The organism is Desulforhopalus sp. (genome assembly GCA_030247675.1).
Classification (GTDB): Bacteria; Desulfobacterota; Desulfobulbia; order Desulfobulbales; family Desulfocapsaceae; genus Desulforhopalus_A.
This window is the reverse complement of sequence record JAOTRX010000002.1, coordinates 749,730-980,415: the sequence shown is the minus strand read 5'-3', so window position 1 is coordinate 980,415 and position 230,686 is coordinate 749,730. Positions and strand designations below refer to the sequence as shown.

Genomic DNA, 230,686 nt, shown 5'->3' with positions numbered 1-230,686 from the left:
CCGGAGGCTGGACCCCATCGACAACATCCCCCTGAACAGCGATATACGATTCGCGGTTGTAGCGTTTCAGCAGCCCATCCTCCATACGGGATTCGAGATGGGCAATCTGTGACAGCGGGATCGAGCGCCCGTCTCTGGTGGTTAAGGTTATATTTTCGATATCTTCCAGACTGTGGCGCTCGGAGCCGGGAGCGCGAACCACCACGTCGACCGTGCGAATGCCTTCGCGCATCTGCGTGGTGGGCACACCATTCAAAATCGCCTGTAATTGCAGCCCGGTTTCTTGCGGGGTGAGGCCGAGCAGGCGAAGGCGATCCTGGTCGAGGACCAGGCGTAGGCTTTGCGTCCGTTCGCCCCAATCCAGATGCACATCGCGCATATTCGGATTTTCAGCCATAATGGCCCGGGTTTCACGGGCAATCCGGCGCAACTCGTTTTCGTCCGGCCCCATGACCCGAAAGAGCACCGGAAATGGTACAGGCGGGCCGAAGACAAACTGTTTCACCCGGACACGTGCTTCCGGGAACGCGCCCTGGGCAATGATCTCGCGAAGCTTGCTTTTCAGTGCATCGCGTGCCGCCGGGCTTTCGGTTGCGACGACGATTTGGGCATAGGCCGGGTTGGGCAGTTCGGAATTCAACGACAAGATGAAGCGGGGCATGCCTTGGCCGATATAGCTGGTGACGGCCTGGGCCTCCGGTTCGGCCATAATGGTTTTTTCAATGTTTTTGATTGATCTCTCGGTCGTCGCAAAGGCACTGCCGGGAGGAAGGTTGACATCTATCGTTAATTCGGTGCGATCCGAGTTGGGAAAAAACTGTTTCTCCACCGATCCCATCCCGACCACAGACAAGATAAAAAGAGCAATCGTTACCCCGGCTGCAAGCCATTTATAATCGACGACTTTCCGTACAATGCCGCGAAACCGTTGATAATTTGGAGTTGCATAGATGGCGTCGTGCCCTCCGGCAATCGGTTTAATGTCAGGCAGAAGCTTGACACCCAGGTAGGGGGTAAAGAGCACGGCGACAAACCACGAGGTGATGAGGGAGAATGCTACGACCCAGAAGATGTCTCCCGCATATTCACCTGCCGTTGATCTGGCAAAACCAACCGGCAGGAAACCGGCGATGGTAACCAGCGTGCCGAAAAGCATGGGGCTGGCTGTGGATGTCCAGGCATAGGTAGCAGCCTGGATGCGATCCAGGCCCTCTTCCATTTTGACCACCATCATCTCGATGGCGATGATCGCATCATCGACCAACAGCCCCAAGGAAAGAATCAGCGCCCCCAGGGTAATCCTGTCGAAATCCCTTCCGGTAAACAGCATGATCACGAACACGGCGGCAAGGGTAAGCGGCACGGCCGCGGCCACGACGATCCCGACACGGAATCCCAGCGTCGCAAGACTCACCACGATGACAACACCAAGCGCAACCGCAAATTTGAGCATGAACTCATCAATTGCCTCGGAAATGACGTGGGACTGATCCGATACCTTGGACAACGCAAGGCCAAGAGGAAGTTCCTGATGAATCGCCGCTTCTTCGGCATTTAGCAACTTGCCCAGGGTCAGGCCGTTGAAGCCTTTTTTCATGACAAGGGCGAGGATGATCGAAGACTCTCCCTGGTGACGTATCTTTTTGGTAGCCGGATCTTCGTAACCGCGGGTGACCTCGGCCACATCGCCGATTTTAAGTAATTTCCCGCCGCTTGCCACGGGAATTGCCTTGACTGCTTCAACGCCGCCAATGGTTCCATCAAGCCGCAGATAGACACGCGGTCCGGCTGTGTCCACAAACCCCGAAGGGGTCATATCGTTTTGGGTTGCCAGAGCGTCAAACAGGTCAGTTGCCTTGACGCCAAGAGTTGCCAACCTTTTGTAGGAAATCTCGACATAGATTTTCGGGTCCTGTTCACCGAGAAGAGAGACTTTCTCCACGCCGTCTATCCGGGAAAGCCGCTGACGAAGCGCTTCCGCTTCCAGCACCAGCTGACGGTGGGGGAGACCTTTTGCCGACAAGGCATACATGGCAAAATACACATCGGCAAACTCGTCATTGACAAGGGGACCGATCACCCCTTGCGGCAGATGTATTTTTTCATCCGTTAGTTTTTTTCTCGCCTGGTAGAATTCATCCGGCACCTCTTTGGGCGGCGTGGAGTCTTTCAGGTAGAGCTTCATGGTCAGCATTCCAGGATATGCGGAGGTTTCCGTCCGGTCGTAAAATTCAAGTTCCTGGAGACGTTTTTCCAGCCGGTCGCCCACCTGTTCCTGCATTTCCCCCGCGGTTGCACCCGGCCATACCGCCGACACGGTCAAGATCTTTACGGTAAATGCAGGGTCCTCGCCTCTTCCCAGATGCAGGAAGGCATATCCCCCGGCGACCATAATCGCAATAATCGCAAACAGGGTGAGGGCGCGTTCACGTACCGCAAAAGCGGATAGATTGAAACGGCTCATAATTTTTGCTCCTGCGCCGGATCGGCAATGATTTTGACCTGTTCCCCTTCCGTGACAAGGTGAGCCCCCAAGGCAAGAATCCGTTCCCCCGGCTTGAGGCCTTTGCTGATCAGGGCCGTTTCGCTGCCGAGCTTGGCGACTTCGACTGATTGGCGCGATACGATTGAGGTATCAGGATTCTTTTTTACCACCCACACGCTGGTGCCCGTGCCACCGTCGTACAATGCACCGATGGGAATTTCATACAGCTTCACCGCGCCATCGGTCTCCTTGCCATCCAGATGAACCGTCACGGTTGCGCCAAGAGGAGCGTTTTCCCCTGCGCCACTCAGTGTGTAACGCGCCTGATAGGTCCGGGTAAGAGGGTCGGCCATTGCCGATAATTCGCGCAACTGCGCTGGGAAGGTTTGATCCTGATCGGCATAAAGCTTGGCGACGGCCCTGAACTTTTTTGCAACCTTTGCCTCCCCCTCGGGAAGGTTGACAACCGCTTCGCGCGCACCGTCATGGGCGAGACGAATCACTACGGTACCCGCACCTACAACCTGGCCGACGTCTGCCGGTGTTTCCATAATGACGCCGTCGGCCTCAGCCTTGAGAACGGCATAGTCCACCTGGTTTTCCAGTTGCGCCGAGTGGGCAACGGCGGCTTTCAGTTGGGCGGTGGTGGCGTCCGCCGACGATTTTGCCCGGTCATATTCCTGTACGGATGCAGCTTCCATGGCGACCAGTTTACGCAGGCGCCTGCCATCCGCCAGGGCGAGATTATTCTGGGCTCGGGCCGCTTCCACTGCCTCCCGGGCGACAGCGGCGGCAAGTTTCAGGTCTGTCGGATCAAGCCGCATCAGTGCCTGTCCGCGTTTGACGTGGTCTCCGTCTTTCACCAGTTTCTCGATTATTTTGCCGGGTACGCGAAACCCAAGATGGCTTTCCGTACGAGCGTGAATTACTCCTGTATATTCAGCGGCACTGCCTTGTATGGACATCACCGTAAAAGATCGGACCAGGCGGGGAGAGGCCGACTCGACAGACAGTTTTCCCTCTCTTCCCAAAACACCACCGTAGGCAATGGCAACCACTGCTCCGACGACCACTGTCCCGATGAAGAGCGCTATGCGATACCTGGGCGAAAAACCGGCAAACTTCTTTAAATTACTTTTTTTCATGGAGATCCTCATCAGCATGGTTATCGAGCCGCTCATCCGTTCATAATGCGAGAGAAAATGGCCTGGTGCAGACGGCAATGCGCCTAGACTGGTCTACGTAATAATTATCACAAAAAAACATCATCAGTGATTGAGTTTTCTTACCTCTGCGCAAGGAATATATCGAAATACAAGTGAATAAAATTTCTCAATGGTTCAAGAGACTTTTTGACCTTGGCGCAAAGCAGCGCTCCCTGGAACGATGCGATCAGGTTTTCCGCCAGCATGTCCACGTTCATGTCTGCAGGGATGGCTTTTTCCTTTTGTGCCTGAAGAAGCAAACCGGATAAATTCTTTGTCCAAAGTTGCAGTCCTTGCACAAGACGTTCCCGGACACTCTCGTATCGGTCGGACATTTCCAGGCTCAGGTTGCCGAGCAGACACCCTTTGGTGCAGTCATTGCTTTCAAAATTCGCAATTCTTGCCTCAAAGCTTTTTTTAATGCGCTCCAGTGGTGGTAGAGACTCATCCGTGAAAATGGTCTGGAAAAGTTCACCAACTTCTGCAACATATGTGTCGATTATTTCCAGCCCAAATTCTTCTTTGCTGGAAAAGAAGTTGTAAAATGAACCCTTTGGGATGTTTGCCTGCTTCAAGATCGCCTCTACACCGGTAGCATTGAAACCTCTGCTTAATACGATGTCGAGCCCAATCTGGATGATGTCTTCTTTATTGTGAATGCGTTTCATGAGTCATACATTAGACCAATCGGTCTAATATGTCAATGTCCTTTTATGCTCTACTGTCCCTGTGGATAGGAACCACCTAGACATCAGCAACAATACCGTGCTGACTGTAAAAGTTGATTCTACTCTTCCAACCGCCACCCATATTACTCAACACACCTTTTCATATCAGACATTGAAGTTGGAAGGGAACACCTTAAAAATATTCTGTTTTTCCTCAGAATACGGTTGCCGGCACAAATCTTGTCATCAGAACTACGTTTTCTTTTTCGAGGCTGGAACCTTTCTGCTATCTGTACGCACACCTGACCTTCCGGGCTATCTCGCATCCTGTCGGCGTTCGTCGGCCTCAACCACCCCTTCAAGTGGCTGACCGATGATATGTGGATTGCGCCCGCATCAGGGCTCATCTCGATTGCCGTGATGTGCCTCACCAAATACGGCTCTTCCTAGTGAAGCCACTCTAGTGACACCCCTAGTTATCTAACCTCATTCCCGGTTCCCATGGTGTTGGCTGAAGCTGCTTGGTTGCCTTTACCGTCAACAACCTTAGAAAACTATCCTTATACTTCATGGTTTTGGAGAATCAGGCAATAACTCTGTAGGATCGATCTAACGGTTACCTCCATGCAGGCTCTATAGTGGAACCATCCATCAAGGATATCCACCATTCAGCTCACATGAGGGAACTGTCATGAATGTATCATCGGAATATCATATATATGCCTGCGGTAAAATATTCTTCCGAGCCATGATCTTGAAGGAAATTTCTCACTTTTCAAGCTTCCCAACAGATTTTGGTTGGTCAGAAGAGAAGTAAGCCATGCGCCAACTTAAAAAGGCCGTATTTCCGATAGTAGCCCTGATAGCTTTATTATTAAGCGGGCAGGTCCACGCTCAGGAGAGCAATCTAAAAATGGAACTCAGAATTACGATTAATGAAAACAAAGTTGTCATGGCCAGGTTGGAAGACAATGCAACGGTAGCCGCATTCAAAGAAATGTTGCCGCTAACCCTGGATATGAGTGATCTTCATGCCAACGAAAAGAAATTTGATCTTCCCAAAAGACTGCCTACGAAAGATTCGAATCCGAAAATGATTCAGGCGGGCGATCTAATGATCTGGAGTTCCCGCACCCTGGTACTCTTCTACAAGAGCTTCCCGACACCCTACAGCTACACAAAAATTGGCCGCATCAATGATGCTTCCGGGCTTGCCGATGCCGTTGGCTCTGAAGATGTACAAATCAGTTTTGAACTGGAATGAATTACAAACAAAGGAGATACAACTATGAATACGTGGAAAACCATTGGCTTGATAGCCGCAATGATTGGAGCATTGACCATGACCAACTCCCCTGTGTCAGCAAAAGACCTTTCGCTTGAAAGCAAATGGGATAAAACCTTCCCAAAGAGCGAGAAGGTTGATCACCAGAAAGTTACTTTCAAGAACCGTTACGGCATCACATTGGCCGCCGACTTGTATCTGCCGAAGAACCGCGATGGCCAACGGCTGGCGGCAATCGCCGTCGGCGGCCCGTTTGGTGCAGTCAAGGAACAATCGTCGGGTCTCTATGCGCAAACGATGGCGGTGCGCGGATTCGTCGCGCTGGCGTTTGATCCATCCTATACCGGTGAAAGTGGCGGCGAACCCCGCAACGTCGCCTCGCCGGACATCAATACCGAAGATTTTAGCGCAGCGATAGATTTCCTTGGCACGCAGTCTTTCGTTGACCGTGAACGAATCGGCATCATCGGTGTTTGCGGCTGGGGTGGCATGGCATTGAACGCCGCCGCCGTTGATAAGCGCATCAAAGCCGTAGTCGCCAGCACCATGTACGATATGACGCGCGTCATGTCCAAAGGCTACAACGACAGTGTGACCCTTGAACAACGTACAAAAACGCTGGAACAACTGGCTGAGCAACGCTGGAAGGATGCGGCAAATGGAACGCCAGCGTATCAATCTCCTTACAACGAGCTGAAAGGCGGCGAAGCGCAATTCCTCGTGGAATATCACGGCTATTACATGACGCCACGCGGGTATCATAAACGTTCAGTTAACTCTGGTAACGCGTGGACACAGACCACCCCACTCTCCTTTATGAACATGCCGATCCTCACCTATATCAAGGAAATATCACCGCGACCGCTCCTGCTGATCCACGGTGAAAAAGCCCACTCGCGTTATTTCAGCGAAACAGCCTATGCAGCGGCGGCAGAGCCGAAGGAACTTCTGATTGTCCCTGGTGCTAACCACGTCGATCTGTATGACCGGATGGATAAGATTCCTTTTGATAAGTTCCAATCCTTCTTTGAAGAAAACCTCAAGGCAACTCAGAAATAAGGAAACCAGCATAACGCCTGCGCGGAATAACGCAGGCGTTATGTTTTGCCATAAGAAAAAGAAGTAAGAGTTAGTACCTAATTGCTCGTAATCTCAAGGAGTCGTTTGATATCACGAGACGGCGGAGCACCGAAAAGCCGGCTATACTCACGGCTGAACTGGGAAGGGCTTTCGTAGCCAACTGCGAACGCAGCTGTCGTCGCATCCTTCTGTTCCATGAGCATGAGTTGCCTGGCCTCGTTCAGCCGCAGCCGTTTCTGAAACTGCAGCGGACTCATAGCTGTAATGGCGCGGAAATGATAATGGAGGCTTGAGGTGCTCATTCCCGTGTGCGATGCCAGGTCATCGACCTTGAATGTTTTATCGTAATTCTCCTTCAACCAGTCGATGGCCCGGGCAATCTGGTGGCTATGGCTGTCAACCATTGAGATTTGCCGCAAACGCTGCCCTTGTTCTCCCGTGAGGAGGCGATACAGTATTTCTTTTTGCATAAGAGGGGCAAGGGCTGGGATGTCGTCCGGATGATCAAGCAGATCAATTAGGCGCAGAAAGGCCTGCACCATTGGCAGTGTTATCCTGCTGACAGCAAGGCCTCTGCTTTCATTTTTGCTCCGGGAAATCGAGAGCTCATTGTCAACCATCATCTGGGCGATATGCTTCTTTTCCAATTTCAGGGTAAGACCCAGGTAGGGCTTTTCTCTGCTTGCTTCAAGAATCTGCGCGACCAGCGGCAGATCAATGGATGTTATCAGATAATGGTCCTGGTCATAAAAATACTCATCTTCGCCGAGCAATACGCGTTTGTGGCCCTGGGCGATCAGGCAAATGCTCGGTTCCTGCAGGTAGCTCGTCAGCTCGGTGGGAGCCTGGTACCGATAGATTGACAAAGCAGGGTAAACGGTGACCGGTTCATTTCCTTTCGCAGACGTCCAGCGGTCCATTTTTTCTACTAAAGATCCCATTGCTTCAGCAAGAGCTTCGTCATCCTGCCTGTGAAGACTATTGTCAGGGCTCATGCGTCCTCCAATTAAGAGTTTAGCATATTCTAACCATAGGCTGACCTCGAACAAAGGAATTTATTAACTCCTGGAGAATCAGGCAAGGATTGTGGAGAATCATTCTATTGAAAAATTGAGGTAGGTTGAAAAAAGTGGACACCAAAACACTGATGATTCGTAAACAGTAGAGGAGGTGTCGACATGGAAAAGATTCCGCAAGGGAGATATACGAAAGAGTTTCGCGAAGAGACTGCGCGTTTGGTGATCGAAGATGGACTTTCATCTGGAGAAGCCGCCAAACGACTTTCTTTGCCGAAAAGCACTCTCGAAAATTGGGTGAGGGCCGCACGGGCGGGCAACCTTGGCAACGTTGGCAAAAACCGACGCCCTCTCACAGAGGTGGAACTTGAACCGGCGAGGGTCAAGAAGGAGTTGGCTACAGTGCGGATGGAGCGAGACATCCTAAAAAAAGCTGCTGCGTATTTTGCCAAGGAATCGCTGCCCGGTACGCGATAATGGAAGATATGCGACCCACCTACCCACTACCAATGCTTTGTGAGGTATTCTCAGTCTCAGTGAGCGGTTATTTTGCTTGGCGGTCCCGGCCTCCATCGGCGCGAAGAAAGGAGGATGCTCAATTAGCGATAGAAATCAAGGCCGCCCACCGACGAACCGGTGAGAGCTATGGCCCCGAGCGACTTCAGAACGATTTAGCCGATCACGGTGTTTCTGTAGGTGTTTGGCGCCTCAAACGTTTACGTCGTGAATATGGAATCCGCTGCAAACAAAAGAAAAAATACAGAGCAACGACGGACTCCGATCATACCGAACCAGTAGCACCCAACCAACTTGCTGGGTCAAGCTTTTACCTCAGATGCTCCGAATCAAGTCTGGCTGATCGATATTACGTCTATCCCCACAGATGAGGGCTGGTTGTATCTAGCCGGACACAAGGATTTGTACACCGGCGCAATTGCCGGCTACGCCATGAGCCGCAAGGGGAACTGTTATGATAACGCTCCCATGGAAAGCTTTTGGGGTATACTGAAAACCGAACTCACTTTCCATCGGCGTTGTACTAGTCGTGAGGAAGCGATGCGTGAGATTCGAACATACATAGAGCTGTTTTATAACCGCCAAAGAAAGCAAAAGAGACTTGGTTACCTTTCTCCGGCAGCCTACGAGCAAGAGTATTATTAAGACGGTTACTGATTGCCGTACATAAGTGGTCCGGTGCCGAGCAATCATGTCGCTGAGATTGCACAACATATTTTTTCACCAATGTCCGGCATTCGGCGTACGGATTAATAGTAGAGACCTTTAAGGCTGTCCCGGCGTTACTTGTTTGCCAAATGACGACAAATTGCCGATTCAAGTTCTTCCTCACTTATCGGTGCTCCCTGAACAAGAAGTTCATCGTTCAACAGCACCGCTGGAGCGACTGGCAATCCGGTTGCCTGGTACTCAGCTGTCCGGTATGCATCTCGTGGTTTTGAGACAGTTTCGATTTTTAAAGTATATTTCTCTTCCATCCTAGGAAGCATAGTGGTGAAAGTCTCTCACGTCTTGCCTTGCGGTTCGTTGAGGAAAATGCGAAGTCTTAACATGGTATCTCAAGTAATTTTATGATTTGTTGAAGAGCCGGTCCATCAGCCCTTTTTTCTGTGGCTCCGGCAGTCCAAGCTTTCGACAGATGCACACTTCCAAATCGTGATCGGATATATCGGAACCTTCCACGGCGATATCATCACCGACCATAACCGCTGGAGCTACTGGCAGATCTAGAGCAAAGTACTCATCGGTCTCGTATTCAGACTTAGGTTTTGAGGTGACATCGAATTCAACCGGATATTTTTCGCCCAACCTGGGCATAATCTGTTTGAAGTGTTTTCACGGTTTGCCGTTTGGTTCGTTAAGAAAAAAGCGGACTTTGAGCATGATCTTCTCCTTTTCTGATTTTTAAGCCATCAACAGGCCATCTCCACTTGCCGCCAATAATTTGTGTTTGGCGTCTTCGTTATTTCTTCGGAGTATCGATAATATCTCGCATATGAATAAGAAACTTGTCTGGTGGCAGATAATCCACGAGACGAAGATCAGAGCGCTCCTTACCGTAGGCATCGAGAAAGACAACGGTCGGCACTCCTTTCACGTTGTATTTTTTCAACAGTTCCTCGTGAAACGCATTACCGCCTTTGGTCACATCTACTTTGACCAAGGTAAAATTCTTTTCTGCCATTTGGACCACGTCGGGTTGATGGAAAGTAACCTCTTCGAGTTCCCGGCATGGCGTACACCATGTAGCATAGAAATCAATGATCACCGGCTTTTTGAGGTTTTGCGCTTCCTTGAGAGTTTCCTCAGTATACGGTTTCCAGGTAACGCCAGGACCTACCATTGCCATGCTGGCAATGAGAAAAGTAGCTATCACCAATCCGGCAATACCCGCGCCACCCTTAAGCACCGGAAACGCTCGGAAGTTGGCCTGACTCTTGTCAAACCAGCCGAGGTGCAGGCCGGCAGCCAAGGCGACGACGGCAATGAGAATGGTCCCCCCGTGTCCCGGCAGAATTGGCCGGATAAAATGAGCGGCCATGCCGATCAGCACCCATCCCATCAGCTTTCTTACCCAGATCATCCAGCCGCCTGAGCGGGGGAGCTTCTCCAATTGCCCGGAAAACATCGCAAGGAAAAAGAGCGGCAGACCGAGGCCCAGACTCAGGGTGAAAAAGACCACGAAACCAATCCATGGGCTCCCCATGCTTGCCACCCAGGTGAGTAAACCGAGGACAAACGGACCGATGCAGGGGGCGGCAACCACACCAAGGGTTATCCCCATAAAAAGGCTGCCGAAATAACCGGTATACGATTTCGCCGCAGCTTGGGTGAGACCGCTTGGCAGGCGCATCTCCCACAACCCCAAAAGGCTCGTTGCGAAAAAGACCAGAACACCGGCAACGACAATAAGGACAACCGGATTTTGCAGCATCGCGCCCATGAGACCGCCGGTCAGGGATGCGACCACCCCGAGTAAGGAGTTGGTAAGGGCCAGTCCCAGCAAGTAGCACAGACCATGCACAAAAAGCCTGCCACGGCCCTCGCCACCTTTGGTAGCTTGACCGCCAAAATACGATACGGTGATGGGAATCATCGGATACACACAGGGGGTGAGATTGAGGGCCATGCCACCTGCAAAAATACCCAGCAACGTCCAGATCATTGCCCAGCCGGAGAGAGGACCAGGTGTCTTAGTCTCTTCCGCAGTCGACGCAAGTCCGGCAGGAGCGCTGACAACCGGCAAACCTTTTCCTTGCCATTCAGGATAACCGTATGGATCGCGATAAACGTTTTTGTAACCGAGTTGTACGGCCACCCGGGCCGCCGAGTCACTGCGGACTCAGGTGAGTCCCGCTCAGTAGAAGACAAGGGTTCGATTCTTATCCGGCCCAAGAAATTTCTCAAGATCCGATGCCTTTTGCCATCTTGCCCAGGCGGTCGGTTCCATCGGGAAATTTACCGCACCCTTGAGATGGCCTGTCCTGTACTCCCATTCCTGACGGGTATCCACCAACAAAAGACTGCCCGCATCCTTGTGGTAAAGACTGGCAAGATCTTCAGTTTTAATGATCTGGTAGTTACCGTTTTTTCCCTCAACAAGCACATCGTCCCAGGTAGCTTGTTTGGGCGTAACCGCGCGATTGGTGAACCAAAGGGATCCGATTGTAAGGAGTACCGCCATAAAGGCAATGAATGTTGTTTTTTTATTTTGCATAACTGGACCTTATTGATAGGGGGAGTGTCCCTCAACCTTGCAGCTTTTTCTGACGATTCAGCTTTGACAGGAGAAAAGTTGCGCCTCTGAGAGAGAGTCCAATTCTTTTTGCGAGATCCTCCGAACTGAGAGGACCAAATTTACCGTTCAATGAGATAATCTCATCTTCCAGTTCCTCAAACCAATCTTCAAACAACAACAGAAGATCGGGATCAGTTATGGCCATGAGTTGTTTGGATTGAGCAACCTTGTCCACGAGAGTCTGGCACATCTGCGTTGGGTCGACACCTTCGCCCATACATTCAGCCAGTCAGAGATGAACCATGCTGGAGATTTTGTCTTGCCCGGTCTCACCAAGAAGATTCATGATAAATCGGTTCCTGCCTTCCTCTCCGAGTAAGGGTAAAAGCTGTTTTAGGGCGGTAGCAGTCTGATCTGCCGCATCTTCCGGATCCAAGTTGCTGAATATTTTTTCTATTTCGTTCATGAGAAGCCAATCACCTCCTGCAGGATCTGTTAAAAAGTCGTTCGAGTCGCCAATAGATTTTTTGCTACCGTATTGAGATCCCTTATTGCCCCAAGAATGGCAGGGTCTGACAGCTCGTAATATATGAAAGGACCACTGCGCTCGATTTTTACCAACAGTGACCTTTTAAGCTCTTTGAGATGATGCGATACAAGAGGTTGAGAAAGACCAAGTTCTTCGACAATACTTCCCACTGCCTTCTTTCCTTGTCTGATACAGAGGAGGATACGAAGTCTGTTTTCGTCAGAGAGACTTTTTGCCAAAAATGCAACTGATTGAAATTCTCCGTCAAATAGCTCGCACTTTGTATTGGCAAGATTTGAAACTGGACTTTGACCATCGTGCATTGCATCTTCTCCTGCCATTGTTATCCTTCATCAGGCCAAACGAGAGTTAAAAATAAACATATCAATTATTGTTTATATGCAAATATATTTCCACGCCTTTTATCTGTCAAGCAGAATGTCAACGAAAATTGATCGGAAGGGTCGAAGCGTCGTCGTATTGCGTGGTCGTTCGGGCGAATGAAAAATTGCACGAACGGTCAAAGGTGTAAAATTGCCAGCGCCAACATCAAGGTTTCAGATTTAACCCCCAAAAGGGAGCTACTGTTCACCCAAACCTGATCCAAGGCAGATTTCAGGCTCAGGTTGCCCCTGCCGTAATAGTCACAATATCGTCAGGCAGGACATTTGATCCCGAAACATCGACATTCCGGACACCATTCTTAATTTCGAGTATCTGCAAGACATACTCAAAACCCGTCAGTAAAAACCGACAGGTCTGATCTCGATGTTCTCCCCACAAGCCATCTCCAACCGGCCACTTCCCACCATTCTCCCCTGCAGTTCTACAACTTGGCATCGGCCATCCCCTCCATAATCACAGGTTCTAACAGAACTTTTAACAATCACTGACAGCAATCAAATATTCGTAGACCATGATGTAGCCACAATCGCGTGCGGATGGAGAAATTCAATGGGGCTCTCTCCTATTTGCCGTGTGCCGTTACCCCGATTATCCAGCCGACGAGGTCAACTCTTTGCGGAGGCCCATCATGGACTTTCTCGTGTCAATTCTTGCAGCACTGCGTTCCCCTTGCTATTGCCGTGTCCTCATCTTTCTGACAGGACTCGTGGCGGTGGCCATCCTGCATCTCCCTGTGGCACGAGCGGAACCGTCACCGCCAGGGCAGGATAGATGGCCGACCTGTGACCGCCGGTCGGCCATGCAGAAGATTTCCTTTGTCCATATCTCCGACATGCACGCCAACTACAATCCGGAGGCAGACGGTTCCAGCCCAATAAGCCGGGTTCGCGGCTATTACGAAGCGGTCAAGAAGGAAAACCCCTTCACCGTCTTTTCCAACAGCGGTGACGATTATGAGAAAGGGTCGATCGCCGAAGAGCTGTCCCACGGCCGTTCGACAAGAGAAGTCGTCCAGGCCTTGGGCTATGACGTCCGCACCCTCGGCAACCACGATTTTGCCTGGGGCATCAAGGAGTTGCTGCTGTTCAGCAATGACCCCAAGGCGGTAGTGCTGTCAACCAATACCCGAATCAATCGAGGGATCGACAGCCCTTTACGCGATATCCCCGCCGGTTTCAGCGATTTCACCGTCATGACGGTCGGTTGCGTTAAAATCGGCTTTTTCGGTCTCACCGCCCGGCCCTACGCCATCGACGGCGGGCAACACAATGGCCCGGTGTATCCCGATCTGCCGGCGCTGGAAATGGATTTTGACTTCGTCGGGATATCCAAGGAGATTATTGCCAAATACCGGCAGGAAGTCGATATCTTGGTACTGGTCAGCCATATGGGACTAACCGATGATATCGCCGTTGCCGAGCAGACCAACGGCATCGACCTGATTCTCGGCGGCCACAGCCATACCACCCTGGAAAAATCCCTGCGGGTCAAAGACACCGCCATCGTCCATGTCGGTGCCCAGGCCGAACACATCGGCAGGTACGATCTACTTTATGACCTGGAACACAAGGTTATCGCCGACAGTCAGTTTCAACTCGTTGCCAACACCCCGGAAACAATCCAAGCCGATCCGGGCATAAACAAGGCAGTGGCAAAAATCCTTCACCACTATCGGCAAGAGATCAGCGAGACGGTAGCGGAGGTAAAAACTGATCAGTCGCCTCGCGCCATTGCCGGTATAGCGGCCCGAGCAGCCGTGCAAAGATTGCAGATTGATGCGGCCTTTGTCGGCTTCGGGTCGGTTTGGCAGGAATGGCAAGCGGGCCGGCTCACCCGGCAGGATATCCTCGATGCCTTTCGAGTCGAACGGGAACCGGTCGGGACACCTGGAACCAGCAGCCTGTACCTGATGGAAGTCACCGGAGCCGATCTGCTCCGGGCCAGGACGATTTTAAAGGATGCCGCATACTGGGGCCCCACCGCCATCAATCCCCTGACCTTCTATACAGTGGCCATGCAGAAAACGCTGGCCCTCAATCAACAACAGATCTTCTCCAGACCCATTGCCATTGCCCCACCGCGACCGGTGGCCGAACTCTGGGAGGTGGTCGCCACCTTCGCAGGCGACCTCACCAACCACAATCTCGCCTTAGATGATGGGTCAGACAACCGGTGGAGCACCGATCTTGTTGCTCTCTTAACAGGACAAAGGCCGGAGCATCCCGCTCTGTAGGATGCTCTACAACATTATATTCGTTAAAGGAATACCCATGATCCACGTGACCCTCCCCATAGCAAATCCCTCTCTCATGATGGGGAATCTTGTCCTCAAAAGCCTGGCCTGGTGTCTTTGCCTGGCGGCTAGCCTTACGGTGTTTCTCGCCCCTGCTCTCTGGAATGGTTTTGCCATCGTATTTTTCGACAGCGGCGGCTACGTCGGGCGGGTGCTGGAGATGACCCTCGGCTTTGGCCGGTCCTTCTTTTATGGCGCCTTTCTCTTTATGACCTCCCTTGGCTGGTGGTCGTTTTTCGGGCCGGTGGCGGTGCAGTCGCTGCTCACCCTGTGGATCATCAATCTCATGCTCCGCTGCCATGGTTTACCAGCCGGGCCCTTGGCAACCACTCTGGTCTGCCTCGGTTTGGGGTTTTTCACCAGCATCTCCTGGTACACCAGCCAGCTGATGCCTGATCTGCTGTTACCTCTGACGGTCCTTGGCTTATGGCTTTATGGCTTTTGCTGGCAAAGGCTCGGGTTCTATGAACGCATTGGCTTGGGCATTGTCATCCTTTTAGGTTTGCTGTCGCATATGTCGAGTATGGCCCTGGCCGTCGGTCTCGTCGGAATCCTCCTTGCTGCCTGGTTCTGCAAAATAATATGGATCTGGCGGCTGCCCCTGACCATTGTGCCTCCGGCGGCGATCGTTATGGCCAGCCTGATCCTCATGCCGCTTGTTCACTTTATTCTCTTTAACAAGGCGGGATATACCCCGGGCGGCCCGGCCTTTATCTTTGGCCGGCTGGTACAGGATAACATCGCCCAGCGCTGGCTTGCCGAACATTGTCCGGCTCAGGGCATTAAACTGTGCGACCTGCAGGAGCGCTTGCCGAATACCGGCGATGATTTTCTCTGGAACGGTTCGTCACCGTTTATGGATATCGGTGGCTGGAGCGGCGAGGCCGACGCCGAGCTGAGTTTTTTAGTGAAAGAAAGTATTAAAAGCTATCCTGGTGCGACACTCTGGACGGCCCTGGTTGCCACTGCCGAGCAGATGACTATGGTCGCAACCGGCGACGGCTTGGACCAATACCACGGTGCGGCGCGGGGAACTTTTAGTAACGACCTCTCCCCGGAAGTCTCACTGGCCTTCAACGCCGCTCGTCAACAGCAAGAGCTGCTGACAAGGCCGCTCTTTGATGCCATGAACGGCCTGCATATTCCCATCGCTCTCCTTTCAACCTTCGGGCTGGTGGTTTGTATATGCTGGGGGTTGTATGCCAGACGTCCGGAATTCACGCTGCTGGCGGTCTTTATCCTCTTTGCCCTTATCGGTAATGCCTTTATCTGTGGGGCGCTGTCCGGACCCCACGATCGCTATCAAAGCCGGATTGTCTGGCTGGCTCCGCTGATTATGGTCATGGCGGCCATCGAATGGTGGCGTATCTGGGATCAATCCTGGGATTCCGGGATTATTCCCAGAATGCATACTGGTAGTGGCCTTGGGAGTGTCCGTTAAGGGTTGCCGGTGTACTCAGATAGCGCATTCTTTTCATTTCGCTGCGGCCGCGGGAAACCGTATCGAGGATCAGGCCGCAGGCAAAACCGAGAAAGGCGATAATCATCATACTCATCGACAGAACCGCGGTGGGCAGACGGGGCACAAGCCCCGTCTCGATGAATTCCACCATGATCGGGATCATCAGGGCAACTGAGGAAAGGCAGAAGAAAAAGGCAATCGACGAGAAGAAGGCCATGGGCTTTTCTTCTTTGATAAAGACCAGGATCTTCCAGAGAATGCGAAAGCCGTCACGAAAGGTGCTGAGCTTGCTGAGAGAACCGGCGGGACGATCCTTGTAGGTTGTTTCGACTTCGGCAATGGGCATGCGCAGATGCAGGGCATGGACCGTCAGTTCCGTTTCAATTTCAAAGCCGACGGCAAGAGAGGGAAAACTCTTCACATAGCGACGGGAGAACACCCGGTAGCCTGACAGCATATCCTTTAAGCGATTGCCAAAGGTCAGAGCGACGAGGGAGGTCAGCAGCCGGTTGCCGAAGCGATGCCCAAGGCGGTAGGCCTCCTTGATGTCGGTGACCCGGGCGCCATTGACCATATCCAGCTGATTATCGGCGAGAAGTTTAATCATCCCCGGAGCGGCGGCAGCGTCGTAGGTTGCATCGCCGTCGACGAGAACATACACCTCCGCCTCGATATCGGCAAACATCCGCCGCACCACATTGCCCTTGCCTTGCAGCGGTTCGGTCCGCACCACGGCTCCGGCATTTTTCGCAACCTCGACGGTCCGGTCGGTTGAATTGTTGTCGTAAACAAAGATCTTGGCCTCGGGAAGGCTCCGGCGGAAATCCTTAACCACTTGGCCAACAGTGGCTTCCTCGTTAAAGCAGGGAATCAGAACTGCGGTCTTCGGAGTTGTATTCATAGGATCCTTGCAAAGAAATTGGTTGATGAAAGGCCATAGAGTTACAGCCGTCCCGCCTGGCGATGCCGGTACGGCATTGATACCTGTGCTTCCTGCAAGGTAGTTGTGTGATATTTAGAAAATATTAAAAATGTATTTTGAAATGATGGAGTTAGCTGACGCTTTCGTTCTGAAGATTCCTCTCACCCAAACATTATGGAATTCGAACAGATTCCTAATCCGCCCTTTGTAAAAACACAGTCATCAACATACTCGGCATCAGCCAACTGATCACGAGTCCGCCGGCAAATCCAGCTGAGCATTCTGCAGGGGTAGCGGTGGAGGATGCAACTTCAATTCACCAGCAGGGGGGCAAAGAAATGGGTCATATCAAAGCGGAAAATCTGACACTCGGATACAGCCGTAAAAAGATCATTCAGGGGATCGACCTGAGTATCAAAAAAGGCGAATTTCTCAGCATTATCGGACCTTCCGGTGTTGGCAAGTCGACATTTCTGATGGGCCTCAATGCCACCACTTCAATCATCGACGGACGCTTAAAGGTCCTTGGTAAAAATCTTGGGACAATTCGCCACCACGAACTCAAGGCACTCCGCGCCAAGATTGGGGTGATTTTCCAGGGTTTCAATCTGGTTCCACGGCTCAGCGTTTTTGACAATATCGCCAGCGGCATGCTGCACCGCAAACCCCTGGTTTCAGCTCTCTTCAAACACTACAGCCACCGCCAATACGAAGAAATCTACGAGTATATGAAAGTGGTCGGCATTGAGCAGGAGGCGCTCAGCCGCTGCGACCAGCTTTCCGGCGGCCAGAAACAGCGGGTGGCCATTGCCCGGGCCATCGCCCAACAACCGGAGATTATTCTTGCCGACGAGCCCATCTCTTCCCTTGATCCGGTAAGTGCCCGCAGTGTTATGGAAACCTTGAAAAACGCCAACGAGAAATACAGCATCACGGTTGTCTCCAATCTGCATCAGCTTGATTATGCAAAGGAATTTTGCAGCAGGGTGATCGGCTTGAATGGCGGACGGATCGTCTATGACGGCCCGCCGGATGGCCTGTGCGCTGCCACAGTTGCCCAGATTTATCAGAAAAATGATTCCGCGCTACCGACAAATGATTGTTTCTGCGTGCCCTACACCCGGTTGCCGCTTCAGGCTGCGGCAGCGGCGCACCCTTGATTTTGCAAGCCCCTTACCTCTCTTAAAGAAAAAATCCCGGTGGATTCTACGGTCTGTTGTGCAGTGGCACAAACAGATGGAACTTCAATCATGAGACAAACTAAAGGTGAAAAAATGAAGGAAAAACTTATCAACGCACTGATCAGCCTGGTCTTGACCCTCTGTCTTCCGGCAGGCAGCCTTGCGGCAGCAACCGATTGGCCGAAACAACTGAATCTCGGTTTGATCCCCACCGAGTCGTCCGACAATATTACCGAGCGCTTCGACAACCTTGCCAAGTACCTGGAAAAGAAACTCAACCTGGATATTAAGGTCCAGGTCGCAACCGACTATGCCGGTGTTATCACCGCCATGCAGTTCAAACATGTCGATGTCGCCTACTTCGGCCCGAAATCCTATGTCGAGGCAGCTGATCGCGCCGGTGCCGAGGCCCTGGTCATGGAGGTCGCCGAAGACGGTACCAAGGGCTATAAAGGCATCATCATCACCAAAAAAGACTCCCCCATCACCAACATGGAACAGGCCAAGGGCAAGGTCTGGGCCTTCACCGACCCCAATTCCACCAGCGGCACCTTGGTACCGACTGTCTATTTTGTCAAAACCATGAAGATCGATCCGGAGAAGTATTTCTCCAAGGTCATCTACTCGGGCAGCCACGAGGCCTCCATCCTGTCGATTAAGGCTGGCAAGGTTGATATTGCCTCGACCAACGACCTCGACCTCGCCCGCGGCAATGGCAAGCAATGGCAGACCGACAAGGATTTCCAGATCTTGTGGACCTCCGACCTGATTCCCGGCTCGCCCATGGCCTGCCGCAAGGATCTGCCTGATTCTCTGAAGAAGGCACTCAAGGAGGCATTTCTCTCCTACAACGACAAAGAGGGCCTGAAGAAATTGAAATTGCAGGGCTATACCGATGTCGACGATAAAACCTACAATCCCATCCGTGAGCAGATTGAGGTTAAGAAGCAACTGGCGAAAAAATAGGGAAATCCTGGCAGTCGGCACCCTCCGGTGCCGACTGTTTGCCTCCACCTGTGCCTGCAAGCGGCAGAAAGAAACTACCCGACTATGCATATAGATGAAATAAAGCGCCGGACCAATCCGTTCCATCCCTACAACATCATGGTCATCGGCCTTGGCCTGATTTTGCTATCATGGTGTTGGCGGGCAACGGATATGAGCGTTCCGCTGCTCGTAGACGGCTGGGGCAATATGTTCACCTACATTGCCGGCAATCCCGAGATCAAGGACAGCGGGTTTTTCCCTCCCAGCCTGCATACCGGCAGTTTGGTGAAATATCTGCTTTCGATGCTGGAAACTGTCCAGATGGCAGTACTGGCACTCATTCTTTCGGTGCTTATCGCCTTTCCTCTGTCGTTTTTTGCCTCCAGAAACACCCTCAATATTATCATCCCCGGCAACCGAGGTTCGGCCCTTCTTCTCAAAAACGGCATCTATGTCACGGTGCGGTTCTTCGCCAACCTCAGCCGGTCGATCAATGAGATTATCTGGGCCCTGCTTTTTGTCTCAGCGGTAGGTCTCGGCCCGATGCCCGGCATCCTGGCCCTTGGCATCCATACCTCGGGCGTATTGATCAAGCTCTTTTCCGAAGGTATCGAAACGGCGCAACAGGAGCCGATTGATGCCCTGACCGCCACCGGCGCCGGCTTTATCAAGGTGATCTGTTATGCGGTGGTACCGCAGATCACCCCCTTTTTCGTCTCCATGAGCCTGTACCGTCTGGAGTCGGACGTACGTTCAGCCACCATCCTCGGCTTTACCGGAGCCGGTGGGATAGGCTGTTTCCTTTTTGATAAATTGCGGAGTTATGAAAACCATGACGTCACCACCATCCTCATCATCATTGTTATCACGGTCGCCATCATTGACCGTATCAGTGCCGCCGTCAGATCCCGCTATACCTGATGCGGTTCCGGCAGACCCTGCAGAGGAATCTCCCATGAATATCACCTTGCGCGAGGCAACCGACGTCGACCTGCCGGCAATACTCTCTTTGTACGGCCAGCTCGGCCAAGACGACGGAACGGTGCTCAGTCAGGAGCAGGCCATGGCCATCTTCAATCGCTTGAAGAGCTATCCCGATTACCGGATACACGTGGCCCTGGCCGACGACAAAATCGTTGGGACCTTTGCCATGCTGGTCATGGATAATCTCGCCCACAGGGGTGCCCGGTCGGCGATCCTTGAGGATGTCGTGGTGGAGGAAGGACTGCGCGGACAGGGTATTGGACGCACCATGATGGCCTACGCCGCCGCTCTCTGCCGGGAAAGAGGATGTTATAAAATGGTTCTCAACAGCAATCGCCATCGAGTTGACGCCCACCGTTTTTACGAAGCGCTGGGCTATGAACGGCATGGCTATAGCTTTGCCATACACCAATATTGAGGTGGAAACAATATGATAAATACTGATTTAACGGCGGTGATCGACACCATGGAGGAAGAAAAGGTTGAACAGCTGCTGCAGCTCTTTGCCGATGTCGATCTGACGATCAGCACTCCCCCACACACCGGGCTTATGATGCTGGCGGTTCATGACAGCTTTGCAACCGCCTTTTACCCGGGTGAGATCCTGGTAACTGAGGCTCGCGTTATATTTCGCGGCTATGAAGGCTTCGGCATGGTTCTCGGAGAAGCCCCTCGCCGGGCCCTGGCACGAGCTGCGGCTGACGCTGTTTGCCACGCCCCTGAAAGCACACTCATTCAGAACAGCGTGCGCACCTTTCTAGCGAAAGAAGCAGGGCTCCAGAAAACGAGACAGCTGGAGAATGCCGCCCTGGTAGCCGCCACAAAGGTACAATTTGATCTCATGCCGGGAGCCTAACCATGGAATCAAACAGCATCATCCGCGATCATATCACCTTTAGGACCTTCCTTGCCGCCATGAGTCATCCCGGCAAGGTTTACCGTCTCCCGGAATTCGCCAACGAAGAGACCGCCGTCGTCGAGCTTCTTCGTTGCCTCCTCGACAATGAGGTGGGGGTCGCGGTTATCGGTGATTCGGCCCTGGAAACCGACCTTGTTCGTCACACCGCCTGCAGAGTAGTGCCATGCCAGGAAGCCGATTTTATTATCATCGGCAATTTTGCCGACACTGCGGATTTGACCGCCTGCAAAACCGGCAGTTTGGAATACCCGGATAGTGGAGCAACCATTCTCTATCTGGTTGATGGGCTTTCCGAGGGCGACGGCGGGATTTTTTTAACGGGTCCGGGAATCGCCGGCAAAATTTCACTGCGGATAAGCGGGCTCGCTGCCGGCGAATTAGCCCGGCTGCGCGATCTGAACAGTGCTTTTCCCCTCGGCGTCGATGCCATGTTTTTTGTCCGGCGGCGGAATGGACGAATTGCCTGCATCCCCCGCTCGTCGCAGATAGGAGTCTATTGATATGGGTTATGTCGCGGTTAAAGGTGGTAATGAGGCTATTGAAGAGTCCTGCCGACTCTTTGCGTACGAACGGACCAAGGGTGCATCGCCGCCCCTTTTGGTTGACCAGATCCGGGAACAACTCTATCTGGCCGTCGATCGGGTCATGAGCGAGGGAGGGCTGTACGCACCGGAGCTGGCGGCTCTGGCCCTCAAACAGACGGCCGGTGATACCTTCGAGGCATCCTTTGTGCTGCGCGCCTTTCGGGCCACCCAGCAGCGGCTTGGCTATTCACTCCCGACCGGCACCGAAAACATGCGGATAATCCGCAGAATTTCTTCGGCATTTAAAGATATTCCCGGTGGCCAAATACTCGGCGCCACCAGTGATTACACCCTGCGAATCATCGATTTCGACCTGCTGAGCGATGACGAGGCGCGGCGAAGCGCCTTCCGGGAACGGATCTTCCGCCACCTGCCTCTTGACGTCGAGATCCCGCAGACCTTTCCCAAGGTGATCAGCATCCTGCGGCGGGAAGGTTTATTGGCGGATATTCCGGCACCAAGTCCGCAGGAAGAAGCAATTGCTGACATAACCCGCCAGCCCCTCACCTTTCCCGCGCCGCGCAGTGCATCCCTGCAGGCCCTGGCTCGGGGCGAGACCGGCGGCATGCTCGCCCTTGCCTATTCAAGTATGCGCGGTTACGGCAATATTCATCCGACTCTCGGCGAATTGCGGGTCGGCTATCTACCGCTGACCACCCGCCATCCAGTTAGCGGCGAGCCCTATGTTATCGGCGAGGTGAAGGTCACCGAGGCCGAGGTGCTGGCCCGGATGGAGGGTGAGGACGGCATGCCGATGTTCAGTCTCGGCTACGGACTCTGTTTCGGCCAAAACGAGATCAAGGCGATTTCCATGGCCATCCTTGATCGCTGCACCCGCACCAAAACCCCGAAAAGTCCGGCTGAGGATCAGGAATTCGTCCTCTACCATACCGACGGCATTGAGGCGATGGGCTTTTGCAATCACTGGAAACTCCCCCACTACGTCGACTTCCTCTCCGATCTCGATCGTCTCAGAAAAACCGAGGATCTGGCCCGCGCCAAGGGCAAGGAGGATACCAATGCCGCTGCATGAATGGCCGAAAAGAAATGACGGGCAGGACAACGGCTCGGAGCACCGGGTCGGATATCCCTTTGGTTTTATGGACGAGGGTGCCAAGAAGGAGATACGCCGCGCCATCCTCAAGGCCGTCGCGATTCCAGGCTATCAAGTCCCCTATGGTTCGCGGGAAATGCCCATTGCCAGGGGTTGGGGAACGGGAGGCCTGCAGATTACCCTTGCCGTCATTCAACCGGACGATATCCTCAAGGTCATCGACCAGGGCTGTGACGGCAGCGTCAACGCCGTCAATATCAAGAAATTTGTCGCCAAGGTCGCGGGAGTGACGGTGACCACCGATACCGCCGAGGCCACCATCATCCAGACCCGGCACCGCATCCCGGAGGAGCCTATGACCGAGGAGCAGATCCTGGTTTTGCAGGTTCCGTATCCGGAGGCGCTGCGTGAGGTGGAACCTTCGGAAATGGAGACCCGGCGGATGCACGCCGAGGCCGATTACAGCCGGATGTGGCTGTATCTGTATGAAGATATCGTCCGCTATGGCGAAATCACCATCAGCTACCGCTATCCGGTGACGGTGAACGGCCGCTATATCACCGACCCCAGCCCCATTCCCCGCTGGGACGTGCCGAAACTGCACATGGCCGATACCCTTTTTCTCTTCGGGGCCGGTCGGGAGAAACGGATTTATGCCATTCCACCCCATACCGCCGTGGTTCCCCTGGAGTTTGAAGACCATCCGTTTAGAACCGAGAACTTTGCCGGCAAGTCGTGTGCCCGCTGCGGCGCCACCGATAGCTTTCTCGATGAGGTCATCGATAACACCGAGGGAACCCGCAGTTATTTTTGTTCCGATTCCGGATATTGCGATAAAAGGAGAGAACAATGCAACCGTTGATTCGCATTCGGGGTCTGACCAAACGCTTCGGTACGGGTTGCCGCCGATGCCTTGCGGCAACCGGCCCGGAACATGACACCAATCTCTGCCCCCACTGCGGCTCAGTGCTTGCTTGCAACGACGTATCCTTCGATCTCTTTCCGGGCGAAGCACTGGGGGTGGTTGGTGAGAGCGGTTCCGGCAAGAGCACCCTGGTCCGCCTCCTGCATTTTGAATGGGAGGCCAGCCGCGGGAGCATGGAGGTACACCGCTCCACGATGGGCCCTCAGCCGGTGGCGGAGTTGTTCCCCGAAGACGGCGACTACAGCAGAAACCTCCTGCAGCTCAGCCACTTTCAAAAGAGGCAGCTGAGAAATGCCCTGATGGGCATTGTCTACCAGAATCCGCACCTGGGCCTCCGCATGGCGGTCAGCTCCGGCGGCAATATTGCCGAGCGGCTCCTCGGCGCCGGGTGGCGAAACATCGCCAGGATGCGCCAGAGAGCCTCGGAACTCCTGGAAAAAACCGAAATCCCCATACAGAGAATGGATGAGCCGCCGGCCAACTTCAGCGGTGGCATGCAGCAACGGGTGCAGATCGCCAAGGCCCTGTCGAACAATCCGCTGATCCTCTTCCTCGATGAGGTCACAACCGGTCTTGACCTCTCCGTCCAGGCCCGGGTCCTCGATCTCATCAGAAATCTGCGCAGCGAATTCAATCTGTCGATGCTCGTCGTCTCCCATGACCTTGGCGTCATTAATCTTTTGTGTCAACGGACCATGGTGATGAAGGCAGGCCATATCGTCGAAAACGGCCTGACCGACCAAATTCTCCAGGACCCGCAGCATCGCTATACCCAACTTCTCGTGGCCTCCCAATTATAGAAGAGAAAAGGAGCTTCAGTGATTACCGTAGAAAACCTGGGAAAAACCTTCACCCTGCACATACTTGGCGACAAAAAGATCACGGCCTGCCGCGATGTCTCCTTCCACGTCCCGCCGGGAGGCTTTCTTGGCCTTGCCGGACCGAGTGGGGCAGGCAAGAGTACGGTGCTGAAGTGCATGTACCGCACCTACCTCGCCAGCAGCGGTGCAATCCGCTACCAATCCGCGGCCCACGGCATGGTTGATCTCGCCACCTTGCCGGACCAGGCGGTAATCGATATTCGCTACCGGGAAATGGGCTATGTCAGCCAGTTTCTAAAAGTCATCCCCCGGGTTTCCGCCCTCGATGTGGTCATGGAACCGATTCTCAGCCGCAACGGCGTCAGCCGCGAGGCTGCCCGTGAGCGGGCAACCACTCTCCTTGAACGCTTGCGTATTCCTGCCCACCTCTTTGATGCCTATCCGGCAACCTTCAGTGGTGGCGAACAACAGCGGGTCAATATCGCCCGGGCGGTGAGCTGGCAGCCACGTCTGCTCCTGCTGGATGAGCCGACCGCCTCCCTGGACCGGGACTCGGTGGGAATCGTCCTGGATATTCTCAGAGAATTGCGGGAGGAGGGCACAACGATGATCGGGATCTTCCATGATGCAGGGCTTCTGCAATCGGTGACCGATTCGGTTGTTCACATCAGCTGACCAGAAAAGTCTATGAAGGTCACTATTTTAAAATACATATAATACTGAATACTTATATATTTTTGACTATTGATCGAGGAGATGACATGCAGGACAGTTTTGTAATCGTCAATGCCCAGGTGGTTACCCCGGATGGGATCAGGGAAAATGCCTCGTTGCAGGTTGAAGATGGCCGAATTGCCAGGATTGGCGAGGGAAAACTCAAAGGCGGACGGGAGATTGACGGGGCCGGCAACTTCCTTTTTCCCGGGTTTGTCGATATGCATTCCGATGCCATTGAAAAGGGCATTGAACCCCGCCCCAACACCTTTTTCCCGGTGGATATCGCCGTCTTTGAGCTGGACAAGAAAATTGCCGCCTGCGGCATAACCACCATGTACCACTCGCTTTCCTTTGCCGAACTTGAGGTGGGCCTTCGCAACAACAATACCGCGGCAAGGATCATTAGAGAGATCAACAAGCTCCGGCAGAAACTCAAGGTAAACACCAAGATTCATGCCCGTTTCGAGATCACCGATCTCGGGGCGGTACCCTATCTTCAGGAGTTGATTGGCGACGAACAGATCAATCTTTTCTCCTTTATGGACCACTCGCCCGGCCAGGGCCAGTTCCGCGACATCCTGTCGTTTAAGAACTACTATGGCCCGGTGTACGCCAAGACCGATTCGGAGATGGACCAGATCATAGAACGCAAACTCGAAGCGAAAAAGAACCATGCCTCGGCGGTAATCGCCGACCTGATCGACATCTGCCGGCAGCACGGCATCGCCATCGCCTCCCACGACGACGACTCCCGGGAGAAAATAACCTGGCTGAAGGAGATGAACATCGGCATGACTGAATTTCCGGTAAATATCGAGACGGTTCGTACTGCCCGGGAACTGGGGGTCAGTGTTTGCCTCGGTTCCCCCAATGTCCTCCGCGGCCAGTCACAGGCCAAGAATCTCAGTGCCCGCGAGGCGATCAGCTCGGGATTCGGTGATATTCTCTGTTCTGACTACTCGCCGATGACCATGCTCCACGCCGTAGCAACCTTAACCAAGCTGGAAATCCTGCCGTTGCACGAGGCGATCAAGATGGTCAGCCTCAATCCGGCCCGGGCAGTCGGTATCGCCGATGAGACAGGGTCGCTTGCCGTCGGCAAGGCGGCGGACATGGTACTGGTCGATCATTCCGACGATTTCCCGAGAGTACTCAAAACCTTTGTCGCCGGCCGGGAGGTCTTTGCCACATGTTAGAGATAGGCAGTAATATCAATGAAGTGCGCGTTGACGGCAGTTTAAAGGCCTTGCAGCGCGACCTCCTTGCCTTCCAGGAATTTGGCTTGACCGCAGCGGAGATATCGATACACGGTGTCGACGCGGTACGCAACGGCCGCCTGGATCACCGGCGAACCTCCGAGATCCAAAAGATTCTTGCCGACTTCCCCTTTGCCTACAGCACCCATGCGCCCAACCCGTTAAATCTCATGAACGCCGCCCACCCCGATATGCACAGGGACGTACTCCAGGCTTCCCTGGAATTCACTGCGGCAATCGGAGCCCGGTGCATGGTGTACCACCCCGGCCGCTTTCTGCCGGAGGAACAATTTGCCAGCAAAGGCCCTTTACCCCTCACACCTCTCCAGCAAGAGCCTCTCCTGCGCCATGAGGCGGAATTGCTGGGGGAAGCAGCCGATGGCTTTCCCGGAACCATCATTGCCATGGAGAACGCCCGCCCCTACCTGCACCATTCGCCCTACTGTTATGCGGAGATTCCCCATATGCTGGCCTTTCAGGTCAAGCAGATTAACCGCAGCAATGTGCGGATTACCCTCGACTTCGGCCACCTGCATCTGTCGACAAAATTCTATAATCTCGACATGATAAGCGAGGTACGAAGCATTGCACCACACATCGCCCATTGCCATGTCCACGATAATTTCGGCCATTCGGTTTATGCCACTGAAAAAATCCAGACCCACCAGCTCCCTTTTGGCAAAGGCGATTCCCATATGCCGGTCGGTTGGGGCAACATCCCCTTCAGCCCGCTTTTTAGAGAATTTATTAGAAATTACAATGGATTGCTGATTTGTGAGCTACGCAGCCGGTATTTTGAACAAACCGGGGTAGCGGCAAGAAATCTTCTGTCCATAATCGAATCATTAGAGGATCACAGCCAATTGCGATCAGGCAAGGGATCTATTTAAGGCGTTTTCGATGGCCTGTCGCAATTCCGACAGCACAAAGGGTTTGGCCACTGCGGCACTGAAGCCATAGTCGCGGTATGAGGCCATGACCGGGTCATTGGAATAGCCGCTGGCAACGATAACCGGCAGCGCTGGGTCAAGGTCGTGCAGTTGGCGCATCGCCTCCATGCCGCCCATGCCGCCGGGGATAGTCAGGTCGACAATCACCAGGCCGACCGGTGCATCACTCCCCTGGCGGGCGGCAACCAGCGCCACCGCTTCACCTCCCTCAGCAGCAAAGAGCACCTCGTGGCCAAGAGAACGCAGCATTACCCCAATGACCTCACGGACCATTTGCTCATCGTCCATGACCAACACCCGCCGCGGGCCGGCTATCGATGGCGGCTTGGTCGCTGGTTTATCCTCGGCAGCCCCATCGGCCGCGGGAAGATAGATGGCAAATTCCGTGCCCTGGCCGGGTGTCGAATGAACGAAGATATGGCCGTTATGCTTGTTGACGATGGCCAGGGTAATCGCCAGACCGAGGCCGCTGCCCTCCTGCTTGGTGGTAAAATAGGGATCGAAGATCTTATCGAGGAGGTGTTGCGGAATACCGATACCGGTATCGCCAATGGTGATTTTCACATAGCGTTTATCCGGATCAACCACGGCATTCTGCACTCTCCCAGCCTCAATGTTTTCGCAGCTGATGCGCACCACGCCGCCATTCGGCATGGCGTGGCGGGCGTTGATAACGATATTCTGGATGACCTGGCTGATCTGGCCACGATCAACCATTGCCGGCCACAGGTCACCTGGGATGTCGTTGTGGCAAGAGACGTTGCTGCCATGAAGGACAAAGCCCGCCGAATCCTCAATGATCTCGCGAAGTGATGTCGACTCGCGGATCGGCTCGCCACCCTTGGCGAAGGTGAGCAGCTGCTGGGTCAGATCCTTGGCGCGCAATGACGCCTTCTCCGCCGCAACCAGCAAACGATGGGTCTCTTTGCCCAATGCCTCATCCTGCAGCGACAGGTTGAGATTGCCCAGGATAGCGGTGAGTATATTATTGAAATCGTGGGCAATACCTCCAGCGAGGATGCCGGTTGATTCGAGTTTTTTGAGTTTCAGCCCCTCTTCCTCGGCACGGATCCGTTCGGTCGCGTCCTGCACTAAAGACAGGGCACCCATCACTGCGCCGGAACGGTCATAAATCGGGGTGTTAAACCAATCGCACTGAATAGTCTCGCCATTCTTTCGAAGATTGATATTGCTGCTGCGCACCCCCGCCGGCGAGCCGATCAGTTTCGTCCAGATCTTGTCAAGGTGCACGTGCATTTCAGCCGGCATTACCGCCGTTGCCGGCAGCCCGATCGCCTCTCCGGCGCGATACCCAAAAATACGCTCCGCCATCTTGTTCCAGCGGACAACGCGAAAGCTGTTGTCCCAGACAATGACGCCCAAGGGCGACTGGTCGATGATCATCCGCAGCTGCTCCTCGCCTATCCGCAGCTTGTGCTCGATATCGCGCCGCTCTTCGACCTCTCGCTGCAGGGCCTGCGTCCGCTCCGCCACCTGCTCCTCAAGACGATCACGGTAGCGGAGGATCTCATCGAAACTGGTGCGCAGCTTTTCGATCATCTGGTTGAAGATCCGCCCCAGACTGCCGACCTCGTCCCGCGAAACGATATCAACCGTGGTCGCGAGGTTGCCGCCGAGGATCTCCTGGGCGGATATCTTCAGCTGTTCAATCGGTTTGGTGATACGGTCGGCGAGGATAAGGGCGGCCAGCACCGCGACGAGCAGGGCGAGCAGCGAGGCGGCGACGGCAATAGTCTTGAGACGGGCGATTTCCCGTTCGCCGTACTGGCGTTCCCGAGCAAGAAAACTCTGCAGCTCTTCCGTCAAGTCCCGGCCGCTGCGGTAGAGCTGCTGATATTCCCCGGCGAGGTCCTCCTGTTCCCGCAGATAGTTGGTGAACACCGTGCGGTAGGTAGCAGCGGCCTTGACGATGCGGAACAGTTTAAGGCGCAGCGCCCGGTCCTCAGTATCCTGCATGATCTCTTTCGCCAGCCGCTCCAAGGCAGTTACTCCCTCAACCACCTGTGCCGCCTTCCCTGCTCCAAGAGTCAGCAGATAATCCCTTTCCACCAGCAGCACCTGGCCGGTCTGGGTGAGGAGGCTGGTTCCACCGACCTCCCCTTGTTCGGCGAGTTGACTGCTTGCCGCAAACAGATGCGCGGCCTCAACACTCACCCGGCTTTTGGCCGTTTCCAGCTCTACCGTTTTCACCGAAAAGCGGCGAAATTCTTCTCGGTAGTCGACCAGACCATCGGTGGGGGCCTTCTCTCTGGTGACCCCTTCCCTGACAAATCGTTCCGTTTCCTGGACAAAGCGCCCGGTCAAGTCCTCCAGGAGCTCCGAGGTGGTAATTGCATGCTGCATCTTCTGGGTGATGATGAACTGAAACTGCTCGTGGCCTATGGCATAGAGTGATTTATAGACATCGAGACTGAAGGTGGTGATGGCCTTCTGCCGCATCATGGCGGTGTCCATGCTCCACCAGACCACCAGGAGAATGGCAACCATGATTGCGACAACACTGCCAAAGGCAAAACCGAGTTTGTTGCGAAAAGACATGTCGACCCCTTGTCTCAGCGAACGGGTCGCAGCTTTTCCACCTCGGCCTGCAGATGACGGAGGATTTCGAGGTATTGATCGGGAAAGGCGATAAGCTCGCTAAGGCTGTCCAGCCCTTTTCCGGCAATCGCCGGCTTGGTGGCCAGGTCGTAATTGAAGGCCCACTCCGGTGCCGAGACCATTTCCGCCCGGATGCGCCGTTTCAGGGGCGAGTAGATATCCTCCGGCACCTGACTGTTCGGGGAGAAGGCGCCGGACCCGAGGCTGAATTTAGTCTGCGGCTCCACCTCGGCGAAGTACCCCAGCAGGCTTTTGGCAAATTGGTGTTCACCGGCAACCTTGGTGACGACGATACCATCCACCGGGCCAAGGGCGACCTTGGCCACCCCTTTATCCATCTCCGGAAAGGCAAAGAAATCAAAACCGATTTCCTCGGCCAGGCCGCAGTCGGCAGCGGTCAGGGCGGGAATGGCCCAGGTGCCCATGAGGGTCATTGCCGCCTGGCCGGTACACACCATTTTGGTGGCATCCGGCCAGTCGATGTCGTTGGCGTCGGCGTTGAAGTATCCCTTGGCCAAAAGACCGCCCAGTGTGGCGAAGGCCTCCTCGACCTCGTGATTGAGATAGGAGGCCCCACCGGCCATGAGCCGCTGCCGATATTCCGCTCCGGATCGGCGTAGCAGGAGGTAGTCAAACCAGAACTGTGCCGGCCAGCCCTCTTTCGCCCCGAGGGCGAAGGGTGTCACGCCTTTTTCCTGAAGAGTAGCGGCAAGTTGCAGCAATTCCTGCCAGGTAGCCGGGGCGCTTAGCCGGTATCGCTTGAAAAGCTGGGCATTGTAAAAGAAGACGACAAAATGTTGCGTTATTGGCAGGAGATAGCGTTTGCCGTTATAGCTGGTGGCCTTGTCGGTCACGGCGGTGGTGAAGCGTTGCCCAAGCTCCGCCTGCAGCCACAGATCGTCGAGCGGCACCAGTTTATCGTTATCCACCAGTTCCTGGGTCTTGGCCCCTGCCCAATAACTGAAGAGTTCCGGAGGATTACCCCGTGCCATGGTGGCATGGATCATACTCTTGAAGGCCTCGTGATCAAGGCCCTGGGCGTGCACCTGCCGGTCCTGCCGACCGGCGTTAACGGTGGCTATCATCTCGCTCAGCCCGCCGCTCAAGGCCCCGGAAAAATAGTGGAAGAGGGTGATCGTTGCCGGAGGAGGATCCGTCGTCATGGCCAAAAGTGGTAAGGCCGCGAGGAGCAACAGCGATGTCAGCAATAAACGGATACTACGCAGATTCATTTTCAACCTCTCAACAAATTCACCGGCAACCGGGCAGCCTCGCCAAGGAAACTAACCTGGACAAAGAGACGCAGGGACACAACAGCACGAGCAAGTCAATGGTAGCAAAAACCCCCACCGGAAAAAAGGCCGCTTTGCATTTCTCGCCAGAAAGAAAGGGTGCAACCGGGCCAGGATCGGACCAGACAGGGCAGTCCGGTGAAAACCCGGCAAATAGCGAGGGACGATTACCAGTTGATTTAAAACTGGAAATTGCCTTGGCTCGGCGGTATCTTCGGCCTTGCCGAATCGTTTCTTACGATGGGCTAACGGCACGGGAGAAAACAACAAAAAAATACAAAGTGCCCGACAGGAGTTAAAACCCAGCCCGACTCTTGCCGTTGCATGCAACCACAACCCGGCATCACACTTATGGAACATGACAATTTCCCTGCAGATCAGGTTCATTCCGATCGTTTCCTTGATATGGCCTCCAGGACCAATCGCTTCGGAAGCCTGAAAAGCCCGGACGGCTATGGTAAACGAGTCAGTGACTGCGGTGATACTATTGAACTCTTTCTGTCGGTACGGGGCGGACAGATCCAGATGGTCTGCTTTCAAATCCAGGGGTGCATAAACACCAATGCCTGTGCCAATACCTTGTCCTACCTCGCCGAAGGCCGAAGCATTGCCGACAGCTGGCAGATTTCACCGCAAGATGTAATTACCTACCTGCAGACTTTACCTCCCGGCCACGACCACTGCGCCGAACTGGTCGTCGGCGCCTTTTACCACGCCTTGAACGACTACACGGCCCGAAGCCGCGAAGCCTGGAAAAATGCCTACAAAAAATGGTGACGAAAGCCAGCAAACAACGGATTCGCGCGACCTAAGGGCTCAGGAGAGGAACTGCCCCAGGGCCTGGCGGACCTTGCCGGCCAGGTCATTTTTCGAAAAGGGCTTTTGAATGAAATTGACCCCGTCGTCCAGCACCCCATGAAGGGTTATGACGTTGGCGGTGTAACCCGACATAAAAAGGCATTGCATCCCCGGCCACTTTTTCCCCAAAGCCTCCGCCAGGTCCCGGCCGTTCATCTCCGGCATGATGACGTCGGTGAGCAGGAGATCAATCCGGCCGGTGTGCTCGCCGGCCAGGCGAAGGGCCTCTCCCGGAGTCCCCACCGGCAGCACGGTGTAGCCGAGCAGCTCAAGCATGATGGTGACCATCTTCAGGATCGTCGACTCATCCTCTACCAGGAGAATGGTCTCGTCACCCCGCAGTGCGTCTTCGGCCCCTTCAACTACAGGCAGCTGCCTGATTTCACCATGATATTTCGGAAGATAGATGGTAAAGGCCGTTCCCTGGCCCGGCTCGCTGGCGACATTGATGAAGCCCCCGTTCTGCTTGACGGCGCCGTACACCGTGGCCAGGCCCAGACCGGTCCCCTCCCCCACCTCCTTGGTGGTAAAGAACGGTTCGAAGATATGGACGAGAACAATCTCATCCATGCCGCTGCCGTTGTCACTGACGGTAAGCCGGACATACTCGCCACTTACAAAGCCCGAATGACCGGCACAATACTCCTCATCGAAGGTGCTGTTTCCGGTCTCGACGATAATATTTCCGCCCCCGGTAATGGCATCCCGGGCATTGACGCAGAGATTGGCGAGGATCTGGTCAATCTGGGAAGGGTCGATTTTTACTGGCCAGAGGCCGGACCCCGGCAACCACATGAGGTTGATATCTTCACCGATCAGCCGCCGTAACATTTTCAGCATGCCCTCGACGGTCTCGTTGAGATCAAGGATCTTGGGCGCCACCGTCTGTTTCCGGGCAAAGGCCAGGAGCTGCCGGGTTATTTCCGCCGAACGCTGGGCTGCCCGGCGAATCTCCTGGAGATCGCTGAGCAAGGGACTCGGCTCTTTCACCTGTTCCATGGCCAGTTCGGTATGACCGAGAATCACCCCAAGCATATTATTGAAATCATGGGCAACACCACCGGCAAGCTGACCGACTGCCTCCATTTTTTGCGATTGATGGAGCTGGGCCTGCAGCTTGACCATCTCCTCCTCGGAACGCTTGTGCTCGGTGACGTCGCGAGAGAAACTGGCGATCTGGATGACCTGTCCCTGGCCATCCATCACCGGGTGCAGACGGATGCTGTAATGCCTGCCGTTACGCACCTCCTCATAGTGAACCAATCGTTTCTCCGCGAGGATCCGGGAAACCGCCTCCCTGCGGGAAGCTGCCGCCTCGGCCGGCAGAAAGCCAAACAAGTTTTTGCCGAGCATGGCAGCCGGGGCTATATTACGCCGCCGGGCCGCGTTTTCATTGAGATCGAGAATAGTGCCATCCGGCTCGATTAAAATGACCGAATCGGAGGTGGCGTCGAAAAGGGCCTTGAACCGGGCCACGGTTTCTCGCAGCACTTTCTCCGTCGCCTTTCGTTCGGTGATATCGCGAAACTCGGTGACCCGCACGGTGCGGCCTTTGTACGGCGTCGACTTGCCGCGAATAGTGAGCGGATAGCATGTGCCGTCTTTGCGCAGGCCCTCGACATCATAGGGTTGGTCGTGACCGCGGCGGATATTCTGCCGGACAAGATCACGCCACAGGGGGGCAATGAGCTTCAACCCGTCCATACCGATCAGCTCATCCATGGTATAGCCGGTCTGCTCACAAAAGCCCTGGTTACAGTCGAGAATGACTCCCTGGTCGTGGATGACAATGCCGCCGAACGAGGCATTGTGCAGGGCCCGGAACCGCCCCTCGCTTTCCCGCAGCTTCTCCTCGGCCATTTTGCGCTCGGTAACGTCGCGGATGATCCCCACCGTGTGCCAGCCGGTTTGCAGGTGGAGGGCGGAAAGGGCCAGCTCAACGGCGATTTCATGGCCGTCTTTGTGGCGGGCCTCAAGCTCCAGGGTGACATCGATGGCACCGCCTTTGCCGGTATGCTTGAATCCGGCAAAACCCGCCTTATGGGCGGCATGATACCGCTCGGGGGCGATGAGCCGGTGCAGGTCGGTGCCGATAACCTCCTGCCGCCGGTAGCCGAAGATCCGCTCGGCGGCGGGATTCCAAAAGGTGATGCTGCCGTCGGGATCCATGAGGAGGATGGCATCGTGGGCGGAGTCGGTAATGGCGCGCAAACTGGCTTCACTTGCCCGCAGGGCCTCCTCATTTTTGCGGCGTTTGGTGATATCGGTGAATATGCAGGCAAATTGCCCGGACATCGGCTGGAAGGCGGTTACCTCGAAAAACCGCTCGATGGCCGCCGCCGCATTCTCGAAGTGGACCGATTCACCGGAAAGCGCCACCCGGCCGTAGGTCTCGATCCAGTGCGGCTCGGTTTCCGGCATGACCTCGAGAACCGTCCGACCGACCAGGTCCGCCCTCTTCAGGCCGGTTATCTTTTCGAAGGCCGGATTGACGTCAAGAAAGCGGTAATCCACCGGTTTCCCCGCCGCATTGCAGATGATCTCGTGCAGGGCGAAGCCGTTGAGCATCTCCCGGAACAGGGTCTGATAATTCTGCTCCGCCAGCCGCTGGGCACTGATATCGTCAAAGGTAACGTACACCTGAAAGGGCTTTGCATCGCCGGGCTGAAAAAGAGGGGTAGCATTGACGGAGATCCAGGTATGCTGTTTCCGCCGCGCATTCATCACCGCAAATACCTTCCGATGCACCGGTTTGCCCGTCCGCAGGGCTACCATCGAAGGGTGTTCGCTGCCCGGCAGTTCACTGCCGTCTTCGCGCACGGTCTTCCAGTCGGGATCAAGGGATGTCTTGCCAAGCATCTGGTCAAGCGACAGCCCCAAAATCCGCTCGGCCGCCGGATTGGCGGAGATAATCCGGCCATCCGCCGCCTGATAAACCACCCCCTGGCTCATGGTCTCAAAGAGATTGCGGTATTTCCCCTCGCCCTTTTGCAGCTCTGCGTTGCGGATTTCTAGCTGTCGCGTATACTCCTGCAGTTCCTCGATCTTTCGCCTGATTTCTGCCGATGACAAGGATTCCAGATTGTCAAATGACAGATTGGACGAATCAAAGTGATTCATTGCCAGCCTCCTGTGCTGGACCAATTTTTCCCCATGTCTACACAATTGCCGCAGGGACAGCTGGGTATCGATCGCTTGCGGCAAGAGATCCCGCAACTCTCTGTGTCCATAAGGTGGTTACTCCTGCCCCCTTGTCCCCGGCAAAAGTTCGCCGTTTGCAAGATACGAGTTGACGGCTGTAACGCTGTATCCCTTCCCATCATGATGAATTGTGTTCAAACAGCCGTAATCCTGGTCCAATCCGAGCAGGTTCTTGAAGGCGATACGGAGAATCCGGCAGAGGATGACGCGGTTGACTCCAGCGTGGGCGATAATCGCCATCCGCTCCTCACCGCCAAGGGCGATGGATTCGAATACGGGCCAGACCCTGCGGTGCAGATCGACAAAGCTCTCTCCCCCCATCGGGCGGAATCCAGCCAGGTTGGTGCCCCGTGCCTCATAACAACCGGGGAAACGCACCTTGACCTCGGCAACGCTCAAGCCTTCCCAGGCCCCAAGGGCTATCTCCCGCAAGTCCGGGAAGATCTGGGGTACAACACCCAGCCGTTGACCGATGATACGGGCGGTCTCCCGGCAGCGGGAAAGTGGGCTGCAGGCAACCCTGTCGATTGCCTGTGCTGCCAGGAAATCGGCTAGGCTAGAGGCCTGTTCCAGGCCTTGTTCAGTCAGAGGCAAATCCTTCTGGCCGACAAAGCGGCGTGGCCTTTCCTGAGTGATTTCACCGTGCCGAATCAGATAAATAGTTGTCATAGGATACTTTCCTGCACGCCAATCCCTCCGCGATTATTTTAGTGGCCGCTGCTCATCACGGATCTTTGCCGCAAGAAATTGTGCCGCGGCAAGCACTTCCCCCTCCGCCAGGGTCAAGAGTTTGCCGCGGCGCATAACAATCCGGCCGTCGACAACGACGGTGTCGACATCGGCCCCACCGGCGGCGTACACCAGGTGTGAGTAAACATTGTACATCGGCACCATGTTGGCGCGATCCTGATCGACGAGAATGATATCGGCCCTCTTGCCCTTCGTAAGAGAGCCGATCCGCTGTTCCATCCCCAAGACCCTGGCACCGCCGATGGTTGCCGCCGTCACCGCCTCGGTGGCGCTGAAGACCGTCGGATCGCGCCGGGAAACCTTGTGCATCAAGGCAGCCGCGTTCATCTCCTTAAATATGCTGAGGCTATTGTTGCTGGCGGCGCCATCGGTGCCAAGACCCACGGCAATGCCCGCCCGCAGCATCTCCGGAACCGGGGCGACGCCGCTGGCAAGCTTCATATTGCTGCTCGGATTATGGGCAACACCAAGCTTCTTACCTGCCATGAGGCCGAGGTCGCCAGGCGACGGGTGCACGGCATGGGCAACAATCACCGTGCCACCGAAAAACCCGAGATTATTGAGGTGCTGAAAGGGCGTGACGCCATATTTTGCCGCCACCTCGCCTATCTCTTTCTCGGTCTCGGCGACATGGATCATCAGCGGCAGGGCCAGCTTACCGGCGAGGGTCTTGGAGGCGGTCAGGGTCTCCGGCGAGCAGGTGTAAGGAGCATGGGGGGCCACGGCAATGGTGATGAGCGGATCGTTCCGCCACTTCGCCGCAAGGCCGGCAATGATGGCGAAGCTGTCTTGCGGGCCCTTGCTGTCGGGAGTCGGAAAGTCGATGACCGCCTCGCCGACCACCGCCCGGACGCCCGCCTTTTTTGCCGCCTGTGCTATCTCACCGGCAAAGAAATACATATCGGTAAAGGTGGTGGTACCGGAGCGGATCATCTCAACCAGGGCCAGGTCGGTGCCGGTGCGCACCGAGGCGGCGTTGATAAATTTTGCCTCCGCTGGCCAGATATGCTTCTGCAGCCAGGTATCGAGCGGCAGGTCGTCGGCCATCCCCCGGAAGAGGGTCATCGCCGCATGGGTATGGGTATTGACCAGGCCGGGCATGATGATCTTCCCGGCGGCATCGATGGTCTCGGTCGCCTGATACCCTTGCCGCAAGTCGCCCGACGGCCCGACGGCCACTATCTCGCCCTTATCGACTGCCAGGCCACCGTCCTCGATAAGGGTCATCTGCCCATCCATGGTGACCACCAGGCCGCCGGTAATGAGAAGATCCACCGGGGCCTGGGCGGCAGTAGCGACGCCCCTGCCGCCAAACACCAAGCACACTATCACGGCGGCTATGCACGCCGCTTGCCGTCTGCCGTTCATCATTCTTTCTCCTGCTGCCCCGGCATGGGGGTATTTTTGCTGAACCTGCCGGCTTTTCTGGCCGGCGTCATTCGACAACCTGTGTTCAATCATCCCAATTCAAAGGTGGTTACGCCAAAAAGCTTTGCAATAGGCAGCTCCGGAGCAGGTCCTTTATACATTCGGGCGGTCTCGAAGGCAGGGGCCATCTTGTACCGGGCCGCCAGGGCAATTGCCGCGGGATTTACCGCCGGTGTGTCGAGAAAAAGCGCCGCCCCGGCCGGAGTCTTCGCCTTCAGTGCCAGAAAGAGCTGCTCAGCCGTCTGCGGATCGTCGGCAAAAAGAGGCCCGATTTTATACCCGTTGCGGCACAAACGGACAACCCCATACCCCGCCAAGCCACCATCATCGCCCCGCACTCCGAATGCGGCGCCCTGCGGCGGCTGCAGCCAGCGCTGTAAAAAGTCTCGGCGCCGGTCAGGAAAAAATGCCGCATCAAAGGCCTCAATCTCGGCAAACGGCACCGTCGCCAGATCGATGGTCCGGGCAGCGGATGGATATTCGCCACCGCCGATTCCCTGGTAGCGAATGTTCCGGTAGGCCAGGACAAATCCGGATTTCCGGTAGTTGTCCTGCTGGGCGACGACGCCGTCCAAACCGATTGTCCGACCAGCCAGGTGGTCAAGGGCGGCCTGCCAGATCCGCAGACCATAGCCTTGGCCGCGATACTCGGGCTTCACTATATAGAATCCAATAAAACCAAACGAATCGCCGTAGCTGACAGCCGAAATCGTCGCAACCGGTTTGCCTTGCACGCTGCCCAGCAAAAAACCATTGGCATCGGCGGCATAAAAGCAATCGGCATCGGTCAGTCCCGGATTCCACCCTTCTTCCGCCGCCCAGTCAATGGCGAGATCCACCTCTTGTCGCGTCATCGCCCGGATGGTGTACATATTTTCAACCATGCCCCACTCCCAATTCCCTTATGGTGACCGACAGCCGCAACCTTGCCACCTGCCGAAGAAGCACCTTCCACCGGAATTCTATATGATCCGATTCCGCAAAACCACCCTTTCAAAAAACTTTGTCATTTCTTTTTCCGCTACGGACCGTTACCGGCCATTTACCGCAGGATAGTACGATTGGCCATTGCCAAACATTTCCTTTACGAGATATACCTTAATTGAGCAGTTCTTCAGCTCAAACGAAACGCGTCGTTTCAGACACACAAAAGGAGGCAACCATGCGCTGGGAGATGGGGCGAAGAAGTACCAATGTCGAAGATAACCGCGGCAGCAGAATGCCGCGTGGGGTTAAAGGCGGCGGCATTGGCATCCTGCTGCTGGCCCTCATCGGCATGTTTTTCGGCATAGACCCGTCGGCAATTCTCAATATGGGAGAGGCCCTGCAGGGACCCCCTCCGCAACAAATGTCCAAACCCTACCAGGCCAGTACCGAGGAAAAGAAATTGACCGATTTTGTCTCGGTCGTTCTGGCGGATACCGAAGATACCTGGAACCAGATATTTTCGGCGGCACACAAGACCTATAGCGAGCCAAAACTCGTGCTGTTTTCCGATGCGGTCGACTCGGCCTGTGGATTCGCCCAGGCGGCGATGGGGCCATTTTATTGTCCGGCCGATCATAAGGTCTACATCGACCTGTCGTTTTACCGCGACCTGCGGGCAAAGCTCAACTCGCCCGGCGATTTTGCCCAGGCCTATGTCATCGCCCATGAGGTGGGACACCATGTCCAGAATCTCCTCGGCATCAGCGGCAAGGTGGCCGAGCAGCGGCGCAAGCTTTCCGAGGTTCAGTACAACAAACTCTCGGTGAAACTCGAACTGCAGGCCGATTGCCTGGCGGGGGTCTGGGCCAACCATGCCGACCGGGTCCGCCGGGTGGTCGAACCGGGGGATATCGAGGAGGCCCTCAATGCCGCCTCAAATATTGGTGACGATCGCCTGCAACGCCGCTCGAAGGGACATATCACACCGGATTCCTTCACCCATGGCAGCTCTGCCCAGAGGGTGAAGTGGTTCAGCAAGGGCTTTCAGTCCGGTGCGCTCGGCAGCTGCGACACCTTTACCGAGCGTAATCCCTGAGTCGCAACGGCCCGATCCACATCCTCCGGGATTTATTCACTGCCGCTTCTTTTCAAGATTTGATTTTGCAACTTTTTTGCTGCACCCTTTCTGCCAACAGGCGTATTGCTCCATTGCCGGCAAAAAGGTCCGAATGCAAAGAGGTTACACCTTTGTCCTCTTGAGACTGCAACGCGCCAGACGCGGAAAAGAAGCCAACCGTAAGACCGGGAAATTATCGTAGTATCCTGAAAACACTGCTTAAAACAACAAAGAAACAGCACCTTGATAAATCCGGCATAAAAGGTGCAAAACTCAATTGCCGGAGCACACTCTCAACAACAACCTTTTTACCAATGACCGGAGCCCCCCCATGGCCGAAATCGTCATCCTTGATGATATTCTTGACGCAGCAGTTCTGGTGCAAAAAATTCTCACCAGACGAGGCCATGCGGTCCGCGCTTTTACCGAGGAGGATGATTTCTTATCACACCTGGAATCCTCTCCCGTCGATCTCGCCATCCTCGATTTAAACCTGAAAAAAATGAGCGGACTCGAGGTCCTCGAGAAGATAAAAAGGCGCAAGCCAAGGGTGCGAGTCATCATACTTACCGGTTTCCCGACCCTTGAAAGCGCCAAAGAGGCGATAGCACTCGGTGCGGGTGCTTACTGCGTCAAACCCGTTGATGTAAGAAACCTGGAAGAAATAGTGGCGGGAGAGCTTTCCCGTCCATGATACCCGAAAGACATTTCAGGAATTACTGAGCAAACACCACCTTTGACCTTGAGGACAAGCCATGGATTTCAAGAACCTGACTGCCATCATTGATTTTGCCATTTCCCAGGAGCAGGAGGCCGCCGACTTTTACCGGATGATCAGTCAAAAAGAGGCCCAGGTCGGCAAAAAAGACCTGTTCCTGCAGTTCGCCGACCAAGAAGACAAGCATCGGCACATTCTTCAAGGGCTGAAAAACGGCGATACCGGTAGCACCCTCGACGACTATCCCTTCGTCTGGATTACCGACATCAAACGCAGCAACTTTGTGGCGGAGGTCGCCTACACCCCGGGCATGCCCTACCGTGATATCCTGATGCTCGCCGCCAAGCGCGAAGAAAAGGCCCTGGCTCTGTACAATCTTCTCCTGGCTGAAGCACGGGACGAAGGGGCAAAGAAAGTTTTCAAGATGCTTTGCCAGGAAGAGGCCAAGCACAAGCTGGCCATGGAGGGCACCCTGGACGCTTACATGGCCGAAATGGGCGATTGAAAACTGCGACAAATACTTTGCACCAGGGGCCGGGACATAATGCTTTCCTTTGTTTTTTCATGCGGATACCTGGAGACATCGTTGCTTGCGGGAGAAACCCCGATGTTGCACCAACAGGGGAGAATAGCGGCATATACCGGGGCATTTTTCTCAACACCGCCGGCACCACCTTGGGTGGCAGAGAATTATCTCCCGAAATCATTGAGGAATTTCAACTTACCAACCACCAGTCTGCCGGGACAGCAAACCCGTCCTGGCATATAACTTGCAAAACTGATGGGCGGATCCCTTGGCGACTCGCCCCACGCTGCATCGAACTTTTACCTTGAGGAGAATTTTCATGAGCCGGTTCCATCTTTCCCAGGATACCCGCAAATGCATCGGCTGCCATGCCTGCGAAATCCAGTGCAAATCCAATAAGAGCCTGCCGATTGGCCCCCGTCTCTGCCAGATCGTCGAGGTCGGCCCGAAGATGGTCGGCGGCCTGCCGCGCATCTCCTTCGTCTTCATGCCCTGCTTTCACTGTGAAAACCCCTGGTGCGTCGCCGCTTGCCCGACCGGCGCCATGCAGCAACGGCAAAGCGACGGCATCGTCTTCGTCGACCACAATCTCTGCGTCGGCTGCAAGACCTGTATCGCCGCCTGCCCATGGGGAGCACCGCAGTGGCAGCCGGAAATCGGCAAGGTGGTCAAATGCGACTATTGCAAGGACCGCCTCGATCAAGGGTTGAAACCAGCCTGCGTCACCGCCTGCACGACCCAGTGCCTTGAGTTCGGCGAAGGCCAGGCAATGACCGAAAAGAAACGCAAGCGCCATGCCGAATCGGTGGCTTCCTTTGAAAACAGCTCGTTCTAATTTGCTGGAACCAATATTTGGGCGCATTTCCTCCAGTCGCCCCAAGAAGAGCCTGCCATGACTCCAAATGTCTGTCCGGTCCACGAGACCCTGCTAGCCTTGAGGAAGATCCCCGCCGAGGGCAAGGTGGTTCACCCACGCAGCCGTCGTCTGGTCGATGAAATCGCCACCCTCGTCCAGGACATCGTCGCCGGGCGGGCCGGTGCTGATCATCTGCCGTCAATCGATGCACGAGTGATCGAACTTCGCACCTTTCAGGACGATCCGGAAGGCGCTGCCACCGGCCAGTGGCTGGCGGCCCGGCTGGCCGAACACAGCGAGGTCTTTCGCAGCCACGCAGGGAATCATAACTGCGCCGCCTCGGTCTGCGACCATCTCACCCCGGCCCCCTGTCAGATGGCCTGCCCGGCAGGCATCGACGTGCCGACCTACCTGTCGCTCATCGCCCTTGGCCGGGACGACGAGGCGATTGCCGTCATCCGCCGCGATAACCCGCTGCCCTGGGTCTGCGGTCTGGTGTGCACTAGGCCCTGCGAGATGATGTGCGTCAGGGCGCGGATCGATACTCCGGTGTCGATCAAGTTCCTCAAGGCCTTCGCCGCCGAGCGGGCGATGTCCTGGGGCAGCTACGAAAATCCCCGCCAGGCCCCGCGAAGCGGCCGCAAGGTCTGCGTTATCGGCGCCGGCCCCGGCGGTCTCAGCGCCGCCTACTACCTGGCCCTGCACGGTCATTCAGTACGGGTCGTCGAGGCCCTGCCCCGGGCCGGCGGCATGATCCTGGTCGGTATCCCCCGCTACCGTCTGCCCTCCGACATCATCGACCGGGAGGTGGCAAAAATCGAGGAACTTGGCGTCGAATTCCGCTACAATACCCGCTTTGGCAAGGATGTCGATCTTGACGATCTGCGCGCCGAGGGTTTCGAGTCTTTCTTTTTCGCCATCGGCGCCCATGCCGCCTTCAACCTCGGCATCGAAGGTGAAAACGATTTCCCGCAGGTACAGGGGGCCATCGACCTCCTGCAGCGGGTCGCCCTTGGCGAGCGCCGCTGTCCCGGCAAAAAAGTCATCGTCATCGGCGGCGGTAACGTCGCCATCGACGCCGCCCGCACCTGCCTGCGCCTGGGTAGCGAGGAGGTGACCATCGCCTACCGCCGCACCAGAAAGGAGATGCCCGCTGACCACGAAGAGGTGGAACAGGCGGAGGAAGAAGGGGTGCATTTCGAGCTGCTTACCGTGCCCATGGCGGTGACCGGCGAGAGCGGCAAGCTGCGCGCCCTGCGCTGCCTAAAGGCCAAACTGGTCACCGTTCCCGGTTCGAACCGCCAGTCGCCAAAACCAATCGAGGGCAGTGACTACGACATCCCGGCCGACGCCATCATCAGCGCCATCGGCCAGCGCATCGAGCAACAGTGGTTCACCGCCATGCCGGAACTTGCCTGGACGCACCGCGACACCATCCGCGTCAACACCATCACCATGGAGACCAGCATCCCCGGCATCTTCGCCGCCGGCGACGCTGTCACCGGTCCGGCAACGGTCATCGAGGCCATCGGTGGCGGCAAACGGGCGGCGATTGCTATCGATCGCTATCTCTCCGGCATCCCCCAGCCGAACCTGCCGCCAGTGCCGGTGCGCCAGCAGCGCATCCCCTATATTGACGTCCCGGCGCATACCAAGATGGCCCTGAAGCGGCCGGAGATGCCGCTGCTTGGCCTTGATCGCAGGCGCACCACCTTCCAGCAGGTGGAACTCGGCTACTCCGAGAACCAGACCCGCGAGGAAGCCAGGCGCTGCCTGCGCTGCGACATCTGCCGGCGTTGCGGCAAGTGCGTCACCATCTGCAAGGAGAAAATGGGGGTCGACGCCCTCGCCCTTGGGTATCTATCGTTTGAGCATCCGGAAATCAGCGATTTCCGCTACACCGGCGAGCGCTGCATCAGCTGCGGCGCCTGTGCCGCCAACTGCCCGACCGGAGCAATGCGCATCGAGGACCGCGGGGGAGAACGGATTCTCACCCTGTGCGGCACCATCCTCAGCCGCCAGCCCCTGATCTCTTGCACCAGCTGCGGCGCGGTCATCGGCACGGCGCGGTATCTGCAGTTTATCCGTGGCCGCCTCGGCCGCCTCGCCGCCTCCGCCGCAAGCGACGCCGCACCGTTATGCGATGCCTGCCAGCGGAAAAAGGGCTATCACGGCGGCGGCACGATTATGGCGACTACCTGAAAAAGACGACGAAGGAGAAGATAATGGTTTTTCACAAAGGACAGATGGTCCGGGTAACAAGGCGCAGCAGCGATGAAAGCTGGGAAGAGTATATGAACGGCCTGGTCGGCAGCCGGGGCATGGTCACCGATCCCGACAACCAGATCAACGACCCGGATTCGCTCATCGAGGTCAGCCTCGAAGACAAAGGCACCTTCCGTCTGCCGCAGGATTGTCTGGAGATTTTGGAGTAGTCCGGATGCGCCTGGAGAAGGTCCTGCATAGCTGTGCCCTGAAGGCGGAAACCCTTGCCCCCGAGCAGAGTCTCGCCGAGGCGGCGCGGGCGATATGCCGGGCAGAGACGGGGGCGGTCCTCGTTGACGATGGCAAACTGCGGGGACTGGTGACCGCCGAAGATGTTCTGCGTACCCTGGTTGCGGCAAGCGCGGTCGACCATGCCTGGAACGGGCCGCTGCGCGCGGCACTCCACCGGCAGCTGCCGCTTGTCACCTCCGGGGCAAGGATTGCCGAAGTCGTCGAAACCATGGCAGCGGCCGGCGTACAATCCCTGCCGGTGACCGCCGGCGACGCGACCCTGGTGGTCAACCTCACCCGGTTGTTGCAGATCCAGATCAACAGCCTGCACGACGAGGTGCAGCACCTGCAAACTTATATTGACGCGCTGCATGACGCGCCGAACGACTGAGGAAGAACGATGATAACCATCTATATCAACGACCGGGAAGTGCCCGTCGAGGCAGGGACCACGGTCCTGCAGGCCGCGCGGGGCGCAGGTGTCCATGTCCCGACCCTCTGCCATCACCCGGCCCTCAAGCCCTCCGGCTCGTGCAAGGTCTGCGCCGTGGCGGTGGAGAAGGTCTCGGGGGGACGGACGATCATGCTCAGCTGCATCCTCCGGGTCAAGGAGGGCATGCGGCTGTGGACCGAGGGCCCCGACGTTCTCCAGGCGCGCAGCAAGGCCCTGTTAAAACTCATCGCCATGGCCCCAATGGCAGAGCGGATTCGTCATCTCGCCGAACAGGAAAACATCGCCCTGCCACCGGCACCCGACGGCTGCATCCGCTGCCGCCTGTGCATCCGGGTTTGCAAGGAAATCATCGGCAAAGAGGCCCTGCACATGGAAAAAGTTGACGGCAGGCAGATGGTACTCCCCGACCCCGACCGCTGCATCGGCTGCGGCACCTGCGCCAACATCTGCCCGACCCAGGCGATCACGGTACAGGAGGACGGCGGCATTCGCACCGTATCGATACGGGGCTGGGTCTTCGGCCGCCATCCGCTCCTGCGCTGCCAGGGCTGCGGCAAGTATTACGCCACCGAGAAACAGATCCACATGATGGAGGAACGCACCGCTCCCCATCCGCAGGTCAAGGAACATCACCAGTATTGTGCCAACTGCGCCAAGCTCTTTTCCAACCGGCTGCAGGTCTTGGGAAAACAACCGCCACGCCAGCAAATTACAAAGGCGGGCTAAGGCCCGCAACCCAAGGACTGTCATCCCCTTGCGGGGATTCGTGCCTTGGTGGGGTTTCGAATGACAATGTTTTTAAATTTATATTTTCATTTTTTTCTGACAGCATTTTCGGAGTAAGGCACTAAAGCCGCAGTAACCAGCTGCCGGCATAGCTTAGAGTAAGGAGAACTTCATGGTTGCCAAATCAGTGTTCAGTGTATGCGGGATGTGTACCGTTCGTTGTCCAATCCAGGTGACGGTCGAGGACGGACAGGTGACGTTTCTCTCCGGGAATCCCCATGTCCCGGCGATGAAGGGGGCGGTCTGTCCGCGCGGCGCCGCCGGTAACGCCCTGATCACCGATCCGGAACGACCCCAGACGCCAATGATCCGTGCCGGGGAAAGGGGCGAGGGCAAATGGCGGAAGGTCAGCTGGGACGAGGCCTTCGATTATGTCGCCGACAAATTGAAAGAGGTCAAGGACAAATACGGCGCCAAGGGTATTGCCCTTACCGACCGCGGCGGCCCGTTCCGCGATATGCACCGGGCGCTGCTGCGTGGCCTCGGCAGCCCCAACTACTGCAACCACGATTCCTCCTGTGCCCGCAACGTCCAGCATGCCAGCTTGTCGGTCACCGGCATGGGGCGAAAAAGCATGGCCTACGACCTGAAGAATGCCAAACACGTCGTCCTGCAGCTGCGCAATATCTTCGAGGCGATCAACGTCCAGGAGGTCAATAACCTCATGGATGCCATGGAAAACGGCTGCAAGCTGACGGTCATCGATATCCGGGCGACGATTACCGCCTCCAAGGCCACCCGCTACTTTCAGGTACGCCCTGGCTCCGACTATGCCTTCAACCTGGCGGTCATCCACGAACTCATCAAGAAACGGCTTTTCGACGAGAAATACGCCGCCCGCTATATCGAGGGCCTGCGCGATCTGGAGAGCTTTATCGAACCCTACAGCCCGGAGTGGGCACAGGGCGAGACCGGTATCGAACCGGCGTCGCTGCGCGCCTTCGTCCGCGAGCTGGTCGCCGCCAAGGGTGCGGTGATCTGGCATCCCGGCTGGATGGCGGCCCGCTACCGCGATTCGTTTTACGTCTGCCGCACCGCCTATATCATCAACGCCCTGCTCGGCTCCTTCGGCGTCAAGGGTGGGATGCCTCTGGTCAGCAAGCCGGGCGACGTCGGCCGAAACGACCTCAAGGCCTTTGTCGACCTCTACCCGAAACCAAAGGACCAACGCGCCGACGGCCTCGGCTGGCGCTACACCCACTTTGAAGAGGGCCCCGGTCTCGCCCACCTGATGTACGAGGCCTTCGGCAGCCAGGACCCCTATCCGGTCAAGGCCTATATCGCCTACCGCCATGACCCGCTGATGGGCTTTCCCGATCCGGAGCGGTTGAAGAAGCTCTTCGACAACCTCGACCTCCTGGTGTCGGTGACCTTCAGCTGGTCGGACACCGCCTGGTACTCCGATGTCGTCCTGCCCCTGTCACCGTATCTGGAGCGGGAAAGCGTCATCGCCACCAAGAATGCCCTGAAACCACAGTTCTTTGTGCGCCACCGGGCAATCGAGCCCCGCTACGACTCGAAGGCCGACTGGCAGATCGTCGGCGGTCTGGCCAAGCGGCTCGGCCTGCCCGAACTGGTTTTCGACAAGGTGGAGGACGTCTGGAATTTCCAGCTGCAGGGCACCGGCGTGGCCATCGAGGACTTTAACAAAACCGGTATGGTCAACCTCGCCGACAAACCGGTCTACCGCGATATGGACAAGCTGAAATTCAAGACGCCGAGCGGCAAGCTGGAGATCATCTCGGCAAAACTGGAAAAGGCCGGACTGCAATCGCTGAAGCCCTTCGAGGCCCCGGAAACCCCGCCGGAAGGGAGCTTCCGCCTGACCTTCGGCCGCTGCGCCATCCATACCCAGGGGCATACGGTTAATAACCCGCTGCTTTTTGAGCAGATGCCCATCAACCCCCTGTGGATCAACTCCAAGGCGGCGGCAAAGCTCGGCATAAGCAACGGCGACAAGATCGTGGTATCGCAAAGGGACTATTCGGAAACAACGGTGGCTAAGGTCACCGACCTCATCCACCCCGAGGCGGTATTCATCATCCACGGTTTTGGCCATAAGCTGCCGGTGGAGAGCCGCGCCTTCGGCAGGGGCCTTGCCGACCAGAATTTCATGAAGGGCGGCCTCGACAAGTGGGATAAGGCCGGCGGGGCCATTGCCTACCAAGAACACTTCGTCACCGTCCGCAAGGCCTGATGAACACGGCACGGGGGATGGTGGCCGATCCCCCGTGCCGGCCTACGTCCTCCTCTTCTGAGGGGGACGTTCTTACCTGCCGGGAAGCGTTTCCTGCGTGGAACTAGGAAGACTTATAGGTGGAATCCTTTAAGGATACCGCCATCCGGTATTCTTCGTCTTCCGGCTTGGACAACTTGATCGCCCGGTCAAAACACTCCCGCGCCTGCCTGTTCTGCTGAAATCCTTCCAATAAAATTTCCCCGCGCAAATTGTGGGCCAGGGCAAATCCGGGCTCCTTGCGTAGCAGGAGATCGACCTTTTTCAGGGCTGACGTGAAATTGGCAATGCTCATGAGCATGCCGATTTCCTGGATTTCCTTGCCGTATTTGATGTGGACGCTGAGCGGTGCTTCCTGAGCGAGGCCGACAAGTCCAAGGACGGTGTTGACGTCATAAACAATGACAATGATGATGAGACTTATGCCGGCGCTGTAGATGAGCGGGTTGACCAGCAGCGCCATAAATGAGAAGCCTTGGAAGAAGCAGTATATAACTCCCAGGATGCAAAAAGGCACAAACAAGATACCGGCATAGCGGAGGAAATCTCCAACAACAGTGAGGTCGCGCTGAGGCATAGTTGCTATACCGTGATAATTATTTTTTGGTGATAAAATGCTCCCCTCTTGGATATTCCAAGACTATCGCATCATGGCAACTTTCGCAAATATCCTGGTGTTACTTTTCACCTATGCCGATGCTTCAAGGATATTTGCTTTCCGGCGCTAAACCTTGACCTCCGTGTCGGTTTTCTATCCGGCCTTTTTTAGAGCGATTTTCATATTGAATCTGCCCGGCAGGTTACCGGAATTCAGGTTCAATACCAAAAAATAAGCCCGGTGAAGTTTCCTCCACCGGGCTTATTGCCGTCAATATAAACTCGCTGATGCGTGCCGCAAATTAGAACTTAAGGGACAAGCACAAACCACCTTCCATCACATCCTCTTCCCCTGTAGCATCTCCGGAAACAAGATATGCAAAAACGGCCTCAGCGGTCAGGTTGTCATAGAGATTATAGCTAAGTTTGCCATCGAATTCCCAACCGAGTTCCGTGTCGCCGGCGGCATTATCCTCAGCAAGGGAGGCATACCACACATCAGCATCAATTTTCAGCTTGTCCATCGGTTTGATGGTCACACCAGCGTTGCCTGCCCAGACGTTGCTGATACCGTCAGCAGGGGCCCCATTAGAGGAATTGTTATCAAATACACCATAACCCATGATCTCAGACCAGTAGTAGGATCTACCGGGAGCTTGTACGAAGGTATTATTCTCGGATGCATCACTGCCGTCATCGCCACTGGCATAGAAGAACTGACCGTGGACGATGCCGGCATCAGCACCAACGGCACCCAGGAATGCCACGTTATCGACACCCGCGACATCGCCGCCGTTGTAGATACCGGTGGCCCAAACAGCGACATCACCGAATTTCAAGTCGGCATCGGCACCAAGATACCAGTTTTTGCTGTCATCGGCGGCGGCATCGTCCTTAATGTTGTGGAACACGAAGTACGGGGTAACTGATATCTTGTCGTTGATTTGCACAACCGCCAATGCAGCCAGGATATTCTGGTCAATACTGGAAGCGGTAGCGATATCATAGCCGTAACCCTCGGTGTTATCCAAGTTCATCCAAACTACCGGCACAGTGACGTTGCCAAATTTCCCAGTAAGGGTCACACCTGCGAAATCATCGTCAAGGAGGAAGCCACGGGCAAGAACGGCACCTTGAATACCAACCTTGGCATTCAGCGCGGAACCCACGTTGAAATCAGCATAGGAATTCTTGATTCTCCAGTTGCCCTTGCCGTCGGCGCCGAGATCCCCACCTGCTCCAAGGCCTGAAGAGCTGACCTTGTAGCTTGTACCGTCGACATCAACCGTTTGTGTACCGGTGGTATCGCCCCAGCCGGTATTGAACTCAAATTTGTTGACAAACTTGAAATCATCGCTGAATTTGGCCGTGTAGTATAAATGGGTACGTGTATCCACATATTGCGTACTTGCAGTGTCTCTACCTGAGAAATTATCTTCAAAGGTAAAACGGGTGCGCCAGTATCCTCCGAACTGATTTTCCAATGCTGCGGAGGCGGTTGTCGCAATTCCGCCCACGAGCATAAGACCGACCGCTGAGGCAATAATTTTCTTCATTTTTTCTCTCTCTTGATGATGTTTCACCCCTCTTTGCGAGGAGTCATTAATCCTTTGCCCGGCTCAATGCGCTGACCACCAGCAGAACCTTTCAATTTTTCAGGAAAAAGCCAGCAAAGACTTGATTTGTGCGGCCTATGCTAAACGTGACGCGAGTTTTTGTCAAGATTTCTGAATTTATGATATTCTCATTGATTGGAGGAATTTTTTAAAGCTGAGATGAGTAGTTTGCCTGCGCAAACCATATTTATACCCTTGCGGTATAAAAAAGCTGGTCACCCTAGGGAAGGGGGGCAGTTTTTCGGCCATTTTCTCCCCTCATTGGCGATGAAAGAGGAAACGCATTTATTTTCAAAAAAAATGAAGTCAGACCTGTAACGCTGAAAAAAATAGGATTATCAACATGGATCAAAACATTACGTCCTTTAACGTTGCTCTTGTCGTCGATGGCTATTCAACAGGCCAGTTCTATCCAAAAGCCATAAGGGAAAAAGGCCTGCGGCCTGTCCATGTCGCATCCGGGACAGAAAAAAACTCCCCGGAGCTTGAGGCCTACATATCCGAGGCCCTTGAGCACATGCGCCATGATTACGACGCCATGTTTCATGGCTGGAACGACCTCGACAAACTGATCGCCAGCTTGGCCGGCATGGCCCCCTGCTGTGTCATGCCCGGGTGCGAGATGGGCGTTGAAATGGCTGATCTGCTGGCCCTCCGCCTGGGCCTGCCCGGCAACGATGCCGCCACAAGCCATATCCGGCGCGACAAGCTGGCCATGCACGCCATTTTGGCCAAAGCCGGCCTGCCATCCCTGGCTTCACTGGCCACCGACAACATTGATGAGGCGCTTGCCTTTGCCGCGGACATCGGTTCCTGGCCGGTTGTGGTCAAGCCTCTACGCAGCGCCGCCACCGAAGGTGTGCGCTTCTGCCGCTCTGCCGAAGAACTCAAAGAGGCCTTGGCGGCACTTCTGGGCACATGTACCCAGTTCGGCGACCGTAATGCCCAGGTGCTTGTTCAGCAATGCGCCAAGGGGCGCGAATATGCGGTCAACACCGTGTCCCGGGCGGGCAGGCATATCCTGTCCGACCTGTGGGCATATGAAAAGATTCCCACGCCAGGCGGCGCTCCCCTCTATGACCGGACCCGGCTGGTGCGCACCCTGGACCAGGAAATGCGTGCTATTCTCGCCTACACCTTCCAGGTGCTGGATGCCCTCGGCATCCGCATCGGTCCGGCCCACACCGAAATCATGGTAACCGATCAAGGCCCGGTGCTCATTGAATCCGGCGCACGCCCGATGGGCGGGGCGTTTCCCCAGGATCTGATCGAGGAATCGGTAGGCCATACCCAGGTCCAATGGGCCGTGGACAGCTATGTGGATGCCGGGGCCTTTGCCGCCAATGCCGAAAGAGAGTACCGACCAAGTCACGCCATGTGCATGAAAACCCTCATCTCCACCCAGGAAGGGGCCATCCAGGCTATTCCAGCTATTACCCTGGCCACACGCCTCCCCTCCGCGCGTTATGGCAACTTCATCGGTGCGCTTTCCAAGGGTCATGTGCCCCGTACCGTCGACCTGCTCACCAGTCCGGCCTATGTCTTTCTCTACCATCAGGACCAGTCGGTGGTAGATGCCGACTGGGCTACCCTGCGGGAGCTGGAGATCGAAGCGCAAAACCTGCTGTTCGAGATGAGCCCAGCCAATGCATCTCTTGCAAGCCAGGAGGACTGGTTCGCCCATGTGCCTGACGAATGCTGGCTTAAGCCGGAAACCGAGTCGCAGCGGGATGCGGACATCATCTGGCGGGCGCTTGGGCTTTCGGCCGGAGAGCATGTGCTGGACTGCCCCTGCGGCGATGCGCGTATCGGTGTGCATCTGGCCAAGCAAGGCGCTATCGTAACCGGCGTCGACCTGAACCCCAGATTCATCGCCCGTGCCGGTGAACGTTGCAAAGAGGCCGGTGTCCCCGCTCAGCTGCGCGTCGGTGACATGCGTGAACTGGGCGACAAAAACACCTTTGACGCCATAGTCAACTGGTTTAACAGCTTCGGCTATTTCGGCATAGAAGATGATTTTCAGGTGCTTTTATGTTTCGCGGATGCCCTGCGCCCCGGCGGCCGGTTGCTCATTGAAGCGCCCAATCGCCAAGGCATTCTGGGCAATCTTGTCCGTAGGGAAGAAGCTGAGACCGGTAAGCAGAGCAGTGTGCTCTGGGATGAGGTAACGGAGAAGCTGATAACCCATCTGACGCTTACCGGCCCCGATAGACAACGTAAGATCACATCCGGGGTTCGCATGTATTCCCTGCCCCAGTACAGACTGCTCCTGCAGTTGGCCGGATTGCAACTCAAACAGGTGTACGGTGAAGACTTGACGCCATTTGATGAGACCTCTCGACGGATGATCTTGGTGGCCGTCAAACCGCAATCTTGAGCGGCCTTGCCGTTGAGCTCTGCAAAGGCCACTGGAGCTCTCAGCCCAATTAATTCCGTAAAAATGAAGACTTGGCATTGTTCCATTGATTTGATATTTTATCCTCAATCTCAAAAACACAAACCTCACCGAAGAAAAACTCTGATGGGAACTCTGGGCTCTTACAGGTGACACTATGAAAAATAAACGAAATAGCCGGGATCAATCATCCGCGCCGTATCAGGAAATACCGGCCACAATGTACGGTGCCTTCCTGTTCTTCGTGTTGCTGGCGGCGCCGGGCTGTAGCGTCGGCCCTACGGGCTCTATTTCACCAGGCTGGACGCCCCCTGCCCATCCTTTCATGGCAGCAAACGGCCGCAGCAACGTTCATAACGATGCCTATATGACCGATTCCTATGCCGTTGCCGGTCCCACTGACGGCAATCTCACCATGACCACAAAGCCCATGAACAGGCTATGCGTGACAATTGCCTTCGACAGCCAGGGAGCAATCAAGACCCTCTGCACAGGAGCGGACGGCGGTCGGGCCGTGTATCTTCTCGACCCTGTCACCCTGGCAACAAATGCCTCGTATGAGCTGCCGTCCAGCACTAACCTCGGAGCGGCCGGCGCGGGATATTTCTACATCGACAACCTGGACCGCATCGTCGTTCCTACCGTCAACAAGCATATCTTCAGGCTGGAGGCAACCGGCAATCCCCCAGTTTTTCGAATTGAGACCGATTTTGACCTGACATCGCTGCCCGATCCCGCGCATATTGAATCCGCCCTTCCCGACTGGAACGGACGGCTGTGGTTCGTGACCGAAGAGGGATTGGTGGGGACGGTGGAAAAAGGCACCGCGCCGAAAACCATTACTCTCGCGCAAACAGATGGCGCGGCAACAGTCAGCGAGGGCATTTTCAATTCCTTCGCGGTGGATGAAAGCGGTGGGGTCTATGTTGTTTCGGATCACGCTCTGTACCGGCTCGATGCCGATGCCAACGGCAAGCCGGCGGTGACCTGGCGCGAGGAATACGATCGTGGTACGAGACGAAAACCTGGGCAGTTCAGCCAGGGCTCAGGCACGACACCAACGCTCATTGGCCAGGATTACGTAGCGATCACCGACAACGCAGAGCCCCGTATGAACGTGCTGGTTTACAGGCGACAGGCGAGCGTTACCGAAAACCGCCTGATCTGCCGGGTCCCTGTCTTTAAAGAAGGGGCGTCGGCGACAGAGAATTCTCTCATCGCTTTCGGCAATTCCATTATTGTCGAGAACAATTACGGGTATCCGCGGGCCATCCATTTCATCGGCAAGCTGTCCACGCCAGGGGTGACAAAAATAGATATTTCCCCTGACGGACAATGCGAGAAGGTATGGGATGCCGACATCATCGTCCCGTCGGTCGTGTCGAAATATTCGGCGGAAAGCGGCATGGTCTACACCTACGCAAAAGACAAAGCCGGGTGGTACTTTACCGGGCTCAGCGGCGCTACGGGGAAGGCAGTATTTGCCAAGAAAGCGGGAGAGGACGAATTGAAGTTCAATAATCACTATTCCGGAATCGCCATCGGGCCGGACGGCTCAGCCTATGTGGGGACCCTTGGAGGGATAATTCGCTTCGCGCGCCATTAAAACAGTTCCGGGCAGCCTCCGGAGCGACGCCCTGCGAGGCGTTCCTTGCCATTTGCCAATCACGCAAGAAAACGCAGGTGGAATAGGGGCAAACTCTACCCTTCAGACTATTTTGTCATACGCCAATATCCTCATTCCATAATTGAGGATTTCTTTTGATAAAGGATTTCATCATCTGAATGCACTCGTCATCTTGTAATACAATTACCTCGACGCCATTTTTCCGTAAATGATCTTCGTCACCCAAAAAGTTGCTATTTTCCCCAACAACAACTTTTTTGATTCCATACAAAAGGATTGCCCCGCTGCACATTGGGCAGGGAGAAAGCGTCGTATAGAGAGTTGATGATTGGTAAATAGCAGAGGTTAATCTCCCGGCGTTTTCCAGTGCATCCATTTCACCATGTTTAATAACGCTGCCCTCTTGAATCCTCTTATTTCTGCCTTTACCAATAACTTTACCCTGACAAACAATTACTGCACCTATAGGTATTCCACCTTCTTTTTCACCTTGGCGCGCTTCAGCTATTGCCATGTCTAAATATTTTTTTGTTTCCATGGGTTCCTAAGGTTTTTGTGGATTATTAATCGGCTTAACAGGGCCGGACTGAAGTCAAACGGATTGTAACGGGACGCTGCCCCAATATACTCCTCTATGTCCCTATCCAGGGTTACATCAGAATGTATTTCAGTCTTTTTCGTTTTCCGTTTTTCTCATTTTGAGTACCAAGATAGCGATAGTGAAATTCACTAATGCTGTCCCCAACAAACCCAACAATGATTGAATGGCATAATATTTTTCAGTGAAAATATAGAGACCAATATTTGCGAGCCCGAACAGAAACCAGGATATAACGCTAATACCTTGAACATTTCTCTCTCTAAGAATCTTAACTAATTGCATCAAAGAAGCTAAGGGCAAAATAATTGCAGGAATCCAGCCTGCAATACTTGGGATTAATTCTTTCATATTATATGTATTTTTTTCGAGTATTTATAGTAATATATTTCAATAAATCCACAAACTAATGATGTTAGAGAATAATTAAAGATATTCATTTTTACAATCTATCTTGATTCTGATCCACTCTTACTTTGTCTTAAAAATGTCTGCTGTCAACCTCAAATCCCAGAAAGAATTTTTGCCTTCTGTTCCTCAAATTCGGTTTGGGTAATTATCCCTTTGGTTCTAAGATCGTCAAGCTTTAAAAGTTTATCATGAAAATCTTTAGGAACAGCTCGATTGCTGTCAGAGTTATCAGTATTACGGACACCTCCTAAACCTGAGACCAATCGAAATGTATAAGTAAAGCTAGGCATATGGCCAGGGTAAGAAGGTGATTCCTTTTCTGCGACTGCCACAGCCAATTTACCCTTGCTCTTCGCAAATTCATTTGCCCTACTAATAACCTCGGTCCTTAAAGAACTCATAGACTTAAACACGCCACCGGACGATGTCTGCGAGATTGTATAGGTATCTTCACCAATTAGCACAAATGGAGCAGGAGCACAGCAATTAATAAGTGTAAAAAACAGTATGATTATAAGCGCAATGACACGTGGATTCATTTTTTCTACCTCAAACGTGTCAAATGTTGTGCACAATGGCAAAATCATAAGATTATTTGGAGTATGTTTCTGGAAACAGGCAAGATGTCCCCTTATTTTAGCGCGAGCCTTTTACTCCATTGATTTCCATGTAACCTACTAAAAGTCCATATAAATACCTTGGCCAACTAAAGGCAAGATGTTAATTGTCTCGATATCAGAAATACACGGTAGCTGCTGGTTCTACCCCACTAAGTAAAATCCATCGCTGTCGACCCGGAAGACATTAGAAGGCAATCGGCAGAATGCTTGGTAAGAAGCCATTCCCGCCGTCAGGTATGGTACGTATCAGAAACAGTTGGACAGTACTTCTCAATTGTTACGGACAACATGGAACGGAGATTAAACTCTCCGAAAGGCTCCATCAGTTTATTATTAAACTTCAAAGCAATAGTTACCAGCTAGGCATCTACAGAAATCAAGAAGGCAACAACAGTGCCTGGACTGCACCCCACCAGGCGCGTATCCCCGAAAAATCCGGGTAAGTACTATCCCGTTTCACCGATGTTTTGGCCGATTACTGTCTTGATAAATTTGTTCTGGAAAGACTTCCTGCTTTTAGCGTAAAATATTTGTCAAAGCCGCCTGGAAAAGAGTAGCATGATTTCATTGGTTGAGATCGCCCTTCGCCCAGCAGGGCCTTGTGTGGCCCGCCCGGAGAAAGCGATTGCGTTTCACCTTCACTAGCCTCGGTCGCAGGGAAAATGCCGGAAAAGCCGCAAAAATGCGCGTGGTTGAAGAAGACCGCCAGAAACTGGCGTATTGCCGCAGTGTTGCTTTGTACCCTTCTGTCCCTTACCATCTCCGCCGGTGGCGCCACCGAACCGGCTTCAAATCCCAGCGAAAGCAAGGCAGCTGCCGAGGACACGCCGCTTGCCTTCACTCCCGCCGAACAGGCCTGGTTGCAGAGCAAGCCAATGGTCTCCATAGCGGTGATGAACGATTGGCCGCCGCTTAATTTCGTCGCCCCGGGAGGCGAACCGGTGGGCATCGGTGCCGATCTCCTGCATCTCCTCGTCGGCAAGCTCGGCCTCACCGTGCGCATCGTTCCCGGGCCGTTCAAGGACAATCTCCAGGCGGTTAGGGAAGGCAGGCTCGACGCCCTGATGGACGTCTCACCGAAACCGGAGCGGGAGGCCTATCTCAACTTCACCAAGCCGTACCTCACTATTCCCCATGTCTTTGTCGGCCGGGCCGAGGGCCCCTATTATACCGACGCGGCGCAGCTTGCCGGCAAGACGGTGGCCATGGAAGAGGGCTTTTACGGTGTCAAACACTTTCACGACAATCATCCGGAGGTAACCATTCGCCAGTATGCCGACACCGCCGCCTGCCTGGCCGCGGTGTCGCAAGGCGAGGTCGAGGCCTACGCCGGCAACCGGGCGGTGGCCGGCTACCTCATTACCAGGGATCTGCTCACCAATCTCCGCATCATGGGCCGGCTCAATCAGGCCGGGTCGGTCCTGGCCATCGGTACCCGCAAGGATCTCCCGGAATTGGCGGGGATCTTCACCAAGGCCCTGGCAAACATCAGCCAGGGCGAGCACCTGGCCATCCTACAAAAATGGACGAAGGGCGGCACCGCCAAGGTTACCGCCGAATTGACCGAGGAAGAGCAGGCCTATGTCGCCGAACATCCGGTGGTGCGGGTGGCCGCAACCGGCAACTGGCCGCCCTTCGAGTATCTGGACAGCTCGGGAAGTTACCGGGGCATCTCCGCCGACATCTTTCGCCTGGTGGCCGAACGGGTCGGCCTGCGCCCCGAAATTCACAGCGAGCCCTGGCCGGTGCTCTACGGCATGCTCAAAAATAAGGCTCTGGATGTCAGTCCGGGGATGAGCCCTTCTCCCGAGCGAAGCCGGGAGTTTCTCTTCACCCGGCCCTATCTCAGCTCGCTCATCGGCATTTGGGTACGATCCGGGGAAGAGGGTATCAAGACCATCGACGATCTCAACGGTGAGACCGTGGCGGTGAAAGAGGATTTTTATCTGGCCGAACAACTCACCAAAAAATATCCAGGCATCAACCTGCTCCGCCATCCCTCCACCCTGGAGGCGCTTAAGGCAGTAACAGTCGGCCAGGCCGCGGCCTATCTCGGCGTCGATGCGGTTGGCAGCTATCTTGTCGACCGCTATCTCATCAAGGGGCTGCGGCTGGTTGGCTATGTCGAGGAAGACCCGATGGAACTGGCGATCGGCGTGCGCGGCGATGCCCACATGCTCCATGACATTCTCGTCAAGGGCCTGGAAACCGTCTCTGACCGGGAAGTCAACGAGATCCGCAACCAGTATGTCGGCGACGTCGACGGTTTCGAGGCGGTGGTGCGGATTGGCACGGCGGATCGTCAATGGCTGGCCGGCCATCGGCAGATGCGCCTTGGTATCGATCCGGACTGGCTGCCTTTCGAGGCGATCAACGAGCACGGCGAATACCTGGGAGTCGTCTCCGAGTACGTCGGCTGGCTCAACACCACCCTCGACGTCGCCATGGCCCCTTTGGCCAATGCCAATTCGACGGAGATCATGCGCCGGGTCGAAAATGGCGAAATCGATGTCATCGCCGCCTTTAGTCCGACTCCGGAGCGGCGCCGCCATCTCCTGTTCACCCAGCCCTATCTGACCATTCCGATGATTCTCGTCACCCGGGTCGATGCCCCCTTTGTCGGTGGACTCGCCGATTTACAGGGCAAGCGGGTGGCAGTGGCGGAGGGCTATATGGGAGAGGAATTTCTCCGCCGTGATTTCCCGGGTATCGATTTGCGCCGCTACGGCAATCTCGGCGATTGTCTGGCCGCCGTGGCCGCCGGGGAGGCCGATGCCGCTTTCGACAATCTCGCCTCGACAACCTATGCCATGCGCGCCAAATCCCTGGATCGCCTGAAGATCGCCGCGACCACCGCCTACAATTTTGAACTATGTTTCGCGGTGCGCAAGGACTGGCCGCAACTCGTCAAAATCCTCGACCAGGCCCTGACCATCCTGCCCCGACAAAACCGGCTGGCCTTTTACGATCGCTGGAGCAACGTCAATATCCATTCCCGGGTGGATTGGACAGCGGTGCGCCGTATCGCCGGGGGCCTGTCGTTTACCGCCCTGATCGTCATCTCGCTGGTGATCTGGTGGAACCGCCGTCTCGCCGCCGAGATCGCCGAACGGAGACGGGTTGAGGAGGCACTGCGCCTGACTCGCGGTGAGTTGCAACAGATCTTCGACAATGCCCAGGTTGGCATCCTCCTCGTCCGCGACGGACCGGACGGGTATCGCGGCAATGCCAGGCTTACGGAGATCCTCGGCTACCAAAAACGCTCGCCCGGGCAAGTTGATGGTGCGGCGGCGGAAATTCACCTGAGCCCAGGCCATCAAGCCCTGTTTGCCAAGGAATATCTGCCCAAACTTGCCGAAGGTCGCCAGGTGCAGATCGAGCGGCTGGTGTCACGCCAGGACGGCACCGGGATATGGTGTTCGCTGTCCGGCAAGGCCCTTGACCGGCGGCTACCCCCCGACCTGACGGCCGGAGTACTCTGGGTGGTCGACGACATCAGCAAGCGTCGCGAGGCGGAGCGCCTCGTCAAGGACCAGGTGATGTTCCAGGCGGCGCTGATCGACACCATCCCCAACCCGATATTCATCAAAGACGCCGATGCCCGTTTCGCCGGCTGCAACCGCGCCTATGAGACCGCTTTCGGGGTTGATCGCGACCAGGTCATCGGCAAGACCATGGTCGATCTCGAGGTTTTTCCGGAGGACTTCCGTACCGACCACCACATCGAGGCCAGCGAATTGATCGCCAGCGGCGGGATGCGGCGCCGGCAGCTGAGTCTTCCTTTTGCCGATGGCCGGGACCATCATGTCCTCTACTGGCTGGCCGGTTTTGATTTGTCCGATGGCCGGCGCGGCGGTTTGATCGGGGTCATGGTGGACATCACCGAACTACGCGAGGCCCGCGACGCAGCCGAACAGGCGACCAGGGCCAAATCCGATTTCCTGGCCAATATGAGCCATGAGATCCGCACGCCGATGAACGCCATCATGGGCATGACCCACCTCGCCCTGGCCACCGAACTTACCCCGAAGCAGCGCGACTACCTGCAGAAGATCGATAGCTCGGCCCGGTCGTTATTGCGGATCATCAACGATATCCTCGATTTTTCGAAAATCGAGGCGGGGCGTCTGGATATCGAACAGACCGATTTCCTGCTTGAGGATGTCCTCGACAGTGTCGGCACCGTGGTTCAGGTCAAGGCCGAGGAAAAACGCCTGGAGCTGCTATTCAAGGTCGATGGCGAGGTGCCGATGGGGCTGGTCGGCGACCCCCTGCGCCTTGGACAAATCCTCATCAATCTGGCCGGCAACGCCGTCAAGTTCACCGAACGCGGAGAGATCGTCCTGACCATCAGGGTAAAATGGCGCGATGACGAGCGGGCCATGCTGCATTTTGCCGTCCACGATACCGGCATCGGCATGACCACCGAACAGTGCGACCGGCTCTTCCAGTCCTTCAGCCAGGCCGACTCCTCGACGACCCGGCGCTTTGGCGGCACCGGCCTGGGTCTGGCGATCTGCAAACGTCTGGCCGAACTGATGGGCGGAGAAATCGGCGTGTCGAGCCAGCCGGACAAAGGCAGTACCTTCTGGTTTACCGCCCTGTTCGGCCTCCGGCAAAAAGCCCGTATCGAACCGCGCAGCCTGGCCGCCGATTTCCGGGATATGCCGGTCCTGGTGGTCGACGACAACCAGGCCGCCCGTGACATCCTCAGCGACAGCCTGACCAGCATGGGCTTTGCTCCGACCGCCGTAGCCTCCGGAGCCGAGGCGGTGACGGCGCTCTTGGCAAGTGATGGCACCCGGCCGTTCAAACTGGTGCTGATGGACTGGAAGATGCCCGGCATGGACGGTATCGAGACGGTGGAGAAGATTCGCCGGCATCCCCAGCTCACCGCAATTCCGACGATCATCATGGTCACCGCCTACGGCCGGGAAGAGGTGATGCAGCAGGCGAAAAAGGCCGGGCTCGACGGCTTTCTGGTCAAACCGATCAACCAGTCGGTGCTCTTCGACACCATCATGGAGATCTTCGGCCATCCCGTGGCCCGGCAGCGGACCCAACCCCGGTCCGCCGACCTGACGCCGGAGGTGCTGAGTCGTATCGGCGGGGCGCGGATCCTCCTGGTCGAGGACAACGAAATCAACCAGCAGGTGGCCGCGGAATTGCTCGCCCAAGCGAGGCTGTTCGTCGATATCGCCGGCAACGGCAAGGAAGCGGTGGCGATGGTCAAAAGCAGCGCCTACGACGCGGTGCTGATGGACATCCAGATGCCGGTGATGGATGGCTATGCCGCCAGCCGGGAGATCCGCGCCGACGGCCGCTTCGCCGCCCTGCCGGTCATTGCCATGACCGCCAATGCCATGGCCGAGGACCGGGAAAAAAGCCTGGCCGCCGGAATGAACGACCATATCAGCAAGCCCATCGATCCTCTTCAGCTCTACCATACCCTGGCCCGCTGGATCAGACCCGGCGAAAGGCCCCTGCCGGAGTTGGCGGAGCCGCCCACGGCGGAGGACGAGGCGGCGGCGATGCCTGAGCTCCCCGGCTTCGACACGGTACGGGCCCTGGCCCGGATGGGCGGCAGTGTCCGGAGTTATCGCAAGACCCTGGCGAAATTCGTGGCCGGCGAGGCCGAAGCGATGGCCAGGGTGCAAGCAAGTCTCGCCGCCGGCCAGCGGCTTGACGCCCGGCGTGAGGCCCATACCCTCAAGGGGGTGGCCGGCAATATCGGCGCCACCGCCCTGCAAGAGGAGGCGGCAGAGCTGGAGGCCCGGCTGGCGGCAAGCGACGGGGAGGTGGCAGCTTCTCTCCTTCAGAGGGTCGAAGAGCGGCTGCACGCTACGCTCCGGATCATCGAGGCGGCTCTGGCCGCCGGCGAGCTGCCGCCATCGGCCGCCGGCCCGAGCCGCGAGACGATCGCCGACCTCCTCGACGAACTAGACCGGCGTATCGACAATTTCGATGCCTCGGCCGGCGAATGGAGCGAAAAATTGATTGCCGGTCTGCAGGCTTCACCACTGCAGCAACAGGCGGTGGAACTCGGCCAGCTGCTCGAGAGCTACCGATTCGACGAAGCAAAAGAGCTGCTGGCCAGACTGCGGACCGGGCTCGACGTGCCACCGATGTCCTAGAGTAGTGAGGTAATAGCCGTCAGGGCGATATGCCGTTGACGGCACAGCAGTAAAAAGGAGGCCCACCATGAACCAGTCACATCCGTGTGCTACCATCCTGGCGATTGACGACACCCCGGCCAATATCGATGTCGTCAAGGCGGTGCTTTCCGCCGACTACCTGATCCAGGCGGCGGTGAACGGGCCAATGGCCCTGAAGATCATCGATCGCCAGCCGCCCGATCTGATTCTCCTCGATATCATGATGCCGGAGATGGATGGCTACGAGGTCTGCCGACGGATCAAAGCCAACCCAAGAACCCGCGATATTCCAGTGATTTTTCTCACCGCGCTGACCGAGGAGGAGGAGGAAACGCGGGGGCTGGCCCTTGGCGCGGTGGACTATATCACCAAGCCGATCAGCCCGGCCATCCTCCGCGAGCGGGTGAAAACCCATATCTCTCTCAAGGCGGCGCGGGACCAGCTGCAACGGCAGAACGAGGTCCTCGAAGAGAAGGTGGTGGAACGGACCCGGCAGATGGAGGAACTGCAGGACGTCGCCATGGTCGCCATGGGCTCCCTGGCCGAGGCCCGCGATCCCGAGACCGGCAACCATATCCGGCGCACCCAGCACTACGTCAGGCTGTTGGCCCTCCGCCTCAAGGAGCATCCGAGATTTAGCGAATTTCTCACTCCCGAAAACATCACCATGCTCTTTAAATCCGCGCCGCTTCACGACATTGGCAAGGTCGGCATCCCCGACAGCATCCTCCTCAAACCGGGCAAACTGACCGACGAGGAATTCACCCGGATGAAGGAGCACCCACGCTTCGGGCGGGACGCCATCGCCGCCGCCATCCACACCATAACGACGGCCAGCAATTTTCTGGTCTTTGCCCAAGAGATCGCCTACGGGCATCACGAGAAGTGGGACGGCTCGGGGTATCCCGAAGGGCTGCGCGGCGACGCCATCCCGGTGGCGGCGCGGCTGATGGCCATCGCCGATGTCTACGACGCCTTGATCAGCCGGCGAGTGTACAAGCCGCCATTTTCCCAGGAGAAAACGGTGGACATCATCCGCGAAGGGCGGGGAAGCCACTTCGACCCGGACATGGTCGATGCCTTTCTGGCGATTACCGAGGATTTTTACGCGATTGCCCGCAGGTATGCCGACTCGGAAGAGCAGGTGCACGACAAGGTCGAGCGTTTGCAGCCTTGAGCGAGATCGTCATGGCCGGCAAACACAACGCATCGGCCAGGCAGTCGCACTAGCAGCCCTAGGACACGCAACCAGGAGCTTTTGGTGAGATTCCTTTTGCCGGTATTCATTGGAGTATGGTTGATATGGAACTGTTTTGCCGGCGGCGCCGCGGCTGATACTTCACCGGTCGTGCGTCCCGGCCATGGCGAGATCGTCGATCCCCGCGATCCCTCCAAGCTGCAAGTAAAGCCGCCGCAGACGAACTTTGAGATTTGTCTCCTCGGCCCCCGGCCCAATGCAAACGGTGCCACCGATTTGGAGCAGCGGCTTACCGGCTGCAAGCCCTTGCGGCGCAATATAATTTGGCAGAAAGGCGACGGCAGCCCGGAACCTTTCGATGAGTGGCCTGCCACCCGCAAACAACAGCTCAACAATCTCTTTCAGCGCCTGATTCAGTCCAATGGAACCGGCCCCTGGCCTAATCAAGCCCTGAATTTCTGTAAATATGCCGACACTATGTTCACTCTTGTTGATGGCAATCGGCAGGTCTATTTTTCCAGCCAGAGGGCCTTGACCACCTATCTGGCCCATGTGGCGCATGCCTTGTATCTTGAGGCCAGCGACGCCCTGCCCTGGAAGCTTTTCGCCCGGCCAGATGAAGAAATTCAGGAGATTTTGTCGTCCGAGCGATATTTTGCCCCAATCAAGCCCTTGCCGGAAGGCAATGTTCTTCCGTCCGGAATCAAGGCCGGTCGGGATTATCAATTACTCAATGAATACCGGCGCTCTCTTGCGGCACTCTGCGACCCCCGAGTTGGCAATACCTTCGCCCGGGGCCAAAATCTCATAGGCAACGGAGAACGGGATACCCTGGTGAAACTGACCGCATGGCTGCAAGACTATGCCTACCACGGCCCCCCCTTGCAATCCTATCAAAGCTCGATCTATTTAATCGGTAGATTAATTAAGAAGACTTCAGAGAGCGGGGTCTACGGCTACATGATGGTAGGCGGCTGCCACGGTGCCGCGGCGATGCTCAAGGACCTGGCAAGAAGCGTCAACATTCCACTCCGTTACGTGGCAACCCGGGAGATCCCCTATAATACCATAAGTTGGAGCTCCGGCACCCACAGCGGCCTCGCCTGGCACTGGCAGGGCACGGATGGACTCTACTGTTGGCATACCGACGATATTTACGCAAACGACTATTTTTCCAATGCCTTTTCCTGCTCACCCGGCGCAAGCGGTCCGGCCCCCATCACCGAGGCGGAAAGGAATGAAATCATCTTTCGCAATACCTGGTTTTCCAGAAAGGACCTTGAGAGTTACGGCTTTGAATTCAATATGCACAAAGTCCTGCCGGGAATCGGCTACGATGCCGCAGATGATCTCTCCGACAGATATATGAAGCAGTATCCCGACCACGGCTTCGCTCTTGGTCAATGGCGGCCGACTGTATTGCTGAAAAACCAGGTCGATAGCAAGGGCTTGGCAGGCACCGAAGATATCTATTCCTACAGCAGAGACGACGGCACAGTCCAAAATGTGCCGATGTACCAGCTGGTCTCCTCCTATTTTCTGAAAATGAAACAACGATACGCAACGGTAGGGGGCGGTAGGCTTGATACATACACCATAACCCTGCATACTGGGCACGACAGCCCGATATACAAGGATTTTGAGTTTTCTGAACTGTATCGGATATATGGCATGAATCCACCGGTCAAGTATTGGGAGGATCCATGGTACTGGAAAGGCCAGGTAATGAAAGAATTCAATGACACCTTGACTTGCTACGGCGGACTGCCGGCCGTACATGCCCTGCAGGATGAATGGCAAAGCCGCCGCATGCCGGCAAAATAGCGGCAAGACATGGACCATTAATCAGCCGCGGGATGCAGGCCGGGAGCATTTCCCGCCCTGCATCCCACCCTTTGCCGGAGCAAGACTACCTCCCAAGTCGCATCCTTAAATGGTTTGTTTTACCGAGGAAACCGTCACCTCAAGGACCCGTGTCAAAAAAGAGAATTTTTCTTTCATCATAGCAAACTCCGGCCCGGAGCTTACGAATCGGGCAGTACCGGTAACAAGAAAGCCCGTGCCTTGACCCATGCGCCCCGCCACCTCTTTGCTTCCCAGGGTGAGCAGCACATGGGGATTCTTGTCCACCTTCTTTTCGGTCTTTCGCATGGCCCAGGCCGGGAGAAGGATCCTCGCCTCGTCTGCGAGAACCAGATAAGAATTCCAGGTATTTACCACGTGGGCTTCGTTATCGGCGCATGACACTATCGATACAACACCCTCTTTACTTACGACCTCTTTAAATTTGTCATCAAACATTTGTGTTCTCCTCAGATTGTTTTATATTATGGACATTAATTATCCACGATATCTTTTATCATGCCTGAAATTATCGTCAAGACAATTTCTCACCGGTGAGGTATTTTTTATGCTTAACCGTCAACTACACAGGGGAGAACCGGAGATGCAATTCAGTGTTGGGGTAGAGTACGCTTTTCACTCACTATTTTATATGATCGACCTCCCTCAGGGAAAGACCGTCGGCATCAGACAGATCGCAGAATTGAATGCAATTACCGAAACATATCTGTCAAAGGTCTTTGCCAGGCTGAGCAAGGCGGGGATCGTCCGTTCCGTTCCAGGCGTTAAGGGAGGCTATGAGCTGGCTAAACCCGCGGATGGAATCTCCTTCTGGGACATTATTGAGGCTATCGAGGGTCCCTCCTATTTTTTTCAATGCGCCGAGATTCGCAAAAAGAATATCTTTGTCGATGATCCATCGGTCTTTACCGACAAATGTCCATGCCTGATCAAGGTGGTTATCCAGGAGGCGGAAGAAGCGTTTCGCAACAGCTTGCGGGCTAAATCCCTGCGCTGGTTGTACGACCAGGTACACGGTGATTTTCCAGACGACAAGAAGAAGGCCATCACCGGTTGGATGAAAGCACTTTAACCTAAGATCTGGCCGCTGACGCTGAGATCGGCCGGTACTCCGTAACCATCCCTTCCCGGTAATCAACATTTTTTTTAAAAAGCGGATCAGCAGCGACGGCAAAACCAACCTGGGGAATCCCCAAGCTGCTGCAAATATGTTTCTGTTGCTGATATTCTGCGACAAAACTCTGAATGATCGCGCAAATGCCGCCGCTGCGCCGGGTAAGGACGGTTGTCATGGATGAGGCCGGGCTCGATTATGGAAATCGAGCCCGGCTGAAGAATGCCGCTGCTGCCCTGGATATGGTACTACTCACCGGCCTCGGAGTTGAGCCAGAGGACATAACCGTCAGGCAGATGCGGCGTGAACTGCCGGTTATTGGGACAAGAGAGTATCTCCATCCCCGGCAGGGATGAAGCCCTGCAGACCACAGCCATGCATCACCTTCCTTCTCTGTCGCAATAGTGGCGCGTGATGTGCCTTACGACAGCGCTTCGCTCGCCTCGTCCACCAGGTAGAGGATCGACCGGTACGGGATGCCGCCGTGCAGGGACAGACCGATCTCACAGGTTTTACTGGTTGAATATCCCGCATCACAGGTGCATACATGGTCCTTCAGGTCCCTGAGGGCCGCCTCATTCAGTTCCGGAAAATTAAAACCGCGATCGCCGGCAAAACCGCAGCAGTAGATATCGGCGGGCATCACCACCTCGCGAGCGCAGGCCCTGGCCAGCTGTTCGAGCTTGTTCTCCAGGCCCAGTTTTCTGGTCGAGCAGGTCGGGTGCACTGCCACCTTGACATCCAGTTGCCGTAGTTTCAGTTTGTCCATCAGGAAGGTGAGGACGAACTCGATCGGTTCAAAGAGTTGCAGGCGCTTGTCGAGCGTCGCCTGCATCCGGTAAAAACACGGGCTGGTATCGCAGAGCACCGGGATCTTACCGTTGTCCGACGCCGCCAGAAGGGCATCGGACAGCTCCCTTGATTTCTGGTCGGCCTGGGCCATGAAGCCCTTGCTCTCAAAGGCCTGGCCGCAGCAGAGGCCATCGAGGCCCGCCGGATAGATAATCTCATAGCCTGCCTTCCGCAATAGGGACTTGGTCTTCACCGGCAGGGCGTCCCGCTCCGTATCCTCCCTGGCCGGGCCGCTCATCGACCGGCTGGCGCAGCTGGGGAAATAGACCACGCGCAATTCACCTCCAAAAACGCCGGTATCGGTTGCAATCTTCGGCACACCGGAGGGCATCTCCCGGTTCCAGAGGGGCAGTTGATCGAGTGTCGCCTTTCTGGCAAGGCTTGAGGCGGTCTCCATAAACGGCGTCCCGGTGATCTTGTGCAAGGAATCGACGGTATTGAGGGTGGCGCTGATGGTTTTGGCGATTCCGCCGAAATTGCCGGCCACCCAATCGGCAATGGCATTGCCGAGTTTGCCGTTTGCCTCCTCGCGCATCGCCTTGACCATTTTACCGGTATCGATGCCGACCGGGCAGCGGGTCGAGCAGAGGCTGTCGGCGGCACAGGTGTCCTTGCCGGGATAGCGATAGGCCTTAGCAAACTCCTTGACCTTTTTCGGGTCGCTGCCGCTAGCCATTCTCCGGCTGATCTCCCGCCGCCCGACGATCCTTTGCCGCGGGGTAAAGGTCAGGTCCTTCGACGGGCAGATCGGTTCACAGAAACCGCACTCGATGCATTTGTCGACAATCTCGTGGGTTGCCGGCAGCGGCTTGAGGTCTTTGATGTGGGCCATGGCGTCCTCGTTGAGGATGACCCCGGGGTTGAGGAGATTGAAGGGATCGAAGATGGCCTTGATCTCGCGCATCAGACCAAAGGCGGCATCGCCCCACTCCTTCTGGACAAAGGGCGCCATGTTGCGGCCGGTGCCGTGTTCGGCCTTCAGCGAGCCGTCATATTTTTCCACCACCAGCGTTACCACCTCGGCCATAAAATCGCGGTACCGGTCGACCTCGGCCCGGCTGGAAAAATCCTGGGTGAAGACGAAATGGAGGTTGCCGTCCAGGGCGTGACCGAAGATGATCGCCTCGTCATAGCCATATTTTTTCAGTAGTGCCTGTAGGTCGAGGGCGGCATCGGCCAGGTGCTCGCCGGGGAAGGCGACATCCTCGATGATGACCGTCGTGCCGGTCTTGCGCACCGCGCCGACCGCCGGAAACAATCCCTTGCGTATCTTCCACAAAGCGGAGTATTCCGCCGGCACATCGGTAAAGGCAACCGGCCGTACCGTCGGCAGCTCTTTGATTGCCTCACAGATCTGACCGATCTGGGCCGAGAGGATATCCGCGGACTCCGCCCGCGTCTCAACGAGCAGGGCAGTGACCGTGCTCCCCAACTCGGTCAGATACCCCGGCATACCCGGCTTCCCTTCCACCGACCGCAGCCCGGCCCGGTCCATCAGCTCGGCGGCGGCAACCGGCAGTTTCCGCAGGAGGGGAATGGCCTGGCAGGCGGTCTTGACATCGGGATAGAAGATGAGGGCGCTGGCCTTATGGCGGTGTTCGACCACGGTTCGATAGACGACATCGGAGATAAATCCCAGCGTTCCTTCACTGCCGATCATCAGATGGATCATGATGTCGTAGGGGTCGGCAAAATCGACCAGGGCATTGAGGCTGTAGCCGGTGGTGTTCTTAATTTTAAACTTATAACGAATGCGCTCGGCCAGCTGCTCATCATCCAGCACCCGCTGCCGCAGTTTTGTGAGTTTTTCAAGGATGGCGCCGTGGGTCCGGGCAAACTCCGCCCGGCTTTTGTCCTCGGCGGTATCAACGGCGGTACCATCGGCCAGGACCACCCGCATCGAATCAAGGGTCTGGTAGCTGTTCTGTTCTATCCCACAACACATGCCGCTGGCATTGTTGGCGAGGATGCCGCCGATCTTGGCGCTGTCGATCGAGGCCGGATCCGGCCCTATCTTGCGGTCGAACTCGGCCAGGATGGCATTGGCATGGCTGCCTATTATCCCCGGCTCCAGTTGGATCTTCATGGCCTTATCAAATACCCGGTAGCGGCGCCAGCCCTGGCCCAGCCGCACCAGGATGGAGTCGGTGACCGCCTGCCCGGAAAGGCTGGTGCCGGCGGCGCGAAAGGTCACCGGCAGCTTCAGTTTGTGCGCCTCGCGGAGGATCAGCTGCACCTCCTTTTCGTTTTCGACATTGATGACGATCTTCGGGACCAGCCGGTAAAAACTGGCATCGGTGCCGTAGGTTATGGTCCGCAGGGGATCGGTGATAATATTTTTTGCGGCAATGCTACCGGCAATCTTTCTTCGGAACTTCTCATATTTTTCGGTCAACATGGGTGCACCTCAAGTTCTCTCTTTATTGTTGGCTGCCTCGAAAAAGCCTTTTAGAAGACAGCCGGTGATCAATTCCGGCTGGAATTCCCTTCTTTATACCGCAAGGGCCGGTTTCGTTTGAGCAGACAAGCTACTCTACTCAGCTTTATCTCATAATTTACAGGAGAAGAATAGTATTTGTTCTCAAATTTTTCTAGAGGATGTGGAATCAACCAGCATATCAACTGGAAAATAAAAAAATATCATCTTGCCCGGCAACAGGTATCAGGAAACCAACAGCCTCTTTGCCGTTGACGGTGAATTTTATAATTCAGGGACCGGCGACTGACTTGACGGCTACCCCGGAGATCGGGGAGACATGGATGCGGCCGCCTTGCGCCTTGGGCTGTCGCGAGGGGGAGTAATTCGGCAATTGTGGTGTTATTTCCAAACGAGTATTCACAGGGCAAGGCCCCGTCTATATGCCGGACTATCCGGCATATAGACGGGATGGGTACAAGCCTATGCTCTTTCCTTGGGCAGGATCAGGTTGAGAAGCAAGCCGAGAATGCCGGCAAGACCAATTTTTTCAATGGCAAAACTGCCGGCGGAAAACTTCATGCCGCCAATCCCGCAAACCAGAACTACCGCGACAATGATGAGATTGCGGGGCGTAGTGAGATCCTTACCGGCCCGCACCAGGGTGTTGATACCGACAACGGTGATCATACCAAAAAGAAGGATCATGATGCCGCCCATTACCGGTGCTGGAATGGTGGCCAAAAGAGCACCGATCTTGCCGATAAAGGAGAGCATGATGGCACACAGCGCCGCCCAGGTCATGATCGCCGGGTTGAAGGCCTTAGTCAGCGCCACCGCGCCGCTTACCTCTGAATAGGTAGTGTTCGGCGGACCTCCGAGCAGCGAGGCGATCGATGTGGCAATGCCGTCACCGAGCATGGTTTTGTGGATACCGGGATCCTTCACATAATCCTTACCGGTAATTGACGACACCGCCAGGATATCGCCGACATGCTCAATCGCCGGGGCGATTGCCACCGGCACGATAAAAAGCACTGCCTCCCAGCGCCACTCGGGAAAAGTAAAAGCAGGCATGGCCAGCCATGCCTTTTCCGCCACCGGCTGCATGGAGATGAGCGCCGGAGCGGTCAAGTTCTTCAGACCCTGGAGATCACCGGCGACGAAAGCAGTTTGCGCCGAGGCGGTGAATCCGCTTATGTCGAGCACCCATGAGGTGGCATACCCGGCGATAATACCGCAGAGAATCGGGATGAGCCTCAGCCAGCCGCGTCCAAGCAGCGAGGCCAACACGGTGGTGACAAGCGATACGCCGGCAATGATCATGGCGGTTTTTTCCGGCACCAGCCATGCGGAACCATCTCCGGTCCGACCCATGGCCATATGGACGGCCACCGGCGCCAACACCAGACCGATAACCATAATCACTGGTCCGGTAACAATCGGCGGCAGAATTTTCTGCAGCACATCCGAGCCAAAGATACTGATGAGAAGACTAATTATCAAATAAACGACACCGGCTGCAGCCAGACCGCACATCGTGGCCGGAATGCCCCAGGCCTGGACACCGTAAATGATCGGTGCGATAAAGGCAAAGGAGGAAGCCAGGAAAACCGGCACCTTTCCCTTGGTGATTACCTGGAAAACCAGGGTTCCAAGACCTGCCGTAAACAGGGCGACATTCGGATCGAGCCCGGTCAGGATCGGAACCAGTACCAGGGCGCCGAAGGCCACGAAGAGCATCTGGGCCCCCAGCAGGCTGTCACTGAGTCGAAAGCAGTAATCAGTGGCAAGCTTCTTTTTAGACATAACACATTTCTCCTTCTGTATAATGGTATTGACCTGTATTGGCTACTTGGTGCCGAAAATCTTATCTCCGGCATCGCCCAGCCCGGGTATTATGTACCCTACTTCGTTCAATCGCTCATCGATTGCCGCCACATAGATGTCGACATCAGGGTGGGCGGCGGTGATCTTGGCAATGCCTTCAGGGGCGGCCACCAGGAACAGTCCCTTGATGGTCTTGCAGCCGGCTTTCTTCAGGGTTTCGATGGTGGCCAGGAGGGTGCCGCCGGTTGCCAGCATCGGATCAAGAATGAGGGCGGTGCGCTCTTCGATATTCAAGGCTGTTTTCACGTAATATTCAACAGGCATGAGGGTTTCCTCATTGCGGTAATAGCCGACAACGCTGACCTTGGCGGAAGGAATCATATCAATGACACCGTTCATCATGCCAAGTCCGGCGCGGAGAATGGGCACGATGGTGATCTTTTTGCCCTTGATCTCCTCCACCTCAACCGGTCCGGCCCAGCCCTGGATGGTCTTTTTCTGGGTCTCCATGCCCTTGGTTGCTTCGTAGGTCAGGAGCCTGGCAACTTCTGATGCCAGATCGCGAAAGTCTTTGGTGGAAATATCATGCTGACGCATAAGGCCCAGCTTATGCTTAATCAGCGGATGATCGGCAACATGAACGGCCATGGTGTCCTCCTTGGATAGACGTTGGTGGGAGAAAAAGCGGGGTGCTGTCCACTCGAACAAATAACAGCGCCACCAGGACGCATGCCGGCAGGATAAAGCTGAGCTGAGCTGATTGTCTGCTCAAACGAAACCGGCCCTTGCGGTATAGCAACAAAAAAACAAGAAGAACCCGCCACCTGCAGGCGATGTCATAAAAGCATTATTGCGTCATAGTTGGCTTCTCAGATAAAGAAAAACGCCGGGAAAAGCAAGGTATTTCGAGGGCGGACACTTCTCCAGTTTGCAGATCATTTGCATGACACGGATGGATTGCCTGTCTATACGCTTCCGGCAAGTACCTCCCGGATAAGCATTGCGATATCCTTTCTGGCCAGCGGCTTCATGGCAAAGCCTTTAATCCCCAGCGATTTGACTTTGTCTTCCGAGAGGAGGGTGCTGTAACCGGTACAGAGAATGATCGGCATCCCGGGCCGAATCTGCAACATGCGCCGGGCCAGATCGCTGCCGGTCATGCCCGGCATTGTCTGATCGGTGATGACCAGATCGAATTGATCCGGCTGATTGTGAAAGGTGTTTAATGCTTCAAGACTGTTTCTTCTGACGGTCACACGGTAGCCGAGGCGCTCCAGCATACCTTTGCCCATTTCCGCCAGGATCTCGTCATCGTCAACAAAAAGAATCCGCTCATTGCCAAGTTGGGTGAGATCAAGTGATGCGGACTCGCTTTCGAGTAGCGCCGGGTCGGCAACAACCGGCAGAAACACATGAAAAATCGTCCCTTCACCGAGGGTACTGTGACAGCTGACAAAGCCCTTGTAGCTCTTGGTTATGCCATGGATGATGGCCAGCCCCATGCCGGTTCCTTTACCCACCTCTTTTGTGGTGAAATACGGATCAAATATTTTTTCCATGATTTCCGGCGCTATCCCCGGGCCGGTGTCGCCGATTGACAGCTGCACGAAACGCCCCGGATGGACGTGCGGCTCACTTGCCAGATCCTCACGGGTAAGCTCCCGGTTTTTCAAGGAAATACTCAGAATGCCACCGCCTTCCTCCATGGCGTGGAAGGCGTTGGTGCACAGATTTAACATTACTTGATGGATCTGTGTCGGATCGGCGAGAAGGGGTCCCGCCTCCTGGTCGATATCCTGCTGAATGGTAACGGTCGACGGCAGCGAAGAACGCAGCATCTTCAAGGTTTCTTTTATAATTAAAGCAGGTTGCAAAGGAATACGCTCTATCTGCGCCTGGCGGCTGAAGGCGAGGATCTGTTTTACAAGCTCTTTAGCCCTGTGACTTGCTGTAACAATCTGGTCAATATCGTTTCTCAGTATCGACCCGGCTGGGCTGTCCTCCTGGGCCATCTCCGCATAGCCGAGGATGGCTCCGAGAATATTGTTAAAATCATGGGCGATGCCTCCGGCCAAAGTGCCGATGGCCTCCATCTTCTGGGCCTGCTGCAGCTGGGCCTGGAGTTTCTCCCGCTCCGCCTCCGCCTGCTTGCGCTCGGTGATATCCTGGGCAATCCCTGTTGTACCTATGACCAATCCGTGTTCATCGTAAATTGGGGTTTTATAAGTGAGGTGCCATTTAATGCCCTCGGGGGAAAATATCTTTTCTTCAGTTTGCTTTTTCCGGCCGGAGCGGCAAACCTCAAGATCATCGGCCATGAAGCCTTTGGCCATTTCTTCCGGAAATAAATCGAGATCGGTTTTACCAATGCATTCATCGATTGTATGGCCGCAGGTAAGAGCGTAGGGCTCGTTTATCATCTCCAGACGGCTTTCGGTATCCTTGAGCCATGCCATCATCGGCAAATTATCCAATATTGCCCGCTGCCGTAACAATAATCTCGAATTGTCGATTTCTGCCTTTTTCCAATCGGAGATATCCTCATACATACCAAGGACACCGATGATTTCATTGGCGTCACCCAGGAGCGGAACTTTTGAAGTGCGAAGCCATATCTGCTTTCCTTCCGGCGTCGTCTGCGGTTCATCGTAGAAGAGCTTAGGCATGCCGGATTCAAGAACATGAAGGTCGTCGGCTCGATACAACTCCGCTTGTTCCTTCCAGGCCAGCTGATAATCATCTTTGCCGACGAGATCCTCTGGACTCCTAACTCCCGCATCCCTGGCAAAGGCGTCATTACAGCCAATATAGCGCAACTCTCTATCCTTATAGAAAATTCGCATGGGAGCTGTATTTATTATGGTTTGCAGGAGCTTATTCGATTGAATAACGGCCTGCTCCGCCTGGTGTTGCGCGGATATATCGATGGCCGAGGCAGCGATGCACTGGGGATTGCCGTAATCGTCCTTGATTAGGACACCGCTCATCAGCATCGGGAACTCCCTGCCATCCAGGTGACGATGCCAAACGGTCGTGGTCGGGAAGTACCCTTCCCGGATCATGGCAGCATTGAGACGGTCAACGGCTGCCATTTGTTCCCGGCTGTGAAATACCGACAGATGTTTGCCAAGCAGTTGCTCCGGTTCATATCCATGGATATTGGCAAAAATCCGGTTTACATACAGCACTTGACCTTCCAGATCGGCAATCGCCTTGCCGTAAACCGAGTTGTCGGAAATAGTCTTGAAGCGCCTGTTTTCCGCCTCCATACTTCGCCGCGCAGTGACATCGACGTAGGTGACGACTACGCCGTACTTCTCCAGGTTCAGCGGTGTTGCCGTTACGTTTATCCAGGTGATCTCCGCACCGGGTTTAACGATTCCCATTTCGACATTTTCCACCAACCGCTTCTCTTGCAGCGCCCGAGTGCTTGCATATTCAGCAACCGGCATGGGGCTGCCGTCCGGGCGGATGATACGCCACTCGGCGCCATCGATCTGCCGTTTTTCGTGTTCTTCCTTGGGTACACCTAATAAGGTGGTGGCCATGGCATTGGTTTCGACAATTTTCCCATCCTGATCGGAAACGGTAATGCCAAGGGGAAATGAGTTGAAAAGAACGCGATATTTCTCCTCACTTTTACGAATGGTCTTCTTGGCACGCCGCAGCCGGATAACTGTACCGAGAAGCATCGATGACAAGCCCAGCAGAATAATAATCGCTGCGATCGTCGGAATCAGGACATTTCTGTGGCGGCTCCATAGGGAAACCGGCCGATTGATCACTACCGCATCGTGGGGCCAGAGATCTTCAGGGACTTGAAATCGGCGAAGTCCGTCATAATCAAGGATGCTCCGGGATAGGCTTTCCTCTACGGCAATTGTATCCGGATCTTCGCCCTGAAGCACACGGAAAGCAAGGCGCGCCGCCTGGCGGCCATGTTCTTTGCCTTCAAGCAGCAATCCTCCCAGGATGCCAAAGCCAAGGCGGGTTTCGTGCATGGCGTAGACCGGTGCGGAACTGAGCGAGGTAATCAGCCGCGTGCTCTCCTCCCGGGTAAAGATGCGGCCGGCTTTATCCGTGACATAACTGAGGATGAGCACCAGTCCGTTATCCGGCATTTCTTGCAGCTCTTCACGCAAGGCATCAAAAGGAAGGTCAGCCGAATAGCTGATCTGCAATTTGCCGGCAAATTGGGCCAGGGCTGTTTCGGTTTCCTGCCGTACCGCCAGACCGCTGGCGGTGTAATCGTGGATAGCGAGAACCCTCGACACCTCGGGATGCATCGCCAGTGCCATTTTGACAGTGCCGGCCACATCCTGCCGTTCAACAACACCGGTGATCTTTTTCCGCCCCACGAGCATTTGCGGATGAAAACCATTGATACCGGCAAAGACTACCGGAACATCAGGAAACAGCTCGTTAGGGTTTTGGATGATAAGGTTGAGAGCGGGATTGTCCAGGGCAATGATCAGGTCAATTCTGCGGTCCTGGTACTTGCGCAGCAGATAGTCTTTCAGAAAATCAAGATGAGCCGGCGAGGGATACCGTTTTGTATCAAGCGTCTCGACGAGGGGAACCAGAGTGGGATACTGCGTCAGTAATTCACTGAAAATTCCAGCAATTTCATTATCGGTCCAGTTTTCCCCTTGATGATACGAATTGAGAACGAGGATATTGGGTTGGTTCCGTTCAGCCAAAGCATCCCCAGAAAAGATCAGAACCGAAAGACACAGAATTATGAGGGTCATTGAGTACTTCATGTTTCGAACAATCATCTTCGAGTGACTCCTCTTTATGGTGCTTCGAAACAAGGGCGACGATTTGGACTCCATTTCCTCAACTTTTATCAAACTCCAAGCCTATCATCGCAGTAGCTAAACGTCAAATTGCAGTACACTCGGATACAACTCGCCAGGAAGGGTCGAAGAAAACGGAAGTGAAGAATAGCGAGGTTATTGTCACAAATAATCTCCACGCCCCGGATTTCTTCCTCTCATTTTCCCGGAGCATCTTGCCCTGCCCGTTAAATCAGGTGTAAGATTACAGGTAATGTCGGCTATTTTCCGACAAGACCCCAGTCATGGAATTATTAGCAAGACCAGCGGCATCTTCACCAAAATCACGTTTATGCTGCAAAAGTATCCGTTTTCTTTGCGCAAGACCTGCCTCCAGGGCAGCTTGATACCGCAAGATCTGATTACCCAAAGCACTCGCAAACCCCAGGAGAGATGCATGTTTGAATCCGCCGAATTGGGTCACAAGATTAAAAAGTCCGTGTATGAAAAGGAGGTCCCACTCCTCCGCGAGGCCCTGCTCAATGCCCAGATCGAACTGGCGGAGTCCGCCGGATTCCCAGTGATTGTCCTTATCGGTGGCCTGGACGGCGCGGGACGCGGCGACACCGTCAATCTCCTCAACAGCTGGATGGACCCGCGCCATATTCAGGCCCATGGCATGGGCGAACCCTCCGACGAGGAGCTTGACCGGCCGATGATGTGGCGCTTCTGGCGGTCGCTGCCGCCGAAAGGCAAGATCGGCGTCTTCCTCGGCTCCTGGTATACCTGGCCGATCCTCAACCGGGTAAACGGTGTCACCAAGGATGCCGACCTCGACCAGAGCATGGAGCGGGCCAAGCGACTGGAGAAGATGCTGGTCGATGAAGGCGCGCTAGTCATCAAGTTCTGGCTGCATCTTGCTAAAGACAAACAGCAAAAACGCCTCAAGTCCCTGGAAAAGAACCCGCTGACCCGCTGGCGCGTAACCGACCGTGACTGGCAGCATTTCAAGGACTATGACAAATTCCAGCGAGTCCATGAAAGCGTCATCCGCCGCACCAGCACCGCCGAGGCCCCCTGGCTGATCGTCGAAGGCGCGGATGCCAATTACCGTAGTCTGACCGTCGGCAAGGTCATTCTCAAGGCAATAGAGGATCGGCTGGAGCAGGAACAGCAGGCCCCGCCGAAGGTCCTGGCACCGCCCCTCTTGCCGTCCATCGACAACCTGCATCTCCTCAAAACCCTCGACATGGGGCAGGCCCTCGACAAGGACACCTTCAAGATCAAACTGGAAAAGTACCAGGGTCGGCTGAATGCCCTGACCCGCCATCCCAAGTTTAAATACATGTCGGTGATTGTGGTCTTCGAGGGTAATGATGCCGCCGGCAAGGGTGGCAGTATCCGCCGCATTACCGGCGCCCTGGACGCCCGCTATTACCAGGTTGTCCCGATAGCCGCCCCCACCGAGGAGGAACGAGCCCAGGCCTATCTGTGGCGGTTCTGGCGGCAGCTGCCGCGCAAAGGTCGGGTCGCCATCTTTGACCGCTCCTGGTACGGCCGGGTGCTGGTGGAACGTATCGAGGGCTTCTGCGCCGAGGCCGACTGGATGCGGGCCTACAGCGAGATCAACGATTTCGAGGCGCAGATGGTCCGCCACCATCTGCTGGTGGTGAAATTCTGGCTGGCGATTACCAAGGACGAACAGCTGCGCCGCTTCGAAGACCGGCAGAAAACCGGCTTCAAGCGTTTCAAGATCACTGAAGAGGACTGGCGCAACCGGGAGAAATGGCCGCAGTACGAACAGGCGGTCTGTGACATGGTCGACCGGACCAGCACCATGCTCGCTCCGTGGACGCTGGTTGAGGCCAACGACAAGAACTTCGCCCGCATCAAGGTGTTGAAGACCCTGTGCAATATGGTCGAGGCCAAGCTGGAAGATCTGGAGAAGGAAGGAGTCGATTACCTCGACAAACGCCACAAGCACCGGTGAAAAGGCGCCTCCCTAAAAACCGAGGAGCTGCATCGTCGGCCAGTCCAGTTCCCCCGTCCCCTCCCGGCCTTTTTCCACCTGCAGGCTGGCAATGGCGGCCCGGGTTTTTGGCCCCAGACGTCCATCCACCGCTCCAGGGGTGTAACCAGCCTTGACGAGGGCCTGCTGCACCTGTTTGATCGAGGCCCTTTTCGCTGTGGCAGCGCTTTCCGGCAGGGATGCCGGCCGAGCCACCGCCCCTCCCTCCGCCTCAGGTGCCGGCCCGGCCGGGCAGGACACCGACAGCATATGGTAATCGGGGAAGAGTTCCGGGCATTTCCTTTTGTCCGGGAGAAGATTGAGGCAGATCTTCCGGAAGAGTTCCTGGCGCATATAGCTGGTAAGGGAATCATCCGTCTGCTCGGAGCTATGGCCGGTTACCTGCTCCAAAAACATTTTCGCCTGGATGCCGACCAGGGTCTCTTTTGGCCCGATCTCCCGCAGGGTGATGGTATAGCCGTTTTTATAGACACCGCCAAACAACGACCCTGCAACCAGGGGCTGGACACGATGGTTTACCGGCCGATATTCGGTGACGATGACACCGGCCTCCCTTTCCAGGGTGATTATCCGTTCCTCTTCCGAGGCGGCCCGGATAGTACCCTTCCAGGCGTCTTCAAAGGGTACCGCAAAGGAAAATTCCTTTGCCACCGGGTATTCTTTTACCGGACCCTGCGCGGTATCCCTGGCGCAGGAGGGCAAGACCACGCAGAGAAAAAGTAGTCCCGCCGTATGCATACTTCTGCTTGCTTTCATATCGTGCTCAAAATGACTGCTGTAACCGAGGACGCCGTTGTGGGTGATGATCATGGCGGCGCAACTGAACATGAAGAGACACCTGAGTTTGAAACAAATATATCATAAGGATCTTCATCAGGCGACAAGGCCAATCAAGAGTTTTTCACATCCAGGACCTTTCTGATCAGTTCGCCGATGTCCTTCTTGGCCAGAGGCTTCAAGGCGAACCCCTTGATTCCGGCGGCCTTGGCCACGTCTTCAGTGATCAGGCTGCTGTATCCGGTACAGAGAATAATCGGCATATGCGGGCGTATCTGGAGAATACGCCGGGCAAGATCAAAGCCGGTCATGCCCGGCATGGTCTGATCGGTGATGACCAGATCGAAGGTGTCCGGCTGGTTCTGAAATGTCGTCAGGGCATCGAGGCTGGTCCTTCTGGCCGTCACATGATACCCGAGCCGTTCGAGCATGGCCTTGCCCAATTCCACCAGCATTTCTTCATCGTCGATGAAGAGGATATGTTCCTTGCCGGATGGGATGAAGTCCGTCGATCCATTGTCCTGTACGGCAAGATCCTCTTCCAGGGCAGGCAAAGTGATACGAAACTCGGTTCCTTCACCCAGCCGGCTGTCGCAGGCAATCGATCCATGGCAGCTTTTGACGATGCTATAGACCATGGAGAGTCCCAGGCCGGTGCCTTTGCCAACCTCCTTGGTGGTAAAGAAGGGGTCGAAGATCTTCTCCTGAATACCCGGGGAAATGCCCTCTCCGCTATCCCTGATCGACAGCTGCACAAAGGTCCCTGGCTGCAGCTCCGATTCGGTGGCGAGATCGTTGCCGGTAAGGATTTTTTTCCGTAAGGAAATGGTGAGAATACCCCCCTTGACTTCCATGGCGTGGAAGGCATTGGTGGAAAGATTCATGACAATCTGGTGGATCTGGGTTGGGTCGGCCAGGACCATTCCCGCCTCGGGATCAATATCCTGTTTGATGGTAATGGTAGCCGGCAGCGAGGAGCGCAGCAGGGTGATGGCTTCCTTGACGATCGCCGCCGGCTGCATGGGTATTTTCCGGTCTTCAACCTGGCGGCTGAAGGCCAGTATCTGTTTGACCAGGTCTTTGGCCCTCTGGCTGGCCTTTATTACCTGATCGATATCATGGATACTTGGTGAACCGGCAGGCAAGTCATCGTGGATGATTTCCGAGTAGCCGACTATTGCCCCGAGAATATTGTTGAAGTCGTGGGCAATGCCTCCGGCCAGGGTGCCGATGGCCTCCAGCTTCTGGGCCTGCTGCAGTTGGGCGTTGAGAATCTTCTTCTCTTCTTCGGCGCGGATGCGGTCGGAGATGTCATAGCAATAACCGATATAACCGGTAAAATTGCCCTCGCTGTCATGGCGCGGGTTACCCAGATCGAGAATCCAGCCGTACTCACCGTTCGCCTTGCGCAGCCGATATTCCATTGAGAAGGCTTCACGACGGTCGAAATGGCTGGTGTAGATGTTCAGGCAGCGGTCAAAATCTTCCGGATGAACGCCCTCCGCCCAGCCGTTGCCGAGTTCCTGCTCCAGGGTGCGGCCGGTGTAGCGCAGCCAGGGCTCGTTGAAATAATTGCACAGTTTATCCGGTCCAGCGGTCCAGATCAGCGCCAGATCGCTATTGGCCAGGGTACGGAAATGGTGCTCGCTTTCCCGCAGACGGGCTTCGCTTTTCCGAATTCTCTCCTCAGCCTGCTTGCGCTCGGTGATGTCGCGGCTGATGCCAACCAGCGCGACGGGCTTGCCATCCTTGTCCCGCACCAGACTACGCCGGTCGCTGAACCAACGGTACTCACCGCTCTTGACTTTCCACCGGTACTCAACAGGTTTTTCACTGTTTACACCCTCGATGACCTGCCGCTGCTGATCGACAAAGATATACCGGTCATCTGGATGAACGCGGTCGTAGGTCTCCTCGGCGGTAATGCCATTGATCTCGTCCGCGGTGAATCCCGTCAGCACCACCTGTGCTTCGTTGATGAACAGGTACCGGCCGGTGCGAAGATCGAGCATGTTTATGCCGTCGCGGGAATTGTCCAGAACCGAGCGCAGCAGCTCCTCGCTTTTCCCTAATAATCTTGCGTCTTTTGCATTCTTTGCGATAAGCAAGGCAGTCCAGGCCAGCATCAGAAGAAGCAGGGTGCCGAGGGCGATTATTTCCAGGTGGCCGGCGAGGTAGGTAGCAAATTGGATCCCCGGCGGAGAGACGATGTGCATGGTCCAACCGGAGAGAGACGATTGCCGGGAATAATGCGCATACTTCAGACCATTGCCCTCTTGGAGATCACGCTGGAGATTCTTCAGGTCGTTGTACCCAGCTTGTTCGACGGTGCCCATTCCTTCAGGGAAAAATGGCCCACGGGCAAAAAAAGGCTTGCCGTTGCCATCGGTCACCATAGCCGATGCAACGGGCTGTTTTGCCAACAGCTCTTCCCATCTTGCGGTGAACACCTCTACGGGAAAAGTGGCGCCAACCAAACCGTTGAATTGCCGTTGGGAATCGGTCAAGGCCACTACGATTCCAGTAACATGCTGGGCGGAAACGGGACCAAGGTGTGGCTCCATAACTGAAAAATCTTGGCCCGCGGCAAGATTCTTGAAAAAATAGAGATCCTTGGCCGATGGCGGCTTGTTCCTGTCGATGGGCATGGCCGAGGCAAAAAAGCTGCCTGAGGCATCGACGGCGGCAAAATTGGCAATTTCCGGAAAGGCCTTTCTCAGTTCTTGAAAAAGTTCGGTCGTGTTTACGTTATCTTGTTCCTTGACTACCTTGGTTCTGGCCAGAGTGAGAAAGATATTTTTGTATTGTTCGAAAACCGCATCAGCAATTTCGACCAGATGGGCAGCCGTCGACTGTATCTGCACGGCATATTCCGTCTCAACTCTGTCGAATTCAGCCTTGATATTGAGCATCCAAAAAGCCGAAAAGACGAGGAGTGAACTGAGGAGCAGAAGGGGGAGAGTAAATTTCTTCATTGCTTTCTCATCATATTAGTCTTCACCGTGGGAAGCAGTGGAAAATGGCATTGCCAGCCGTCCGTATCCCTCTCGGCCGGCAAGGGTGCAGTCTCCGTGTTAAAAAATTTTGCGTCACATTAAAGTATATATGAAAATTCCGTATATTAGCAAACAGGTGAGAGGTTGATGATAAAACACCGTTTTCTGTGGTGGTCCTAATTCGCCGGCTGCTGAGTAAAGCCAGGCGATATTCCCTTGCAGTGTGTGTCTTTCTTAGGGCGTATAAAGCTGAATTGACCAGCTTGTTTGCTTAAACGAAGCTTATGCCCTTGTGGTATAAATAGCGGTTGGTCGTGTATTCACTCTGTGTTTTTCAGGCATTTCCCCTTCGCTTTTCCATCACAACCCCTCGCCGGTCGCACGCACCGATCCACAACTCCCAATGCCAAGGGAAGTAGATACCTCTTGCCCATGTAAATCAAGTGCCTGATATGAACGCCTGATTGCCGTACCGCAAAATTGAACCGCCCATTGTCGAAACCGGGGATTGCCGGTATACTCCGCCATCAATCTTTTCTTGCCTGGTATACCTCATGGAAATTGCCCTGCTGACTATCTTCTCCACCTCGTTTGTCCTTGCCCTCTCCGGCGCCCTCATGCCCGGCCCGCTGCTCACCGTTACCATCAGCGAGAGCTCCAGGCGGGGGGCCCACGTCGGCCCGATGATGATCTTCGGCCACGGCCTGCTTGAACTGGCCATGGTCGCCGCCCTGCTGTCCGGTCTGGCGCCGATCCTTGCCCGTGACGACGTCTTTATCCTCATTTCCTTGACCGGCGGCGCATTCCTGCTGTGGATGGGGACGGCCATGCTCCGCTCCCTTCCCCAGCTGAGCCTGGAAGGCCAAGCAGACAATGGCCGGGGCTCAAGAAATCTCGTGGTCACCGGCATCGTCCTCAGTGCCGCCAACCCCTACTGGCTGATCTGGTGGGCATCCATCGGCATTGGCTACATCATGCATTCGATGAAATTCGGACTGATCGGCGTCGCGGCTTTTTTCTGCGGCCATATCCTCGCCGATCTGACCTGGTACTGCATCATCTCGTTTGGGATCGCCAAGGGCAAGCGTTTTTTCAGCGACAGCTCCTACCGCAAATTGATCGGTGGCTGCGCCGTCTTCCTGCTCGTCTTCTCCTGCTGGTTTCTCTACGGCGGCATCGATAAGGCTATCCATCTCGCCTAAACCTTTCGCCCGGAATAATTATGGACAACGGCAGCAAGCAGGTATCCAGCCCCTATACCTGCAACGAATACCGGGCGGAAATGATACTTCTCGGTCTGCACCAACAACTCCTGCAGCCGGGTCTCAGTGAAGAGGAAAGGCAACGGATCACGGCCGAGATTGCCCGCCTGGAAAAGATCGTCGGGCTTGCTTAGGCACCTGGGAGCGGCGGCCGCAGAAAATGCCAGCCCCTTGCCGTGGGGCGAGATATACGAAAAAATCGAAGGAGGCTTGCGATGATTCGAAAAAATACCCCGGTTAATTGGCCGATGATCAACACCATCATTATCCTGGTTCTGGCGATGGCCTTTGTCGTTTATGCAAACCGGCCGACACCCAAGGACCAGTATTGGTTTGTTTCCTACGAATGGGTCAAGATCAAAGAAAAGGAGCGCGGCGCCGGACGCATCTGCGTGGCGGTGAAAGAAGGTGATTTCGATATCATCGACACCGAAAACACCATTAAAAACGCCAACAAATTTGACTCACTCATCATCAATAACTTCATCCCAATCAGCCGGGCAACCCATGCCTTGTGCGTCAAGAAGCTGTAACGATCCGCACGGCCACTTCACGGCAAAGCACTCACCAGAAAGAGCAGGCGACAGGCTCCCCAGGCAACGCGGAGGACAGCCTGCCGACTATGTAAAGGCATTTTTCCGCTTGCCTTTTGCCGAGAGCAGGTTTAAAACAGCACACGCAAACATAGGGTATACCCCTATCGTCTATTCAACCGAGAATTATTGAGAGGAGAAGTCAAATGAGTCTCTGTGGAACCGACCAAGACAAGATGCGGGTGGTAAAAAGATTGCGAAGGATTGAGGGCCAGGTGCGCAACCTGTGTACCATGGTGGAACAGGACAAGGACTGTATCGAGGTGTTGCGGCAAATCAACTCGGCAACCGGCGCCCTGCGCGGTGTCTGGACCCAGGTAATCGGCGACCATCTGCGCGGTTGCATCGCCAAATCCCTGGTCGATCACGACGAGAAACTCATCGATCAGCTCATGGAACACCTGGAAAAGATCCGCTGATCGCCGGCAGCTGTTGCAGTGCAGGCGGCTACGGAAGTGCATTTTTTACGAACAGGAGAATTGTAACATGATCGGTCGTTTTACCAAACTAGGCGTGTACGAGGAACTTTTACAGAGCCGCGATTTTCTTAAGGTCGGCTTTGGCGCATCCTTGGCCCTTGCCGGGTTTGTGATTGGCAAGTTGACCTTCCCGGGGCAAGGGAGCATCAGCCTGGCGCTGATTCTGGCCTCGGTTGCCATCAACGGGCTGCCGGTTATTGTCGGGGCGGTACAGGGCATTCTCGAAAAGAGGGTAAATGTCGATGAGTTGCTGGCTCTGGCCATTATCGCCTGCCTCCTGAACGGCGAATTTCTCACCGCCGCTGTCGTCAGTTCGATCATGGTGCTCGGCGCCCTCATTGAGGAGGCCACCGCCGAATCGGCGCGCAAATCCATTCAGGCCTTGATCAAGATCACTCCGAAACACGCCACCGTCTGCCAAAACGATGGAACAACGCAAACGGTCCTCGTTGAAGATGTGCGGGTCGGCGACATCCTCATCATTAAACCGGGAGATCAGGTCCCGGTCGATGGGCTCATCACCGAAGGGACCTCCTCCCTCGATGAATCAGCGATCACCGGCGAGGCCATGCCGGCGGAGAAAACTGTCGGTGCCCCGGTGTACGCCGGGACCTTCAATAATAATGGTGTGTTGCGGATGAGGGCCGAGCGAGTAGGTGCGAACACCACCCTGGGCCAAGTCATCAAGCTGGTCTCGGAGGCGGAAGCGCATAAACCGAAAACCATCGCCTTTATTGACCGTTTTGCCAAATATTTCACACCCTTGATCTTGGGATGCGCCCTTCTTGCCTGGCTGCTCTCGGGAGAGTTCAGCCGCGCCGTGGCTGTCCTTATCGTCGGTTGCCCCTGCGCCCTCATCCTGGCCGTGCCAACCGCCACCGTCGCCGCCATCGGCCGCGCCGCCCGGGCCGGAATCCTCGTCAAGGGCGGGCAGCACCTTGAAAGCGCCGCCCTGGCGGACACCATTCTTTTTGATAAGACCGGCACCCTCACCCAAGGCACCCCCCGGGTTGATGAAGTCATCCCGGCCGAGGGTGTGACCGAGGAAGATCTTCTCCAGCAGGCGGCCGGCGTCGAATGCAACTCGACGCACCCGCTCGCCCGGGCAGTCATCAAGGCGGCACTGTATGCCAAGGTTTCCGTCGAGGCGGCCCACGATCTGGTTGCCGAAATCGGCCTTGGGGTACGGGGCAGTGTTGCCGGTAATCTCATTGAAGTTGGCAGCGTCTATCTGAACGGCGGCATGGGCGCCGTTCCCCTTGCCCTCAGGTCCCGGCTGCAGGCAATCAAGGAGCAGGGGGCCACGCCGCTGATGGTCTACCGGGACAAACAGGCCCTCGGCTTTCTCAGTGTCTCCGACCAGTTGCGTACCAGCGCCGGCAGTACCATGGAAGGTCTCCGCAGGCTGGGAATCAGGGAAATTGGCATTCTCTCCGGAGACCACGAGAAATCAGTGCAACTGGTTGGCAGCAAACTCGGCATCTCGCAGTTATGGTCCGGCCTCAAACCAGGCGACAAGATGCGGGTCATTGAAGAGATACAGAAGAACTCTTCCAAGGTCATCTTTGTCGGCGACGGCATCAACGACGCCCCGGCCCTCGCCGTCGCCGATACCGGCATCGCCATGGGCGGCAAGGGCACCGAGGTAGCCCTGGAGACCGCCGATATTGCTTTGATGGGCGACGACATCGCCAAGCTGCCGTTTTTGATTGCCCTCGGCCGCAGGATGCTGCTGATCATCAAACTGAATATTGCCTTCGGCCTCATCTTCAATCTGATCTCGGTTCTGGCCGGGGCGAGCGGATTGATCAGCCCTATCGTCGGGGCGGTGATCCATAACATCGGCTCGGTGCTGGTGGTTTTATCATCAGCCAGCATCGGTTTTTTCAAAGATGATTCCCTATGATTGGGCAAAAGAATACCAATTGCAATCAGGCCGGTTATTCAGGACAAGAAGCCGTCTAATTGACACCGACCTAAAAGGATTTACTGTTATCTTATGAATTAAGCGTAATTATTTTCGCCTAATTCATAAGAGGTGAGGATCACGGGCAGATTTAAGAGCTTAGTGACTGGATAAAGCTGAGTTGAGCAGCTGGTCTGCTCAAACGAATCGTATGCCCTTGCGGTATAAGACAAAGAAAAGAGGAGATAGTTGCACCCTGGCTGGTGTTTGCATCGCTGGATTCTGTTACGTAGATTGATTGTGCGCAGTACAACAACCGCAAGACTCTAATTGAACGTGGCTGATATTCGGCGCATGAACGTAGCGATTACTAGCATGACGTATCCTTTTCGGGGTGTGGACACTGCCGATCTTTATCGACAATTGCAGGCGAACTCAATCGAGGAGGCTGTCATGAAAGGATATGAACGTGAGGCAAAGGTAACGGATAAGGATGGAAAGGTCTTTGTTTGTGGCGTTGACTGTGAGGTAGGCAGCGAACTCACCTGCACCTGGGATAATGACCGGGAAGCCCCAAAAAAGGTTGAAGAATTGCTGGAACACGAACGCAACAGTTGCAAGGAGGTGGCTCCTGACAGCGGCTCCGATCGCTAGGTTACGGCAGACTGAAGCTGCCAGATATTAAGGCTTGGGTAAAGGTACTATACCAGCTTTTCGAGCAGGCGGTGATCCGAGCGATACGAAGGGACAGCAAGGTCCTCATTGCCGCCTGCTGCCTGTATGAGTTTCGCAGTAAGGGCCATATGGCCGACAGACCACTGCACAACGACTGAACGGGTAAAGATTTTCCAGTATATGGGCCTCTTTGAGCGCCTTTGGTATGGGTGGGATTGCAAAGTGGGTTTTTCAACTATTCTCGCCATGGCGAAAGTTGCAGTGGCAAAAGCCCTGGAGTGCTCCGAGAATGGGCGCGCTCTCCTCAAAACAAAGCACCCGGCAACCCTTGAATCCAAGGTGGAGTTAAAAATACCATATTGGCAGAGGGGGGGGTACCCAACCATCTTCAGGCGCTGGGAGTGCGGAGGCTTTGATCGCAGCAGCGGCACGTCTTTAATGGTATTTTTTCATACCACGACGCCAGATAGATCAATGACAGTAACCGGTTGATGTCCCTCTTCTTCATCGGAAAGAATACCTTCGCAAAGTGCGAGAAATGGGTTGTCGGGTATGACAAAGAGCTGCCACCGTGAGGAGTAATGGAGCAATAATCTCAGCAGGTCGGCTTGCTCCACACTTTCGAGTTCCATTCCACTGATATCAATCAGAAATATAGGTTCATAGCCATGCAGTTTCTTGTGCAAGCTGGCAAGGCTTGACAATAACGTCCCTATTCTGCGCACAGGTGGTGTTTCCGCAACAGGGACAGCCAGATGGGGCAGCGAGCCTTCAAGGATATGGGAAGGCTGCTCTTCACCGATATGCCGGTTCAGTTCGGACTTATCTGTTGGCAAATCACGATTCACCGCATGTAAACCTTGTTTTGATGATGCCGTCCCCCCCTGACCGCCGTCCTTTTGGCGGTTTATAAGAAACTCAACAAGCGCTGCAGAGGTCTCCTCCACTGAGAAGTCTTCTGTTTCTTGGGGCGGGTAGCCAAGCATAGACGGTGTGACAAACAGAAAGAGAGGGAGAGCTACATCAAAGACTTCCTTGGCTTGCCGAAAATGCTCGTCCCGGTCAACTGCATAAAGACATTGTTCCAGCTGCGCCTGATCGTTTTCACTTAGAAAGGGTCGCAGCGCTCTCAGCTGCTCTCGCAAGTCCACCGCTGTTTTCCCCTTGATTCGATCGGTGCTGAATAGATTGGCGATGGTATTTTGCAACAGCTCGACAACCGATTCGGCATTCGGATCGATTCGAGAAAGCAGACTCCTGACAGTTGATTCAATTTCACTCCAGCGAGTCGAGTTGGACAGTTCGACGAAATTAATCCATCTGCTTTGGTCGCGGCGTCTGCCAAATTCAATCCGGTCGGTTTCAAAAAACACCGGATCAATGGCTACCAACTCCTTTATCAGTTGGCTTGACGCGGCAAAAATAGCTATGGCAGCGGTTTTTTTGGACGGTAAGATCTTTCTTCTATGGGGTGCGCCTGTAGTGAAGGGAGGAAGATCTCGAAAAGGATCCGTCTTCTCGAAATCATAAGGAGGGTTAACGGTCTGTAACATCCTGAGCAAGGATCTCGCCTGCTCGACACCAGCGGCTTTAATTACATTGAGCCCTTTTCCAGCCTTTAGCCAAGGTGGGTTTGGGATAGCAGGGTGCCCGACAATGCGAAAAGTAACAAGATACATGATCTGCCCGCAACAAAGCCGTGGTACCTAACCATACTGCGATAAACTCCCTTGGGTCGCCTGCCCCTCACAACCGACCCTTCTCCTGATGTAGCCAGGGTCTGAGTCGGCGGGGGGGGGTGTGCGGGATAGGAGTTTTTCACAAAATGGTAGCCTTTCAGTTGCTTATTTTACTCGGATTGCAGAGATTGTCGGGGTCTGCCGATACACTCCCACACGCGTCGCAGGAGTACTTCATCTCCGGCAGCTTGCCATCGCAAATTTGCACTGACGAGGCGCCACAGAATCTGGTTTCGAGTTCTTCACTTGTCGGGTTGCAGAGGTCACTGCGATTTTCTGCGGTTACGCCGCAGTTCTGACATGTATACGTCATTGGATGTCTCCTTTTAATGCAATGCACCGTAGAGATACGGCACTAATTATTATATCTCAGGATTTCATGCGAAAGCCGGCCAGAATTTTACATCAAGATCCACTATAAGATCACTACCCAGCAATGGGGACCGTGGTTCAGTTGTTGGATTCTGGCGACCTTTAACATCGTCCTGCAGGGAATGATAATCATTCATTCCACGATTGTGTATTTCACTGAGGAGGTTTTTCGTAGAATGGGGCTTGTTCAGGCGACTTCTTAAATCAAAATCGGCAAAGGCAATACGTCACAGATAATGGGGTTGATTCTTAATCGTCAGGTCGTTGGTTCGAGCCCAACGCGGACCACCAATAAACACCTCAACCCTTCCGAAAAGTCCCGGAGGGGCTTTTTGAGCTCACCATGCTGGGCAAATAAAAACGGCATACCCGGTGTCCTGGGTATGCCGTTTTGAACTATCGATATCGAAGAAAGATTGCTAAAAGATTACGCCCCCCACAAGAGAGCCCAGGTACCTTCGAAATTCATTCCAGAAGAAAATGAATCCCTAAGCCGCTAATCACTAATCCCTGCTGCCGCCAAAGAAGCGCAGCAGCATCAGGAACAGGTTGATAAAATCGAGATACAGGGCCAAGGCGCCCATGACCGCACCCTTGCGAACTACCTCATCACCCTGGGCGAGGATCCCCTCTTCACCGATCCGCTTGATCTTTTGCACATCGTAGGCGGTAAGGCCGGTGAAGATAAGGACGCCAAGGCAGGAGATCATCCAGTCAACACTTGAACTTTTCAGGAAGATATTGACAATCGAGGCGATGATGATGCCGATCAGACCCATGAACAAAAAAGAGCCCAAGCCCGAAAGATCGCGCTTGGTCACCAGGCCGTAAACGGCCATTGCCCCGAACATCCCGGCAGTGATAAAGAAGGTGGCGGCGATGGAGGTGTTGGTATAGGCGAGAAAAATCACCGACAGGGTGAGGCCGTTAAGCACCGAGTAACCGATAAACAGCCCCGAGGCGGTTGCCGCCTGGATCTTCTCCACCCGAGCGGAGAGGTAAAAGACCAGCCCCAGCTCGGCCAGCATCAGGATAATAAACAGCGGGCTGCCGATAATGAGGTTGGCAAGACCGGTATTGGCGGTAAAAAAGGCGACGAGGCCGGTGATCGCCAAACCGACCGTCATCAGGTTGAATACTTTGGCAAGAAAGATCGTCGAGGCTTCCTGTCTCGCCTGGGGCAAAGTTATCTGATTTACTTGCTGGTACATTTTTCACATCCTCTTGGTGGTGGTTTATGAGTTATCAAGCCTACCGAATTTTGTCTCATAATAATCATTTCTTCCCTCCGGAACAAGCGGAGCGCCAGGCATTTTTCGTGTTTTACTCCTCTTTCTCCCCAGCTTCCACCATCTCCAGCAACTCGGCTTGAAATGCCTCATCGACCAAGAGCTTCTTGGCGAGGCTCCGGCACAAGGCGTAGGCCAGACCACCCTCATCCGCGCCCTCTAAATTAACAGAAATCTCCCCCTCTTCCGAGGCTTCGAGGATGATCGCGGCTTGGTTGTCTTGTAATTTCATTAATGGTTCCCTTTTCTTGCCGAATATTTCAAAAACACTTTGCAAAAAACAGGACTCGCCCTGCGGCAAGTCCTGTTAACGCTGCAAGATACCCTGCCTATTTGGCGCGGGCGGCGATTGCTTTCTCGGCCTTATCAACCAAGTCAGCGCCAATCTGCTGCTTCCATTTATCAAATACCGGACGGGTAGCCTTAACAAAGGCCTCGCGCTCCTGCGCGGTCAGGTGGGTAACAGTGACGCCCAGGGCCTCGATTGACTTTTGCAATGGCTGATCCGGCTCAACAAGGCCGGTCCTGGCAATGGCGATTTCCTGCTTGGCGGCATCAAGGGCAGCCTGTTTGACGATGGCCCGGTCGGCCTCGGTCCAGGAGGCCCAGATCTCTTTATTAACGACAAAAATTAGTGGATCAGCAACATAGCCCCACATGGTGACATGTTTCTGGCCAACGCTGTGCAGTTTGGCGGCGGTGAAAATGGCCATCGGGTTTTCCTGGCCGTCCACCGCGCCACTCGCCAGGGCCGGTTGGGCGTCCGCCCAGCTCATCTGGGTCGGGTTGGCGCCAAGGGCGGTGAAGGTATCAAGGAAAAGGGGTGAGCCGACAACACGAATCTTCATCCCCTTCAAATCCTCCGGCTTGCGAATCGCCAATTTCGAGTTGGAGACCTGGCGAAAGCCGTTCTCACCCCAGGCAAGGGGTACGACACCGGCCTTATCAAGGGTGGCAAACAGCTGGCTGCCGACCTCGCCCTGGGTGAGGGCATCGATTGCCGCATAATCCGGCATGAGGAAGGGCATGGAGAAGAGGTTGAGTTCCTTGACCTGGGGCGACCAGTTGATGGTCGAACCAATGGCCATATCGATTACGCCTTGGCGAATTGCCGAAAATTCTCGCGTCTGGTCACCCTGGACCAGCGATGTCCCCGGATACAGTTTGATATTGATACGCCCGGCGGTACGCTCGCGCACCAGATCAGCCCAGATCTCACCGCCCTTGCCCCACGGGAAGGCCGGCCCCAGGACGAGCGACATCTTGTACTCGGGTTTGTAATTTTCCGCCGATGCCAAGGTCGTCAGGGCAAGGGTGGCGACGACAAAGAAAAACTTCAGAGCGCTACAAAGTTTCATAATTGGGATCTCCTCTTGAATTGTTATTACACCTATTCTGCGAAAGACCATAATTTTACCAACCCCCCACAAGGTACTAATACCCCAGCCGGCCGGGAAGCCACAAGGCCAGTTGGGGAAACAGAATGACCAGAAGCAGTACACAGAACACCGCTATCAGCAGCCAGCCCACCCAGCGCACGGTCTGTTCCATGCTTACCCGGGCTATCCGGCAGGATACCATCAGGTTTACCGCCATCGGCGGAGTGAATTGGCCGATTGATACCATGATCGTCAGCAGCACCCCGAACCACACCAGATTCCACTGGTAGAAGTTGGCAATTGGCAGCAGCAGCGGGGTAAAGATCAGAAATATCGAGATTCCGTCAAGAAACATGCCGACGATAATCAGCATAAAAATCAGCAGGGCGAGAATGCCGTATTCACCAAGGCCCGAATGAACGATGGCCCGGGTGACCGGGTCGATAATGCCCAGGGTCGAGAGTGAATAAGCAAAGATGCCGGCAAGGGCCACGACAATCAGGATAACGGCAGACAGTTCTCCGGATTCACGCAAAATCTCAAACAGATCGCGAAACCGGATGGTGCAGTGGATGACCATGCCGACGAAGAGCCCATAAAACACCGCGACGACCGCCGCCTCGGTCGGGGTAAACCAGCCGGCGCGCATACCCCCGAGAATCAGCACCGGAGCAACCAGCCCCCAGGATGCCTCGCGCAGACTGGCCCAGAAAGGCGGTTTGCTTTGGTCTGCCTCCAAGAGGCCCATACCGTGTCTTCTTGCCAGCCAGACGGCGGGAATCATCAGCGCCAAACCAACCAGGATGCCGGGAATCATGCCAGCGGCAAACATCGCCGGCACCGAGGCGCCCGGCACTAATACCGAATAGACGATAAAGGCAATCGACGGGGGAATGAGGATGTCCGTAGCCGCGGCAGCACCGACGATACTCGCCGAATATGCCGCCGGATAACCTGCCCGGATCATCGACACAATCATGACGCTGCCCACCGCCGCGGCGGTTGCCGGCCCTGAGCCGGAGATCCCGCCGAGGACCATGGCCACCAGAATGGTCACCAGCGGCAGCATGCCGGGGCCCCGCCCGAAGATCGACACGGCAAAGGTCACCAGCCGCTGGGCGACGCCGGAACGGTCAAAAATTGAGCCCACCAGGACAAACATGGGAATGGCCAGGAGGGGATATTTGCCAAGACCCGCGTAAAAATTCTGCGGCACCGCCAAGAGGCCGAACCACTGGGCATCCTTGTTGGCCAGGGCGATGGCGAAAGCGGCGGCCAGACCGATGGCCGGACCGATGGCCACACCGGCCAGCATCAGCACGATGAAGACTGCAAAGAGGACGATACCGGTCATTGATCGCGCCCCTGCCGGATGAACAGGCCCCAGGCCCTGAAGGCAATAGCCAAGGAGAGCAAGGGCAACCACAGTGAATACCACCACTGCGGCAGGCCAATGCCCGGCGAGGTCTCGCCAAACCGGTAGTCGTCCCAGACCATCCGCGAGCTGAGTACCGCCAGGAGAATAAACACGGCAAAAACGACCAGGGAACCAAGTCGCGCCAGCAAACGCTGACGGCCGGGCGTCCCTTTCTCGGCAAAATATTCGATGCGGATATGGCGATTGCGGGCAACCGCCGCTGAGCCGGCGACCAGCACCAGGACAATCATTAAAAAGATTGAGATCTCCTCCGTCCAGGCAAAGGAATGGTTGGTGAAATAGCGCACCAGGACATTGGCAAAGGTGATCAGTGCCAGGAGGGCCATGACGATCACCGTCGCCCAGTCTTCAATCTTTAAGGAAACCCTGGTAACCGGCTCCGCGTCGCTCGCCAGCGGTATCGGCTCGTCTGTCGGCGGGAGGCCCTGTTGTTCGGTGCTGGCCTGGCGGTTTTCAGGAATCATAGGAGGATCTTGCCTGTCAACTCTTCGGATGCGCGGCGGCATTGCCTCGCTCTTCCATAGCTTTGATAATGTGGAAAATCGTCTGGTTCACCGGGGTCGGCACACCATGTTCCTTGCCCATGGCGACAACCTTGCCGGCGAAAATTTCTACCTCGGTTTTTCTCCCCGCCTCAATATCCTGGAGCATCGAGGTCTTGCCGTCGGGGGATAAGGTGGCGAGCACGGTAAACCATTCGTCGAGGTCTTTCTGCGACAGATCGACGGCAACCTTGCCGGCAAGCGCCACCACTTCCTGCATGAGGAGCATCATCAGCGCCCGGGCGTCCGCCGAGGCCTGGAAGACGCCATAGGGGGAGCGCAGCGTCGCAGAGGCCTGATTAATACCAACATTTATCATAAATTTCCACCACATAATCCGCATCATATCGGCGGGGACCTCGTGCGGAATAGCCGCCCGGGTCAGGGCCTCCCGCAGACAGGCAACCCTATCGTACGGGCTTTTCAGCGGTCCTTCGCCAAAGATGATCTTTCCCGGCCGGGCATAGGAGAAATTGCTCCCTTCGCGTACCGCGTCAATGCCAACGGCAATAGCATAGACAATCTTGTCCATGCCGCAGGCGGCACCGAGTATCTTTTCACTTTCCAGGCCATTCATGACCGAAAGGATGGTGGTTTCTGGACCGACAATGGCCTTGATGTCGCCAAGGGCCTCGTCAAGATGGCGGTGTTTCAGGGCAACGAGCACCAGATCGACCGGCTTCGCCACTTCTTCCGGCTGCATGACCGGAATACTGTAGGCCTTGCCGTTCACCCCGAGCGGCTTATTCTTCAGCCGCTGGTATCTCTCGCCCCGGGCGAGGAAAAACAGCGAAAAACTTCCGGCATCGGAAAACATGGCGGCATACGCCGCGCCCATGGCCCCGGCGCCAACAATGGCAATGGTTTTAATCTGTGGTTTTTGCATTATGAACTCACATTGTTTCAGGATGGTCTATCTTTTCAACCGGCTCAAAAGGCCTGCCGAGACTATACGGGATGGTAACCTGCTTATACCAAAGGTATACGTTTCGTTTAAGCAGACAAGCTGCTCAACTCAGCTTTATCAATGCAATGGCTGTAGGTCATGTATTTAATCGCAATTCACAGGATTCCGCAATTTTTATAATGAAATTCACAGTGAAGCTGTATCGATCTCTGGACTTTATCCGTGGTGCTTCTTGACTATTCTCCGGAATTTGAAATACAATTTTTCTTCGCACCTCGTCATTTTCTCTGAACAACTTTTAGCGCAATAGCGACCTCCCGAAATACCGGGCAGCGATTCGAGGATGAAATCGACCAAGGCGTAATACGGCAACCGACCATCGGAAACAATGAAGACTCCGGGAATTTCCCTATGAAAAAAACGCGAGAAGAATGCCTGGCCGTACTCAGGGGTATGTCTCAGAATATCCGGCCCAACCAACAATACGTGGTTGACGATTTTCAGCCCGGTGACGCCCTTGGTGTGGCCTTGCTGTATTACGCTGTTTATGGCGAGATGTTTCCCATTGATTCCGTCTACGATCCGGAGGAACTGGCCCTTCAAAATGCCGGGACCGACCTGCACCAGGTGGTCGGACGCACGGAGGATGGCGATATCATCGGACTTTACGCCATCTTTCGCAATCCACCCGGCAGGCGCATCATGGAAGGTGGTTCCTGGCTGGTTCATCCCGCCTGTCGCAACTCTATCCTGGCCATGCGTATGGCCCAGAGAATTCACGCGACCCCGCCGGCCTATCTCGGACTGGATGTGATGTTTGGCCAGAGTGTCACCGATCATATCATGACCCAGAAAATGGCCGAAAAATTTCACAGTCTGTCCTGTGCCATCGAGATTGAGGCCATGCCTCCGAGACCGGAACAGGAAACCGGCTGGTCCAGCGGACGGATTTCCCTACTCGATGGCTTTATGATCTATCACGACCGGCCGCACGACATCTTTCTCCCCCGCCAATACGCCGACACCCTGCGGGCAATGTACGATTCGCGCGGCCTGCGGCGTAGTTTCATTGAAGATCCCGCCCCGGATGAAGCTAGTACCAAAGGAAGGGTACAATGCCTGGACAATGCCGGATTAGTAAAAATTACCATCGAACAAGTGGGGCGTGACTTTGCCGGGTATCTGGCGCACTGGCAAAAAGAGTATCCGAATCGCCATGTTTATCAGATCATTTTGCCCCTGTGGCAACCGGGTAGCTCCCTGGCGGTGGAGGCGGCCCGCACGGCCGGCTTCTTCCTCGGCGGCCTCTTGCCCCTGTGGTTTGACCGCGATGGATTGCTGCTGCAAAAGGTCGCCGGAGAGCCTGATTTTTCGCGGATTAAATTATATACCGAGGAGGCAAGAAGGCTACTGACCGTGGTCATTGCCGACCGGGAGTCCCTGCCTTGACGTGCGGGAGATGGCCAAGAAGATTGGCCCGCAATATCCTGAAAATGCCCAATTGATCTCTCAGCCGCATCCCATAACTCACCAGGAGCCCGATAATGAAGCAACTTACCCTTGATTTTGAAGATTTTTTCACCGTTATTCGTGGTCTGGTCTTTGGTGAAATCAAAAAATTCCGAAAAATCTCCGATGTCTTCGGCGACGAACTGCTGCTTGTTCCGGAAAGTCCCTTCGGACAGGATTTTCTCGAATTAAACCAGGCACAACTGGATGTGACCGCTGCTCGGGTACTTGGTTTCTTTGGCCTTGCGCCGGACCTCGCTGCCGGTTTGACTGGTCTGCCGACCCTCGGCCACTGGGCACGGCAGGTGCAGCAACTCGCCACCGCCAGGCCGAAGAGCATCACCTTCTACACCTCCGGCAGCACCGGTGAGCCGAAAGCAATCGTCCGTGAATTCTATTTCCTCGAACAGGACGCCTGGCACCTGGCGGAAATGCTGCAGGGCAGCTCCCACATCATCGGTCTGGTGCCGCCGCACCACATTTACGGGTTTATTTACACCATTCTCATCCCCAAGGCCCTCAAGGCAAGACGCAGCGACCAGCGCTTTAAGCGGCCGGCGGCGATCATCAAGGATCTGCAGCCCGGCGATGCGCTCATCGGCTTTCCCCATATCTGGCAGCTGTGCGTCAAGACCGCAGAGCGCTTTCCTGCCTCGGTCATCGGCGTTACCTCAACCGGTCCCTGCCCGCCGGAAGTCATTCGCACCTTGAGTCGGCAGGGCCTGCAGATGATGGTTGAGGTCTACGGCTCCTCGGAAAGTGGCGCCATGGGTTATCGCAACAGCCTCGACGACCCTCTGACCCTGATGGCCACCTGGAAACGTCATGGTGAAGATCGTTTCGTCCGGGAGCTTGAAGATGGCGGGATGTCTGAACCCTTTGCCTTTCAGGATGTGCTGGAATGGGTCGATGAAAGGCGATTTGTCGTAAAAAAACGCCTGGACAGCGCGGTGCAGGTGGCGGGTATCAATATCTATCCGGCGAGGGTCTGTGAGGTAATGCGTGGCCATGCCGTTGTGGCCGATTGCGCGGTGCGGCTAATGCGGCCGGAGGAAGGAGACCGCCTGAAGGCCTTTGTCGTGCTCAAGGACGGGATAGCCCCGGGCAAAGATATCGCGGGTGAGCTGCGCGCCTATCTCGCCGAACGTCTGAGCCATCTTGAACAACCCAAGTCGATACTATTTGGCCCAGCCCTGCCCCGTAATGACATAGGCAAGCTGGCCGATTGGACCATCGACTCCAAAGCGGTCGCCATGACCCTCCCCCAGGCCCTCGATAAACTCAAGGCCGAGCACCGCCCAGTTGCCGAAGGCCAGGAATTCACCGTTGATCTCCTGCAAGCAGAGGACGCCTGGGGGGTGGCCAGACTCTTTTACCAGGTCTATGGGGACTCCTTTCCCTTTGCGACCTACTACATTCCAGAACGGCTCCTGGAGGAGAACCGCCTGGGTCTTTTATACAGCACGGTGGCCCGCACCCCGGCCGGCGATATTGTCGGCCATGGCAGCATGTTCCGCAGTTCGGCGCCCTACCCCGGCGTCTATGAAATCGGCAGCCATGTCATCCATCCGGCTTACCGCGGCGGCTCGCGTACCGCCCTACTGCTACAGGAGCATATCAAGGATGTGCTCATCCCTAAACATGGGGTAGAGATCTATTTCAGCGAGGCGCCCTGCCATCAGGTGGTCACCCAGAAATTCGGTGCCATGAGCGGCCTTGTGGAGACGGCCCTTGAGATCGGCCTGATGCCGGCCGGCGCCTATGGATTGTCCCTGGATTTCCCGGGGGACCGGGTATCGACCCTGCTGCTTTTCGGCCCAAGTGCCGGTGACCAGCGTCGCCTGTTTGTTCCTGATTGCTACCGGGAGGCCCTGGAATTCCTGCTGCAGGGCCTGACTCTTGACCGCCTCGTTCTCCCCGCGGATGAGCAGCCGCCGGCAAGCATTACCACACGGGTTTCGACGGAATATTTTGACTTTGCCCAGGTGGCGCGGCTGCAAATCCTCACCATGGGTCAGGACTTTGCCCGGGCTCTTGATGGATTCGAGGCCCAGGCACTGCAGTCCGGGGCGAGGGTCCTGCAGGTGTTCGTACGTCTCGGAGAGGCGTGGAATGCCTTTGGAATCGACATCCTGCGGGAGCAGGGCTATTTCTTCGGAGGCCTGGCGCCGCGCTGGTTCGACGACGACGGGCTGCTGATGCAGCGGGTTCTCGACCTGCCGGACAGCAACTCGATCAAGCTCTATTCGCAGCGGGCGCACCGCATTCTTGATCTTATCCGCCGGGATATCGAAGCCAACCCGGCCTGTACGGCGCTGACCAAACGGCCGGTTTCCAGGCAGTTGCCGGCGGATGCCCGCTTCAAGGCCGCCGATCTGCCCGAGGTGGTTCTGTCCGGCGATGGCTTGACCATCGACGAGGTCGTGGCGGCGGCGCGATATGCCCGGCCGGTAAGTCTTACCAGGGACCAGGCGATTATGGCCCGGGTTGACGGTTCGGCCTCGTTTATCGAGTGGGCGGTGCGCACAGGCGAGCCGATCTACGGCGTCAATACCGGTTTCGGCGGCATGGCCAACGTGATGATCGCCGAGGGAGACCTCTGTGCCCTGCAGAACAACCTGCTGCGCTTCTTAAATGTCTGCGCCGGCGAGTATCTGCCCCTGGAAGACGTCCGCGCCGCCATGCTGCTGCGGGCCAATTCGCACCTGCGCGGCGCCTCGGGGGTGCGTCGCGAACTCATCGAACGCATTCTTGTCTTTTTAAACAATGGTGTCGTGCCGCTGGTTCGCAATATGGGTTCGATCGGTGCCAGTGGCGATCTGGCTCCTCTCGCCTCGATCACCGGTGCCCTGGTTGGCGCCGATGCCTGCTTTCAGGTGCAGATGGGTGGCGAAACAATGAGCTGCCTGACCGCTCTTGATCGCCTCGGCCTCAAACTTCTGACGCTTGGCCCCAAGGAAGGTCTCGGCATGGTCAACGGCACCTCGGTCATGACCGGGATTGCCGCCAATTGCCTCTATGACGCCAGGCGTCTCAGCGCCTTGGCCCTTGGATTTCATGCCTTGGTCATTCAGAGTCTGCGCGGCTCGAACCAGTCCTTCCACCCCTTCATCCAGCAGTTGAAACCGCATCCGGGACAGATCCTGACGGCGGAACTCATGCTTGAACTTCTTGATGGTTCGACCATGTGCCGTAACGAACTGGATGGCCACCACGACGCCGAAGACGGCCAGCCGGTCCAGGATCGGTATTCCCTGCGTTGTCTGCCGCAGTTCGTAGGACCGCTGCTCGACGGTCTCCGGCAGGCCTCGGCGGCCGTGCAGATTGAGATGAACTCGGCCAACGACAACCCGCTCATCGACGGCGACAATTGTCTCAGCCTGCACAGCGGTAATTTCCTCGGCCAGTATGTGGCCGTATGGATGGATCATCTGCGCTACTACCTGGGACTCATGGCCAAACACATGGATGCGCAGATCGCCCTGCTGGTGGCCCCGGAGTTCAACTCCGGCCTGCCGCCGTCGCTGGTGGGCAATCCAGGGCGGCGCGTCAATATGGGTCTTAAGGGTCTGCAGATCGCCGGCAATTCGATCATGCCACTGCTGTCCTATTACGGGACCCCCATAGCCGACCGCTTTCCAACCCATGCCGAGCAGTTCAATCAGAACATCAACAGCCAGGGCTTTAACTCCGCCAATCTCGCGCGAAAATCCGTCAAAACCTTGGAAACCTATATGGCCATCGCCTTGATTTTCGGGGTTCAGGGCGTGTCTCTGCGGGCAGCGCAGATGAGGAGCGGCAACCATGACCCGCGCTCCTTGCTGTCGCCTGCCACGGCTGCGCTGTACGAGACAGTTCTGGCAGTTCTCGGTCACCGGCAGACGGAGACTCGCCCCCTCATTTTCAATGACGACGAGCAATCGCTTGAATCGATGATCGAGATCCTCGGCAAGGATATCGCCACTGACGGCAAAACCGCCGGCGCGATGGGCCGGATTATCGCCGGCTTACGGTAGGAGGAATATGGCGTTCGCCTTTGGTAATATCTAGGAGAATTCCCTTGAAAGACCAACGGATTAAAGGCTTATCGCCTTTTCCCCTTGACGGAAAACCACCAAGTAAGGTATAAACGATCCCTACGCCGGAGTGGTGAAACTGGTAGACGCACTGGACTCAAAATCCAGCGGGGGCAACCCCATGTCGGTTCGATTCCGACCTCCGGCACCATTAAATGATTAAGCCCGAATGTCAGCCAAATTTGACATTCGGGCTTTTTTTATGCCGCGCACCGGCCGAACGCGGAAGGTCGTCGGCAAGGCCCTGTTTGTTAAGGCCAGAAAGAACTTGAATCCCCGCGATTTCCTCCACAATTCCCAGAAAATCCGGTGGGATTCACTGAGCCCGGCCCCTTCCGACGATATCGCCAAAGAGACTCGACCCGGCAATTCCGGCCGGCGGGATCCAGCTTTAGCCTAGGCTTGCCGGTACGACGAGGACCGGAACTTTCGCTTTCTTCAGTACTGATTTTATGGTGCCGCCGACCGAGGAGCCGGACAGCAATCCCTCATTAGCCCCCATGATGATAAGGTCGCACTTATGCTCGGCCGCCTGGCCGAGAATGGCATCGACGACATCGCCTTCTTTCACCACTATTTCGCTCGGCGGGATGATGAAGTCCTGATCGTCATCTTCATTGTTCCTGGTAAATTCACTGAGGGCGGTTCGCGCCATTTGCTTGGGCGAAACCTTGCCAACCAGGGCATGCTTGGCTTCTTCCTTATTGTTTCTCAAGACTTGATGCCACTTGTCATGGCCGAAAAGCCCAATCATGTGGCTCTCATAATTGCTGGGGGATTTCTCCATGACGTGGAGCAAAATAATCTTTGCATCACACTGATTCGCCAGCATATGCGCATGTTTGAATGCAACGCGGCTGGCCGTGGAGAGATTTGACGTAAACAGAATCGTCTTGTATGCAGTCGTCATAACACACTAATCCTTACTAAAGAGTTGAGCAGAAGAGATGCATTGTGTGGTGTCGCTGGTTCTATTGCTACCCAGATTCAAGCACCACCCTCCATTTTCACTTTTCCCGGCAAGGTTCGTTATCCTCTCTCCCCCTCTCTTGAGTGAAAAGCAATCTCTTGACGGAACCTTCCAGAAATATAGCCGAATACTTCAAAAAACAACAGAAATACCTGCGGAAAGATTGGCGGTATGAGGATGCGAAAGCAAGGTTCTTCCTCCTCCCGCCCTTTCCCGGCCGCCCCGCTTGCCGCCAACTGGACCTATCCGGCGGCCTCGCCGGAGAAGCTGTCAGACCTCCTTTTGTGAGCCTTCGATTGCGACTTTCCCGGGGCAAAGAGAAAGACCTTGCCGGTAGCCTCATGTCGCGGTACTCTTGACGACGATCCTGGTGGTTGCATGCAAAACGGCGGACAGTACGGCCGTTTTTTTACCATGAAAAAACAGACCGACCGGTCTCCCTTTTGCCGAAAATGGAGGTCCATCCATGAATCTCAAGGACAAGCTTCTCTGCGAGGCCCTGCGGCAATTCTCCGTAAAAGGCTATGCCGCCACCTCGACCTCGTCGATAATCGAGGGCGTGGGCGCCTCGAAGGGCGGGCTGTACAACCACTTCCACAACAAGGAAGAGCTGTTCCTTGAGGCCTTGAGCCTTGCCCGCAAACTGTGGCGCGAGCGCAACCTTGCGGGCCTTGCGGAAATAGAGCGGCCAATCGACAGGATACTTGCTCTGCTTGCTAACTATCGCGACCGATACCTCAGCGACAGCGACAATCTTCCCGGCGGCTGCGTCTTCGTCAATCTTGCCGTTGAACTAAGCGACGAACATCCGCATCTCGGCCGGGAGGTCAGCCAGGGGTTCGGCAAATTGCGGACAATGATCGAGGATCTTTTTGCCCTGGAACGGCAGCAGGGAACCCTGGCGGCCTCCGCCGATCCGGCAGCGGCGGCGGAGATCGTCTGTGCCGGCATCCTCGGCGCCTGCGTCGTCTACAGCTCCGATAAATCCCGCCCGGCCCTTGACCGGACCATTAACGCCCTCATGCAATATGTCGAGGGACTGAAGGCCTAACCACCTGGCGGTCACAGGCCGCCAGGCACTACTCCGTCGCCCCGGGGACACCGGTCGGTCTCCGGCTCCGGCAAGGAATAAACCTGAACATGGATAACAGTATGAGCGCACAGAGTTCTCAGCAGCAAATAGCGGCAAACGGCAGATATTCCCTGGTCAAATGGTCGATTTTCGGCGTTTTGATCCTTTCCTACATCCTCGTCTATTTTCACCGTATGGCCCCGGGCGTCGTCGCGGAAAACCTGATGGCCGCCTTTCAGACCACCGGATCGAAACTCGGCACCTTATCGGCCCTCTACTTCATTGTTTACGCCTGCATGCAGATCCCCTCGGGAATCATCGCCGACACCCTCGGCACCAGGATCTCGGTGATCGGCGGCAACCTCATCGCCGGCCTCGGTTCGATCTGCTTCGGCCTGGCCGACACTTTCGCTATGGCCTGCCTCGGGCGTTTCCTCGTCGGTCTCGGGGTGTCGGTGATTTTCGTCAGCATCATGAAGAGCAATTCCCTGTGGTTTGCCGAAAGGGTCTTCGGCTTTATGAGCGGCCTGACCCTGTTGATCGGCAACCTCGGATCGGTGCTGGCCGCCCGCCCCCTGGCGGCGCTCCTCGCCTTTTTCTCCTGGCGTGCCGTGTTCATCGCCATCGGTGTCCTGTCTCTGGCCCTGGCCTGTCTTGCCGTGATCATTGTCAGGAACAAACCCCAGGACCTCGGCTTTGCCGCCCCCAACCCGTACGGCGCACCATCGCCCGGAAAACCGCGGCAGCAGTGGTGGCGAAGTCTTCTGTCGGTCGTCGCCACCCTGCGCATCTGGCCGGGATTCTGGGTGCAGTTCGGCATGATCGGCGGGCTGTATTCCTTTATGGGGCTGTGGGGCATTCCCTTCTTGCGCGACGTCTTTGCTGTGGAACGGTCGTTTGCCGCCGATCATATCACGGTGATGCTGCTGGCCTTCGCCTTTGGCGCGATGTTCTTCGGCTGGTTTTCCGATCGCATCGGCAAACGCAAACCGCTGCTGCTTTTCTGCGTCTTTCTCTATCTGGCGGTGTGGCTGGTGCTCCTCTTTTTGCCATGGACGCCGGGGATATCGGGCATGCTGCTCTTTGCCGCCATGGGCCTGGCCGGCTCCGGTTTCGTCCTGACCTTTGCCGCCGCCAAGGAACTCATCGATCCCAACCTTTCCGGCATGGCGGTGAGCGTCGTCAACACCGGCTGCTTCATTGGCACCGCCCTGATGCAACCGCTGTTCGGCTTTCTCGCCGATTATGCCTGGGACGGCAAGATGGTCAACGGCATCCGCGTCTATGCCGCCGCCGATTATCGCCATGGCTTTTATCTTATGGTATGCTTTGCCGTCATTGCCCTGATCGCCGCCCTCCTCCTTAAGGAGACCAACTGTCGTAATATCTCGCAAGATGAGGTTTGAGATGCGAGGAAGGTATTCGATGATCCATGCACGAATCAGCAGCACCGCCTATCTCATTGCAATATAAAGAAATACTCTATCACCATCATGATCCGTGAATGGATCTTTGCAACTCATCGAAGTTAAATACAAAAGAGATCCTTGATCCGAATCGGGATCAAGGATCTGTTCGAACTTGGCATAAAAGGCAAAGAACAGACAAGAACGGAGGGAAACGGAGAGCGCCGCGCGGCATGGAAATTGCGTTGTATTCGGGTGCGCCCCACCACTGGGAAGAGGAGTTTTTGAACCTTGAATCCCCTTGCACATTTGAGGTGCGGTGCTATCGTCTATTTGCTTGTTTTGTCGTGAGGTTTCGGCTTCCGTTTCGCAGTATCTTGCAAAGGAGCGTCCTCCTTGATCTCCTCAACCACCTTTACCTTTGAAAGGAACCATCATGAAAAGAGTGCAACTCCGGGTCAACGGCGTCCGCCACGAGTGGATCGTCGAGCCGAAAGCGGTTCTCCTTGACCTGCTCCGCAACGATCTGCGGCTGACCGGTGCCAAACAGTCCTGCGACCGAAAGGGCCAATGCGGCGCCTGCATGGTCATTGTCGACAAAAAGGCGGTGCGCGCCTGTCTCGCCCGGGTCGCCGATCTCGACGGCGCGGAGATAATTACCGTTGAGGGACTGGGAACACCGGAGAACCCCCATTTCATCCAGGAGGCCTTCGTTCTGACAGGCGCCGTGCAGTGCGGCTTCTGCACCCCGGGGATGATCATGGCGAGCAAGGCCCTGCTCGACGTCACCCTCAACCCGACCAACGACGAGATCGTCCAGGCCCTGCGCGGCAACCTTTGCCGCTGTACCGGCTATACCAAGATCATTGAAGCGGTGCAGCTTGCCGGCCGCTTCCTCCGGGGCGAAATCCACCCGGACGGTATCCGGCCAAAACCCGACCAGGGCGGCCTCGGTATCGCCCATCCACGGCCTTCGGCGATGGCCAAGGCCTGCGGTACCGCCCATTTCACCGCCGACTTCCGGATGGAAGGGGCGCTGGAACTGGCGGTGCTGCGCAGCCATCTGCCCCATGCCAGGATTGTCGCCATTGACGCCTCGGCGGCCTTGACCATGCCGGGGGTTGAGGGCGTCATGACGGCGGACGATATTAAAGGCACCAATATCCTCAAATACCTGGTGGCGGATCGACCGGTGCTGTGCAAGGACAAAGTCCGCTATATCGGCGATCCCATTCTGGCGGTAGCGGCAGCGACCAAGAAACAGGCCGAGGCGGCGCTCGCCGCGATCAAGGTGGAACTCTCCCCCCTGCCAGTCATGGATAGCCCGGCAACAGCCCTTGGCAATTCGGCGGTGCCGGTCCACGACGATCTGCCGAATCTCTGCTTTGATCAGCCGCAGCTTAAAGGCGATGCCGCTGTGGCCCTGAACGACGCCGCGGCGGTGGTGAGCGCCCGCTTCACCACCCAGATCAATCACCAGGCACCCCTTGAGCCGGAGGCGACCATCGCCTATTTCGAAGAGGAGGAAAAAGGAGAAGATGGTGCGGATGAGCCTGCAAAGCTGGTGATCATCGGCCGGAGCATCAATATCCACTACCATCTGTCGATGCTCCAGGCAGCTCTCGGCTGGGAAAACATGAAGTATATCGAGGCCTATTCCGGCGGCCAGTTCGGCATCAAGATCGATGTCATCTCCGAGGGTATCGCTGGCGCTGCAGCCATCCATTTCCAGAGGCCGATCCGCTATATTCCGAGCCTTGCCGAAAGCATGCTGATGACCTCCAAGCGCCATTCCTTTGCCATGGAGGTCAAACTCGGAGTCGATGCCAACGACAAACTGAGCGTCTACTGCAACGACTTCGTGGTCGATAAGGGCGCCTACTACTCCATCGGCCACGTGGTGGTCAACCGGGCCCTGCTCATGCTCTCCGGTTCTTACAATATTCCCAATGTCGAGGCCCGCGGCCGCCTGGTGTATACCAACAATCCCTGGGGCAGCGCCGCTCGTGGCGCCGGTCCACCACAGATCAATTTCGCCCTGGAATGCGCCATGGACATGCTCGCCGACAAGATCGGCGTAGACCCCTTCGACTTCCGCCTCCACAACTCCCTGCGGCCCGGCCAGGCCAAATCCACCGGCCGGGTAGTCGGTGAGTGGCCCTTCCCCGAACTGATGGAGGCAATGCGCCCCCATTACCAAAGGGCCGTTGGTGAGGCCAAGGCATCTCAGCAGGGAAGGATCAGGCGCGGTGTCGGCCTTGCCGCCGGGGCCTTTGGTATCGGCGGGCCGGGCGATGTGTCGGTGGCCTCGGTGGAACTGGGCGACGACGGCACGATCAGCATCTACGCCGCAGCAGCCGACCCCGGCGAAGGCAACGATTCGATGCTTTGCCAGCTCACCGCCGAGTTCATGGGCGTGTCCCTTGAAAAGATCCGCCTCTTTACCCGCGATACCGACAATACCGCGGCCAGCGGCCCGGCGGCGGGGAGCAGGATCACCTATATGATCGGCGGCGCCCTGATCGACGCCTTGACCCAGCTGAAGGCGGCGATGGCCGAGGCCGGCTGCGCCACCGGCCGCGAACTTGAGGCCGCCGGCAAACCACGGCGGTACCTTGGGCGGAAAAAGAACGAGGACGCCGGACCCCTTGATCCAAAGACCGGCCAGGGACCATCCTTTGAATCCCAGGTTCATGCGGTACAACTGGCGGAGCTGGAGGTGGATACCGAAACCGGCAAGGTGAAGGTACTGAAGATGACCACCGCCGTCGATGCCGGGCCGGTGATCAATCCTTTGAATCTCACCGGCCAGCTCGAAGGCGGCATGGATATGGGCGTCGGCTTTGCCCTGCGCGAGGAATATGTTGCCGGTAAGACGAAGGACTGGGTAAGCTTCAAGTTCCCGACCATCCGCGAGCACTTTGCCATGGAGACCATTATCCGCGAGACCAAGAGGCCAAAAGGACCACTGGGGGTCACCGGTGTCGGTGAGATGTGCATGGTGCCAACCGCCCCGGCGGTGATCAATGCCATCCACAATGCCGTTGGCGTGTGGATCTGCAACCTGCCGGCCACCCCGGACAAGGTCAAGGCGGCGCTTGCCAAGGAGAACTAGCTGGTGTCGGCTCCCTCATCGCCTGAGAAGACCGGTTTAAGCCCCGTTGTCCGCACCATTGGGCAACGGGAAGTGGTCTTTGATAACGAGGGTTTTTTGTACGATTTCAGGGACTGGGACGAGGATCTATACCATTTTCTGGCGGCGGAGTGCGGCCTTGGTGAAACAAGCGAACGGCACCTGCGGGTAATCCGCTTCCTCCGCGAGTTCTACGCCAGCCATGGCCGTGCGCCGCTCAACAATCAATTAAGAAAGGGTACCGATATGACCCTCCTGGAGATCGAAGCCCTGTTCCCCGGCGGCATCAAAAACGGTGCGCGGCGCCTGGCTGGACTGCCCAATCCCCAAACCTGCAGTTAAGAGGAAAGCGATGATCTACCTCGACAATGCCGCCACCTCCTGCCCCAAACCGGCCGATTGTCTGCACCGGGCCCTTGATCGCTACCTGGAGCTGGGCGTCTCGCCCGGTCGCGGCGGCTATGACCGGGCACTGGAGGCGGCGGATATTGTTACAGAAGTGCGCAAAAAAATCGGTCGCTTTTTCCGGGCCGGAGTTGACAGCCAGGTCTGTTTTGCCGGGAACGCCACCGATGCCCTTAATATCATGATCCAGGGTCTTGTCAAATCCGGGGACCATGTCGTCGCTACCCGCCTGGAGCACAATTCGGTGCTTCGCCCCCTGCGGCATCTGGAGCGACAGGGTATCATCTCCTGCGATCTGGTGGGATTTAGCGAGGACGGCTTCATCGATCCCGCCCGCCTTGCCGCAAGCCTCCGCCCCACCACCCGCCTGGTGGTCATGACCCATGCCTCGAATGTCCTGGGTACGGTCCAGCCGGTGGCCGAGATCGGCGCCCTGTGCAGAAGCCGCGGGATTCCGCTGATCATCGATGTCGCCCAGAGCGCCGGCTGCATCCCCATCGCCATGGCGGATTGGAATGTGCAGGGTCTGGCCTTCACCGGCCACAAGTCCCTTCTCGGGCCAAGTGGTATCGGCGGCCTGGTTCTTGCCCCCGGCCTCGACCCCCTGCCCACCCGCTACGGCGGCACCGGCGTCGATTCCGTCAATCCCTTCCAACCTCTCACCTACCCCCACCGCCTCGAGGCAGGCACCCTCAATCTTCTCGGCATTCTCGGTCTTGATGAAAGTCTGACCCTGGTCGAGGGCCACATGGCGGAAAACTTTATAAGAGAGATGCAACTCACCGAGAAACTGCGCGACGGCCTGAGCAAAATCGCCAGGATCAAGCTCTATGCCGCTCGGAATCTCAAGCAAAACCACCTGCCGATCCTCTCCTGCGCTGTCGATGGCATGGCGAGCAGCGACGCCGGGGCGATCCTCGACGGCGACTACGGCATCGCCGTGCGCACCGGCCTGCAATGCGCGCCACTTGTCCATGAAGACCTCGGCAGCGGGGAGGCAGGCGCTATCCGCTTCAGCCTCGGACCGAGTACCAGCGAGGCGGATATCGATGCCGCCATCGCGGCAATGACGGCGATCGCCGCCTGAAAGACTCCTTCCCTCCGATATTCGCCCCCATTGCCATCAATGCCATTGCAATATTGCCTGGCATTTTTGCAATGGCGTTGATAGTAATACGCCATGGAGAGCATTAACCAGTGGCGGCAAACCGCCAACCTGCTCTCCATCAGCGAAATGTCGCGACCGCTGGGGGGGCCGGACTGGTATCTGCTGGGCGGGTTGTTACTATTCTCCCCCAAATCTCCTCCAAAATAGGTGAACTATGGACCTGCACGATCTCTGCCCCCAGAAGCTGGTAACCGCCGAAGAAGCTGTTGGAAAAATCAAGACAGGCAGCAGGGTCTTTATCGGCACAGGATGCGGCGAACCGCAGGCCCTCATTCATGCAATGGTGGCTGCCGAGAGTCTTTACGATATCCTGATCTATCAGATGCTGTCTTTCACCCTCGCCGAATATGTCGAGGATGACAACTTCCTCAGCCGCTTTTCCCTGAAGCTGTTCTTCATCAGCCGGGCGATGCGCAAGGCCGCCTTTGAAGGGAAGATCGACTATATCCCCGCCTATCTCTCGCAGATACCAAGGATGTTCCATTCCAAGGAGATCGGCCTGGACGTCGCCCTGGTTCAGGTCAGTCCGCCCGACAAGCATGGCTACTGCAGCCTGGGCGTTTCCGTCGACATAACCCGCGCAGGCATGAGCAATGCTGCCCTGGTTATCGCCCAGGTCAATCCCAATATGGTAAAAACCAGCGGCGACAGCAATGTGCATATCAATGAGATTGACTATCTGGTCGTCCACGAAGAACCGCTCCTTGAATACCCGTCCAATCCGAGCCACGATGATCGCGTCACCGAACGCATAGGCTATTATGTGTCGCAGATGATCGATGACGGTGCCACCTTGCAGGTCGGATTCGGCTCTCTACCCGGGCGGATTTTGCAGTCGTTGGCAGGCAAGAAGGATCTCGGGGTGCACACCCAGGTCATCACCGACGGCTTCCTGCCGCTGCTGAAGAATGGGGTCATTACCTGCAAGAAGAAAAATCACCTTCCGGGCCGGGTTGTCGGTTCCTTGTGTATGGGCAGCAGGGAGCTCTACGAGTATGTGGACGACAACCCGCTCTTCTATTTCCGGTCGTCGGAATATGTCAACGACCCGAACGTCATCGCCAGGAACGACAAGCTCATTTCCATCAGCTCCGCCCTCGAGGCGGACCTTACCGGTCAGGTCTGTTCCGACTCGGTGGGCCACCTCTTCTACAGCGGCATTGGTGATCAGGTCGACTTTTTGCGGGGCAGCGCCATGTCCAAGGGCGGCTTTTCCATCATCGCCCTGCCGTCTACCGCCCAGAATGGCCGGATCTCCAGGATCGTCCCTTTTCTTAATGAAGGCGCCGGGGTGGCCACCACCCGCGGCGATGTCAATTATGTGGTCACCGAGTATGGCGTGGCGGCGCTTAAAGGCAAGAGCATCTATCAGCGGGTCATGGAGATGGCGCAGATCGCCCACCCGAAATTCCGGGAGGAGCTGATCGACCAGGCGAAAAAGCGCCACTATATCTTTTCCGACCAGATACCGCCCCGCCGTGAGGACCTGATCTTCCTGGAAGACTATAAAAATACCCACAAGCTGCGAAACGGCAAAAGCATAGAAATCCGGCCAATCATGCCGTCCGATGAGTTCAGCTCCCGCAATTTTTTCTATTCGCTGCAGGAAACGACCATTTACCACCGCTTCTTCTATAAAAGGAAGATCTTTGGACATCGCGATGTCCAGAGCGAACTGGCAAGTGTCGACTACCACCAGAACATGACCCTGATCGGCCTGGTGATGCGGGGAGGCCACAAGGAGATTATGGCCGTCGCCTCATACGCCCAGGAGGTTGATGCGACTCTCGCCGAGGTGGCCTTTCTGGTCAGGGAGGATTTTCAGGGCCTAGGAGTCGCCTCGCTCATGCTGGGTCAGTTGGAGATGGTGGCGAGGGAAAATGGCTTTAAAGGCTTTACCGCCATTGTATTGAAAGAGAACCAGGCCATGCTGCATGTGTTCAAGAGAAAATATCCTGATTGCAAGTTCAAATTCATCGGCCCGGAGGTAGCTGTAACCATGAAGTTTGAAGCTAAACAAGAGAGCTGAGGAGGGGGGGGAATTGGGGCAGAGTCAAAACAGAGTGGAAGTTTAATTTTACCCTGATTCCAATTATGAGATAAAGTATATTTTAAAATGATGTTCATCTGTTCGTCAAAACAACCTCAATTGTCTTTCAAGGGTTGGATAATAAACACCGATGATAACAAAGGGGTTGGGAGCTTTTTTATTGTGGCGTTCCAATGTAGTACCTAACACAAGGGAGATTTCACGTTTCCCACTCAGAACGAAATCGTCCCAGTACTTTTGTTTTACTTTTTCAAGCGCTATTTGCTCATCATTATCGTTATCTTTCAAACAATGCCAATACAAAGCACCAATCTCCCAGTCTTCAATCATTAATTTGCTCTTTTTCCCACAACAATCTTCAAACTCATAAGAAAATTTATATGGAAGTTTTCTAACAATTTCAAGCTCGCGAGCTACTGTCTCTTCGTCCTTGAATAAGTGTAATTGTTTTTTTTGCTTTTCCAAATCTGCAAGTTTTCCTATATCCCACTCTCTTTCAATTAGTTCGGTCGCAAATCTCAAAAAGCGGTTTGGTCGGAACATTGCCAATGACAGTTCATTTTTATGTGCTTTTTCAATTAGTATTGCTAAGTTTTCATGTACCTCAACCCTTTTGAAAAAAGCCTCACGCCTTGCCCTCCAAAATTTATCAGTCGATAGCGGTTTCCCAATTGGATTCAAGGAGTTTTCTATGATTTTGTAGCTTTCGGGACGTCTGTCACTTAGGGATTTTTCTATTTTCGCCTCAACCCATTGGTATTTACTATATTTCTGATCTTCATAAAGCTGACGAAATCTAACAGGGTAAAGACGCCGCCATTCTCCACCTTCTGTTATACCAGCAGTACACACAAGTTCTGCGTATTTTCTTGATAATGTTGGGTAGGTTTTAACGGTGATCAGAATCTTTTCTGTCATAAATGGCACACTGTAATTCTGCTATGAATGGCAAGAAAATCACTTATACAGTGGCGATGGCAATTTTGTGATTCTCTCTCAAAACAAGTAAGAGCAATTCGCTTATGCTTTTTGAATTCTCCGATGATTCTAGTCAATTCATTTTGGCGTTCCGGTAGATTTTTTTTGTAATTGTCAAAAAGAATATTAACATCATTACTGTTAGTTAGACCTTTACGAATTTTCGACTCAATCCCAAGACCAGGTAGATGAAGGTATTCAATACCAAATTTTGGCAACAAAGCAGCTAAATTCCGTTTAGAAAAACCGTATTTACGGCTCAATGGGTTCTGCCTTACATCGCAGAGGAGTTTAATGTCTTTACGAATTAATCTATTGATATATTCCTCAATATGCAGACCTTCGTAGCCAATTGTGTAAATTGATTTCTGATTTGGGTCGGAAATCACTACTCCTGCCTGATTCACAAATGCTAGTTCTTTCTTATCAAGAAGCTGTCCTTTTATTTCACTGTTAATGGCATAATATGGGTACTTGCGGTAAACCTCTCGGACAAGTTCTTGACCCCTTTTAGTTTTTTGTTTCAACCAATCCTTAATCACTGTACGCTCGGAATTATTTTTCACCCAAGGCAACGATGCTATTGAGTTGCGCAATCTCAGTTCTTTTTTGTTCTGCTCCAGCCAGCCACGCTTTTGCAATAAATCCAAATCATCAGCAGCAACAAAAGAATAACAACCGAAACGATATGGTACGAAAGCATAATAATTTACGCCTGTTTCCTGTAAGTACAAAAATAGTAGTTTCTGAAGATCCACTTTATTAAGCGTACCGCCAGCGTATTCAAGTAGAAATAAAAGTAATTTTTGGCGGTTATATGTGGGTGGATTGATCATTAAATGCTTACCATGTAAAAAATTCAATTGAGTTGCCAGCTTTCTTTAAACTTAATCTTCTTTAGAAGATTGGCAGGAGGATAGATAGTATACAGTATTCATTGTATGCCAAAGGGTAACATATTTCCAAAATATCAGAAGCAAAAAAGAGGTAAAAAACATGAAACCTATCGAGGTTCTTAGGACTGACAATGAGGCCATCAAAAGACCGAAGTCAGAACTTAAACGGATTGGTGGTTTAATTCAGTTCTAGATCTATTTGACCCGTTTGAAATCTAACAACCAAGGTCGTTGGCAAGAATCTCTTCGAGAGGTCGGCCGATGTGTTGCTCGACCATTTCCTGCAGGGCCAGAGCGTTTTGCCGCCGGCCGTTGATGGCCCGGCAGGCGTCGCGGTCGGTGGCATAAAGTTCGAGCTTTTCGGCAAAGCGCTGTTCGATTGGGACGCGTCGGCTGCCGCGGACCAGCTTGTCGGCAAGGCAGACGACCTCTTTTTCGCCGAGGTGGCCGGTGGAGGGAGGGGGGATGTCGCGGTGGCCGGCGACGAGGGGGGCGAGCCGGTCGAGGCCCAGGCGATTGAGCATAGCAGCGCCGCGGATCTCGTGCTGCGCCTGGCCCTTGGCGAGATCGTGGAGAAGAGCGGCGTTATAGACGAGCTGTTCATCAAGGTCCAGCCCATGGCGGTTAAGGGCGCGGGCGAGAATCGTCGCCACTTCGGCCACCGCCAGGCCATGCGCCACGCCCTTTTCCGGCATGACCAGCCGGGCAAGTTCCATGGCCTCCTCTCTCTCGCCCTGGGCAAGGAGGTCGAAGCGCGCCGCAAGGGCGGCAAAGTCCTCGGCGGTGTCGGCATCAAGGAGGATGCCCCGGTCCCAGACGGCTATCTCCCGGCCCGGCTCTTTCTCCAGTAGGGCGCGCAGCCCGCCCCTGCCCTCATAGGTCAGAATGCGCTTCAGCAGCCGGCCGGGGAGCAGCGGCGGATGGCCGGCTTTTCCGGCAAAGGTTGGGGTGACAAGGGTTTTGCCGTCGAAAGCGGCGAGGAGGGCGGCAATGGTCGCCGACCGGACCAGCGGGATGTCGACGGGGAGGATGAACAAGCCGTCCACCCTGAGAAAGTGGCCGGCGGCGAGGCGTACCGACGAATACATGCCCTGGTCGAAGCCGGAGTTGTGCAGGCAGGTGAGACCGCAGCGCTTCGCCTCCTCGGCGACCTCGGCGTGACGATGGCCGGTGACCACCGCCACCTTCTTCACCCCCGCCCGGTTGAACAGTTCAGCACAGCGGTAAAGCAGGCTCCGCCCGCCAAGCTCCATCAGCGGCTTGAAACCGTTCATCCGCGACGAATACCCGGCGGCCAGGATCACCGCGGAAAGTTTCATCCGTTCATCCCGGCGCGAACCTGCACCAACTCGGCCACAATGCTGAGGGCAATCTCCTCCGGGGTGTCGGCGCCGATGGCAAGACCGATGGGACAGTGCACGCGAGCCAGATCGTCGTCGGTAAAACCTTCACCCCGCAGCGATTCATAAACGGCAGCGCGCTTTCTCCGGCTGCCGATCATACCGATGTAGCCGGCGGTAGTGCGCAGGGCCTGGGCCAGCACATCCCGGTCATGGAGGTGACCGCGGGTGACGATGATCACATAATCGTCGGGCCCGAGGTCCCCTATGCAATCGCCAAAAGATTCAAGGACCCGCACCTTGCTTGCCTGGGGGTAGCGTTCGCTATTGGCAAATTTCTGGCGGTCATCCATGACCACCACCTCAAAACCGGCAAAAGCAGCAATTTTTGCCGTAGCAAGGGCGACATGTCCGGCGCCCACCAGGTGGACGCGCCCCGGATGCACCAGCGGCTCGACAAACACCTCCCGGCCCTCATGGACGGCGATAAACGGCGCCCGTCTGCTCTTGCGGAGGAGCTCGTCCCGCAGCTGCACCGGCACATCCCCTTCCCCGGAACCAAGGAGGAGCAGGCGGGGCGGCTGGTTGTCATGGGGCAGCAGGGTGAGGAGCAGCGGGCGTTTGCCAAGGAGATAGTCGCTTTGCAGGGTGCGCAGCAGGGGCAGCGACTCGGGATCGACTACATGCAGCAGAATTGCCACCGAACCGCCGCAGACCATGCCCTGTTCGGCGGCGGAGGTGGCGTTCAGTTGAAAGTCCAGTTCGGCAAAGGCCGGTCCGCCACGCAGAAGCTCCCTGGCCTTCGCCTGACAGGTCCCTTCGACGGCACCGCCGCCGACACTGCCGTAGGTGGTGCCGTCGGCCAAAACCAGCATCCGGGCACCGGAGGTTCGGGGTGCCGAGCCGAGGTTGTGGGTAATGGCGCAGAGCACCACAGATTGTCCCTTCACCAGGGTATTGATGAGCGTATCAAGAATCTGCTGCATGCTGTTCTCCCGTCGCGCGTTGATCAAGGATGGTGCGTTTAACCGTATGGGTGGCGGCAAAACCGTTCACCCGGCGAATCATCCCGATCAGAAGTTTCTTATTGGTACAACTATCGCTTATCGCCGGAATCTGCAGAAGCATCCGGCGGATTTCCTCTTCGAAATTGACTGTGGCAGCCGTGGCGACATAATCGACCAGGAGCCGATCCGGATTCGCTCGCTCCAGGCTGACCCGGTAATCAAGCAAGCCCGGGATCTCAAACAGCAGATCGTCCACATCCTGGCTGAGCAGCAGGCCACCCGCCAGCCGGCTGCCGGCAAGACGGCCGCGGATATGGTCCAGCCGGGCTGTTGTCCCGCCGCAGCGGCAGGGGGAGCGGTCAAGGCTCGCCATATCGCCGGTCCGGTAGCGGATGAGCGGCATGGCCTCCCGGCCAAGGGTGGTTATCACCACCTCGCCGACCCGACCATCAGGCATAACCTCGCCGGTGCCCGGATCGATGATCTCCACCAGCAACTCCGATTCGCGGATATGGCAACCCTTATGCACGAAGCATTCCACCGCGCCGCCAAGGCCTGATTCCGTCGCCCCGTAATGCAGAAAGGTCCGGCAGCCGCAGACCGCCTCAATGCGGCGGCGCAGGGCCGGAGCGGCGTAATCGGAACAGAGCAGCATCGATTTCACCAGGCCATGGCCGATATGGTGGGCGACGGCGAGCAGGTGCTGGGGCAGGCCGACGAGGCAGTTCAGCTTTCTTTCATCAATAATCTCGGCCACCGTCGCCAAAGGCTGCGGCGGCCACAGTCCTTGGGCGGCGATCCCGCCATCCTGAAGGGCCCGGAGGAGGAGGTCGCCGACACTGTCCGGTTGGACGAAGGGCAGCAGCACCAGCACCCGGTCGTCATCGCCCATCAGGCTGTGCATGCCGTGGAGAAAAAACTCCCTGGTGGCAAGCAGATCCTCGGCCGTAAAGGATACACGTTTAGGCACTCCGGTACTCCCCGAGGTCTGCATGGTAATAACACGTTTCACCTGGCTTTGCGAGACCGAGAGCAGCCGATGGGCCTGGCCTGCGATGTCGCCTGCCGTCAACAGCGGTATCCGGGCCAGGTCGGCAAGGCTCCTCAGCTCTTCCGGGACAAATCCCGCCAGGCGCTCCCGGTAAAAGGGACTATTTGCCTGGACATGGCGCAGGGTTCGGCGCAGGCTATCCAGCTGGGCACTTTCCAGTTGCTCACGGCGAAGCGGCCCGTTCAGGCCCAAGCGGGTGGCGACCAGACCGTCCACCGGGGTAATTTTTTTTGCCGGTGATTGTCGGCGAGGCCGGTGCAGGGACCGTCCATCCCGGGCGGTCAGGTTGAAGCTGCAGAAGGGAATGAGGCGTCCGCCAGGCTGCGCGACATGGATACAGCAGCCCCGCAACCGCTCAAGGTTCAGGCTCCAGGCATCCTGAAAGGCCATGGCCGAGACCGTGAAGGTATGGCTGCGGGCCCTGCGCAAAAAGACATCGAGGTCGCCAGCCGGCGGGTGGCCCGCGGTATCGACTGGCATTGGGGCCGGCCCCCACTGCCGGGCCGTGACGGCAATGGCGGTAGCCGCCCCGGCTTCGGCGGGTCTCGGAGTACAATCGCAGGTGGCCTGGCCGAGCCGTTGCAGGCTTTTGTCCTCCAGCACCAGGTATTTGGCTGAAAATGAGCAGAGGGCATGTTCGCAGCCCGGCGGCCGGAAATCGTCGGTTTTCAGGAGCCCCTCGCTCTGCCCGGCAAGACCTGTCATAATCTCCGGCAGGGTGATGTGATCGGGGGTAAACGTTTCCGTGAAGCGCCCGAAATAGCTCATCGGCTGGAAATGGACACCGCGCACATGGGGCTCACGGGCCAGGCCAAAGCGTACGATCTCCCAGAGTGTATCGGCATTGACGCCGCGCACCAGGGTCGGCACCAGGACAATGGTCAGTCCGGCAGCAGAGAGGGCATCGATGGCCCGAAGCTTTTCAGCCAGCAGACTGCGACCGCGCAGGGCGGTGTAGATCTCGTCGCCAAGCCCGTCAAACTGCAGAAAGACCGAAGAGAGCCCGGCATCGCGCAGCCTTCCTGCGAGTCCTCGGTCGCTTGCCAGGGCAAGGCCGTTACTGTTGAGCTGGATAAAGGTGAAACCGGCCTTTCTCGCCGCTGCGACAATCTCCGGCAGGTCTGGGAGGACGGTCGGCTCACCGCCGGAGAGTTGCAGATTGCAGCCGCCGGTCTGGTCGATGATCTCTTTAAACATCCTGGTAAGCGTCGCCAGGTCGGGGTCCGGGCCGGAGTCGCCGCTATCTGCGAAACAGACCGGACAATGCAGGTTGCAGCGCGAGGTGATTTCCACGAGAACGGTGCAGGTCCGCTGACCGTGGGCCTCGCACAGGCCACAGTCGTACGGACAGCCCCTGGCTGCCGGTACGCGGTTACCGCCGGAAAAAGGTATCTTGGGCCGGACCCAGCTGGAAAAGGACGGCTTTCCGCGCCATAGGGTCGCTGAAAACGGACCGTGGTCGGGACAGGACTTTTCCAATCGTACCCGGTCTCCATCGCCTACCAGCCGTCCGCTGAGACGACGGAGACATTCCGGGCAGACGCTTTCGACCTCGCCAAGAATTTCAGTCATTTCTCGAATCGGCCGGATCAAAACCGTTTTCCACAAGAATAGCCATGGTTTGCCCGAAACACTCCTCGATAAGCTTGCCGCAAATGGCCATATCCGGCTTGAAATCATCGACGATATCGGCGCACTTGCTACCGCCGAATTTACCGACCACAACGCCCTCGAACCACTGTTCCAGGGCCGCCAGCATCAGCGGCAATCGTTCATCCGCCTCGTCATCAGCCAGGCCTTTACCGGCATAGAGCCCGAGAATACAGGCGGCTCCAGTGAACACACCGCAGGTGCCTCTTTGGGACAGGGAACCCTTGCACAAACCGGTCATGGCCCGCAGCAGTCCGGGGTTTTCACTGCCCTGGATGTCCAATGCCATATGCATCATGATCTGGCTGCAGCAAAAGCCTTGATTCTTCAGTCGCAAGATATCCAGTTGCATCTCGTTCATGACCTGCTCCTTTTAGCAATAAGTAGAAAAAGACCGGGACGGGTGGCGGCGCTCGCCGCACAGGCAGCAGAGGCCTGGCCTGCGTCTCCGGTTACCGCCTGCCAGAATGCCTGCAGGGAACCGTGGGCAAAAACAAACTCGGCGGCGGTGTGGGTGAGTAACCGGCTATGGTCCTCCAGGACAAGGATTTCAAAACCGGCGGCACCGACCATTTCCGCCACCGCAGGGAGACCGGTGGCCCCGGAAAAACAGCAGGGTACCGGCCATGCCACGCTGTCTTCACTATTTACCTGGGACCTGGCAAAGATATCGGTGAGGGCGAGATATCCACCCGGCCGTAGCGTTCGGGCAAATTCGCCCAGGGTCCGGTGGCGATCGGTGAGATTCCAGACGCATTCGCAGAGGAGCATATCAAGGCATGCATCCGTCAAAGGCAGATTTTGCAGATCAGCCCTGGCCACCGGAAAATTACCCAGGCGGGCCTCGCCCAGGAATTCCGCCTCAAGATCAAGACCGATGACGGTACGGATACCGTATTGCCGCAGAAGCCGCATGCTTGTGCCGAGTCCACAGCCGGCATCAAGGACAGTACTGGCCATTGCCGGCGATGTAAGCTGAAGAATCCGTCTGGTGAGAGTATCGCCTCCCGGTCGCAGAGAAGCGCCCAGACCTTCCCGAACGGCGGTGGCGAGATACAACGGTTTCATTTGTCTTCGAGGAGCTGCTCTACTTCAAGAATCCGCCCAAGGGCCAGATCCTCGGCAATGAGCACCGCCGAACACCTGGGACACACCGGCAATTCGACCTTAAAGACATTGTCCATATACTGCAGTTCGACCATGCCGGGCTGCAATGGTATCCCGCAGGGCTGACAGATCCAGTTCATATCGGTCGGTAGAAATCTAAGACTCATGCCCTTTCCCCTCCCCCGCGTATCACCATGCGATGGCTCCAGCAGCGGTCGATGTGGTACACCTCTGCCACCAGCTTGTATTCGACCCAGAAGGTCACCTCGCCAAGGCGGGCCGAGGCGATCCGCCGGTCGCTGGCGCCATGGGCAAAATATGCTCCCCGCTCGTTACTCTTATAGAGCACTTGACGGATGTCATCTTCAAGGATGCGCCGTTCTTCAAGAAGGGCTGCCACCTCATTGGTAATGTCGAGGTTGAGGGACAGCCAGGGCGGTTGTTCTTGACCTTCCGCCTCGGGATATCTGGACAGCACCTCTGCCTTGAGCATCCGCCTGTTGGCCCGGCGGGCCGAGATGGAGGCCGGGGCCTCGCCCGCCGGATGGGCCGTATCGGCAAAGAGGATATCGAGCAGATGCAGCACCGGTCTGCCGGTTTTTGCCAGCTGATCCCGACACATGGCGCAGTAGGTGAGAAAGACCTCGTCAGACTCAGCTACCCGTGCCTCGCGGACTTTTTTGGCGGTGGCCGGGGCGGCACCCTCCATCAGCCCGCCAAAGCCGCAGCACTCAGTCATTGCCCCGGACATCGGCAGAGGGGCAAGAGCTTGGCCGGTGGCGGCAAGGAGGCTGCGAACGGCACTCCTGGTTTCCTCGTCGTGCCTCGACGTACAGGGGTCGGAGAGCGCCAGGGCCGGGAAAACCGCAGCACCCGCAACCGGTTTCTGTGCCAACATTGTCCAAACCGATGCCACCTCAATCTGCGGCAAATGTTCCCGGAATATCTTCAGACAGGTAGAACAGGCCATCAGGATCTTCGGGCGCCCCATGGTCACCCAGATTTCCTCCAGCCGTGTCGTCATTGCCGAGAATTCCTCTGTTCTTCCAGCCCAATGGCCAGGAGCCCCACAGCAGTCGAGCCATATACCGGTGGCCGGTTCCAGCTCAAGCATTCGCTCATAAAGGCGCAGTGTCTGCTCCGGCCGGATTCCGGCCAGCTGGCAACCGGGAAAGAGCATCGCGGAGCTTACCGTCTGTCCCGGGGCGTGGCGGGCCAGAGCCGTTTCGCCGGTGGCGGCGCGCATCTCTTCCAGAGCAAACCAGTGGGCCGAGGCAGGCATACGGTTTTCCCGGACCATCTGCTGCCGGGCCTCCAGGCAAAGATCAGCCATCGAGAAATCCTTCGGACAGATGGTCTCGCATTGCCCGCAAAGCGAGCAGCTGTTGATAAAATGATTGGCCTGATGGATGCCCTTGACGATGGCTGAGTTGTTATAGACGCGTCGCGCGTAGGTCTTGGGATAGGCCTTATATTCCGCCAGATAGGCGCAGTGGCGGACGCATTCGAGACACTGGCAGTTGATGCACCGTCCGGCCTCCCGCACCGCCTCCTCCCGGCTGAAACCGCCGGGATCAGCAGGTACTACCCGCTCGCGGATGGCAACATCCTTCGTCTCGGTAAAAAGCTCGGTGTGCCCGTGCCGCAAGGCCACCCTGCTGGCGGTAAGCGATGCCCCCTGCAGATAGCGGTCGATGGAGACGGCCGCCTCCCGCCCCTGAGACACGTCGGTGATAAAGCGGTAAGGATGGTCAAGGGCACTCAGGCCGCCGGTGAAAAGCCCCGGCTCGGCAAGGGCAAAGGTCTGCAGGTCAGGATCAGTGAGATCGACCCTATGTCCCGCAGTAAGACTGTCATCCTGGCCGATATAGGTGGCGTCACCGGCACCGTGTATGGCATCCCGATCGGCAACCTGGTAAAACTCCACACCCAGGCCGACGAGCCTTTTCAATTCCTCTTCCAAAACTGCGGCGGGCAACACTGCCTCGGGCAAACTGCCCAGCCATCCTCCCGGAGTTGGATCTTGGTGGTAAAGGGCAATGGCATAGCCTTTCTTAGCGAGATCAAAGGCCACGGTCAGGCTGCTCGGCCCACCGCCGATGACGGTCACTTTCTTATTCCGGGGCGGCAGGCGGAAGACTTTCCCCTTAACCGGTGCCCCCGCCACACAGACCCGCTCAAGGCCACCAATGGCGAGCGGACCGCCAAGGGGACCTCGCACACAAAAATTTTCGCAGGGGGCCTCACACAGACGGGCGACGATGCCGGCAAGGGGCATGCTTTTTTCAAGAATGGCCCTGGCGCCGGGGATATCGTCCCCTGCCATGGCCAGGGTAAAGGCCCGGGCATCAACAGAAAGCGGGCAGCCAGCCCGGCAGGCCGGCGGCTCTTCCTGGATACACCGGGCCTCCCAATCACGCAGTTCTTGTTGCTCCATGGCCTTTTTCGCTTAGCGGAGATGAAATGAAAAAATATGGCCCTCCGGACGATGCTGGCTTGCCCGGAGGGTCGTTGCTCTATGGGCCTTTTGCAAAATCAGGTTTTTCATTCAAGATCAAGGCATGCTCAAAATTTTTCCGCAGGCATATGGTTAATATTCCGAGGATAAAATTTTGAGCATAACGCAGAGGTTGGGCGAAAAAACCATTTTGCATGAGGCTCTTACTTCTTCAAGCCGGCCAACACCTTCTCAGGCAAGGCCGGCAGCCGGGTAATGCGGACCCCGCAGGCGTTATAGATGCCGTTGATGATCGCCGCATGCGGACAGGTCAGCGGCAGTTCGCCGACACCCGAGGCGCCGAAGGGACCATCGGGACGGTGGCACTCGACGTAAATCAACTCCATGTTGTCGGGGATCTGCTTGGTATAGGGGAAGCCGGCGCCAACCATGGTGGAATGCTTTTTAATATCCTCGAAATCCTCGGTAAGGGCAAGGCCTATGCCCTGGGCCAGACCGCCGTACATTTGACCATCAACCACCAGCTTGTTGGCGATCTTGCCGATATCGGCAACGAGGGTCATCTTCTCCACGGTCGTCACGCCGGTTGCGATGTCAACCGCCACCTCGGCCATAAAGACGCCGTACATATAGCAGACGAAGGGCTTACCTTGGCCGTTTTCGTCGCAGGCAGTGCCAGGGGCGGTCCATTTGCCCCGGTACTTGGTGGGGATTTTTTCGGCGACCATTTCGGCAAAGCTGCGGTAGCCGGAGGCCTTTTTCATGCCGCCAACAAGACTATCGCAGGCAGCCTTGATCGCCTGCCCTACTACCACCTGGGAGCGGCTGCCGCCGGCCGGACCGCCGTTTGGACAGATCGAGGTGTCGTTAAGGTAAAGCTTGATCTTATCCGGGGCGATGCCCATCGGATGCAGGGCCTCCTGGGCGGTAGCCAGGGCTCCCATGTCCGCACCCTGGCCGTGATCGTGCCAGGTGGTGAAGATCGATATCGTGCCGTCGCTGTTCAATTCGGCATCGGCTTCGGCGCTGTCCGGGCCGTCGAGGCCGCTGCCGTAGACACCAAGGGCGACACCGACGCCGCGTTTGACCGCTGCAGTGGAGGCCTCTTTGGCATTTTTCAGGGCTGCCTGGTATTTAGGCCGAAGGGTATCGATCAGCTCCTCCAGGCTGAGGACCTCGGGAACCTGGCCGGTCGGGGTGGTTTCACCCTTGCGGTAGACGTTCTTGTAGCGCAGTTCCAGTGGATCGATGCCGAGTTTTTCCGCCAGCTCGTCCATCAGCACCTCGGAGGCGAACTCCGACTGGGGTGAACCATAGGCCCGGAAGGCCGAGCCCCAGGCATGGTTGGTGCAGACGGTGCGGCCGATGCCGCGGATATTGGCGATATCGTAGCCGGAACCGATGAACTGGGCACCGCGCAGGGTCAGCAGATCACCGAATTCCGAATAGGGCCCATGGTCGACCGACCAATCGGATTCCATGCCGAGCAGCTTGCCGTCTTTGGTTGCCGCCAATTTCAGGTTGATAAAGAACGGCGAACGCTTACCGGTGTAGGTCTGCTGCTGGAAGTAATTGTAGCCGAGGAAGACCGGCCGGCCGGTGGCCAGGGCCGCGGCACCCACCAGGGCCTCCATGGTCGGGCTGAACTTGTAGCCAAAGGTGCCACCGGCGGGATTCTGCACCATGACCAGATTCTCCGGCTCGACGCCCAGGCCGGGCGCGATCATATACAGATGCAGGTGCAGGCCGATCGATTTGGAATGGATGACCAGCTTGCCGTCGTCGTTGATATAGGCAAAACCGACATCCGGCTCAATCGGCATGTGCGGTTGACGGCCGACATAGAAATCGTCCTCCACCACCACATCCGCCGCCGCAAAGACCTTCGCGGTCTCCTCGCCCTTGGCGATGCGCTGTTCAAAATAGACGTTGGGGGTGCCCGGATGGATCTCGATGGCGTCCTCGGCCATGGCGGCGAGGGCACTCATATAGGCGGGCAGCTCCTCCAGCTCGACCTTGACCTTGGCCGCCGCCGCTTCCGCCTGCTTCTTGGTGGCGGCGCAGACGATGGCAATGGCGTCACCGAACTGGAAGACCTTCTCGTCGCAGAGGATCGGCCGGTCCCAGCCGTCGCCCTTGTTGGTCGGGAAGGTGATCAGGCCGGTGATGCGGTTTTTGCCCTTGATGTCCTTGTGGGTAATGATCTTGAAGACGCCGGGCATGAGACCTGCTTCACTGGTGTCGATGGATTTGATCTTGGCATGGGAGACTTTTGCCTGCACCAGGGCGAGCTGCAGGGTTTCTTCGGGAAGTTTCAAACCGAGGTCGGCGCCGTAATCGCAGGTGCCGGTGACCTTGGCAAGGGCCGATGGACGGGGGAACTTGGTGCCCCAGATCCGGCCGTCGGCGGGGATCTTGAAGGCCAGTTCATCGATACTCATCTCGCCGCGCAGCACCTTGGCTGCATCCATGGTCGCATCGACCAGCGGTTTGTAGCCAGTGCAGCGGCAGGCGTTACGATGCTTCTGGAACCAGTCACGAACATCGTCGCGGCTGGGCTTTGGATTGCCGTCGAGCAGGCCCTTGGCCGAGACGATAAAGCCCGGGCTGCAGAAGCCGCATTGAGCACCGCCATGGGCCATCCAGGCCATCTGCAGGGGATGCAGGTTGTCCGGGGTACCAATGCCTTCGATGGTGGTAATCTTGGCACCGTCGGCCAACCGCCGCATCTTGGTGGCGCAGGAGCGGGTCACCTTGCCGTCGACCAGGACGCTGCAGGCCCCGCACTGGCCCTCGCCGCATCCCACCTTGGTGCCGGTGAGGCCGAGGTTGGCCCGCAACACATTGGCCAGGCTGTCTTCCCCGTCTACCACCAGTCGCCTGGGGATACCATTGACAACAAACTCTTTTTTGATCATTCGCCAATCCTCCGTATAAAATTTGCCTGCGAGCCGCCCCCTCGTCATGCCTTGGGAGGGCGTGTGACTGTGCACCGTAGAATGGGATGAGGCAAAGAACGTACCAGGGTATGCAGCTGTTTTCGCAACAACAAACAATACGGATGAATTCGTGACGTTACGCACTAAACACTACGACAAAAAGCAGCAATCGGCGAAAATACTCCTGTGAAGCTTCTGTGAATGACCTGTAAAGGAATCCGGAACCCTGCCTCTACACTTTACACACCAGGGTTACAGCTGATCAGTTGGCTATGGCAAGCCGGGTCATGCGATTATAGATGGTCTTTCTTGAGACGCCCAGCTCCCTCGCGACCTGGGTAACATTGCCCTCATGAACATCAAGGAGGTGGAGGATCTGTTGCTTGTCGCGTTCGTTGCGCTGCGATATCCGTTGCCGGCGGTTTACCGGTGGCAGCATTTCCGTGGGTTCCGGGGCGGTTTCCCGCTGCCGGTTGACTATCTCTCCCGGCAGCTGATGGACGCTGACCCGACCGTTGATAGCCAGGTTCCTGGCCCGTTCCACGACATTCTGGAGTTCCCGTACATTGCCCGGCCACGAGTAGGCATAGAGGTAGTGCATCAGGTCGCGATCGACGGTCAGCCGGTGCCCCCTGTCCCGGCAGAGTTTATCGAGAAAGTGCTGAAAAAGCAGAGGGATATCATGGATCCTTTCACGCAGGGGCGGGATGGTTATCGACATGACGTTGAGCCGGTAATACAGATCCTGACGAAAGGTCCCCTTGCGGACCTGCTCAAGCAGATTTTTATGGGTGGCGCAGATCAAGCGCACATCCACCGGAATGACCTTGATACCGCCGATCCGGGTCATCCTTTTTTCCTGAATGACCCGCAACAGGACGGCCTGTTGCTCCAGCGGCATGTCGCCGATCTCGTCGAGAAAGAGGGTGCCGCCGTCGGCCAGCTCGAACTTGCCGGGTTTGCCGCCCCGGCTCGCCCCGGTAAAGGCGCCGTCCTCGTAGCCGAACAGTTCGCTGCCCACCAGGTCTCTCGGGATGGCCCCGCAGTTGAGGGGAATGAACGGCGCACCGCGGCGGCCGCTCTGGTTATGGATGGCCTGGGCAAAAATCTCCTTGCCGGTGCCCGATTCCCCCTGCAGCAGCACGTTGGATGCGGTTTGCGCCGAGAGCTTGGCAAGCTCGACCGCCTCTTCCATCTCCCGGCTTTTGCCGATGATGTCGTCGAACTGGAGGGAAGCGGAATAGCCGCTGAAGCGGTGCACCAGATGCTGCACCGCCTTGATGGGCCGCAGGGTGATGCAGATGCCGGTGACCGACTCCTGTTCGTCGGGTATCGGCTCGGCGGAAACGAGACAGGGGCAGGGGCCGCTGCCGGTTTCGAGATGAATTTCCCTCTCCAGGCTGGCCGTCGACCAGTCAATGGCCCCCCGCTTCTCTCGGCCTTCACCAATAAGCAGCCGGGCAAACCTAACCCCTTTAAGCTCTGCCCGGTTGCGCCCGATAATACGTTCGGCCGCCGGATTAAGCTCGGTAATTGTGCCGTCCCGGTCAAGGATCAGCACCCCATCGGAGACCATGTTGAAAAAGCTGACCAGCTTGCGGTTGGCCATCGCCAATTGGTGGTTTTTTATCCTGATCCGCAGCTGGGCGATGATCGCCTTAGCGGCGGCGACCACCATGCCGAGAGTATGCAGATGGGCGCCTTCGTAGGCCCCGGAGATATCGAGAATCCCGATGAGCCGGTCATCCGGGTCAAAGATCGGCGCGGCGGAACAGGTGAGGCAATGATGTTTGCGGCAGTAGTGTTCCGGGCCGGAAACCTGCACCGGTTTCTGTTCTTCAATGGCGGTGCCGATGGCATTGGTTCCGGCATCCTTTTCATGCCAGGATGCCCCGATAAAGAAGTTGCTGGTGAGGGGCATCTCTCCCGCCCCTTCATCGCCGAATAATTCAAGGATGTAACCGTCCTCGTTGGTCAGGACGACGACAAAGCCGCTGCCCCTGACAATGGCATAGAGGTCGGCCATGAAGGGATGGGCCACGGAAATCAGCCCCTCCCGGAGGCGCAGGGCCTTGGCCAGATCATCACCCTGCAGGCGATCATGCAGGTCCCTGTCGTATGGTTCAACACCGCTCTTAAAGCATCGTTGCCAGGAGCGGAGAATCACCTCGCGTATCTGCGCGATATTGCTGTCGCCGGTATCAATAAAATACCGCCAATGTTTATCAAAAGAACCACTGGTCTCCGGATTGCACAGATCCATCTGGTAATACCCCGTTGCAGAAGTGCCTGTATTTGCCTGTACGCAAGCACCCAAGAAAAATGGTCAGGTCCCCGCTCCTTTAGTTTTGGCCTGAGAAACCTGGAACTCTACTAATTTCTGCAATAAAGCTTCCTCGTATGTGCATGTCAAGGACCTTACATCGAAGCCCTGCAACCAAGGAGAAGAACAACCAGAAGAAACCAATTATTACAATGCCCATGGGCTGCTATCGACAGTGAAGACTTCCGGCGATACGTCGCCGACAGGTATCTTGTGCAGATTTTATGCACGGATTTCTTGACAGGCAATCTTCGGCACACACACTTGTAACATGCTTATCAAGGTATCTTGATGCGCACAAGAAATTGCCCACCAAGCGCCGCTTTGCTTATGCCATCGGAGAATGTCGCCAATGCCATGCCGTTTTTTGAAATATCCCATTGCATCCAGGTCCGTATCATTATAAGGAAGTCAGCAGCAGTCTTTTTTATATTCCTTGTCTTCACAAGAACATGATCATGTATTTTTGCAATTTTCATATCAGATAGGTACAACGATGAACAGCACGGAAAGCCTCCTCTGGAAGCCACTGCCGAATCTCGACAAAGAATGTTTTGGCTGCGGCCCGGAAAATCAATCCGGACTCCATATGACCTTTGAAACCAATGGAGAACAAATCCGAACAAAACTCGTCGTCCCTGCACAGTTCCGGGGATGGAGCAAACTCATCCATGGCGGCGTGATCTCGACCATTCTTGATGAGACGATGAGCTGGGCGGCAATCTTTCTTACCAAGCGCTTCATCCTCACCAAGCAGATGACGGTACAGTTTCTGCGGCCGATATATGTCGGGTCGTCGCTGTGCGGGATTGGTTACATCAAGGAAATGGCCGGAGAACGCCGGGCAATCGTCAAAGGCGAGCTGTTTGATGAACAAGGCAGGCTCTGCGCCACCTCGGAAGGCGAGTTCGTCCTCTTTTCCAAGGAGCAATTCGCCAAGCTGGAGATCCTGCCGGAAGAGGATTTGCGGGCAATGGCGGACAGCTTTGCCGGCTAAAGCAGCAGCCCCCCGGCCTTGACACCCGCCGTGCGGCTCAGTCCTCACCCACCCAGGACGGGCCGCTCAGTACCCGGACCCCGGCGGCCTTGGCCATTTGCTTGAGCATCGGCCGGAACATCAGGGAGTGGGACGGGGCAATCATCCACCAATAGAGGATTCCCCCGATGCCTCGCGGCTCAAAACTTGGGGTCATGCGCAGTTCGGTCGAGCCGTCGGGAAGTCCTTGCACCCGGAACTCCAATAAAGCCTCGCCCGGCGCCAGCATCTCGGCCCGCAGGAGAAGACGGGAACGCTCCTCCACCTCCACCACCCGCCAGAAATCCAAGTGGTCGCCCATAGCCACCGAATCCACATGACGACGCCCCCTGGATAGGCCGGGACCGCCCAGTAGTTCGTCGATGAAGCCGCGCATTCGCCAGAGGAAGGTGCCGAAATACCAGCCGGTATCGCCACCGATGCGTTTGACGACGTTCCAGGCAAGCTCGGGTGGACCGTCAAGGGTGATGGCGAAGGTGTCCCGATGGACCCTGGCCTCCGCCATAGCCTGTTCTCTGGCCCATTCCGGTAGGCGAGTCGATCCCGCGTCAAAGCAGCTGGAGGCCACCTCGTCCTGACTTACCTCATCGAGGGCCTTGATAATGGCCTCGCGGCAGGAAAAGAGCCTTTGCGGAATAATCTTGCGGATCCGTTCATCTCGGCAGAGAATTTCATCGCGCATCCGCTCAATGAGGGGCCGGATAAGGGCCACCGATACCGGAGTGACCAGATTCATCCACCAGATGGAAATGCTGTGGATACGCATCGGCAAAACCAGCACCAGGCGGTGCGGCAGCCCTGCCTCCTCGGCGTACATCCGGAACAGACTGCGCCAGGTGAGGACATCCGGCCCGCCGATTTCATAAATCTCCCCCATTGTCTCCGGGTGTTCCAGGCAACCGGCCAAATACTCGACGACATTGTCGATGTCAATCGGCTGACATTTGGTGTCCATCCACCGGGGGGCGAACATTATCCGTAGATAGCCGCAAAAGGCCCGAATCATCTCAAAAGAGGCCCCACCCGAACCGAGCACCAGCGGCGCCCGCAGCTGGGTGACCTTGGCGCCGCCGAGGGCGAGGATCTCCCCCACCTCGTAGCGCGAACGCAGCTGATTGGAAAGATGGGCGGGATTGCCGAGCCCGGTGAAATGGATAATCCACTCCACGCCTGCCTGGCGTGCCGCCTGTACCGTCGAGTAAGCGATACGCCTGTCAAGTGTGGCATAATCCTCCTCCCCGGGCCTGACCGAATGGACAAGATAGATAATCGCCCGGCAGCCACGCATCGCCTCGGCAAGAACCGCGGTATCCAGGGCATCGGCGACGACAATCTCCAGGTTGGGGTGGTTACCCCAGGAGCGTCCTTGGATTTTGCGGTCGGAGCGTCCAGCGGCGCGGACCTTCCATCCCCGTTCGAGAAGAAGCGGCAGCAGCCGCCCACCCACATAGCCGGTGGCGCCCAATACCAGCACTGGCTTGGTTTTATTATCCATCTCAATATCTCCTTATTCGGTAGAAGCGAGTTATGCAGCGGTCGATAATCGGGCTTCTAGCGGTGATTAAGGAACAGAGCTGGGATTTGTACTGATTTTCGATTGTTTTTCACTGGAAATACGCATGGCACTGGTGAGGAGATAATCAAGGGACGGCTTAGCCTTGAAGATGATTAGAAATTGATAGGCAAAGACCGAAGGACGCACGGCAATCAGCAGGTTATGAATCTCGGTAAAGATACTGCAAAGGGCCTTTGATTTGAAGATTCTCCGGTACTGGATGGGTACCCCGGCCACCTTGACAACTTCGAAATTATTTTGCTGGAAAAGATTTTTTAAAGAACGCAGGGTGAAGAAATGGAAGTGGCCAAAATTAATGATTCCCCGTTTGGTATAGGAGAATCTGCCCAGCATCAATAAGATCCTGGGCAGGATGAAGCCGATATTGCCGACACTCAACACCACCTTGAGCCCCGGATTGCCGCAATAGGCATCCTTCAGGAGTTGTATCAGCTGATCAGGTCGCTGGGAAAGTTCGGTATCGTCGAAGATCACCAGATAATCGACGTCCTCACAGGACGCCAGCTGGGAATTGACCAGCCCCGCCGGCTGGACCGTCACCGTATGGTTCTTCGCCTCAAGGGCGGCAATCAGCCCGCTGCTCGCCTTGCCCATGACAAGGATGTTCGATCTCTGGTCAAGAGACCTGGCAAAGACGGCTTCGGCACCGCTCTCGTCGTAGACCAGATGCTCCGCATCATCGTCGCCCTCGGGAGCACAGTCAAATTTGCGATCAAAGAAGATGTGGTATTTCTGGACCCGCGCCTGCATCGTTGCCCGGCAGACGTCCCAAGCGTATTTCATGCCGTTGACATGGCAGATCTCGTCGCCGTAGAAGGTCGGGATAGACAATTCCTTGATCGACAACTTAGCGGTAATCAGCTGAATGATGATCTCGGTATCAAAGTGGAAATCATTGCTGTTCAGATCAAAGGGTATCTTTTTGAGGGCGGGTATGGAGTACAGCCGGTAGCCGCTGTGAAATTCGCTCAAATGCGATTGCAGCAGGAAATTCTGAAAGGTGGTGAGAATCTTGTTGCCAACAAATTTATACAGTGGCATGCCGCCTTTCAGGGCCGAATTGCCGTGCATCATCCGTGAACCAAAAACCGCGTCGGCCTCCTTATGAGCGAGAACCCTGACCAGGTCCGGCAGGCACTCGGGGGCGTACTGGCCATCGCCGTGCACCAGGGCGACGTAATCAAAATTGTTGCTGACCGCATAGCGAAAACCGAGCTTCTGATTGCCGCCATAGCCCTGGTTGACCGGATTAAACAGCACCGTCATTTTAAAGGGAATGGTGCCGCTGCGTTTTACCAGTTCGCTCCGCTCGAAGGTATTGTCCTGGGAGGAGTCATCGATGATGAGGATCTCTACCTCATACTGTTCCGCCAGACTCGGCGGAATCCGCTTCAGGACATTTTCTATTGTATTCTCAGCATTGTATGCGACAATAAAGATGAGCAGACGGCCAAGAGGGGCGTTTACTGAACTGCCTTCGGCCCGGGCGTTTAGCAAGGCAGGTTGTTGGTCCGTCTCAACAGAATTTGATCCAAACGCAGCGTTATCTATCATATTTGCAGTAACTCATCGAATTGCCAAAAGCAAAGGAGTTGTGCCCCTTCCGCTGTTTCACTTCTTGGTGAGTACCAAATCCCAGCCGGTATTTCTGGCGGTCATAGAGATGGTTGTAAAGTTCTCACCTTGGAAATCACCGACATAGACCGAGCTATTACCATTTCTTATGGTAAGGGTATTGGTCCCCTCGGCAATTGACCAGGTGCCCTGTCCCTCATGGTGAACACCATCATTGAGGACAATACTATAGGTATGAACACCACCGGCTCTTAGATCATAGACACCGAGATATCTCCGTACTCCGTCATGAGAAATGCCCCGGCCGTCCCACTTGCCAACCAATTCGGCGGCAGTCGGATATTTCGGGCCGCTGTCTCCACTGCTGCCGCCGCCGCCAAGAGCAAGCGCGGCGCCGCCGATAACCACCGCAACACCGACACCGATCCCTACCTTGGCAGCAGTTGACAGTCCCTCTTCGCTTTTTTCATCGTGGCCGGCTTGGGCCGCTTGGGCGTGAGACGCATCATTGGCTTTATTCTCACCTGTGGGCTTCTGTTCAGCGCTGACCGCCGGAGTCCCGGTACTCGCCACCGTTGCTTTGTCCGAGGTGCTGCTACTGGCAGTCGCGGGAACCGCCTTCTTGTGGTCATTGAGAATAACGGCCTTTTCTGTTTCCACCTTCTTTGCCGTAGCCGGAACAACCGCATGTTCGGCGGCGAAGGCAACGCCGGAGTTCAGAGGTAAACCAACTAGGCTGACTGCCAACATGCAGCTTATCAGACGACATAATACTTTTTGAGCGACCGTTCTAACGTCCATGAAACAACCTCCAAGACTTGTCAATTCTGCCGGTTCAATACGGTGTTGCAGTTCAGACGCCTTGAATCGACCAATGCTGTGAGTAAAAACTTTACGGTAAAACCCTGAGAGTTGATACAAGCCGCCCGTAAACATCACCCGGCTGCATGTAAATACCCCGTAAAAAAGAAAGGAAAAAACTGCCTTTTACACATTCTTTTCTCCCTTTGCAAGACTATTGTGGACCGGGGACCCTACCAACCAACACAGCAAAACACTGCAATATCAATATTATATCAGACAAAACATGTCCTGCCGAACGAAATACCTGGCTGCACCTTTTCCTTGCAGAAATCCTCGGCACCATCACTTTTTAAAGCTGAGTTGAGCCAGCTTGTCTGCTCGTACGAAACTTATGCCCTTGCGGTATAAAGCTGAGTTGAGCAGCTTGTCTGCTCGTACGAAACTTATGCCCTTGCGGTACAAATAGGTTTTACCAATGGAAAACTCCCCATTCTGCCAGATAAACCAATTAGATTTCCGCAACTTACTATGCTATAGCATTGTTCTTTCGTGACAGCCGGGCCGATACCTGGCAAGGCAAAAAATATGAAAGAGGAAGGAACTATGGATAACAATCCGCAAAGTCATGCGCGCAGGACCTTTTTAAAGTCGGCTGTCGTAGCGACCCTCGGTGCGGCCCTGCCGGCGGGGGTAGCGCAAGCCAGCAGCTTTTCGGCCTCCTCTCTCCAGCTGTGGTCCTGCGGCGGTCTGGCGGAGGCCTTCATTCCGGCAAACGACCTCTACGAGAAAAACAATGGGGTGAAGATACGCTACACCGGGGCCTTCGCCGCGGCCCTCGGCAAGTCGCTCCTCGGCAGCGCCACCACGGAAATCTTCGGCGGCCGGGTCCTCGATCTTGCCAAAAAGCTCAGAAGTACCGGAAAGATGCTTTATTTCAAGCCTCTGTGTTTCACCAGTTATGTGATGATCACCCCGCCGGGCAATCCGGCCGGTATCGAAAAAATTGCCGACATGGCAAAACCCGGGGTGCGCGTCGTTCTCGCCCCTGAAGCCTCGCCGCCGGGAGGCCAGGCAGTGCAAAATCTCCTCAAAAAGGCGGGCATACTCCATCCGGTGACAAAAAATTGTGTTTCGGCAGGTAGTTGTGTGCAACGCACCATGGACGATATTGTCAGTGGCAGGGGCGACGTTTCCATCGTCGAGCTACGCTTGACCCGCATGGCCGCTTTTTCCGGTAAGACCACCATCCTTGCCATCCCCGAGGAGTTTTTTCCCCCGCCGCCTCTTACCTTCACCATCGGGGTCATGAAGGACGCCAAGGATCGCCGTCTGGCCGACCATTACCTGCAATTTATTACCTCGGAAGAAGGCCAGTCCTTTTTTGCCGCCGCCGGCTTTATCCCGGCGATCTCCGACAAGGGCAAGGAACTCATCGAAAGACTGGGGGTGAAAGATGCCTGATTGCCAACCGTGCACCCTGCAAACTCAAACCCTTCTTGTTCAGACCGGGGCGGCGGTCCGGTTGAAGGTCAAGCGACGGCTCAGCCAGCTTTTCATGCTGGCCGTCCTTGGCCAGTGGGCGTTCTACGGTATCTTCCGCTGTCCCTTTCTCGTCCCCTATGTCAGCTGCCAGAACTGTCCGGTGATTACCTGCCACGGCCGGATCGTCAGCATGTTCTGGGGCTTCTGGCTGCTAATACCGCTTTCCGTGGTGTTTTTCGGGCGGGCCTTCTGCGGCTGGGCCTGTCCCGGCGGACTGATCAATCAGATGCTCGGCATGATTGCCCCCTGCAAGCTGCGTGTCCGCAACTTCTTTACCCGGCTAGCACCAAGCGGCAAATACCTGGGGCTTGCCCTGGCATTTGCCGCCTATTACCTCCTCGGCCAGCCGCGTGCCGATGTGCCCATCCGTATCGGTGAATTTTTCCAGTCGGTGCTGCTAACCTTCGAACATGCGAGCATGAACTGGCTGATCCGCACCTTTCTTGTCATCGCCTTGGTCGTCCTGGGGCTGCTTGCCGCCAATTTCTGGTGCCGCTTTGCCTGCCCGACCGGCGGTCTGCTGGAGCTGGTGAAGCGTATCACCCTCTTCAAATTCTATAAAACCAGTGCCTGTAACGACTGCAATCAATGCCTGGCGGTCTGCGAAATGGGCACTCGGCCGGATGAGAAAAACTGCACCAACTGCGGTGACTGTCAAGGAATCTGCCCAAGTAACGCGATCATCTTCGGGCATAAGAAATGACGGCCGGATCACCCGCCATCCCCCTGCAGGAACCGGCCGTTGTCCCTCACCCCTGCTTTCATCCAAAGGCTGCGGCGAAACACGGCCGAATCCATCTGCCGATCGCTCCGGACTGCAACATTCAATGCCGCTATTGCAACAGGGCTTATGACTGCGCCAACGAAAGCCGCCCCGGCGTCACCAGCGCCCTGCTCGGACCGCTGGAGGCGGCAGACTATCTCGATGAGATCCTGACCCGCATGCCCTGGATCTCGGTGGCCGGCATCGCCGGACCGGGCGACGCCTTTGCCGACCCGCTGCGCACCCTGGCAAGCCTTGAATATATCCGGCGCAGGCACCCGGATCTGCATCTCTGCCTGTCGACAAACGGCCTGGCCCTCTACGAACACATCAGTGCCCTCGCCGAATTGCGGGTCGGCTTCGTCACCGTCACCGTCAACGCCGTTGATCCGCTGATCGGGGCCAAGGTCTATTCATCTATTTCCTGGAAAAACAAGAAGGTGGCGGGAACTGATGCGGCGGCACTCCTCCTTGACCGGCAATTGGCGGCAATCGCCCGCCTCAAGGCCCGGCAGATTGCCGTGAAAGTCAATACGGTGGTCATCCCCGGGATAAACATCGACCACATCCCGCACATCGCCAGAATAATGGCTGGCCTGAAGGTCGATCTGCACAACCTGATCGCCCTCATCCCCGTGCCGAAAACTCCGCTTGCTTGGCTGAAGCCCCCATCCCGGGAGTTAATGGCCTCGCTGCGGCGCACCGCCGGACGGTATCTGCCACAAATGCGTCACTGCATGCGTTGCCGGGCCGACGCGGTGGGCCTCCTCAGTCCGTCCCCGCCGCTGCCGCAACCGGCAAGGTCGCCGTGTATTTCTCAACAAAGCCTATCGGCCGGTAGCTGAGCTTGGCATGGCGGAGGCCCTCCTGCCCAAGGTCCTGCTCGCGGTTGAGGGTCGTGTAGGGGTCGCTGATAATCGAGGCAAAGGCCTGATTAACGAATTGATACAAGCCCTTATACCGATTCAGGGCCTTCTCGAAGTGGATGACGAAGCTGGTGCCACAGGCCAGTTCCTCGCCCAGGGTGTAGGCAGCGGGCTGATCGTCGACGTAGTAGATGCCTCCGCAGAGTTGTAATTCTTCCCCCCTTTCCAGTGCCTCGCGGGCAGCGGCATAGTCACCCAGCGAGTCGTGTTCATCTTTCCACGCCTCGAGAATCCCCAGGGCGTCGGGCAGATATTCCTCCAGCAGCGGCCGCCCCTCGTAGCGGTGATTGCTGAGAAAGGCCTTGATGAGATTCCTCTTCTTCATAAACTTCCGGCCGGTCAACTCAGCCAGCTCCTGGCGGGAATACAGGTAGTCAAAGTTATCCCGATCCGGGCTGACCGCCAGACCCATGGCCAGAAGGGCCGGTGTCTGAGTCGTGGAAACGCATTTCATCCGGCTGTTATCGGCCAGGAGCATTTCAAGCGTTTCCCGGTCCGGCAGGGCAAACGGTGCCATAAAAAACCGCCGGTCGCCGTCCCGTCCGAGGATAATCAGCGTGCCATCGGCCAATCGGGACAGCCGGTAGTGATGTTCCTCCCGAAACAGGTAGATATTGGCAAAGGTGAACTCCGATATCCCCTCGCACAGGGCCTGGAATAGCGGATGCAACAGCGGCCGCATCGCCAGGGTCACCGGTGCGGCGTCAGGATACAGGGGAATTGTCGCTGAAATCGTTTCTGGGAAGGAAATCGGTACCATGGTCATAATTGGCTGGAGTGGGTTGAGGGTGGCAGAGCATCATGGGACTCCAAGCAGAGGCTATACCGTTCTGTTCATTTCGGCAAACAAATTTCCTGAAAAAGGAGGTATTATCTCCCCCAAGGCTGGCATGTGCCCTTCCTTCGAGTAAGGCAGTATGACGGCAATGGCACGACATTCACCAACACCTCGAAAATATCGACAAAAAGGAGCAAGACATGGCATTCTGGCATTTGGACACCCTGCAACTCGCCCAGTTTCGTCCTGGGATAACCAGCAAGGCGGAAATCGGCAAGGGTCTGATCATGGTGTGCATGGAGATCGGAGCGGATCAGGCGGACACCGGCCATGACCATCCCTTCGATCAGTGCGGCATGGTCATCGAAGGGCAGATCGAGATGTTTATCGGTGCGGAACACAGGATTCTCACCGCCCACGACAGCTATTTCATCCCTGCCGGCATCCGCCATGGCTGGAAGACCTTCGCTGGTCCGGTGAAGCTGCTTGATATCTGTCAGATGCAAACCGCCGCATAGCAGCTTCTGGCGGCGAAGGAGCTGAAAAGCTTTGTCTGCCGGTATTGGCAACCGGCACCTGCCCCTGCTTCAGGTGGAGAGATCCACCAACCGGCAATATCTTGTTGATGTAACCTAAACATTGCAAATTCGGATTGACATTCCGAATTTGCAAGGATACGCTCTCTTTATGATACCACGCCCATTTTATAGTGAAGCCATTTCACGAGCGCTGCTGCGTTCTCCAGTCACCGCCCTGCTCGGCCCTCGCCAATGCGGGAAAACAACACTGGCTCGGCAGATCGGCCAAGAGCGGGAAGGATATTATTTTGACATGGAGTCGCCCGTTGACCGGCAGCGTCTCCAAAACCCCGAACTGGCGCTCGGCTCTCTAACTGGACTGGTAATTATTGATGAAATTCAACTTGTTCCCGAACTATTCAGCATTCTGCGGGTGCTAACGGATCGCCCTGGCCAGGCTGCCCGCTATCTGGTGCTGGGGAGCGCGTCTCCCCATATCATCAAGAGTATTTCGGAAACCCTTGCCGGTCGGATCGAGTTTGTTGACTTGTCCGGATTCAATCTTGCGGAAATATCGCCGGAAGGGCGAGACCGACTCTGGTTGCGGGGCGGTTTTCCACGTTCGTTTCTCGCCGGCAGTGAGGCGGACAGCCTTGCATGGCGGGAAGGATTTATCCGCACCTTTCTGGAACGCGATATCCCGCAACTTGGGATAACCATTCCCGCTACGGCCATGCGCAGGTTCTGGATCATGCTGTCGCACCTCCACGCGCAGACATGGAACGCCTCCGAATTAGGTCGCTCCATGGGTCTGTCGGACAAGACCGTGCGCCATTACCTGGACATCCTCACCGGCACCTATATGGTCAGGCAGTTGCAGCCTTGGCATGAAAACCTGAAAAAACGCCAGGTAAAATCCCCTAAGGTTTACCTGCGCGATACCGGCCTGCTGCATAGCCTGCTGAATATTCCCGGTATGGAAGAACTCTGGACACATCCGCGGCTCGGCGCATCATGGGAGGGGTTCTGCCTGGAACAGGTGGTGGCGGTTTTGAACACGCAGGAGGTTTATTTCTGGGCCACCCAAGGTGGAGCGGAGTTGGATCTGCTTTTCTTCTCGGGGGGCCGGCGGTTTGGCGTGGAGTTCAAGTTCAATGAAGCGCCGAAGGTTACCAAATCCATGCTGAGCGCTCTGGCGGACCTCTCACTGGCTCATCTCTGGGTGGTGTATCCCGGCGCGGCGCGCTACGCTGCTCATGAAAAGATCACCATGCTGCCGCTGGCGGCAATTGCTAGCCTGCCTGGGGAGATATTGCAATAGAAATGCTCCACTTGTTTAGATAACCAGTTCACGCTCGCACGGATGTGAACTGGTCAATAACTTGTTGGCAAGCCCCTCAGACCGATTTTCGATTAACAGCCCTTTCCGAGTTCACACGCTGGTCCTGATTTGCTGTTTTCTATTTCCTTGCTCCCGGATAAAAAATTGTCCAGGGATTTGCTTACTATCTTGTGTTCGGAGTAGCCCTTCATGAGCAGAATTTTCTCTTCACCTTGTTGGATCACGATCATTGGCAGAAGCGGTTTTTCAAAAGACTTGGTGTAGTTAATGTCTTGTTCCAGCAGGTCGTCAATGGCCTCTGAATTATAAACCTGATCAAACTTGTTTGGATCGAGCCCCATATTCAATACAATACTTTTGAAGGTTTCCGGGTTGGTGATGTCACTGCCCTCCTGGTAAAAAGCCTTTTGTAATTGTTTTTCAAAACCGAACAATTGATCCTGGTAAAGATGGCGGAAGGTGACCATAGCTCGGCAGGCGGGTTCTGTATTAAAAGCAAAATTCATGTTGTCCACCAGGTCAATGTCAAATTTACGACCTGTTTCCAATTCAACAGTTTCCCAGTAACCGCAAAGCATGTCCTTGAACTCCTCATTCATAGGTGGTTCATCCGGCCTCAATCGAAGCCCGCCTGCGATATAGGTAAAGCGGAAATTGTTTTCGAATTCGCTTTTTATCCTGTCAAATATCGGAGAAAAGGCAAAACACCATGGACACATGGGATCGGAAATATAATGAATGATTCTTTCTTGACTGGTCATTGAAGTTTTCCTTGAAATTTGATCTTGTGCAGTTATTGATTGTTTAATATAAATTACGATGGCTCGGTTGGACGCATGTAACCAATAAGTCTGCCGACTCAGATCAGCCAGCGAAATAGGGCGAATGCATGCCCTTGCTTGCCTCTGCCGCGACGTCACCATCGAACAGTTTGACGGTGAGGCTTGCATTTGCGGCCTTGGCAAAGTCGGCTAGCATCCCCTCCGCATAAGCCCGAGCGTTCTGTAATTAGTCGAACTCATAGAACCCACCAATAGTGTGAGTATTGATGCCGCTCAAACACGTTTTGCTGCGCAGTCCTGGCACGGTGTGGATGGCAGGATTAGCTTCAGTCCAAATACCCTCAACAAAGGGGGCGGAAACCTGAAATTCGGCATAGAGAAATACTCAAATTGGTTCATTCATAATGTGCTCCTTCTACTCCGTTGCTTGGCATGGGAAACTTACTATAAGGCTGTAGCTGCTCCGTTGTTGTTAACGATAGCCCACTATAATGGCAATAGTGATGATTGCACAAGTACGCACCTTTAGGTAACATTTAAGATTATGTTCGGTCCAGCTAATCCATATAATCTAAACTGCCCTTCACGCGAAGTACTGAACCTGATCGGGGGTAAATGGACGATTCTTATCCTCTGCTGTCTCCAGTATGGCCCAGTGCGAACCGGTGAATTGATGCGTATGGTTGGTGGCATCTCGCAAAAGATGCTCACACAAACCTTGCGCGACCTCGAACGCGATGGCGTCGTAGAGCGTATCAGCCATCCTGAGGTACCTCCTCGTGTCGAGTACCGACTCACCGAGCTTGGTCGATCTTTGAGCGAATTAGCACACGCAATGGAACAGTGGGTTGTTTTGAACTATCCTGCGATCCTGTCACATAGAAACCGAATGGCAGACAACTCCGCTACCAGCTCACATTTTAAGTCAAGCATCTAATTTTTAGCTTGTATGAATCCTTGAATTCCATGGATATGATGCTAAAATCCAATATTTACATTCTGCGGACAAGCTACAGGGTGGCGAGACAGTTGAAAAGAATCTTCGGACATTGTGTTCTGATTGTAATTTGGGACGATCAAATAAAGAATAAGCTTAACAAGTTTCTGCACCGGATTTTTACTCCGCCAGGTCTCGTAAAAAACAGTTTGCTCAAGCATTCATGATGACTGCATTGCCAAAATCGCGGTACTTACCCGATGTCGCAATTCAAAAGACTTTCGCCTCGCTTGGCTTACTCCTTGGCCAACTTCACAGATAAACACGCCTTATAGGGCCGTGATGCCTCCCAATTACTCACAACACAACCAGTTTCTTCGTTAACCGTCGTATAATGTCAAAAAGTTAGACACCAACGCACCGACCTAACCAAGCTACATACATTGTAGGTTACCAAAAAAGCATCTTAGGGCGTGGTGACGGTGGGTGTGAGGAATAGGCGGGGATGACGCTCTAAGAGGAGCCGATATTTACAAAGTCATTTGCTTTTGCAGCGCTGTTGATGCCCGTGCCCCCCCTGGCCGACAATAGCCAGAGGGGGACACGGTACAGATCAGCGATAGTAGAGACTTGGGCTGCCCATGGTGAGCAGGGCCTTGTGGAGATTTTTTCTGAATTCGCGGCGGTCCCAGATTCCCTGGATGTGGCCGCGCTTCAGGGCATTGCGGGCCGAGTGGTAATCCGGGGGGATGTCGGTGCCGGTGGTCTCGCGGATGACCCGGGGACCGGCAAAACCGACGCGGCTCGACCTGATAGCGAACTGATAGGGGGAGCAGCCGAGGAACGAGGCAACCGGCCCGGCGTAGGAATTGTTGTCGTACACCACGATATACAGGCCGCCGGCATCGATGTATTCCCGTACCGCCATGGTGCACTTAGGCATCTGCACGACCCCGAGGGTCCCTTCCTGGATGCGGATGCCGCCGGTCGTGTGGATATAGGCAAGCAGTGGCCGCTTCTTACGTTTGGCGAGGGCGCAGGCCTGGGCAAATTTCTCGCCTTCCGCCGAACCGACCGTGCCATTGCGGAAATCGGAATAGAGCATGGTGACGATGATCTCGATGCCGTTGACCCTGGCACGGAAGGTCATATTGCCCGAGCGCCAGCCGGTCTTGTCCTTTGCCCGCTGCAGCCGCTCGGTAAAGCCGGTGTAGTTCTGGGGATTGCCGGCGGATATCTCGGTATTGAAATGCTTGATCGAGCCGGGATCGAAGATATTCTTCAGATACCACTTATGCTCCAGGGGGAAATGATGGCCGCAGGTCTCACAGACCCCGGCAAATTCGCCGTAGAGATCGGGAATCCACAGGTCCTTGCAGCCGTGCTTGTCGGCGTTGGGACAGGAGATGGTGCGATCCTCATTGGCCAGCGGGCTGGTGTAGGTGTCGGTCAGCTCCATCGGGTCGACCTTCTGCGCCTGCCCCTCCTGCTGACCGCTGGCACCTAAATAGGCAAGAAGGCGTTGCGGCTTGCTCTTCTTTTTACCCCACAGCTCCATAAAGGAATTGAACGGCTCGGTAATCCGTCTGATCATCACCGAACTTTCCCCCGTCACATCACTCAGTACCTTACGCACTTGGCGTTTATGGTTCTTCATGATGTCGTAACGCAGGGTGTAGTAGAGCTTTTCGGTCTTCACCTTGGCCAGGTTGTACAGCCCCTCTTCCGCCTCGACCATGCCGATAAAGCCGTTCCGGGCAAGTCCCAGGTATTTTTTTGAGCGCAGGGCGAGGAGCTTGTCGATCTCGTCGCGGTTGAGGTCCCAGGGAATCTCCAGTTGCAGTTCCTCGGTGGCCGGCTGGTGTTTCTTCCGGTGAATCTCATAGCTGCGCAGGGCACTGAAGCTCTTGGCGGAAAGCACCACCTTGTCGGTGGCCCGGAGCATCTCGGCACGGAGCTTGGCAAAAAAGGCAAAGTCATCGCGGCGCGCGCCGAGCATCGGCTCGTAGATGATCCGGTCGATGGTGCCCTTCTCCAGGTTGTCCTTGGCGGTCAGCTTCAAGCGGTCGGCACAGACCTCGATCAGCTCCTTGGGAACCTTGGCACCCTCGCGGATCTTGCCTTCGATCGCCGCCGCCCCCTCCGGGGAAATGACTGAATAATAGCCGTGCGAGGCCATCAACCGGTAATCGGAGAGGCCGATTGCCTCCGCCCCGCCGGAACCGCCCTCGGAGATCATCGAGATCATCGGCACGCGCAGCTTGGTCATGGCGTAGATATTCCTGGCAATCTGCTGGGCAGCGCCGGAGCCCTCCTCCACCGGAAAGGAGCCGGGGGTGAAGATGTAGAAATGGATGGGAATGCCTTCCGTTTCGGCGACCTGCATATAGCGCAGGGCCTTTTCGTTGCCCTGCGGCCGACACGAACCACCGTTGCGGAACTCCTCACCGTGGCCGGTTTCCTGACCAATGACCATGACCGCCGAGGTATAGGGCTTGTTCTTGATCCGCCGGGTGATGGTGGCCTTGGCGCAGATCATCGCCGGATCGACGTTGGCGTCACCCTCGCCGCCCAGCTCGGTATAATCCTCGTAGACGTTTTCGAGGATGTCTTTCAGGCTAAAGCGCTGGATGCTGCGGACAATCCGCACCCGCTCCATGGGGGTGAGGTTTTCCTCGGCCCGCTCTTCAAGAAAGCTGATTGATTCGTTGAGTTTACGAATCTCCACGCCGAGATTCTCCTCAGAGTAGTCATAAATTGTCTGTTTCAGCTGATCACAGGTCTTCTTGAAGCCGTCAAGATTGCCCCAGTTGGAGTAATCCTTGATCTGCAGCAGATAATTGATTCGCTCTTCTATTTTCAGAAGCTGCTTTTGGAGTTCTTTCATAATGCTACTATAGTATGTCCGAAACCGGCCCTAGAATGCCAGGAGCCGGCCGAGATTATTTTTCAGGTAATCGAGGTTGGTGATGATCGGGTTGTTGCTTGAATCGGTACCGGCGATCACCGTCTCACTCAGGAATTGTACGGCCTTGTCCTTGGCGTCATCCACCGAGTCGCCCCACACCAGGGCAAGGGCCAGATTTGGGTCGAAATCGCTGGGAATGGGATACGGCCGGTCAAAGGGCACGTGGGTATACACCACCGACCAGGGGTGGGTTGGAAACTTGAATTCCTTGATCGTGCCGATCCACGGGGCAAAACCACGCCTGGTGTCCTCAGCGACGATCCGCAACTCAATGGCGGCACCCTTGAACTTCACGGCGCTCTGCTTATAGCCGAGCCGGTCGCCAAGGCCCAGGCGAATCTGCTCGCGAATCAGATTGGGCTGTTCGCCGCCTATATAGCTGATCCGCGCCGAGATATCATTTTCGACCTGAATACGGGTGTTTACCTCAAGGAGATAGGGCTGGCCGGTCCTGCTGACGATCCATTCCCAGGTGCCGACGTTGTCATATTTGACATGGTTGGCAAGCTTCAGGGAATACTGGACAATCTGGTCAAGGACCTTCTTCTCGTCAAATTCGTAGTCAAAGGCCGAGCGGTGAAAACCGGGTGCCGCTTCCACCCTTTTCTGCCGTCCCGTCGACTGAATGGTGCAGTTTCGTGAACTGAAGTGGATGCGCTCACCGTGCTTGGAGCAGACCAGCTGAACCTCCAGGTGGTTGTAGTCGCGCAGGCACTGTTCGATGAGCACGCCGCCATCACCGAACTGGCGTTTGGCGTAGTTCTGCAGCTGCCGGTAGATCCTCCGGAACCGCTCGATCTCGGTAACCTCCTCAATGCCCATACCGCCGCCGCCGGCCGCCGCCTTGACAAGGACGGAGGGTTGATCGACACCGTTTATCCGCTGGGTTTCCAGGAGCTGGCCGGCGATTTCCTCCGCCTCCATCTCATTGTAAATCGGTGTGTCGGTGCCGGGAATGGTGGGAATACCCAGCTGATTGGCGACCCTTTTAGTATTGATCTTGTCGCCAAGATCGCGGATTACCTCCCAATTCGGCCCGATGAAGGTCAAGGCCCGCTCCCGCTTGGTGGCCCTTCTGGCAAAACGAAAATCCTCGGAGAAAAAGCCGTAGCCGGGATGAATGGCGGTACAGCCGGTGTGATCGGCCACGGCGAAGATGTCATTTGGTTCGGTGTAGCTGGTAATCCGCCAGGCATTTTGCCCGGGACCGCCGGTGATGTTCTGCCGGACATGTTCCGAGTCCTTGTCGGCATCGGTGTAAACAACGACATACTCAAGACCAAGATCCTTGCAGGCGTTCATGATCCGGATGGCAATTTCGCCACGATTGGCGATGAGAACCTTTCCTTCCAATCTTTTCCTCACTGAAAATGATGGTGCTGGTTTATCTGAACTTGAAAACCGTCCTAACGCTAATAACACAAAGAAAACGGTCTGTTACTCCTGGTCCCTCCTCGACATCGGCATAATATGCCGGCAAGTTGCCGGAGGAAATCGACGCTACTATAGTCATGCCCTGGCAAATAGAAAAGAAAAATTATCCGCAGCCATCCTCCACCAAGGTAAACATCAGTATATATTCAATAGGTTACCCCGTTTTTACCGGGCAAATCCCAGGCTTTTGTCGACCTGACCAGCGAAAGAAACACCAAGAGACGATTGATTTTTCTGAACTGGGTGTTATTTATCTAGGGTATTAACATTCTCGACAAGCAGATGCTGCCGCAGCAACCCATAGCCACCTGTAAACAGGCTACAAACCAACCCAAACGATGAGCGAAGACAACACCACAGACGCCCAGGAATCCGACCAGGAAAACGGAGTTCTGAAGCGGCTGAAATCGATGTTAACTTTCACCAAGCCCGGAACCAAAGAAGATCTTGATCATGAAATTCAAGAACTTCTCGAAGAAGGCGAGGAACACGGATTGATCTCGTCCCTTGAGGAAAAGATGATCAATTCGATCCTCGAATTCCGGGAGACCTATGCCTCAGAGATCATGACACCGGCGGCGGAGGTCGTTTCCTTTGACGAGGCCTCGCCGATGTCGGAACTGATCGATATCGTCATCCAAAGCGGCTTCACCCGCATCCCGGTGTATCGCAACAATCCGGACCATGTCATCGGGGCAATCCACGCCAAGGACCTGCTCAGGCTCTGCGCCCGGCCGGAACCGGGACCGGGACCGGTCGACCTGGAGAGCTACCTGCGGCCGGTCTATTTTATATCGGAATCGAAACCGATCGTCGACCTGCTCCGCGAATTCCAGAAACGCAAGCTGCATATGGCGATGGTCATTGACGAGTTCGGCACGGTTCGCGGCCTGATTACCCTGGAAGACATCCTCGAAGAGATCGTCGGCGAGATTGATGACGAATACGACGAGGACGAAAGGCAGATCGAGGTCATCGACGACCTGACCATTCAGGTCCATGCCTGGCTTGATATCGAGGTCATTGAAGAATATTTCGACACCGAGTTTCCCGAAGGCCCCTACGAATCGGTCGGCGGCCTGGTCATACATGTCCTTGGCCGCCTGGCGGTGGCCGGTGATGTCGTTAATATCGGCGGCTTCCGCTTCGAGGCGAAAACCGCCGATTCCCGGCAACTGAAGATGGTGCGCATCAGCCGGATAGTTGAGGACCAGGAACGAAAGTGACCTCCTTCCTGCGCAAGCCCTATCTGCTGGCGGTTCTTACCGGCCTTGGCCTGTGGTTTTCCTTTCCCGGCAGCGGTGGACTCTGGCCCCTGCTGCCCGTCGCCCTCGTCCCCCTGCTCTTTGCCATAGAGGCCGGCAGCCCGCGCCAGGCGGTACTCTGCGGCCTGGCAGCCGGTCAGGTGCATTTCGTCCTGTTGCTGTATTGGATTATCACCGTCCTCGGCACCTACGGTGGTCTGGCCTGGTACCTGTCCATTCCGGCGCTGCTGCTTCTCGCCCTGTATATGGCCCTGTATTATGGCCTTTTTGCCGTGCTTTCCCAGGCCACTTTAAAGATTTTCCCTGCGACCCTGGCCCTCTGGCTGCTGCCGGCGCTGTGGGTGGGCCTTGACTGGCTGCGCGGCGTCATATTTACCGGCTTTCCCTGGATGGATCTCGGTTATGCCCTCTACGCGGTGCCGCCGGCCATTCAGATTGCCGATCTGGTCGGCCACCATGGAGTTACCTACCTCCTGGTCTTTATAAATACCCTGTTGTTTTTACTGATAAAATCCAGGCAATCGCGGCGCAGCCTGGTGCTCCTCGCCGCCCCTGCCTGCTGCCTGCTTGCGGCCGTCGCCCTGTATTCACAGCAGCGGCTGGCCGAGGTCAGTGGCCAGCAAACCACCGGGGCAAGGCCCCACACGACCATTGGTGTCGTCCAGGGCAATATTGACCAAAGCGTTAAATGGTCGCCATCGCAGCAGGCAGCAACGGTACGGACCTATCTGGACCTGAGCGAGTCGCTGCTTTCTCCCCAGCACCCGGAGCTGATCCTCTGGCCGGAAACCGCCCTGCCCTTTTATCCCCAGATGAGCGAACACATGGCCACCCTCACCGGCTTCGTCGCCGGCCGCGACCTGGCCCTCCTGACCGGGGCACCGTGGTATGAAATCCTTGACCGGAAGGAAAAAAAGATCCTGTATTACAACAGCGCCGTCCTCCTCCAGCCGGATGGTCTGTTTCATGGCTCGTACTACAAATCCCATCTCGTGCCCTTCGGCGAGTACGTTCCCTTGCAAAAATATCTGCCCTTTATCGCCCCCCTGGTGCAGGCGGTCGGCGATTTCAGCACCGGAACAATCGAACGGCCGCTGGCCTGGAAGGCCGCCCGTGCCGGAGTGCTCATCTGTTATGAATCGGTATTCCCGGAGCTTTCCCGGCAATGGGTCAATGCCGGCGCCAATGTTCTGATAAATTTGACCAACGACGCCTGGTATGGTAAATCGAGTGCCCCGTATCACAGCCTGGCCATGGCGGTGCTCCGCGCCGTTGAAACGCGGCGCAGCCTGATCCGCTCTGCCAATACCGGCATCTCCGCCTTTATCAGCCCGACCGGGCGTATCGATCTGCAATCGGAGATCTTCGTGCCCTTTGCCGCGGCGAGAGCGGTTCTTCTGCAGGACGAGAAAACCTTCTGGGTGCGTCATGGCTATCTCTTTGCGCCGCTCTGCCTGGCTGCCGGTCTTCTCTGTGGCGGCAGCGCGCTTGGTATTAGACGGCGGCGGAAAACGCGGGTATACTGATGACAGCAGGCCGGCCGACTACAGGTTGCCTGGTTGTGGCCGCGTGCAGCCACATTTTCGAGAATTTCTTACCCACATAAACAAGTATTCTTTTTCAGGATCCACTACAAAGCTTCAAGGTTAAATTATGGTTATCGAAAGCGGTGCAGCAGTATCGAAACAAAGGCTCGGAGATCTCAAGAATCGTCTTCTCGTGCTCAAGGAGCATCTTTGACTTAGATAGAAAAAGGGAAAAACTGGCGGCGCTGGAGCGGCAGACCCTGGCGCCCGGTTTCTGGAACGAAGCCGACACCGCCACGGTGGTACAGAAGGAACATGGCCAGTTGCAGGAAACCATCGTCGGCTGGGAAAATCGCTGGAAGCACCTCGAAGAAACCGAGCTTTTTCTGGAAATGGTCATGGAGGATAAGGACGCCGACCTGGAACTGGAGATCGCCCACAGCATCGATGCCATGGAGGCGGGACTTGCCCAGGCCGAATTGGAGTGCATGTTCAATGGCGAACACGACGGCAACAATGCCATCATCGCCATCCATGCCGGTGCCGGCGGCACAGAGGCCCAGGACTGGGTGGCCATTCTCATGCGCATGTACCTGCGCTGGGGTGAACTGCACGGCTTCAAGACCGACATCCTCGATTATCTGGCGGGTGATGAGGCCGGCACGAAAAGCGTCACCATCATGTTCAAGGGCCGCTCGGCCTATGGCCTTCTCCGCTCGGAACTGGGAATCCACCGCCTGGTGCGCATCTCTCCCTTTGATGCCAGCGGCAGGAGGCATACCTCCTTTGCCTCGGTCATGGTCATGCCGGAGCTTGACGACTCTATCAAGGTAGAGATCGACGACAAGGATCTGCGGATAGACACCTACCGGTCAAGCGGTGCCGGCGGCCAGCACGTCAACAAGACCGATTCGGCGATCCGCATCACCCACCTGCCGACGGGCATCGTCGTGCAGTGCCAGAACGAGCGGTCACAGCATTCCAACAAGGACACCGCCATGAAGATGCTCACCGCCCAACTCTACGCCCTGGAAAAGCAGAAGAACGCCGAACGGGCTGAGGGACTTGCCGGCGACAAGAAGGGCATCTCCTGGGGCAGCCAGATCCGTTCCTACGTTCTCCAGCCCTACCGGCTGATCAAGGACCACCGTACCGACCACGAAACCGGCAACGTCGACGCGGTGCTCGACGGCAATCTCGATCCCTTTATCAAGGCCTATCTTTTATTAGGAAGGTAAAGCTGAGTTGAGCAGCTTGTCTACTCGTACGAAACCCGCCCTTGCGGTATAATAGACTTCGCTTAAAAAACCAAAGGCCGACTCGTTCCCGAGTCGGCCTTTGGTTTTTGCGGCTACTGTACTTTTTTATAGAACCTCTGCAACCGGCGTATATTTCAGGCCAAAGGCCTCGGCTACCGCCGGATAGGTGACCTTGCCGTTTACGACGTTGAGGCCACGGGCAATCTCGACGTTATCCTGGCAGGCCTTCTTCCAGCCCTTGTCGGCAATCTGCAGGGCATAGGGCAGGGTGGCGTTGGTCAGCGCCAGGGTCGAGGTCTTGGCGACCGCCCCGGGCATATTGGCAACGCAGTAATGCACCACACCATCAACGGTATAAACCGGATTGTCGTGGGAGGTTGCCTTCGAGGTCTCGAAACAGCCACCCTGATCGATGGCCACATCAACCATGACCGCACCCTTCTTCATTCCCTTCAGCATCTCCTTGGTCACCAGCTTCGGTGCCTTGGCTCCGGGGATGAGGACCGCACCGATGACCAGATCGGCCTTCTTCAGCAACTCGCGCAATTTCGGCACGCTGCTCATGACCGGGAAACAGTTGCTGGGCATGACCTCGCGGAGATAACGCAGGCGATCGAGGTTGGTGTCGAGCAGGTAAACGATGGCGCCAAGACCACAGGCCAGGAGCGCGGCATTGATGCCGACCACGCCGCCGCCGATGACCACCACCACTCCCGGCTCAACACCCGGCACGCCGCCGAGAAGGATGCCCCGGCCGCCCTTGGTCATCTGCAGGTAGTTAGCACCTTCCTGGGCCGCCATCCTGCCGGCGACCTCGCTCATCGGAGTCAGCAGGGGTAAAGAACCGTCGGCTTTCTGGATGGTCTCGTAGGCGATGTTTACCGATTTGGCCTTGACCAGGGCCTTGGTCTGCTGCTCATCGGCCGCCAGATGGAGATAGGTGAAGACGATCTGGCCCTTGCGAATATGCTCGTACTCCTGCGGCTGCGGTTCCTTGACATGCATGACCATGTCGGCCTTGGCATAGATCTCGGCCGCTGTACCAATGATGGTTGCCCCGGCACTGGTGTATTCGGCGTCAGTGAAGCCGCTGCCCTTACCGGCACCCGCCTCGACAAGAACCTGGTGTTTGTGATGGGTCATGACCTCAACACCGGCCGGGGTCATGCACACTCTGTTTTCAGCGATTTTAATTTCCTTGAGAATTCCGACGATCATTGCTGTCTCCTGTGTTGATTCTTGAATCAAAGTATATAGGGCACCTTAAGATTGTAGCCTTTGAACACCACGAAACTTTCCACGGTCTGCACATCCTGAATCCGGGCCACCTGCTCGGTGATGAACTCCAGGAGGCTGTACCCTTGGCCCAGAAGGACCTGGAGAATGATGTCGTACCTGCCGGTCACTATTGCCGCGGAGACCACGCCGCGCAACAGACTGAACTCCTCCGCCTTCTTTTGCAGCTCCATGCTTTTCAGTTTGACCCCCAGATACAGCATGTTGTGACCGGACAGAGCGTCAACCTGAACGGTCCCGGCGAAGGCAAGAATCCCTTCGTCCGTCAACTTGTTGACCCGGCTGCGAATGGTGTTTTCGGTGACGGACAGTTCTTCAGCGATGAGCTTGAAGGATTTGCGGCCATCTTTTAAATGCCGAAGAATTTGGATGTTGGTCTCGTCTATATCCATTTTGACAGGTCGGTCATACAGGGAAGACATTCGAGCAAATGAATGCGAAATGAGTTATTCTAAATAATTTACCTCATTTTTTGATGGATTGCCAAATATATTTGAGATTTTTTTAATAAAACATCAAATACCCCAAAAAATGCCAATGCATCTTCCCCCATCTTTTCCATACGGTGATGATCGTCCTCAGGATTTCATAGGGGACAAGCCACAGGGCTCTGCCGCTTCCAGACATATCACAGCACTTCCCATTCCCCTGATGTCCTGCCCTGTACGGCAAGAGCTTGTTGAGTTTCCGGCAATTTTACCACCGCTGCCATCCTTTGCTTGAGGATATGCGACGGCCGCATCGCTTGTCAAATGCAGGTGAGCCGTTTTTCACCACTGCCTGATGCCGGGGAAACGTCACCTTCCGACGAGGGAGGTGTGATGGTGGTACAGCCAGACAGCTGAGCATCGAACGCCCCCCGGAAGAAGTTACCGTTTACAAGCGAGACGGCAGTAAAGTATCAATAGCCTGCCGGGTGGCAGCCAGGTGAAAACCACACTGAATTGCGCAGGCGACACACTGATGGGGAAATCAACTTCCACCACCAGTGCGCTTGCTGTTGAAATGACCTTTGCGCCCAGCCTTGACGCCAGCGGCAAGGTTATGACTCTAAAGGTTACCCGGCAGACCCCAAAGGCCTTGTCAATCAGACGCAGATATACCAGAAGCAGTTGCGCCCAACGGCCAAAGCCCTGGAAGGCGCAGTTTCAGTCTTTCCGGAGGACTACCGCTAGGCGTTTGCGCCGGGAGTGAAACGGAACCAGTTGCTGAAAAGACGCTGCGTTAGGGCCGGTTTTGAAACGCTGGGTCAGGACCAGAGAGGTCGGCGGCTGAACGGATTGTCGCAAGTTGCGCCAAGAGCCACTGCCTGCTCGACAGAGGCTCGGTTTCGCCGCACTGGACAAGATATTCCCGGCCGCTGGTACTGCTGGCGGTCGCCGCGAGGTCGATGAACTGCTCGGTGTTTTGCACACCGTGCTTGTCTTCCAGATATTCGAGCTTGCGCAGGAGATGCCTCTTGGCCTCCGGCGCCGCATGCCAGGAACCGTTGCGATTAAACCGGCAGCTGGAGACTTCAAGGGCCGACAGTAGGGCCTCGATTTCAGTGCGGACCTGCGGGGGAACTGGTGGCGCGGCATGCAGCCCGGCAGTAAAAAGCAGGAGGGGCAGAACCGGAACAAGCAGTTGTTTAAGAATTCGGGAAAACACGGCTACACCATAGCGGCGGTCATTTTTCAGTGAAGGCGAGATGCGCCCCAAGACCGACAAAGACCGCGGCAAAACCCTTTCGAAACCACCCTTGAACACGTGGCGACTCAATAACCACCCTACGAAAGGCATGAGCGAGAAAGCCATAAACCACGAACACGGCAAAGGTCATGGCCATGAATACCCCGCTCAGCAGCAAAAGCTGGGCAAGCGGCTCGGTTGTGCCTGGTTGGACAAACTGCGGAAGGAAGGCCAAAAAGAAAATAGTCAGCTTCGGATTGAGGATATTGAGCAAAAACGCCTTGACGACCAGGCCCGCCGCCGTACTGGCCGATGGGCTATCGTCGACGGTGAAGGCCGATTTGTCCCGCCAGGTGGCATAGGCGATATAGAGCAGGTAGGCAACGCCGGCATATTTGAGGGCCTGAAAAACCAGGGCGCTGGTATGCATGACCGCGGCCAGCCCCAGGACCGTCGCCATGAGATGCGGCAGAATCCCCGCCGTGCACCCGAGTGCCGCGAAGACACTTGCCTTCCGGCCTTGGACCAGGCCCGTCGATACGGTAAAGATGACCCCGGTTCCCGGGATGAGGACCACGATGAGCGAGGTGACGAGAAATTCGATGGTCAACATGCTGATTCTCCTTGGTATTGTTGGCGCTGAGTTTGTTCCGGCAAAACGGTGCAACTCTAATTTGAGTTCTTCTTCCCCATTGGAACTCCAGACTTTATAATTAGTCTGTTTCCCCAAGATTATTCTTTACTGGCCAAATAGCCCATGATCAAATCATGCACCTCGGGCCTCAGTGTTTTGATGGCCTGCAGGCCATCCGGTGCCAGAATCCTGTTGGTCAGCAGGACAATGCCGCAGCCACGGCTCAGATCCATCCACAGGGATGTCCCGGTAAAACCGAGATGGCCGAAGGACAGCCGGAAGAAATACCGGCCGCTGCTTGATCCCAGGAGAGAAGGCGTATCAAATCCGTAAATATAGCCTGAGCCACTTTCTCTGCTCCTAAAACCCTGCAATATCTCCTCACTGAGGCCCAAGCGACAGCTTTTGCCCTGCAGCTCCGCCAGGATTCCTTCGATCCATGCCAGTGTCCCGGCAAGCGTTGCAAAGAGCCCGGCATGCCCGGCCACGCCTCCCAGGGCCCGGCAGTTGTCATCATGGACAGTCCCCCGCAAGACCTGTCCCGACCACGGGCAGATGCCGGTCGCGGCAAAGCCGCTTGCCCCATGCCCTGCCTGTTTCTTAAAGCTGCGTTGAGCAGCTTGTCTGCTCAAACGAAACGTATGCCCTTGCGGTATAAAGAAGATTTGCGTCCGGTCGATGGCCAGCGGCTCCAGGATGTGTTTCTCGAAGAACCGGTCGAGGGGGAGTCCTGAGACCTGTTCAACGATCCAGCCGAGCAGGATAAACCCCAGATCGCTGTACAGGCAATTTGTACCGGGGATATTGCAGAGTTTTTCGCCGAGGATTTTGGCGATCAGGAAATCTCGCCTCTCCTCTTGGGGAAGCTGAATGAGTTCAAGGTAATACGGTTGATGGGCGGACAGACCGGAGGTGTGGTTGATGAGCTGGCGAAGGCTAATGTCGGCCTTGTCGCTTGCAATCTTAGGGAAATATTTTACCAGGCGGTCATCAAACTTCACTGTCCCGCTGCTCGCCAGGAGCAAAACCGCCAGGGCCGTCACCATCGGTTTGGTCAGCGAGGCCAGGTCAAAACAGGTATCTCCTGACACTGCCGAATCGCCCGGAGCAAAGCCTGTCGTGCCGTAATACCAGGCATCCCGGCAGGTCTCTCCCTGCCTTGCGGCAACAAAACCGAGCGAACATGCCGAGAAGGCCTTCCGGTCGAGATAGCCGTTTACCAGCGCGTCCATTCTTTGCTGCATGTCACCATGATTGACGGTGCTTATCGGCATAGCATCAAGCCTCTGCCTTTATCCCTTCCGGCCGCTGACCAGAAAGACCGAGAAGTTTCTCTTTGTCCCGCCGGCAGCGGGTTTGACGAGTTCGGTGGCGGTACCGTCCTCAATGTCGAGCAATCCGGCACCGGCGAACATCGCCCGCACCATTCCCCGATCGAAACCGAAGTGGTGAACGCCGGTGTTGTCGTCGTGGAAGAGGCCACCGTCCGGATCGAGGTCGGCGACGGCCAGGATGCCGCCAGGGGCAAGGGCACTGCTGAGATGGCCGAGCAGGGCCTTCGGATCGGCGATATGATGCAGAGTCATGCAGGAAGTGATCAGGTCATAGCTCCCGGCCAGGACCTCGCCCTTCTCGACATCGACCAACTGGGTACGAACATTGGTCAATTTGCCGATATCGACCTTGGCCCGCAGGATTTCGAGCATCCCCGGCGAGCTGTCGATGCCGGTGATCGAGGCGACCAGCGGCTGGAGTTTCAGGCTCAACAGCCCGGTGCCGCAGCCGAAATCGGCGGCATTCATTGCCCGGTTCGGCGAAACCCGGCGGATGATCGCCTCCGCCACCTCTCCGGCCAGTTTGACCCGCGCCGGGTTCTCGTCCCAAGTGGACGCTGCTGCGTCAAAATCCTTTTTATCTGTGGTCATAGCAACCCCATGCTTTGGCAGTATTATTCAGGTAAGGTGGCAAGGCCGCTGAAAGCTCTTCTTGGTATGCCACCGCCAACAATAATCACCATTTTTACCAGCAAGGGCCTTTTCTTGCGAAAACCACTATTTTTCATTCAGCTCTCAAGGAAGCTCAATCGCCCAGCCGGCAAGCGGTGGTACCGTCTTTACCATGTCCTGTTTCTGGAGAAAGGCGGCAAAACGAACATAGCGGTTGCGATCGAGGGCGCCCGGCCTGAGGGCAAAGCGCGGCAGGGTATCACGCCAGGCGCGGCGGTTCAGCTCGTCATCGAGATTTTCCCGGCCATGGCTGGTAAACATCTTCCAGCTCTCCTCGGGGTGATTGACCAGGTACTGCACCCCTTCTTCCAGGGCATCGACAAAGCGGCGCATCTTCGGGTCAGCGGTGGCGGTGTTCTTGGCGACGAGGATCAATTCGTCGTAGGCCGGGACGCCGTATTCCTCAACGAAAAATGCCCGGCCCGGCCGCCCCTCGATGGCCATCTGGTTGAGTTCAAAATTGCGGAAGGCACCGATCACCGCATCAACCCGGCCAGCCAGCAATGCCGGGGCGAGAGAAAAGTTGACATTGACCAGCTTGACATCCTGCAGCGTCAAACCCGCTCCCGCCAGCATCGCCTGCAGCAGAGTGGTTTCAAAGCCGCCCACCGAATAGCCGACCGTCTTGCCCTTCATATCGGCAAGGGTCTGGATCTTGCCATCGGCCAAAACCACCAGGCAGTTGAGGGGGGTGGCGACCAGGGTGGCGATGCGGGTGAGCGGCAGACCCTGATCGACCTGAACCTGGTGCTGGTGCTGGTACGACACGGCGATATCGGCCTGGCCGGCCGCCACCAGCTTCGGCGGATCGTTGGGATTGGCCGGGGCAATAAGCTCGACGTCCAGGCCTCGCGCGGCAAAAAAGCCCTTTTCCAGGGCAACATACAAGGGTGCATGGTCGGGGTTGATATACCAGTCGAGAAGAACAGTCAATTTTTCTCCGGCGATGGCTTGGGCGGCAGGCAGCAGGCATGCCGCCACGACAAGAGAGGCTACGATTTTCAGCAATCTTTTCATGAGTTTTTTCCTTTTTCTGGTTCCCAGAAGATGAGCCTTGCGAGAAGGCGGTCAACGATAAAAGACAGGAGGAGAGAGACCCCCGCCAAAACCGCCAGGGCGGCAAACATCCGGTCGATCTGCATGCGGCCGTTGGCGTGGAGCATATAATAGCCGAGGCCGGAACTCGCCCCCACCCACTCCCCCACCACCGCGCCGATCGGCGCCACCGCCGCGGCCATCCTCACCCCGGCGGCAAAGGCCGGGAGCCCGGAGGGGATGGTGATATAACGGAGGGTGGCGGCGGGCCCCGCCCCCATGATCCGGGCAAGCTCCAGCAGTTCCGGATTGGTGCGCCGCATCCCCTGATAAAAGGAGGCGGCCACCGGAAAAAAGATGATAAGCAGGGCCATGGCGATCTTCGAGGCCATACCGTAACCGAGCCACAGGACCAGCACCGGGGCGAGGGCAAAGACCGGCAGGGCCTGGCTGATGACAAGAAGCGGCAGCAGCCACCCTTTCAGCCGGGCCGAAACGATCATCGCCAGGGCGCAGGAGGTGCCGAGGAAGATGCCGAGCAGCAGACCGACAAGCATCTCCAGGGAGGTAATCGCTAGGTGGCCAAGCAGGACTGGAAACTCCGTCACCAAGGCCCTGGCGACCGGCCAGGGGCCGGGCAGGATATAGGCCGGGGCGCCGGTGAAAATGACAATGCCCTGCCACAGGGCCAAGATGCCGAGGCTAAGCACGAGAGGTCTGACGGTCACGGGTTCTCTCCATCCATGAGCATGGCCAGAAGCTCGGTATACAGCCGGGCGATCTCCGGCTGACCGGGAGACCGGGGCGGCCTGCCCGGCGGTTCGAAACTTGCGGCGACGCGTACTGGCCTGCCGCTGAGGACAACCACCCGGTCGGCAAGGCGCAGGGCCTCAAGGGGGTCGTGGGTTACCAGCAGCACCGTCCGCCCTTTGATCATACCGGCGGCCAGATCCTGCAGGCGCTGGCGGTTGAGGGCGTCGAGTGCCGAAAACGGCTCATCCATGAGGACGATTGCCCGTCCCTCCATGAGGGTACGCAATAGGGCGCCGCGCTGGCGCATGCCGCCGGAGAGCCTGCCGGGCAGGTCCTGGCCGTGACCGCCAAGCCCGGCTCGGTCCAGGAGGGCAGAGGCTCGCTGCCGCAGGGAGTCATTCAGTTCGCCGCGCAGTCTTGCCCCGAGAAGGATATTGTCGAGCAGCGGCAGCCAGGGCAAGAGGAGATCGTCCTGGCCCATCCAGGCCACCGCCATCTTCGCCCTGGCAGGGTCGAGTTCGATGGAGCCGCCCGAAAACGGCGGTCCGGATCCGGCGATGCATTTCAGGAGGGTCGATTTGCCGCAGCCACTTGGCCCGAGCAGGCAGGTGGTCCGGCCGCCGTCCAGGCGCAGGGAAAAATCATCGAACAGCCGCCGGGCGCCAAAGGCCACGGTGAGGCGATCGATGATCACCGCCGGAGCGGCATCCCCGGCTAAGGACTCCCCCGGATCAGCGGCGCAGGCCAAGACCTCTCTCACCAGAAACCGTGGAAATGGTGCACCGGTCCATGCCCCTGGCCGATGGTATAGGCAGCTCCGGCGCCGATGGCCTCGGTTATGTAGTCCTTGGCCTGGCGCACCGCATCCTCGACCTCGGCCCCTTTCGCAAGGCCGGCTGCGATGGCCGAAGACAGGGTGCAACCGGTGCCGTGGTTGTTGACGGTGGTGATGCGCCTGCCGGGCAAGTTGACCATCCGCTGCTCACCGGCCAGATACAGACAATCGTCGCAGTCGCCCGCTACCAAATGCCCGCCCTTGATCAACACATTGCCGCAGCCCAGCCCAGCCAGCTCAACCACCGCCTGATGGATGTCAATGAGGGTCTGAACCTCCCGGCCCAGGAGCACCGAGGCCTCGGGGAGGTTGGGGGTGATGACGTCAGCCAAGGGGATGAGGTATTCTTTCAGGGCATCGATCGCCTCATCCTGGACAAGCTTGTCGCCGCTCTGGGCGACCATGACCGGATCGAGGACAATCCGCCGCACCCCGTGCCGCCGCAAGCCCTTCGCCACCGTTCTGATCAGGTCGGCGGAAAAGAGCATGCCGATCTTCACCGCATCGCAGCCGATGTCCGGGAGCACCGAATCCATCTGGGCCCGGACAAAATCCACCGGTACCGGATGAATGGCCGAGACCCCCAGGGTATTCTGGGCGGTCAGGGCGGTGATTACGCTCATGCCGTAGCAGCCGTTGGCGGCGATGGTCTTCAGGTCGGCCTGGATACCCGCCCCGCCGCCACTGTCGGAACCGGCTATGGTTAAAACCCGGAAATAGTGTTTTTCGTGTGTCATAATTTCCTTTCCTTTTAGTGCCTTACTCGAGAATAACTGGCATAAAAAACAAGCAAATGAGTTTGAAAAGCCTTGGTGATAGGGGTACAACCAAGGTACTTATACCGCTCAAGGGGGCGCTAAAAAGAGTCCCCTCTGCAGTGGGAGAGGATTACATCCCTTGGCTTGCGGGCACCAGCCCGCTTGAGTTACCTCGATATATTCGCTGTTTCAGTGCCGCCGCGGCAGTCTCGGGACAGGAAGCGGCAACAATCGCCGAGACCACCGCCACCCCGTCCGCTCCGGCGTCCATGACCTGCGCCGCATTGCCGATATTGATGCCGCCTATCCCGACCAAGGGCAGGCGGACCCTCTCCCTGATTAACCTGATCCCCGCCAAGCCAAGGGGTTCCGCCGTATCCTTTTTTGTATTGGTGGCAAAGACCGGACTGATGCCGATGTAATCCGCCCCCTCTTCTTCCGCCCGCAGCGCATCGTCAAGGGATTCGGCGGAGACACCGATGATCATGCCAGGCCCGGCTATCCGCCTGGCATCGGCGATATGCATATCCTTCTGGCCAAGGTGCAACCCATCGGCACCGGCCGCGAGCGCCACATCCAGGCGGTCATTGATGATCAGAGGCACACCGCTGCCGCGCAGCATCTCTGCAAGCAGACGGGCCTCGGCAACAAACTCCCGGGTCGTGCAGTGCTTTTCCCGCAGCTGCACGGCGGTAACCCCGCCGGCAACCGCCGCCCGCACCACCTCGCAGGTTGTCCGGCCCAGCGACAGGGTCCGGTCGGTTACCAGATATAGGGAAAAATCAATCATGACTGACCCTCATCAGGTGACGGTAAAGAGGCAACGCTCGGCAACCTCGTCCGGGGAAAGACAATACAGGGCGTCAAGGAGGTTTATCATAAAGGTACCGGGTCCGGATGCTGCGGCGCCTGCCCGCTCGCCGGCGGCGCCGAAGAAGGCAAGGCCTGTGGCCGCAGCCGACAGCGGGTCCGGGTCAACCGCCAGGAAGGCGCCGATGATGGCAGTGGCCGAGCAGCCGGTGCCGGTGACCATCGGCATGAGATGGTGGCCGCCGGTTACCCGCACCAGCCTTTTGCCATCGGTGACCAGATCGGTAGGGCCGGTGATGGCGACGGTCGTCCCCAGAGTCAGGGCGAGCTGTCGTGCCGTTTCTCCGGCGTCATCGACCGCATGCAGCGAGTCAACCCCTTTGCCGCCTCCCTGGCCTGTGCCAAGGGAAAGGATCTCCGAGGCGTTGCCGCGCACCACGCTGACCGTGGTCTCGGCAAGAATTCTTTTGGCGGCAGCGGTGCGCAAAGCGGTGGCCCCGGCCCCCACCGGATCAAGAACGATGGGCTTGCCGAGGGTCGTCGCCCTTTTTCCGGCAAGGACCATGGCATCGACCCAGGGATCGGTCAGGGTGCCGATATTGAGCACCAGGGCCCCGGCAAAACCGACCATCTCTTCCACCTCAGCCTCGGCATGGGCCATGACCGGGGAGGCCCCCATGGCCAGGAGGACATTGGCGGTATAGTTCATCACCACAAAATTGGTGATATTATGGATCAGCGGTTTACTTTCCCTGATTTTCTGGATATTTGCTGCGGTTCTGTCTACTAGATCTAACATGATGCGCCTCGTTTCCGGAAACGATAATGAGGAAAACGGGCGGACACAACGGGAGAGAGTACACCAAACCAGGATACCAATAACGATATGTCTGCAATTCCCTACGCTGGAATTAACCAGGTCAGGTTCAACGGGTATGATCTCAGGCCTTGCGCCACCCCTGCATAAACGCGTGTGCGTTTCCTTCCTATAAAAAAAGAACCGGTTCTTGTCAATCCTTAGCTCCTGGGCCGGAAACTTCTTTTCCCTTGGCAAAATGACAATAATACCTGGAAAAGTTCACATTTAACCGCACTGGCGACGTAGGAGGGGCCCTTTTCTGGGTGGTTTTTATCGAAAATTTTTCTGAAAAAATCCATATGGTCGTATTGTCATTTTCGCTCCTTTTATGGATACTATTGCAACCGGTAAACTCCTCATGTGTATAGTTTTACCTCGTCATATCACAGTGTAGTACCGTTTTTAGCAATACTGGGATGGCCGGCCCACAGGGTCTATTAAAGAATTTCATGTATCTCTAAAAATAGTATTTGATTAATCTCTTAAATAGAGTTACGCTCAGGTACATGTGAAAAATTCGATATCTCGCAGGCAACTGTTGCCGTTACTCTAAACCTTTTCGGAGCAAGACTATGCAGGTTGAGATCTCAAGAAGGAGATTTCTGCAGGGAAGCGTGGCCCTCGTGGTGCTGGGCGGAGTCGGCGGTGCAACACTCTCCGCTACGGATCTTCTCGCCAATTTCCAAAAGGACACGGCCGTACCGACCGGCACGATCCCGACTATCTGTGAAATGTGCGTCAACAAGTGTGCGGCCATTGCCCATGTCCGTGGCGGCATCGTCAAAAAACTTGAACCCAATCCCTACTTCCCGAAATCGAGAAACATGCTGTGCGCCCGAGGCGCTGCCGGCATTCACGCCCTGTACGATCCCGACCGGCTGAAATACCCGCTGATCAGAATAGGCAAACGGGGCGATGGCAAATATAAAAGGGCCACTTGGGATGAAGCCTATGCCTATATCGAAGAAAAGCTCGTTAAGATTCTCGATGAAGAAAAAGACAACCGTTCCTGCATCGCCTACTGCGCCGGAGAAGGCCTGGGTGAGCATACCTACAAGACATTTATGGCAGACAAATTCGGTTCCGCCAACTTTCTCAATCATTCGACCATTTGTCTGCAGACCGCCGTTTCCGGCTACACCCTGACCATCGGCGGCTATGGCCTGGCCGACCTGGAGAATGCCAAATACATCATCATGGCCGGGGCCAATCGCGCCGAAGCGATCCTCACTCCGGACACCATGGACCTTTTCAAGCGCACCCGCGGCAGGGGCGCGAAACTGGTATACGTCGATCCGCGGTTCACCAACACCGCCATGCACGCCGACACCTATGTGGCGATCAAACCGGGCACCGATCTGGCCTTTGTCCTCGCCCTCACCTTCGTTGCCCTCTTCGAGGGGCTGTACAACAAGGCCTTCGTTGCCAATAATTTCAACGACTTCGACAAATACCACAAACACATTACCGACAGCGGCTACACCCCGGAGTGGGCGGAAAAGATCACCGGCGTCCCGGCTGATACAATCCGCACCATTGCCCGCGACTTCATGGCGGCGGCGCCACAGGCCATCTATTACGCCGGGCGGCGCACCACCTGGGCGAAAAATGATTTCCAGCTGCGCCGGGCGATGGCCATTTTCTCCGCCCTGGGCGGCGGTATTGACGTGAAAGGCGGCATTGTCTTCGGCAGCAAACTGCCGCTCGGCGAACACCCGGCAACGGCACCCCTGTACGCCAACGCCAAATCGCGACTGGAAAAGAACGCCGCGGCGGTTATCGGCGCCACCGGCTCCTGGGTAGCCTTTCGCAACCTGGTGGCCGATGGCAAAGCCCCCTATCCGGTCAGGGGCATGTTTGTCTACAAGCAAAACCCGATGCTGTCGGTCCCCGACACGGCGAAGACCAGGGCAATGTTTGAGAAGATGGATCTGGTGGTAGTTATCGACACCATACCCAGCGATACAGCAATGCTCGCCGATGTCATCCTGCCGGAATGCACCTATCTCGAACGGGAAGACCCGGTACAATCCTATGCCGCCATCGAACCGGCGATTATCCTCAGGAAAAAGGTCATCGAACCGATGTACGAAACCAAACCGGTCATCGATATCATGCGCGGCCTGTCCGCAAGGCTTTCTCAACCGCTCTGGGAAATCACCAAAAAATACGACGAAGACGTTCAAACAGAGCTGGAGACAAGATCCGAGGACGAGGTCTATACCGAGGGCGGCTATGATCTGACCGAGCCCTTCAAGCAATCGCAGGAAGAGCTGAACAAGCACATGGTTGTCAGCAAACACGGGGAAGAGGCCTGGAAAATCCTCCGGGAGAAGGGTGTTTACTATCCGAACATGCAGACATATTTCACGAAAATCAACAACAACACCTATGCCTGTTACCCGGAGGATAAAAAGATCTATTCGGTCCTCAAAACCGAGGAAGCGGTCGTTGGCGATCCCGCAAGCCTGCGCCGGATCTTTGCCACACCCAGCAAAAAAATCGAATGTTTTCTGGGAAGTATGGCCACCAAGGGTATCGATGCCATGCCCACCTGGAAGGACGAGGAATATGTTCGAATTCCCAAAGGAAAATTCAAATTCATCAGTGGCCGCCATGCCCAATTTACCCAGAATTCCACGCAAAACAACGTCATCCTCCTTGACCTGATGCGTGAAAATTATGCCTGGATCAACGACCGCGAGGCAAGGGAGCTGGGCATCGCCTTTGGCGACCTGGTGGAAATCACCAGTAGTGTCGGCAAGGTACGGATCAAGGCCTACCCCACGCCGAAGATAGTCCCGGAAACCATTTTCTATATCCATGGTTTTGGTTCGAAATCGGCCGCCCTCACCTTTGCCCACCGCAACGGCGCCAGCGACAATGAGATCATCGAAGGCAATATCGAACCGGTGTTTGGCTGTGCAATCATGCATGACACGTTAGTGTCCGTCAGAAAGGTGTGATTATGAATTACGCAATGGCCCTCGATTATCAAAGCTGCATCAATTGCCAGGCCTGTGAGGTTGCCTGCAAGGAGGAAAACGGCGTCCAGCTGGGCGCCGGCAAACAGCGGATCTGGGTGGGCATCGTCGAGGGGGCGGCCTCGGGCAGACCCTTCGTCAATATCTACCCTTCCCAATGCAATCATTGCCTCGACGCTCCCTGCGTCAGTGTCTGCCCTACCAGGGCCAGCCATTACCTTGAAGGCGGTATCGTCAAGGTTGATCCGAAACGCTGCATCCTCTGCAAGGCGTGCATGGAGGCCTGTCCCTATGACGCACGCTTTATCGACGATACCAAGGTGGCCATCGATAAATGCACCTTCTGCGACCATCGCCTCCGTGAAACCGCAACCACTGCCTGCCAGGCAACCTGCCCGACCAAGGTCCGCACCTTCGGCGACTTGGACGACGAGGGCAGTGATATCGTCAAACTCCTCAAAACTAAACGATTTTTCTTCCAGAAAGAAACTGCCGGAACCTTGCCAAAACTCTTTTATATCCTCCCGGATGACCCTTCCTACGCGAAGCAGAGCATCGCCCCCGGCACGGCAATTCATACCTGGGAAGATATCAAGCCTCTCTATGACCTGGCGAAAGGCAGGAGGAGTACAGAATGGAAAAGATAATTTTTGCCGGAGTACTGATCAACAGGATAACTCTCAAGCACCTGCTGCTGAATAAAACACTGCTCTTTGGCTATTTCCTCCTGGTCCTTGCCTTGGTGGGAACCTACCAGATCCTCGACATCCGCTACTTTTCTGCCGCGATAAACGCCCATTCGGCAGGACTCGACCCAACCAATCCGGCTCTCAAGGAGGCGATGCGGGCAGCCCTCTCCGGACCGGTCGGCGAGGTTGACAGAACCGTGCCCTGGTCCCTGCTCATCGCCAACTATATGTATATGATTTACACGGGAAGCGGCGTCATCTTTCTGGTGGCCCTGGCAGAGCTGCTGAACTTCCATGTGGTCGCCAGGGCGGCCGGCGGCTTCATGATGGCAGGTATTGCCATGGTCTTTGCCGGACTGTTCACCATCGCCACCGACCTCAACCTGCTGAATATGCACTGGATGCTGCTGAGCCCCAATGTCAAGACCGGTATCTGGCTGATGCTGCCCCTGTACTGTTTCTATATCCCCTTTGTTTTCTTTGAGATATACCTCATCCTTACCAATAAGCGCGAATGGGCGAAACGACTTGCCCTGCCCATCCTGCTGCTCAGCATCGTCGTCGATGTGGTGGAATACTATATCCAGGCACGGCTCTTCTCGATGAATACCGCGCGGCAATTGTGGACAGAGTTCCCGGTCTTGACCCTCTATTTCATCATCTCCGCCTTTGTTTCATCGCTTGGAGTCATGGGCGTTCTCAGTTATTTCGTACATCGGTATATCCCCGAATACCGCGCATTGATGGCCCTGGTCCGCAAGGCCATGCTCTTTTTCATCGTCGCCCTTGGGGCCTATGAGGTCCTTGGCTATCTGACGGTTGATGACAGATGGGTTGATGTGATTCTCTTTGGGCCTTTACGTACCGCCTATTTCACAGGCTACATCTTTCTCACCCTTGCCCTGCCTTTTGTCCTGCTGATTGCCTCGGCAAAACCCATTTTTACCGTGTTTGCTTCATGCTGTGTGCTGCTCGGCGGCTTTATCGGCCGGTGTATCTTTGTGTACGGTGGCAATGCCTACCCGATGTCCAACCGGTCCGGCACCGGCTTTGAAAAATATGATCAATATGCCATGGCCAATTCGTTCAGCTACGTATCTCCCCATTTTAGCGAGATACTGATCGTTCTCGGCTCAATTGGCGTGGCGATGATCATTTACAAACTTTTTGACGGTCTTTTTTCTGTTGGCGAGTTACGGGAACATCCCTAACCCACTCATCATTTCAAAAAGGTATCTGAGGAGGAACTTCGTATGCGATTAAAAACATTGGGATTAAGTCTCATAGTCGGCGGATTGCTGTTGGGCGGCTGCGCCGGCAACGGCAAAAATGATGCCCAGGTAGCTGCCCCGGCGGCCCCAGTGGCGGTGGCCCTTAAGGCACCAAGCGCCAGCGTCAAAGGGCTGATTGACAAGTTTCAATTAACAGACGTTGATTTTGCCTATGTGAAGCAGGCCGTCGGCAATGGCACACGAGGTGGCGCCAAGGCGCTGCTCATCGATGCACGGCCGAATCAGAAGTACCTGAGCGGCACGATTCCCTCGAGTATCAGCATTCCCGACACAGAGATAGCCAAATATATAGGTCAACTGGACAAGGTGGCAAAAGACAAGGAGATTATCGTATTCTGCGGAGGCTGGGAGTGTGAAAAGAGTCCCATCGTCGCCGGGCACCTGAAGGGGCTCGGATTTACCAATGTCAAACTCTATCAAGCCGGTGAACCGGAATGGGCCGGCAAGAGCTACCTGGAAGTAGGCACCCCGGTCGTGGAATCGGCCTTTAACAAGAACAGCGCCCTGCTCATGGACGCCCGGCCAAATGCTAAGTTTCTGGCAGAAAGCATCCCCGGCGCCCTGTATATGAACGATGAGGAACTGGACAAATTGGCCGGCCGCTTCCCGGCCGACAAGAGTACTCCGATCATCGCCTTCTGCGCAGGCTATGAATGTCACAAATCCCACGTCGTTGCCAATAGACTCCTTGATCTTGGCTATAAAAAGGTCAGTGTCTACGCCGGCGGCCTGCCCGCTTGGAAGGAAGCCAAATTGCAGACCACGGCCGGGGTCAAGAAGGCCGAACCGGCCACCCCAGCCGCACCCAAAAAAGACGTCTTTGTTAATGGCATAAAAGCCGGAGTCGATGAAGGGACGGTTGACGGCGAATGGTTTAAGGCACTCATCGTGGCCGATAAAGTTCCGGCCAATGCCGTTATAGTCGATATCAGGAATGCCCAGGAATCCACCGCCGGGCACCTGAAAGGCGCGATCAATGTCGAGGCCGGAAAACTGGGCGCTGCCGAACTTGCGGCAAAACTTCCCAAGGACAAGGTCGTGATCTTCGTTTGCGGCACCGGTGCCCGAGCGATGGAGGCCTTTCTGAAACTGAAAAATGCCAAGCTGGATGTTTCAAAAACCATGTATTTCGATGCCAACATCAAATGTGATGCAAAGAACACCTGTGATATCAAGGTAAACGAACCTTTCAGCTGATGCATGCGGATGCTGGCAACCCCATACACTACCTTACTACAACCTGCTCAATTTAGGAGGACACCATGTCAAAGCTCTTCAACCTGTTCCTTGCGGCAATTCTCACTGTCGGAATCTTCAGCTCTGCCGCCTTTGCCGATTCCGCCAAGGGACAAAAAATCTATATCAAAGAACTGAAGCCGGCCTGCGGTTTTGACGGCGGGGTCATGGCCAAGAAACACACCCAGGCAGAATGGAAGGCCATTCAGGATGCCGGGAAACTCAATGAGGAGATGATCAAACAATGTCCCGAGGCAAAGCCACTGAAGGATACCTACATTGAGCATGTGTTTGATTTCTTACACTTTTATGCCAGCGACAGCGGAAATGTCCCGGCATGTTAGCGTTTTACTGAGCTTTCTCGCACATAAAACCCAGGAAAATCAAGGAAATATCTCCATTATCCTGGTGCAGATGGAGCACGCTACTGCTTCATTTCCGAAGATCCACCCCCAAGGGGCGTCAAAAAACGCCCCTTGGGGGATCATAAAACCCCTTTTTTCGCGCTGAGAAATCTTTAGAAGACGGCGTAGCTGGGCTGCGGCTCAGCCGAATTTCCTAACAATTATGGAGTAAATCATGAAAAAAACAGTGCTCAACCTCGCCCTGACAGGCCTGGTTGCCGGCCTGGCTTTGCCGCCGGCGACAGTTATTGCAGCAGACGAAGACCTGGTGAAAAAAATCGAGCAGCTCTCCAAGGAACTTGAAACCCTCAAAGAGCAGGTAAAAAAGTCCGGTGAGTCCGCCAAGGAGGTGGAGACCCTCAAGGGTCAGGTGAAAAAGGTCGAGGACAAATCGCTTGGCAAATGGTTGACCATCGGCGGCGATTATCGCTTTCGCTTTGATTCCCTGCGCGGCGAGATTCCCGCCTATTACCAGTATATGAGCCCGACCTCCATGCCGGCATTGATGCCCTCGTCAAGGCCGACCAACGACTCGCTGATGACCAATCGCTTCGGCCTTAACCTGAAGGCCAAGGCCACCGAGGATGTCACGGTTACCAGCCGCCTGCTCATGTACAAAACCACCGGCAGCCAGACCGACGATGCCACCAACGAGGGTTTTTTTGCCGACCGCAGTTCGGTTCTCGACGGCACCATCGGCCACGTGCCGAGCGACAATGCCCTCCTCGTCGATCAGGTCTTCGCCACCTGGAGCAATATCGCCGACCAGCCCATGTGGTTCTCGGTTGGCCGGAGGCCCTCAACCGGCGGAGCCCCCACCAATCTCCGGCAGAACAATGACCGCCCCGGCAACGGCGGCGTCCCGGGCCTCTTGGTTGACTACGCCTTTGACGGTATGACCCTCGGCTACGCCCCGGACATCGACGCCCTGCCCGGCGCCTACGCCAAGGTCTGCTATGGCCGCGGCTTTGAAGCCGGTTATGACTATTACAACAACCTCAAGGATACCGATATGGTCGGTATCGCCGTCGTCGCCATCGACACCGATCCGATCCGCTTCGATTTCCAGTGGAACCGCGGCATCAATATCTTTGACAATCCCAACAACGTCAGCGAAGAGCTTGGCGATATCGACTGGTACGGGATGGGCGCCCTCAGTACCCTGAAAAATGTCGGCATCGGCAATCTGCACCTCTTTGCCAGCACCGGCATGAGCGTCACCCACCCGAATGGCAAGCACGCCATGATGGATTTCGGTTCCGGCCCGCAGGACACCGGCGCAGGGCTACTGGTAAACGGTGCCGATTCCAGCGATGAAACCGGCTACTCCGCCTACCTCGGCATGCGCTACGATCTACCAACCGGCACAAAACTCGGTGCCGAGTACAACTATGGTTCCGAGTACTGGATGCCATTCGATCCGGCGGCCGACGACATGTGGACCAGCAAACTCGGTACCCGCGGCAACGTCTACGAGGCCTATGTTATCCAGGAGTTGAAACTCAAACCGATCTCATCGTACTTCAGCAAGGCCTTCTTTCGCCTTGGCTACCAGTACTATGACTTCCAGTATACCGGCAGCAACAACTGGGTAGGCGCACCGGTGGAAATCTCCGACCTGGCGGCAAGCCCGATGAATGCCCAGATGCTGCCACCGCTCAAATCGGCGCATGACATTTACGCCACGTTTGAGGTGAAGTTTTAGTGTTTTATTAAAATATCTATCTGTTTTTACATATTTTATACAAGAAGGAGTTCCCCATGAAGAACATAATTGCCCTTACCGCACTGCTCACCCTGTCCATTCTGACCGGCGCGGCCTTCGCCGAGTCATTTACCATGGTGGGTGCGGTAACCAAGATCGACATGGCTGCCGACAAAAAATCGGCGACCGTGGTGTTAAAAGACAGCAAGAGCGGCGAGGATGTGGCGATAGTCATCGAGGATGAGCTAACGCTGGATAAGTTCAACGATAAACGGATCGTTGACGGCGATGAGATTCGCTGCAAATACGACAATGAAAGCGGCAAAAACCTGAGCAAGAGGTTTCAAAAAACCGCGGGCTGTTAAGCCGAGCAAAAAGCTTGCCTATAGGAAGCGTATACCCTTGCTATGCATCCACCATTATCCTGCTGCCTTGAAAACATATCTCCATGATTCCAGGGCAGCAGGAAAACATCTCCGGCAAAGAAAACCTAAAGTACCCTCCATCCCCTAACCCTAGTCCGGTAGTGAAGGCGAACTAGCTGCTTTGGGCCTCGACAATGGTTTTCTCTTTTGCCAAGCGGTAGCAAATCGACTCCACTGTTCATTTGCCATAGTCTCCACGTCGCCTTCATCTCTGAGATTTGACCAGAGACCTTTAAGAGAATTTTAGAAGCGACAGGACGGCAGGCAATTTACCGAATACTATTTGCATAACACATACAAGCACTTCTTTACACCAACAACTTACTTTCGGTTACCTGACACATACAGCCTTCATTATCTTACAAATACAAGCATCACAATAACTTAGATCAATTCTTGCTTAAACCCTGTTTTTTCGTTATTTTTCTGTTGCCTATTGCTTGTTTTCTCTGTATACAAATCTCTGAATATCCCACCCCATCTTCTATAATTTCCGTTCAACCGACAATTATCTAACTGTTTCTTGACTTTACACTCTCCGGATATTAAGGAGCGTCGTTCATGAGATACTCAATTTCTCTTCTGATCCTTCTGGTGTTTTCAGGCTGCGGATACAAGAAACCCGCGAATCCAGACAACATCCTGGCCGTTGACAAGCTTGGCAGCCCTATCAATCCGAAAAGCGGCGAAGAGTTCACCGGCAAAGAAGAGCTCAACAGGCATGTACAAAGGCTCCTTCCGGAATCGAAGAAGAGGATCCTTATCTTCATCCACGGCGGCCTTAACACGGACGATGCTGCAATACAACGTTCCAATGATTGGGCTAGCCCAATTATGCACGACGGCTATTGGCCAATATTTGTTCAATGGCCATCCGGATTCTTCTCCACCTTCAAGGAGCATATTCTCTACCTGCGACAAGGAGAATACGCAACATGGACAGGCCCGCTTACCTCGCCCTTTATCCTGTTCGAAGATGTTGGCCGGGGAATCATCCGGGCACCGATGGTCTGGTGGTATCAGGGACGAGATTTCACAAAATCAATTGCCTTCGGAAACTTACCAAGCGAAAGAGACGCCCTGCGCACCAATCAGCTGCTGGCCGTTGAACAACCCACTCGCTTCGCAGAAATCCCGTCAGTCGTCAACTCTCAGGGTCAGTTGCTCCACGAGCAGGGAATTTCTGAAAGGTTCGGAAAAGGACTGAAAAGTCTGTTTCAGTTTCATCTTGGGTTGCTTACCGCACCAATCTTCGACAGCTTCGGAACGGGTGCCTGGGATGACATGAAACGACGCACCTACCAGGCCCTGGCCAAGACCTGGGTGGAAAACCCGGAATTCCAAAGTATTGACACCTATACAAAGGAGCGGGAAGGTGGGCTGACGGCCTTTTTCGACGCCCTGAGCAAGCGTCAGCAGCGGGACGAAGATCTTGAAATTGTATTGATCGGCCACAGTATGGGGACCATAATCGCCAACTCCATCCTGAAGAAATGGCCGGAAATCAATTACGACCGGATAGTCTACCTGGCCGCCGCCTGTTCGATAGCCGATTTCCAGGGATCCGTCGTCCCGCACCTGAAGAAAAACAACAAAACGCGTTTTTTCAACCTTATGCTCCATCCTCTTGCAGAGAATCAGGAAGCTCATATGATCGGTTTTGGCGGCACCGGCACTTTATTGAATCAGATCGATAATATATATGAAAATGCCGTATCAATGAGTCAACGGACCTTAGGCAAGTGGGAAAACACCATGAACGGCATCCAGTTTTTCGACATTCCCGGCATAAGGCAACAGATCTATCTTCGTACCATGCCTCTTGGCAACGGGTATCTTACAACCCATGGGTCTTTCGCCGAAGCCTACGACAACACAGTAGTGGGGCAGTTCTGGCAGGAACGTTTCGGCATACCAAGTAATAATAAACCATAGACATGCCGCTCGCTGTCGGTCGATCGGGCGCCAAGGAAAAGGAGGAGAAACCGTCATCAACATGGTCTAATTCATAGTCCACATTCAGAAGGGGGAGGGAAAATCATGAAAAACATCTGGCTCATTGTGTTCATTGCGGTGCTGTTAACCGCCTGCGGCAAACCAACAGGAACCGTTTATTTCAATAAAATTTCCAACGGCACACTCCAAACCCCATATCAGCAAATAACAGTTACCGACCAAACTGCCATCAGCCCCATCCTTAACAATAAAACCGCTGATGGCTCCAATGTTTTTTCTATTTATCTAACAGACGCCTACTTCAAGTATCTGCCGGATTTCGGTGGCCTGAGCGAGGTGGTTATTATCGCTGAATTCCAGGAATCCCCCGGGGCGGAAAACACCATCACCACCATCCTCGGTCCATATCGAAAAATGGCCGACAGATCCGGCAGCCCTTTTAAAAACAAGTTGATCTATGGTCCGAAGGTCCTTGAATCGGATCATCTCAGTGTAAAATTCACCATCCTCGAATACGACCAGGAGGAGGCCAACAACAGTTCGGCAATGCTCGATTTTATTGCCGGGGCAGCAAATACTCTTTTTCTGCAGAACCCGGTCACCCAGGCAGAAGTCATGGTGGTGAAAGAAATCGCCAAGGCGCTCGTACAACTCAACAGAAACGATGAAGTCCTGGTCCTCGACGTCGATTTTGCCGTCATCCAGGACAATCAACGGACCCATCAAGGCTGGAACCAAGGTCTCAAGACCATTCCCCTGCAGTCAGGAAGCTATTTTGTTGCCAAACAGGAGGCCTGTTCGACCTTCACCTGCTATGGGACCATGAGTGGCCTGGCATACGGCAAGAATGACAATCCCTGGGCCCTGTCTGCCGATGTTGTCCTGGCGATACCAACCTTTCTCGTCAGAAATACCACGGATAGCGCCGACCCCGTGAGTATGGCGGATTTTGAGGCGGGAAAAGTCGGCATCGGCCCGGATAACGAAACGGTCGTTTCCCTGAAGGCACCACCTACGCCAGGTAGCGATGATCCTCCTTACCGGGACAAAACCTGGCTCCGCTTCGCCGTCCTGAAGGGGGGAGATCCCAGCCAATGGCAATTTCGTAAACCGCTGAAGAAAGCGGAAAAATCCATAATCGACCTCCAGCATGGCTATGACTGGTCGACCATTTTGAAAAACAAAGATCTCGACAAGGCAATCGAGAACCTCAAACAGGCCAAAGCCTTAGCCGCCGCCATGGAGGCAAAAAGCGCAATCTCCTTCGCGGAGGCAAAAGACGGCACAGTCTACCTGGAAACAGGCAATCCACTCGTCTGCCCTTCGCTGGCAACAGGCAAGAAAATCAATGAATTTAAAGTCTTGAGCAAAACATCCACCGATAAATATACGGTAGAAAAGCTCGATTCGGAGAAAGGCGGTTGCTACCGGTTATCAGGAAAGAAGACAGCCGAAGGAGTTGCGACCCCGCTTGGCCCCGGCGAATACAAGATACAGATTACCTATGCCGAGAACAAGGATACCCAGTCTACAACCGACAATGGCCAATACCTGTCCAGTTTTTTCGACCTCGTTGTCTATGACCCACCGAGTATCGAAAAGGCTTGCGTGACCGATGTCATGCTGGAAATATCCGGAAAAAACCTCGCCTTGGTCGAGGCGCTGCAACTGGACGAGAAAGAGAAGCCGGTGACCACGATCACCGAAAAGCTAAGTCAGCGGAAAGACGAGATAGAATTCAAATTGCCGCCACCGGAAGAGGGCTCCCCGGTCGATCTCACCAAGAAAACGATCAAGGGAATTATCCTTCGCAACGGCCAAACGTATCCCGGCGACCTTAAAATCGAGAAAGCCGGAGGAAACAATTAGATTGTCCGGACAAAGGTGTTTCAAGTGCACCCAGTTAATAAGTTGCATCCTCGGCAGGCAACACATTGCCGGGAAAGTCAATGTCGGCTGCCTTTGGCCGCAGAATGGCAACAAACGGTCGCATAGAAGAGGAAACAAATCATGACATTACCACTGAAAAAAGGTGCCCAAGGGACCATGGTGACCGAGCTGCAGCAAGGTCTTGCGCAACGGGGGTACTCTTTGACCCCTTCCGGGCTGTTCGACAACTCCACACAACGGGCAGTGCGCGCCTTTCAGTCACAGAACCTCGACCAGCATGGCCAGCCCTTGATGGTGGACGGCATAGTGGGGCCGCTTACCTGGTGGAGCCTCTTTCATCCCAAACCGCTTATCATGGCGCCAACCGCCGTCGACTACCAAACCCTCCCCCCGGCAGCGCAAGGTGGCAGCACCCAGGGGCGAACAGCCCTGGCAGCGGCTATCGGCGAGATCAACAACGGTGCAGGGGAAGTCGATGGCAATAATCGAGGTCCCTGGGTTAAAAAATACCTTGCCCCGGCCGGCCTCGACGAAGGCAATCCCTGGTGCGCCTCCTTTGTCAGCTGGTGCTATCTGCAGGCGATGGGAGGTGAGGTCCATGCCATGCCCTTCCCCTACCAGGCTGGAGCCCGTAATCTCCTGAAGGACGCGACGGCCAGAGGCTGGGCGCATGCCCCTGGGTCGGTCTATCAGCCGCAACCGGGAGACATTGTCGTCTGGTGGCGGGAAAAGCTCACCGGCTGGCTGGGGCATGCCGGACTGGTGCACTCGCTGCAGGATGGTATGCTGTACACCATCGAGGGCAACAAAAGCCCGAAGGTTCAAGGATTTTCCTATGTATTCAGTAGGATGGACAAGCTGCTCGGTTTTATCCACGTACCGTGAAAGCGTGCTCCGGATGCACACCACCTACTGGCAAAGACCACAAACCAAGCAAACACAAAATTCCTCAGGGGGAGGATTACCATGAAATACTGCGCACATATCGTCAAAATGCTCTTGCTCTTATTTGCTTGTTTCCTTCCCGTAGCCTCCTCCTGGGGTTTTGAAGTCGATGCCCATGGAATGATTTCACAACGGGCGGCAACTCTCTTTGCCGAACATTACCCGGAACAATCGACCAAGCTCGCCAGCTTCATTCAGGCCTTTATAAAGGGATCAAAAACCGAAGACGACATCAATATTACCTTGCAGCGGGCATTCAACTGGCACTTTGCCGATCCGGGCAGCCGGCTTGGCCGAACCTGGTGGGGCGCCTACCGGGCCAACACCCACCGGTTTGCTGATCTTATCGACCAACTTGCCGCTGCCGACAAAGGCGATAAGGAGGCGGTGTTTGAAATTGCCGGCAGGCTGGCGCACCACATCCAGGACATGCGCTCACCGCCGCATGCCGTACCGATCTTCCATACCTCCGGGGAGAAATTTGATGAGTACGGGAAAGAAAAAACTCTATCGTATGCCCTTGATACCGAACAGATTCGCACCGTGATGTCCCAGCCTCTGCGTATCGATTTCGCCTCCCTCGATGCTTTGCGTCAGGAGGCTGCCATCGACACCAAGCAGCAGGTGGACAGTCCTGTGGTTTTCCAAGGTAATGTGATAGCGCCAAATTGGTGGGAATTCTGGATGGGGTTTGAACAGGTTGGCAGCGCCTGCGGCAAGGAGCCCGTCGAAGGCTTCGGCTGCTTTGGCAAAAGCGTCTACGGTATCGAGACCGGGGTATTCACTCCAGAGGTATTTACCTGGTTTCATGAGCAGCAAATCCGCAAGGCCATCGCCGATACCCTGTGGCTGCTGGTCGCCTTGGGCAGGTAAGTTATTGCACCAGAAAATTGAAATAGGTCTCCGGCCAGGGCTCACCCTTCAGGGTAAAGTGCCACCATTCCTGGGGATACGGTTTGAATCCATGCTTTTCCATCACCATCCGCAACAGCAGGCGGTGGGCGCGGGGAATTGCGGCAATCTGGGGGCTGTCCGGCCATGAGCTGGGACCAAAGAAGTCGAATCCGCTGCCCATGTCCAGTTCCCGCTCCGCATCGCCACCGCCCAGCGATATAATGGTCAGATCAACGGTGCTGCCGCGGCTGTGGCCCGACTTTGCCGCGATATAGCCGTCCTTGAACAGGTCCTTCTTGTCCACATCAGGGTAGAATTCCGCCTTCATCCTGGTGTCCTGAAGGTTGCCGGCCCAGCGGACAAAGTGGTCAACCGCCATCTGCGGCCGGTAGGCATCGAAGACCTTAATGCCGAGGCCGAAGGGACGCAGCTCTTCCTGTACCTTCTTCAGCGCCTGCGCAGCTTCCTCGGTCATGATGCAGCGCGCCTTCCGGTAGCCGTCGACAGGCTCGCCGACAAAATTGTGCGTACCGGCATAGCGCAGATCAAGGCGCAGACCCGGGATCATTTCGTCGGCGTAGACGAAGCCCTTTGACAGCCTCCCGGCCGGTTCGTCAGCCAGCGACCGAGCGGCCTGCAGGTTGACCGCCAGGGAAAAGATCAGCAGTGCAATGCGCAATATCATCTGTAACCTCCAAAGCTTACCTGTTGGTAATTATTCATCCGCCGCACCACGAAACAGCGAGACAATGGACTGCCGGGTGCCCAGCACCACCAGCGGCTTGCACCCCGGGTCCAGCCAGCCGAGGACCTTCAGCATATCACTTTCGGCGAGGGCGACACAGCCCAGAGTCGGCTTATTTTCGCCGCGCCGCACGTGAAAGAAGATGGCGCTACCCGCACCCTTGACGACTGGTTCGGTGTTGTATTCGATGACGATACCATATTTGTACTGATGATCGGGCCGTTTCATGATTTCGAAGGAGACAGCGGCCGTTTCACCTTTCTTATACCGCAAGGGCATAAATTTCGTTTGAGCAGACAAGCTGCTCAACTCAGCTTTAACCCACCGGTTATAGTCAGGAGAGGAGATATCATCCACCCAGATATCGTCATCCATAACCTGCCGGTAGGGCATCCGTGAAGGGATGTTGGGTGGGTAGCCAAAGGTACGCTTCAGGGCAAACACCCCCGAGGGCGTCTTGACATCCCCCTCTTTTTTCCAGCCCGGCGGGGCGAAGCCTTTTGCGCCGATCAAGGCCGCAAGGTGGGGAAAAGCCGCCTTCCAGACGTTTCCTCGCTTTTCAAGGAGGTGCAACCTTGCAGTAAAGCCCATCGATTCGTCTCCGACAACCAGCAGCACCTGAGATGATTCCCCGGCCAGCTGGGCAAGGGATGTCTGCATCCACTCCGCTGGCGCTTCAACAGTCGAAACAGCCGGCGGCGCAACTCCTGTAAAGAAAAGGCACAGCAGGAGGGCGGCAAGAATGTGCCAGCTCCGCTCAGTATTTTTCGTCATCGTTCCCATTCCCTACCTGCCACGTAGCTGCCGGCGAATCCCATGTCAAGCCTAGATGAGGCAAGTGGCCATTACCTGCTTGCTGTCAGTCCTGCCTTCGAATATCAGGTGTATCCCTTCCTGGAGCAGCACGGTCATGCCGTCGTTGATTGCCTCGATTTTGATGTCTTCACTGTGGGCCTTGTCAATGATGAGGTTTTTGATCTTTCTTGAGGCGACGAGCAGCTCGTACAGTCCCTGACGTCCTTTGTAACCGCTATTATTGCATTTTTCACAGCCCTTGGCCCGAAACAGCACGAGGTCCTTGGAATAGGGAATATTGAGCTGTTCAAAGAACATCACGCCGTAGTGGTGGAGGAGGTAGTCATACTCCTTCCTGGTAGGATTATATGGCTCCTTGCAATCCTCGCAGAGCGTTCGCACCAGGCGTTGGGCAACGATGCCCAGCAAGGAGTCGGAAAAGTTGAACGGATCCATGCCCATGTCGATCAACCTGACCACCGTTTCCGCAGCCGAATTGGTATGCAGGGTGCTGAAGACGACATGGCCGGTCAGGGAGGCCTCGATGGCCATCTTGGCGGTTTCCTGATCACGCATCTCACCGATCATGATGATATCGGGATCGGCCCGGAGGAAGGCGCGCATGGCCGCGGCAAAGGTGTAACCTATCTGCGGCTTTACCTGGACCTGACGAAGCCGGTACTGGGTGATCTCCACCGGATCCTCGGCGGTCCAGATCTTCTTTTCCGGGGTGTTGATGTAATTGAGGATGGAATGCAGGGTCGTGGTCTTGCCGGAGCCGGTTGGGCCGACGACCAGAAAAATGCCGTAGGGCTTGGCTATGCAGGGAATCAGCCGTTTGAGGATTCGCTCCGGGGCAATTTTATATAGCGGCAGCGGCTTAGCATCGGCGAGGATTCGCATGACGACATCCTCGTTACCCTCGGTTGTCGGCAGGGTCGCCACCCGCAGTTCAACCTTGTCGGCCCTTGTAGTCGTGAACTTTATCTTGCCGTCCTGCGGTTTGCGCCGCTCGGCGATGTCGAGGTCGGCGAGCACCTTGATCCTGGCGATAACCGATCTGACGTTCACCTTGGGAATATTGAGGATGTTGGAGCAGGTTCCATCGATCCGGTAGCGCACCTCGGCATCCTGCCGGTCGCCATAGGGCTCGATATGAATATCCGAGGCACCGGCATATACCGCCTTCTCGATGATCTTGTTGACCAGGGCAATGGCCGGGGTCGAATCGACGGAAACGTCAAGAGGAGCTTCTTCCTGTTTCTGAAATATTTCCGGAACATATGTCTCTTCTTCCGGCTGCTCTTCGGCGGCCGTACCAAGCGCTGCCGGTTCTTCCCGGGCGGGCACCAGGGAGTTGATCAGGTTGCGGATATCGTCACCGAAAGCGAGGAGGACGTTGACCTTTTCCGCCCTGAAATAGTTTTTCACCTCGAGAATACCGCTTTGATTCGAGGGATTTTTGGCGGCAAAGGTAAACTCACCGCCCTTTCGTGCCAGAGGCACGACAAGGTGGGTGCGCAAAAGCTCGGCGGTGGTCGGGGTAACGAAGCTTTCAGCGGAATAATGGTTTTTCTGCAGGTCGACGAATTTGGTTTTGTAGACAAAGGCCAGGGCGTCGCCGAGGTCGGCTTTGGGGATGAGGTAATTCTCCATCAGCACGGTTTCGACTTCCTTTTCCTGTTGAGTGGCAATCACCATCGCCCGTTCCATCTCCTGCTGGGGGATGATTTCCCTCTTGACCAGTTCCTCGTAGCGCATCGGTATCTTCTTGCCGCTTTTATAGTGGTTGAAGAGGGCGATTCCGAGGGATTCGGACAGTTCTTTCAGACGCAGTTCATCCGTCTGATTGAAAGGTGTGCCGCTCCGTTTGTTGATCAACTGGATGACCCCCATCAAGGTGGTTTTGTTGATCACCGGGGCAGCAAGGATCTGCTTGGTCCTGCTGCCCGTTTTCTGGTCCCAGGTGGCATCAAAGGTCAGTGACGGATCGATCGCCTTCAACTCGCCCTTGTCGTAGACATTGGCAATATTCAGCGACCGCCTGGTTTCGGCGACAAAACCGGTGATGCTCGACCGGTTGATGTCCATGCGAATTCTGCTTAAGGATTCGCCCGGCAGCAAAACCCAGGAGACAAGCTTATTGCGCTTTGAATCGAGCATGAAAATTGTCGCCATCTCAACCTGATACAGGTCAAGGATCTTATTGCGCAGGCCAACCATAATGGCATTGGGAGAAGACGCGGCGTGGATTTCGTTGACGAGCTTCTTAAATCGCTCATCATACACCTTCTGAGAGGTTCTTGGTTCGGCAGGAGTCATGATGGCAATCTCCTATGGCAATGGATTTGGTCTCGTAACCCCAAGACCTGGAAGGAAAACCGTTAACCGCACAGCCAGCTTTCAGTGAACCAGATGACGATCAGCTCACCGGTACAGTGAGTGTATCACCGCTCTGGAACAGAAAGAAGCGTATTCATGACTGCGGTAATATTTCACCATGGAGATACCACAGGTTTTTGCCTGCCCAACACCGGCTCATCGCTCGCCAGAAAATCCTTCAGCTTGCACCGAACTAAAATAGCAGACTGGTGATTCAGTTTCTTGATGACATTGAAGTTGCACGACTCATGGCGAGTTATGCTATCAATATTGATTATTGATTCTTTTGTCATTTATGATTGTGTACTACCCGGCCAATATCTTGATAAATGAAGAAAAATATATTCTTATGGCAAATTCAAGAGCAAGTTTAAGAGGGTGGAAGCGGGTAAAGACGTTTCCTTGTTCTTCAAAAATGAACCAGGAGGAAACGTGTTGATATCAATCATCGGACTGGCGGTGTTACTTTTGCTTGCAACTTCAGGGTACAATCGGGGCTTACTGAGGATTCTCTCAGTGTTTATTGCGTTTCTACTCGCCACTTTCCTTGCCGAGCCGTTGTCCCCTCTCCTGATTGGTCCTCTCAAACTGAGTGGTTTGGTCGCCAAGGCGCTCGTGCCCTTTGCAGGGCAGGTCCTTACCGGGTTTTTGATCTTTCTCTTGTTATCGTACGTCGCCGGGCGGATTCTTGATCATCGTGACGAAGTTCGGGAGCAGTTGAATGAACACCCGATAATGGTGTGGGAGCGCTGGAGTGGGGCAGTTATCGGGTTTGTCTGGGGAGTATGTCTGGTTGTTTTTTCCCTCACCGGACTGCATGTCGTTGGTGTCGTCGAAGAAATACTTATTAATCCTGCAGCTTCAGCGAAAACGGCATCCGGAGTGACGGAGAGTGAATCAAGGGATGTCAGGGATATTGAGGGTGCACAACAGGAACTTGTTCAAGTAGCCAAGTTTGGGCATCTTAAAGAGCAGATCGAGAATTCAGCTTTTGGTTCGCTGGTCCTCAAAGCGGAGCCGATAGATCAAAGAATAAAAGTAATTTTTCAAAACCTTACCTGGGTAGTCAGCCAACCTGAGCTGTTTGAGGCGTTTAAAAATCATACGATCATCGCCAATTTTATCGATAATCCTCGGATGATCGCCTTGGCAAAAGACCATGTAATCCAGGCTCATTTGCAAAATAAGCAATATTACCAACTCCTTGACAACGAAAAGATTGCCGATTTGCTGAAAGATAAGGAGCTGTACCGAGAACTGCAAGAGGTGGAGATTGGACAAATTTTGCAGGAAATAATTGCAAAAGAAGAGGCGCATTAACGATCAGTTTGCTATTTTTTGCGACTAAAAAGAGAATCGACGAGAATAGGGCTACAAAGCAACAGCACCAAATTCCAGATTTTTTTATATGCCTCGAAGCAAATACTCTTAGAAAAGAGTACTCAAACTGGCTGTAAAGGTCGGCGGTGGAGCAATGATCTTCTTGCGGCCTGGTGAGCAACGCGATAGGATCACACGGAGAAACAAATGGATTGCTGGCGGAAGACGGTTATTCTACCTGGCAAACCTGACCGGCGATCCGATAAGATACTCCCACCAGGCAGCCCCAAAGGCAGTAATCGACAATAATTAGTGGAAGGAGTGCCGTAATGAAAAGCCGTTTCGCCATGATTCTCTTTTTCACCGCGCTGTTCATCAATCCACCGGCCTCCCCTGCCGCCGCGGCCGGGGCGCTTGCCGACAGCAAGGGCTGCGCCGACCATCCGCTTTTTACCCGGATGAACAATACCCACATCGTCTACTGCAAGGCGACGGCATTTGACAGCTTCAAGTTCAAGACCGGCAAGACAACCGACACCACCGTCGAGGGCAAGAAATTCGAGATAAAATACCAGACCGATCCGAATGTCCAGTACGCCGGGGCACTGGCGATCATTCGCAACCATCAGGAGGCCATCGGCAAGATCAGCGGCACGGTGCTGTTTGAAGACCCGCGCTACACCTGGGTCAAGGTGGCCAAGGACGGCAAAGAGATCTGGGCACAGGTGGATACCGCCTGGAACAAGGGCTACATGCTGACGATCATTGAAAGGCAGGCGATGGCCCAGGAGGTGGTGGCCAGCGCCGAGCTGTTCAAGACCGGACTTCTTGCTTCCGGCCATGTCGAGGTGCCCGGCATCTTCTTCGATACCGGCAAGGCCGAACTGAAGCCCGAGTCGCAGGCCGCCGTCGCCGAGGTGGCCAAGCTGCTCAAGGCCGACCCTGGCCTCAAGGTGTATGTAGTCGGCCATACCGACAACACCGCCTCGCTCGACCTGAACATCAAATTGTCGAAGGCACGGGCCGAGGCGGTGGCGCAGGCGCTGGTAGCACAGCACGGCATTGCCGCGAACCGCCTCAGCGGCCAGGGCGCCGGACCGCTCCTGCCGGTCGCCAGCAACGACAACGAAGAGGGCAGGGCGAAGAATCGCCGGGTCGAGCTGGTCAAGCAGTAGGAACGGTGCCTGGCATCCTCCATCATCACCCGTACCCGCCGTTTATTCCCGGCGGGGCGACCCGGCTGATCATTGGCACCCTGCCGCCGCCACGCTTTTCCACCGGCCGCCTGCTGGAGGGTGACGTCGATTTCTGCTACGGCAGCCGGGACAACCTGCTCTGGCCGGCACTCGACACCATCTTCCAGCTGGGGCTACGCTACGACGGCAGCCGAGAGGCGGTGACCGAGAGGGAGGACTTCCTTGTCCGGGAGAAAATCGGTATCTGCGACATCGTCGAGTCCTGCCGCCGGGAAAAAGTGAATGCCTCCGATCTCGGCATGGAGGATATCGTCCTTCGCGACCTTCTTGGCCGGCTGCACCACCATCCTGCCCTCAACGCCCTGATCTTCACCGGCGGCAACACCCGAAATGGCCCGGAATATCTCTTTCGCCGCCAGCTGCGAACCCAGGGTCTGCGACTTGCCGGGGCCAATGCCGATTCACCCCGGCGCCAGTATTTTCACCTCGGGGAGCGGACCGTCCACACCCTGTCGCTCGTTTCTCCGTCAAAAGCCGCCAACCGCGCCATCGGCGGCAACCCGGCCTACAAGCTGCGGCGGGCCGCCGATCCGTCCTTCACCCCGTTTGACTTCCGCGTTGAAAAGTACCGGCAGGTGTTTCTTAGCTGAGAGGCGATCAGTAGACCGGAATTCCTGCCCTGTCCTCACGAATCCCGCAGGGCTAGGGCCGGTTCCAGGGCAGCCGCCCGCCGGGCGGGATGCAGACCAAACAGTACCCCGGTGATGACCGCAAAGGATGGGGCGACAAGGAGACTGAACCAGGAAAACACCACCGGCAGTCCGCCAAGCCATTCAATTGACAGGCCAACCAGGACCCCCGCCACCACTCCCCAGAGCGCCCCGGTCATAGTCAACAGAATCGAGTGACAGAGATACAGGTTGATTATCCTTCGCCGGGAGGCCCCCACCGCCATGCGCAGGCCGATCTCCCGCGTCTGCTCGGCGATATTGGCGAGCATGATATTCATCACGCCGATGCCGCCGACAAGCAGTGACAGGGCGGCAATCGCTCCCATGATCAGGGAAAATACCTTCTGGCTGTCTTCCGCCTCGCGGAGCAGGGTGAGCGGCACGACGATATGAAAGTCCTTGACCTGCCGGTGGCTGCCAAGGACAATCTGGCGGATTTGCTCAGCAAGAAACAGCACGGCCTTGTCCGAGGTCCCATCCAGAGTGACCACCAATCCGTGGAGAAGCAGCCGACTCGCCACCACCCGGGCAAAGGGCATCGAGGAGTAGGGCATGATCACCGCCCTGTCAAAATCCACTGACGACAGCCCGGTGCCTTCGGTGAGCAGCCGGCCCTTTTCGGCCGCGACCCCCACCACCGTCGCCGGATGGTTTTCCATCTGCAGGGTCGAGCCGACGTCGGCCTGCAGGGCAGAAGCAAGGGCATTGCCGATAACACAGTAGTTTTCCCGGTAGGCGACATCCCCTGCCTGGAGGATTCGGCCGCGCGCCGCGCGCAGTCCCTCAGCAGCAAACCAGCCATCGTTGACTCCCAACACCGTTGCCACAACCGTCTTGCTGCCGGCAGTTATCCGAACCGAATCTTTTCTGATAAAGGCCCCGACCTTCCCCCTGCCTCCCAGCCACTGGGCCAGCTGAATGCCATCCTCGTAGACTAGTCCCTGCGACAGATTGATGGTACTCCCGTCCTGTTCCGCTTTAGTTGGGCCGGCCTCGATCCGCAGGGTTTGCAGGCCAAGTGAGCTGAATTTCTGAAAGGCCGCCTGCTTCGCCCCTTCGGTGATCGACAGCATGGCGATCAATGCCGCGACGCCAATGCCGATACCAAGGCCGCTGAGCAGGGAGCGCAGCGGCCGGCGAAACAGGTTGCGCCAGGCGTCCCGGACGTCAAGGAGGAGGGGATGGCGGATCATGCCCAGCCACCGATTTGCAGTTTTTCCAGGCGGATGACCCGGGTGGCGTAGGCAATCCCGTCGGCATCGTGGGTCGCCATGATCACCGAACGGCCCTGTTCCGTCTGTTCTCTCAGTAATTCCAGGATTCTTCTGGAATTGCCGGCATCGAGGCTGCCGGTTGGTTCGTCGGCAAAGATTATCTCCGGCCGGCGGGCAAGGGCCCGGGCAAAAACCACCCTCTGCATCTCGCCGCCGGAAAGGGTATCGGGGTAGCGTGAGGCCAGATCGGCCATACCGACGTAGGCAAGCAGTTCAAGGCACCTGCCTTCAATCGCTGCCTGGGTCTCCGTAGGTCCGTAATGAAAGGGCAGTTGGACATTCTCGACTACCGTCCGGTCGGGCAGGAGGTGGGGCGTTTGGAAGATGAAGCCAAAGCTGAGGTTGCGTAGCCGGGCAATCTCCTCATGGCCCATCGCCGCAAGGCTTTGCCCCCGGTAGCGCACCTCCCCGTGCGAGGGTCTATCGAGACCACTGAGGAGGTTCAGCAGGGTCGATTTGCCGGATCCGGACGGCCCGGTGAGCACCAGAAACTCCCCCGCCTGAACGGCCAGCGACTGTTCGGCAAGGGCCAGGCTGGGTGTATTACCGATGCTGAAGAACCTGGCTATCTTGTCGGCTTCGAGGATCACCATGGCGGCTATTGCCCCGCCCTTTCGATCCGCTCACCTGCCTGCAGGCCCTCAAGGACTTCAACCAGCAGCTGTCCCCGGTCACCGAGAACCACCGGCTGCTCTTCCGCCGCCCCGCCACCACCCAGCTTTCGCACCATGGCCCGAGTCTCTTTATAGAACACCGCGCCGGGTGGAATGGCCACCGCCTCGCTGACCTCACGGTAGATGATCTTGACGGTAACCGACATCCCCACGTGGATCCTGTCGGTGTCGCCGGTCAGACGGACACGGGTGTAAAAGCGCCGCAGATGGCTGTTTTCCTCATCTTCCTTGGCCAAGGTCGCCACCGAATCAACAACACCGGTAAACACCCGTCCCGGGAAGGCATCAACCTCGATCTCGGCCTTCATTCCCGGACCGATGAGGGCGACATCCACCTCCCGCACCTGCAGCTCGGCGATAAGCTCACTGGTATCGGGGACCTCCATGAAGGTTTGACCCACCCAGACGCTATCGCCGATTTGAATCTTTCTTCTGCCGTTTTCCCTTGGCAGGTCTGGATAGAGGAGCACCCCATTTGCCGGTGAGAAGACATCGCAGTTGACCAGTTCGGCCTTGGCATTTTCAAGGGCGGTCCGTTTGTTTTCGACATCGCGACGATATTTTTCCACCTCGGCGGCCCGGTTCTGGACCAGAAGTTCCCCGGTCCGCTTCACCCTTTCGAGATTGCTCTCGGCGCCGCTGACCAGGAGTTCGGCCTCGCGGAGCATCTGCGGCCAGGCATAAGCCTTGAAATTTTCCAGCTCGGCGGTGGCGACGGCGACCTGCTCGGTGGCGGTGGATAGCTTATCGGACGCCTTGTCCCGTTCCCTGGTACTGACATGTCCCTTTTCCAGGAGCAGGTTCATGTCGGCCAGTTCGTTGCGGCTGATTTCCAGTATCCGTTCCGCTTGATGCACCTGCTGCTGCAGGGTCTTGCGCTTCAAGGGCCCCGAGCCGTTTTGAATATTGTCCGCCTGGATCTTGGCGATGGTCACCTTCCGTGTCGCCTCTTCAACCTTGCCGCCTTCCTCCTCTTTTTGCAGGGCAAGCAGTTTCCCGGCAGCAAGATGGGTGGCCTGGGCATCGGCGAAGGCCTGCTCGGCCTTCAACAGGCTGTCGCCGAAGGGCTTGGTGTCGAAGCGGGCAACCAGCATGCCCTTGGTTACCTGGGTCCCTTCCTTGACCATCCAGACGATCTTTGACTGATTGCTGGAGATCTGCGAGCTGATCGGCGAAATTTTCGCAGGGCTGATCACTCCCCGTTCTACAATCTGCAGGGGAAAGGAATGCTTTTCGACAACGATAATCTGTGCTGCCTGGCGGTCCTGGCCGCCGGGCGGCGACATATGCCGCCACGCCCAAAGAACGGCAAGCAGCAAAACGACAATACCTGCGCCAAGAATCTTATATACGCTCAATTTATTTAAAGATGTCATGAGATATCAGAGAAATCACTGGGCGGTTGGCGGTGAGGTTTCGCCTTCAAGGGCCATTTTCACCCAGTTGCGATCAAGCACCCCGAGATTATAGGCGACCGTCACCGCGGCGAGATTGCCGGCGGTAAGCGATCTGGAAATATTGACCTCGGCCTCGGAAAAGGCGGTCTCCGCCCCGAGGACCTCAAGGTTCTCCGACAGGCCTTTTTCGTAGCGGGTCTTGGCGAGGTCTAGGGCCAGTTCCGCCTCGTGTAACCTTCTGACGTTGATCTGGTAGCTGCGATCCTCGGTTACCAGATCAAGAAAGGCACTGCGGGCCTCCTTGCGGATCTTCCGCTGCAGGGCGGCATTGGCCCGCTCCAGCTTGGCCTTTTCGATCTTCTTGCGCACCAAGGCACTCTCTTCGTTGAAGGTGTCGAGCGGCGAAAGCATCTGCAGCTGGACCGACCAGTTGGTCTCGTCCATATCGAGGGAATCCTCGACGGTATTCCCCTCTCCCCGCTGCTCGACGGTGAAGCTGAGGCCGATATCCGGGTCGAGATTCTTTTTCGCCTTAAAGATCTCCAGATCGGCGATTTCCACGGCCACCCGGTGCGCCTGCCAATCGAGACGGGTATTGAGCAACTCCTCCTCCCAGGCCTCGGGCACCACCGGCACCATCTTGGTCACCGTGGTATCAGCCATGACTTCGGTATTTTCGGCAATCCGCAGCAGTTCCTTGAAGGCATCGGCCACCCGCTCCTTCTGGCGAATCTGCGCCTCCCGGACACTTTCGGCGTCAAGGAGGGCCAGTTCCGCCCGGTAGACGTCTACCTTTGAGACGAGGCCGACGGATTGCCGGGAGGTCGCCGAGGCAAGATGGGCTCGGCTTCTCTCCAGAGATTTTTCCGCCTTGGCCATGAGCTGCTCGGACAACACTACATCATAGTAGCGCTGCACGGTATTGAGGATAAGGGTTTGCCTGGCCCGCTCGGCGATGATCTCCTGTTCCTTTTTCCGCAATTCGGCAATATTCAGGTCATTGAGATTGTATTTGCTCCCCCACCGCCGGAACAGGCCCTGCGACACCCGCACATAGGCACGGGAATTCGTGGTGTTCTCAACAACATACCCAGTGCTGTCGTCTATTCTATTGCCGACAAGGCCATAGCTCACCGAGGTGCCCGTCTGGGTTTCCCGGCGCATTTCAAGGCCCAACTGCTGCGACCCGGTACCTTGGCGAAGACCGATGGCCGTTAAGGGAACAATTTTGGTATCAAAATTATGCTCCGCCGCGGCGGTGGCCATTTTGCTCAGTTCCACGGTATCGCGGAGATCGTAGGCTGTATCGCTCTGGGTCAGGGCCAGATCGATGGCCTGCAGCAAACCGGTGCTTTCCGCGGCCTGGCCCTGCTGAAAAATGAGCAGGAAAAAAATAGCCGTCAGGAGGCTGAAGCTGTGTTGAGCAGCTCGTCTGCTCATACGAAACGTATGCCCTTGCTGGGCTACAAAGCTGTTAAACACCCTTAATTTTGCCGTCCTGGCTGGGAAGTGCTCAACGCGATCCATAAATAAGGCATTTCCATAGCTTCTCTTTCTGATCACCACCCAGTCCAATGAATTTTGCGGCAAAGGAATTGGCATCCCCGCGTATGACCTTTGCCTTCATGGCAAATTCGTCCTCGGTAAAATCCTCATTGACGATCGTCACCTGCATGACAAACTCTTCCCCATCGGCAAGGGGCTGGGTAATTGCCGCAACGGAGAAACCACCGGTGGAAATATTTACAAGATTGCCCGTGCCGCATTGCTTGCTGGTCGAATAGGCGATCGGAATATTGTTGACATAAAAACGAATACCGTTGCGTTTGATAGTGTTTTCCAGGGTTTCTCTCGCCTTTTCATGGGTTTTTGCAAAGACCGGGACGATTCCTGACGATACTGACGACAAAAACTTTGCCTGCTCGGTAAGGAGACTATTCCCTTGAACGACCTGCACTATCTCACCCAGGCCGTTGGTCACCAGAAAATTTGCTATCTTTCTGAATGACTTGCCCCTGCTGCCACCGATCTCACATTCGGAAAAATCGTTAATGACATCAAATCCGGGGCTTAAGTCGGCAACTAGAAACGTCACATCGGTATACAGTTTATCAATCTCCTCTTTAGCGAACTCACCGGAAAGTTTAAAGTAGAGCCTGTTCTCAATGACATCCGCCTTTACTGTTAAACCCATCAATCACCTACCCTTGGTTGAGTTGGGGCAGGACCGTCCTCCCTGCCCAATTTCATCAGTCGGCACCTCAGTCTCCGGTGTTTGGTAAAAACAGCGCCAACCAATACCTATCTCCGGCAAATTCCCCTTATTAAACAACAGAATCCTAGCGCCTATAACTCATCTCCCAGCCGGTATCCAGGCTTATGGTAAAGGCCGCCGAGTTGCCGGAGGGAGTACCCCGCATAATTAACGTCAAGCTGGTGATAAAGGGACTGGTACTTACATACTGCTCGGTGAGAACCGACCGCTGAAAGGTCCAGTTGCCACCTCCGGAATGATAGGTCGCGGTACTGGTGGTTGTCGGACATGCGGTTGCGACGTTTGATTGGCTCAGCGAGCCATCCACTGCATAACTTTTTGATCCGCTGACCGTACAGCCGGTTGCCGGGTGCCTGCCGGTAAAGTTCCAGGCACCAAGAATAGTTGTTGAATCAAGCGGCTGGGCCGTGTCGCCATTCGATGAACTATCATCGCCACCACCGGAGGCGAGCGCGACGACGCCACCAGCCACGGCGAGCAAGGCCACCGAACCTATGACAATCTGGGTTGCACTGAGTCCTTCCTCTTCGGCCACCTTGGCTGCCACGGGTGCAGCCTTGGGAGCGGCTGACTTCTCGGCAACCCCAGATTTTGCTACCTGGTTGCCGGGAGCAGTTGAGGCTTCCATACCATCGGCAGCTGCCAGCACATTACTGGAAGCCGCAACCGTACCACCATTTACCGCACCGCCACCGCCTGCCTGGATACCAGCATACAACCCGGCGACCACCCCTAACTTGCCAGCCGATTCAACCGCGTCGTAAACGATATTGTCAGAAAAACCGGCTATCTCGTCCGGCGCCTGCGCCAGTTCAGTGTACACCTGCAGCGGCTCCTGTTCCTCCATATCGGCTATGCCATCCACCACCGTTACCGAATAGGTCTGCGATTTCACGACAACATTGGCCTTGTTCTTTACCAGGATGAGGTATTCAAAGGCTTTGGTGTGGTCAGCGGGGGCCGGCAGAACCCCGGCAAAACTCTGCCGGCCAGATTTCGTCGCCAGGCCCTGCAGGTGATCGGTCCTGTTCAGGGCAATAAAACTATAATCGGCAGCATCCCTTGCCTTGAAATATGCCCGTACGACATCAACCCCTTTCGGGTCGGCGATTTCCGTGTAGACTGTGAGGCGTTTACCCGCTTCGGCCCTGGCAAGCGCCTTATGGACGATTTCCGTGGTCGGCTTGGCCGGTTGGGCCGCCCCCGGCGATGCGGCCATCACCGGGCAATTCAATAAAATCATCAACGGAGTCAGCAATACCGCCAGTATCCTTTTGACTGTTCTCTGCATGTCTTCCCTCCCTTTTTTACCTGTTATACTGTCAATGCCATTACATTGAGTAATAATTTTCTTCCAAGAAATTCCAAGGGTACACTCACTACAAAATACTTTCGTCAATTTCCGCGCATTACCGTCAGCAGCTCCTCCGCCGCCTTTTGCGCCGCAAGGGTCAGCGCATTCATCCGGGCCTTCATTTCGCTGGGTGATTGGATCGCCAGGAAGTCCTGCTGGCTCGTCGCCATATGCAGGGTCTTGCCGCTGGCAACCGCAATGGCCTTGGCCGTCAAGTAGACCGTACTCTGCTGTGCCGCCATCCCTGCTGGACCGGCGACCGCCGCGGTCTGATAGCGCACCGAGCCGGAAATGACCATATCGGCCTTGGCCGATTTGCCGACCTGCACCGCATAGGAGGACAAACCCGTGCGGGCCTGCAGCAGGTTTTCCACCTCTCGCAGATCCTTCTCGGTGACCCAGCCTCCCTGGATGATATTCTGGCCGCCGCTGATGCTGTAGGCCTTATTGATGACATCGTCGGCGGTCAGGACCTGAGCCTTGGCGGCGGCAAAGGACTTGGCCATGGCGTGTTCGGCAAGACTGGTGCCAAGTTCACTGGATTTTCCACCGGCAGTCTTCGGCTTTGGCGAATCTTCAGCCTCGGAAAAGATGAAGAGGACCTTGGGATTTCCCGGCAAGGGTTTAACCGCCACAGGGATCGCCTGCGCCACGTCACTTGCCTGCCGACCGGCTCCACCCGGTTTGGCGGGCAGGCTCGCCAGACTTGCATCGATCTTGGCCACCGCATCCTCAATCGCCATATCGAGCACGGCATTGGCCAGCACCATATCGTTGCCGCCCGCCGCCCCAAAGCCGAGGGTCTGGGTAATCTGCCGGCTCTTTTCGCCCTTGCCCTGGGCCGAGGCAACTATCTCATTGGTGAGGGCGTCCTTGACCGCCAGTTCCAAGGTGACATTGACGATCTGGGTCTTGGCCTTGGAAAAAGCGGTGGAGGCATAATCCATGCGCTCGCCGTAGGAGGTAATCGTCCCCATGAGGAAATAGTCGTTGAGTAGTACCTCATGCACCTTGCGGCCGAGATTTTTATCGGACTGCAGATCAGACCATTCAAGGTTCCGGCGAAACAGTACCTCCTGTAGATTGGTCCAGTCGATGACCTTGTAATTGCCGGTGGCCTGCATCTGCCGGACGATGGTGTCACTGACGCCGTTCGGCTGATACACCAGCCGGCCGCTGGGATGATCGATTGCCACCTTGGCCACGGCAATTGTCCCGAGAGATCCCTGCCGTTCCGGTCTTTTCTGGACCTTGCTAGCGGCCAGTTCCGGCTTAGGCGGCTGTGCCACTTGAGTCTGTGAGACGTTTGTACCGGTCTGACCGACACATCCGGCAAATAAAAGCAAGGCACTGCACGCAAAAAGCAGCACCAAGCGGCTGCGAACTGTCTGGCGCAAACTGATCATTGTCGCTACTCCTCTTTTGCCTTGGTTTCGAAAGCCTTATCCAGCAGGGAATCTTGTCCCGAAACCACCCGCACCGGACCGTCGGGCAGCTGCGCCAGCATCTTGTCCGCCAAGGCATATACAGCTTCCTGCATATTCCCCCCCCCTTCAGTCAGGGCAATATCCAGAAACATATTGATCGGATCAATGGCAAATCTTCTCTTGGCCACTCGATTCTGCAGGGACGACCAGAGGACATTGCCCTGACGATCCTGCAATTTCAAGGAACAGGTAAAGACATAGGAGTTATACACTCCGCCATGCTGCACCGCACCCTGTTCAACCACCCCGGAAAGAAAGCCATCGGCGGAGGTAAGTTTTTGCAGCTCGGCAAAAGGCAGCAATTTCAGCTGCCCGGCATGGGCGACTCCGAGCTTGTACAACGATTCATCGATCAGCCCCGAATCAATCAATGAAAAGCCTTTGGCCCGCAGCCGTTCCTGCAGCCGGGTCCGGAAGTGAAAGGCGATATCTCCCTCGACGGTGAGGTTTTCCATGGGCAGTACCGCCACCTTAAATTCCGGTTGAGCCTTCAGTGCCCGCAGGAACTGTGGGGCTGCCTGCTCGACGACAGCGCCATCCTGCGCTTCCGCATTGACCGGTATCAGACAAAAAATAGTCCCTGGAAGTACTATAAAATGCAGCAAAAGGACCCAAAAAAAGCGGGAAAGACAGCAAGGCATTGCATTCGATGAAATCACTTTTTCTTTCCCCTTTCGGTATGAGAGGCAATTCGACAAGCCATTCTCCCCCTGTGGTCTCATCGCACGCAAGAACACCTTCTTCGTCCCACAATAATTACTATAATTTCATATTGATAACCGGAGCAACACATGGTAGCCTCAAAATTGAATGTACATGAAAGATTCACCTCTTTCAAGCTTGGAAGCGGCATTCTATGGGCACAGAATGCCTATCGGCCTTTTTCCCGAAGGCTATCGGTTGCCAGAGGCTGGCTGTAAAAGGTTCTCTATTATATTCTCAGGCAGTTCAGTCCAGTTATGTTGAGGTACAGTGGTTTCATCTTTATATAAGAGGACAAGCATATGAAAACTCCATTTGCAGCACGACTCGGCACATCTTTTAAACAACAGACTCTGTTAGCTGTTTCAATCATAAGCCTGTCATTTTTTACAACCGCAGACGCTCGGGCGGAACGGTTAAATTGCAATCAACCATCTACCGATATCGAAAAAATGATTTGCGGCGACGAAGAGCTTCGAAAACTCGATAAGACCATGTATGCTTATTTCATTGACGCCCTGAAAACAGATAAAAAGACCGTCATGGAGGAACAAGAGGCCTGGCTAAAAAAACGCAACAAATGTGGCGATATCGAATGCCTGGCACACTCCTATGAAGTACGGATAAAGTCCCTGGGATTAACGAAGTTCCATAATGCCTCCGTAAAATCATTTAAAAACGACATCGAACGAAAATCCAAACAGGCAGATTAACGCAGCCAGAATTAAAATCGTTAGAGCCCACTCCGGCAGTATCAGGCGGCATCGATCGGGGATGCTGCCTGAGCTTTTAATGGTTGTAGTCTACACCACGCCCTGGTCAATCATCGAATTGACCACCTTGACAAAGCCGGCGATGTTGGCCCCCACCACATAGTTGCCGGGAGCACCATAGTGCTCGGCGGTTTCCTTACACATCCGGTGAATATTCTGCATAATCCCCTTCAACCGTTTATCAACCTCCTCACGCGGCCAGTTGAGGCGCATGGAGTTCTGCGACATCTCCAGCCCGGAAACGGAAACCCCGCCGGCATTGGCGGCTTTCCCCGGTCCGTACAGCAGTTTATGGTCGAGGAAGATATTGACGCCTTCCGGAGTGGTCGGCATATTCGCACCTTCGGCTAGTGCAGTGACGCCATTGTTCACCAGGTTGTTGGCATCCTGCTCGTTGATTTCGTTCTGGGTGGCACAGGGGAAGGCGCAGTCGGCCTTATGGTTCCATAGCGGATTGTAGCCGAGGTCATGATCGGCAGCGGTATAGACCGCTTCCGGATACTTTTCGGCATAGGCACTGACCCGGCCGCGGCGAAGGTTTTTCAAATCCTTGAGAAAGGCCAGTTTGGCCCGGTCGATGCCCTGCGGATCATAGATATAGCCGGAGGAATCAGAGCAGGTCACCGGTTTGGCGCCAAGATCGAGGAGTTTTTCGATGGTGTACTGGGCGACGTTTCCGGCCCCGGAGACCAGACAGGTCTTGCCTTCCAGGGTTTGGCTGCGCGTCGCCAGCATCTCCGCGGCAAAGTAGACACAGCCGTAGCCGGTGGCCTCGGGACGAATGAGGCTGCCGCCCCAATTGAGGCTCTTGCCGGTGAGGACACCGGTGAACTCGCCCGCCAGCTTTTTATACATGCCAAAGAGATAGCCGATCTCCCGGGCGCCAACACCGATATCACCCGCTGGCACATCGGTGTTTGGCCCAATATAACGAAACAGCTCGGTCATAAAGCTCTGGCAGAAACGCATGACTTCATTTTCCGACTTGCCCTTGGGATCGAAATCCGCCCCCCCCTTCCCGCCGCCCATGGGCAGCGAGGTCAATGCATTCTTGAAAACCTGCTCGAAGGCCAGGAACTTGAGGATACTGAGATTCACCGAGGGATGGAAACGCAGGCCGCCCTTGTATGGGCCGATGGCGCTGTTCATCTGGATGCGAAAGCCCCGGTTGACCCGGACCTGTCCCTGGTCATCGATCCACGGCACCCGAAACAGAATGACCCGCTCCGGCTCGACAATACGTTCCAGGATCGCCTGACGGCGGTACTGCGGATTCTTGTCCAGCACCGGCTGGATGGACTCGAAAACTTCATGCACGGCCTGTTGAAATTCCCGTTCCTGCGGGTCTCTGTCGAGTACAAATTTAATATTCTCCATGATCTCTCCCGTGGTGTTTTTTATCTGTAGCGATGCCCCAGTATTCATTTGCTCTTTTTGTTATATCACAGCTCACACCTGTATTTCCAGGCGGGCTATCCCATTCATTCCCAAGAAAATTGTATCTTGCTTTTGGCCCTTAAAAGCTGGATTCTCAGCCTGTCTGTTCAAACGAAATCTTTGCCCTTGTGCGGTGCGAAGAGGTGCTAAAGGATCAACAGCAGATAGACGAGGGCCACTCCAGCGACCATGAGCCGCAGCACCTGCCGGGACCGGGCATCGGGCATGGAGGTGGCCTTGCTGCGCTGAAACAGGGAAATGACATAGAGACTGCCAAGGGCGCCCAGGACAAGAAGAAGCAGCGACAATCCATTCAACAGCCAGGGATGTATAGTAAACGAAAGACCGGTGCCCGGCAGATTGAATTGCCCGGCGATTACCGCCGGGAACTTCCCCGCTTCGGTGAGAAGGTAGTCGAGGCGGTAGATCAATTCGCCGCTCAGGGCCAGAGGGGTGAGCACCGGAATCATCGGTGAGGACTGGAGGGGTAAGCCCGTCTTCTTCGTCCCCAGGAAGCGGTTGCCAAGGCTGACAAGGCCGATAAAAGCGAAGAAGCAGAGAAGCAGCAGAGCAGTGAAGATGACCGGCGGAGGCATCCCGGTCGATTGCAAGGTGGCAAAATACCAGTCACTTTCCTGGATGAACCGTGCCCACTGGGAACCGGCGAGAAAGGGTATGATCAAGATGCTGGTAAGTTCGCGGCCCCTGGCGGCTACCACCTCAACAAAGGGATTGCGGAGCAGCAGGCGCGGTGAATCCTTTTCGCAGAGCAGGACACAACGGCCGCAGAGCAGGCAGTCAAGGCTATTGCGGACATTGTGGGCGCCGAGATACACCGGGCAACCGCGCAGGCCCGGCCGTCCCTTCTTGCAGGCGGTTTTACGGCAGGTCCGGCAGGTTTCCTGACTGGCCCGGAGCTCAATCATTGACATCGTGGCGCCTGCTCCAATGATTTTACCCAAGGGACAGACATAGCGGCACCAGGCCTGGTGCTTGAACAGCACGGCCATAATGGTCGCGCCGGCGAGGATGGACAGCAGCAGCAAGGCGGTACCGAGCGGGCTGTGTTTCAGGTCGGTGACCGCTTCGGCCCAGATGATCGCGGCGAAAAGCAGGACGGCGATATGAATGAAATTGCGGCGCAGGGCGTGCGGCGGCTCAAGGTTGAAGCTAAGACCTATCTTCTGCAGCAGACGGCCGATCCCAAGAAAAGGGCAGACCCCGCACCACAGTTTGCCGACGAAAAACCAGCTCAACACCACCCCGGTCCACCACACACCCCAGGCAAGAAACAGGGTGATATTGCGCTCTGGGTCCTGAGGCCCGAAGATCCCCAGGATGATCAGGCCCGAAAAGGCTATATCGCCAAAGGTTCTGAGGATGGCGATATTCGAGCGGTGGGAGAAAAATCTGCGAATGGCCGGGAAGGCGCGAAAGAGGTCGAGCCGCGCCGCCGGATCGAAGGTGAAGAGAATGTGAAGAATAGCTCTCAGTTTCTGCATGGCGGCCGGAAGGTTCAGCCTGCTCCGAAACAGCCCATACTTCAAGCCTGGTGAAAAAGCTGGAGATTTGCCGCAAGCACCGCTCCACTCAGCAGATCTTCCATGGCTCGGAGGAAGTGGTCCGTTTCCAGGCCGGGAATCAGTTTCTGCCGATGAATTGTCGACAGCACAACGATATTTTCCATCCTGGTATCGGGGATATTGGTCCGTGACACACGACAGACCCCTATCCCCCGCTGGGCGCATGCCGCGTCGAGCACATCGGTGCTGATCTCATCTTCCCTGCCCAGTCTCACCCCCAAGGGTTGCAGCGCCGTATCGTAATACACCAGGGTGCCGCCATCGCGCAGGGCCGCCTGCACGGCACGCAGGGCTTCGTGGCGCTCCAGGGCAACCACCAGATCGGCTCCTCTTTCCGGGATGAGCGGCGTATGAACCATGTCGCCGAGGCGGATCTGGGAAATCACCGTGCCGCCGCGCTGGGCCAGGCCATGAGTATCCACCGCCTTGGCGCAATAGCCGGCATAATCCGAGGCCCGCAACAGGATTTCCGAGAGAAGGCCTATTCCCTGGCCACCGACACCGCATAGATAGATATTGAAAGCTTGCATGCTGATTCTCCTTACCGGCTTTAGTACCTTACTCCCGAAAAGCTGTTTTAAAAAACAAGAAAACAAGTTCGGCAAAACCTTGGTGACCAAAAAACCACCAAGGTACGTACACCCCTCAAGGGGGTACTAAAAAGAGTCCCCTCTGCTGTAGGAGGGGTCATACCCATGGGTTGCGGGCGTTAGCCCGCTTTAGCGGGTGATGGCCTTCTGGGAACAGGTCTGGATACACGAACCGTCACCGATGCACAGGTCCTGGTTGACGGTAACCGTACCGTCCGGTCCCCTGGAAAAGCTCGGGCAACCAAAGATCTCGACGCAGGTGTGCAGCCGGGCGCATCGATCTTGATCGATCCTGACGTGCTGGGGGATGAACCCGGTTTTTCGCCTCTGCTTCCTGGCAAACAGCAGCATGCAGGGATGGCGGGCGATAACCACGTTGAAAGTATCGAGGGCCACAGCCTGCCTGACCATATCCGCCAATTCCTGTTGCTTATAGGTATCGGTTTCGAAGATATGCTGGACGCCAAGGCCCTCCAGCACCCGGCGAACCGGGATTGCCTCCGTCACCTCGTTGAAATTCCTGCCCGAACCGGCATGGTCCTGATGACCGGTCATGGCGGTGGTGCCGTTTTCCATGAGCACCAGGGTCAGCGTATGTTTGTTAAACAGGGCGTTAATAATCCCTGGAATCCCGGCGTGGAAGAAGGTTGAATCACCGAGAAAGGCGACCACCTTGCGGGAATCGTTGAAGAGGGTCAATCCGGCGGCGATTGCCGTCGACGCCCCCATGCAGAGCAGAACCTGGCCCATATTGTACGGTTCCTGGAAGCCGAGGGTATGGCAACCGATATCGGCAACGGTGATCGTGCCCTCGGGCAGGGCCTGTTTTATGGCATGGAAGGCACTTCTATGGCCGCAGCCCGGACACATCTGCGGAGGTCTTGGCGAGATTACCTCGGCAGCACCTTCGGCGAAACTTTTTCGTGCCGGAATGCTGTCCGGCCAGGTCTGATGGAGGATATCGCGCACCTTGTCCGGGGTATACTCGCCAACCCAGTCCTCCACCCCTGCCTTGCCAACTATCCGTACCCGCAGATGATGATCAAAGGCCAGGGCCTTGACCTCCTTTTCGAGGGTATCATCAAGCTCCTCCAAGACCTTGACCTCCTGGTGGGCGGCAAGAAAATCGGCAATCACCCGCGACGGTACCGGGTAGACCGAAGCCAGCTTGAGGATGTCGGGCTTTTCAGCAAGCGGCGCCAGCACCTCCTCAACAGAGAGATAGACCATCCCGGAGACGATGATGCCGCGCTGGCTGTTGTTTGCTGCAACCCGGTGGAGATGACGTTCATCCAGCCATTTTTCCACCTGCGGGAGATCGGTCAGGGCCCTGCGTTTTTTCGGGTATACCGCCGATACCAGCGGGATATAGGGGCCATTGGCAGGGTCAAAGCGCGGGGTGTCGCTTGGTTTCACCTGCGGCTTCCAGCCAGCAAAGGCCACCCGTTCCTTGGCATGACAGACATGGGTGGTCATCCTGAGGATGACCGCTTTGCCCATACTTCTGGCAAGGGCTGCGGCCTCTTTGTAATAGCTATAGACCTCGGCGGGACCCGCCGGTTCCAACATCGGCGTGTAGCTCATGCGGGCATAATGACGATTATCCTGCTCGTTTTGTGAGGAGTTGGCACCGGGATCATCGCCAAGAACGATAACCATACCGCCGATAAGATGCAGCAGGCTGAGCTGGACGAAGGAGTCGGAGGCGACATTCAGGCCGACACTCTTGAAAAACACCGTCGACAGATGGCCGTTGAGCGATGCGCCGAAAGCCACCTCGGTGGCAACCTTCTCATTGGTGGAGAACTCAAAATAAAAAGGCCGCCGGGGCAGTGGAATCGACTGGATTGCCGTGGCAATCTCCGGAGTCGGCGAGCCGGGATAGGAAGTAATGACCCGGGTTCCCGATTCGACCATGGCCCGCACCAAAGCCGTGTTCCCCATGACAATCTCGGAAAACGGCGCCTCTGTCAGCAGCATTTCGCCCATATCCTTCATGCGCTTCCTCACTGTTTATTTGAGGGACAAAAACCGGTACTCCAAACCTGTTTCGCCTTAATATGGTATACAGCCGTACGGTAGCAGAAAGCCGGCAACAGGACAACAGAAACAACAAGCCCCTCTCTTGCAGGTCTGGCCTGTCGTTTGTAGAGACCAGCAAGGTTTCCCGTTTTTCCCCGCTTCCGGTGCAATTGCGATGTAACAAAGCCTTGACGTAGCAAAAACGTATTGAAAAATATGGCAAGCTCTGGCTTGATACAACCATGACACTATCCGGTTGATTGCCGATCAAGAACAAATTTGCTCTTGGTCTCTACCTGCGGGGTGCGGATGACATGGTTGCGCCCTTTATCCAATGAGTAAACCAGGACGAACAGAGTGCTACAATTTCTGATATTCCGCTTGGCCGGTTTGCGTTGCGCACTGCAGGTTACCGATATTGAAAGAATTATCCATGCGGTTGCCGTCAATCCCGTACCCAAGGCCCCGCCAATCGTCCTTGGCTTGATCAACGTCGCCGGAGCTATCCTCCCCGTCTTGAACATCCGCGAATTGTTTCGCCTGCCCGAGGTCGAGGCCCGTCTAAGCGATACAATCATTCTCACCCGTACAACCCATCGCCCCATCGCCCTGCTCGTCGATGAGGTTGAGGGCGTCACCGAAATCAGTGCAGAGCATATCCTCCCGCCGGATGCGATCTATCCGGGAATTGACTATCTGCAAGGGGTTAGCAAACTTCGTGATGGAGTCCTCTACATCTATAATCTTGACAGGTTTCTTTCCTCCGCAGATGAATCGGCGATTGACCTGCTGCTGACCAAGGCTGGTTCAATACCAGCTCCCCAGGGAGAGTAAGAGGGTGAGAAAGAGTTCCTCCATGACCTGCGGCAAGACAGATGTCAACCCAGCTCTTCTTGCCAAACTCGGGGCATTCATTGAAACCCATATGGGCCTGCACTATCCACCCGCCCATCTCGACGATCTGGCACGGGGCTTAGGTACCGCAGCATCTGACTTCGGTTTCGACTCGGTGCAGGCCTGTGCAGAGTGGCTGCTTTCTTCCCCCACCCTGCAGCCCATGCAGATTAAGACCCTGGCCAACCACCTGACCATCGGCGAAACGCATTTCTTCCGGGACAAGAAACTCTTCGAAATCCTTGAAACCCAGGTGTTTCCAGAGATCATCAATTCCCGGAGAGGAGGTCAGCAAAACCTCAGAATCTGGAGTGCCGCCTGTTCCTCCGGGGAAGAGCCGTATTCCCTGGCAATCCTTCTGGCTAGGATGCTCCCCGATCTGCAGAACTGGAATATCTCCATTCTGGCCACGGACATCTCCCCTTCCTCGCTGAAAAAGGCTGGCGAAGGGCTGTACAGCGAGTGGTCTTTCCGGGACACCCCGTCTTGGGTGAAGGAGCGGTGTTTTGCCAGGGCAGGTAAGAAATTCCAACTGCATAAGCAATTCAGACGAATGGTTACTTTTGCCCCGATAAATCTCATTGAAGATGGCTACCCGGCGATTATCAACGGCACCAACGCCATGGATATTATCTTCTGCCGCAACGTTCTGATGTACTTTTCCCGGGACCATGCCGAGGCCGTTACCGATAATCTCGCCCGCTGCCTGGTTGACGGCGGCTGGCTGGTTTTCAGCCCCTTTGATTACCCCGGCAGCGAATGTTCAGCAATGGTTCACCGCGTCTCCTTTCCTGGGGCATTGTTCTATAGAAAGGGGCCTAAACCACCGATACCGACGCAGAAAACAACAAATGGGCCTACAAAATCCACGGTTAGGCAGACACTCACCCCGACACCTCCAGTCCAAACAACCCGGCCGGCAATCCCACCCCCTCCACAGGACAAGGCTCAACGAGATCCCCGGGAAAATGAGGATACCACTTCGCTGGCACGGCAGGTGCGGCAGCTGGCAGATCAAGGAAAACTCGCCGAGGCCCTGACCATGTCGGAAGAAGCCGTGAAAAGCGACAAACTGAATCCGTCGCTGTATTATCTTCAGGCCTCTATCCTCCAGGAAATTGGCAAACAGGAAGAAGCCGCGGCGGCCCTGCAGCGGGCGCTGTATATCGATCAGGAATTTGCCGTGGCGCATTTTGCCCTGGGCCATCTGCTGCACCGTCAGAAAAGATACCAGGAGGCGGGAAAACACCTGGAAAAGGCAAGAAGTTTATTGAGCGGATTAGCACCGGAAGATATCCCGCCTGAGGGCGAGGGGATAAGCGCGGGAAGACTGATTGCCCTGATACATACCATGACCGGAGACAGGCAGAGGAGAGCTGAATGAGCCGGAAACAGATCGATTGGCAGGAAATTCGTCACCAGGTGGAAGCAATCGGCGTTATGATCGCCAAAGGTCATAACCCGGCTCCGCAGGAGGTGGACCGGATACTGCGGCAACGGGCCGAAAGCCTCGCCAGAGAGCAGGTAGAGCCAGTCACCGGGGATTCCCTGCATGTCGTGGAATTTCTGCTGGCGAATGAGCGCTACGCCATTGAGTCGCATTTCGTCAGTGAGGTCAACCCCATGGACGACTATACCCCCCTGCCCGGGGTGCCGCCATTTGTTCTCGGTTTGGTGAACGTGCGCGGACGAATTCTTTCGGTTATCGACCTTAAGAAATTTTTTAACATGCCGCCGCAAGGGATAAGTGACCTGAATAAAATCATCATCATCGATGACGGCACCATGGAGTTCGGCATCCTTGCCGACGCGATACTCGGCATACAAAACCTCGCAGTCAGCAGCATCGCCCCACCGCCACCGGCCTTGACCGGTATCGGCCGGGAATTTCTCCGGGGTATCAGCGGAGAGCATATCATCGTCCTCGATGCCGCCAGGATCATAGGACATAAAAATATCGTGGTTCACGAAGAAGTTTGATGACAAGGAGAAGATATGAAATGGTTTATTAACCTCACCACACGGGCGAAACTCTTGCTCAGCTTCGGCTTGATGACCGTATTTCTGCTGATCGTCATTGCCAGTGCCCACCAAGGGTTTTCCATCCTGCATCAGTCCCAGGAGGAACTCTTTCAGAACGATTTCCTGCCCGCGGTCCAGCTGGTCGAGTTGCGGTCGACGCAAAACCGTGCCCGCACCCAGCTTCTGGAAATGATGATGACCACCGATAAGGTAAAACATCAGGAGTTGGAGAAAGATATCCGGGAAAGAAGCAGGGATATTGATGAGGGACTTAAGGTCGTCTCCGAATCCTTAAAAAGCCATCCTCTGGATTTACAGAAAATCTCCGAAATGGCCGCCCTTCTGGTGGAATACCGGAGGGTCAGGGATACCCAAATAGCCTTGATCCATGCCGGCAAGAGCGGCGAAGCGGCAGGCCTTGAGGCCTCCGAACAGATTGAGCGCTACAACCGCATCCGCGGCATTGCCAGGGAACTCGGCAATGCCGCCATCACCGAGGCAAAGACCCGTATCGCCGAAGCCAACGCCAGGGCGGAATTGCTGTCAAAGATCTTTATCGCGATCGGCGTCCTCGTCTTCACGTGCAGCGTGGCCGCCGCCTTCTTCTTGAGTCACCTGATCGCCAAACCGCTACAGGAGCTAACCGCAGCGGCTAAACGAATTTCCGCCGGCGATCTCGGTGTCACCATAGAAGAGAAGGACCGGCAGGACGAGGTTGGACACCTGACGATGGCATTCACCGCCATGGTTCGCTATCTTCAGGATATGGCGGCGATATCCAGGCAAATCGCCCAAGGCAACCTGGCGGTGACGGTTCAACCGGCCACCGACAAGGATATCCTCGGTATCGCCTTTGTTGATATGACAGGCTATCTCAAAAACATCGCCGCCTTGTCGCAAAGGGTCTCGGAAGGGGATCTAACAGCCACGGTACAACCGGTTTCCGGCAAAGACATTCTCGGCATCGCCTTTGCCAATATGCTTGGTAACCTGCGGAAAATAAACGAGGAGATCGGTGACGGCGTCAATGTTCTGGCCTCTTCCGCTGGCGAGATCCTCGCTTCGACCAACCAGATCGCCTCGGCAATGGCCGAGACGGCGACATCGGTTGCCGAGACGACGGCGACGGTCGAGCAAAGCAAGCAAACCGCCCTGCTGTCTTCAAAGAAAGCCCGGAGTGTTTCGGAAAACGCCCAGAAAGCAGTGCAGGTCGCCGAACAAGGCTATGCCAATGTATCGGAGACCTTGACCGGCATCAATCATATCAAGCAGCTCATGGAGACCGTTGCCGAGAGCGTAGTCCTCCTCAGCGAACAGACCCAGGCCATCGGCGAGATCACCGCTGTCGTCACCGACCTTGCCCAGCAGTCAAACCTTTTGGCGGTGAATGCGGCGATAGAGGCATCGAAGGCGGGAGAGCACGGCAAGGGCTTTTCGGTGGTGGCCGTGGAAATCAAAAGTCTCGCCGACCAGTCGAAGCAGGCGACGGAGCAGGTGCGAAAGATTCTAGGCGATATCCAGAAGGCAACCGTCAAATCGGTACTCGCTGCTGAACAGGTCAGTAAGGCGGTGGAAGGCGGGGTCAAGCAGTCGGCCGAGTCCGGCGAGTCGATCCATAAACTGGCTGAAAATATCGGCCAGGCGGCACAGGCGGCGGAACAGATAGCGGTCTCCAGCCAGCAGCAGCTGGCCGGAATGGAGCAGGTGGCCATCGCCATGGAAAATATCAAACAGGCGACCCACCAGAACGTCCTGGGGACCAAGCAAGTGGAGAATGCAGCGCATACCTTGAATGAATTCGGACAAAAACTCAAGGAGATGGTATCGCGGTTCAAGGTGTGAAAAGCTACAGAACCGCGAACCGGAAAAAGAAAAGGAACTGCCATGGGCAACGAGGACGCCGAATTCCTAAAGAAATTGCTGGCCATGTTCAAGGTGGAGGCCCGCGAGCACCTCGCCGCGATCTCCACCGGGCTCAGCATGCTGGGTAAAGACGATGGGCAAAACCATGCCGGTATCGTCGAAACCATGTTTCGGGAGGCGCATAGTCTGAAAGGTGCTGCCCGGTCGGTGAACATGACCGATATCGTCTCCCTCTGCCAGTCGGTGGAGAGTGTCTTCTCGGCCATGAAACATGGCCGCCTCGCTCCTACAACAGGGACAACAGATCTGCTGCAACATGGTGTCGATTTTTGTTACGAACTGATCGACAGTGAAAAGCCGACGGGCGCAAAAAGTGCAAAACTGCAGGATCTCATGCTGCGGCTGGACGACGCGATTTGCGGAGGACCACCGGGCCGAACTGAAGCATTCGGTGCTGTAGCCCTGGGAATGCGGTCAACGCAAGACACTGCGCCCCCGGAGCAGCCGGAGCCTCGGGCTACGGCCGACTGGCCGAAAGAACCTCCTCAGCCACCACCATTGCCGGCCGCTGCGGTTTCGTCCCCGGCTGCGCCGGAAACCATCAGGATTGCCACCGCCACCCTTGATGGACTCCTCCTGCAAGCCGAGGAGCTGATCGGCATCAAGCTGGCGATAGGGCAACGTCTCTCTGACTTGCAGGATTTGCGAAAAGATTTTGACTCGTGGAAAAAGGACCATGGACATTACCGTTCCTCGGCCGGACTATCATCTGCTGCTACCTTCCCACTATCCTTGACCAACAAGCTGGCAAGTCTCGTCAAGAACGCCGAAGCAGATTACCGCATGTCCGGTATGCAGATCGATACGCTGCTGCATGACATGAAGAAAACCTTGATGCTGCCTTTTTCAGTAATGTTTGATATGTTTCCGATGTTCGTTCGCAATCTGGCCAGTGCGGCAGGGAAAAAAGCCGAGTTGCTGCTGGAAGGCGGGGAAATAGAGATTGACCGGCGGGTTCTGGAAGAGATGAAAGATCCGCTCATCCATCTGCTGCGCAACTCTCTTGATCACGGCATTGAGGCCCCAGCGGAACGGCTGCAAAAGAACAAAGCCGCCGGTGGAATCGTCAAAATCAGGGTCGCTTCCCGCGACAACAAGATCGAGATTACCGTGGCCGATGACGGATGCGGCTTTGATATAAAAAAAATCGTCACCTCGGCCGTCAAAAGCGGCAGGGTATCCCAGGAAGCTGCCGGCAGCCTCGGCAAAGAGGAAACGCTATTATTGCCATTTCAATCCGGCGTTACGACAAGTCCGATCATAACCGACATCTCCGGCCGCGGGCTCGGCCTGGCCATCGTCAGGGAAAAGGTCGAGAAACTCAATGGCACGGTGGCAGTCGAGAGCATCCCGGATTCCGGGACTACATTTCGGATGGTGGTACCACTGACCCTGGCAACCCTCCGGGGAACCCTGATCACCGTGTCCGGCCAGGTGTTCGTTCTCCCTTCCACCAATATCGAACGGGTGGCAAGAACCAAAAGGGAGACCATTCAAACCGTCGAGAACCGCCAAACCATCATGTTTGCTGGACAGGCCATTGCCCTTGTCAGACTTGGCGATGTATTGGGGCTGCACGACCCCCGCAACCAGCGGCAACCTGATAATTCCTCTCTGCAAATCGTGATCCTGGGCGCGGCGGAAAGGCGAATGGCCTTTGCGGTTGACGAAATCATCTGCGAACAGGAGGTGCTGGTAAAACCTCTCGGTAAACAGCTGTCGCGGGTCAGAAATATCATGGGCGCAACCGTTCTGAGCAATGGCAAGGTGGTCCCTGTCCTCAATGTCCCCGATCTGCTGAAGACTGCCCTGCAAAGCCCGGCGACAATCACGGCAGGATCCCTGATTCAGGCCGAGAAAAAAAGCAGGGTCCTGGTGGCCGAGGACTCGATCACCGCCCGGATGATGCTGAAAAATATTCTTGAATCATCAGGTTACATCGTCCAGACGGTGGTTGACGGCATGGATGCCTTCACGGCCCTCAACAACCGGGACTTCGATCTTGTCGTCTCCGACGTGGAGATGCCGAGGATGAACGGTTTTGAACTCACCACCAAGATCCGCGCCGACAATAAATTCTCGGAAATGCCGGTTATCCTGGTGACCGCCCTCGAATCCAGGGAAGACCGGGAACGCGGTATAGATTGTGGCGCCAACGCCTATATCGTTAAAAGCAGTTTTGACCAAAGCAACCTTCTGGAGGTCATCGGAAGACTCACATGATCAAGGTACTAGTCGTCGAAGACTCTCCGGTTGCCCGCGAGCTGCTCATCCATATTCTCCGTTCCGACCCGGGGATAGAGGTCATAGGCTCGGCCAAGAATGGCAGAGAGGCGGTGGAATTTGTCGCCTGCCACAAGCCGGATCTCGTTACCATGGATATCTACATGCCCGAGATGGACGGTTTCGAGGCCTCGCGATGCATTATGGAAAACACCCCCGTGCCAATAGTGATGGTGACGGCAAGCCCAGACATGCAGGAACTAGATGCCTCGTTTCGGGCCATAGAAACCGGGGCGCTGACAATCCTGCAGAAGCCGCAGGGGCCGGGGCATCCCAACTACACCAAGCACGCCAGCACCTTGATTTCCACGGTAAAACTGATGTCGGAGATCAAGGTGGTCAAACGCTGGCCCCGGACCGGGGAGAGGCTGCCGCAAATGCCCTTGAACCGCGGAACTACCTCTCCCCACCACGCCACCCCGATGGAGATCGTGGCGATCGGCGCCTCAACCGGCGGTCCGCCGGTCATCGAAAAGATCCTGGCGGCGCTGCCGCACAGTTTTCCCCTGCCCATTTTGATTGTCCAGCATATGGCCGAGGGTTTTGTCCAGGGATTTGCCGAATGGCTGGGCCAGACATCCACCCTGCCGGTGCAGGTGCCTGTGCATGGCAGCATCACCCGTCCTGGTCATGTCTATCTCGCTCCGGATGGCGTGCAGATGCGAATTGACGTGGGACGAAGGCTCAGTTGCCAGAAAGAAGACCCGGAAAATGGTCTTCGTCCCGCAGTTTCCTGCCTGTTTCGCTCAGTCGCGGAAGTATTTGGCAAAAAGGCAGTGGGCGTACTGCTCACCGGGATGGGCAGGGATGGGGCTTCGGAACTGAAGCTGTTGCGAGACAAGGGAGCGGTGACAATTGCGCAGAACGAAGAAACCTCGGCGGTCTACGGCATGCCGGGTGAAGCGGTGAAGCTGGACGCTGCCAGGTACATTCTGCCGGCCGACAAAATTGCAGCGCTATTGACAGGTATTGCCATAGCCGGAACAAAAAACCAAGAGGCTACACAAAGATCTTTATGAACGATACAGCACAGAGGACTCAGCTTAACATCCTCATTGTCGAAGACAGCAAGACCCAGGCCGAGAAATTGCGATATATCCTTGAAAAAAGGAATTTTCGGGTCTCCACTGCCGCCAATGGCCGGGAGGCAATGTTTTCCATGCGGAGACAGCTGCCGGACATCGTCGTCACCGACATCGTAATGCCGGAGATGGACGGATACGAACTCTGCAAACATATCAGGGCCGACGACAAGTTGCGGAAAGTACCGGTGATTCTCATCACCTCCCTCGCCGAACCGACGGATGTCATCAAAGGACTTGCGGCCGGCGCCAGCAACTTTATCACCAAACCCTTCGATGAAACCTATATCGTCTCACGCATCGAGCATCTTATCGCCAATGCCGGGCTGCGCAACAAACCGGAAACAGTGATGAACATCAAGGTGTCTTTCTCCGGAAAAGACTACCTCATCAACGCTCAGCCGCTACAGATCCTCGACCTGCTGTTGTCCACCTATGAAAATGCCTACCGGCAAAACCGGGAATTGCTGATCACCCAAAAAAAGCTGACAGAGGCCAATGCGCGGCTGGAGGAGGCCCTGGCAAGCGTCAAAACCTTGAGCGGCCTGATCCCGATCTGCGCCAACTGCAAGAAAATCCGCCAAGACAGTGGTTTCTGGCAACAGATCGAGGCATATATCGGCGACCACTCCAATGCCCGGTTCAGCCATGGTATCTGCCCGGATTGTGCGAAAACCCTATACCCCGACCTTTTTGGTAAACCCGAAACAAAATAAAATAAAGCTGAGTGGCGCGGCTCGCCCGCTCACACGAAACATATGCCCTTGCGGTATTTCGCTGAGTCCAGCAGCTTCGTCCGCACATACGAAGCTTGTGCCCCTGGGGTACGAATTGGCAGACAAAGCGGCAAGGTGCCCTATTGGAAATCGGCCCAGCCCAAGATCACCTGTTGATGCATTTTTCCAACATGCTGGTAAAGGTCTGATAGGCTAACGGCTTGCGCAGATATCCTGCGGGGTGCAGGGGAACCAGCTTGGCCATGTTGGCCTCGCCAAGATAGCCTGAGGCGATGATGACGCAGATATCTTCACGTATTTGCTTTAGTTGCTGAAACGTCGCGATGCCGTCCATGCGCGGCATCTCAATATCCAGGACAACACAGGCTATTGCCTCTTTATGCGCCTGAAAAACGGCCAGTGCCTCAAATCCGTCACGAGCAATCAGGGTCGAAAAGCCGAAGGACTTCACCATCGATTCGGCAATTGCCAGACAAATAGTATCGTCATCGACAAGTAAAACTACCCGGGGCTGTGGCATATGGCTTCGATTTCTTCCGGAAAAAGCATTTAAATTGGTTCGGTGGATAATTGCCTAATAGAATCAGTTCGATATCTTCGCCTGAAAGTAGCATCTCACGAGTCAAAGATCAAAATCTTTTTGGGATGAGATTCTTTTTCTTGATAGTCTAAGGATCACCATCACTATGCGAATGATGCGGGGAGTTGGCCGCCGGCAAATCGGCAAAGAAGCAGCCGGGGCATAGGCAGGAATATGTATGAATACTGCCGCTTCTAATTGAAGATGGAAACAGAGCTGAAACAAGCTGCGACGAGGCAGTCCAGCACGGGACGGCGAGAAACCGCACCGCGTCGCAGCTACAATCAACTCTTCAGTAAAAAGCGGCATTGGTCAACGGCTAGGCCGCTGACCGGCCGTCAGACCTTAAAACTGCCGACAATGGCATTCAGCTCCTTGGCCATACGCTGCAGATCCTCCGAGCTGGTCTGGACCTGCTTGCTGCCACCGGAAATTCCCGTTGCGGCCAGATTTACCTGGGCAATGTCCTGGGAAATTTGCCCGGCCACCGCCGAACTCTGGCTGACATTTTCATTGACCTCCTGGATGCCTTGACTCGCCTGGGAAATATTATTGGCAATCTCCTTGGTTGCCGCGGACTGCTCTTCAACCGCCGCGGCAATCGTCGCCACGATATCATTGACCCCGCTGATTACCTCGGAGATCTGGTTGATCTCAACGACGGTGGATTTTGTCGTCCGCTGCACATCGTCGATCTGACTCTTAATATCCAGGGTGGCCTGGGCAGTCTGCTTGGCGAGATCCTTAATTTCATTGGCAACAACGGCAAAGCCCTTGCCCGCGTCGCCAGCACGGGCGGCCTCGATCGTCGCATTGAGGGCCAGGAGGTTGGTCTGCTCGGATATCTCGGTTATCGTTTCGGTAACCTTGCCGATTTTTTCGGCTGCCTTGCCGAGTTCCTGCATTTTTTCCGAGGCGCTGGTTGCCTGCGCAACCGCCTGACTTGAAATATTTTTTGCCCTCTCGGCATTCTCGGCAATCTCATTGATCGTTGAGGTCATTTCCTCAGCCGCCGAGGCCACCATATTGGTATTGGTCGAAGACTGTTCCATGGCGGCGGCGACGTTGTTCAGATTGGCACTCATCTCCTCCGAGGCGGTCGCGACATTGGCCGCCCGATGCGAGGTGTCTTCCGCGCCGGAGGACAACTCTTTGGCTATCGCCGAGAGCTGGTTGGACGAGCTGTCCACCAGCACCGAGTTGCCGGCAATCTTTTTGACAATCCCCTGGAGTTTTTCGATAAAGGTGTTGAACCAGAAACCAAGTTCGCCGACTTCATCCTTTGACCGGGCATCAAGCCGCATCGTCAAATCCCCCTCACCTTCGGCAATATCCTTGAGGCTGACAATGGCCCTGTTCAGCGGTTTAACAATGAGACCGGCGGCATAGGCAACGATGACGATGGTCAGCGCCATGGCCACCAGGGATACTATCAAGCTGAGATTGCGAATAGAGTTTGCTGCCATCAGGATCTCCTCGGCATCCTGGGTTGCAGCAATATACCAGCCGGTAACGGTCAACGGGGCGTAACCGGCAATCTTGTCGACACCCTTGAAATTGTAGGATTCAACGCCTTTTTCACCATTCAGCAGCTTTTTGACAAACTCTTCCATGCCGGCAAGCTTTTTCACGTCGAGCGACAGGATGTGTTCGGGGACAGGATGAGCAAGGATAATACCGTTTTTATCGGTCATGAAGCCATATCCGGATTGACCGATCTTCCGGCTGGAGACGAGTTTCGTGAGGAATTCCACCTTCAGCACCAGGCCGACAGCGCCAATAAAGTCGTTTGTCTGGGATTTTACTGGAACACAGATGACAGAAATCAACTTGTCCGTGGTCTTCGACCGGCTGATATCACCAATAGTTGTTTTGCCGGTTGCCTTGGCAGCCTGGAAATAGCCACGGTCGGCAACATTGCTGCCCTTATATTCCTTGCCTCCTTCCAAAACCCCGGTAAGCAGATTTCCTTCGCTATCGCTGACAAAAATTCCTTGATAGCCTTCGCCCAAAGGAGAAAATTGCTTCCCCAGCTTTACATACATTTTCGCCAATTTGTCGCTTACCCCGCCGGCGCCACTCTGCTTGAATTGACTGAGCAAATCAACTATCTGCTCGTCGGCCGCAAACACCTGCGCCACCTTCATTTCTTCACTGAGGATGCTGTCGGTCAAAAGGGCTAGATCGGATGCGATTGTTTTGGCTTGAGTTTTTGAAATTTCCGAAAGGGCGGTAGAGGATTTTATCGTAGACAGCACGCTGATAATAACGAGGGGAAGAAGAACCAAGGTGATGCCGCCCGCCACAAGCCTGAACTTGATCGATGCCATTTTGATTTTCATAGATCCTCCAGTTGCATTTAATTCCATAGGGGAAATTAATCTCTACTTAAAATAGTACATTAAAATGATGGCCTTTTGCAAATTCCCAGCAATTACAAGAAAATTTCTGCCGCACTTTGTGGTACTGCGGCGTCGGCGGTTATATTAACAACGGCAATTGGTTACAGACCATTTGTTTAATTTTTTTCGGCAAACCGCAGAGGCACAATCGCCCCAGTACGGTTTTTCCCCACCCCTTGTGCATTGAAAATGCCCCCGGTCTTATCCGGGCATGGAACAAGGCAGTATTTTTTTCAACGGATAGATTGGCAGAAATGGCGGTAGTAAGGTAAAAAGGCAATCTGGACTTGTCTTTCTGCGGAGAGGAAAAGTAGACTGCACACGTTTCTGCATTCACGAATACAGGAGGGGTGCCGGGAAAGCAGAAAGCGGCGCCTGGAAATCAACAGCAAAACTACAAAGGAGCTTGTACGATGAAGAAAATTTTCTGTTCCGGAACCTTGGTTGTGGCACTTTGGGCTCTGCTCGCCACCCCGACCTATTCCTCTGCTGCTGCCGTCACCTTGAAATACGCCAACTTCTTTCCGCCGACCCATGTGCAGAGCAAACTGGCCGAAGAATGGTGCAAGGCGGTTGAAGCAAAAACCGAAGGCCGCGTGAAAATCGAATACTATCCGGGCGGCAGCCTCCTGAAAGACAAACAGATCTATGACGGCGTGGCCGACGGCATCGCCGATATCGGTTTCTCCGTGGCCGCATATACCGCCGGCAGATTCCCGATAGTTTCCGCCTTTGACCTGCCCTTCGGATATCCATCGGGAGTCGTCGCCACCAAGGTCATTAACGATGCCTACAGCAAGCTCAACGCCAACGATTTCAAGGATACCAAACTGATGTATCTGCATGCCCACGGCCCGGGCCTGATCTGCACCAGAAATAAGGAAGTCAAAACTCTTGAAGACCTAAAGGGCCTGAGAATACGTTCGACCGGCATGAGTGCCGAAATGGTCAAGGCCCTTGGGGCCACCCCTGTCGCTATGGGCATGAGCGACTCCTACGAGAGCCTTGAGAAAGGCGTGGTCGACGGCAGTGCCCATCCAGTGGAATCCAACCTCGGCTGGAAGTTGGGAGAGGTAACCAAATATCTGATTCGCCACTATTCCTGCGCCTATACCACCACCTTCTTCGTTGCCATGAACAAGGACAAATGGGCGGCGATCGATGCCAAAGATCAGCAGGCCATTGAGGCCATCAACAAGGAATGGATCGTCAAACATGGTCAGGCCTGGGATGATAGCGACAAGGCCGGGGCCGAGGCCTTCCTGAAAAAGCCCGGCAATGCGGCTATTGACCTGGACGCGGGGGAATCCGAGCGCTGGGCGGCAGCCGTCGTTCCCGCTATTGATGCCTTTGCCGAAGGTCTCAGCAAGAAAGGCATCGACGGACCGAAGGTAATCAGCACCATCAAGGCATCACTGCAGGCAAACAAATAGCAGGATTCGCCACAGTATGATATACAACCGGCGGGCTTGTTCCCGCCGGTTGTGTTTTGGCGGTTTTTCTTCGTGGAGATACTGGTTCTGATGGAATCTTTCGATAAATTTGTAATCTTTGTCGCGGAACGGTTGAAGATGCTCGGCGCCGCCTTCCTTTTCGCCATGGCGGTGCTTACTTGCGTCGATGTCGTAGGCCGACTGCTCGGCCATCCGATCTTCGGGGCCGTCGAACTCGTCAGTTTCATGGGGGTCTTTGCCGTCGCCCTGGCTCTGCCGATCACCCAAGTACGAAAGGGCCATGTCGGGGTCGAGCTGCTGACCAGCAGGCTGCCGGCCCGCCTGCGCCTGTTTCTCTTTCTCTGTACGGAGAGCCTCAGCCTTGCGCTCTTCGTAGTCGTCACCTGGCGGATGTTTCTTTTCGGGGGACGGTTGAAGACCTCCGGTGAGGTATCTATGAACCTGCACCTCCCTGAATATGTGATTGTGTATGTCTTGGCATGTTGTTGTGCGGTCCTCTGCCTGGTCTTTTTCTCTTCGATTCTTAAAACCTTCAGAAAATTTTTGAAATCATGAGCCCCACAACAACAGGCATAATTGGCATTGTCCTCATGGTCGCGATGTTCATGACGCGAATGCCGGTGGCCTACGTCATGGCCATGGCCGGCGTCCTCGGTTTTGCCGTGCTCAGCTCGATGCAGGGCGGCCTGAATCTCCTGGCCAAGGATTTTTACGAGGTTTTTTCGTCGTATGGATTGACGACGATTCCGCTCTTCATCCTCATGGGTCAGCTGGCCTTTAACTCCGGCATCAGCACCAAACTGTACTCCTCGGCCTATAAGTTTCTTGGCCACACCCGGGGCGGCCTGGCCGTCGCCACCGTTGCCGCCTGTACCGCCTTTGGCGCGGTATGCGGCTCAAGCGCGGCAACCGCTGCGACCATGGCTACCGTTGGTCTGCCGGAGATGCGCAAGTTCGGCTACAGCGACGCCCTGGCTGCCGGGTCGGTGGCCGCTGGTGGCGGCCTCGGAATGATCATGCCGCCGAGCGTTGTCCTTATCATCTACGGCATCCTCACCGAACAATCCATCGGCAAACTCTTTATGGCTGGGATTATCCCGGCCCTTCTGGTGACAGTGCTGTTTATTATCACCGTCATGATCTGGTGTTTTTTCCGGCCGGAAGATGGGCCGCGCGGCGAAGCTTTCACCTGGAAGGAGAAAATCAAATCCTTGGCGGGCATGGGCGAGACCCTGCTGGTCTTCCTCCTGGTCATCGGCGGCCTGTTTTTCGGTATCTTTACCGCCACCGAGGCGGCTGGTGTCGGGGTCATCGGGGTGCTGGCGGTTGCCCTGCTCTTTCGACAACTGACCTGGAAGTCCTTTGTTGATGCCCTCTACGAGACCCTGCGAACCTCCTGCATGATCATGATGCTGGTGGCCGGCGCCACCGTCCTCGGCAAGTTCCTGGCGGTGACCCGCATTCCCTACGACATCGCCAACCTGATCGGCGGCTTCCATCTGCCGCCGCTGTTGATCTTCGGCATGGTGGTCATGGTCTATTTTATCGGCGGCTGCTTCATGGACTCCCTGGCCCTGGTTATGCTTACCGTGCCGGTCTTCTTCCCGCTGATCGTCGGCCTGGGCTTTGATCCCATCTGGTTCGGCATCATCATCGTCCTGGTCACCGAGATGGGGGTCATCACCCCGCCGGTCGGCCTCAATGTCTATGTAGTATACGGTGTGGCGAGAACCTTGCCGGGGGGAATCCCCCTCGAATCGATCTTTAAGGGGATTGCCCCTTTCACTCTGGCCGTTCTGGTCGGCACAATCATCCTTTCGGTCTTTCCTCAGCTGGTGCTGCTACTGCCCAACATGATGCATTAAGTAACAATCAGAAATACACAAAAATGGCCCCTTGGCAGTATCTGCCAAGGGGCCATTTTTGTGTTTATTGGATCGATCGCAAGCCGTCAAGGATACTCTTGCCCAGTGCAAATCAGCAAGCTGTCTCCTCGCAATCATGACCTTTCGAGTGCTCTCTTTCTTGCCATTTTTACTATTTCCGGATTCTCTGGTACCTTGTAAAGCAGGTACATATTTAACATCTCATGAATATAAACATTTGTGTGTACGCTCTTAATCAAATTCGGATCAAAATGATTTACAAACCGGCGAACTATAATATGTTTGGCGTGTACACTAAAGTATCCGGCCATTTGCTGACCAAATGAATCCCCGGCAATAAAGAGAAATGGAATCTGTCCGTTATTATTCGTCTTTGTAACTATTTTCCATCTTATGTCAATATTGATACCTTTTTGCAGAAAATCAGACTGAGCGGCATGGACAGTATGTGGTTTTGGGAACAACGTTAAAAAGGTATCATAGAAACCCCTTTCATTCTTTGTCCCAATCAAGTTCATAAATGCCTTATGAACCATATCTTTCTTTTCATGAATAACAAAGTCGCCAATATCAACAACCGGTACCTGAAACTTTGGGTAGCTGGCATTTATCTGGTTTACGATTGCCCGGTACGCCCAAAAAGCACCATAGGCATTCCAGTGACCATCGGTGCGATAAAACAGCATGTGTTGAGGAACTGCCCCGGCAGCAGCCTGCTCTTTAACGTCTAAAAGCGCCTTACGCAAATCGACGACTGGTATTATGGAATTATCTTTCAGGTAATTAACGAGCTGATCGTAGCGGCGAGTTTCCCGGGAAACCTTGATTGAATTAATTTTATCAGGATAGTATTCTGGGTATATTTGTGACTTATCCGGCGCCATAGCAAATATAAAAGATATCCCTTGTTCCTTCAGCCAATAATAGCGCTCTTCCAGGACAATTCGCCATTGCTCCAGCTCTTGATCAGTAAAAGGAGACAATCCGAGGTAATCAGATATAGTATCGATATATCCGACCTTTTCTCCTTCAATCTGTCGCATCCCATGTCCTTCAAAGAACATTCCTTCTTTCCCGATAATTGCCTTTTTAGTGGGAGAGTGATGAAACAATCCCAACTTAATGCTGGCATTATAGTGCAGAAGTTCTGTTCTAAAATAATACGACTGAGAATAGCTTTCTTCAAAATTCTTGAGAAATTGCTTAATACTTCTCTGAGTTATATTATAACCATGATTTTCCTTATCATAAAGAGACAACCCCTTCAGTTCATCAACAAATTTGAGTGAAGATATTGTCCGAAAGACTGGTGTAAAGATAATCAGAATAAAAACAGATATAGGTATGAGATATTTAAGAGACGAAAAAATCTCTCTGGCATGAATACGTTCATTAAGTGTTCTGATAAATATATATACGAGTGCTACTATCAGAACACTTAGCAGTATCAGCTGCAAATACGATTGACTTATAAATATTCCCGCACATAATGGCAGGACAAAGATCATGAATAATTTGCTTTTAGTATCTTGCTCGGATGATCGGCCCTTTTCAATCCGAAGCATATAAAAAAGCAATATCAAACCAAGACAATATAAAACTATTATATACCCAACAGGTCTGGAAGGTCGTGGATAGCGAAGATATAATTGCGGATCATCAGAGGTAGACTTTACTGTCAGGCTATTCCCTGTTTGTTGAAGATTCAACTGATAAGAAATCACCAAATGCTTCAGGAGATCACTCCCAGAAATTGAGACTTCATCCCCCAAATTTTCTATCGAAATACTGCTTATTGTTATACGTTGCTCTTTTAAAATACCGTCTTCCGATCGTGGGGCTTCAGAAAATGGATCGAGACGTATGGTTCGCTTCTTGCCGATTTTTGCAAATTTGAAGGTTTGCTTACTCTGCCCCGCCCGATATTCTTTGTCAATCATGGTACCAGAAGAGATAACTGACATTACACTGGCCTGGTCGGCATTAAAGGTAATTGTAATTGCAGTTGCGCTCTGTTTAATGAAAAAATAAAACAACGATGCGAGAAGTATCCCGAAAAGAAAGTGCTGCCAGAATTGTTTGAGGAAAGAAAGACTTCCTTTAAACTTATTCATTAAAATCGGGAATATATGAAAGGGTTGTGTGAATCACCAAAAACTTGAGCAGCCCCATAAATTAACACAGTACCAATAAAAGCTACATAAATAGCGGTCGAAACAAAGTGGAAAGCGATACTTTTCCATCCGACAGCCACCTCACGGCAATCTTCCCACTTCCGCTTAAAATATGGAAACAATGGTGTCGCAAAAATAATCGCAAATACCAGAGCGGCATAAAATTCATTGGCCATTGCAGTAAACAAGGGGCCGTCCAGATACGCAGGTTTGCCAAAATTCACTAAAGATTTGATATAGAGCAGCGCATATGCAATTGTCTCTGATCGAAAGAATATCCAGCCAATCATAATAACGAAGAATGTATACATAGCCCGCACCACAACAGGCAGGGAGTTTAACAATTTTCCGAGGATGCTTCTTTCCAGGGCGAGAAACAGGCCATGATACAGTCCCCAGATCAGAAAGGTCCAGCTTGCTCCATGCCAGAGGCCGCATAAGGAAAAAACCAGTATCAAATTCACATAGGTTCGTACCTCTCCCTTTTTATTTCCCCCCAAAGGTATATACAGGTAATCTCTAAACCATGTGGATAGCGATATATGCCATCTGCGCCAGAATTCTTGTATCGATAATGAGCTATAGGGGTAATTGAAGTTTTCCAGAAAATGAAATCCGAACATCCGTCCGAGACCAATAGCCATATCAGAGTATCCGGAAAAGTCGTAGTATATTTGTAGTGTATATGTAAGTATCCCCAACCACAGCAGACTTGCCGGCAAGCCTTCCGGCGATAAGGAAAATATATGATCGGCAACGGCGCCTAATTGATTGGCAATTAAAATTTTCTTTCCGAGTCCGGTAACAAATCTATAGATTCCCTGGCCAAGGTCTTCAAAAGATATATGTCTTTCAACGATATGCCTTGCAACATCGCGATAGCGGACAATCGGTCCGGCAATTAAATGGGGGAAAAGTGAGATATAGAGGGCAAAGTTAAGAGGACTGCGTTGCATTTCGACATCTCTTCTGTAGACATCGATAAGATACGATATGGCCTTGAAGGTAAAAAAGGATATGCCGATGGGCAGGTAAATACTGTCTGTGACGATGCCCGGGTGAGCAAATTTGGCTACTACTGCATTGCAGTTTTCAACTAAGAAATTGCCATATTTGAAATATATTAAAGGAAGAAGGTTTGCTGCAACACCTAATGCCAGAACAAAACGGCTGACCTGACGTCTTAAAGCAGTTGCATCAAGCAATAAGCCGCAAAGCCAATTAATCAGTATTGTATACAACAACACTACTATATAACCAACTTCGCCCCACGCATAAAATAACAAGCTGGCTATCAATAAAACGATATTTCGTAGCTTGGTTCCTGCAAAGAAATACACTATCAGCGTCAGAGGTAAGAACAGACAAAGAAATATTATCGAGCTAAATAGCATGGTGCTACCTTGGAACGCAGAGATTCAATGGAATCATCTTGGAAGAATTCTTCTTCCACAAGGAGTGTCGGAAGAATGACCACGAGTTGGCAACGTCAGCGGACGTCCTGCCCGGCGGCCATATCGTGGCGGCCACTCCGGTATCCCGGCAACGGAACACCAACGGGTCGGACAGGCCTTGCCGAGCATGGGGTGGCCGGGACCCGGCAAGGCGTACTCTTCTCCAGAGCACGAGGCCCGGGATGGTTACCGAGGCCTCGCAAACCCTTGCCAGGACGTTCCGCTTTCTGTTCAACAGCTTGATAAATCTCAATAAACCAACAAATTATCATGACATGATATGCCGCACAACATAGCAGATCAAGAGGGAGAATGCAGTGAATTTTTCAGATTTACCGGACGTTTTCACAGGACCGGCGTTTCCATTGGGAGACCTAGTTCACCTTCTTTTCCCGTCCCTGCCATTCCTGTTGGCGGAGCTTGAACTTAAGGATCTTGCCGGTCGCGGTCTTCGGCAGCTCGCAAAAGACGATGTCCTTGGGTGCCTTGAACCTTGCCAGGTTTTGCTTGCAGAATTCGACGATTTCCTCAGCGGTCAGCTCGCTTCCCGGTTTCGGGGTAACAAATGCCTTCGGCACCTCACCCCATTTCTCGTCCGGTGTGGAAACGACCGCTACCTCCTGAACCTTGGGATGGCGGTAGATGACATTTTCCAGCTCAACCGACGAGATATTCTCCCCGCTGCTGATAATGATGTCCTTGTCCCGGTCCACACTCCCTGTCTCGCTTTAATCCGGGCGAGTTCCTCCTTTGCCAGACTGTCCCAGTTCGGCTGGCGGGCACAGACCGAATAGGGAACGTATACTTCGGTAAGTCCGTATACATGGACGATGGTCGCCCCCATCCCTTCTATCTGTTCTATGACCGTCGGCGACGGCGGGGCCCCGGAGGTAAGAATGGTCAAGCGGTGATCGATCTTAAAATCCCTCGATCTGGGGTCGGAGAGCATATCATAATGAGGATGGTCGGAGCGGCGCACATATGCGAGACCTTTTCCGCCTCGATCAGGCGGAGTATCTCCGACGCCGATAGCGCAAGCAGGCAGACATGGGTGCCGCCGATGGCGGTGACCGCCCAGGTAAAGCACCAGCCATTGCAATGAAACATCGGCAGGGTCCAGAGATAGGCCGAGTCACAGGTCATCCCCGTCTCCTGAATCTCGCTCAGGGAATTAAGGTAGGCACCGCGGTGGTGATAGACCACCCCCTTCGGCAGGCCAGTCGTGCCACTGGTATAGTTGATGGTTATGGGCTGATACTCATCGGCAACCTCGATGGCCACCGGCGCCGGCGATGCCTGGGCGAGGAACTCCTCATATTCTGGCCCGGAAAGCGGCATTTCGGCAGCGGCGTCGCAGATATTCACAAAAAAGGCTACATCCGGCAGTTCCGCCAGCACCGGCTTGATCGATCCCGCCAGCTGGTTGTCAACGAAGACCGCCTTCGAATCGGAATGTTTGACGATATAGCCAATCTCTCAGGGAGAAAGCCGGACATTGATGCTGGCCAGAACCGCGCCGATCATCGGCACGGCGTAATGCGCTTCAAGCATCTGCGGAATATTCGGGCAAAGGAAGGCCACCTTATCGCCTTTATTAATCCCCCTAGCACGGAGACCCTTGGCCAGGCGATAGACGCGATCATGGAACTAAGCGTAGGAATACCGCTTGTCATTGTGGACGACCGCGGTCTTGTTCGGGTACACCTCGGCGCTGCGCAGAAGAAACTTCACCGGGGTAAGAACATCCTAATTAACACTCGACTTGTTCATCGGGTGGTACTTCCTTTGGGACATAGGGGAATGACCTGTGGCCGCTGAACCCGCTCCTTACGCGCAGGCTAAGCGGCCTCTTGACATACCGTTCTGTTATTTGAAAAGAGACAACAGTACGCCAGCTGAAACAGCGGACCCAATGACACCTGCAACATTCGGCCCCATGGCGTGCATCAGCAGGAAGTTGCCGGGATTATCTTTCTGGCCGACGACCTGGGACACCCGGGCGGCCATCGGTACCGCCGATACCCCAGCCGAGCCGATGAGCGGGTTGATCCCGCCACCCATTACCTTGTTCATCAACTTGGCAAGCAACACCCCAGCTGCAGTGCCGATGGCAAAGGCCGAGACACCGAGAACCAGGATGGCCAAAGTCTCAACCTTGAGAAAGTTCTCGGCGGTGGCTGTCGCCCCCACCGACATCCCGAGAAAGATGGTGATGGAGTTGATAAGGGCGTTCTTGGCGGTGTCCTCCAGTCGGCTGGCCACGCCGCATTCCCGGAAGAGGTTGCCGACCATCAGCATACCGATGAGCGAAGTGGCCGGCGGAACGATGAGGGCGACGATGATGGTGACGACTATCGGGAAGATGATCCTCTCCTTCTTGGAGACGGTACGCAGCTGGGTCATGACGATGCACCGCTCTTCCTTGGTGGTCAAAAGGCGCATGATCGGCGGTTGAATGATCGGTACCATGGCCATATACGAGTAGGCGGCAATGGCAATTGATCCGAGAAGATGGGGAGCAAGGCGGGAGGCGAGAAAGATTGCCGTCGGACCGTCGGCACCACCGATAATGCCTATGGATGCAGCTTCCTGGGCCGAGAACAGGCCGGAGCCGATGGCTCCCATAAAGGTGAGGAAGATGCCGAACTGCGCCGCCGCCCCGAGGAGCAGGGATTTTGGATTGGCGATCAGGGGACCAAAGTCGGTCATGGCGCCGACACCCAGAAAAATCAACGGCGGGAAAATGCCCAGATGGTCTCCCTGGAAAAGATAGTACATAAGTCCGCCCGGCTGCACAGTATGGATGATCTTTTCCTTGATTTCCATGACAGGCGGGGCCATCATATCGGCCAGCGGCAGGTTGGTGAGCAGCACGCCAAAGGCGATTGGAATGAGGAGCAGCGGTTCGAACCCCTTGGCAATGGCCAGATAAATCAGCAGGCAGGCGATACCGATCATCAGAATGGAGCCGAAGGTGAGATTGGCGACCCCCATGCTCCTGATGAAATCAGCTAAAGCTTCATACATATCGAACTCCTTTAGTACCGTAGAGAATCTTTACGCGAGAGTAATGAGAACATCCCCGGCATTGACCGAGGCCCCTTTTTCCACCTGTACACGGCCGATGACGCAATCATGGGGGGCAAGGATCTCATTTTCCATCTTCATCGCCTCAAGAATCATCAGGGTCTGGCCCTTAGCGACCTTGTCTCCTGCCTTCACCCGGACATCGAGAATGGTTCCCGGCATCGGGGCCTGGATGGTGGTGGCACCATTCTGAACAGGGGCCGCCGCCGGGCTTGCCGGTTTTTTTATCTCCTGCGGCGCAGGACGGGCGGCGGCGGGTTGCGCTGCCCTGGCCGGTGCAGGAGATGCCGCGTTGGTGACTTCCTCGACCTCAACCTGGTATTCATTGCCATTTATCCGTATCTTGAACATCTTCATATGCACTCACCTTTTAAATTAGAGTCTCGTATTCATCTGGTCGAGGATCCCAGCGATGCGCCACTGCGTTGCCGGGACCTCAATTTTTCTGATATTGCGGATCACCACGTTTTCCGCGGCCGTCTGCATCTGCATTGCCACGGCGGCGGTAATCACGGCGACGATTTCTTCCTCGTCACTGTTTTCCTCGTCATTATCTTTCTCGACGGTTTCCAGGGCGGTATTTTCGAGGAGGACTGTTCCCCCCACCTCCTCCGCCGGTCTTTCCATTTTCACCATAATCCGGGCCAGCAGATCGATAATAACCTGCAGGAGAATAAGGGCGAGAAAGGTAATACCCATGCCCAGGAAGGTGACGAGCAGACCGCCGGCCATCTTCTCTGTAAAAGAAAGGGTCTTGATGGCCTCAGGGTTGGCCAGCTGCACCAGGAGTTCTGAAATTCCCATTGTCGTCTCCTGTTTAAAGAGGGATGTTGCCGTGTTTTTTGGCGGGGCGTTTTTCCCGTTTGCCATCCAGCATGGCCAGGGCGTCAATTACCCTCTGCCTGGTGGTGTGCGGTTCGATAACATCGTCGACAAAACCACGTTCCGCCGCCTTGTAGGGGGTGGCAAACTCGGCGGCGTATTCTTCGAGGATCTGCTGGCGCATGGCCTCTTTATCCTCCGCCTTGTCGATATCGTTTTTGAAGATGATATTGACGGCGCCGTCGGAACCCATGACCGCAACCTCGGCGGTCGGCCAGGCGTAAACCATGTCCGCCCCTAGGGATTTCGAGCACATGGCCACGTAGGCACCGCCGTAGGCCTTTCTGGTGATGAGAGTTATCTTGGGAACGGTGGCCTCGCTGTAGGCGTAGAGGATCTTTGCCCCGTGGCGAATAATGCCGCCATATTCCTGGTTGGTGCCGGGAAGAAATCCGGGCACATCGACAAAGGTAAGCAGAGGGATATTAAAGGCGTCGCAGGTCCGAACGAAACGGGAGGCCTTGTCGCCGGCATTCATATCGAGACATCCGGCCATGACATTGGGCTGATTGCCGACCACGCCGATGGCCCGGCCATTGACCCGGGCAAAACCGGTGATCAGGTTCTTGGCAAAGTAGGGCTGATACTCCATAAAACTGCCCGAATCGACGATATAGTTTATGACATCAACCATATCGTAAGGCTTGTTGGGATTGTCCGGGATAATTTCATTGAGTTCATGAAAGAAGCGGTTGACATTTCGGACCCCACCTGCCTCCGGAGGGGTTTCCATATTATTCGAGGGCAGGTAGCCAACCAGCCGCCGAATGCCGTCGAGACAATCCTGATCGGTCTCGGCAATGAAGTGGACGTTGCCACTGACACTGTTGTGGGTCATGGCCCCGCCAAGGTCCTCGGCAGTGACCTGCTCGCCGGTGACGGTCTTGATAACCTGCGGGCCGGTGATGAACATCTGCGAGGTCTTGTTGACCATGAAGATGAAGTCGGTCAGCGCCGGTGAGTAGACCGCCCCGCCGGCGCAGGGTCCCATGACCGCGGAGATCTGCGGCACGACACCTGAGTAAATGGCGTTGCGGTAGAAGATGTCGCCGTATCCGGAGAGGGCGTCCACCGCCTCCTGAATACGGGCCCCGCCGGAATCGTTGAGGCCGATAATCGGCGCACCAACCTTGACCGCTGCATCCATGGCCTTGACGATCTTGCGGGCGTGCATCTCACCCAAAGCGCCGCCGGTGATGGTAAAGTCCTGGGAAAAGGCGTAGGCCAGCCGGCCATCGATCTTGCCGTAACCGGTTACCACCGATTCACCGTCCAGATCGAGTTTATCCATGCCGAACCTCGTGCAGCGGTTCTTAATAAAGGCATCCTGCTCAACAAAGGTGTTGGGATCAAACAGATACACAAGCCGTTCCCTGGCGGTCATCTTGCCCTGGGCGTGTTGCTTGTCGATCCTTTGCTGTCCACCCCCCAGCGCGATCTTTTCCTTTTTTTTGAGCAGATATTCTCTCTTGTCAAAAGACATTGTTCAACCCCCTTCGTGTCAATGGTGCCAATCCGGCAAGAAACCCTTCTAGTGGTTAGACGGAAACATGTTATTCTATAAAAAACACACAATATACTGATATTAAATATGATAATATTTAATATCAATCACTCCCGACCAACATGAGAAACAATGTTACTGCACAAAGTACATAGAGTATCTCCATAGCACCTGTCAATGAAAAAGAAGGAAAGGAAGGGGTAACTATGATTTTTTTTTGAGAAGTAAATAAGGAGATTCGATGTATTGAGGGGAAATCATATCCCTTTTTCAAGTAACGATGAACAGATAGGGGGGGCATGGAAGCACGGGCGACGGAGCGGGCCGAGAATTGGCGTAAGCACCAAGCCAAGGCCCGCGACGAGGATATTCCGCTATTTCTTCTGCAGCTGTTTGGCGCCGCCGAGTTCGGCAAAGCCGGTCTTCTCAAGATCGGTCCACAGGGTGCCTTCACCGGAATGGATGATGTTCACCTTCACCGCCGGATTGAGGGTTTCGGCAAATCGCCACTGGACGTAGGCGCCGGGATCGTTGAACACCGCCGTTTTCAGCTTGAGACCGTTGGCCCTTTCACCATCGACCTTCTGCAGGGCAGTGGCCTTCGCCTGACCAAGGACACGCACCTTATCGGCGGCAATGGCCGCGGTGAGTTTCTTGATCTCCGCCGCCTTCATCAGGGTCTCGGCCTGAATCTCCGCCACCTGTTTGCCGAGGTCGGCGGCGATTTCCGCCTTCAGCTTCTCTGTCTCCTGCTGCACCTGTTCGCCGCGCTGCTGGATCAACGACACCTCGGTGTTCAATTCCGCCTCTTTGCGGGCGGTGTTCTGCCGTTCCTTGTTGGTCAGATCCTGTTCGACGGCAATGCTCGCCTGTTGAATCGGTTCGCGTATCTCGTCGGGTACCTCGACGTGGCGGATCAGGGCGTTATAGACCTTGATCCCTTTGGTACCAAGGGTTTGCTCCAGGGATGCGGTGATATCATTCTGGAATTTCTCCCGGCCTTCGCCGACAATGAAGTCCTTGGCCCGGTACTCCGAGCCTTTGTTGCGGGAGATGGAGGTAATCTGCGGCATGATGATCTTGTCGACCACCGCCGGCAGGTCGCCGTAGCGCCTGAAGATATCGGCAATGCTCTCCGGCGCCAGTTCAAACTCCACCGTCATATCGAGACTGATCTGAAAGCCGTCGCGTGACGGAAAGCTCACCAGTTCGGTGAGGCTCATCTCGCCTTCTTCAAGGGGCGCCGGTGCCGGTGCCGGGACCGGTTTGCCCTTGGCGAAATCGACCTGCTTGCCGGTCTTGAACTTTTGGTCCTGCACCGCCGACGAGGACGAACGCTTGCTGAAGTAATCCTGCCGTTTGGCCTCCTGTTTCTCAAGGACCGCCGACTGCAGGACGTTCAGGGCCTCATTGCTGCCGAGTTGCCGAGCCTTGGTGACCACCTTGCCGCCGCTTCGACCAAGAAGAGATACCTGATTGATGCCGATCTCCACGACATCGACCTTATATTCCTTGGGGTTGACATAGTACAGGCCCGGCTGCAGTACATCGCGGCGCACACCCTTCTCGTCATTGCCGGCGAACTCGCCGCTGTCGGCCTGGGCACCGGACAGTGAGGTAACAACCCCGGCATAGCCGATGGGGATGCTGATGGCATCGACGGTTTCGATATGGTAGCCGTGCGGATTCATCCGGTATTTACCGGGGCCAAGGACGCTGCGCCAGATACCCTTCTCGCCGCGTTCGGCGATGAACTCACCCTCTTCGAGCTTTTTGCCGATCTTTGAGGTGATAATTGCCACCTTGCCGGGTTCAACAAGGATGACCGGCACAATCTCCCAATCGTATAACACCGGATTGAGAAAATGCCGGCCTTCGCCGAGGGTCTCTTCGCGAATGCCCTGCTGACCGTCGCGGGCAAGTATCTGTCCCGGCTCCAAGGGGGTGCCGTTTTTGGCAGTGATAATCGCCATCTCGTTGGGTCCGACATAAAAGCGGCAGAATCCCCACAGCCATATTCCTTCGCCAAGGACCAAGACAGCCAGGGCGATCAGGGCGTACTTCATCCTATTTGTCATTTTGCACCTCCTTTCGCCGGTGCAAAGGTGCTAAATATCCGCCCCAAGCCTTCGGCAGAATCGCTGCTGAGTACCGAGTTCACCTGCGGCCCGACCTTTTCATAGAGGGTGTAGCGGGCAAAGGTATCGCCGCCACCAAAGGAGCTTACCCGGTTTTTCAGAACCCCGGCCTCCGCCTCGTTCTGGGCCTTGATAGAATCCTTTTCACCATCGGCGGTAAGCAGGATCGCCTCGGCCTGGGAGGCCGCCGCCTGGTACTCAAGTTTTGCCACTTCCAGTTCCTTCTGGGCGGCAATGAGGCGAACGCTCTGGTCCTGCTGGGCGTCGATGACGGCGCGGATGCGTTTGGTATCAGCCTCGACCTTTTCCTTGCTCTGCACCGCCAGCATCTCCTGCTTGGTCAACTCGGCTTTTGATTGTGCCTGGACGATCTGTTGCTCGTATTTGGCGGCATCCTGCACCGCCAGCTCACGGTCGCGGTTAATGCTGGCGATCTCGTCGGGGACAATTATCTTCCTGACCAGCACCGATTTGATATCAACCCCCCAGCCCTTGGTCCTGGCCCGCAGATGGTTTTCCAGATCACTCTGAAATTTCTGTCTGGTCTCACCGACGATAAAGTTGACCGCCGGATGCTTGCTGCCCTCGATGCGACTAAAGCCTCTGGCCCGTGGCAGGATCAGTTTTTTAATGATATCGTCCATATCGCCTACCCGGTGAGTCAGATAGGCGGACTCACCCCGCTCGATGCTGAACTCGATGGTTCCCTCGACCGTCACCGAAAAGCCGTCCAGGGTCAGGAAGTTGATGACATCCTTGCCGGACATCTCAAAGCGCTGACTTTGGGTGTTCACCTCGACAACGTTATACATATAGGGGTTGAGGTAGTGGGTGCCGGGATCAAGAAGGCTGCCAGACACCCCTTTCAGGCCGTCCTTGACCATAAAGGTGTTCCGTTCGCCCGGTTCAAGTTCATCGCTCAGGACATCCTTACCGGTGAGATCGGTCACCACGCCGACATAGCCGGGGTTGATGTTGATGGCGTCGAAGAGGGCGACATGGTAGGCATAGGGGTTGATGCGGTACTTACCGGGGCGGAGGATCTCCTGCATGATCCCCCGCTGATTATCAGCAGCAATGATACTGCCGGGCGGTTGTTCCTCACCGTAGAGACGGGTCATGACCCCCAGTTTTCCGGCCGGGACATCAAGGATACGGTGAATCCGCCAGCTCCAGGTATAGGGGTTCTTGAAATACCGGCCCTCGGGAAGCACCTCCAGTTGAATGCCCTTCTGCCCCGGGGCAAGGGCCAGGACCTGCCCGGAAGGCAGGTTGTCGCCGGTCTTGCGGATGAGCACCGCTATCTCCCCGGCATCCGGCTCGATCCGGCAAAAAAACCAGAGAAAGATACCAGCGGCAAGCACTGCGCCGATAATCGCCGCCGGTATAATCGGCAGTCTCGGCAAGGTCGGCAGGCTTGGCATACGCATTCCAAACCGCTTTTTCACCAGTACCAGCTCCTGCTGTTCAGGTTTCTGTTGTTCGGCCATAAAGTCTCCTTTCTCCGGGAATACCGCTCTCTTTTTTTTGGCAAGGGGGAAAAGGACCGGCCACTTGCACTGCAACGACCAGTCCCTCCTGCTAGGCTATGCATTTATAGAGGATTTTTCAATTATATTATTGCCTGCCGGTCAATGCTCAAACCCTGCCAGTAGCCTCGCTGAAATTCAATTGCGTTTGCACTCTGCCCTGATATACTTAAAAAATCCCCTCACGCTGTTGCCACTGTGGCAAAGGGGCAACACAATGCCAAGGACGAATTTCCGAAGTCATCGAATCGCCGGAGTTGCAGACAATCGATTCGCCACCATGGCACTGCCGGTAAAAAACCACCACTTCGAGGTCTGGGTATGAAACGACTCCACTGCAAGATTCTTCCCAATGTTTTCATCGTCATGGCAATGCTCACTTTTCTCAACTTTTCCGCACCTTCCCCAGTGAACGCCGAGAAGATGACCCCGGAAGAAGAGCGGGAGATGAGAATTCGCAATTTAAAAAAACAAATGGCCGGTGAAACTCCAACCATCAAGCCCGGAATGTCCTTCGAAGAGCGCCTGTATATCAGGAAGCTGCAACAAAAGGAGGAAGAAGCAAACAAACAACAGCAGGCACAGCCACAACCGCCCCGCCATCAGTCGCCGTCTCCTCCACCGCCCCAGCCCCGGCAACATGAACCTAGGCAAAGGCATGACTCGGGCGATTCCTACCAACACCATCCGGGCTCAAGACCACCGGACCGCCGCTATGACCCGCCACCGGAGGCCCGCCATCGGCCGCCGCCGTCCCACCATCGGCCCTTTGATTTCGATGACCATCGGCGCCGGCACTGCCTGCGCATCTGGGAAGGTAGGGGCTACCAGTTCAACCGTTGTATGGATGGCGACTACGTTTATATGTACCCCAGCCGTTCCCATGACCGGGACACCAGCATCTTTATCGGCATTCCGGCGCCGCCGCCAATCATCCGCTACCAGCAGCCAATGTGGCCCGAGCGGATGCGCTCCGGCCGTTTCCCGACCTGGTATCTGCCGCTGGTGTCGGACGATACGACCATCACCGCCCAGGATTCAAACCGTAATTACCGGTCGTTCCACCTTCTTGGTATTCGCCGAGGCGATGATCCGGAATTCACCGCCTCCTGCATCTCCCGGAACCTCACCGATTCAAGTATCCAGGTCAACGAGATTGTCACCACCAGGCGTCACGAACGGGCTGACGTCGAGGCAGTGGTAATTTCAAACAATGCCATCCTCAATATCCAGGTTCTCGCTGATGGCTGTGCGGAATTCGACGACTCCGACTGCAATGACATGGGCCACGACCTCTGCGACAGCTTCCGCGATGCAGAAGAATACGCCAGGCGCAACAGGATAGGCATCTGGCGGTAACTCATCATAATTTATAAGATACCGATATAGAAAAAGTACCGCCCCCGCATCTTCCCGGATGCCAGGGCGGTGCTGTATTACCACAAGGAGATATCCATGGACGATATCATGCCCAGTACTATCCTCAAACACTACAAGTTGCGCGAGCCAGCCCTTTCCGGTGACGGGCTGGTTGAAGGAGGAACTCAGCTATTTGTAATAGGTACAACCGCAGACAATTGAACCTCATTATTATGCAAGCCACCTCGCAAAACGTACCGCCTTCCCGGCATTCTCACCCGGCCAGGCAGAAAGGCCGCTCCGGTGTCATCCGGGCAATACCTGCCACCCTGGTTTTCCTGGCGAGTGTTGCCGGTTTGTCGATGCTTGCCTGGTTTGCCTCGGGCTTCCTGGCCAAGGAGCACGAGGTCAAGCTCCTTGAACGTGAGCGTATAATGGCCAGCACCACCGCCGAAACTATCAGCGCTAACCTGGGCCGAAACCTTGCCCAGCTGCATAGCATCCCCATGGTCCTCGCCAGCGAGCCCTCCCTGGTAAGGACCCTTTCCCGTTTCGGTCCCGATATCCAGCCGTCGGCTTTACCCCAGGAGATACGACGCAAGATATGGCAGGCGGACCCCGATTTTATGGCATTAACCCAACGTTTTCAGAATCTTATACATCAAGCGGATGTCAGCCAGGTCTGGATCACCAATGCCGCAGCCGACTGCTTTGTCTCAGCAGGATTTCCTGAAGAAGTAACGGCAACGGGGGTCAATTATGTCAAGCGGCATTATTTCCAGGAGGCGAAACAGGGAAGAAACAGCAGCCAGTTTGCCGTTGGTGCAACAACCAATATCCCCGGCCTGTTTTTTTCTTCACCGATCAAGGCCGATGGGCATTTTCTCGGGGTAGTGGTGGTCAAAATTGAATTGCCCAAACTGGCTCCGCTGGTTGCTACCGCCAACACCTTTATCACCGATGAAAATGGTGCTATCATTCTCACCAAGGATCCGGAATTATTTCTACAAACTGTGCCGGGTGCCACTGTGACGCAACTGCCGGCGGATGCCCTCGACAATCGCTACCGGCGGCAGTCCTTCAAACCCGTCGACCTGAAGCTTGCGACCGGCAACGAAGCCGCCGGTCTTGTTTATTGGCAGGGCAGCCATTACCCCCATGTGATGGTAAATAAGAATCTTCCCGGAGAGGGTTTACAAATTCATGTATTGCGCTCCCTTGATCAGCTTGCCCAAATCCACCGTGATCGCTTGGGATTGTTTTTCCTCCTCTCATTGACAGGCTTCCTGCTCATATCTCTGGCCGCAGCCGCAATAGCCTATCTGCGGCGCAGCAAAGAAGTTCGTACCAAACTGACTGCACTCGCAAACACCGACACATTAACGGGATGCGGCAATCGACGGAGCTTTCTCACGGCACTTGAATTTGGCTGGAAATGCGCGGTTCGTTATGGCACCACCTTCAGCGTCATCAGCCTCGACCTGGACCACTTTAAACAGATAAACGACCGCTTTGGCCATTCCGGTGGCGACCAGGTGCTGTGTCATTTGGTCGGTATCGCCAGCAAGGCCCTCCGGCCCTGCGACAAGTTCGGGCGGGTCGGCGGCGAGGAATTTGCCATACTGCTGCCGCAAACACCTCAGGCTGGGGCGATGGCAGTGGCAGAGCGCATCCTCGCCGAAGTCAGAAAATCGCCGGTGCAAATCGGTGCCCAGCAATGCTCCTACACCTTCAGCGCCGGAACGGCCGAGTGGCGGGAGGGGGAGAAATCCAGTGACGACATCCTCCACCGTGCGGACCTGGCCCTCTATCAGGCAAAGGATGCGGGAAGAAACAGGGTACAGGGCGGGACGTGATCATTGGCGACCCGCCGGAGATGTCCCTTCCGCGCAACAGGAACATACGGTTCACCTTCTTTTTTCGGGAAGAAGGTACTAATCGTTGAATTTTTCCGGAACACCTGGTATTTGCAGCGGCATGGCCGTATAGGCATCCCCCAGGCAAACATTCACGCAATCCCTCCGCAGAAGTTTCCTCAGCGACTCTGCTTTTCACCCCAACAAATTTTCCAGATCAAGGAGCACAACATGACCAAAGCAAAAATGGGAGACAGGGTGTCGGTCCATTATACCGGCAAACTGGCAGATGGCAGTATTTTCGATTCAACTGCCGGCGAAGAACCGATGGTCTTCACCCTCGGAGAAGACGAACTTATTGACGGCTTTGAAGAAGGCATCCTGAATATGTCGGCAGGCGAAAAGAAAACCGTCATTCTCCCACCGGAAAAGGCCTATGGCGAGAGGGATGAGGAGATGCTGATCGAAGTCCCTCTGGCAGAGATGCCGCCGGAATTCGAGTTTGCAGTGGGCGATGAACTTGAACTAACCGACGAGAATGACGAGCCGATGGTTGTTACCGTGTATCAGATCAACGACGATTCCGTTATCCTTGATGGCAATCCCCCTCTTGCCGGTGAAACCCTTACCTTTGAGCTTGAGCTGGTAGCAATCGGCTGAGCTGTTAAGACACCGTCAGCTTGGTACTCATGCAGGGGATACCCGCACCCGGCTGGTTGCCATGAACATAGTGAAACGCTCAATACTCTTAGCCGCCGGGCAGCAGACCTCGTCTCCGGGCCTGCAAGCCATCACTTGGGTCCTGGCCCGCCGCGGTTGCCGAACAGACGTGCCGGCAACCGCCCTCCCCGCAAATTCCGGGTCACACGGAGGGAATCATGCTTAACGCCATCTGGATCGGTTTTTTCCTGACCGCTTTCCTTGCCGCCCTGCTGCAGTTTGTGATCAACGGCCAGCAGGATATCTTTGCCGCTCTGGTCAAGTCAAGTTTTGACAGTGCCAAGACCGCCTTTGAGATTTCCCTGGGCTTAACCGGCGTCATGTGTCTATGGCTTGGAGTTATGCGCATCGGGGAAAAGGCGGGCTTTCTCGATCTCCTGGCCAGGTGGCTTTCCCCCCTCTTCGCCCGGATTTTTCCTGAGGTGCCGAAAGACCACCCGGCCCTTGGCTCGATCACCATGAACATGGCCGCCAACATGCTGGGGCTCGATAACGCCGCGACACCCATGGGCATCAAGGCCATGCAGGAACTGCAGGAACTGAACCCGGATAAGGACACCGCCAGTAACGCCCAGATCATGTTCCTGGTGATCAACGCCTCGTCGGTGACCATCCTGCCGGTGACCATCTTCACCTACCGGGCGCAGATGGGAGCAGCCGACCCAACCGATGTCTTCGTGCCGATCCTCATGGCCACTTATTGTTCGACGCTGGCCGGTTTTCTCTTTGTGGCTGTGGCCCAGCGTATCCGGTTGGGTGGCGCGGTGCTTGCCTGGCTTGCCGGTCTGACTTTGCTGGTCGGCGGCCTGGCGGCCTGGTTTATGCGCCTGCCGGCAGAGGACCTGGCAAGGCAGTCATCCCTGCTCAGCAACCTGCTGCTCCTCGGGCTTATCGCCGCCTTTCTCATTGGCGCCGTGGTAAAACGGGTGAACGCCTATGAGGCCTTCATCGAGGGGGCAAAAGATGGATTTCACACCGCGGTGACCATTATCCCCTATCTGGTGGCGATGCTGGTGGCCATCGGCATGCTGCGCGCCAGCGGCGCCCTGGACATGTTGATGAATGGGGTGAGAATTCTGATAACGTCTCTTGGCCTGGACCCGGCCTGGGTAAACGGATTGCCGACCATGCTGATGAAGCCGCTCTCCGGCAGCGGCGCCAGGGGGATGATGGTGGAAACCATGAAGACCTTCGGGCCGGACAGCTTCGCCGGCCATCTGGCCTCGGTGGTCCAGGGGTGCACCGAAACCACATTTTACGTCCTCGCCGTTTATTTCGGCGCCGTCGGCATCAAACGCGTACGCTATGCCGTGGCCGGCGGGCTGGTCGCCGACCTGGCCGGGATGGTAGTGGCGGTGCTCGCCACCTATGTGTTTTTTGGCAGGTAAACCTGAGAAACCGGTAACCCCTTGTGATGCAGCCTAGTCTCTTCTGTTGCTTCGCGACACTGGATGATTTTCTGTTTCGGTCGCGACTTTCTCCTTGCGGAAGGGATCGATCCTTTCCTTTTCCTCATAGAAAGCGCCAGCCCTGACAAGCAGTTTGACGATGTCCTGGTGGTCTTTCCGGGAGGCATAATCACAGGCGGTGTAGCCGCTGCCGAGTATGTTATTTTTTGCATTAACATCGGCACCTTTGGCGAGAAGCACCTCGACGATCTCGGTGTGGCCCTCAAGGGAGGCGCCCATCAGGGCGGTTATGCCGTTATCCCTCTTCGCATTAACATTGGCGCCTTTTTCCAAGAGTCGCTGAACCTGTTCCAAATTGCCGAGAAATGCTGCCGTGATCAATTCCGCGTTTATGTCATCGGCCCCGGCATCAGCCAAGGCCTGGCCCATACAGGCCAATGAGCTGCAAATTGCCAGGAATACCAGAAAACGTCTACGCAGGTATTTTGCCATCATGCGATTCACCAGAAGTTTTGTTGCAGAAATTTGCCAACCCGTATGTCTTTCCTCAGGGCCAGTATGACCGATGGGCGCTGCCATTCATTACGACCTCACACACCCCGGTCAATCCAGCTTTAGCCATAATTCACAACGGCAATCTACCATTTTGAGGTATCTTCTGCATTTTAAAACTTGCTGAGAGTTATCTGAACCCTTTAGCGGTCACTCGTTTATAACCAATCTCATTTTTCTAAAAATTAACGGCCAAATATAAAGGAATCGCAGTCACCCGGTCAATTCATCATTCATTCAATGAACAGGCTGTCAAATTCATGCCCGGCTGCTTATTTTTTCGATCTCCTCATTGTATTCGCTTCGACAATCTTTTCCATGAGCAGGGCTAGATCCACTGGCTTTATGATATAGTCAAAGGCCCCCAGTTCCATACCGGTGATGCCGAGTTCCAGGGAACCGTGGCCGGTCAAGAGGATTACCTCTATACTGGGATCTAAAATCTTCACTTGTGACAACACGTCGAGACCACTCATTTCAGGCATCTGCATATCAAGGACTATAACATCAGGGAAAAAACAAGCGCATGCGGCCAGCGCCTCCTCGCCGGAATTGACGCTTTCCGCCTCCATATTTCGCAAACGCATGCGTTCGGCCAGAGTTGCCGCAAATCCCCTCTCATTGTCTACGACCAAAACCTTTATTTTCCGTGTCTTGCCCAAGGTAACCTCTTTGGAGCGGATGATGAGTGAGTTTTTTAAAGATGCGATGGCCGGGCGATATCACCCGGCCATCTCCAATGAACCTGCCTTGGATTATTTCAAGAACACCGGCATACCCATAAGCGGCCAAATGACCGCCACTGCCAGCCAAACCACCAGCATGAGCATGACACTGGCTATGATGCCGAATTTAAAGAATTCCCCGGTGGTGAACTGTTTTGAATTGTAGGCAATGGCGTTTGGTGCCGCACCAATCAACAGGAGAAAGGGCATACCGGCGGTCATCAGCGACGAAAAGAAGATAACCTCGCCGGCCACTCCCAAATACGGTGCGACGACCAATGCCACCGGCAGGGAAATAGCTATTGCCGCGACATTCATTATGAAGTTGGTCATAATCATAACGAAAAAGGCCATACCGAGAATAAAGACGACTGCCGGCGCATCGGTAAAAAGCTGCAACTAGTTCACCGCCAGCCATTCGGCTGCATGGGTCTGCCATAGACAAAAACCGATGGACATCGCTCCACCGAAAAGAAGAATGATATTCCACGGTATATCCTCAAGGTCCTCGACAGTGAGAATATTGAGAATAAAAAACAACAAGGTGGAACTGAGAAGAATCGCAGTCTTATCAATCGTCTGCAGAGCAGGAACCCAGTTTTTCAGGGCTATAAGAAGAATTACCGCCAGGGTAATGGTGAGGGTCAGGATCTCCTTCCTGTTCCAGCTCCCCAAGTCGATATACATCTGTTTGGCTTTTTCTTTAAGCCCCGGAATAATTGCCTTTTCAGGTTTACAGAGGACCAGAATAAGGCCCCAGATAAGAAAGACCATGAGCCAGCCAACGGGAGCCATGTAATAGGAAAGCTCAAAAAAGCTGATCTCCTTGCCGGTCATCTCCTTGAAAAAGCCGATGGCCACCGCTCCACGCGCCGCCCCCAGCAGGGTTATGATACTGCCGGCACCGGCAACATAGGCCATGCCGATAAAAAGCCCCTTACCAAATTTGGTCGGATAATCGGTGTCCGAGTAGAAGGCATTGATGGCTAAAAGCAGCGGAAACATGGTCGCCGCCACTGCGGTATGGGCCATTAAGTGGGTCAGGGCCGCAGTCATGACAAAGCAACCGAGGTAGATCATGCTGGTCTTCTCGCCAACGATTGCCAGCATTTTATAGGCCATCCTCTTGGTCAGTCCGCTCTTGGTAAAGACCAGGCCAATAACGATGGACCCGAAGATAAAGAGGACCGAGGGGTCCATGAAATCCTTAAAGGCGACTTCCGGCTTGCGGATAAGAAACATCGCCTGCACGACACCGATGGCGATACCGGTGACGCCGATCGGCAGTACCTCAAAAATCCACCAGGTGGCGGCCAGGGCAAACACCGCCAAGGCACCCTTGCCCTCCTTTGTCAGAACAAAATGATTGCCCTTCGGGTCAATGGCATCAGGCCAGGCCGGGCAGTAGTAAATTATAAAAAACAGTGCTACGCCCAAGACGAGGAAAAAAGC

General features: G+C 55.4%; 189 protein-coding genes, 1 tRNA gene, 3 pseudogenes and 1 riboswitch (2 of these 194 only partly in view). Of the genes and pseudogenes, 94 read left to right on the top strand and 99 right to left on the bottom strand.

Translation table 11 applies throughout. From position 1 onward, the window contains the following. The 3 genes from OEL83_04265 to OEL83_04255 all read right to left on the bottom strand — a co-directional run. Positions 1-2,464, bottom strand: partial view of an efflux RND transporter permease subunit gene (locus tag OEL83_04265; GenBank protein MDK9706245.1) — the 5' portion only. It extends 638 nt beyond the left edge of the window; only the first 2,464 of its 3,102 coding nucleotides appear in the window; its start codon is at positions 2,462-2,464; the stop codon falls past the left edge of the window. Further along, positions 2,461-3,630 (bottom strand): efflux RND transporter periplasmic adaptor subunit, encoded by a 1,170-nt coding sequence (locus tag OEL83_04260; GenBank protein ID MDK9706244.1) that lies wholly within the window; start codon positions 3,628-3,630, stop codon positions 2,461-2,463. Before OEL83_04260 ends, OEL83_04265 begins: the two co-directional genes overlap by 4 nt. Before the next feature lie 140 nt (positions 3,631-3,770). Further along, the gene (locus OEL83_04255) at positions 3,771-4,358 is read right to left on the bottom strand and encodes a TetR/AcrR family transcriptional regulator (GenBank protein ID MDK9706243.1); all 588 of its coding nucleotides are present in this window, start codon (positions 4,356-4,358) and stop codon (positions 3,771-3,773) included. Between the two features lie 820 nt (positions 4,359-5,178). Here OEL83_04255 and OEL83_04250 point away from each other — a divergent pair. Both OEL83_04250 and OEL83_04245 read left to right on the top strand, forming a co-directional pair. After that, positions 5,179-5,622, top strand: a complete 444-nt coding sequence (locus tag OEL83_04250; protein ID MDK9706242.1) for a cyclophilin-like fold protein — start codon at positions 5,179-5,181, stop codon at positions 5,620-5,622. A 24-nt stretch (positions 5,623-5,646) separates the two neighbouring features. After that, positions 5,647-6,702: an alpha/beta hydrolase gene (locus OEL83_04245; GenBank protein ID MDK9706241.1), complete on the top strand. Its 1,056-nt coding sequence runs from the start codon at positions 5,647-5,649 to the stop codon at positions 6,700-6,702. Positions 6,703-6,779: 77 nt separating this feature from the next. On the opposite strand, the gene OEL83_04240 is transcribed toward OEL83_04245, so the two are convergent. Continuing rightward, complete coding sequence (locus tag OEL83_04240) at positions 6,780-7,718, bottom strand: AraC family transcriptional regulator (protein MDK9706240.1); 939 nt, start codon at positions 7,716-7,718, stop codon at positions 6,780-6,782. A gap of 183 nt (positions 7,719-7,901) precedes the next feature. Between OEL83_04240 and OEL83_04235 the strand changes: the two are divergent. Next, a pseudogene (locus OEL83_04235) lies at positions 7,902-8,900 on the top strand (IS3 family transposase). A 423-nt stretch (positions 8,901-9,323) separates the two neighbouring features. Here OEL83_04235 and OEL83_04230 read toward each other — a convergent pair. From OEL83_04230 to OEL83_04205, 6 genes are all read right to left on the bottom strand, one after another. Next, a complete protein-coding gene (locus tag OEL83_04230; GenBank protein MDK9706239.1) occupies positions 9,324-9,572 on the bottom strand; it encodes a hypothetical protein in 249 nt (82 codons plus the stop codon). Between the two features lie 145 nt (positions 9,573-9,717). After that, positions 9,718-11,073 (bottom strand): thioredoxin family protein, encoded by a 1,356-nt coding sequence (locus OEL83_04225; protein MDK9706238.1) that lies wholly within the window; start codon positions 11,071-11,073, stop codon positions 9,718-9,720. Between the two features lie 39 nt (positions 11,074-11,112). Then, complete coding sequence (locus OEL83_04220) at positions 11,113-11,472, bottom strand: rhodanese-like domain-containing protein (GenBank protein ID MDK9706237.1); 360 nt, start codon at positions 11,470-11,472, stop codon at positions 11,113-11,115. Positions 11,473-11,503: 31 nt separating this feature from the next. After that, positions 11,504-11,770: a hypothetical protein gene (locus OEL83_04215; GenBank protein ID MDK9706236.1), complete on the bottom strand. Its 267-nt coding sequence runs from the start codon at positions 11,768-11,770 to the stop codon at positions 11,504-11,506. A 12-nt stretch (positions 11,771-11,782) separates the two neighbouring features. Then, positions 11,783-11,959 (bottom strand): hypothetical protein, encoded by a 177-nt coding sequence (locus tag OEL83_04210; protein ID MDK9706235.1) that lies wholly within the window; start codon positions 11,957-11,959, stop codon positions 11,783-11,785. A 29-nt stretch (positions 11,960-11,988) separates the two neighbouring features. After that, complete coding sequence (locus OEL83_04205; GenBank protein MDK9706234.1) at positions 11,989-12,363, bottom strand: metalloregulator ArsR/SmtB family transcription factor; 375 nt, start codon at positions 12,361-12,363, stop codon at positions 11,989-11,991. Between the two features lie 692 nt (positions 12,364-13,055). On the opposite strand from OEL83_04205, the gene OEL83_04200 reads away from it, so the two are divergent. Together OEL83_04200 and OEL83_04195 are read left to right on the top strand one after the other, a co-directional pair. After that, entirely contained in the window at positions 13,056-14,660 is a 1,605-nt protein-coding gene (locus OEL83_04200; protein ID MDK9706233.1) for a metallophosphoesterase, read from the top strand. A 37-nt stretch (positions 14,661-14,697) separates the two neighbouring features. Further along, complete coding sequence (locus OEL83_04195) at positions 14,698-16,161, top strand: hypothetical protein (protein ID MDK9706232.1); 1,464 nt, start codon at positions 14,698-14,700, stop codon at positions 16,159-16,161. Here the strand turns inward: OEL83_04195 and OEL83_04190 are convergent. Beyond that, the gene (locus OEL83_04190) at positions 16,115-17,083 is read right to left on the bottom strand and encodes a glycosyltransferase family 2 protein (GenBank protein ID MDK9706231.1); all 969 of its coding nucleotides are present in this window, start codon (positions 17,081-17,083) and stop codon (positions 16,115-16,117) included. The genes OEL83_04195 and OEL83_04190 overlap by 47 nt on opposite strands. A 359-nt stretch (positions 17,084-17,442) precedes the next feature. Between OEL83_04190 and phnC the strand changes: the two genes are divergently transcribed. From phnC to OEL83_04130, 12 genes are all read left to right on the top strand, one after another. Then, positions 17,443-18,264 carry a phosphonate ABC transporter ATP-binding protein gene (gene phnC / locus OEL83_04185; protein MDK9706230.1) on the top strand — a complete coding sequence of 274 codons (822 nt, stop codon included), beginning with the start codon at positions 17,443-17,445 and terminating at the stop codon, positions 18,262-18,264. 90 nt (positions 18,265-18,354) lie between these two features. Next, complete coding sequence (gene phnD, locus OEL83_04180) at positions 18,355-19,251, top strand: phosphonate ABC transporter substrate-binding protein (GenBank protein MDK9706229.1); 897 nt, start codon at positions 18,355-18,357, stop codon at positions 19,249-19,251. An 84-nt stretch (positions 19,252-19,335) separates the two neighbouring features. Beyond that, positions 19,336-20,193, top strand: a complete 858-nt coding sequence (gene phnE / locus OEL83_04175; GenBank protein MDK9706228.1) for a phosphonate ABC transporter, permease protein PhnE — start codon at positions 19,336-19,338, stop codon at positions 20,191-20,193. A 34-nt stretch (positions 20,194-20,227) separates the two neighbouring features. Beyond that, positions 20,228-20,674 (top strand): GNAT family N-acetyltransferase, encoded by a 447-nt coding sequence (locus OEL83_04170; protein MDK9706227.1) that lies wholly within the window; start codon positions 20,228-20,230, stop codon positions 20,672-20,674. Between the two features lie 12 nt (positions 20,675-20,686). Beyond that, complete coding sequence (locus OEL83_04165) at positions 20,687-21,112, top strand: phosphonate C-P lyase system protein PhnG (GenBank protein MDK9706226.1); 426 nt, start codon at positions 20,687-20,689, stop codon at positions 21,110-21,112. Positions 21,113-21,114: 2 nt separating this feature from the next. Further along, complete coding sequence (phnH, locus tag OEL83_04160; protein MDK9706225.1) at positions 21,115-21,675, top strand: phosphonate C-P lyase system protein PhnH; 561 nt, start codon at positions 21,115-21,117, stop codon at positions 21,673-21,675. Position 21,676: 1 nt separating this feature from the next. Next, on the top strand, positions 21,677-22,792 hold the full coding sequence (locus tag OEL83_04155; protein ID MDK9706224.1) for a carbon-phosphorus lyase complex subunit PhnI: 1,116 nt from the start codon (positions 21,677-21,679) through the stop codon (positions 22,790-22,792). Next, a complete protein-coding gene (locus OEL83_04150) occupies positions 22,779-23,675 on the top strand; it encodes an alpha-D-ribose 1-methylphosphonate 5-phosphate C-P-lyase PhnJ (protein MDK9706223.1) in 897 nt (298 codons plus the stop codon). Before OEL83_04155 ends, OEL83_04150 begins: the two co-directional genes overlap by 14 nt. Beyond that, positions 23,663-24,538 carry an ATP-binding cassette domain-containing protein gene (locus OEL83_04145; GenBank protein ID MDK9706222.1) on the top strand — a complete coding sequence of 292 codons (876 nt, stop codon included), beginning with the start codon at positions 23,663-23,665 and terminating at the stop codon, positions 24,536-24,538. The genes OEL83_04150 and OEL83_04145 overlap by 13 nt, the downstream gene beginning before the upstream one ends. 18 nt (positions 24,539-24,556) lie before the next feature. Continuing rightward, entirely contained in the window at positions 24,557-25,234 is a 678-nt protein-coding gene (gene phnL / locus OEL83_04140; GenBank protein MDK9706221.1) for a phosphonate C-P lyase system protein PhnL, read from the top strand. An 86-nt stretch (positions 25,235-25,320) separates the two neighbouring features. Next, complete coding sequence (phnM, locus tag OEL83_04135; GenBank protein ID MDK9706220.1) at positions 25,321-26,472, top strand: phosphonate metabolism protein PhnM; 1,152 nt, start codon at positions 25,321-25,323, stop codon at positions 26,470-26,472. After that, complete coding sequence (locus OEL83_04130) at positions 26,466-27,422, top strand: sugar phosphate isomerase/epimerase (protein MDK9706219.1); 957 nt, start codon at positions 26,466-26,468, stop codon at positions 27,420-27,422. The genes phnM and OEL83_04130 overlap by 7 nt, the downstream gene beginning before the upstream one ends. Here OEL83_04130 and OEL83_04125 read toward each other — a convergent pair. Both OEL83_04125 and OEL83_04120 read right to left on the bottom strand, forming a co-directional pair. Beyond that, the gene (locus OEL83_04125; GenBank protein ID MDK9706218.1) at positions 27,402-30,041 is read right to left on the bottom strand and encodes an ATP-binding protein; all 2,640 of its coding nucleotides are present in this window, start codon (positions 30,039-30,041) and stop codon (positions 27,402-27,404) included. The genes OEL83_04130 and OEL83_04125 overlap by 21 nt on opposite strands. A gap of 14 nt (positions 30,042-30,055) precedes the next feature. Further along, positions 30,056-31,333 (bottom strand): extracellular solute-binding protein, encoded by a 1,278-nt coding sequence (locus tag OEL83_04120; protein ID MDK9706217.1) that lies wholly within the window; start codon positions 31,331-31,333, stop codon positions 30,056-30,058. Between OEL83_04120 and OEL83_04115 the strand changes: the two genes are divergently transcribed. Beyond that, positions 31,300-31,692, top strand: a complete 393-nt coding sequence (locus tag OEL83_04115) for a hypothetical protein (protein MDK9706216.1) — start codon at positions 31,300-31,302, stop codon at positions 31,690-31,692. The two genes, OEL83_04120 and OEL83_04115, sit on opposite strands and share 34 nt — an antisense overlap. Positions 31,693-31,744: 52 nt before the next feature. Then, positions 31,745-32,170, top strand: coding sequence for an iron-sulfur cluster assembly scaffold protein (locus tag OEL83_04110; protein ID MDK9706215.1), 426 nt, complete (start codon positions 31,745-31,747; stop codon positions 32,168-32,170). 39 nt (positions 32,171-32,209) lie between these two features. Here OEL83_04110 and OEL83_04105 read toward each other — a convergent pair whose 3' ends face one another. From OEL83_04105 to OEL83_04090, 4 genes are all read right to left on the bottom strand, one after another. Continuing rightward, positions 32,210-35,371 carry a PAS domain S-box protein gene (locus tag OEL83_04105; GenBank protein ID MDK9706214.1) on the bottom strand — a complete coding sequence of 1,054 codons (3,162 nt, stop codon included), beginning with the start codon at positions 35,369-35,371 and terminating at the stop codon, positions 32,210-32,212. Positions 35,372-35,488: 117 nt separating this feature from the next. Then, a complete protein-coding gene (locus OEL83_04100) occupies positions 35,489-36,121 on the bottom strand; it encodes a histidine phosphatase family protein (protein MDK9706213.1) in 633 nt (210 codons plus the stop codon). Between the two features lie 33 nt (positions 36,122-36,154). Next, positions 36,155-37,663: an amidohydrolase gene (locus tag OEL83_04095; protein ID MDK9706212.1), complete on the bottom strand. Its 1,509-nt coding sequence runs from the start codon at positions 37,661-37,663 to the stop codon at positions 36,155-36,157. Next, the gene (locus OEL83_04090; GenBank protein MDK9706211.1) at positions 37,660-38,514 is read right to left on the bottom strand and encodes a GNAT family N-acetyltransferase; all 855 of its coding nucleotides are present in this window, start codon (positions 38,512-38,514) and stop codon (positions 37,660-37,662) included. The genes OEL83_04095 and OEL83_04090 overlap by 4 nt, the downstream gene beginning before the upstream one ends. A 278-nt stretch (positions 38,515-38,792) precedes the next feature. Between OEL83_04090 and OEL83_04085 the strand changes: the two genes are divergently transcribed. From OEL83_04085 to OEL83_04045, 9 genes are all read left to right on the top strand, one after another. Beyond that, positions 38,793-39,653: a neutral zinc metallopeptidase gene (locus OEL83_04085; GenBank protein ID MDK9706210.1), complete on the top strand. Its 861-nt coding sequence runs from the start codon at positions 38,793-38,795 to the stop codon at positions 39,651-39,653. 352 nt (positions 39,654-40,005) lie between these two features. Beyond that, complete coding sequence (locus OEL83_04080) at positions 40,006-40,368, top strand: response regulator (protein ID MDK9706209.1); 363 nt, start codon at positions 40,006-40,008, stop codon at positions 40,366-40,368. Positions 40,369-40,429: 61 nt separating this feature from the next. After that, positions 40,430-40,897 (top strand): ferritin family protein, encoded by a 468-nt coding sequence (locus OEL83_04075; protein ID MDK9706208.1) that lies wholly within the window; start codon positions 40,430-40,432, stop codon positions 40,895-40,897. Positions 40,898-41,237: 340 nt separating this feature from the next. After that, positions 41,238-41,753: a 4Fe-4S dicluster domain-containing protein gene (locus tag OEL83_04070; GenBank protein ID MDK9706207.1), complete on the top strand. Its 516-nt coding sequence runs from the start codon at positions 41,238-41,240 to the stop codon at positions 41,751-41,753. Between the two features lie 57 nt (positions 41,754-41,810). Further along, positions 41,811-43,976: an FAD-dependent oxidoreductase gene (locus OEL83_04065; GenBank protein MDK9706206.1), complete on the top strand. Its 2,166-nt coding sequence runs from the start codon at positions 41,811-41,813 to the stop codon at positions 43,974-43,976. Between the two features lie 23 nt (positions 43,977-43,999). Next, positions 44,000-44,209 (top strand): hypothetical protein, encoded by a 210-nt coding sequence (locus OEL83_04060; protein ID MDK9706205.1) that lies wholly within the window; start codon positions 44,000-44,002, stop codon positions 44,207-44,209. After that, positions 44,188-44,661: a CBS domain-containing protein gene (locus OEL83_04055; GenBank protein MDK9706204.1), complete on the top strand. Its 474-nt coding sequence runs from the start codon at positions 44,188-44,190 to the stop codon at positions 44,659-44,661. The genes OEL83_04060 and OEL83_04055 overlap by 22 nt, the downstream gene beginning before the upstream one ends. Positions 44,662-44,670: 9 nt before the next feature. Continuing rightward, entirely contained in the window at positions 44,671-45,450 is a 780-nt protein-coding gene (locus OEL83_04050) for a 2Fe-2S iron-sulfur cluster-binding protein (GenBank protein ID MDK9706203.1), read from the top strand. Between the two features lie 172 nt (positions 45,451-45,622). Beyond that, on the top strand, positions 45,623-47,707 hold the full coding sequence (locus tag OEL83_04045) for a molybdopterin-dependent oxidoreductase (protein MDK9706202.1): 2,085 nt from the start codon (positions 45,623-45,625) through the stop codon (positions 47,705-47,707). A gap of 103 nt (positions 47,708-47,810) precedes the next feature. On the opposite strand, the gene OEL83_04040 is transcribed toward OEL83_04045, so the two are convergent. Together OEL83_04040 and OEL83_04035 are read right to left on the bottom strand one after the other, a co-directional pair. Beyond that, positions 47,811-48,323 (bottom strand): hypothetical protein, encoded by a 513-nt coding sequence (locus OEL83_04040; protein ID MDK9706201.1) that lies wholly within the window; start codon positions 48,321-48,323, stop codon positions 47,811-47,813. A gap of 322 nt (positions 48,324-48,645) precedes the next feature. After that, positions 48,646-49,899, bottom strand: coding sequence for a hypothetical protein (locus tag OEL83_04035; GenBank protein MDK9706200.1), 1,254 nt, complete (start codon positions 49,897-49,899; stop codon positions 48,646-48,648). A 403-nt stretch (positions 49,900-50,302) separates the two neighbouring features. Between OEL83_04035 and OEL83_04030 the strand changes: the two genes are divergently transcribed. After that, complete coding sequence (locus tag OEL83_04030; protein MDK9706199.1) at positions 50,303-52,336, top strand: methyltransferase domain-containing protein; 2,034 nt, start codon at positions 50,303-50,305, stop codon at positions 52,334-52,336. A 175-nt stretch (positions 52,337-52,511) separates the two neighbouring features. Next, entirely contained in the window at positions 52,512-53,960 is a 1,449-nt protein-coding gene (locus OEL83_04025) for a hypothetical protein (protein ID MDK9706198.1), read from the top strand. A gap of 115 nt (positions 53,961-54,075) precedes the next feature. On the opposite strand, the gene OEL83_04020 is transcribed toward OEL83_04025, so the two are convergent. The 3 genes from OEL83_04020 to OEL83_04010 all read right to left on the bottom strand — a co-directional run bounded on the left by OEL83_04020 (position 54,076) and on the right by OEL83_04010 (position 55,529). Further along, a complete protein-coding gene (locus OEL83_04020) occupies positions 54,076-54,519 on the bottom strand; it encodes a nucleoside deaminase (protein MDK9706197.1) in 444 nt (147 codons plus the stop codon). Between the two features lie 129 nt (positions 54,520-54,648). After that, entirely contained in the window at positions 54,649-54,930 is a 282-nt protein-coding gene (locus tag OEL83_04015) for a hypothetical protein (GenBank protein ID MDK9706196.1), read from the bottom strand. Between the two features lie 152 nt (positions 54,931-55,082). Then, the gene (locus OEL83_04010; protein ID MDK9706195.1) at positions 55,083-55,529 is read right to left on the bottom strand and encodes an SHOCT domain-containing protein; all 447 of its coding nucleotides are present in this window, start codon (positions 55,527-55,529) and stop codon (positions 55,083-55,085) included. Between the two features lie 743 nt (positions 55,530-56,272). Between OEL83_04010 and OEL83_04005 the strand changes: the two genes are divergently transcribed. The 3 genes from OEL83_04005 (at position 56,273) to OEL83_03995 (ending at position 64,787) form a co-directional block, all read left to right on the top strand. Beyond that, on the top strand, positions 56,273-61,744 hold the full coding sequence (locus tag OEL83_04005; GenBank protein MDK9706194.1) for a transporter substrate-binding domain-containing protein: 5,472 nt from the start codon (positions 56,273-56,275) through the stop codon (positions 61,742-61,744). A gap of 67 nt (positions 61,745-61,811) precedes the next feature. Beyond that, positions 61,812-62,942, top strand: a complete 1,131-nt coding sequence (locus OEL83_04000) for a two-component system response regulator (protein MDK9706193.1) — start codon at positions 61,812-61,814, stop codon at positions 62,940-62,942. Positions 62,943-63,026: 84 nt separating this feature from the next. Further along, positions 63,027-64,787, top strand: coding sequence for a hypothetical protein (locus tag OEL83_03995; GenBank protein ID MDK9706192.1), 1,761 nt, complete (start codon positions 63,027-63,029; stop codon positions 64,785-64,787). Positions 64,788-64,892: 105 nt separating this feature from the next. Here OEL83_03995 and OEL83_03990 read toward each other — a convergent pair whose 3' ends face one another. After that, on the bottom strand, positions 64,893-65,264 hold the full coding sequence (locus OEL83_03990) for a pyridoxamine 5'-phosphate oxidase family protein (GenBank protein MDK9706191.1): 372 nt from the start codon (positions 65,262-65,264) through the stop codon (positions 64,893-64,895). A gap of 145 nt (positions 65,265-65,409) precedes the next feature. On the opposite strand from OEL83_03990, the gene OEL83_03985 reads away from it, so the two are divergent. Together OEL83_03985 and OEL83_03980 are read left to right on the top strand one after the other, a co-directional pair. Next, positions 65,410-65,898 (top strand): Rrf2 family transcriptional regulator, encoded by a 489-nt coding sequence (locus OEL83_03985; protein MDK9706190.1) that lies wholly within the window; start codon positions 65,410-65,412, stop codon positions 65,896-65,898. Positions 65,899-66,071: 173 nt separating this feature from the next. After that, positions 66,072-66,296, top strand: coding sequence for a hypothetical protein (locus OEL83_03980; GenBank protein MDK9706189.1), 225 nt, complete (start codon positions 66,072-66,074; stop codon positions 66,294-66,296). Positions 66,297-66,361: 65 nt separating this feature from the next. Here the strand turns inward: OEL83_03980 and OEL83_03975 are convergent, their stop codons facing one another. The 4 genes from OEL83_03975 to OEL83_03960 all read right to left on the bottom strand — a co-directional run bounded on the left by OEL83_03975 (position 66,362) and on the right by OEL83_03960 (position 75,789). Next, positions 66,362-69,190, bottom strand: coding sequence for an FAD-binding oxidoreductase (locus OEL83_03975; protein MDK9706188.1), 2,829 nt, complete (start codon positions 69,188-69,190; stop codon positions 66,362-66,364). A 501-nt stretch (positions 69,191-69,691) separates the two neighbouring features. Then, on the bottom strand, positions 69,692-71,017 hold the full coding sequence (locus OEL83_03970) for a uracil-xanthine permease family protein (protein MDK9706187.1): 1,326 nt from the start codon (positions 71,015-71,017) through the stop codon (positions 69,692-69,694). A gap of 42 nt (positions 71,018-71,059) precedes the next feature. Beyond that, positions 71,060-71,686, bottom strand: a complete 627-nt coding sequence (gene upp / locus OEL83_03965; protein MDK9706186.1) for a uracil phosphoribosyltransferase — start codon at positions 71,684-71,686, stop codon at positions 71,060-71,062. Between the two features lie 317 nt (positions 71,687-72,003). Next, positions 72,004-75,789, bottom strand: a complete 3,786-nt coding sequence (locus tag OEL83_03960; protein MDK9706185.1) for a PAS domain S-box protein — start codon at positions 75,787-75,789, stop codon at positions 72,004-72,006. A 484-nt stretch (positions 75,790-76,273) separates the two neighbouring features. Between OEL83_03960 and pap the strand changes: the two genes are divergently transcribed. Continuing rightward, a complete protein-coding gene (gene pap / locus OEL83_03955) occupies positions 76,274-77,806 on the top strand; it encodes a polyphosphate:AMP phosphotransferase (GenBank protein ID MDK9706184.1) in 1,533 nt (510 codons plus the stop codon). A 12-nt stretch (positions 77,807-77,818) separates the two neighbouring features. On the opposite strand, the gene OEL83_03950 is transcribed toward pap, so the two are convergent. Next, positions 77,819-78,673, bottom strand: a complete 855-nt coding sequence (locus tag OEL83_03950) for a peptidoglycan-binding protein (protein MDK9706183.1) — start codon at positions 78,671-78,673, stop codon at positions 77,819-77,821. A 62-nt stretch (positions 78,674-78,735) separates the two neighbouring features. Next, entirely contained in the window at positions 78,736-81,597 is a 2,862-nt protein-coding gene (locus tag OEL83_03945) for a PAS domain S-box protein (GenBank protein ID MDK9706182.1), read from the bottom strand. A gap of 575 nt (positions 81,598-82,172) precedes the next feature. Here OEL83_03945 and OEL83_03940 point away from each other — a divergent pair. The 6 genes from OEL83_03940 (at position 82,173) to OEL83_03915 (ending at position 86,512) form a co-directional block, all read left to right on the top strand. Next, positions 82,173-82,820, top strand: coding sequence for a LysE family translocator (locus tag OEL83_03940; GenBank protein MDK9706181.1), 648 nt, complete (start codon positions 82,173-82,175; stop codon positions 82,818-82,820). 20 nt (positions 82,821-82,840) lie between these two features. Then, positions 82,841-83,014, top strand: a complete 174-nt coding sequence (locus OEL83_03935) for a hypothetical protein (protein MDK9706180.1) — start codon at positions 82,841-82,843, stop codon at positions 83,012-83,014. A gap of 81 nt (positions 83,015-83,095) precedes the next feature. Further along, positions 83,096-83,413 carry a hypothetical protein gene (locus OEL83_03930; GenBank protein MDK9706179.1) on the top strand — a complete coding sequence of 106 codons (318 nt, stop codon included), beginning with the start codon at positions 83,096-83,098 and terminating at the stop codon, positions 83,411-83,413. Between the two features lie 206 nt (positions 83,414-83,619). After that, positions 83,620-83,892, top strand: a complete 273-nt coding sequence (locus OEL83_03925) for a metal-sensitive transcriptional regulator (GenBank protein ID MDK9706178.1) — start codon at positions 83,620-83,622, stop codon at positions 83,890-83,892. A 67-nt stretch (positions 83,893-83,959) separates the two neighbouring features. After that, a complete protein-coding gene (locus tag OEL83_03920; protein ID MDK9706177.1) occupies positions 83,960-85,858 on the top strand; it encodes a cation-translocating P-type ATPase in 1,899 nt (632 codons plus the stop codon). A 453-nt stretch (positions 85,859-86,311) separates the two neighbouring features. Beyond that, positions 86,312-86,512: a hypothetical protein gene (locus tag OEL83_03915; GenBank protein ID MDK9706176.1), complete on the top strand. Its 201-nt coding sequence runs from the start codon at positions 86,312-86,314 to the stop codon at positions 86,510-86,512. Positions 86,513-86,982: 470 nt separating this feature from the next. On the opposite strand, the gene OEL83_03910 is transcribed toward OEL83_03915, so the two are convergent. The 8 genes from OEL83_03910 to OEL83_03875 all read right to left on the bottom strand — a co-directional run bounded on the left by OEL83_03910 (position 86,983) and on the right by OEL83_03875 (position 94,178). Then, on the bottom strand, positions 86,983-88,212 hold the full coding sequence (locus OEL83_03910) for a hypothetical protein (GenBank protein ID MDK9706175.1): 1,230 nt from the start codon (positions 88,210-88,212) through the stop codon (positions 86,983-86,985). A 157-nt stretch (positions 88,213-88,369) separates the two neighbouring features. Then, positions 88,370-88,585 carry a hypothetical protein gene (locus OEL83_03905; GenBank protein MDK9706174.1) on the bottom strand — a complete coding sequence of 72 codons (216 nt, stop codon included), beginning with the start codon at positions 88,583-88,585 and terminating at the stop codon, positions 88,370-88,372. Between the two features lie 562 nt (positions 88,586-89,147). Then, the gene (locus tag OEL83_03900) at positions 89,148-89,855 is read right to left on the bottom strand and encodes a Bax inhibitor-1/YccA family protein (GenBank protein MDK9706173.1); all 708 of its coding nucleotides are present in this window, start codon (positions 89,853-89,855) and stop codon (positions 89,148-89,150) included. A 112-nt stretch (positions 89,856-89,967) separates the two neighbouring features. Beyond that, entirely contained in the window at positions 89,968-90,165 is a 198-nt protein-coding gene (locus OEL83_03895; GenBank protein MDK9706172.1) for a twitching motility protein, read from the bottom strand. A gap of 97 nt (positions 90,166-90,262) precedes the next feature. Continuing rightward, positions 90,263-91,291, bottom strand: coding sequence for a DctP family TRAP transporter solute-binding subunit (locus OEL83_03890; protein MDK9706171.1), 1,029 nt, complete (start codon positions 91,289-91,291; stop codon positions 90,263-90,265). A 76-nt stretch (positions 91,292-91,367) separates the two neighbouring features. Then, positions 91,368-92,666 carry a TRAP transporter large permease gene (locus OEL83_03885; protein ID MDK9706170.1) on the bottom strand — a complete coding sequence of 433 codons (1,299 nt, stop codon included), beginning with the start codon at positions 92,664-92,666 and terminating at the stop codon, positions 91,368-91,370. Further along, positions 92,663-93,214 (bottom strand): TRAP transporter small permease, encoded by a 552-nt coding sequence (locus tag OEL83_03880; protein MDK9706169.1) that lies wholly within the window; start codon positions 93,212-93,214, stop codon positions 92,663-92,665. Before OEL83_03880 ends, OEL83_03885 begins: the two co-directional genes overlap by 4 nt. Before the next feature lie 16 nt (positions 93,215-93,230). Beyond that, positions 93,231-94,178, bottom strand: coding sequence for a 2-dehydropantoate 2-reductase (locus tag OEL83_03875; protein ID MDK9706168.1), 948 nt, complete (start codon positions 94,176-94,178; stop codon positions 93,231-93,233). A 432-nt stretch (positions 94,179-94,610) separates the two neighbouring features. Between OEL83_03875 and OEL83_03870 the strand changes: the two genes are divergently transcribed. The 4 genes from OEL83_03870 (at position 94,611) to OEL83_03855 (ending at position 100,184) form a co-directional block, all read left to right on the top strand. Beyond that, complete coding sequence (locus tag OEL83_03870) at positions 94,611-95,648, top strand: hypothetical protein (protein ID MDK9706167.1); 1,038 nt, start codon at positions 94,611-94,613, stop codon at positions 95,646-95,648. A gap of 95 nt (positions 95,649-95,743) precedes the next feature. Next, positions 95,744-99,724: an aromatic amino acid lyase gene (locus OEL83_03865; protein MDK9706166.1), complete on the top strand. Its 3,981-nt coding sequence runs from the start codon at positions 95,744-95,746 to the stop codon at positions 99,722-99,724. 124 nt (positions 99,725-99,848) lie between these two features. Further along, a tRNA-Leu gene (locus OEL83_03860) sits at positions 99,849-99,935 on the top strand. 18 nt (positions 99,936-99,953) lie between these two features. After that, the gene (locus tag OEL83_03855; protein MDK9706165.1) at positions 99,954-100,184 is read left to right on the top strand and encodes a hypothetical protein; all 231 of its coding nucleotides are present in this window, start codon (positions 99,954-99,956) and stop codon (positions 100,182-100,184) included. On the opposite strand, the gene OEL83_03850 is transcribed toward OEL83_03855, so the two are convergent. Further along, positions 100,176-100,694 (bottom strand): universal stress protein, encoded by a 519-nt coding sequence (locus tag OEL83_03850; GenBank protein MDK9706164.1) that lies wholly within the window; start codon positions 100,692-100,694, stop codon positions 100,176-100,178. The genes OEL83_03855 and OEL83_03850 overlap by 9 nt on opposite strands. A 526-nt stretch (positions 100,695-101,220) precedes the next feature. Between OEL83_03850 and OEL83_03845 the strand changes: the two genes are divergently transcribed. The 6 genes from OEL83_03845 to OEL83_03820 all read left to right on the top strand — a co-directional run bounded on the left by OEL83_03845 (position 101,221) and on the right by OEL83_03820 (position 109,967). Then, positions 101,221-101,805 (top strand): TetR/AcrR family transcriptional regulator, encoded by a 585-nt coding sequence (locus OEL83_03845; protein ID MDK9706163.1) that lies wholly within the window; start codon positions 101,221-101,223, stop codon positions 101,803-101,805. A gap of 101 nt (positions 101,806-101,906) precedes the next feature. Then, positions 101,907-103,232, top strand: a complete 1,326-nt coding sequence (locus OEL83_03840; GenBank protein ID MDK9706162.1) for an MFS transporter — start codon at positions 101,907-101,909, stop codon at positions 103,230-103,232. 436 nt (positions 103,233-103,668) lie between these two features. Next, the gene (locus OEL83_03835; protein MDK9706161.1) at positions 103,669-106,347 is read left to right on the top strand and encodes a molybdopterin-dependent oxidoreductase; all 2,679 of its coding nucleotides are present in this window, start codon (positions 103,669-103,671) and stop codon (positions 106,345-106,347) included. Positions 106,348-106,350: 3 nt separating this feature from the next. Beyond that, on the top strand, positions 106,351-106,707 hold the full coding sequence (locus OEL83_03830; protein MDK9706160.1) for a TusE/DsrC/DsvC family sulfur relay protein: 357 nt from the start codon (positions 106,351-106,353) through the stop codon (positions 106,705-106,707). A gap of 10 nt (positions 106,708-106,717) precedes the next feature. Then, positions 106,718-107,857: an aminotransferase class V-fold PLP-dependent enzyme gene (locus OEL83_03825; protein MDK9706159.1), complete on the top strand. Its 1,140-nt coding sequence runs from the start codon at positions 106,718-106,720 to the stop codon at positions 107,855-107,857. A 235-nt stretch (positions 107,858-108,092) separates the two neighbouring features. Continuing rightward, positions 108,093-109,967, top strand: a complete 1,875-nt coding sequence (locus tag OEL83_03820) for a GNAT family N-acetyltransferase (protein ID MDK9706158.1) — start codon at positions 108,093-108,095, stop codon at positions 109,965-109,967. A 105-nt stretch (positions 109,968-110,072) separates the two neighbouring features. Here the strand turns inward: OEL83_03820 and OEL83_03815 are convergent, their stop codons facing one another. From OEL83_03815 to OEL83_03775, 9 genes are all read right to left on the bottom strand, one after another. Further along, positions 110,073-110,906 (bottom strand): hypothetical protein, encoded by an 834-nt coding sequence (locus tag OEL83_03815; GenBank protein ID MDK9706157.1) that lies wholly within the window; start codon positions 110,904-110,906, stop codon positions 110,073-110,075. Beyond that, positions 110,903-111,802 carry a DUF488 domain-containing protein gene (locus tag OEL83_03810; protein ID MDK9706156.1) on the bottom strand — a complete coding sequence of 300 codons (900 nt, stop codon included), beginning with the start codon at positions 111,800-111,802 and terminating at the stop codon, positions 110,903-110,905. Before OEL83_03810 ends, OEL83_03815 begins: the two co-directional genes overlap by 4 nt. Before the next feature lie 275 nt (positions 111,803-112,077). Next, complete coding sequence (locus OEL83_03805) at positions 112,078-113,181, bottom strand: NTP transferase domain-containing protein (protein ID MDK9706155.1); 1,104 nt, start codon at positions 113,179-113,181, stop codon at positions 112,078-112,080. Next, positions 113,178-114,188: an XdhC family protein gene (locus tag OEL83_03800; protein MDK9706154.1), complete on the bottom strand. Its 1,011-nt coding sequence runs from the start codon at positions 114,186-114,188 to the stop codon at positions 113,178-113,180. The genes OEL83_03805 and OEL83_03800 overlap by 4 nt, the downstream gene beginning before the upstream one ends. Beyond that, complete coding sequence (locus tag OEL83_03795; protein ID MDK9706153.1) at positions 114,172-116,832, bottom strand: radical SAM protein; 2,661 nt, start codon at positions 116,830-116,832, stop codon at positions 114,172-114,174. Before OEL83_03795 ends, OEL83_03800 begins: the two co-directional genes overlap by 17 nt. After that, positions 116,825-117,271, bottom strand: coding sequence for a C-GCAxxG-C-C family protein (locus OEL83_03790; protein ID MDK9706152.1), 447 nt, complete (start codon positions 117,269-117,271; stop codon positions 116,825-116,827). Before OEL83_03790 ends, OEL83_03795 begins: the two co-directional genes overlap by 8 nt. Next, the gene (locus OEL83_03785) at positions 117,268-117,978 is read right to left on the bottom strand and encodes a class I SAM-dependent methyltransferase (GenBank protein MDK9706151.1); all 711 of its coding nucleotides are present in this window, start codon (positions 117,976-117,978) and stop codon (positions 117,268-117,270) included. The genes OEL83_03790 and OEL83_03785 overlap by 4 nt, the downstream gene beginning before the upstream one ends. Further along, a complete protein-coding gene (locus OEL83_03780) occupies positions 117,975-118,184 on the bottom strand; it encodes a DNA-binding protein (GenBank protein MDK9706150.1) in 210 nt (69 codons plus the stop codon). Before OEL83_03780 ends, OEL83_03785 begins: the two co-directional genes overlap by 4 nt. After that, positions 118,181-120,454, bottom strand: a complete 2,274-nt coding sequence (locus OEL83_03775) for a heterodisulfide reductase-related iron-sulfur binding cluster (protein ID MDK9706149.1) — start codon at positions 120,452-120,454, stop codon at positions 118,181-118,183. The genes OEL83_03780 and OEL83_03775 overlap by 4 nt, the downstream gene beginning before the upstream one ends. Positions 120,455-120,480: 26 nt before the next feature. Between OEL83_03775 and OEL83_03770 the strand changes: the two genes are divergently transcribed. Next, positions 120,481-120,633, top strand: a complete 153-nt coding sequence (locus tag OEL83_03770) for a hypothetical protein (protein ID MDK9706148.1) — start codon at positions 120,481-120,483, stop codon at positions 120,631-120,633. Positions 120,634-120,678: 45 nt separating this feature from the next. On the opposite strand, the gene OEL83_03765 is transcribed toward OEL83_03770, so the two are convergent. From OEL83_03765 to OEL83_03755, 3 genes are all read right to left on the bottom strand, one after another. Further along, a complete protein-coding gene (locus OEL83_03765) occupies positions 120,679-123,393 on the bottom strand; it encodes a molybdopterin-dependent oxidoreductase (GenBank protein ID MDK9706147.1) in 2,715 nt (904 codons plus the stop codon). Positions 123,394-123,676: 283 nt separating this feature from the next. After that, positions 123,677-125,677 (bottom strand): sigma-54-dependent Fis family transcriptional regulator, encoded by a 2,001-nt coding sequence (locus OEL83_03760; protein ID MDK9706146.1) that lies wholly within the window; start codon positions 125,675-125,677, stop codon positions 123,677-123,679. Between the two features lie 338 nt (positions 125,678-126,015). Beyond that, entirely contained in the window at positions 126,016-126,216 is a 201-nt protein-coding gene (locus OEL83_03755; GenBank protein MDK9706145.1) for a hypothetical protein, read from the bottom strand. Between the two features lie 17 nt (positions 126,217-126,233). Between OEL83_03755 and OEL83_03750 the strand changes: the two genes are divergently transcribed. After that, a complete protein-coding gene (locus OEL83_03750; protein MDK9706144.1) occupies positions 126,234-126,734 on the top strand; it encodes a PaaI family thioesterase in 501 nt (166 codons plus the stop codon). 37 nt (positions 126,735-126,771) lie between these two features. Here the strand turns inward: OEL83_03750 and OEL83_03745 are convergent, their stop codons facing one another. From OEL83_03745 to OEL83_03735, 3 genes are all read right to left on the bottom strand, one after another. Continuing rightward, positions 126,772-128,268 carry an SDR family oxidoreductase gene (locus tag OEL83_03745; GenBank protein MDK9706143.1) on the bottom strand — a complete coding sequence of 499 codons (1,497 nt, stop codon included), beginning with the start codon at positions 128,266-128,268 and terminating at the stop codon, positions 126,772-126,774. A gap of 66 nt (positions 128,269-128,334) precedes the next feature. Further along, positions 128,335-129,903 carry a bifunctional glycosyltransferase/class I SAM-dependent methyltransferase gene (locus tag OEL83_03740; protein ID MDK9706142.1) on the bottom strand — a complete coding sequence of 523 codons (1,569 nt, stop codon included), beginning with the start codon at positions 129,901-129,903 and terminating at the stop codon, positions 128,335-128,337. Positions 129,904-129,960: 57 nt separating this feature from the next. Further along, positions 129,961-130,725, bottom strand: a complete 765-nt coding sequence (locus OEL83_03735) for a hypothetical protein (GenBank protein ID MDK9706141.1) — start codon at positions 130,723-130,725, stop codon at positions 129,961-129,963. 606 nt (positions 130,726-131,331) lie between these two features. On the opposite strand from OEL83_03735, the gene OEL83_03730 reads away from it, so the two are divergent. The 3 genes from OEL83_03730 to OEL83_03720 are packed head-to-tail and all read left to right on the top strand — an operon-like array spanning position 131,332 to position 133,878. Further along, positions 131,332-132,189, top strand: coding sequence for a substrate-binding domain-containing protein (locus tag OEL83_03730; GenBank protein ID MDK9706140.1), 858 nt, complete (start codon positions 131,332-131,334; stop codon positions 132,187-132,189). After that, the gene (locus tag OEL83_03725) at positions 132,182-132,973 is read left to right on the top strand and encodes a 4Fe-4S binding protein (GenBank protein ID MDK9706139.1); all 792 of its coding nucleotides are present in this window, start codon (positions 132,182-132,184) and stop codon (positions 132,971-132,973) included. The genes OEL83_03730 and OEL83_03725 overlap by 8 nt, the downstream gene beginning before the upstream one ends. Continuing rightward, positions 132,970-133,878 (top strand): radical SAM protein, encoded by a 909-nt coding sequence (locus OEL83_03720; GenBank protein ID MDK9706138.1) that lies wholly within the window; start codon positions 132,970-132,972, stop codon positions 133,876-133,878. The genes OEL83_03725 and OEL83_03720 overlap by 4 nt, the downstream gene beginning before the upstream one ends. Here the strand turns inward: OEL83_03720 and OEL83_03715 are convergent. Then, positions 133,802-134,725, bottom strand: coding sequence for a phosphatidylglycerol lysyltransferase domain-containing protein (locus tag OEL83_03715; protein MDK9706137.1), 924 nt, complete (start codon positions 134,723-134,725; stop codon positions 133,802-133,804). The genes OEL83_03720 and OEL83_03715 overlap by 77 nt on opposite strands. A gap of 212 nt (positions 134,726-134,937) precedes the next feature. On the opposite strand from OEL83_03715, the gene OEL83_03710 reads away from it, so the two are divergent. After that, positions 134,938-135,255, top strand: a complete 318-nt coding sequence (locus tag OEL83_03710; protein MDK9706136.1) for a cupin domain-containing protein — start codon at positions 134,938-134,940, stop codon at positions 135,253-135,255. 169 nt (positions 135,256-135,424) lie between these two features. Further along, positions 135,425-136,576 (top strand): ATP-binding protein, encoded by a 1,152-nt coding sequence (locus OEL83_03705; protein ID MDK9706135.1) that lies wholly within the window; start codon positions 135,425-135,427, stop codon positions 136,574-136,576. A 92-nt stretch (positions 136,577-136,668) separates the two neighbouring features. On the opposite strand, the gene OEL83_03700 is transcribed toward OEL83_03705, so the two are convergent. Then, positions 136,669-137,358, bottom strand: a complete 690-nt coding sequence (locus tag OEL83_03700) for a DsbA family protein (GenBank protein ID MDK9706134.1) — start codon at positions 137,356-137,358, stop codon at positions 136,669-136,671. Positions 137,359-137,923: 565 nt separating this feature from the next. Between OEL83_03700 and OEL83_03695 the strand changes: the two genes are divergently transcribed. Beyond that, positions 137,924-138,316, top strand: coding sequence for a helix-turn-helix transcriptional regulator (locus OEL83_03695; protein ID MDK9706133.1), 393 nt, complete (start codon positions 137,924-137,926; stop codon positions 138,314-138,316). Positions 138,317-138,929: 613 nt separating this feature from the next. Here the strand turns inward: OEL83_03695 and OEL83_03690 are convergent. Together OEL83_03690 and OEL83_03685 are read right to left on the bottom strand one after the other, a co-directional pair. Next, positions 138,930-141,203 (bottom strand): acetyl-CoA carboxylase carboxyl transferase subunit alpha/beta, encoded by a 2,274-nt coding sequence (locus tag OEL83_03690; protein ID MDK9706132.1) that lies wholly within the window; start codon positions 141,201-141,203, stop codon positions 138,930-138,932. Positions 141,204-141,233: 30 nt separating this feature from the next. Next, positions 141,234-142,637: an acetyl-CoA carboxylase biotin carboxylase subunit family protein gene (locus OEL83_03685; protein ID MDK9706131.1), complete on the bottom strand. Its 1,404-nt coding sequence runs from the start codon at positions 142,635-142,637 to the stop codon at positions 141,234-141,236. Between the two features lie 419 nt (positions 142,638-143,056). Here OEL83_03685 and OEL83_03680 point away from each other — a divergent pair, with 419 nt between their 5' ends. The 3 genes from OEL83_03680 (at position 143,057) to prfB (ending at position 146,747) form a co-directional block, all read left to right on the top strand. Continuing rightward, a complete protein-coding gene (locus OEL83_03680; GenBank protein MDK9706130.1) occupies positions 143,057-143,944 on the top strand; it encodes a hemolysin family protein in 888 nt (295 codons plus the stop codon). After that, complete coding sequence (lnt, locus tag OEL83_03675) at positions 143,941-145,509, top strand: apolipoprotein N-acyltransferase (GenBank protein MDK9706129.1); 1,569 nt, start codon at positions 143,941-143,943, stop codon at positions 145,507-145,509. The genes OEL83_03680 and lnt overlap by 4 nt, the downstream gene beginning before the upstream one ends. 127 nt (positions 145,510-145,636) lie before the next feature. Beyond that, positions 145,637-146,747, top strand: a protein-coding gene (prfB, locus tag OEL83_03670; protein ID MDK9706128.1) for a peptide chain release factor 2 whose coding sequence is annotated in 2 segments (ribosomal slippage) — positions 145,637-145,720 and positions 145,722-146,747 — 1,110 coding nt in all. Because the reading frame shifts where the segments join, the coding sequence is not laid out codon by codon here. A 126-nt stretch (positions 146,748-146,873) separates the two neighbouring features. On the opposite strand, the gene ald is transcribed toward prfB, so the two are convergent. Next, positions 146,874-147,986: an alanine dehydrogenase gene (gene ald / locus OEL83_03665; GenBank protein MDK9706127.1), complete on the bottom strand. Its 1,113-nt coding sequence runs from the start codon at positions 147,984-147,986 to the stop codon at positions 146,874-146,876. A 26-nt stretch (positions 147,987-148,012) separates the two neighbouring features. Continuing rightward, entirely contained in the window at positions 148,013-148,456 is a 444-nt protein-coding gene (locus OEL83_03660; GenBank protein MDK9706126.1) for an Lrp/AsnC family transcriptional regulator, read from the bottom strand. 571 nt (positions 148,457-149,027) lie between these two features. Between OEL83_03660 and OEL83_03655 the strand changes: the two genes are divergently transcribed. Beyond that, positions 149,028-149,258: a hypothetical protein gene (locus tag OEL83_03655; GenBank protein ID MDK9706125.1), complete on the top strand. Its 231-nt coding sequence runs from the start codon at positions 149,028-149,030 to the stop codon at positions 149,256-149,258. A gap of 30 nt (positions 149,259-149,288) precedes the next feature. Here the strand turns inward: OEL83_03655 and OEL83_03650 are convergent, their stop codons facing one another. The 10 genes from OEL83_03650 to thiM form a co-directional block, all read right to left on the bottom strand. Next, complete coding sequence (locus OEL83_03650) at positions 149,289-149,714, bottom strand: DUF5329 domain-containing protein (protein MDK9706124.1); 426 nt, start codon at positions 149,712-149,714, stop codon at positions 149,289-149,291. 19 nt (positions 149,715-149,733) lie between these two features. After that, complete coding sequence (locus tag OEL83_03645) at positions 149,734-150,348, bottom strand: LysE family translocator (protein MDK9706123.1); 615 nt, start codon at positions 150,346-150,348, stop codon at positions 149,734-149,736. Between the two features lie 119 nt (positions 150,349-150,467). Then, on the bottom strand, positions 150,468-151,643 hold the full coding sequence (locus tag OEL83_03640) for a beta-lactamase family protein (GenBank protein ID MDK9706122.1): 1,176 nt from the start codon (positions 151,641-151,643) through the stop codon (positions 150,468-150,470). A gap of 18 nt (positions 151,644-151,661) precedes the next feature. Then, positions 151,662-152,294 (bottom strand): class I SAM-dependent methyltransferase, encoded by a 633-nt coding sequence (locus OEL83_03635; protein MDK9706121.1) that lies wholly within the window; start codon positions 152,292-152,294, stop codon positions 151,662-151,664. A gap of 144 nt (positions 152,295-152,438) precedes the next feature. After that, positions 152,439-153,392 (bottom strand): ABC transporter substrate-binding protein, encoded by a 954-nt coding sequence (locus OEL83_03630; protein ID MDK9706120.1) that lies wholly within the window; start codon positions 153,390-153,392, stop codon positions 152,439-152,441. Beyond that, positions 153,389-154,138, bottom strand: coding sequence for an ABC transporter permease (locus tag OEL83_03625; protein ID MDK9706119.1), 750 nt, complete (start codon positions 154,136-154,138; stop codon positions 153,389-153,391). The genes OEL83_03630 and OEL83_03625 overlap by 4 nt, the downstream gene beginning before the upstream one ends. Beyond that, the gene (locus OEL83_03620) at positions 154,135-154,911 is read right to left on the bottom strand and encodes an ATP-binding cassette domain-containing protein (GenBank protein ID MDK9706118.1); all 777 of its coding nucleotides are present in this window, start codon (positions 154,909-154,911) and stop codon (positions 154,135-154,137) included. Before OEL83_03620 ends, OEL83_03625 begins: the two co-directional genes overlap by 4 nt. 8 nt (positions 154,912-154,919) lie before the next feature. Next, positions 154,920-155,735 (bottom strand): bifunctional hydroxymethylpyrimidine kinase/phosphomethylpyrimidine kinase, encoded by an 816-nt coding sequence (gene thiD / locus OEL83_03615; GenBank protein MDK9706117.1) that lies wholly within the window; start codon positions 155,733-155,735, stop codon positions 154,920-154,922. 151 nt (positions 155,736-155,886) lie between these two features. After that, a complete protein-coding gene (thiE, locus tag OEL83_03610; GenBank protein MDK9706116.1) occupies positions 155,887-156,546 on the bottom strand; it encodes a thiamine phosphate synthase in 660 nt (219 codons plus the stop codon). Between the two features lie 12 nt (positions 156,547-156,558). Further along, a complete protein-coding gene (thiM, locus tag OEL83_03605; GenBank protein MDK9706115.1) occupies positions 156,559-157,365 on the bottom strand; it encodes a hydroxyethylthiazole kinase in 807 nt (268 codons plus the stop codon). Between the two features lie 81 nt (positions 157,366-157,446). Beyond that, positions 157,447-157,534: riboswitch (TPP riboswitch) on the bottom strand. Between the two features lie 463 nt (positions 157,535-157,997). On the opposite strand from thiM, the gene OEL83_03600 reads away from it, so the two are divergent. From OEL83_03600 to OEL83_03550, 11 genes are all read left to right on the top strand, one after another. Next, complete coding sequence (locus OEL83_03600) at positions 157,998-160,391, top strand: molybdopterin-dependent oxidoreductase (GenBank protein MDK9706114.1); 2,394 nt, start codon at positions 157,998-158,000, stop codon at positions 160,389-160,391. A 2-nt stretch (positions 160,392-160,393) separates the two neighbouring features. After that, a complete protein-coding gene (locus OEL83_03595; GenBank protein ID MDK9706113.1) occupies positions 160,394-161,056 on the top strand; it encodes a 4Fe-4S dicluster domain-containing protein in 663 nt (220 codons plus the stop codon). After that, entirely contained in the window at positions 161,044-162,309 is a 1,266-nt protein-coding gene (nrfD, locus tag OEL83_03590; protein ID MDK9706112.1) for a polysulfide reductase NrfD, read from the top strand. Before OEL83_03595 ends, nrfD begins: the two co-directional genes overlap by 13 nt. 42 nt (positions 162,310-162,351) lie before the next feature. Beyond that, positions 162,352-163,587, top strand: coding sequence for a rhodanese-like domain-containing protein (locus OEL83_03585; GenBank protein MDK9706111.1), 1,236 nt, complete (start codon positions 162,352-162,354; stop codon positions 163,585-163,587). A gap of 65 nt (positions 163,588-163,652) precedes the next feature. Beyond that, positions 163,653-163,970 carry a hypothetical protein gene (locus tag OEL83_03580; protein ID MDK9706110.1) on the top strand — a complete coding sequence of 106 codons (318 nt, stop codon included), beginning with the start codon at positions 163,653-163,655 and terminating at the stop codon, positions 163,968-163,970. Between the two features lie 235 nt (positions 163,971-164,205). After that, a complete protein-coding gene (locus tag OEL83_03575) occupies positions 164,206-165,735 on the top strand; it encodes a DUF3373 domain-containing protein (GenBank protein MDK9706109.1) in 1,530 nt (509 codons plus the stop codon). A gap of 56 nt (positions 165,736-165,791) precedes the next feature. Then, positions 165,792-166,100, top strand: a complete 309-nt coding sequence (locus tag OEL83_03570; GenBank protein MDK9706108.1) for a hypothetical protein — start codon at positions 165,792-165,794, stop codon at positions 166,098-166,100. A 621-nt stretch (positions 166,101-166,721) separates the two neighbouring features. After that, on the top strand, positions 166,722-168,095 hold the full coding sequence (locus OEL83_03565) for a hypothetical protein (protein ID MDK9706107.1): 1,374 nt from the start codon (positions 166,722-166,724) through the stop codon (positions 168,093-168,095). Positions 168,096-168,200: 105 nt separating this feature from the next. After that, the gene (locus OEL83_03560; protein MDK9706106.1) at positions 168,201-169,985 is read left to right on the top strand and encodes a hypothetical protein; all 1,785 of its coding nucleotides are present in this window, start codon (positions 168,201-168,203) and stop codon (positions 169,983-169,985) included. Positions 169,986-170,126: 141 nt separating this feature from the next. Then, on the top strand, positions 170,127-170,891 hold the full coding sequence (locus tag OEL83_03555) for a CHAP domain-containing protein (GenBank protein MDK9706105.1): 765 nt from the start codon (positions 170,127-170,129) through the stop codon (positions 170,889-170,891). Positions 170,892-170,972: 81 nt separating this feature from the next. Beyond that, positions 170,973-171,824, top strand: coding sequence for a hypothetical protein (locus OEL83_03550; protein ID MDK9706104.1), 852 nt, complete (start codon positions 170,973-170,975; stop codon positions 171,822-171,824). Between the two features lies 1 nt (position 171,825). Here OEL83_03550 and OEL83_03545 read toward each other — a convergent pair whose 3' ends face one another. The 3 genes from OEL83_03545 to OEL83_03535 are packed head-to-tail and all read right to left on the bottom strand — an operon-like array spanning position 171,826 to position 175,707. Beyond that, positions 171,826-172,530, bottom strand: coding sequence for a M15 family metallopeptidase (locus OEL83_03545; protein ID MDK9706103.1), 705 nt, complete (start codon positions 172,528-172,530; stop codon positions 171,826-171,828). Between the two features lie 30 nt (positions 172,531-172,560). Continuing rightward, positions 172,561-173,364: a L,D-transpeptidase family protein gene (locus tag OEL83_03540; protein MDK9706102.1), complete on the bottom strand. Its 804-nt coding sequence runs from the start codon at positions 173,362-173,364 to the stop codon at positions 172,561-172,563. A 51-nt stretch (positions 173,365-173,415) separates the two neighbouring features. Next, on the bottom strand, positions 173,416-175,707 hold the full coding sequence (locus OEL83_03535) for a GspE/PulE family protein (GenBank protein ID MDK9706101.1): 2,292 nt from the start codon (positions 175,705-175,707) through the stop codon (positions 173,416-173,418). 438 nt (positions 175,708-176,145) lie between these two features. Here OEL83_03535 and OEL83_03530 point away from each other — a divergent pair, with 438 nt between their 5' ends. The 3 genes from OEL83_03530 (at position 176,146) to OEL83_03520 (ending at position 178,933) form a co-directional block, all read left to right on the top strand. Then, entirely contained in the window at positions 176,146-177,087 is a 942-nt protein-coding gene (locus OEL83_03530) for a CvpA family protein (protein ID MDK9706100.1), read from the top strand. Between the two features lie 329 nt (positions 177,088-177,416). Next, positions 177,417-178,262, top strand: a complete 846-nt coding sequence (locus tag OEL83_03525; protein MDK9706099.1) for an OmpA family protein — start codon at positions 177,417-177,419, stop codon at positions 178,260-178,262. A gap of 5 nt (positions 178,263-178,267) precedes the next feature. Next, on the top strand, positions 178,268-178,933 hold the full coding sequence (locus OEL83_03520) for a hypothetical protein (GenBank protein ID MDK9706098.1): 666 nt from the start codon (positions 178,268-178,270) through the stop codon (positions 178,931-178,933). 35 nt (positions 178,934-178,968) lie between these two features. Here the strand turns inward: OEL83_03520 and OEL83_03515 are convergent, their stop codons facing one another. The 8 genes from OEL83_03515 to OEL83_03480 form a co-directional block, all read right to left on the bottom strand. Next, positions 178,969-180,207 (bottom strand): ABC transporter permease, encoded by a 1,239-nt coding sequence (locus OEL83_03515; GenBank protein MDK9706097.1) that lies wholly within the window; start codon positions 180,205-180,207, stop codon positions 178,969-178,971. Next, positions 180,204-180,881: an ABC transporter ATP-binding protein gene (locus OEL83_03510; GenBank protein ID MDK9706096.1), complete on the bottom strand. Its 678-nt coding sequence runs from the start codon at positions 180,879-180,881 to the stop codon at positions 180,204-180,206. Before OEL83_03510 ends, OEL83_03515 begins: the two co-directional genes overlap by 4 nt. A 5-nt stretch (positions 180,882-180,886) precedes the next feature. Next, positions 180,887-182,338 (bottom strand): efflux RND transporter periplasmic adaptor subunit, encoded by a 1,452-nt coding sequence (locus OEL83_03505; protein MDK9706095.1) that lies wholly within the window; start codon positions 182,336-182,338, stop codon positions 180,887-180,889. Positions 182,339-182,353: 15 nt separating this feature from the next. Next, positions 182,354-183,799 carry a TolC family protein gene (locus tag OEL83_03500; protein ID MDK9706094.1) on the bottom strand — a complete coding sequence of 482 codons (1,446 nt, stop codon included), beginning with the start codon at positions 183,797-183,799 and terminating at the stop codon, positions 182,354-182,356. A gap of 73 nt (positions 183,800-183,872) precedes the next feature. After that, positions 183,873-184,553, bottom strand: a complete 681-nt coding sequence (locus OEL83_03495) for a PilZ domain-containing protein (GenBank protein ID MDK9706093.1) — start codon at positions 184,551-184,553, stop codon at positions 183,873-183,875. A gap of 145 nt (positions 184,554-184,698) precedes the next feature. Next, positions 184,699-185,925, bottom strand: a complete 1,227-nt coding sequence (locus tag OEL83_03490; GenBank protein ID MDK9706092.1) for a hypothetical protein — start codon at positions 185,923-185,925, stop codon at positions 184,699-184,701. A 104-nt stretch (positions 185,926-186,029) separates the two neighbouring features. Further along, on the bottom strand, positions 186,030-187,394 hold the full coding sequence (locus tag OEL83_03485) for a CsgG/HfaB family protein (protein ID MDK9706091.1): 1,365 nt from the start codon (positions 187,392-187,394) through the stop codon (positions 186,030-186,032). 5 nt (positions 187,395-187,399) lie between these two features. Continuing rightward, positions 187,400-188,134 (bottom strand): hypothetical protein, encoded by a 735-nt coding sequence (locus OEL83_03480; GenBank protein ID MDK9706090.1) that lies wholly within the window; start codon positions 188,132-188,134, stop codon positions 187,400-187,402. Between the two features lie 345 nt (positions 188,135-188,479). On the opposite strand from OEL83_03480, the gene OEL83_03475 reads away from it, so the two are divergent. Continuing rightward, positions 188,480-188,890, top strand: coding sequence for a hypothetical protein (locus OEL83_03475; GenBank protein MDK9706089.1), 411 nt, complete (start codon positions 188,480-188,482; stop codon positions 188,888-188,890). Positions 188,891-188,980: 90 nt separating this feature from the next. Here OEL83_03475 and gdhA read toward each other — a convergent pair whose 3' ends face one another. From gdhA to OEL83_03455, 4 genes are all read right to left on the bottom strand, one after another. After that, complete coding sequence (gene gdhA / locus OEL83_03470) at positions 188,981-190,327, bottom strand: NADP-specific glutamate dehydrogenase (protein MDK9706088.1); 1,347 nt, start codon at positions 190,325-190,327, stop codon at positions 188,981-188,983. Positions 190,328-190,533: 206 nt separating this feature from the next. Next, entirely contained in the window at positions 190,534-191,889 is a 1,356-nt protein-coding gene (locus OEL83_03465) for a 4Fe-4S binding protein (GenBank protein MDK9706087.1), read from the bottom strand. 41 nt (positions 191,890-191,930) lie between these two features. Next, positions 191,931-192,500 carry a 2-oxoacid:acceptor oxidoreductase family protein gene (locus OEL83_03460; protein ID MDK9706086.1) on the bottom strand — a complete coding sequence of 190 codons (570 nt, stop codon included), beginning with the start codon at positions 192,498-192,500 and terminating at the stop codon, positions 191,931-191,933. Between the two features lie 189 nt (positions 192,501-192,689). Continuing rightward, positions 192,690-194,558 (bottom strand): thiamine pyrophosphate-dependent enzyme, encoded by a 1,869-nt coding sequence (locus OEL83_03455; protein ID MDK9706085.1) that lies wholly within the window; start codon positions 194,556-194,558, stop codon positions 192,690-192,692. A gap of 381 nt (positions 194,559-194,939) precedes the next feature. On the opposite strand from OEL83_03455, the gene OEL83_03450 reads away from it, so the two are divergent. The 7 genes from OEL83_03450 to OEL83_03420 are packed head-to-tail and all read left to right on the top strand — an operon-like array spanning position 194,940 to position 203,502. Further along, on the top strand, positions 194,940-195,416 hold the full coding sequence (locus tag OEL83_03450) for a chemotaxis protein CheW (GenBank protein ID MDK9706084.1): 477 nt from the start codon (positions 194,940-194,942) through the stop codon (positions 195,414-195,416). Positions 195,417-195,420: 4 nt separating this feature from the next. Then, positions 195,421-196,860, top strand: coding sequence for a tetratricopeptide repeat protein (locus OEL83_03445; protein MDK9706083.1), 1,440 nt, complete (start codon positions 195,421-195,423; stop codon positions 196,858-196,860). Then, complete coding sequence (locus tag OEL83_03440; protein ID MDK9706082.1) at positions 196,857-197,456, top strand: chemotaxis protein CheW; 600 nt, start codon at positions 196,857-196,859, stop codon at positions 197,454-197,456. The genes OEL83_03445 and OEL83_03440 overlap by 4 nt, the downstream gene beginning before the upstream one ends. A gap of 15 nt (positions 197,457-197,471) precedes the next feature. Further along, positions 197,472-199,340 (top strand): methyl-accepting chemotaxis protein, encoded by a 1,869-nt coding sequence (locus OEL83_03435; GenBank protein MDK9706081.1) that lies wholly within the window; start codon positions 197,472-197,474, stop codon positions 199,338-199,340. A 42-nt stretch (positions 199,341-199,382) separates the two neighbouring features. Beyond that, a complete protein-coding gene (locus OEL83_03430; GenBank protein MDK9706080.1) occupies positions 199,383-201,644 on the top strand; it encodes a response regulator in 2,262 nt (753 codons plus the stop codon). Further along, entirely contained in the window at positions 201,641-202,723 is a 1,083-nt protein-coding gene (cheB, locus tag OEL83_03425) for a chemotaxis-specific protein-glutamate methyltransferase CheB (GenBank protein ID MDK9706079.1), read from the top strand. The genes OEL83_03430 and cheB overlap by 4 nt, the downstream gene beginning before the upstream one ends. Then, positions 202,720-203,502, top strand: a complete 783-nt coding sequence (locus tag OEL83_03420; GenBank protein ID MDK9706078.1) for a response regulator — start codon at positions 202,720-202,722, stop codon at positions 203,500-203,502. Before cheB ends, OEL83_03420 begins: the two co-directional genes overlap by 4 nt. A gap of 166 nt (positions 203,503-203,668) precedes the next feature. Here the strand turns inward: OEL83_03420 and OEL83_03415 are convergent, their stop codons facing one another. Next, the gene (locus tag OEL83_03415) at positions 203,669-204,043 is read right to left on the bottom strand and encodes a response regulator (GenBank protein MDK9706077.1); all 375 of its coding nucleotides are present in this window, start codon (positions 204,041-204,043) and stop codon (positions 203,669-203,671) included. 398 nt (positions 204,044-204,441) lie between these two features. Beyond that, the gene (locus tag OEL83_03410) at positions 204,442-206,445 is read right to left on the bottom strand and encodes a methyl-accepting chemotaxis protein (GenBank protein ID MDK9706076.1); all 2,004 of its coding nucleotides are present in this window, start codon (positions 206,443-206,445) and stop codon (positions 204,442-204,444) included. 473 nt (positions 206,446-206,918) lie between these two features. Here OEL83_03410 and OEL83_03405 point away from each other — a divergent pair, with 473 nt between their 5' ends. The 3 genes from OEL83_03405 (at position 206,919) to OEL83_03395 (ending at position 209,824) form a co-directional block, all read left to right on the top strand. Further along, positions 206,919-207,938 carry a TRAP transporter substrate-binding protein gene (locus tag OEL83_03405; GenBank protein MDK9706075.1) on the top strand — a complete coding sequence of 340 codons (1,020 nt, stop codon included), beginning with the start codon at positions 206,919-206,921 and terminating at the stop codon, positions 207,936-207,938. 90 nt (positions 207,939-208,028) lie between these two features. Beyond that, positions 208,029-208,514 carry a TRAP transporter small permease gene (locus OEL83_03400; protein MDK9706074.1) on the top strand — a complete coding sequence of 162 codons (486 nt, stop codon included), beginning with the start codon at positions 208,029-208,031 and terminating at the stop codon, positions 208,512-208,514. After that, positions 208,511-209,824, top strand: coding sequence for a TRAP transporter large permease (locus OEL83_03395; protein MDK9706073.1), 1,314 nt, complete (start codon positions 208,511-208,513; stop codon positions 209,822-209,824). Before OEL83_03400 ends, OEL83_03395 begins: the two co-directional genes overlap by 4 nt. Positions 209,825-209,958: 134 nt before the next feature. Here OEL83_03395 and OEL83_03390 read toward each other — a convergent pair whose 3' ends face one another. From OEL83_03390 to OEL83_03345, 10 genes and pseudogenes are all read right to left on the bottom strand, one after another. Then, positions 209,959-211,959, bottom strand: a complete 2,001-nt coding sequence (locus tag OEL83_03390; protein ID MDK9706072.1) for a hypothetical protein — start codon at positions 211,957-211,959, stop codon at positions 209,959-209,961. Beyond that, a complete protein-coding gene (locus OEL83_03385) occupies positions 211,959-213,413 on the bottom strand; it encodes an MBOAT family protein (GenBank protein ID MDK9706071.1) in 1,455 nt (484 codons plus the stop codon). The genes OEL83_03390 and OEL83_03385 overlap by 1 nt, the downstream gene beginning before the upstream one ends. 434 nt (positions 213,414-213,847) lie before the next feature. Then, positions 213,848-214,186 (bottom strand): hypothetical protein, encoded by a 339-nt coding sequence (locus OEL83_03380; protein ID MDK9706070.1) that lies wholly within the window; start codon positions 214,184-214,186, stop codon positions 213,848-213,850. A 187-nt stretch (positions 214,187-214,373) separates the two neighbouring features. After that, positions 214,374-215,072 (bottom strand): annotated as a pseudogene (locus OEL83_03375) (AMP-binding protein). Between the two features lie 267 nt (positions 215,073-215,339). Continuing rightward, positions 215,340-216,500, bottom strand: a complete 1,161-nt coding sequence (locus OEL83_03370; protein ID MDK9706069.1) for a sodium ion-translocating decarboxylase subunit beta — start codon at positions 216,498-216,500, stop codon at positions 215,340-215,342. A gap of 30 nt (positions 216,501-216,530) precedes the next feature. Next, on the bottom strand, positions 216,531-216,917 hold the full coding sequence (locus tag OEL83_03365) for a biotin/lipoyl-binding protein (protein MDK9706068.1): 387 nt from the start codon (positions 216,915-216,917) through the stop codon (positions 216,531-216,533). Positions 216,918-216,935: 18 nt separating this feature from the next. After that, complete coding sequence (locus OEL83_03360; protein ID MDK9706067.1) at positions 216,936-217,364, bottom strand: OadG family protein; 429 nt, start codon at positions 217,362-217,364, stop codon at positions 216,936-216,938. Between the two features lie 13 nt (positions 217,365-217,377). Further along, a complete protein-coding gene (locus OEL83_03355) occupies positions 217,378-218,925 on the bottom strand; it encodes a methylmalonyl-CoA carboxyltransferase (GenBank protein ID MDK9706066.1) in 1,548 nt (515 codons plus the stop codon). Positions 218,926-219,320: 395 nt separating this feature from the next. Further along, a complete protein-coding gene (locus OEL83_03350) occupies positions 219,321-221,024 on the bottom strand; it encodes an SPFH domain-containing protein (GenBank protein ID MDK9706065.1) in 1,704 nt (567 codons plus the stop codon). Then, on the bottom strand, positions 221,021-222,574 hold the full coding sequence (locus OEL83_03345) for an SPFH domain-containing protein (protein MDK9706064.1): 1,554 nt from the start codon (positions 222,572-222,574) through the stop codon (positions 221,021-221,023). Before OEL83_03345 ends, OEL83_03350 begins: the two co-directional genes overlap by 4 nt. A 360-nt stretch (positions 222,575-222,934) precedes the next feature. Between OEL83_03345 and OEL83_03340 the strand changes: the two genes are divergently transcribed. The 5 genes from OEL83_03340 to OEL83_03320 all read left to right on the top strand — a co-directional run bounded on the left by OEL83_03340 (position 222,935) and on the right by OEL83_03320 (position 227,936). Then, on the top strand, positions 222,935-223,972 hold the full coding sequence (locus OEL83_03340; GenBank protein MDK9706063.1) for a hypothetical protein: 1,038 nt from the start codon (positions 222,935-222,937) through the stop codon (positions 223,970-223,972). A 96-nt stretch (positions 223,973-224,068) separates the two neighbouring features. After that, a complete protein-coding gene (locus OEL83_03335; protein MDK9706062.1) occupies positions 224,069-224,194 on the top strand; it encodes a hypothetical protein in 126 nt (41 codons plus the stop codon). Then, positions 224,191-225,828: a diguanylate cyclase gene (locus OEL83_03330; GenBank protein ID MDK9706061.1), complete on the top strand. Its 1,638-nt coding sequence runs from the start codon at positions 224,191-224,193 to the stop codon at positions 225,826-225,828. The genes OEL83_03335 and OEL83_03330 overlap by 4 nt, the downstream gene beginning before the upstream one ends. A 231-nt stretch (positions 225,829-226,059) precedes the next feature. After that, positions 226,060-226,488, top strand: a complete 429-nt coding sequence (locus tag OEL83_03325) for a peptidylprolyl isomerase (GenBank protein MDK9706060.1) — start codon at positions 226,060-226,062, stop codon at positions 226,486-226,488. Positions 226,489-226,706: 218 nt separating this feature from the next. Beyond that, on the top strand, positions 226,707-227,936 hold the full coding sequence (locus tag OEL83_03320) for a spore maturation protein (protein MDK9706059.1): 1,230 nt from the start codon (positions 226,707-226,709) through the stop codon (positions 227,934-227,936). Between the two features lie 33 nt (positions 227,937-227,969). Here OEL83_03320 and OEL83_03315 read toward each other — a convergent pair whose 3' ends face one another. The 3 genes and pseudogenes from OEL83_03315 to OEL83_03305 form a co-directional block, all read right to left on the bottom strand. After that, positions 227,970-228,452, bottom strand: coding sequence for an ankyrin repeat domain-containing protein (locus OEL83_03315; protein ID MDK9706058.1), 483 nt, complete (start codon positions 228,450-228,452; stop codon positions 227,970-227,972). 329 nt (positions 228,453-228,781) lie between these two features. Continuing rightward, positions 228,782-229,171 carry a response regulator gene (locus OEL83_03310; protein MDK9706057.1) on the bottom strand — a complete coding sequence of 130 codons (390 nt, stop codon included), beginning with the start codon at positions 229,169-229,171 and terminating at the stop codon, positions 228,782-228,784. A 93-nt stretch (positions 229,172-229,264) separates the two neighbouring features. Further along, a pseudogene (locus OEL83_03305) lies at positions 229,265-230,686 on the bottom strand (SLC13 family permease); it runs 57 nt beyond the window's last position.

Coding starts and splice junctions, on each gene's coding strand:
- OEL83_04260 (MDK9706244.1), bottom strand. CDS start 3,630: ATGAAAAAAAGTAATTTAAAGAAGTTTGCCGGTTTTTCGCCCAGGTAT.
- OEL83_04255 (MDK9706243.1), bottom strand. CDS start 4,358: ATGAAACGCATTCACAATAAAGAAGACATCATCCAGATTGGGCTCGAC.
- OEL83_04250 (MDK9706242.1), top strand. CDS start 5,179: ATGCGCCAACTTAAAAAGGCCGTATTTCCGATAGTAGCCCTGATAGCT.
- OEL83_04245 (MDK9706241.1), top strand. CDS start 5,647: ATGAATACGTGGAAAACCATTGGCTTGATAGCCGCAATGATTGGAGCA.
- OEL83_04240 (MDK9706240.1), bottom strand. CDS start 7,718: ATGAGCCCTGACAATAGTCTTCACAGGCAGGATGACGAAGCTCTTGCT.
- OEL83_04230 (MDK9706239.1), bottom strand. CDS start 9,572: ATGCCCAGGTTGGGCGAAAAATATCCGGTTGAATTCGATGTCACCTCA.
- OEL83_04220 (MDK9706237.1), bottom strand. CDS start 11,472: ATGCAAAATAAAAAAACAACATTCATTGCCTTTATGGCGGTACTCCTT.
- OEL83_04215 (MDK9706236.1), bottom strand. CDS start 11,770: ATGGGCGAAGGTGTCGACCCAACGCAGATGTGCCAGACTCTCGTGGAC.
- OEL83_04210 (MDK9706235.1), bottom strand. CDS start 11,959: ATGAACGAAATAGAAAAAATATTCAGCAACTTGGATCCGGAAGATGCG.
- OEL83_04205 (MDK9706234.1), bottom strand. CDS start 12,363: ATGGCAGGAGAAGATGCAATGCACGATGGTCAAAGTCCAGTTTCAAAT.
- OEL83_04200 (MDK9706233.1), top strand. CDS start 13,056: ATGGACTTTCTCGTGTCAATTCTTGCAGCACTGCGTTCCCCTTGCTAT.
- OEL83_04195 (MDK9706232.1), top strand. CDS start 14,698: ATGATCCACGTGACCCTCCCCATAGCAAATCCCTCTCTCATGATGGGG.
- OEL83_04190 (MDK9706231.1), bottom strand. CDS start 17,083: ATGAATACAACTCCGAAGACCGCAGTTCTGATTCCCTGCTTTAACGAG.
- phnC (MDK9706230.1), top strand. CDS start 17,443: ATGGGTCATATCAAAGCGGAAAATCTGACACTCGGATACAGCCGTAAA.
- phnD (MDK9706229.1), top strand. CDS start 18,355: ATGAGACAAACTAAAGGTGAAAAAATGAAGGAAAAACTTATCAACGCA.
- phnE (MDK9706228.1), top strand. CDS start 19,336: ATGCATATAGATGAAATAAAGCGCCGGACCAATCCGTTCCATCCCTAC.
- OEL83_04170 (MDK9706227.1), top strand. CDS start 20,228: ATGAATATCACCTTGCGCGAGGCAACCGACGTCGACCTGCCGGCAATA.
- OEL83_04165 (MDK9706226.1), top strand. CDS start 20,687: ATGATAAATACTGATTTAACGGCGGTGATCGACACCATGGAGGAAGAA.
- phnH (MDK9706225.1), top strand. CDS start 21,115: ATGGAATCAAACAGCATCATCCGCGATCATATCACCTTTAGGACCTTC.
- OEL83_04155 (MDK9706224.1), top strand. CDS start 21,677: ATGGGTTATGTCGCGGTTAAAGGTGGTAATGAGGCTATTGAAGAGTCC.
- OEL83_04150 (MDK9706223.1), top strand. CDS start 22,779: ATGCCGCTGCATGAATGGCCGAAAAGAAATGACGGGCAGGACAACGGC.
- OEL83_04145 (MDK9706222.1), top strand. CDS start 23,663: ATGCAACCGTTGATTCGCATTCGGGGTCTGACCAAACGCTTCGGTACG.
- phnM (MDK9706220.1), top strand. CDS start 25,321: ATGCAGGACAGTTTTGTAATCGTCAATGCCCAGGTGGTTACCCCGGAT.
- OEL83_04130 (MDK9706219.1), top strand. CDS start 26,466: ATGTTAGAGATAGGCAGTAATATCAATGAAGTGCGCGTTGACGGCAGT.
- OEL83_04125 (MDK9706218.1), bottom strand. CDS start 30,041: ATGTCTTTTCGCAACAAACTCGGTTTTGCCTTTGGCAGTGTTGTCGCA.
- OEL83_04115 (MDK9706216.1), top strand. CDS start 31,300: ATGTCAGCAATAAACGGATACTACGCAGATTCATTTTCAACCTCTCAA.
- OEL83_04120 (MDK9706217.1), bottom strand. CDS start 31,333: ATGAATCTGCGTAGTATCCGTTTATTGCTGACATCGCTGTTGCTCCTC.
- OEL83_04110 (MDK9706215.1), top strand. CDS start 31,745: ATGGAACATGACAATTTCCCTGCAGATCAGGTTCATTCCGATCGTTTC.
- OEL83_04105 (MDK9706214.1), bottom strand. CDS start 35,371: ATGAATCACTTTGATTCGTCCAATCTGTCATTTGACAATCTGGAATCC.
- OEL83_04100 (MDK9706213.1), bottom strand. CDS start 36,121: ATGACAACTATTTATCTGATTCGGCACGGTGAAATCACTCAGGAAAGG.
- OEL83_04095 (MDK9706212.1), bottom strand. CDS start 37,663: ATGATTGAACACAGGTTGTCGAATGACGCCGGCCAGAAAAGCCGGCAG.
- OEL83_04090 (MDK9706211.1), bottom strand. CDS start 38,514: ATGGTTGAAAATATGTACACCATCCGGGCGATGACGCGACAAGAGGTG.
- OEL83_04085 (MDK9706210.1), top strand. CDS start 38,793: ATGCGCTGGGAGATGGGGCGAAGAAGTACCAATGTCGAAGATAACCGC.
- OEL83_04080 (MDK9706209.1), top strand. CDS start 40,006: ATGGCCGAAATCGTCATCCTTGATGATATTCTTGACGCAGCAGTTCTG.
- OEL83_04075 (MDK9706208.1), top strand. CDS start 40,430: ATGGATTTCAAGAACCTGACTGCCATCATTGATTTTGCCATTTCCCAG.
- OEL83_04070 (MDK9706207.1), top strand. CDS start 41,238: ATGAGCCGGTTCCATCTTTCCCAGGATACCCGCAAATGCATCGGCTGC.
- OEL83_04065 (MDK9706206.1), top strand. CDS start 41,811: ATGACTCCAAATGTCTGTCCGGTCCACGAGACCCTGCTAGCCTTGAGG.
- OEL83_04060 (MDK9706205.1), top strand. CDS start 44,000: ATGGTTTTTCACAAAGGACAGATGGTCCGGGTAACAAGGCGCAGCAGC.
- OEL83_04050 (MDK9706203.1), top strand. CDS start 44,671: ATGATAACCATCTATATCAACGACCGGGAAGTGCCCGTCGAGGCAGGG.
- OEL83_04045 (MDK9706202.1), top strand. CDS start 45,623: ATGGTTGCCAAATCAGTGTTCAGTGTATGCGGGATGTGTACCGTTCGT.
- OEL83_04040 (MDK9706201.1), bottom strand. CDS start 48,323: ATGCCTCAGCGCGACCTCACTGTTGTTGGAGATTTCCTCCGCTATGCC.
- OEL83_04035 (MDK9706200.1), bottom strand. CDS start 49,899: ATGAAGAAAATTATTGCCTCAGCGGTCGGTCTTATGCTCGTGGGCGGA.
- OEL83_04030 (MDK9706199.1), top strand. CDS start 50,303: ATGGATCAAAACATTACGTCCTTTAACGTTGCTCTTGTCGTCGATGGC.
- OEL83_04025 (MDK9706198.1), top strand. CDS start 52,512: ATGAAAAATAAACGAAATAGCCGGGATCAATCATCCGCGCCGTATCAG.
- OEL83_04020 (MDK9706197.1), bottom strand. CDS start 54,519: ATGGAAACAAAAAAATATTTAGACATGGCAATAGCTGAAGCGCGCCAA.
- OEL83_04015 (MDK9706196.1), bottom strand. CDS start 54,930: ATGAAAGAATTAATCCCAAGTATTGCAGGCTGGATTCCTGCAATTATT.
- OEL83_04010 (MDK9706195.1), bottom strand. CDS start 55,529: ATGAATCCACGTGTCATTGCGCTTATAATCATACTGTTTTTTACACTT.
- OEL83_04005 (MDK9706194.1), top strand. CDS start 56,273: ATGCCGGAAAAGCCGCAAAAATGCGCGTGGTTGAAGAAGACCGCCAGA.
- OEL83_04000 (MDK9706193.1), top strand. CDS start 61,812: ATGAACCAGTCACATCCGTGTGCTACCATCCTGGCGATTGACGACACC.
- OEL83_03990 (MDK9706191.1), bottom strand. CDS start 65,264: ATGTTTGATGACAAATTTAAAGAGGTCGTAAGTAAAGAGGGTGTTGTA.
- OEL83_03985 (MDK9706190.1), top strand. CDS start 65,410: ATGCAATTCAGTGTTGGGGTAGAGTACGCTTTTCACTCACTATTTTAT.
- OEL83_03980 (MDK9706189.1), top strand. CDS start 66,072: ATGATCGCGCAAATGCCGCCGCTGCGCCGGGTAAGGACGGTTGTCATG.
- OEL83_03975 (MDK9706188.1), bottom strand. CDS start 69,190: ATGTTGACCGAAAAATATGAGAAGTTCCGAAGAAAGATTGCCGGTAGC.
- OEL83_03970 (MDK9706187.1), bottom strand. CDS start 71,017: ATGTCTAAAAAGAAGCTTGCCACTGATTACTGCTTTCGACTCAGTGAC.
- upp (MDK9706186.1), bottom strand. CDS start 71,686: ATGGCCGTTCATGTTGCCGATCATCCGCTGATTAAGCATAAGCTGGGC.
- OEL83_03960 (MDK9706185.1), bottom strand. CDS start 75,789: ATGACCCTCATAATTCTGTGTCTTTCGGTTCTGATCTTTTCTGGGGAT.
- pap (MDK9706184.1), top strand. CDS start 76,274: ATGTTTGAATCCGCCGAATTGGGTCACAAGATTAAAAAGTCCGTGTAT.
- OEL83_03950 (MDK9706183.1), bottom strand. CDS start 78,673: ATGTTCAGTTGCGCCGCCATGATCATCACCCACAACGGCGTCCTCGGT.
- OEL83_03945 (MDK9706182.1), bottom strand. CDS start 81,597: ATGAAGAAATTTACTCTCCCCCTTCTGCTCCTCAGTTCACTCCTCGTC.
- OEL83_03940 (MDK9706181.1), top strand. CDS start 82,173: ATGGAAATTGCCCTGCTGACTATCTTCTCCACCTCGTTTGTCCTTGCC.
- OEL83_03935 (MDK9706180.1), top strand. CDS start 82,841: ATGGACAACGGCAGCAAGCAGGTATCCAGCCCCTATACCTGCAACGAA.
- OEL83_03930 (MDK9706179.1), top strand. CDS start 83,096: ATGATTCGAAAAAATACCCCGGTTAATTGGCCGATGATCAACACCATC.
- OEL83_03925 (MDK9706178.1), top strand. CDS start 83,620: ATGAGTCTCTGTGGAACCGACCAAGACAAGATGCGGGTGGTAAAAAGA.
- OEL83_03920 (MDK9706177.1), top strand. CDS start 83,960: ATGATCGGTCGTTTTACCAAACTAGGCGTGTACGAGGAACTTTTACAG.
- OEL83_03915 (MDK9706176.1), top strand. CDS start 86,312: ATGAAAGGATATGAACGTGAGGCAAAGGTAACGGATAAGGATGGAAAG.
- OEL83_03910 (MDK9706175.1), bottom strand. CDS start 88,212: ATGTATCTTGTTACTTTTCGCATTGTCGGGCACCCTGCTATCCCAAAC.
- OEL83_03905 (MDK9706174.1), bottom strand. CDS start 88,585: ATGACGTATACATGTCAGAACTGCGGCGTAACCGCAGAAAATCGCAGT.
- OEL83_03900 (MDK9706173.1), bottom strand. CDS start 89,855: ATGTACCAGCAAGTAAATCAGATAACTTTGCCCCAGGCGAGACAGGAA.
- OEL83_03895 (MDK9706172.1), bottom strand. CDS start 90,165: ATGAAATTACAAGACAACCAAGCCGCGATCATCCTCGAAGCCTCGGAA.
- OEL83_03890 (MDK9706171.1), bottom strand. CDS start 91,291: ATGAAACTTTGTAGCGCTCTGAAGTTTTTCTTTGTCGTCGCCACCCTT.
- OEL83_03885 (MDK9706170.1), bottom strand. CDS start 92,666: ATGACCGGTATCGTCCTCTTTGCAGTCTTCATCGTGCTGATGCTGGCC.
- OEL83_03880 (MDK9706169.1), bottom strand. CDS start 93,214: ATGATTCCTGAAAACCGCCAGGCCAGCACCGAACAACAGGGCCTCCCG.
- OEL83_03875 (MDK9706168.1), bottom strand. CDS start 94,178: ATGCAAAAACCACAGATTAAAACCATTGCCATTGTTGGCGCCGGGGCC.
- OEL83_03870 (MDK9706167.1), top strand. CDS start 94,611: ATGAAAAAAACGCGAGAAGAATGCCTGGCCGTACTCAGGGGTATGTCT.
- OEL83_03865 (MDK9706166.1), top strand. CDS start 95,744: ATGAAGCAACTTACCCTTGATTTTGAAGATTTTTTCACCGTTATTCGT.
- OEL83_03855 (MDK9706165.1), top strand. CDS start 99,954: ATGTCAGCCAAATTTGACATTCGGGCTTTTTTTATGCCGCGCACCGGC.
- OEL83_03850 (MDK9706164.1), bottom strand. CDS start 100,694: ATGACGACTGCATACAAGACGATTCTGTTTACGTCAAATCTCTCCACG.
- OEL83_03845 (MDK9706163.1), top strand. CDS start 101,221: ATGAATCTCAAGGACAAGCTTCTCTGCGAGGCCCTGCGGCAATTCTCC.
- OEL83_03840 (MDK9706162.1), top strand. CDS start 101,907: ATGAGCGCACAGAGTTCTCAGCAGCAAATAGCGGCAAACGGCAGATAT.
- OEL83_03835 (MDK9706161.1), top strand. CDS start 103,669: ATGAAAAGAGTGCAACTCCGGGTCAACGGCGTCCGCCACGAGTGGATC.
- OEL83_03825 (MDK9706159.1), top strand. CDS start 106,718: ATGATCTACCTCGACAATGCCGCCACCTCCTGCCCCAAACCGGCCGAT.
- OEL83_03820 (MDK9706158.1), top strand. CDS start 108,093: ATGGACCTGCACGATCTCTGCCCCCAGAAGCTGGTAACCGCCGAAGAA.
- OEL83_03815 (MDK9706157.1), bottom strand. CDS start 110,906: ATGACAGAAAAGATTCTGATCACCGTTAAAACCTACCCAACATTATCA.
- OEL83_03810 (MDK9706156.1), bottom strand. CDS start 111,802: ATGATCAATCCACCCACATATAACCGCCAAAAATTACTTTTATTTCTA.
- OEL83_03805 (MDK9706155.1), bottom strand. CDS start 113,181: ATGAAACTTTCCGCGGTGATCCTGGCCGCCGGGTATTCGTCGCGGATG.
- OEL83_03800 (MDK9706154.1), bottom strand. CDS start 114,188: ATGCAGCAGATTCTTGATACGCTCATCAATACCCTGGTGAAGGGACAA.
- OEL83_03795 (MDK9706153.1), bottom strand. CDS start 116,832: ATGACTGAAATTCTTGGCGAGGTCGAAAGCGTCTGCCCGGAATGTCTC.
- OEL83_03790 (MDK9706152.1), bottom strand. CDS start 117,271: ATGAACGAGATGCAACTGGATATCTTGCGACTGAAGAATCAAGGCTTT.
- OEL83_03785 (MDK9706151.1), bottom strand. CDS start 117,978: ATGAAACCGTTGTATCTCGCCACCGCCGTTCGGGAAGGTCTGGGCGCT.
- OEL83_03780 (MDK9706150.1), bottom strand. CDS start 118,184: ATGAGTCTTAGATTTCTACCGACCGATATGAACTGGATCTGTCAGCCC.
- OEL83_03775 (MDK9706149.1), bottom strand. CDS start 120,454: ATGGAGCAACAAGAACTGCGTGATTGGGAGGCCCGGTGTATCCAGGAA.
- OEL83_03770 (MDK9706148.1), top strand. CDS start 120,481: ATGAAAAAATATGGCCCTCCGGACGATGCTGGCTTGCCCGGAGGGTCG.
- OEL83_03765 (MDK9706147.1), bottom strand. CDS start 123,393: ATGATCAAAAAAGAGTTTGTTGTCAATGGTATCCCCAGGCGACTGGTG.
- OEL83_03760 (MDK9706146.1), bottom strand. CDS start 125,677: ATGGATCTGTGCAATCCGGAGACCAGTGGTTCTTTTGATAAACATTGG.
- OEL83_03755 (MDK9706145.1), bottom strand. CDS start 126,216: ATGAAAATTGCAAAAATACATGATCATGTTCTTGTGAAGACAAGGAAT.
- OEL83_03750 (MDK9706144.1), top strand. CDS start 126,234: ATGAACAGCACGGAAAGCCTCCTCTGGAAGCCACTGCCGAATCTCGAC.
- OEL83_03745 (MDK9706143.1), bottom strand. CDS start 128,268: ATGGATAATAAAACCAAGCCAGTGCTGGTATTGGGCGCCACCGGCTAT.
- OEL83_03740 (MDK9706142.1), bottom strand. CDS start 129,903: ATGATAGATAACGCTGCGTTTGGATCAAATTCTGTTGAGACGGACCAA.
- OEL83_03735 (MDK9706141.1), bottom strand. CDS start 130,725: ATGGACGTTAGAACGGTCGCTCAAAAAGTATTATGTCGTCTGATAAGC.
- OEL83_03730 (MDK9706140.1), top strand. CDS start 131,332: ATGGATAACAATCCGCAAAGTCATGCGCGCAGGACCTTTTTAAAGTCG.
- OEL83_03725 (MDK9706139.1), top strand. CDS start 132,182: ATGCCTGATTGCCAACCGTGCACCCTGCAAACTCAAACCCTTCTTGTT.
- OEL83_03720 (MDK9706138.1), top strand. CDS start 132,970: ATGACGGCCGGATCACCCGCCATCCCCCTGCAGGAACCGGCCGTTGTC.
- OEL83_03715 (MDK9706137.1), bottom strand. CDS start 134,725: ATGACCATGGTACCGATTTCCTTCCCAGAAACGATTTCAGCGACAATT.
- OEL83_03710 (MDK9706136.1), top strand. CDS start 134,938: ATGGCATTCTGGCATTTGGACACCCTGCAACTCGCCCAGTTTCGTCCT.
- OEL83_03705 (MDK9706135.1), top strand. CDS start 135,425: ATGATACCACGCCCATTTTATAGTGAAGCCATTTCACGAGCGCTGCTG.
- OEL83_03700 (MDK9706134.1), bottom strand. CDS start 137,358: ATGACCAGTCAAGAAAGAATCATTCATTATATTTCCGATCCCATGTGT.
- OEL83_03695 (MDK9706133.1), top strand. CDS start 137,924: ATGTTCGGTCCAGCTAATCCATATAATCTAAACTGCCCTTCACGCGAA.
- OEL83_03690 (MDK9706132.1), bottom strand. CDS start 141,203: ATGAAAGAACTCCAAAAGCAGCTTCTGAAAATAGAAGAGCGAATCAAT.
- OEL83_03680 (MDK9706130.1), top strand. CDS start 143,057: ATGAGCGAAGACAACACCACAGACGCCCAGGAATCCGACCAGGAAAAC.
- ald (MDK9706127.1), bottom strand. CDS start 147,986: ATGATCGTCGGAATTCTCAAGGAAATTAAAATCGCTGAAAACAGAGTG.
- OEL83_03660 (MDK9706126.1), bottom strand. CDS start 148,456: ATGGATATAGACGAGACCAACATCCAAATTCTTCGGCATTTAAAAGAT.
- OEL83_03655 (MDK9706125.1), top strand. CDS start 149,028: ATGGGGAAATCAACTTCCACCACCAGTGCGCTTGCTGTTGAAATGACC.
- OEL83_03645 (MDK9706123.1), bottom strand. CDS start 150,348: ATGTTGACCATCGAATTTCTCGTCACCTCGCTCATCGTGGTCCTCATC.
- OEL83_03640 (MDK9706122.1), bottom strand. CDS start 151,643: ATGCCGATAAGCACCGTCAATCATGGTGACATGCAGCAAAGAATGGAC.
- OEL83_03635 (MDK9706121.1), bottom strand. CDS start 152,294: ATGACCACAGATAAAAAGGATTTTGACGCAGCAGCGTCCACTTGGGAC.
- OEL83_03630 (MDK9706120.1), bottom strand. CDS start 153,392: ATGAAAAGATTGCTGAAAATCGTAGCCTCTCTTGTCGTGGCGGCATGC.
- thiD (MDK9706117.1), bottom strand. CDS start 155,735: ATGACACACGAAAAACACTATTTCCGGGTTTTAACCATAGCCGGTTCC.
- thiE (MDK9706116.1), bottom strand. CDS start 156,546: ATGATTGATTTTTCCCTATATCTGGTAACCGACCGGACCCTGTCGCTG.
- thiM (MDK9706115.1), bottom strand. CDS start 157,365: ATGTTAGATCTAGTAGACAGAACCGCAGCAAATATCCAGAAAATCAGG.
- OEL83_03600 (MDK9706114.1), top strand. CDS start 157,998: ATGCAGGTTGAGATCTCAAGAAGGAGATTTCTGCAGGGAAGCGTGGCC.
- OEL83_03595 (MDK9706113.1), top strand. CDS start 160,394: ATGAATTACGCAATGGCCCTCGATTATCAAAGCTGCATCAATTGCCAG.
- nrfD (MDK9706112.1), top strand. CDS start 161,044: ATGGAAAAGATAATTTTTGCCGGAGTACTGATCAACAGGATAACTCTC.
- OEL83_03585 (MDK9706111.1), top strand. CDS start 162,352: ATGCGATTAAAAACATTGGGATTAAGTCTCATAGTCGGCGGATTGCTG.
- OEL83_03580 (MDK9706110.1), top strand. CDS start 163,653: ATGTCAAAGCTCTTCAACCTGTTCCTTGCGGCAATTCTCACTGTCGGA.
- OEL83_03575 (MDK9706109.1), top strand. CDS start 164,206: ATGAAAAAAACAGTGCTCAACCTCGCCCTGACAGGCCTGGTTGCCGGC.
- OEL83_03570 (MDK9706108.1), top strand. CDS start 165,792: ATGAAGAACATAATTGCCCTTACCGCACTGCTCACCCTGTCCATTCTG.
- OEL83_03565 (MDK9706107.1), top strand. CDS start 166,722: ATGAGATACTCAATTTCTCTTCTGATCCTTCTGGTGTTTTCAGGCTGC.
- OEL83_03560 (MDK9706106.1), top strand. CDS start 168,201: ATGAAAAACATCTGGCTCATTGTGTTCATTGCGGTGCTGTTAACCGCC.
- OEL83_03555 (MDK9706105.1), top strand. CDS start 170,127: ATGACATTACCACTGAAAAAAGGTGCCCAAGGGACCATGGTGACCGAG.
- OEL83_03550 (MDK9706104.1), top strand. CDS start 170,973: ATGAAATACTGCGCACATATCGTCAAAATGCTCTTGCTCTTATTTGCT.
- OEL83_03545 (MDK9706103.1), bottom strand. CDS start 172,530: ATGATATTGCGCATTGCACTGCTGATCTTTTCCCTGGCGGTCAACCTG.
- OEL83_03540 (MDK9706102.1), bottom strand. CDS start 173,364: ATGACGAAAAATACTGAGCGGAGCTGGCACATTCTTGCCGCCCTCCTG.
- OEL83_03535 (MDK9706101.1), bottom strand. CDS start 175,707: ATGACTCCTGCCGAACCAAGAACCTCTCAGAAGGTGTATGATGAGCGA.
- OEL83_03525 (MDK9706099.1), top strand. CDS start 177,417: ATGAAAAGCCGTTTCGCCATGATTCTCTTTTTCACCGCGCTGTTCATC.
- OEL83_03515 (MDK9706097.1), bottom strand. CDS start 180,207: ATGATCCGCCATCCCCTCCTCCTTGACGTCCGGGACGCCTGGCGCAAC.
- OEL83_03510 (MDK9706096.1), bottom strand. CDS start 180,881: ATGGTGATCCTCGAAGCCGACAAGATAGCCAGGTTCTTCAGCATCGGT.
- OEL83_03505 (MDK9706095.1), bottom strand. CDS start 182,338: ATGACATCTTTAAATAAATTGAGCGTATATAAGATTCTTGGCGCAGGT.
- OEL83_03500 (MDK9706094.1), bottom strand. CDS start 183,799: ATGAGCAGACGAGCTGCTCAACACAGCTTCAGCCTCCTGACGGCTATT.
- OEL83_03495 (MDK9706093.1), bottom strand. CDS start 184,553: ATGGGTTTAACAGTAAAGGCGGATGTCATTGAGAACAGGCTCTACTTT.
- OEL83_03490 (MDK9706092.1), bottom strand. CDS start 185,925: ATGCAGAGAACAGTCAAAAGGATACTGGCGGTATTGCTGACTCCGTTG.
- OEL83_03485 (MDK9706091.1), bottom strand. CDS start 187,394: ATGATCAGTTTGCGCCAGACAGTTCGCAGCCGCTTGGTGCTGCTTTTT.
- OEL83_03475 (MDK9706089.1), top strand. CDS start 188,480: ATGAAAACTCCATTTGCAGCACGACTCGGCACATCTTTTAAACAACAG.
- gdhA (MDK9706088.1), bottom strand. CDS start 190,327: ATGGAGAATATTAAATTTGTACTCGACAGAGACCCGCAGGAACGGGAA.
- OEL83_03465 (MDK9706087.1), bottom strand. CDS start 191,889: ATGCAGAAACTGAGAGCTATTCTTCACATTCTCTTCACCTTCGATCCG.
- OEL83_03460 (MDK9706086.1), bottom strand. CDS start 192,500: ATGCAAGCTTTCAATATCTATCTATGCGGTGTCGGTGGCCAGGGAATA.
- OEL83_03455 (MDK9706085.1), bottom strand. CDS start 194,558: ATGAAGGATATGGGCGAAATGCTGCTGACAGAGGCGCCGTTTTCCGAG.
- OEL83_03440 (MDK9706082.1), top strand. CDS start 196,857: ATGAGCCGGAAACAGATCGATTGGCAGGAAATTCGTCACCAGGTGGAA.
- OEL83_03435 (MDK9706081.1), top strand. CDS start 197,472: ATGAAATGGTTTATTAACCTCACCACACGGGCGAAACTCTTGCTCAGC.
- OEL83_03430 (MDK9706080.1), top strand. CDS start 199,383: ATGGGCAACGAGGACGCCGAATTCCTAAAGAAATTGCTGGCCATGTTC.
- cheB (MDK9706079.1), top strand. CDS start 201,641: ATGATCAAGGTACTAGTCGTCGAAGACTCTCCGGTTGCCCGCGAGCTG.
- OEL83_03420 (MDK9706078.1), top strand. CDS start 202,720: ATGAACGATACAGCACAGAGGACTCAGCTTAACATCCTCATTGTCGAA.
- OEL83_03415 (MDK9706077.1), bottom strand. CDS start 204,043: ATGCCACAGCCCCGGGTAGTTTTACTTGTCGATGACGATACTATTTGT.
- OEL83_03410 (MDK9706076.1), bottom strand. CDS start 206,445: ATGAAAATCAAAATGGCATCGATCAAGTTCAGGCTTGTGGCGGGCGGC.
- OEL83_03405 (MDK9706075.1), top strand. CDS start 206,919: ATGAAGAAAATTTTCTGTTCCGGAACCTTGGTTGTGGCACTTTGGGCT.
- OEL83_03400 (MDK9706074.1), top strand. CDS start 208,029: ATGGAATCTTTCGATAAATTTGTAATCTTTGTCGCGGAACGGTTGAAG.
- OEL83_03395 (MDK9706073.1), top strand. CDS start 208,511: ATGAGCCCCACAACAACAGGCATAATTGGCATTGTCCTCATGGTCGCG.
- OEL83_03390 (MDK9706072.1), bottom strand. CDS start 211,959: ATGAATAAGTTTAAAGGAAGTCTTTCTTTCCTCAAACAATTCTGGCAG.
- OEL83_03385 (MDK9706071.1), bottom strand. CDS start 213,413: ATGCTATTTAGCTCGATAATATTTCTTTGTCTGTTCTTACCTCTGACG.
- OEL83_03370 (MDK9706069.1), bottom strand. CDS start 216,500: ATGTATGAAGCTTTAGCTGATTTCATCAGGAGCATGGGGGTCGCCAAT.
- OEL83_03365 (MDK9706068.1), bottom strand. CDS start 216,917: ATGAAGATGTTCAAGATACGGATAAATGGCAATGAATACCAGGTTGAG.
- OEL83_03360 (MDK9706067.1), bottom strand. CDS start 217,364: ATGGGAATTTCAGAACTCCTGGTGCAGCTGGCCAACCCTGAGGCCATC.
- OEL83_03355 (MDK9706066.1), bottom strand. CDS start 218,925: ATGTCTTTTGACAAGAGAGAATATCTGCTCAAAAAAAAGGAAAAGATC.
- OEL83_03350 (MDK9706065.1), bottom strand. CDS start 221,024: ATGACAAATAGGATGAAGTACGCCCTGATCGCCCTGGCTGTCTTGGTC.
- OEL83_03345 (MDK9706064.1), bottom strand. CDS start 222,574: ATGGCCGAACAACAGAAACCTGAACAGCAGGAGCTGGTACTGGTGAAA.
- OEL83_03340 (MDK9706063.1), top strand. CDS start 222,935: ATGAAACGACTCCACTGCAAGATTCTTCCCAATGTTTTCATCGTCATG.
- OEL83_03335 (MDK9706062.1), top strand. CDS start 224,069: ATGGACGATATCATGCCCAGTACTATCCTCAAACACTACAAGTTGCGC.
- OEL83_03325 (MDK9706060.1), top strand. CDS start 226,060: ATGACCAAAGCAAAAATGGGAGACAGGGTGTCGGTCCATTATACCGGC.
- OEL83_03320 (MDK9706059.1), top strand. CDS start 226,707: ATGCTTAACGCCATCTGGATCGGTTTTTTCCTGACCGCTTTCCTTGCC.
- OEL83_03315 (MDK9706058.1), bottom strand. CDS start 228,452: ATGATGGCAAAATACCTGCGTAGACGTTTTCTGGTATTCCTGGCAATT.